Below are 193,422 nucleotides of genomic sequence, written 5' to 3' on the forward strand. Positions count from 1 at the left end.
CCCACTCCTTGTCCGTCAGCTGTCTCCGCGTCATACACACCGGACTACAGGACCCGCCCCCGAAGCGAGGGCGAATCCCGCAGATTGATCACGACTCGATACAGGCCCTAGGAGCGCCTTCGCCTCCGGGTGGAACGGCACGGGTGGGATCTTCTGGTCGTAGCGGCGTACGAAGCACTCTTCGAGCCCGGCCCGCGCGGCAAGCAGGTCGAAGTTGTGCTGGAGCACGGGGCCGACGAAGTGTCCGGCGTCGTGGAGGGCCTTGAGCGCGTGGTGGGCGGCCGTCGGTTCGGCGAGGAAGCTGACGCGGAACATCGTGACCAATTCGTCCGCCTTCACCGTGGCGTCGAGCAGCATCTCCCGTACGAGCGTGTCCTTCTGCGGGCTCAGGACGAAGGGGTGCGTCTGCTTCATGACGTTGTCGGTCCGCTCGGTGACCCGGTACGCCTGGTGCAGGAAGTGCAGCGGCGGCACACCGGCCTCCACGCTCGTGCCGCAGCCGATCTCGACCTGGAACGGCAGGTAGTTCTTCAGCTCGCTCAGGTCGTCGGCGTAGGTCGGATTGCCGCGCTCGTCCTTGATACGGATGCCGCCCGCCAGGACGTTCCACGGCATCTGCCGCACGTTGCGCGTCACCTCGAAGTCCTCGGAGAGGAAGACGACGTCGAGCGAGCAGAACCCGGCCGGCGTCTCCCGCGAGGCTCGCTCGTCCTGCGGGTGCGTGTCGTACGGGGTGACGGTGACCCGCAGGTCGCCCTTCGACCACAGGGCGTCGTCCACCTGCCGCCAGCCGCCCTGGAGGAGCCAGAAGCGCACGTTGCTGCGGTACTCGTCGATCTCGGCCTTCGGGCCAAGGACCGACGTGTACAGGTAGAGCTCCGCGAGAACGAGCCGCGGCACCGGGAACGTGTAGTCCAGGTCGTACCGGTAGCGGTAGTGCACGATGCGGCGGCGGCCCTGCTCGTTCTCGGACCAGCCGGACTGGACGGCATTCGCCGGGTCCTGAGTCCGACGCCAGATCCCCTCCTCGATCGCCCGGGGCCGTTCGTGTCCGGCGCCGGCGAAGTGCTTCTCCCAGGTGGCTACCTGGGCGTTGTCGAGCTGTTCGATCACGGGATAGGGAAGGAACATCTCGTCCTCCTAGTCAGCGGCGTTGGCGTAGCGCGTGTGCGTGCTTCCCGGCCGGGCGCGGCTGCCATACCGCCGCAACGCGGGCAGGCTGCTGCATGTTCGATTCGGTGGCCGCACCTGGCAGGGAAGTTGGAGCCCACCCCGTCCTGTGCATATGGGACAGGTCGTGTCTGGCAGCGGGCCGGGGCGGGAATCTGGAAAGCGGAACTATCTGCCCTGGCTTGATCAGGCATACGGCCAGGGCATTCCGGAGTACTAGCGGCCCCGGACCATAAACGCAGTGATCAAGACAGCGAGGAACCAAGAAACGCTGAGATAGGTGTAGAGGCCGTGCACCAGTACGGGGTGTTCCCGGCGCAGAGCCCTGAGCGCGGCGAAGCCGGTCCGGCCGTGTGACTGCGCCCGGAACCTAAAGAGCTTGATCTGCACAGACGACGGCTGGGCAGGGCGTTCCGAGTCGTCGTCCAAGAGCATGTCGAGAAGGGTGAGCGGCTCGTAGTCCTTGCGCCTAGCGCGATTCGCGCGAAGGCGGCAAAGGCTTTTCAGGACGTGCATGATCAGTCGGCTCCTTCTCGATTGTTCGGATCGCACGAACCAGGGCAGAGGGTCGGCGAAGGGACGTGCGGGCCACAGCGGCCGAACTGCCTTCTCCGTCGCAGCGGTCATGAGGGCGCCTCCGCGAGGACGGGCCGATGTGGGGCGACAACCTGCCCGTCCGGAAGCAGCTCGCCGGTGTCCTCGAAGAACAGCACGCCGTTGCACAGCAGGCTCCAGCCATGTTCCGGGTGATGCGCCGAACGACGCGCGGCCTCCCGGTCAGGAGCCTCAGCCGTCGGGCACGGCGGGGTGTGCGCACATGGTGCTCTTCCTCTCGGGTGCGGGCGGGAAGTTAGTCCCCTCTTCAGCGGGCTTCAGGGCCGTGGGGGAACGGTTCGGAGGTAGCTGAAGAGAGGGTCTCTGGGCGGTGCTCCACGAACGCGGCGGTCGAGTGGGGCCAGACCGCTCCCGCGTGGTGGGAGGACGGCGTGGTTTTCGGCCGCTTCTACGGCTACAGCAAGGCCGCCCCCACTCGGAGCATCTGCCAGTGGCTGGCTCCTCGGGGCTCCTGGCCGCCCGGCACGAGCTGACGTGTCCCGCAGAGGCAATCCGCGGGCGCCGCCGCCGTACGCCGGGAAGTCGTGTGCCGAAAGTCCGATCAGGCGGACGCCGGTCGTCGTTCCATGAAGTAGGCGAGGGCTTGAGCCCTGAGACGGTTGAGGCACGGCTCGCACGCGACGAACGGGGCGTGCTGCCCGTCCCACTGCACAGGGGCGAGCCAGATCACTCGCACGTCCGAGCGCCCGCACCCAAGCCAGCAGTCACCAGTGATCCATTGCCGCCCCACGGAAGACTCCCCCCGTTCTCGATAGCAGGGACGGTCGCTCGGCCGCCCGACAGTTGAGCGCTGCGCAGCCCCGGGACCGGAATGACAGACCCCGGTGGCGCGCTCCCCAAGCGTCAGGCCCTCGGGCGGACGACGTCCAGAAGTGGCGGGTGCGCTGCGGAGCGGTGGTATTCACTCGTCGCCCTTGAAGCGGAGTTCGGCCCAGACCTCTTTGGCCCATGGATGCCCGGCCGAGCCGTGCAAGTCGTAACCCCAACCGTCGGCGACGGCATCGATGAGGAACAGTCCGCGACCCGACTCGTCTTCGTCATCCGCCTGGCCGAGAGTGGGCAGGCACCACGGCGCCCGGTCCACGACCCCGATACGCACCCGGGTCCCGGTCGGCCGTCCGACTATCAGGCGGACCTCATGACACGGCGTGTGCCTGACGGTGTTCGCAATCAGCTCGGTGACAACCAACGCAGCACGGTCAGCGAGGTTGTCGAGGTGCCATACGCCGAGGACTTCCCGAACAAACCGGCGGCCGATCTCGGCCGTCGACGGCTCGCACGGAAAACTCTGGCTATAAGCGGGACGGCCGACGGAAGCGGCCAGAACAGACCTACTGAGACTCGTCATTGGGGTAGAGCCTTCGCGTTGTCTCGGCGCTCGGTCCTCCGCAGGAAAACGCCAGGGCCGACCGAGCCGTCAACAGCCGCCCGCACTCACGTGACGGCCGACCAACAACCAGATAACTCCGCCTCGCCACAGACCGGTTAGGGCAATCACGGGCCCCTCCCGCGGGATGACCTAGGGCGATTTGACCTTCTCTTTACCTGGCGAATGAGTGACGTGAGAGCTACCGTGCGTCAATGGACATCACGCGCAACACCACTCTTGCGGTGTGGATGGCCGAACACGGCTACAGCTCCAACAGCCTTGCTGATGCGGTGAACAGGGCCCTGGAGCACCTGACCGGAAGGGCCGGCGGGCTCGACGGCTCGTCGGTCCGAGCCTGGAAGGCAGGCCGGGTGACGTGGCCGAAGTCGGCAACCCGCAGAGCACTTGAAGACGTCACCGGCCTGCCCGCCACGGCTTTAGGGTTCGTGCCACGGAGACGCCCTCCGTCCACCCCAGCCGCACCGCAGCAGGAGGACCCCGACATGAAGCGCCGCACCCTCGTCGGTGGCCTTGCCGCGGCTGCCGCAGCGGCAGCAGCCGCCCCTGGCACCGCAACCCGCCGCATCGGCATGGGCGATGTCGACCGTCTTCAGCAGCGCTTCGCCGAGATCGTCGCCAGCGACCACCGCCACGGCGGACAACTCGGCATCGAGCAGCAGGCCACCGCGCTCGCCGAGGAAGCACTGAACCTCCAGCACGCGGGCAGCGCCTCCCAGCGCGTACGCAGCAGCCTGTATGCCTCCGCAGCCGCGTTCCGCTCCTCGGCCATGTGGGCCGCCATCGACGGCCGCCGCTACGACGTCGCGAAGGCCCACATGCGCGAGGCCCAGGCCCTAGCCGAGATGTCAGGCGACCAGGCGATCAAGTTCCGCATCTGGAGTCACGCGGGCACCATGTACCGGCACATGGGCCGACCCGCCGACGCGATCGCCGCCAACGATGTCGCCCGCAACCTGCACCTCACCCGCCGCGACCCCCTGTTCGCCTCCCTCGGCCTTGCCCGACAGGGGGCCATCCACGGCACCGCGCAGAACCGCGCCGGCACCCACCGTGCGTTCGACCAAGCGCAGGAAGCCATGCTGCGTGCAGACCCCGCCGACTACCGGCCGGTGTGGATGCGCGCCTTCTACGACCAGGCCGAACTGGACTCCCTGGCCCTCTCCGCGCACTTGGCGCTCGGTGACCACCCGACCGCCGAGTTCCACGCCCACCGCTGCCTGTCCGCGTTGCGACCCCACATGGTCCGTTCCCGGGCCATCGCCACGACCCGCCTCGCCCACGCCCAGCTCGCACAGGGCGCGCCCGACGCCGCCACGGCCACCGCGATGAAGGTCCCCACCGACGCCGCCACCCGTCACGCCCGCGTGGCACGCATGCTGCAAGAGTTCGGAGCCGCGCTGCGCGCCACCGCCCCGGGCAGCTCCACCGTGCAGACCTGGAACGAGCACGCCGCCCTCTGGAGGACTCCCGCATGACCACTGCGCCCGCCATCGAACTCCGCACGTTCACCACCCTCGACACGGTTCGCGGCGATCTCCTCGACGTATACGCCGACGTACGCGCCCCACTCCTCCACCTGCCAAACTACGCGATCACGGCCTTCGGCGAACGACTGGACCGCCATGGCACCGAGCCCGGCTTCGCAGCCGTACTCGCGTACGCAGACGGACACCCGGTCGGCTACGCCTACGGCACCACCATCGAGCACGGCGACCGCTACTGGCAGCGCACCAGCCCAGAGCCGACGGCAAAGTACACCGAGCGTCCGACCGTATCCCTGAAGGAAATCGGCGTCCGGCCAGCCTGGCGAAAGACCGGCACAGCCCGGCGCATCCACGACACCTTCCTCACCACCCGCGAGGAGCCGTACGTCACCCTCATGGTCAACCCGGCCGCCGGCGACGGAAAGGTCCACGCCCTCTACCAGTCATGGGGCTACGAAGACATCGGCCAAAGCCAACCGTCGCCAGCCTCGCCGGCCCTCACCGTGATGATTCGCGCCACCCGCTGACCGCCGACAATCAGCTAGGGCAAGCTGGGTGGCGGTGATGTGGTCGACGGCGGTGTTGGATCCCGCAGAAGGTGCCCTCCGCCTGGACGACAGAACCCCTCAGCAAGGTTCATCGTCCCAGGACAGCAAGGCCGCTTTCGCGCTTCCGTCCCAAACCCGGCCGTACACGAGCGAAACAGCGAGGCTAAGCGCAATACCGGTAACTTATGGCTTTGATGTGTGTTTGACCCGTTTGGGTTTGGTGGCACCGACGATGGTGAAGGCCGGAACGCGTGGGCGGTCTGTAACTCGGTGGGCAGCGCGTTTGAGGGGCCAGCCGGCGACTTTGCGTTTGATGACGCGGGGGTTGGCCCGGCGGCGTCGCCGTGGCAGGAGACGTTCGAGGAGTTCAGTGTGGGTGGCTTTGATCGCGCGGGTGAGCCTGCCGGGGGGAAAATGCCGCCTGGTCGGTGACCTGGCGGCGCACGACGCGCAGTGAGCGGGTGAAGGAGATCCGGTCAGGGTCGTGGTCGGCTTGCTGTGCGGCCTGGTGCATCAGGTGCCGGATGGCGTGGTGGACGAGGAGGAAGCCGTAGAGTTCCTGTTCGGCTCCGTCGGGGTGCTGCGAACGCAGTACCAGGTGGGAACCGCCGAGGTGGGTTTTGATCTCATCGAGGGTGGATTCGAACTCCCATCGCTGGGCGTAGAGTTCGGCCAGTTCTGCGGCCGGGGCCTTGACCGGGTCAAGGATTGTGGTGATGAGCCGGTAGATACCCTCGTGGTCGGCAATGGTGTACTCCACCGCGCGTACCGGCACCCCGCGGCGGGTGTGGTGGATGTCGCTGCGATCGAAGATCTCCGTGAGATATGAGCCGTCCGACAGCTGCTCGACCACCGGCAATACCAGATCTTTGCGGACTCGCCACAGCAGGTCCGCGCCCGTGGCCGCGGCTGTGCACCACAGGTCTACGCCGTAGAAGCCACGGTCGGCCAGCAGCAACATCCCAGGTCGCAGGGACACCAGGACCGCCCAGGCCAAAGCCTGCTCTCCCGTGCGCAGAGCACCGATCGCAGCACCGAAAACGGCGTGGGTGCCGCACTCCACCAGACCGACCATGCGGATCTGCGGGTAACCGACGTTCTGTTCCCCACGCCCGGATCGCGGCGGACGGCCGAACGCCTCCACGTTCGCTTCCGTGTCCGGCAGGTCAGACGTGGTGCCGTCGACCGCGGTCAGACGCCAGTCACGGTAGAAGGCGCCCTGCGTGTCCGGGGTGGCAACCGGACGGCACACCCGTGCAAACAGCTGCTCCAACGGGGCTACCCCCAACCGGGACCTGGCTTTCCAGATCGCCGCCGTACTCGGCACCACCCACGAGGAACGCCAACTCCGCGCACCCTGCAAACCCATAGTCAGGAGCCGCGCGACCTCCTCGTAGCTCTGCCCCGAGAACAAGCACATCGCCAACACGAAGTAGACCATCAGCCGCGCCGGCAACAGCCGGTTCCGCTGCTGCACCCGTCCCGTCTCCGCCAGCACCTCGTCCACCAGCGACCGAGGAAACGCCTGCGTCAGCACCCCGACCGCGACCCGGTCCGACAACCGCTCACCAGATGACTTCAGTTGACCCACTCTTGCCACGCCAACAACAACGACCGGATTGCCCATAAGTTACCGGTATTGAGGCTAAGTGGGTACCAGATCGCCCAGCGCCCCACGAAGGGCCCTCACCACCACGGGGCCAGCTTCGGCTACCTGACGCAGGTCATCGCCCTTCATGTATCGGTAGCTCTGCGGAGGATGGAAAGTTCCCTTGGTCCGCAACGCTCTGAGCGTTACCGGCTCGTTGAAGGACACGGGATCTGCCAGCGTGAGGCCACTCGCCTGAGCGGCGCCGCTCATGTAGGCGTCGTACTCACGTCGAGTGATTCCCGTCTGAGTGCGGTGAGCCGACCAGACCTCCTTAGGAGAGGCCACGTGAACTGAGGCAATGCGCGCCATGCCCACCAGGGCCATGGTGGGCGCTGTCGCATAGAGCAGGACTGTCGTTCCGGGAGCCGCGGCGACGCGTTGGCGGCGGACCTCCACCGTCTTACTCCCGGCCAGGATCGCGGTGGCGAAGCGCGGGTGGACGGACAGCAACATCGCGCGTTCCGGATCGTTCACGTCTTTCGGTGCCCCTCTTTGTAGACAGCCTGGAACAGCTCGCTCTTGATCTTCGACAGCGAGATCAACGAGTTCGACGACCAAGGTAGCCCCAGTTCCCTAGCCAGCGAGGTCAACCGCCGTAGCGTTACCGGCTCGGGGAAGATCTCGGTGTCCGAGAACCTCAGCGCCATAGCGCGACCAGAGGCATCAGCGGCTCCGAGTACCTCAGCTCGACCATATACGCCTAGGTGTTCGAATTTTGAGAAGAGGCTGTCTGGCGTGTCGATGAGCACCTCGTCCAGCCGCGAACTGCCCACGATCATCTGACTTTCCACGCCGGAAGGGCCCTCGCTGACGTACCAGAGGAGACGACCGGGAACGCTCTCACCTCGGTGCCCTGAGGTTCGGTAATAGACATGCTCCCTGCTGATTCCCAGCACCTGGCTGCGCGGTAGAAGCATGGCCGGGAAGTTGAACAGTTCGGTGGACCAACGCGGTTTGATCGGCACCAGAAAGGACGGTAGCCCGGAGTCGATGATCTTCGCCGGCCACCAGGCGCGTTCCACCACAGCGGCCACCTCGGCAGGCATCCCCTTCTGCAGCGTGGTTGCCTCCAAGGTCAGCTCGCGAGCGAGCGCGCCGGTCACTGCCTCGACCTGAGCTGTCGTGCCGCACACATTCACCAGCAGAGCCACGAGCCCACCGTCGTGCTCGAAGAAGCCGTCGTCCCCAGCGGCTGCCTTGGCGACCATGGAGGGATGCGGATCGGTGATCCGTATCATCTCCGCGCCGAATTCGCGCCCAAGGCGCTTGAGTAGAAAGAGTAGTTGCCTGGCCAGGGTCTCTTCGAGTGCGTGCTCCGCAGTGCGGAGCACGGGGACAATCAGCGTCCGCCCGTCCAGTGCCAACGCATAGAGAGCGACCGGGCGACCCTCCCCATCCCGAAGCAGCTCGCGCCGCCATGCGACGGAGTCTGCAGTCAGGGAGCGCAAGCGTTCAGCGAAGGCTGATCCGTCGTCACCGCCGGACTGATCGAAGAAGGCGACTAGTTCATCCTCCGTGCGTGAGGACACCTCCGCGGACCGGAAGTCCGTACCCATCAGGTCTGCCGGGCGGTACACCTGGGCCTGCCGAAGCTCCTCCACGTGCAGCGTCACAGTGGACGGCGTCACTACACGGACCCTGGCAACCTCCCAAGCGACGTCCGTCAGGCGGGACAGGAGGGGGTTTCGCGTGACTAACACCCGGAGCCGGCGCACGACGTCTCAGCGACGTACTGCGCGCAACGACGCAGTGCTCCGTCGTTAGGGAGGTCGGGGAGCGACTCCCACGCCGCGCGTAGCAGCTCAGTCGTCCGTTCAGCCACGGCTGCGGGGGCGGGAGTGAGCTGACGCAGTCCGGGCAGCGCCGCTCTCTGATGCTGGCGCTCGGCCGTGTCGGCGATATCGCGGATCTGATGGACGAGTTGGGGTGTGTAGGCGAGCTCAACAAGGTCTGTTAGCCACCCCGCTTCCAGCGCGCGGGATTCCTCTACGTCGGTTGTGTAGGTGAGTCCGCGGAGATCAGCGAACACCGCGTGGTCGATCGCCACCACCAGCAGGGCTTCGCTCTCTACCTCCGTGAATAGGTTGGGGTGCCCGAGATCCAGCCACCATCCGTCGAGGATCTCTCCATCTCGACCGCGGCCTCGTACCTCGCCATGTGGGACGAATCCCAAACTTGTCCACATGGCACTGAGGTTGTAGTCACGACGGCACTTGGCCTTGACGCCGAGCCGTTGTGGATACCGCTCCTTGATCTCCTCCACCAACCGCCGGGCAACGCTCCTGCCACGCTGCTCTTCCGCCACGCACAGGTGGGCCAAGCGGATGTGGGCGCTCCTTTTCGGGAGCCCGAACAGTGCATAGCCGATCACCTCTTCCGCTTCAATCGCTACCAGCAGCCCACCATCTTCCGCCGCCTTGTAGTACGCCGGAGGTTTCAGGAGCCCCAATGTCTTGGTGTAGCGATTGCCCAGCGTGATGACCTTGTCGATCAGATCGTTCTGTGCAGGCGCAACCGACAGCAACTTGATCGCCACTACTCCCCCTCCAGAAGGGCCGACCGAAACTGGCCTCAAACTCCCCAGTACGTATGGGACAAGCTGATCGCAGTGGAAGCCGTCCCTCAAGGGGGCACCGAGGGCGCATGGTGCTGTAGCGGTAGCCCCAACGCGGCTGTTGGCGTAGCGAATCCGATCGGTTTGACTTCGGCACCGTGTCGTCGGGTAGAGCGTGTTGTCAGCGTGGCGCCTCTTGATCAATGATTTTCATTGCGCTCTCTTCCCACCCGAGGCGACGGAGGCCCGGGTGACTGCACCCACCCGGGTCTTGCATAGGTCGTAGACCAGTTCATCTGGATGCGCCGTGACCCTTGCTAACCGCCAGGCATCGCTGACGGTAAGCGGAGGCACGTGCCTCAATCGGATGGCCACGGCCCGCACGCTCGTAATGGGGGCAAGTACCGCTCGAATCAGAACCAATCGTGCCCATCGCTGCTGCCTCACCTCATGCCGGGGTCATACCATTGCCGAAGCCATCCGGATCGACGTACAACCGCAACGTCTCCTTGAGCGCTGCCACTGCGGCACCCTGGCGAATAACGACTGCTTCCAGGGATGCACTTCGTGCCTCCGCATTTGCTGCTCGCGCCTCAGCGTCCGCTTTGGCCCTCTCCAACTTCTCAAGCCGAGCAGCCATGCGCTCTGGGGTCGACGGTCCAGACCCAGGCCGCGGCGCCGGGATTCCACGCTTCTCCCTACGGCTCTTCACCCAGTTCTGGACAGTCTGCCGCGGTACTTCGCATTCGTCGGCGACCTCTCGGATGGTGCGAGCACCGTCGATCACCTGATCGGCGAGCGTCTCACGCTCGGCAGCGGTGAATCTGGAGTTAGTGGTCACTTAGTTCCCCTCGTATCAGTCAGGACACTAGAGGAACGTGATCCACCCGAGGGGAGACACTAACCAAACCGCCCGTTCATGCGATTGTGTGAACCTTCACCCGCATAGCTGACTTCTGGTAACGTCCGCCTCCGCGCCCACCGCAGTAAGCGCGACCAGGACCTGCCGGTCCACGGCCTCCGGCAACTGCCGACTCCCGGCATCCACTGCGAGCTACACGAGTACGTGGTCCTGCGATCCTGCGGTCCCACGCTCCGGATGCTGTTCTGCTTGTCCACTCACGAAGTTGATGTCCTGGCGTGCTGGCATGCGCGAGCGAACGGGACTCCAAATCCTTCGCGCACGCACACTCCACTGTGGCCATGGGTGCGAAGTCCCTCGCCAAATAGGCCAAGGCCACCCGAGTCGTCTTCGTAACCGCCCCTGCCGCGGTCCAGCCCCACCCCAGCCCTTCAGTGCGGTACGCCAGGGGCAGAAGCGGTCAGTCCAACCGGATCCAGCACGGCTCGCATGCCCAAGTAACACCTGGTCGGAGCCCTACGGAGTTCCTGGGCGCCGTTGATTCCCAAGCTCAGAGCGCGAGTTCGATTCTCGTCACCCGCTCCACGACAAAGGCCCAGGGCATTGACCGGGGCCTTTCTTGTCGTCTAGACCGTTACGGGGCCGCGTGCCATTCGCGTGCCCCATCTACCGGCGAGGTCACTACGTCGGTGCACCATGTGACCGCTCGGGCTGCTGCGGGAGAACAGGCTCCCGGCAGCCACCCGTGCGTCTACGAGGGAGTCCTACGGCTTCGCGTGGATCAAGGACAGGACCCGTTCCGTGTCGGTCAGGTCCTCAATGACGTGGTCAGCTCCCGCTGCTGACAGAGCCTGGACTGAGGTCGTGCCCGAGGCAACGCCGATGACCCGCGCTCCGCCCTCCTGCCCGGTACGGACGTCTTGAAGGGAGTCGCCGATGATGACGGTGTTCTCGTGGGTGAAGGGATGCCCGTAAGCCTTCTCGGCTCTGTCCTGGGCGATGCGGACCAACGCCGGGCGGTGGGAGTCATCGGAGGCATATCCTCCGACGGCCATGTCGACGTGATCGACAAGGCCGAAGGTGGACAGTTTGACCTCGGCGTTCTCTTTCAGGTTCCCGGTCACGATCGTCGCAACGAGCTGCTGATCCAGGTGCACCGCCCTGAGCGCCTCGACAGCTCCGGGCATCAGACGCCCGTCACGGCGCAACTCCGCCCGGTGACACCGCAGTTCGCCAGGAAGGCGGTCAACCATCAGCCGTGAGAGGTGATCGATTTCCGACGCGGGAACGTCGTTGGCCGAGAGGAGTTCCCGTACGGCCAGGGGCATGGTGACCCCGGTTCCTCTGGCTGGAAGAGCCGTCGCGGTTCGGCCGACCAAGGCGTGGAAGACCTCGCGATAGACCAGGCGATCGGTTTCGCCGACATAGAGCAGGGTCCGGTCAATGTCCCAGAGGACGAGGATCATGCGCACGCTCGCTCCCTCAGCAGTTCTCCGCCATGTTCGATGAAGGACCGGGCAGCCCCCGCGTCGCCAAACCGACGGGCCTCGTGAAGCATTGAGTGCAGGTGCTCGTTCAGCCGGGCGGACTGGACCCCGTTCACCATCGTCAGGACTTCTTCCCCGATCGCACAACCGGCATCGGCATCGGCATCGAGTAATTGTCAAGACCTGTGGATGGGAGCCGCGCCGACCCAGCGGTGGTAGGCGTCTACGTCGACGTTGCTGCCGCACACGATGGTGACGACGTGTCGGCCGGCGAAGCGGTCACGGTCTTCGAGGATCGCCGCGATGCCGAGCGCGGCCGAAGGTTCGACGACGAGGCCGGCGCGGTCAAGGAGCATCCGCATACCGGCGATGATCGACGCCTCCTTGACCAGGACGGCGTCGTCAGCGACCAGGAGGAGGTCGTCCAGGACGGCCGGGATGGGATGTCGGCCGGCGACGCCGTCGGCGATGGTGTCGGTCGAGTCGGTGGTGACGACACGTCGCTGGCGCCACGAGTGTGTCAGCGCCGGTGCGCCCAGCGGCTGGACGCAGATCACCTCGACGTCGGGCGCCAAGGCCTTCACAACATGACCCACGCCGGTAGCCAGCGCCCCGCCGCCGAGAGCGATCAGGACGGTGTCGAACGACGGCGCGGTGTCCACCAGTTCCAGGCCGATGGTCGCCGCGCCCTCGCAGGTCTCGATGTCCAGGCTGTCTTCGACCAGCCGGATGCCGTCGTTCCCTGCGATGGCCGCCGCCCGCTCGCGAGCCAGCTCGTGGTCGCCGTCCACCAGCTCCAACCCGGCGTCCAATGCGCGGATGCGATCAAGCTTGGCCCGAGTCGCAAAGCGGGATGCCACAACTGTGACATCGAGCCCCCGGCCGCGACCGGACCACGCGAGGGCTTGGCCAAGGTTGCCCGCGCTCGCGCACACCACGGCTCGCGAGGCGTTGTCGGCCAGCAGGCTCGCGACTACCTCGGTGCCGCGGGCCTTGAAGCTGCGGACCGGGTTCGCCGTTTCGAGCTTGATGCTCACCGTGCACCCGAGGTCGGGCTCCAGCGCCTCGCAGCGGTACAGCGGAGTGTCGAGAAAGACCGGGTCGATCACCCGGCGAGCCGCCCGGATCCGAGCAGTGTCGAGACGCGTCTCCTGCACGAACAGCAGCGTAGCGCCATCGGTGCGCTGGTCCCATGAGCAACTGTCAGGATTTGCATGTCGGTTGAGGTGTGTCACGCTGCGGCGGGTTCCTCGGGGCGTTCGACCAGGTGACCGTTCTCGAAGCGGGCGCCGTTGCGGACGAGGGCGACGAGGTGAGGTGCGGTGATCGCGCGCCAGCGGGCCTGGGCGGACTCGACGAGCTTGAACACCATCGCCAGGGCCGCGGCCGGGCTGCCGGCCCCGCGGGTGACCTTGGTCCTCAGCTTCTCGGTGCTGAAAGTGGACTCGATGGGATTTGTCGTGCGCAGGTGCACCCCGTGCTCGGCGGGGAAGTCTTAGAACGCGAGGAGTTTGTCGGCCTCGTCGGTGACCTTCTTGGTCGCTTTCGGCCACTTCGCTGCGTAGGCGCGCTCGAAGTCCTTGATCGCCTTCTCGGCGTGGTCATGGTCCTCGGCGTTGTAGATCTCCTGCAGGGCCTTCTTCGCACCGGGCTGAGCCGACTTCGGTAGCGCGTTCATGACATTGCGGACCTTGTGAACCCAGCACCTCTGGTGTCTGGCCTGCGGAAACACCTCCGCGAGGGCCCTCCACAGGCCCATCGCGCCGTCACCGACGACGAGTTCGGGGTCGCGCATGCCGCGTCGGCGGCAGTCACGCAGCAGATCCGCCCACGACTCGGTCAATTCACGCAGCCCCTCGGCCAGCGCGATGAGTTCCTCGCGGCCGTCGGGGCGCACGCCCATGAGGACCAGGACGCAGGAGTGGGCCTGGCCGAGGCGGACCTTGGGGTGGACGCCGTTGGCCCACACATAGACGTAGTCGGAATCCGACAGGTCGCGGGCCTGGAAGGCGGTGTGGTCGTCGGTCCACTGCTTCGTCGGCCGGGTTACCATCGCCGGCGAGATGCCGGCCGAGGACCCAGGAACTGCTCCATCGCGGGCACGAAATCTCCGGAGGACAGTCCGTGGAGGTAGAGCAGGGGCAGGACCTCGCTGATCTTCGGGGACCTGCGGCACCACGGCGCGAGGATCTTCGAGGAGAACCGCTTGCGCTCCCCGGTCTCCACGTCGACGCGTTTGTCGTTCACGCGGGGCGCCTTCACCGCGACCGGCCCGGCGGCGGTGGTCACCGTCCGTTCGCGATGACGGCCATTGCGGACCACCAGACGGCGGCCGACCTCGTCCCGCTCACCAGCCAACTCGGCTATGTACTGGTTGGCTTCGGCCTCCAGGGCCGCGGCGGGCATCCTCGCGGACGATGTCGTCCATCAGAGATCCGGTGTCGGTGGTTCCGTCGTTGTTGACTACGCTGAGCACCGGCGTGCCTTCCCAACCCGCGGTGCTACTCGGTGACCATCAATCGATCACTCGGGAAGGTACGCCCTCCGCGTTTCGCGAGGCACCCCTCCCGAGGCCGATCCACAGGTCTTGAGCATTGCTCCTTCCTGCGCGGCCGCGACGGGCCGGCGCCGTGGTCACGGCCATGTTGTCCGTCCGGTGCGCGTGGCGTGGGAGGGCGATGGTCATGTGTGCGCCTCGCACGGGTGGGGTGTTACGCGTCGAACTCGCCGCGCCAGGCGAAGTCGAGGAGGGCCTCGGGGAGGTAACCGGACTCGATCTCGACCGGGATACCGTTGGCCTTTGCCAGGCAGGCGACCGCCAGCGGAGCGAGAGCCACGATCCCCAGGATGTTCTGGGTGCGGTCCTCGTCCGCGGTCCAGTACTCCTTGTGCCAGCGGACGGCGTCGGCCAGGGCCTCGTTGAAGCCGGCGGCATCGTTGCGCAGGTAGCGGTAGAGCATCATGATCGGCGGGTAACGGAGCTTGGCCATGGTCTCCGCGTCGAGGACGCGGGCCTGCTCCGGAGCGCTCAGGTCCACGGCGCGCACCAGATGCGTGCGCAGGTCGTCACGGCGGAGCCAGAAGCTCTGAAGGGTCTCCACCCACGCGTAGGCGTACTCGTCCAGCGTGCCGCCGAAGTCGCGCAGCAGCGACACCGGGACCCGCGCCAGCATGTCGAGGCGGTCTGCTTCACGGCAGATGACCGCGAGGTAGAAGGCGTCGAGCCAGGTACTCGCGTTGAGGTAGGTCTGTGGCCCGGTGGCGGCGAGGTGGCGATCCTCCTGGCGGATCTTGCAGGTGACCACTTCCCGGTCGGGAACGGCGGCGGCGAAGACAGCCGAATGCACCTGCATGGCCAGCAGCCAGGACTCCCAGGTCTCCAGCATGCCGGCACTGGGGTCCCCGGCGCAGCGGACCAGGGCGACGTTCAGCGAATCCATGACCGCCTCTGACCTGGAGGTGTGCGAGGTATCGATCTTCTTCAGCGAATCGGACAGTTGCTCCTCCATGACGGGAACTACCGCCGCCATCGGGTCTTTCGGGTAGTCCTGGCGCAGCACGATCACGAAAATTGTCCCCTTTTTCAGATCTTGAAGAATTCGAGGGCCCCGGCGTACTTGGCGCCGCCGTGCTGACCTCCACCATGGCGTACTCCAGGTTGCCGCCCGCCCAGGGCCGTCCTGAGCTCCTTGGCAAGGTCCGCGTTCGCCCATACCTTGCCCGAGGCATCGGTCACCTGCAGCATCCGCCGACGCTGTATCTCGGCGATGATGGTCCACGGGTACGGCTCGGTGCCCTGCTTCGCCATGAAGCCTTCGGCCGGACCGACGCCCTTGCGCCACAAGAGGCCGGAGGAGGGCGCCTTCGCCTTGATGATCATCAGCTTGCCGTCCGGACGTCGATACATCTGGTCGAACAAGCTGGAGCCGTTGGGAGCCTCCGACAGCAGCGGCTCCACTGAGCCGGCGAACCTCTCCGGCACGACGTGCAGGCCCGCCGCGGCCTTGTGCGCCCGCTCGGCGTTGGCGAGTTCCACCCAGGCCCTGCGGTCCTTGGCGACCTACTCAAGGTGAGCGATCGCGGGAAGGGTTTCGTTGCGGCCCAGTTCCTCACGGCCGAACCTCGTCTCAACACCCGCTACCGGGCCGCATACGCCTGGGCGAGGATGGTGCTCGGCGGCGGCGGAGTGACCGACCTGTTGGAACCGTACGGCTTCGGCGCGAAGAGCCTGATGCTCAATCTGACTCCTGTGGGAGAAAGTCGTCCGCCGGATGGCCGTCTACACAGCGGCCAGTCTCGGCGGCAGTGCGGCGCGCCTGGAGGAAGGGGCCATCCACACGCACGGAGGGTTCCAGGACAGGACCCTGCCGTTCAAGCCTCCCAGTGAACGGCTCGCCCCGGTACAGCACGCGATGCCCCGGCTCCCCGTCGATATCCGGGGCATCCACGTCGTCGCGAGGCGCCGCGCTCGTCACGCAGTCCGGCTTATGTGGGGAATTCGCCGCACCAGTTGCCGGCGAGGAGGGCGGCCGGCAGGTATTCGGACTCGACCTCGATCGGAATGCCCTCGTTCTGGGCGAAGCAGGCCATGGCGAGCGGAGCGAGGGCGACGAGACCCGAGACCCGGGCCGCCCGACCCTCGTCGGTCCAGTACTCCTTGTGCCACTCCAGAGCTGCCGCGAGGGCGCGATTGAAGCCGGCATGGTCCCCGCGGACGACACGGTGGAACATCTCCATCGGCGGATACATCAACTTGCCCGCGGCGTCCGGATGGGTGGCGACCGCCGGGTCCGTGCCGTCGATCGCGGCCACCAGCTTCGCGCTGAGGCCTTCACCACCGAGCCAGTAGGTCTGCAACGTGTCGATCCAGGCGTACTCAAACGCGTCGAACTGAGCGCTGTTGTCACGGAGCAGCGACAGCGGCACCCGGCACAGGGCCGTGATCCTGTCCCGCTCCCGGCACACCACAGCCAGGCAGAAGGCGGTCAGCCAGGTACCAGGCGTCACGTACTGCTGCGGGCCGGTGGCCCGGAGCGTACGGTCCTCGTGTGCGATCCGGCACCGCACCTGACCCTCGGCCGCGGCCGCGGCCGCGAACACGGCCGAACCGACCTGCATGGCGTTCACCCAGGCATCCCACGTGGGAAAGATCGCCCCCCGCGGATCCGTCAGGCAATGCACCTTGGCCACCATGAGCGTGGTGTCCAAGGCTTCGCCCAGACCAGTCGAATCCGCCTCCAGACCACCGACCCACCCCTCCGCACTCTCCTTGAGCACGGCGAGCGCCGCTTCCGCGTTCTCTGTGGGGAAGGGATGACGGGGGATGACCGAAACCAAGGCGTTTCTCCTAAAAGAGCTTGAAGTCTTTGAGTACGGCTCCAGCATACGTACCGGTGTTTTCGGAGGCCTGGACGAGGACGTAACGCAGTGTCTTGTCCTTGATGGCGTCCTCGATCTCCTTGATGTACTTGGCCTCGCCCGGTGATTCGATGACGCGATCCCTCATGTCAGCCACGATGGTGCGGACGTAATCGAGGCTTCCCTGCTTCACCATGAACGTGCCGCCGCTGGGATGGCCATTGCTTTGGCGCCAAAGCAATGTCCCGTTGGGGCTCTTGGCCTCGACGATGATGAGGTTGCCGTCCTTGCCACGCCAGAGCTGGTCGAAACTCCTCGAGCCGTTCGCCGTCTCCGGTAGGTCGATTAGTTCGTGAGCTCCTTCGAACTCCACCTGCCGGAGCATGTGCCGGCGGGCGGCTTCCTCGCCGAGGGCCTCACCGAGCTTGCTGTTGTTCGCGGCGCCCTCGCCGATCGCGTTGAAGTTCTCCTGCGCGTGCGCCAACTCGTAGGCGTTGTCGAAGCTGGGGTTCTGCTCGAAGGCCTTCTCCCACTGGGTCAGCTCCATGCCAGCCATGCGCTTGGCCGCGACCTTGTCCAGGTGCTTGAGGTCATCGGGCGCGGCTGTGGACCGACCTCTTTCCAAGGTGTCGAGGTGGAATCCTCCCGGGTGCGCGTACGGAATCGAGGACGCGGCCATCCAGCCGCCGCCCGGCTTCTCGACCAGTTTCGGCAGGAGCTGGCCATCGACCAGTTCCTCCGTACTGTTCCGGTAGCCGGGCCCCCACTTGTCGTAGTGCTCGGCCCGCCAGATGGGGTCCTCGTTGGCCAGCCGGACGTGTTCGCGGGTGATCGCTGCGCTTTCGGCGGGCGTCCGATCCTTGGCCGGAACCTCACGGGCGGCCTCGTACTCCGCGTGGTGGGCCGCGCGGGTCGCCTCGTCAAGGGGTGCCGACGGCGAAGGACCGTGGGGGTCCGTTCCGCCGGGACCACCAGGGTGGGAACCGCCCGAGCCGAGGCCGTCGGGGTGGCCGACCGGTGAGAGGTCGCCGGGGTGGGTGCCCGAGCTCGGCCCGTCGGGGTGGGAACCCCCCGAGCCTGGGCCGTCCGGGTGAGAGCCGCCCGTGGAGGGGCTGTCGGGCCGGCCGGCCGGGGACGGATCGCCGTGGCCGCCGCGTGGGGGCTGGTTCAGGTCGTTGCGCGGCATGTTGTCCGGGGCGTGGCCACCAGAGGTGTGGTCGCCCGCGCGGCCCGCAGGGCTGTTGTCGAAGCCGTGGGCGCCTCCGTGGGCGCCGTTGTCCGCCGCGTGGACCGGGTCGGAGATGTCAGAACCGACGCGGATGACGTCGTCGCCGCCTCGGGCGCCGACTCCCGCCAGGACCGGGGCCTCCTGGCGGACCGGGGCCTCCGTCCTGGGGGTGTTCGCGCCCGTGTCGGGCTTCGGGGACGGCTCCGGCCTGGCCTCGTCGGCCTTCTGGTAGAGGCTGCCGTCCTCCTTGTAGAGGTTGCCCGCCTCGTCGGCGTACTTCGCGGGGCCGTCGAAAGGCCACTTGACCGTGCCCGGGGGGAGGGAGGTGGTGCCCTCGGGGAGCTTGATGGTGTCGTCGGAGACCTTGATGGCCCCCTCGGGTATTGGGACATCCTTGGGCAGCCGAATCGTTCCGTCAGGCAGTTCCATCGCGCCCTCGGGCAGGCTGAACACACCCTCGTCGATCCTGGGAATCTCGATCTTCCCCATGCCCTTCAGACCGGCCATCACATCACCGATCTTCGAGACACCGACCCCGGCACCCTTGAACACATACGTCATCGGATCGATCGCACGACCCACCTTGCCCGCGACGGAAATCGCCTTCGCCACAAGCCCCGCCTTGCCCGCACCCGCCGCCGCACCACCGGCGCCACCGGTGAATACCGTCGTCAACACGTTGAACGTGACCGCACCCGCCGCGCGGGAAGGGTTCGAACCCCACTGATCCCACGCAAGAAGCGCCTTGCCGGTCTCCTTCATCGCCGTCCGCGAATCACGGATCCAGGCCGGCAAATCCTTGTCGTCCGTCATCCAGAACACCCCCGCCAACGGTGTCCCGGTGATCACCAGACCCGTCGCGAGCTTCCCCAGCCCCGTCCACGCCTGCCCCGCCGCGTCCCAGCCGTCGAAGCCGACCAGCGTCCCCAGACCCTTGATCGTGCCCCACACGCCGTCAACGATCAGACCCTTGCCGAAGTCATAGACGTGCTCCCACACCTGCCACGCGGGAACCGACTCCTCCACCGCGTCACCCCACGGCAAGGACTTCGCCTGCTTGAGAGCCTCGGCGTCATAGCCGTACATGCCCTTGCCGTTGGAGCCGTCGTTCACCTTCAGCGGCGTACCGCCCACCAACGCCACGATCTTGTCGTGTGCGTGCCGCTCCGCCGCCTGGAACTGCGTCCACACCTCGGCGATCTTGTTCCGCCGATCAAGGTTCTCATCAATGAGATCCCCGTCCTCGATCCAGTCCTCATCGTGCGAGACCTTCGACTGGAACGACGCCGCCTCCGCCTTCAGCTCCTCCAGCTTCTTCACCAGAGGCCGGATCTCCTGCGAGTAGGTGCCCAAGGCCCCCGCGATGGTGCACATGTCGCCGCTGAACGACAGCGTGATGTCCGCGACCGGCTTGGTCACCGCGAACAACTGCTCCGCCTCGGGCGCCTGGTAATACGCCGACATCCCACCGAACGTCGTGTGGACCGACGAGCCGGCGTTCGCCAACGCGCCGCCGTCCGCCGACAACGCCGTCACCTTCTCGTCCAGCACCGACAACTGGCCGGTGAAAACAGGCACTTCGGCGGGATCGACCGGTGCATTGCTCACTTGGCGCCTCCCGAGGCGTCCTTCAAAAGATCCAGGCGCACGTTCTTCGCCGCGTCCTGGGCCTCCTTGGCTGATTCCAGGTCACCTTGGAGGTACTCGTTCGTCGCCTTGGCCGCGCCCAGGAGCGAGGCCTGGACGCGGTCCACCACGGACTTGAGGTCCGTCTGCCGCTTCTCCAGGTACTGGCTGAGCGCCGCGCCCACCGGGCCCGTGCTGCCCCGGTGCGACAAGGGCACCTGCCCTGTCGCCACCGGCCCCTGCATGGCGGGTGAGGGCACCGTGGCCGCCGAACCCGGAATCGCCGTACCGGCCGCGTACGCCGCCTCCGACATGTCCGACATCAGCTTGTTCAGTGCCGTCTCCAGATCGCCCGCCCGCTCACCCGTGAGCTTGAGCTGGCTCTGCACACCCTGCGGCTTGATGTCCCACGACGTCATGGCTCCCCCCGAAGCTCCTACAACCCACTCAGCCGATGTTGTCGACTGCTGCCTTGGCGCGCGCCAGCGTCTGCTGCGCCGTCGCGTCGTTCTTCTCCAGCGTCGTCTTGAGCAGCCGGATGATGTTCTTCACCTCTTGCGAGGCGTTCTTCCAACGCAGTTCCTTGGCGTGGTAATCGTCCGCCACACCGTCCGCCGCGAAGTCCGACATCGCCGCGCTCACCTGCGCCTCGCGCGCCGCGATCACCTGCTCCAACTGGCCGATGACCACTTGGATGTTGCCCTGCGCCTCGGTCGACGCACCCATGTCGTAGGACCGACGGTCCGTGTCACCGGCCATCACACATCACACTCCCCGTGTGGTTGAAAGGTTCTGAAGAGGATCAGCGGCCGGAGAACCGGGCCGCGTCGAAGTTGCCCGCGCCCATCTGCGTGCGCGCGTTGTCGCCCTGCTCCTGGTCGCCGGTCCCGAAGGCCTGCTCCATGCCGGACTGGCCGCCCAGGATGGCCGACAGCGAGGCGTTCAGTTCCTTCGTGATCCCGTCCGACCGCAACTTGAACGAGTCGAACGCGACCTTGCCCTGGCCATTGAACTTGCCCTCCAGGGGCTGCGCCGCGTTGATCAACTGCTGGATCAGCGTTCCCAGGTCAGTACTTGAGTTCCGCGACCCCGACATCAGGCTCGTCAGAACCTGCGTCCCCATGTCGAACTTCATCCCACTCCCCCGCACACTCGGTTGATCACAAGTATGTTCATTTCTATCAACTCACATCGCTGGTGCAACCAGCAACCACGTTGCTGTGACAAAGGCCTGACAAACCCGCGGTCCTGCCGTCACTCGCCCTTCAGGTGCCGCACCAACCGCTCGAAGTCGCTCCATCCCGCAAGGTCCGAAGGATCCCCCGGGAACGGGTAGTACAGCGCCGGGCGGGTCTTCGGTCCCAGTGTGACCGGCCGCACTGACAGCGGTGTGCGCCGTGCGCGGTCGCCCGGCATCGCCCGGACCTCCTCGGAGCCCAGGACAAACGCCAACGGCACACCGGGGCCCTCGAAGCGGGCCGGTACCGCCAGGTCACGGCGTGCTTTGCGGAGCTGTACGAGCATGGAGCGCAGGGGGTGGCGGGTGGCGAGCGCCTCCGCGAGCCGCGGCAGCGCGTCCAACGGCGGTTCCTCGTGGGCCCCGTAGCCGAAGGCGAGCGTGACGTCCTCCTCCACGCCCGCCTTCGTACGGGTCACCCGGACGCCGGCGACGCCCGGCCGCGCCGGGCTCCCGACGACCACGAACCAACTTGGCTCGGGCGACCGCGCATGGGCGACATCGGTCAACCGCGCCGGGGACCAGGGCAGGTTGGCGGGTTCGGCGGTCGCCCAGCCGACCGGTGCCTCGCCGGAGAGCTCTCGCCAGACCGTCTCCAGGGCGCCGCCGAGTACCAGCCGCTCGTCGGCCGGGTGGACCGTCCGGAAGGAGACGGCCAGTTGGCGTTCGCCGGTGTCCGCGAACTCCCGGAACGAGGCCGCGACCGGGGTGCGCGGATCGTCCTCGGTCGCGTCCGGCTGGACGACCGTCGCGAACATGCCCTCCTGCCAGCGCAGCACGGCGCCCGATCGGCCGTCGTAGTAGCCGTCCCGTTCGTCCTGCACGACCCAGCGCGAGGGCCAGCCGGGCAGAGCGTCGCGTACTGCGGGCGTGAGGGTGCTGCTCGCCGGGCTGACGATCTGAAGTCCGCGCTCCGAGGCGGCGGCGGCCCGGAAGGCATCCGAGAGCCAGGCCGTCATCGCGACCACCGGCCGGTCCATGATGACTACGGCGACCTTGTCCGTCAGGACGTCCACCGCGGGTTGCGCGGCGGCCGGTGCGGGGGCGACACCCACGTCCTCGGACGGGACCACGGCCACGGAGAGCGCGGCCTCCGGTGGCCAGGCCGTGCCGCCGGTCAGCGCTGCGACCCGGGCCGCGAAGGTGCCCGCCAGCCGCTCGGCCTCCGCGACGCCGGTGGTGGCGCGGGCCTCGGTCCACCAGAACGGCACCGGTGGCTCCACGGCCCCGAACAGCCGCGCGGCCTCGCCGGGGACCTGTACGAGCATGGGCGCCTCGACGGCCACCAGAGGCCGGCCCTGCGCGTCACAGAGCTGTACGACGGCGCCCTCGCCAGTGGTGTCCACCAGCTTGTCCGGACCGCCGGAGAGCAGCCCCGCGAGCACGCTCCAGGCGTCGGGCATCCGCGGAGTGAGGGCTATGACGTCCTTGGTCATGGGGTCGTACGGTCCTTAGTGGTCTGGCGGTTTCGTCACTCGGGCGTGCACACGGTCTGGATCAGGCGGTTGGTCTGCCCACGCCGGACGAACACACCGCGTCCGGCGGGCTGCTGCGAGGCGTACACGCCGGGGAAGAGCTGGCCCTCGCCGCGGTCGCCCGCCATCACCACGGCCGAGGCCCCCGATTCGCGCAGCCCCTGCACCAGCGGCTCGTACATGCCGCGCGAGGCCCCGGCGACTCGGCGGGTCAGCACGAAGTGCAGACCGATGTCGACCGCCGACGGGATGTACGGCAGGAAAGGAGCGAGCGGCGACTGCCCGGCGGTGGTGAGTACGTCGTAGTCGTCCACGAGGACCACGATCCGGGGACCGCCGCCCCAGCTGCCGGGTTCCAGGTCGTCCAGGGGGACGCTGCCGTCGGGCATCCGCCGTTCCAGCTCAGTGGCGATGCCCGCGGCCAGTCCCGCGCACATCTTGGCGTTGTACGCGTAGCCCCCGTTGAACTCCTCGGGGATCGCTCCGCGCAGGGCGCGGCGCGGGTCCATGATGGCGAAAACCAGCTCCTCCTCGCCGTACCGCTCGATGAGTCCGGCCGCGATGGTCTTCAGCAGGTTCGTCTTGCCGCATTCGCTGTCGCCCATGACCAGCAGGTGCTGGTCATGGGCGAAGAGGTCCAGCAGTACGGGTGCCAGTGCCGTCTGGTCGAGGCCGATCGGTACCCGGCGGGGTTCGGCGGCGAGTCCGGGCAGCAGGTGCGGCTCCACGACGTGCGGCAGTACCCGTACCGGCTGAGCGGCCTCTCCGCTCCAGGTGGCGCGTACCTGGCGGGCCGTGCGTTCCAGTACGCCGCCCAGCTCGGCCTGGTCGGCGAGGCCGTCCGTGCGAGGCAGCGCGACCTGTGCGAACAGCTTCCCGTCGGTGAGGACCCGGCCGGGCTCGTCGGGCGAGAGCGTCTCGGCCAGCTTGCGCTCGATGCTGGACTCGCCGGGGTCGTTGAGGCGCAACTCGACCCGGGTGCCGAAGTTCGACTGGGCGGCGATGCGGACATCGTTCCAGCGGAGCATGCCCGCGACGACGTGGATGCCGTAGCCGCCGCCGCGCTTGAGGATGTCCACGACGGCGTCGTCGAGTACCTCGAAGTCATCGCGCAGCGCGCCGAAGCCGTCGATGACGAGGACGATCTCGGCCGAGGCCAGTTGCGGCAGCCGGCCCGCGGCGTGCAGGGTGCGCAACTGCTCGACGGAGTCGATGCCGTGGTCGCGGAAGAGCTCCTCGCGGGTGGCGAGCATGTTCCGTACCTCTTCGACGGTACGGGCCGCGCGCTCGCGGTCGGCACGGCCGGCGATGCCGCCGACCTGCGGCAGACCGGACAGAGCCTGGAGGCCTCCTCCGACCAGGTCGAGGCCGTAGACGCCGACCTCGCGCGGGGTGTGGGTCAGTGCGAGAGAGAGGACGAGGGTGCGCAGCAGCGTGGTCTTGCCGGACTGCGGTCCGCCGATGACGGCAGCGTGGCCGCCCGCGACGGTCAGGTCGAGGTACCACTCGCCCTGCCACTGCTTCGTCGGGTCGTCGAGCAGGCCGAGTGGCACGGTGAGCCGACCGCGCCGCTTGGCGAGTTGCATCCCGCGCGGGCCGACGTCCAGCGGGCCGGCGACCGTGTCCAGCGCGATCGCGGTGGGCAGCGGCGGCAGCCAAATCCTGCGCACGGGCGCGGCGGCGTGCTCCAACTGTCCGACGATGACGCCCATCTCGGTGGGGCCGGTCTCGCGGCGCCGGGCGGAGGGCTCCTGCGGCCCCTGGTTCTCCAGGTCGGCGAGGGTGTTGAACGCCCTGTACTCCAGGGCGAGGGGACCGGTGTCCTCCTCCTCGGTCCGTCGGGCGGGCCCGCGGTAGCCGCCGGACACGTAGCTCGCTTTGAAACGCTCGTAGTGGCTGGTGTCGACCTTGAGGTAGCCGAAGCCGGGCAGCGGAGGGAGGTGGAAGGCATCGGTGGTGTCCAGGACTGTGCGGGACTCGTCGGCGGAGAAGGTGCGCAGGCCCAACCGATAGGAGAGATAGGTGTCCAGGCCCCTGAGCTTGCCTCCCTCGATACGCTGGCTGGACAGCAGCAGGTGCACGCCGATGGAACGGCCGATCCGGCCGATGGACAGGAAGAGGTCGATGAAATCGGGCTTGGCGGTGAGCAGTTCGCCGAACTCGTCGATGACGACGAACAGGTGCGGCAGCGGCTCCAGGTCGGGCCGCCGGTCGGCGCGCAGCGCGGCGTAGTCGCCGATGTCGGCGACGTTGCCCGCTTCCTTGAGGACCTGTTGGCGGCGCTTGACCTCGCCCGCGAGGGAGGCGTGGACGCGCTCGACGAGACCGGCCTGGTTCTCCAAGTTGGTGATGACACCGGCGACATGCGGCAGATCCGCGAACGGGGCGAAGGTCGCGCCGCCCTTGTAGTCGATGAGGACGAGCGCGAGGTCCTCCGGCGGATGCGTGGCGACCAGGGCGAGCACGAGGGTGCGCAGCAGTTCGGACTTGCCGGAGCCGGTGGCGCCGACGCACAGCCCGTGCGGGCCCATGCCCAGCTCGGAGGACTCCTTCAGGTCGAGCAGGACCGGCTCGCGGGAGTCGCTGACTCCGATGGGCACGCGCAGGAAGGCGCGCTCGCCGCGCGGCGCCCACAGTCGGTCGAGGTCGAGGCGGGCCACGTCGTCGATGCCGAGCAGGTCGGCGAAGTCGACGGGTCCGGACAGCGGGGCGTCGATCAGGGACTCGGCGGACAGCCGCAGCGGCGCGAGCATCCGAGCCAGGCCCTCGGCGAAGGGGATGCCGACCTCGTCCACTGTGCCGTGGGCGCTGATCGGCTCTTCCTGGCGCAGGTCCTCGATGAGGACCCGGTCTCCCTCGACGGTGATCCGTACGCCGACGTGGCCGGGCTCTTGGATCCGCTGGTCGAGCAGGTGCAGGACGGTGACGCCCATCTCGCGCAGGCCGACGGCCTCGTCCGGGCGCGGCAGCTCGACGGCGTCCTCACCGTGTCCGTCGGCGACGACGAGCAGCCGGGAGGTCATTGACAGGGCGTCCTTGCCGGACAGGCCACGACGGACTTCGGCGGCGTAGGAAGCACGACGGCGCAGTTCGGGGCCGAGTCGGCGGGCGAGCTGCGCCGCCGAGGGGGCGATCCGGCGGGCGGCGACGGGGCCGTCGAGCTGCTCGGTGTCGAGCAGATGGGGCATCCACTTGGCCCATTCCCAGTCGTCGAGCCGGTCGCCGGGCACGGCCAGGGCGATGGCGACGTCGTCGGGTGCGTGGGCGGCGGCGGTCTGCACCATCAGGGCGCGGGCGACGCGCAGGCAGTCCTCGCGGGGACCGATGACGGAGACGTTGCCGACGCGGTCGAGGGGGACGGTGAGAGGGAGTTCGGTGCCGTCGCGGAACCGGGTGGTCAGGGCCGAGGCCTCGTTGAGCATGAAGAGGTCGGGCGGGGTGAGGACGGTGGAGCCCTGGTCCGCGATCCGCAGGTCGCGTACGGGCATCTCGCCGGTTCCGACTCGCACGCGCAGGAAGTCGGCGTCGACACGGCGGCGCTCCCACAGCCGGGCCGGGTCGCGCACGATGTCGTAGAGCGCGTGGGGCGGCGGGTTGAGCACGCCGGCGCGCTCCCCTCGTTCGCGTTCCTCGGTGGCGAGTTCCTCGCGGAGGTCCTCCAGGTAGGCGAGATACGCCTCGCGCTGGGTCCGGCGGGTGCGCTGGGCCTTGCCGCGCTGGGAGAAGACGAGTCCGACGGAACCGATGACGGTGACGACGAGGATGAGTGCGCCGAGGCCGGCGAACTGGCTGTTGCGGACGACCGTCATCATCACGACGGACGACATGACACCGGCCACGGGCAGCAGCGACATCGCGATGTTGCCCGCCTTGCCCTCGGGCAGATTCGGCGGTGCCTCTATGACGCGCGCCTCGGTGGCGGCGGGCGGCCTGACCGTCCGGGCCGGGCGGTGGATCAGTCGGGTGCTCATCTTCGTCGTCCGTCGTCGTCCGTCAGTGGCGCTTCTGGGAAAGCTGGAACGCGTCCGCCGCGATGCGGGTGGCGGCCGTCCTGGTTGCCTGGGCGAGCAGGTCGGTGCGGATCGCGCCGCCGTCCGCGAGGTGGCGGTCGTACGGCAGGACATGGACGCTCGTCCCGATGGACCGGAGCGTGCGCACCGCCTCGTCGGTGTCGATGCCCGAGTGTGGGGCCTGCTCGGTGAGGACCACGACGGTGCCGCCGATCACGTGTGGGGGCAGGCCCTGCATCCACTGGAGCACCGCGTGTGTGCTGGCGACGCCGTCGAGGGTCGCGGGGGTGGTCAGGACGCAGGCCTGAGAGGCGGTCAGTGCGACGCGGGCCACTTCCGCGGGGAGTGTCTCGCAGTCGACGACCGTGACGCCGAAATAGCGACGCAGGGCGACCATGACGCGTTCGTAGGAGCGGAAGTCCAGCATGGCGCCGATCTGGCCTTGGCTGCCGGGCAGCAGCCAGGCCATGTCGCGGAGCTGGACAAGGTAGCCGGTGATGTCGAGCAGCGACATCTGCGGTTGGACGATGTCGGCGACGTCCCCGGTGGTCCAGCGCAGTGACTCGGCACCGAGACGGATGGGCAGTGAGCCGAGGGCGGGGTCGGCCTCGACGAAGAGGACGGGGTCCTGGCGGTAGTGGGCGTACGTGGTGCCCAGCAGGGCCGCGACGGTGGACTTGCCCGCGCCGCCGCGGATGGAGGTGACGGCGATCTGACGGCCGGTGGTCACCGGCTGTTGGAGCGATTCGGCGATGCGGGAGACCTCGGCAACCTCGCGGGCGACGGATGAGGATACGGTTCGCCAGATCGCGCGGGCGGCCCGGGCCGTGAAAGGTTCGCCGTTGCGGGGCTTGCGACTCGCTCCGGCGAGGCTCGGATCGACCGCGGGGCGGGAGTCAGGGGTACGGGTCGTCCGGGCGGCGGCGCGGACGGGGCCGTTTGCCGGGGCATGGCTCTGCGGCTGTCGGGCGGCAGACGGGACCTGGGAAGCGGGGTGCGGGTCCGGGACCTGTGGGGCGACGGGCAGCGCGGGATCCTGACCCGGGCCGGCGGGCACGGGCGGGGTAGCTCCCTGCCCGGCGGACCCGGGCCCGTCCTGCGGGGCCGGCTGCCGGCCGCCGCCCCTCAGGTCCCGCAGGACGTCACCCTGCCAGTTGTCTGCGTTTGACATGTCCCCTGCCCTCTTCTTCCGGCCTGTCTGCTCTTCCGGCCTGTCCGCCCCGCGCGGAGCACCTGCGCGTGGACCTCAGAATTTGTCGAGCAACTGCCCGTAGATACCGAACACCCCGACGGCCAGCGGGAACAACCCCACCACCCCGACGGACTCGACGAAGTCGGCCATGCGCCGCAGCCGTACCTGTACGTGGTCCGGCGGCTGCATCGCGAGCCCGAGCAGCGGCAGCAGGGCGGCCACGCACAACACCACGAGGGCTCCCGCGCCGCCGCTGTGTCCGATCCACAGCATCACGAGGCGTACGAGAAGCAACCCCGCCGCGGCGATCAGCGCCACGACCTCCGCGACCAGCGGGAAGGCCCGCGCCCTCGACAGGAGCACCACGGCGACGAGCGACGGCAACACCACGGTCCACACGCTCGGCTCACCGGTCAGCGTCAGCAACCAGCCGGCCGCCACGGCGGAGACGGCCGTGGCGATCGTGGCGAGGGCAAGGCCCCGGTGCGTGGCGGCGAGCGCGTTGCCCACCTGGTGCCGGCTCACGGAGGTACCGCCGGAGCGCCGGTCGTCGAGCGCTGTCAGCCCCGAGGCCATCAGCGCGAGCCGGGGCAGCAGGCCGAGCAGGAGAACGGAGAACATGGCCATGACCGCGCCGAGTCGGGCCGGGTCGTCCTGAACGGATGCGACCACCTCCCACGCGGCGGTGATCGTGGCGATGGCGGCGGCGCCCATGAATCCGCCGCGACCGAGCGGGGAGAACCACCCGAGCATGACGAAGGTCAGGACGAGCGAGGCCGCGACGGCTGCCAGTCGTGCGATCCCCGCCCACTGGTAGGCGTCGGCGGCCGTCCACGCGGTGAGGATGCCGAGTCCTCCGGACGCGAGCAGGAGAGCCGTGGCAAGGCCCCGGTTTCCGTTCCCGACGCGGGCCCCGAGGGCGCCGGCGGCGAGCAGGAGGACGGTGACAACGAGCAGGGCGCCGGCCAGGGCGTCGAGTGCGAACTCGCGGCGGGCGAGCAGCGCGGCGGTCACCGCGAAGGCGACGGTCGCCACTCCCGCGCTGCCCCTGCGGGCTGCGGGGCGCCAGCGCCAGGCCTGGAGGTCGAGATCGTCGGCCACCAGGTCGACGACATCGTGAACGACGGGGGCGGGCGGTGCGGAGTGGGTCCTGACCAGCCGCAGGACCGCGCCGTCGGCTATGCCGGCGCCGGCCAGCGTGCTGTCCTGCGGCAGCGCCGAACCGTCCGACGTCACCAACTGGCGTGTCATGGGCCGCGATGCGGCACGGTCGTCGAGCAACTGCAGGATGTCCGGAAGCAGCTGCCCTATGGGGGTGTCCGAGGGGAGGACCATGTCGGCCCGGCGTCGCTCGCCGACCAGGGTCACCCGGGACAGTTGCGCTCGGGAAGTCGTTGCTGTGCTCACCACTTGCGGGAACCTATCATCGCGGCGTTGCGGCCCTTCAGGGTCAAGGTTTCTACGAATGGGTCGGCCTGGGCGACTTCGTCGCTGACGGCGACGTGCGGGCCTCGGACGGGCAGGGGACTTCGACGGAGTGTGCCGACCTGGCCGGTTCCCGGCCTACGAGGGTGTCGTGGACGGCGGCCCGAACGCGGGCCTGGAGGGATGCCCGGACGCCGCCTTGGACGCCGTCTTCGACGGGGCCGACACCTGCGAGGGGGTCGGAGTCACCGACGGCTGCACGAAGCCCTGTTGTTGCTGATTCTGTTGTTGCTGTTCGGCCTTCTGCTTCGCCAACGTGGCCTGGATGAAGGACCATCCGACGCATCCCGCGCACAGGACGGCCGCGATGGCCATCCCCGCGAACACTTTCCCGAGCCGTTCGTCCGCAGTGCGTCGTGCCCGCCCCGCCCCGAAAAGCAGCGCGTCGCGCATCCTGCGACGGCGTACCGCCACCGACTCCAGCAGCTGACTGTCGTAGTCCCGTGCCATGTGTCGTCCGTCGCCTCCCCCGTGTTTTTACCTGTGCAACATAGAACATCCGTCCCGTTCGGGCACCCCTCTGGGGACTCCGCGCGTCGCGGTCCGGGTCACGGCCCCCTCCAGCTGACACAGCCGTGGCCGCCAGGCCCTCACCATCGGCCGGGCCGAACCAGGAGGTGTGGACCCGCCGCACCGTGCCACATCGTGCCAGTCGGAGCGGTGAACAGCGGTCTCGAACGGCGAGGGCAAGGTAACTCGAAAGCGTTGTCAGATCGCCGTTTCTGCGATTCAGAGGGGTCTCGGCAGCCTGGAGCCAGGGGATTCCCAAGCTCAGAGCGCGAGTTCGATTCTCGTCACCCGCTCCACGACAAACCCCCAGGTCAACGACTTGGGAGTTGTTTGTTGTCTAGTCCAATTCGGGGACCACGCACCACTTGTGCACCACATCCGGCGGCCAATTGGTGCAACGACGCGAGTCTCGGATACCTGCCGAATCTTCATTCGGGCCCGGCGCAGCCCTTCCGCACCACTTGCCTCGTCGGCCACGTCATGCCGTTCTCCCCCGCGCACGCGGGCGTCGAGCCCGGCCACGACCTCCTTCTGCCGCTCCAGCGTCGAGTGTTGGTAGATCAGGGCCGCCTTTCCCGAGGACTGGCCGGCGCGGACCATGGCGTCCTTCGGCGTGCCGCCCGACTGGGTGACGACGGTGTTCCCGGTGTGGCGGAGGCCGTGGAAGCGGAAGCCCTCAGGCAGGCCGAGTTCGCGCGGGCATTCCTCCCCTTCGTCCGGCAGTTCCGCCCCGCTGAGCTCGATCTGTCGGCCGGCTTCGCTCTGGCCAGGGCTCTCCGCTACCGTTCGGCGGCCTGTCTCCTGAGGCAACACACCGCAGTCTCATGCTCCGTGCCGGAGATGCCGAGGAGACCCATGCCGAGAACAAGGTCCGTCGCCGGTTCCGGGTCCTGGATCGGGGCCCCGACCGACAACGTGACGGCCCACCTCTTGCGCGGCCGGGGCCGCTTCGTGATCACGCTGCGGTTCCGGCGTGGGGAACACCTGACCAAGCACCCCAGGGGCGCGGGCCAGGATTTCGTGGCGGAGATGCCGGCCGTGGATTTCGTTGGGCTTTTCGATGACCTCGCAGCCGTCCTCGACGGCGATCAGAACCAGGGCCGCCCATGACCAGCCAACAGAGCCGTAGAGGCCTTGATCCTCGACGCGCAGCGGCTCGGACGTCTGAAATCACCGTTTCTCCTGCGGGTACAGATACGGATGCTCCCCGCACCAAGTACCGGCGCCGAACATCAGCACCCGGAAGTCGCGGCCATTCAGGCCCGTCCGCTACTGAACGTGAACTCCTGATGTCGGTTGAATCGTGGCGAGGTCCTGATTCGAGAGAGCTGGACGCCGCCCTTCCGTGATCACGGGGGCGGCTGAGCCACCGACATATGCGGCCTGCTCACAGGTGGGCGTCCAGGAACTCCCCGAGCGCTGTCCTGGACATCGGACCGCTCCTGTCCGCCACCGGCTCGCCCCGATCGATCAGCACGAAAGAGGGCGCGCCGGTGACGCCGTAGCGCCGTACGGGGCCGGGGCACCTTGCGATGTCGGCCCGCACGACGATCAGTCGGCCCTCGTAGGCGTCGGCCACCTCCCGCACCAGGGGATCCATTTCCTTGCATGCTGCCGCGGCCTTGGGCCACACCCCGTGGAAGTACGCGAGCACCGGCACGTCCACCCTCGCCAGGATGAACTCGAACTCTGCTTCCTCATGGGGTTGTTGGACCCTGTTTGCCATCGGCACTCCTTGACGTTCCACTCGATGCGAGGCAGTGGGTGCCTCCTTGTGTCTCCGCCCACTGACGTCCGTACCGCCCGTCAGTGGGCCTTGCGCGCTCGGGCGGCTTTGCGGGCCTCCGCCATTGTGCGCGCCTCCGCGGCCTTGCGGGATTCCTTCGGCGGGCGGCCCGCGCGGGTACCCAGCCCCCGGAACGCCGCGTTGCCGGTCTTCGCCCCGTCCTGCACCGGCGGGCGCTTCGCGCCTGTGATGCTGGTCAGCCTCTCCTCGCCGGAGCGAACCTGAGCGACCGTGGGCCGGATCCCGGCGTCCGACATCATCCGGTTCACGTCCCGGCGCTGGCCGGGCATGACCAGCGTGACCACGCTGCCGGACTCCCCGGCACGCGCGGTGCGTCCGCCGCGGTGGAGGTAGTCCTTGGGGTCGGAGGGCGGATAGTCACCGAGCGTAGCCCGAGCGCCTCCGCGCAGGGAGCCAGCGCCTCGCTCACCTGCTGCGCGAGTTCCCTTGTCGGCACCAGGACCAGCGCGAGAGGGCGCTTCGGTTCGGCGCGCCGACCCGCCGTACGTGCGAGGAGCGCAAGCCCGAAGGCGAGGGTCTTTCCCGAGCCGGTCCGCGCACGGCCGAGGACGTCCCGGCCGGCCGGCGCACTCGGCAGGGTGGCCGCCTGGATCGGGAATGGCTCCTGCATCCCGAGCCCCGCCGGCACCCCCATCAGCTCGACCGGCAGTTCCAGCTCCGCGAAGGACCCGGCCGGCGGAAGGCCGGGCGCCGGTGTCCCCGGCACCGAGAACTCGCCCCGCGGGGCCCTCCCCCGGTCGGACCTGCCAGGTCCGGAGCGACCGGAGGCCGGCTGCTTCGCCTTCATTGGGGGTACCTCGTTTCGGCGCCCTGAACGGACCTGGGCCCGTACCTTGTCCGGCACGGGCCCAAGCTCTCTGCAAGCGTGGCCCGATCTTACCAGCGCGGGCCTCGCGCCAGCCGTCGCGCGGCCCGGCCGGGCACCCGCCCCGGGGGATCGTCACGCGCTGAAGGCCGGTAAGCCCCTCGGCATCCGGGATGCTCCTGCCGAGCGGTACAAGGGTTCCTGCCGTAAGGTGGCCGGGCGCCGGACGCGAGGGGCCCGCGGCTGGAGACCGTGGCTAGAACGGTCGGGGCGCGGGCGATCGGTGAGTTCGGGATCGATGTCTCGCGCTTGCACTGATACGTGACCAGCATGTCCGTGCACGGCGCATACTCGGCCGAAGGCCAGGACGCCGATTTACGAGTGAGAGCGTGATGGGCCCCTGCTGACGTCCCTCGACGTCGCCGCGCCCGTCCCCCACCGATGAATCCGCAGATCACTTCACATCATTCCGGGAGTACCCATGACCGTGAGCAAGAACATCAACAACCCTGTGGGCATGGGCGGCGGCCAGCGCAAGAGGCTGTCCCGCGCCGAACGGCAGAACAATGGCCCGCACCGCAACCTCGACCGCAAGGGCGCCGCTGACCGAAAGGCGGAGCTGGTGCGCAAGATCCGCGAGAAGGCAGGCGCGGCCGAGGGCGCCGAGCAGACGGGCGACGATACCGCACAGAGCTGACGCACCACTGTCGCAGGGCGGCACGGGGCAGGGCCAGGGCCGCGACGCACGGTCCGGGCCCCGCTGCCGCCCCCGGGGTCTGCGGCCGCACCGGGGGTCTGCGGCCGTACCGAACGCGGCCGCTCCCGCCCAGCTCTCGGCCGACCACCAGCATCTCAGCCGCCACCCGAGGTGGGCGTGCCACTACGTGCCAGTCAGGACGGTGAACAGCGGTCAGCAGGAGCCCGAACGAGGCCACTGCGGCCCGCTCCCAGGGACGCGTTTCCCCAGGTCAGAGGCGGGCAAGCTTAGGCAGTACTGGGTGATTCCCAAGCTCAGAGCGCGAGTTCGATTCTCGTCACCCGCTCCACGACTAAGGCTCAGGTCATCGACCGGGGCCTTTCTTGTTGCCTGGACCATTTCGGGGCCGCCGTGCCCTCCGCGTGCCCCATCTGCCGGCGGAGTCAGCACCTCGGTGCACTTGTGTGACGGCTCGGGCCGCTACGGGAGGACGAGCCCCGGCAGAACGTGGTGACTTGAGTCACCCGCCAGGCTGGCGCGACATCGGGCGAAGAGCATGCCCTCCGCCCGATGTTCAAGACACGGCGGGTTCATAGCGTGTCGGCCGACGCGAGGGCACTTCTGAGCCAGACACCGTCATTTCCCAGTGGAGTCAGCACGACGTGACACAGGGTGGGACCTCACAAGCAGCTTCCTCGGGGGAGGTGACGGATGCCACTGATGTCATGGAGGGCCGCGGCGCCCGCCGGGGCCAGCCCGAATGGCCCCGGGCCGCAGGAGCAGGAAGCCGCACCGGAAGTACCGGTCGACAGCGCGACTGGGAGGCCGATCGCCTACGTCGCCGGACGAGGCGTCACCCGAAGTGAGTACGCCCATCGGGACATGGTGCCAAGGACGAACTCGGTGATCCGAGGAATGGCCGGTTCCGTACATGAGCGAGTCAACCGGATTGGGCAGGCACGGGACTGGCTCGGACGATGGCAGGACAAGATCCAGGGACGGCCCCAACGCCCCATTCGTTCTCTGGATGAATACACCGGCGAGTCCCTCGCACAGTGGGCCCTGACGAACGTTCTGTACGCGCGAAAGCGTCCAGTACCGTCCTTCGGATTCGGGCTGACACCTGTGCTCACGCACAGCGTTGCCGCACGACGACAGCGCAGACTTCGGGGCGCTTTGTTGATAGCGATGCTGCTCTGGCTGGGGGCCGCTCATCTGCAAGGTTTGGCCGCGCTCGTCGTCACCGTTCTGCTGTGGCAGTTTTCCGTAGGCCGCCCTGGCCAGGTGATCGGGCGGTGGGGTTTCAGCGCACTGCTACCCGCTGCGCTGCTAGCCGCCGCGCTGTTCGGCCTCTGGACTCTCGTCAGACCACGCCTGTCGGTGCTGCGCGATGCGGCATTGGACGGGCTCCTTGTCGCGCCGCACCTATTGATCGCTATCACCGCGGTGTACCTGCTGGATCGCTGGGCGTGCCACGCCTACCTGCAGTCGCTGCGTCCCAGCCGCGTGAATATCGCCGAGCGTCCCTTCGCAGCACCGTTCGCGGCAAAGCGAATCGACGGCTGCAAGGTCACCGAGCAGTGGCAGAGCATCGCATATCGCAAGGAAGGTGGGGTGCACCGTTTCGTCGGAGCCGGGCTCGACTCGCGGGCGAGCGGCGCCACTCGTATCCAGCTCACCACGTCCCGCACCGACGAGGACGACGAGGACAACCGGCCATTGGCGCCTTTTGATATCGCCGGCCTCGAAGGGAGCCAGAAGTTCGAGGCGGACGAGCTGCTCGACAAGGTACGGGACGAGTTGGAAGAGCTTCGTGGAGCTCTCATCGAGACCCATGCCCTGCCGAACTGCGACGTCGCGGAGTTCCTTGGGGTTCCCGAGGGGCGATGGAAGAGTTTGAGCCAGAACAGTGGAGGGGGCGGTAAGTCCGAGTGGCCAGAGGCTACCGAGATGTGTACCGAAGCCCGGGACGCGCCCACCGGTCACTTCTCCCGCAGGTACCTCGCCGCGCAAGTCGTCGCCTGGGATGGCCAGATCGTCGTCACCGTGTTTGCGCACGCCGCACTTGAAGGCAACACCCTGCACTTCGTCACCCGTCCGCATGTCTTGGCGCCGCTGCTTCCCTCGGCAAACATGGCCCCCGCCAAGGGCTGGGACCTCGCCCGGAAGCTGGCCGAAACACCGCTCCACGCATGTGGCGACACCGTAGCGCTCGCTGCACGGGCCTACATCGCTGTCGGACGCAGCCTCGGCCTATTGGCAACAGTCACCATGGCCGCTGCCGCTGTGCGCCAGAAACACGACGGCCTGCCGGTGAGCCTGAGAGAGCACTGCAGTCGAGTGGCAACTGAGGACATGCACCAGACCGAGGACGTCCAGCGCTACGTGTCGATCCTGCAATCGCGCATGTTCAGCACGGTGAGCGCCTTTCTTGCGGACCACGGTCTGGCGACTGGCGAGTTCAAGCGCCAGGCCATCGCCATCACCCAGAACTTCATCAGCGGCGACAACAACCAGGTCAACACCGGCAACATGGCCGGCGGCATGCAACAAGGCCACACACCTGGCGGTCCGGCGAACTGAACCAAGAAGGCAGGTTGATCATGAGAATTGGACGAGCAAATTCCGGCGGTGGGACCCACATCACCGGCAGCGGCAACCAGGTCAACACCGGCAAAGTAGGCGGCGATATGCGCCAGGTCCAAGTCTCGGGCGCGGCAGCGAACGACCCCCGGCTATTGGCCGCGCAGAACAGCCTCGCTGAACTGGCGGCCGCGCTCGATGCGCACGCTGACGAGGTGTACAGCATCGACAGTTGCCGCAAGGCCGTCGCGAGGATCGACGAGGAGTTGCGCGAGCCCACACCGGACGGCGGGCGCCGTCTCACCGAGACCCTGGAAACGCTGGGCCTCGCCATCGGTTCTGCTGCGTCCCTGGCCTCGCTCACCGCAACACTCAGAAGCGCGATCGAGGCGCTCCTCAGCTGAGGCACCGGCTCGCCCGTTCTTGGAACGAGACAGCCGGCCGGATCCGAAGACCACGGCCGACGTGGGCAGAGCGGGGTCGACCCTGCCCACGTCCGCCTATTTCTCTCGGGCGGCTGAGCGGGTTCCCGCCGTCTTCCGACGTCCCTCCTGGACCAAGGCGTCGATGCCTGCCGCCACCTCCCGCTGCTGCTCGCCGTCGGGCTGCTGGCAGATCAACGCTGCCTTCTCCGAGGACTGGCCGGCGCGGACGATCGTGTCCTTGAGCGTGGCACCGGACTGGGGGGACAGGGTGTGGCGCAGGTCGTAGAAGCGGATCAGCTCGTCATCGGTCGCCGTCTCCATGATGGCCCTGAGGAGACAGTAGGACTAGGGGCCTGCGATACGGCTCTTCCGTACATCTGGGGCCACGATGGTGCCCGGCCCGGTCGCTGCGGGCACAACCTCGCCGGCCGGTATGCGGCCTGCTCACAGGTGGGCGTCCAGGAACTCCCCGAGCGCGGTCCTGGACATCGGACCGCTCCCGGCCGCCACCGGCTCGCCCCGATCGATCAGCACGAAGGAGGGCGCGCCGGTGACGCCGTACCGCCGTACGGGGCCGGGGCACCTTGCGATGTCGGCCCGCACGACGATCAGTCGGCCCTCGTAGGTGTCGGCCACCTCCCGCACCAGGGGATCCATTTCCTTGCATGCGGCCGCGGCCTTGGGCCACACACCGTGGAAGTACGCGAACACCGGCACGTCCGCCCTCGCCAGGATGAACTCGAACTCGGCTTCCTCATGGGGTTGTTGGACTCTGTTCACCATCGGCACTCCTTGACGCTCCACTCGATGCGAGGCAGTGGGTGCCTCCTTCTGTTTCCCGACCGCGGCGGCCGTACCGCCCGTCAGTGGGCCCTGCGCGCTCGGGCGGCTTTGCGGGCCTCCGCCATCGTGCGCGCCTCCGCGGCCTTGCGGGATTCCTTCGGCGGGCGGCCCGCGCGGGTACCCAGCCCCCGGAACGCCGCGTTGCCGGTCTACGCCCCGTCCTGCACCGGCGGGCGCTTCGCGCCTGTGATGCTGGTCAGCCTCTCCTCGCCGGAGTGAATCTGCGCGACCGTGGGCCGGATCCCGGCGTCCGACATCATCCGGTTCACGTACCGGCGCTGGCAAGGCGTGACCGTGCTGCCGGACTCACCGGCACGCGCGGGCCGGCCGCCGCGGTGGAGGTAGTCCTTGGGGTCGGAGGGCGGATAGTCACCGAGCGTAGCCCGAGCGCCTCCGCGTGGGAGCCAGCGCCTCGCTCACCTGCTGCGCGAGTTCCCTGGTCGGCACCGGGACCAGCGCGAGAGGGCGCTTCGGTTCGGCGCGCCGGCCCGCCGTACGTGCGAGGAGCGCAAGCCCGAAGGCGAGGGTCTTTCCCGAGCCGGTCCGCGCACGGCCGAGGACATCTGGGCCGGCCGGCGCGCTCGGCAGGGTGGCCGCCTGGATCGGGAAAGGCTCCCGTATCCCGAGCCTCGCCAGCACCCCCATCAGCTCGACCGGCAGTTCCAGCTCCGCGAAGGACCCGGCCGGCGGAAGGCCGGGCGCCGGTGTCCCCGACACCGAGAGCTCGCCCCGCGGGGCCCTCCCCTGGTCCGACCTGCCAGGTCCGGAGCGACCGGAGGCCGGCTGCTTCGCCTTCATTGGGGGTTCCTCGTTTCGGCGCCCTGAGCGGACCTGGGCCCGTACCTTGTCCGGCACGGGCCCAAGCTCTCTGCAAGCGTGAGCCGATTTTACCAGCGCGGGCCTCGCGCCAGCCGTCGCGTGGCCCGGCCGGGCACCCGCCCCGGGGGATGGTCACGCGCCGAAGGCCGGTAAGCCCCTCGACATCCGGGATGCCCTTGCCGAGCGGTACAAGAGTTCCTGCCGTAGGTGGCCGGGCGCCGGACGCGATTGCCCCGCGGCTGGAGACCATGGCGGGCACGGTCGGGGCGCGGGCGATCGGGGAATGCAGGATCGGTGTCTCGCGCTTGCACTGATACGTGACCAGCATGTCCGCGCACGGCGCATACTCGGCCGAAGGGCAGGACGCCGATTTACGAGTGAGAGCGTGATGGGCCCCTGCTGACGTCCCTCGACGTCGCCGCGTCCGTCCCCCCACCGATGAATCCGCAGATCACTTCACATCATTCCGGGAGTACCTATGACCGTGAGCAAGAACATCAACAACCCTGTGGGCATGGGCGGCGGCCAGCGCAAGAGGCTGTCCCGCGCCGAACGGCAGAACAATGGCCCGCACCGCAACCTCGACCGCAAGGGCGCCGCCGACCGGAAGGCGGAGCTGGTGCGCAAGATCCGCGAGAAGGCCGGCGCGGCCGAGGGCGCCGGGCAGACCGGCGACGACACCGCACAGAGCTGACGCACCACTGTCGCAGGGCGGCACGGGGCAGGGCCAGGGCCGCGACGCACGGTCCGGGCCTCGCTGCCGCACCGGGGGTCTGCGGCCGTACCGAATGCGGCCGCTCCCGGTCAGCTCTCGGCCGAACACCAACGTTTCCCCAGGTCAGATGCGGGCAAGCGGACGCAGTGCTGGGTGATTCCCAAGCTCAGAGAGCGAGTTGATTCTCGTCACCCGCTCCACGACGAAGACCCAGCCACGGCTTGGCGCGACTGGTGCAACGTCATAGAGCCTCCCTGCTCCGACGCGAGCACAGCGCTGGAGACCGGCCTCACTGTGCGCAGGTTCGCGTGAGCCGACTTGGCTGGCACTTCCCGGCAACCAGCAGCGGACAGAGGAACGACAGCGCACCCAGAGGGGGAAGGCGGCGCTCTGGCAGGCCGCGGCTACCAGGAACACGGATGCGGGGACGCCCAGTTGTTGTGGCAGCCCCCGGGCAGTACGGCCGGGTGCGATTCCCGCCGCGCCAAGCGCTGCCACGGTCGACGCCGAACCGCTTCGAAGCGTGCCGAGGGCAGCCACACCCTGCGCCGCCGCACCGCGCCCCGCTCCTCCTCACGCTCGGCCGCCAAGGCCCCGAGAGCCCGATGACCAGCCGGAGTTCGCAAAGGCATCGGCGGAGAACGGGAGAGGGACAGAGAGCGGAGCCAGGACCGGGCTCGTGAAGCACTCGTGAATACCCTGTGGAGCCGATGTCGGTGGTGCCGCCTATGCTGCACCGACGATCACGCGGTTCAGGGGAGGACGCGGCATGTTCGACAGGCTGTTTGGTAGGGGTGGGGAGAGAACGGCTGCGGATCCGCACGCCCTTCCCGTCCCACGCAGGGGGAAGAACGGGATGTACCGGCTGCGCGCCCTCGGGGACAAGCGGGTGCTCGCGCTGGTGGAGTCGGCAGACGCGGGTGACTGGCAGGCCGTCAAGGCGGGGCTGGCGCCCTTCGATCTCGGCCGCGACCATCACGTCCTGGATCAGCTCGCCGACTGGTCCGGCGTGGAGGAATGGATCGGCCGGGCCGTCGAGGAGGACAAGGAGCACCGGGCGACGGCCCTGCTGATATCCGGGGCCCGCCACGTCGCATGGGGCTGGGAGGCGCGCACCGCCAAGCGCGCCAAGTACGTCACGCAGGAGCAGTGGCGGGTCTTTCACGAGCGGCTGCACATCGCCGAGGAGCAGTTGTTCGAGGCCGCCGAGTTGCGGCCGGAGTGGGTGACGCCGTGGCGGCGCCTTCTCACCTCCGGCCGCGGCATGTCGCTGGGCCTCGCCGTCAACGAGACCCGGCTCGACGCCGCGCTGCGCCGCGACCCGCTGGACCTGGAGACCCACATCGACTGGGTGGCGCAGTTGCAGCCCCGCTGGGGCGGCGAGCCGGGCCAGGCCCTGGCGTTCGCCCGCGACGCGCTCGCCCGCGCCCCGCAGGGGCACCGGCTCGGCTGCGTGATCGCCCTGGCGCACATCGATGAATGGGTGGAGTCGGACAGCGGAGACTGCCTCGAAACCCCGGAGATTCAGGCCGAGTTGCGGGCCGCGGCCGACCACAGCATCCTGCACCCCGCTTACGTGCGGCAGCCGGGCTGGCAGCACGACTTCAACGTGTTCGCCATGGCCCTGTCGCTGGCCGACGAGCGTCACACGGTCCGGCGCGTCTTCAAGGCGCTCGACGGTGCCTACTCGCGCTGGCCCTGGAACTACTTCGCGGAGCCCGAGGAGCAGTTCGCCCGCCGCAGCCGTGTCTGAGCCGTACGCCGAACGCCGTTCCGCCGCACCTGTCGACCCTCGCACTCCGGACTGCCCATGACTCTGCCCGACACCACCGCGAACACGGCCGACGCCGACCACACCTTCCAGGTGGATCTGCGCGGCCTTGTCGATCTCCTCTCCCACCACCTCTACTCCAGCCCTCGCGTCTACCTGCGGGAACTTCTGCAGAACGCGGTGGACGCGCTGACCGCCCGGCGCGGCCTCGAACCGACCGCCCCCTCCGACGCCTTCGGCATCCGCCTGTACGCCGACGGTTCTGTGGTACGCGTCGAGGACGACGGCGTCGGTCTCACCGCGGACGACGTGCACGCCTTCCTCGCCACGATCGGCCGCAGCAGCAAGCGCGCCGAACGGATCGCGGAGCAACGCGGCGACTTCATCGGCCAGTTCGGAATCGGCCTGCTCTCCTGCTTCCTGGTCGCCGACGAGATCCACGTCATGAGCCGCTCTGCCCGTACTCCCGACGCACCCGCCGTGGAGTGGCGGGGACGCGGCGACGGCAGCTACACCATCCGTACCCTGCCCGCCGCCGCCCGCCACCGGCCCGGTACCACCGTCACACTGACGCCGCGCGCCGACGCGGACGAGTGGACCCGGCCGGCGCAAGTGCATTCGCTGGCAAGGCACTTCGGCTCCCTGCTGCGTCACCCGGTGACCTTCGACGACGGCACGGGCGGCCCGGGCGCATCCGTCAACCCTGACCCCGCTCCCTGGGCGCGTACCTACCCCACGCCGGGGACGCGTTCCCGCGCGCTGGCCGCGTACGGCGAGGAGGTCTTCGGGTTCACGCCGCTGGACACCATCGATCTGGACCTGCCGGCCGTCGGCCTGAAGGGCATCGCGTGCGTGCTGCCCGAGGCGGTGCCTGCCGGGCGACGCCTCGGCCATCGCGTGCATGTCAAGGGCATGCTGCTGTCCGAGCAGGCCGCGGAGATTCTGCCCGAGTGGGCGTTCTTCGTCCGCTGCGTGGTCGACGCCGAGAGTCTGCGCCCGACCGCGTCCCGCGAGTCCCTGTACGAGGACGACACCCTCGCTGCCGTCCGCGACACCCTCGCCGAGCGGCTTCGCGCGTGGATCGCCCGGGCCGCCGCCAGTGAACCGGACCTGCTCGCCCGCTTCCTCCAGGTCCACCACCTGGCCGTGAAGTCGCTCGCGGTGCACGACGACGAGATTCTGCGGATGCTGCTGCCCTGGCTGCCGTTCGAGACCACCGACGGGCACACCAACCTCGACGAGTTCGCGCGCACCCACCGCACGGTGCTCGTGACGTCGAGCGTGGAGGAGTTCCGGCAGGTCGCGGCGATCGCCTCGGCCGCCGGGCTCGGCGTCGTCAACGGCGGCTACACCTACGACCGTGAACTGGTCCACCGGCTGCCGGAGATCAGGCCCGGGATCAGCGTCGCCGACCTCGACCCGGCGACCCTCACCGCCCACCTCGACCCCGTCGACCGCGAGACGGAACTGACCGCGGCGGCCTATCTCGCCCTGGCCCGCGACGCCCTCGCCGTCTTCGACTGCGATGTCGCGCTGCGCACCTTCCAGCCCGCCTCCGCCCCCGCCCTCCTCGTCGACAGCCGCGACGCCCGGCACGAGCGCACCCGCTCCCAGCTCGCCCGTGAGCAGGAGGGCGGCCTGTGGGGCGACATCCTCGGCGCGCTGCGCCAAGAGGCCCCGCGGGCCCAGCTGATCCTCAACCAGCTCAACCCGCTGGTCCGCACCGCGATCGCCATCGATGCGCCCGAACTGGCCCGCACCAGCGCCGAAGCCCTCTACGGGCAGGCCGCGCTGCTGTCCCGGCGCCCGCTCAGGCCCGCCGAATCGAGCCTCATCAACCGCTCTTTCCTCGACCTTCTCGCCCACGCTCTCCGCAAGGACAGGTGACGATGCCGACCGCACCCCAGACCACCGACGAGCTGTACCAGGCTCTTCAGGAGAACGACCGGCGCCCCTACGGCCGCGCCCGCACCATCGCCGCCGAGGAACTCGTCGAGGCAGCCGAGCTGTTCACCGAGCCTGTACCGCTCGTCGACGCCCTCTTCGAACTCCAGGAGGCGTACACCTACGGCTCCGAACCCCGGAAGTCGCCCGTCGTCTTCGCCCGCCTGCTCACGCTCTTCGACGAGCAGCCCGATGTCTTCGACGAGCGCCTGCGCCACCTGCTGTTCTGGCGGTTCAAATGGGTGGCCAACGCCCTGCGCGCGCTGCCCGAGATACCGCTGACCAGCCTGCGTCAGTGGCTCACGGAGATGGGCGACCGGTACGAGAAGGCCGGTTTCGGCCTTCAGCCCTACTACGGGCAGGCGTACCAGCTCGCCGCTCACCTCGGCGATGACACCACCCTCGCCTACGAGCTGTGGGCGGGACGCACCCGCACCCCACTCAGCGACTGCGAGGCCTGCGAGATCTGCGAGCGCGCCCTGTACCACCTCGCGGCAGGCGACGACGAGCGGGCGCTGCGCACCTGGGAACCCGTCCTGGCCGGGAAGGAGTCCTGCCAGGAGGAGCCGGTCCGCTCCGTCTCGTACGCGTTGTTGCCCTTGCTGCGCACCGGTCGCACCGACCGGGCCCGCGAACTGCACCTCGCCGGTTATCGCGGCTGCCGCCGCAACCCCTCCATGTCCGGGGAGGTCGGCCGGCACCTGGAGTTCTGCGCGCTGACCGGCAACGAGGCACGCGGCCTGGAACTGCTCGCCGAGAACCGGAGCCTGTTCGACGAGGTGGACTCGACGCTGGACCTGTTCGACTTCTGCACCGGCGTGGAGGTCCTCCTCCGGCGCGTCGAACTCCTCGGCCATGGCCAGCTGCCCGCCGCCGGATACGCGGGTCGCACCTGGACGGTGTCCGGCCTGCGCGCCGAGGTGCGGGGCCGCGCCGACGACCTCGCCGCCCGCTTCGACGCCCGCAACGGAACCACGGCCCACACCGACCGGCGCAGGGCGCGCCTCGACCGTGCCCCGCTCCGGGACGCGCTGGAGCTGACCCTGCGCACCCGCAGCCTCGACAACGTGGCCGCGGTCGCGCCGGCTGCTGTGCCCGCCGCCCCCGCAGCCGCCGCCGTTCCTGAGTCGCTTCCGGAACTCATCGTCCGGGCAAGGGTGTTGGACGAACAGGGGCACCCGGACGCCCGTGCCTGCTGGGTGCGGCTGCGCACGCTCGTCGCCGCGCGCGACTACGCCCACCCCGACGACCCGGCCGTGGGCACGCTCGTACGACTGCGCGCGGACCTGCTGTACGACGAGGCGAGCCGGGCCGGTGAGAAGGACGAGTTCGCCGACGCCGCCGCCCTCCACGAGGAGGCGGCAGGCCTGTACGACGACGCCGGAGCGCCGGGTCACGCCGCGCTCGCCCGTGCCGCCGCCCTGCTCGCCGCCGCCGAAATCCCCGCCGAGGGCGCCGACGGAGCCGAGGCGAAGGCCGCCGCGCTGACCGCCGCCCACGCGTCCGTGGTCCGCCTGCACGAGGAGACCCCCGGGCTCACCCCGTACCAGGAGTCTCGCCTGCTGCGGCTGCGGGCGACCGCGCTCGGCCTGCGCCTGCAGGCCTCGAGGAGCGAGGAGCACGTCGCGTCGGCCTTCGCCGAAGTGGACCTGCTGCACGCGTTCGCCACCCGGCACGAGATCGTCGGGCAGATCTCCGGCGCCCGGCTTCTGCGGGCCAGTACGTACGCCGTCTCCGGTGACCTGCCGGCCGCGACCACCGAGATCGACGCCCTCATCGAAGCGCTGGAGGCGCACGGCCCCGCCTGGCATCTGCCCCGCACGCTCGCACTGCGTGGCCGCATCCAACTCGGCCTCCAGGACGCGCAGGCGGCCCACGCGGACCTGGCCGAGGCCCTGCGACTGGCTGCCGGCTGGTCGGCCGACGTGGTCGACGCCGCCCGCCTCCACGGTGAGCTGGCCGGGGCATGCATGCACCTGGGCCGCCCCGACGAGGCACTGCGGCACCTGACGCGCTCGGCCGAGCTGGACCTTCGTCACGGCAGCCGGACAGACGCGTTCTGCACCTACAGCAACGCGGCCCAACTCAGCCTCGACCTGGGGCGCTTCGAGGACTGCATCGCTCTGCTCGACTCCCTCCTGGCCGACCCTGCCGTCACCGCGGGAGAGCTGGACGACCGGCTCGTGGCCCAGTTGCGCCTGACCCGCGCTCGCGCGCTGCACGCGGGGGAGGACCTCAGGGCTGCCACGGCGGAATTCGTCGCCCTCGCGGCCGAGTCGGCCGGCTGGGACGACGACCCGGGGAGCCACGCCATGATCGCCGCGGAGACGGCCGCGCTCCTCGGCGAGTCCGGCGAGTTCGGCCGGGCCCGCGAGGCCGCGGACCAGGCACTCGCCGCCCACGCCCGGGCCCCGCGCTACGAGCAGCTCAGCGACTGCCTGCGTGAACTCGCCCGCCTCCAGGCCCAGCACCAGGGCCCCGACGGTCTGGCCGACGCCCTCGCCCACCTCGCCGAAGCCGGCCGGATCGCCGACGAGGCCCGCGCCGCCGGGTACAAGCCCAGAGGCCGCTCGCTGGAGACCGCTCTGGCCTACGAACACGGGCGGGTCAATGCCTACGCCGGTGAGTACGAGGCCGCCCTCGCCGCCCTGGAAAGGGCCCTCGCCCTGCTCGGCGAGCCGGCGGAGGGGGACCGCGCCGACGAGTGGGCCGAGTGCGTCCGTCTCGCCGGCGCCGTGGAGGGCATCTACCTGGAACGCCCCGCCCCCGCCCTCACCCGCCTCGACGCGGCGGTCTCCCACCTGACCGCCCTGGGCCACACCGGGGAGTCCGAGCCGCTGACCTCCTTGGCGGCCCGGCTGCGCGACGAGGAGTGACGTGACGGCTCCCGGTGCGGGGCAACCGCCTGCCCCGCACTCGGGAAAGCCGGGCCCTGCGCCCTCTTCCGCACGGCCCGCATACCCATGACACTGGCGCGGGTCGAGCTCCACCGGCCTGTGTTCCGTCCACAGCTCTGATGAACCCGCTTGTGAGAGGACGAAGATGAACTCTTCCCGCGCTTTCGACCGCCGTACCGTCATCCGGGGTGCGCTGGCCACCGGCGTCGGTGCCGTGCTCGTCCCGACGCTGTTGTCGGGCACGGCCCAGGCGTACACCTGGTCGCGCACACTCAGCCAGGGAGCCACCGGCGCAGACGTGACCGAACTGCAGATCAGAGTCGCGGGCTGGGCCGCGGACAGCCCGAGCCACAGCGCCGTCGGCATCGACGGAAGCTTCGGCCCCGCCACCGCCGCGGCGGTGCGCCGGTTTCAGGCGGCCTACGGCCTCGGCGCCGACGGCGTCGCCGGCCCCGCGACGCACGCACAGCTCAACGCCCTGGAGCAGTCGGACGGCTCGACGGCGCACTTCAACTTCAGCGAGTTCACCGACCGGGTCAGCGGTACCTTCGCCGGCGGCAAGCTGAGCACCGCCGCGACCAAGGAGAACGCGCGGCGCACGATGTACAAGCTCGAAGCCCTGCGCAAGAAGCTCGGCAACGTACCCATCACCGTCAACTCCGGCTTCCGCAGCATCGCGCACAACGCCCAGGTCGGCGGCGCCAGCGACAGCATGCACCTCTACGGCACCGCGGCGGACCTGGATGTCCCCGGCGTGCCCAACCGGACCGTCTACCAGAAGGCCGAAACCTGCGGCTTCTCCGGGTTGGAGACGTACACCGAGGACCACCAGCACGTCGACAGCAGGGCCGACCTCGGCCGGGCCTGGTGGTGGCAGGACGGCACGATCTGACGCCCCGCACCTCTTCGCGAACGGCGCCGTGCCCGCGGCTCCTTGTACCGAGCCCGAACGGCGGGGGAGCAACGAAACACCCGTGATCCCCAAGCTCAGGGCGCGGTGCCGACTTCACTGACACGCGGTTCTTCGCACACGCGGGCCCGCCCGTCAGCAAGCCCAGAGAGCGAGTTCGGTTCCCGGCACCCGCTCCACACGGAAGGCCCAGGTCGGAGACCTGGGCCTTCCGCGCATGTCACATGCTTACTTCGTCGTGACCTTCACACCGTCGATCACCCAGTACCAGTTGTTGCTGCCGGTGCAGCGGAAGCGGAAGCTGACGTTGGCCGCTCCGGGCGGGGTGGTCAGGGTCAGGGACTGCGGCTGTGAGATGACGTCCGCGGTGTACGACTTGACGGCGACCGCGTCTCCGAAGGGCACGCCGACGACGTCGCGCAAGTAGGAGTAGAAGGACGAGTCCGGCTCGAAGTCGGCTCCCAGGCGCGGGACGCGGGCGACCGACACGTATGTGCTCTCCAGCCCGACTCGTTCGTCGTCCGCGAGCAGCACGCGCTCCAGGTGCCAGACCGGTTCACCGGTCCGGACGCCCGCATCTGCCGCCAGAACGGCGGGGCAGGGAAATCGGTCGAGCCCGATGAGATTCCGCCCCGGCCCGCGGTTCTGGCGGCGTACGCCCTTCGTGTAACTGGCGAGCGAAAGAGGCTCGGGTGCACCGGGATGGAAGTCGAGCGGCGTCGGATCGTTGTTCGGATGGTCGACGCATGGGATGTTCGCAGATGGGAGCCGTCACCGGGCGCCAGGCCCGGTACGCACGCGGAGCCGGTCGGGCGGACAGCGGGATCGCGGGGAGGGCGCGGCGGGCCATGCCTCTGGGCCACTGGGCGCGGACCGGTCAGCGGGAGACTGCCCAGGGCCTCCAGGACCTCCAGGCCTTCCTGGTGCGGGCGTTTCCTCCTCAAGCTGCTGCCGGGCGCGCAGCCTCTCCGACCTGTGAACCTGTGACGGCCGTGGGCGGTCGACGTGATGGCTGCGGCCGACTGGACGCGGTCAGTTTTCAGTCCGGGGGTCATTTTCGCTGAACCCTCCCGCCTTCGATTGTGGCGGTCGAGCTGCCGGTTTTAAAAATCCGCGCAGGACGGCGATGCGGCAACGACTTCACGTCGAAAATGGCCTGAACTCCGAAAAACGCGCCATTGTCTCGCGGCAGACGCGGACACAGCCTTCCGACACCTCAGCCGAAGGGAATACTCCGGAATTTCTGGAGTCCGGACGCGCGCCTCTGAAGATTCACATTGAAGGCATTCGATGACCGTCGGTGCATGTGGAAATCTCACGAGGGAATTCCGGTCGCCGCTGGCCGAAGAATGCGAACCGGTGGTGATGAATGACATTTCCGAAGCATTCGCCGAAAATATTTCCTTGTCCGGCGGCGATTCTTCTCTCCGTTGCATCATCGATTTCTGATACGCAGCCTCATATCGGCGATCCGGTCCGATTCCCCGTGCACTTGTAGCGATATGCGAATGCGATAATCGATCCCTGTGCCGGCGCGGTCGCGCATTCGGCTATTTCGATCCTGGCCCGCGCTCCCTGAGGCCCCGAATCGCTGTGACGGCCAGGGCGTCATGATGCGGAGGCGCCGGCGGTCGGGGCGCAAGCGACCGTCCGGGCGCCGTCGCGTCGCCGTCGCCGCGGAGCGCGACGCGCGCCCACGCGAAACGCTCGGCCGGAGGACTCCGGCCGAGCGTTTCGTTGAGCTGCTGACAACAGCGGCTTGAGCGGCGGATCCGCCACGCCTTCTTGCACTCACCACCGGGGTCCCGTGCCGTCGGCGTGGCTCCTAGGCCACTGTCAGGTCAGATCGTCGGGGTTTCGTCGACGATCTCCTTGTGCGGTTCGACGATGAACTTCCAGCCGTCGCTGGGCTCCAGGAACCGTACGCGGGTCGGGTAGATGTCCAGGGCGCGGCGGTCGCGGTTCTGGCCGTTCGCGTTCTTCCGTCCGCGGGCCGGCTCCTCGTAGAGGTCGACCTTGACGTCGGGCACCTCTACGGATTCCTCGCTCCAGCGCTGAACGACGCCAGCGCCGAACGCGTCCCGTGCGGCGGAGTACAGCAACTCCAGGGATTCCTTGCTCCCGTCGGGCACGAAGAGAGCGAGGTTCAGGAGGATGCCGGCACTCTGGAGAACTTCGATTTCCTCCCCCGTCTTGTCGGCGACCCAGATCCCGCGCTCTTCGGCATTGTCCGGGAGGATGTGGACTTCCTCACCGAAGCTCGTCCTCGCAGTGAAGGACCCTCCCTCAAAATTCTTACCCGGCTTCGTAAGGAAAGCCGGGGAGTAGCAGTCGAGAGGAAGGCCATCCATCTCTGCCGAGACGAAGATGCCGTCCTGGAGACCCAGCTCCGAAGCTTCCTCGGTCGTAAGACGTCGAGCCGTGACCTTCTCGGTATTCACGCCATTCCCCTTTTTTTGCGGCGTCCGGTAAATCCATTAAGACTCTACCACGAAAATGATCAGCCAGTTTCCGTCACGGATGCCTTCATGTCTACGGCCGCACCGGTCGACCCTGCGAGTAATTGATCCTGGGGAAAATGACACCCACAGAGGAAATCCGTGGAGCCCGAGAGGTGGCCCACCCGGTTCGACGGCATTTTCGGCAATAAAGTCGATCGCCGAACTGAATGCGAGCGGACTCGACCGAATGGCAGAAAAACAGACACATGCCGCCTTGTCGCGCCCGCAGCGCGCGCTGTGACGACGCCCCCGTGCCCCCCGGAAGTCCACCCGGCCCGGACCCCGCCGACCCGGCGCGGACCCCGCCGACCCGGCCTGGGCTCCGACCCGGCCTGGGCGCGGCCCGCCGCGTCAGCTCGTACGGCTGAGCACCCCCTTTCGGGGAGTCAGGGAGGTGTGTCGCCGCGTCGCGCGGTCGTGTCGAGGAGTTCCGGCAGGTCTTCGAGCCGGTCGAGCCCCTTGACCGCGCGGGCCATGCGGTTGTTGGCGGCCAGCCGGTCGCGGTGGCGGTGCAGGAAGGCCCAGTATCCGGCGGTGTAGGGACAGGCGCGGTCGCCGGTGCGGTGCGTGGGACGGTAGGCGCAGGGGCCGCACAGATCGCTCATCCTGTGGATGTAGGCGCCGCCGGACGTATAGGGCTTGGTGGTCATCAGGCCGCCGTCCGCGTATTGGGACATGCCGACGACGTTGGGAAGCATCACCCAGTCGTAGCCGTCGACGAAGCACCGGTGGAACCAGTCGGTGACGGCGGCCGGGTCCCAGCCGTCCTGGAGGGCGCGGCTGCCGAGCACCATCAGGCGCGGGATGTGGTGGGTCCAGCCGGTGTCCCGTACCTGGGCGAGCACGGTGGACAGGCAGTTGGCGGTGACCGCGTCGGCGTCCAGGTGGAGGAACCAGTCCGGCAGCGGGGCGGTGTGACGCAATGCGTTGCGGTGACGGTAGTCCTCGCCGAAGTGCCAGTACAGGTGCCAGACGTACTCGCGCCAGCCGGCGATCTGCCGGACGAAGCCCTCGACGCTGTTGAGGGGCGCGTCGCCGTCGCGGTAGGCGCGCTCAGCGCGTTCCACGCATTCGGCCGGGTCGAGGAGGCCGAGGTTCAGGGGTACGGACAGCAGGCTGTGGCTCATCACCGGGTCGGCCGCGAGCATGGCGTCCTCGTAGCGGCCGAAGTCCGGCAGCCGGTGAGTGATGAAGTGCCGCAGCGCGGACAGTGCCTCGCGCCGGGTGGCGGGGAAGAGCCTTGGCCCGTCACGCCCGACGAAGGAGACCTCACCGTCGCGTTCCCACCGGTCGAGGTCGTGGCGGACTTCCTCGTCGATGGCGTCCTCGCGCGGCCGCCAGGGACCCCGGACGTCAAGGGTCTCCCGTCGGCGCGGTGGGGGTTCGCGGTTGTCGTGGTCGAGGTTCCACCGGCCGCCGACGGGCTCGCCGCCGTCCATAAGCAGGTCGTGCCGCCCGCGCACCCAGCGGTAGAAGCTCTCCAGTCGCAGACCCTGTCCGCTGCCACGGCCGGCCCACTCCGCGAAGTCGTCGTGACTCACCATGAAGCCTCTCGCCGGCAGGACCTCCACCTCCTTCCGCGCGACGGCGAAGTCCAGCGCCCGGCGCGAGGTGGGGTGGCAGACCGTCAGCCGGTCACCGGCCGCGCGCTTACGCGAGGGGTTCGCGCTCCCGTGCCGAGTGCTTGACCGGCGAGGTGCGGGGTGCGGGGCGGCCCGTTCCAGGCCCTCGGCGTACGTCTCGGCCCGGACGTAGGTGACCCGGTCGCCGAGTTCGGCGGCACGGTGGCGCATCGCCGAGAGCACCAGATGAGCTTTGGCGCGGTGGAAACGCCGCCGGCGCAGCACCGAGCGCGCCTCGATCATGACCGCCGGGGCCTGGGCGTCGGGGCCGCCGTGGTGGGGGTCGAGGAAATGCGGACCGAGTTGGTCCCCGAACAGCCAGTGGGTGCGTGGCGCCATGGGGTTCTGCCTCTCACGGTCGTTGTCCGCGCGCGGGTGCGGCGCCGGGGTGACGGCGGGACGGGGACGGGGACGGGAGCGAGTCGGAGACGCCGGGGCAGTTGACCGGAGAGGGGCCGACGCGCTGCGCGGCGAGGATCGAATCCGCCGCTTCACTGATGCTGTCAGCCTCCAGTGGCACCCGTACGCCGACACTCCGCCAGGCCGGTGCACGCGTGGCACCGGCGACCGGACTCGTCAACCGGCCCCCGCCGCACGGCGCGTGCTCTCACACTTGCCTGGCTTGTGACTTCCGTGGCGTATCCGGCCGGTGGGCCGGGCCGTGTATTCGTCCCGCCTCCGGGACGTCCCCGACTCCAGGGTGACCGGCCCTTGCGCGCCGTCCCGCACGGCAATGACGGCGGCATCGCCCGATCCGGTGTGGCCGGGGTGGCGCAAGCGGCCGGTGCCGCAACTGGCCGGGTGCCGGGGCCGGAACCTTCCGGTTGCGGCACCCGGCACCCGGCACCCGGCACCCGGCACCCGGCACCCGCATCGAGTCAGAGCAGATAGCCCAGCACGTTCAACACGATCAGCACGACCACCATGGCCAACAGACGCACTGTCGGACGAACCTGTCCACGCGGCGAAACCCGAAGGCGGACTCCCACCTTGATCTTGACGTCCGCACCCTGCGTCGCCTTACTGGTTTTCTTCTTGCTCATGGCATCCTTCTGCGCTCGTTCGTTGATGACGCAGGGACCTTGACGCAGCCGCGGGTTAGCCGCGCAACCTCCAGGTCCGGCGTGCCCGGCTGCCTCTCGCTAATGGCACCGGCGAGCTCCTGCTCGGCGGCGGCCTCGGTCTCGTCCTTCCCGGCGGACGCCGGCTCGACGTCGGCGAAGGGAGCAGCCTCTTCCAGCCGCTTCCGCGCCGGCCGGGGTGTTTCCCCTCCGGGGTTGTTTCCCGTCCGGGTGTTTCCCCTCCGGGCGGAGCCGACATCGCGCAGAGTGCTCCGTATGACGACACCCGCTGAGCTGCTCCGCTCCTTCGCCCGCACCCGGGCCTCGCTCGACGGCGAGGAGGTCACCTACTGGTGGTCCGGAGACGTGTACGCCTGGGCCCCCGACGAGCCCTACCAGCGCGTCTTCGGCTTCGAAGGGGTCAACGTGGCCCGCCTTGTCCAGGACGCGGAAGACGGCCCGGACACCTGCCAACTCCTCACCCGGGAGGCCGCCTTCTACCTGGACCCCGTTACCCGCGCGATCCTGGAGACCTGGCAGGACCTGCCGGTGACGCACGTCTGGAACGACCCGGCGAACCAGAAGTGGCGCCCTTTCCCGATCCCGACGACCGAGCTGGGCGAACAGGTCTGCTTCAGCCTGGAGATCCCACTGGCCTACCCCTCGCCCCTGCCGGTGGCCCAGTACCCCTCCCACTCCGCCGGCGACACGTACAGGGCCTTGGAGCTGTTCCAGTTCTTCGCCGACCGCGCCGACCTCTCCGGCCCGGCGCCCAGCGTCCCGGCCACCATGTCGTGGACCCGGATGTCCCCGTGGCTCCCGTGGATGGCCCGCGGCCAAACGCCCGGCGGACTCACCTTCCACTGCCGGGGCCGCAAACTCGGGTCGTACGCCGAGGTCCCCGAGCGCACCCGCGCTTATATCGCCGACCACCAGCCGGAGTTCGCCCGGGCCCCGGAGAAGTGGAGCGAGCCGAACGAGACCAGCTGGACGTACTTCCGCAAGCTCAACCCGCCGAAGTAACGTCCCCGTCAGGCCTGTTCTGTCAAACCCTCGAACACGTGAGGCAACTGTTCATGAAAAGCACTGACGTGTCACAGGATTCGGCGGACGTCGTGGCCGCGGAATGGGGAGACGTACTGTCCTGTGGCCCGGAGCGGATCGACCCGATCGCTCCCCGCACGGCTTACGGGCACCCGTCGCTGCGGAGTCTCTTCCCCATGTCAGCCACGGGGTTATGTACTTGAGCCGGTGCACCGAATATCCGTGGACACACGACGTCGGAACCGCTATCCCTGAGGCCGTCGGCGGTTACCGAGTGCGCCGCACGTCCGACAACACACTCATCGGAGAGGCAGACACGGCAGAGGATGCCTACGCGCTGATCGCCGCCCATCTCCCCGAGGACTGCGGGCCGGCTGTCGACGGCTCACCGGACGACCTGTGACCGCTGACGTCGTATCCGTGGGGTACTCCGGGATACGTGGCTCGGTGGCGGGTTCAGCACTGGGTTCAGGACGAGGGACGACGGTGTGAGACACCGAACCGTACAGTTGCACCCTATTCGTATGCCAGGGCGACTCGCTCTACCTTATGTGCGGCGCTCGCCCACGGCTTCTTCGTACGACAGCAGGAAATCGTTGAGCACTGAACCCGAGAACGGATCCCTCGCCGGATCCTCCGGGGTGACGAGGCTGACCGTGAAATAGGTGGACAGAAGCAGGCCGATACCCTCCGCAGCCTGCGTATCCTCCGAATCGGCGCACTCGACTTGCGTTACCCGGCGTGCGCGGAGCGGCTGTGCGCGCAGGTGGTAGAAGATCGAGAACGGCCCCTCTCCGCTGGAATTGAGGGCGTATCCGTGCTCCTCCCAGAAGCCTTCCATTTCCTGCCCGGCAGAGAAGGTGATGACGTTGGGAAAGCCGTCGTCATCGGGATCCGGGAGCCTCCAGTCGGTCAGATCCGATATGGCGAAGGGCTCCGCGTAGAGGAACAGGCCGGGCCAGCGTCGGAGCTGCCGCTGGATGAACCGCTTCATCACCGCGGGCAAGGCCGCATCCGCGATGAAGTCGCTCGAACTGCCTGTGATTTCCACAGCTGCTCCCATCGCTTCCGTCGGCTCCCGTCGGCTTCCGTCGGCTTGCGTGCGACCGGACGGGGCCCGTTGGCGCGGCTGAAGGTCGCCCCGCGCCGGGTACCGCGTCACCGTACGGCGGACCGGCCGGAGGCGGGCGTACAGATTGCCTCGTCCCATGATCCTGGCCAAGGTGTCATGTCCGTCGGCGGGCCCGGCGCTCGCTCGCCGTGACGGCCCGACGCTCCCCCGCAACGGCCGATCGAACACGACAGCGCCCCTCCGGTCGCCCGCGCGTATATCGGGAGGAAAGAAAACAAACCGCCTTATGGTGGCCTGATGCGACTTGTACCCTGGTGGGCGTTGCTCTCGGCGGGGTTGGCTCCAGTCCTGTTGGTTGCCGGCTGGACGACCGCGGAGAGGTTGCAGGGGCCCGGCTACAACCCCAGTACCAAGACGATCAGTGTTCTGGCGGCTTATGGTGCTCCCGGCTACTGGGTGATGACCGGCATGATGATCGCCCTGGGCGTCTGTTACATGGTCACCGCCCAAGGGCTCCGCGGTGCCGCGCTCGCCGGGCGGGCGGCCCTCGCCGCCGGCGGGGTGGCCGCGATGGTGCTGACATTGGCCCCCGCCCCGCCCTCCGGGGGTTCTTTCGGACATGGCGCGGTGGTCACGGTCGGGTTTGTGCTGCTGGCCGGGTGGCCGGTGCTGGCCGCCGATCGCAGTGGCATCGCCCCCTGGGCGCTCCAGCCCACCGTGGCGATCGCGGTGACCGCGCTGATGGCCGCGGGCGCGGTCTGGTTCCTGGTCGAAGTGGCGATTCAGGGGATCGCCGGAATCGCGGAACGCGCTCTGACGTTCGCTCAGGCCCTGTGGCCCCTGCTCGTTGTCGTGTCGTGCGCGCGCCATCCCGCGCGCAGCGAATCTGCGCCGTGGTTCAGCCGCGGATGACGCGCGCTTCAGGCGCGGCAGGGGTTCTCCGGGGCCCCGGCCTGGTGGACGGGGCCCCGGCCTGGTGGTCGGCGCCCCCGGCCTGGTGGACGGGGGCCTCGGAGGGTGGTTGGTCAGGCCGTGAAGTGGTGGGTGCCTGAGCCTGCCGCGTAGACGGCGCAGCCCTCCGCCGTTCTCAGCAGCTTCGCCGTGCCGTGGCGCGTGGCCTTGGCCGCCTTCTCGGTCGGGACCCATACCTCCGCGGTGGTGTTCGGGGGCACCGAGACCGTGAGGTCGAAGCCTCCCTCCGTGGTCCACCGGGTGGTGATGGGGCCGTAGACCGAGTCGAAGCGGGCCTCGGCCTGCGTCACACCGCCGCCGGGGCGCGGTCTGATGGTTATCCTGCGGAATCCCGGGGCCGCCGGAGCGATGCCCGCGATGTTCGCGTACATCCACTCGCCGACCGAGCCGTACGCGTAGTGGTTGAAGGAGTTCATGCCGGCGTCCTGGAAGGTGCCGTCCGGCCTGATGGAGTCCCAGCGCTCCCACATCGTCGTGGCGCCCTTGTCGATCTGGTAGCCCCAGCTCGGGAACGTCCGCTGGAGCAGCAGCCGGTAGGCGACGTCGGTGTGTCCGGTGGCGGTGAGTACGGGCAGCAGGCGCGGGGTGCCGAGGAAGCCCGTGGAGAGGTGCCAGTCCTTGGCCTCGATGAGCTGGACGAGACGGTCCGCGGCCGGGGCGCGGTCGGCGTCGGCCAGCAGGTCCATGGACAGGGCCAGGACGTACGCGGTCTGGGTGTCGCCCTTGATCCGGCCGCCCGCCGTGACGTACGCGGTGCGGAACGCGTCGGTGATCTGCTGGAAGAGGGTCCGGTAGGGCGCCGGGTCCTTGCCCAGCGCCTCGGCCGCGCGCGCGACGAGGTCCGCGCTGTGGGCGAAGTACGCCGTGCCGATGACGTCCTTGGGGGTCTCGTCCTCGATGTTGAGCCAGTCGCCGAAGCCGTCCGCGGGGCGCAGCAGGCCGCTGCTGTGTGCGCGCAGGTAGTCGAGCCACCGGAGCATCGCGTCCCACGCCTGTTCGAGCACGCGCAGGTCGCCGTACGCCTGATACAGCGCCCACGGCACGGTGACGCCCGCGTCTCCCCAGCCGGCCGAGCCGTTGCCGCCGGGGCCGACGGCGGGGGCCACGTCGGTGAAACTGCCCTCGGACGTCTGGCTGTCGCGCAGGTCGGTGAGCCACTTCGTGAGGAATCGCGCCGATTCCATCGTGTAGGCGGCGGTGGGCGCGAAGACGTTGATGTCGCCGGTCCAGCCGAGCCGTTCGTCGCGTGCCGGTGTGTCGGTGGGGACGGAGAGGAAGTTGCCGCGCTGGCCCCAGGTGATGTTGCTGTGGAGCTGGTTGAGCATCGGGACGTCGGTCCGGAAGCTCATCGTGAACGGTGCCGAGGTGTGGATGACCCGTCCCACGACCGCGTTCAGCGCCGGCGTTCCCGGGTAGCCGGTCACCTCGACGTAGCGGAAGCCGTGGAAGGTGAAGTGTGGTTCGTACGTCTCCTCGCCATCGCCCGACAGGGTGTACGTGTCGGTCGCCACGGCGGTGCGGAGGTTGGTCGTGTAGACCGTGCCGTCGGGGTTGAGCACTTCGGCGTGGCGCAGTCGCACCGTCGTTCCCGCGTCGCCGGAGACGCGCAGCCGGACCGCGCCGACCATGTTCTGGCCGAGGTCGAACACGTAGGCGCCTGGGGACGGTTCGGTCACCGACACGGCGGAGATCTCCCGCTCCACGCGTACGGCGCCGTCGACTTCGGCGACCAGTCGCGCGGTGACGCCGTCGGTCTTCTCGGCCTGTGCCCATCCGGACATGTCGAAGCCGGTACTGGTCCATCCGGGCGTCTCCAGGCGGGCGTCGTAGTGCTCGCCCATCAGCAGATCGGCGTCGGTCACCGGACCCGTCGCGACGCGCCAGCCGGTGTCGGACACGATCCGGTCGGTCGAGCCGTCGGTGTACGTCACCTCCAACTGGGCCATGAAGGATGGCCTTTCGCCGTACTGATGCGGGCCGAACGAGGCGATGTTCCCCGCATACCAGCCATTCGCGACGGTCACCGCGAGCGCGTTGGCGCCGGAGGTGAGCAGGCCCGTGACGTCGTACGTCTGGTACTGGACCCGCTTGTGGTAATCGGTCCAGCCGGGGGCGAGTTGGTCCTCGCCGACGCGCTCGCCGTTGAGGTGGGCCTCGTACACGCCGAGCGCCGTCGAGTACAGCCGTGCGTGGGCAACTGCCTTTTCCGGCAACGGGAATTCGTGGCGGAGTTGTACGGCGGGAGCGGCGGCGGGAGCCACTTCGCCCCAGGGGCCCGCGCCCCACGCGGCCAGCTCCCTGGCCGCCGCCCAGCCGCTGTCGTCGTAACCGGCGGACTGCCAGTCGCCCGGCGGTTCCTGGTCGGTGGTCTTCCAGGAGGCGCCGGTGGCGAAGGTCGTGGAGCCGTCCGCCGTGGTCACCTCCAGCAGGCCGAGCAGACCCGCGGGACTCTCGGACGCGTTGGTCGCGGCGACGCTGATCACGTTGGCGCCCGCGCTCAGTTGGCCGGTGACATCGAAGACGCCCGGCCGCTTCCAGTTCTCCGCCGGACCGTCCGGCTCGGTCTGCGCGATCCGCGTGCCGTTCACGTAAGCCGTATAGCCGTCGTCGGCGGTCAGGACGACGCGCGCGCGGGTGACACCGTCCGGGACATCGACGCGGCCGCGGAACCAACGGGTCCCGGCCGGGGCGCTGTTCGCCGGGTCGCCCTCCGGGAACCAGATCCACGACGCGCTGTTCAGCGCGGGCGGGGCACCGAGCGAGGCCGGTGCGCCGATCCACTGCGCGGTCCAGTCGGACGCCCCGGTGAGGCCGGTCTCCCACCAGGAGGGCTCACTCCACTCGGAGGCCGTGTCGTCGGCGTCCCATACGCGCACCGACCAGTGGTAGCGCGTACGGGCCTGGAGCGGCGGGCCTCCGTAGGCGACGAGCGCCGACTCCGGGGACGCGACCTTGCCGCTGTCCCAGACGTCGGGGTCCTCCAGACGCTCCGGGGCCGTGGCGACGCGCACTTGGTAGGCGCTCTGCGTCTGATCGGCTTCGCCGGATTCCAGCGGCCAGCTCAACCGCGGCCGCTCCACGTCGAGTCCGAGGGGCTGCTTGACGTACTCGACGGTCGCACCGCCGACGCGTACGGCGTCCACTTCGCGCCTGCCGCGCTCGGCGGCTCGGGCGGCCGGCGCCATACCGGCGACGGCGGCCGCCGCCATGGCCGCTCCGGTGGTGGTGAGCAGTCGTCTTCTGCTGATCATCTTGGCTCCGTCACGACTCGGCAATGAATCGTTTCACGAGCCGCGAAACTAGAGTGACGCACGCACACTGTCAAGAGTTCTGTGTGACTTTCAGGGACTGCCTGTTTTTGCGGCGGATCCATTGACGCGGATGCCGGCGAGGCCCTAGCTTCCGCTTGTTGAAAGGATTCACATCCGGAGCGGCAGCCGGGTCAGGGCACAGGGGTACGCGGTCGGGCGCCGCCTGCCGTCGGCACGCCCTTCGCCTCGCCTGGCGACGCGGCGTTTTCACGAGCGGGCGGACTCTGGCGCACCGCCGCATCAGGCAGCCTGCCGAGACCGCCCGACAGGCCACGCCGGCCACCACCCCGCCGGCCATCAACACCATTGCCCTGTGGGCCCATTCGATGTGCGGCCATGACGCGTGATCCCGAGCCGAGGACAGCGCGGCGCCGCGGCCGGCCCCTGGCCGTGCGCGGCCGCCCGGCACGGATGGCGTCCTGGGCGGCGCGTTCGACCTCGCCGCTGAAATCCGCCCCCTGATCCCGCCACCGCGACGGCGTCCGGAACGCGACGACGGCCCGCTGACGCACGCCCGCGTCATCCACCACCACGGCCACAACGGCGCCGCACGTCACCACCACCACGGCCCGAACTGTGGACATTGGATCTTGCGGTCAAAAGTATAGATTCGACAAGGAAGCGTCAGGTTATTGCGCGACTATGTCGGGCAGATTACGGTCCTCCTTGCGCCGTCACCCGTCCTTCAGCGTCCACACCGGCACATACCGGTCCCCGATCAGCTCTTCGTCCGCCGTCTCCCGCGTCGGCGAGGTGCCTTGCTCTGCCCTGCTCCCCTGCGTACTCGCTTCTCCGTTCCCCTGACCGCGGTGCCGACGGTGCAGGTCCGGCATTCCGTGCCGAAAGGAGCAACACGTGTTCCAGTCCACGCGAGTTCTGAGAGATCCGAGAGACCAGCGCCACCTGCCACACCTGACTGATCTGAGACGTGTGCTCGTCTGGCTGGTCAGCACCGCGATGGTGGCCGCCGCCGGGCTCCTCGCGCTGCCGGTGCAGTCGGCCTGGGCGGCCGCGGCCGTTGCCACCGGTGGCAACGGCGCGAGCCTGCCGTACGTGGAGGTCCAGGCGGAGAACTCCGCCACCAACGGGTCCTCGATCGGCCCGAGTTACGCCGCCGGTGAGCTGGCCGACGAAGCGTCGTACCGCAAGGCCGTGACGCTCCAGGGCAGCGGGAAGTACGTCACGTTCACCACGCCGGTGGCGACCAACTCGATCGACTTCCGGTACAGCATCCCGGACGGCCCAGGCGGTTCGGTCTACACCGCTCCGCTGTCGCTCTACATCAACGGCACCAAGCAGGACAACTTCAGCCTGACGAACGCCTACAGCTGGTATTACGGCAGTTACCCGTTCACCAACACGCCGGGCAGCAACCCGCATCACTTCTACGACGAGGCGCACCGCCTGTTCCCGACGTCCTATCCGGCCGGTACGACCTTCAAGCTCCAGGTCGACTCCGAGGACACCGCGGCCTCGTACACGATCGACTTCGCCGACTTCGAGCAGGTGGGCGCGGCGCTGCCGCAGCCCTCGGGTTCGGTCTCGGTGACCAGCAAGGGCGCGGACGCCAGCGGTGCGACCGACTCCACCAGCGCGTTCAACGCGGCGATCAGCGCGGCCGGTTCGGGCGGCACGGTGTGGATGCCGCCGGGTACGTACAAGATCCCGGGCCACATCAGCGTCAACAACGTCACGATCGCCGGTGCCGGTATGTGGTACTCGACGGTCACCGGTACGGCGCCCGGCTTCTACGGCAACTCCGCTCCTTCGCCCAGCACCAACGTGCACCTGCAGAACTTCGCGATCTTCGGCGACGTCCAGGAGCGCGACGACAACGCCCAGGTCAACGGCATCGGTGGCGCGATGAGCAGTTCGACCGTGTCGAGCGTGTGGATCGACCACATGAAGGTCGGCGCCTGGATGGACGGGCCGATGAACGCGCTCACCTTCAGCGGCATGCGGATACGGGACACCACCGCCGACGGCGTCAACTTCCACGGCGGGGTCACCAACTCCACGGTCACGAACAGTGAGCTGCGCAACACCGGTGATGACGGCATCGCTACCTGGGCGGACTCCGCGCTGGGCGCCGACGCCAACGACACGATCTCCAACAACACCGTGGAACTCCAGATACTCGCCAACGGCATCGCGATCTACGGCGGTCACGACAACACCGTCAGCGGCAACCTGGTGCGGGACACCGGCCTCGCCCAGGGCGGTGGCATTCACGTCGGGCAGCGCTTCACGTCGACCCCCGTCGGCACGACCACGATCTCCGACAACACCATGATCCGCGACGGCGGTCTCGACCCCAACTGGCAGTTCGGGGTGGGCGCGCTGTGGTTCGACGGCAGCCAGGGGGCGATCACCGGGCCGATCAACGTGACCAACGCGCTGATCCAGCAGAGCCCGTACGAGGCCGTCCAGTGGGTCGAGGGCACGGTCAGCGGGGTCAACCTCAACAACGTGACCATCGCCGGGACCGGCACCTTCGCCCTTCAGGAACAGACCGGCGGCGCGGCCAAGTTCACCAATGTCACGGCGACCGGCGTCGGCGCGCCCTCCCCGGTCTACAGCTGTGAGGGCGGCAACTTCGCGGTGACCGACGGCGGCGGCAACTCGGGCATCACCGGTACGCCGATCTGCGGCCCATGGCCGGCCCCGGTCTTCCCGCCGTACCCGCCCGAAGGAGTGACGGCCACCCCGAGCGCGCTGAACTTCGGCTCGGTGGCGACCGGTTCCACGAGCGCCGCGCAGACCGTGACGGTCTCCAACCCGACCGGCGCGGCCGCGGCCGTCTCGTCCGTCGCCGCCAGTGGGGACTTCACCCAGACCAACACCTGCGGCTCCTCGATCCCTTCGAAGGGCTCGTGCACGGTCAGTGTGAAATTCGCGCCGACCGCGACCGGGGCCCGCAGCGGAACTCTCACGGTCAACGCGGGCGGTACGACCAACACCGTCAGCCTCTCCGGCACCGGCACCGCGCCTGGCCCGATTCTGAACGCCACGCCCGGGGGCCTGTCCTTCGCCGCCACCGTGGTCGGCTCCTCGGCAGCCGCGCAGACGGTGACGGTGACCAACAGCGGCACCACATCGGCGACCGTCTCCAAGGTCGCCGTGACCGGTGACTACACCGAGACAGACAACTGCGCGACTCTCGCGGTCGGCGCTTCCTGCACGGCGAGCGTCACCTTCAAGCCGACGGCCGGAGGCGCCCGTACCGGCACCCTCACCGTCACCAGCAACGCCAACAACAGCCCGACCACGGTGGGCCTGAGCGGCAGCGGCATCGACAGCACGACGAACATCGCCGCCGGCCAGCCCGCTTCGGCCAGTTCGAGTTCCAGCCCCTACGTCGCCGCCAACGTCACCGACCCGGACGCCTCGACGTACTGGGAGAGCAGCGGCGCGCTCCCGCAGTGGGCCCAGGTCGACCTCGGCAAGAGCTACAGCGTCGGCAAGGTCGTCCTCAAGCTCCCGCCGTCGGCCGCGTGGGCCACCCGTACGCAGACCCTGTCGGTCCAGGGGTCCACGGACGGCTCCAGCTTCTCGACGCTCGTGGCGTCGGCCGGTCGCACCTTCGACCCGAGCGCCAACAACAACACGGTCACGCTCACCTTCAACGCCGCCACAGCCAGGTACGTACGGGTGAACATCACGGCCAACACCGGTTGGTCGGCTGCCCAGTTGTCGGACTTCGAGGTGTTCCCGGCGAGCGGCGGGGGCAGTTCGCCCTCGGCGACGCTGTCGGCGGGACCGTCCTCACTGACGTTCGACACCCAGGCGCTCAACACCACCAGCGCCGCGAAGACGGTCACGGTGACCAACTCCGGCACCGCGGCCGCGGCCGTCTCCGGCATCGCGACGACGGGTGAGTTCGCGCAGACCAACACCTGCGGTACGTCCATCGCGGCCGGTGTCTCCTGCACGGTCAGCGTCAAGTTCACCCCGACCGCGTCAGGAACGCGCTCCGGCAGCCTCACGATCACCAGCAACGCGGCCAACAACCCGACCACGGTGGCGCTGAGCGGTACGGGCGCGGGGACGGTGAGCACCAACCTGGCAGCGGGCAAGGCGACAACCGAGTCCAGCCACAGCGATGTGTACCCGTCGTCCAACGTGACGGACGGCAACCAGGACACCTACTGGGAGAGCGCCAACAACGCCTTCCCGCAGTGGGTTCAGGTGAACCTCGGCTCCGCGCAGAGCGCGAGCCGGGTCGTCCTCCAGCTCCCCGCGAACTGGGGCGCCCGCAACCAGACGCTGTCCCTGTCGGGCAGCACCGACGGCACCACCTTCACCACCATCAAGGCGTCGGCCGCGTACAGCTTCGACCCGGCGACCAGCAACCGCGTCACGATCAGCTTCCCCGCGACCACCCAGCGCTACTTCCGGGTGACTGTCACGGCGAACAACGCGTGGCCGGCGGGACAGCTCTCGGAGTTCCAGGTCTGGAACGTCTGACCTGCCCCGTCAGCAGTGGCGTCGGTGCCGTCGAGTACACACGTACTCGACGGCACCGTCGTGTGCGATGAGCGCGTTCGTCAGGTGGGCCGCTGAGCGTGCGCGCGGGCTGCGTAACGGGCGCGGGCTCGTAGGGCGGCGGTGACCAGGGCGCGGACCGGGGCCGGGGGGCGGCGGACGCGCAGCGCCGTGCGGAGCGGGTCGTCCAGCAGCGTCGCGGCAACCACCGGTGCGAGGGCCGCCAGGAAGGACGGCAGCCGGGCCGCCAGCAGGCCCTTGCTGGTGGCCTGCCAGAGCGTGTGGGCCGCCTCGCTGGGGGCGAAGTGGCGCCCCTCGAAGTCGATCATCCAGCCCTCCACGTCATCGAGTTGGCCGCCCGGAGCGTCGGGCAGGTCCAGCGCGCGCGACAGACTCTGGTGGAAGGCGTACGCCGCTTCACGTTCCTCACCCGTGGCCGGGCGGTGGCCGTGGCTGTCGATGAACCGCAGTGGGCACACCGTGAAGCAGGCCAGGACGTACCGCATCAGCTCCGGCGTGATGCCGGGGCGGTCGTGGACCCGGCGCAGGCCCTCCACGATCTTCCGGCCCCCGGCGCTGTCCGTCCCCCGCTCGATCAGGGCGAACATCGCCACCCCGGTCGCCTTGGCGCGGCCGCGGGCGTCGGTGGTCATGCGGCCGGTGCCGTGCAGCACGCGGGCGATGTCCGGGACGCCGAAGGTCCGTACGAAGCCCAGAGTGAGCCCGATCCTGGACTCCTCCGGCATCGTCTCCAGGACGAGCCGCGCGAAGGCCCGGTGGTCGCCGCGCGTACCGGCGGTCATCCGGCCGCTGAGGCGACGGCCAGCGCTTCGCCGGTCAGAGGCGCGTCCAAGTAGCGTGCGACTCGCACCAGATGAGCCCTTTCCTCGGCCGGTTCCGTGTCCAGACCCGGCAGTTGCGACTGGTCCTCGCGCGAGCGCGGGGGGACTCCGGCGTTCAGCGCCCCGACGGCGAACCGCAACGCGGCTGCCACGGTCAGCGCCGCCCGGTCCTCCTCGTCCAGGCCGGCGCGCACGGCGGCCTCTCCGGCCGCGGTGACGACGGATGGAGCGATCCATGGTCGCAACGTCAGCTGGCCGTCCCGTATTTCCAGTCCGCGACGGGCGGTACGCCACTCCAGGTCCCGGAACGCCAACCGCTCGGTCCAGACCGACGGAGGCGCCTCCAGGGCCAGGCGCCGGTCGGCCTGGTACACCAAGTCCCACAGCGGGCGCAGGGCTTGATAGTCGCGGCGGCGGTGCGTCCAGGCGGCGACAGCCGGTCCCGCGAACCCGGCGGTGATGAACATGGCGCCGAGCGCCGCGAAGGCGGGGCCGAGCGCGGTGCTCAGCCACTCCGCCCCGGTCACGCCCGCGAGGGCCGCGCCGATCGCGACGAGCTTGCACCCGACGTAACCGCAGGCGACGAACCCGCCGACGGCGACGATCCGGATGCCCCGGCGCAGCCAGCCGTACGGCAGCCGGGAGGCGTGCCCGAGGCACACCCTGCTGATGTCGATCAGCGCGAAGCCGAACAGTGCCTGGTAGATCACCAGGAAGATCGCGATCTCCGGGATTGTTCCGAAGGCGGTGTCGAAGGTGAGCGGAGTCAGCGGGCTGTCCGCTCCCCCGAGGAAGAACAGGACGATCATCACCGGCACCAGGACGGCGAACACCGTCAGACGCAGACGCACTTGGCGCCGGACATCGGTGGTGGTCGTGATGTCCGCCGAGGCCGAGCCCGCCAAGCCGGCCACACTCGTGTCCCCGGGCGGCGCCTCCTGGGCTCCCGAGTTCGCGCGCTCCTTCGACGGCGTCCACATCCGGGCCAGCACCACTGCCCCGGCGGAGAACCCCGTAATGCCGAGGTAGACCAGCAGAGTTGCCAGGTTCCCGTGCCGGGACACCCGGCCGATCATCCGGTACGTCACCGGCGCGGCCAGCACGAACGCGGTGGCCGGCGCCGCGATCGTCAGCGCGACGACGAGCAGCCCGGAGGAGGGATCCCGGTGCCACGCCCGGAACTTCAGACACGCCACGACCCACGCGACCGTCCCGATGCCGAGGTAGACCACGTTGTACGGCGCGTCGCCCAGGTCAGACATGCTGTCCCTTCCGGTGCTCCAGCGCGGGCGCAAGCTGGGACGTGCTTCCGGCGCCGGGCGCGAGCATGAGCGCGCGTGTGAGCTCGGCGCCCAGGATCTCCGCTTCCTCTTCCGCGGCGCCCTCGTAGTGCGAGCGGCCGAGGACCAGTCGGATCATGTCGGCGTCGATCGTCGGCAACTCCACGTGGTCCGCGGCCCCTTCCTCCTCCGGCGGCTCCGCCAGATGTCCGCACAGCAGGTGCGCGAGTTCGTGGCAGATGATGTGGGCCTGGTGCAGCCCCGATGTCTCCTGCTCGAAGTGGATGACATCGGCGTCCGCGCGGCGTTCCACGAATCCTGACGGCTCGCCCACCCGCATCCGCCGGGGAACGAGCCGCACGGGCCGCCCCGCCCGCTCGGCGACCGCCGCGCACAGCTCTTCCACCGTGCTCACCCGCGGGAGATCCAACTCTCGTGCCATGGCCCGCATTCGGCGGCGGGTACGTCCAAGGTCTCGCACGTCATCCCCATCAGCCGGCCGCCAGTGTCCCAACGGCGTCCGCCGGTAGTCGCTCACCCCTCGGGACTGCCGTCGGGCAGCCCGACCGCCTTTCGCAGTTGTTCCACCACGGTGAGGGCCGCGTCCTGCATCTCAGGAGGCAGCCCGGCCGCCCGCATCGCGATGCGCTCCACCCGGGCGTCCCGGAGCGCTTCGATCTTCCGCAGGTCCCGTTCGACGGCCTGCGCGGTGGCGGAGTCGCTGAAGTAATCCAGCGGGATTCCGAAGAACTTGGCGATCTTCACCGCGTTCTCCAGGCTGGGTTTCTGCGTGCCCTTGCGGAGGTTGCCGATATAGGTGCCGCTCAGCCCGGTGCCTTCGGCGATCTCCGTGTCACGCCAGGGGCGGCCCAGATCTTTCGGGTAGATCACCGAGATCACGCGGCGGAATCGTCCCGCGAAGTCCAGAGAGTCCGTCGGCTCCGGACCGTCGCCGGGTCGCGGAGCCGACGCTTCTGGTCGCGGGGAATCGGTGGCCATGTGCCGGATCATAGAACTCTTCGGTCAGCGACGGGGCTTCGGCGGCCGTGACGATTTCCACGATCGTGGCGAATGAAATGACCGAATTTCGCAATAGGCATCAAATCATCGACACCCAGCCATCAAGTAATCAACTTTAGTTGACTTATCCCCAACTCCCGTACAGGATCGACAACGCTGGCGCGTGCACCTCAAGGCCCCTCCGCCGGCGCTGGGCGCCGCTGCCCCACGGGGGTGGGCAACAGCGCCCGGCACGCGGTGCGTCCGCGGAGCCGCCCCAGCCATAGCCCTCCCACTTACAGTGCCTAACGCAATGAGGTGGATCGGTCTGGTTGCCGTGTCCGCGTCGGGTGTTGGGCGTTGTCCGGGCATGGGGACTTCGCCGTGGATCGTGTCGGATGGCCTGTGGGAGCGGATCGAGCCGCTGCTGCCCCGAAGAGAGCGCCGGTTTCGGCACCCGGGCCGCAAGCTGCTGGCAGACCGGCAGGTGTTGTGCGGCATCTTGTTCGTGCTGCATACGGGCATCCCATGGGAGTAGGTGCCGCAGGAGTTGGGCTTCGGGTCGGGCATGACGTGCTGGCGGCGTTTGCGGGACTGGAACGAGGCTGGAGTCTGGCAGCGGCTGCACGAAGTGCTGCTGGCCGAGCTGAACGCGGCGGCTCGTCTCGACTGGTCGCGGGCGGTGGTCGACTCCAGCCATGTGCGGGCGATAAAGGGGGGACCAGACGGGACCGAGTCCGGTCGATCGTGGCCGAGCCGGATCGAAACACCACCTGATCACGGACGGGCATGGCACCCCGCTCGCCGTGATCCTCACCGGCGGCAACCGCAACGACGTCACCCAGCTCATGCCGCTGATCGACGCCATTCACCAGTCAGAGGCCGGGTCGGGCACCCACGACGCACACCGGACTCACTCTGAACCGTTCCGGGTACGACCACGACGTCTACCGCGACCAAGTCCGACAACGCCGGATCGTGCCGGCCATCGCCCGCCGCGGCACTCCTCACGGCTCCGGACCGGGCGTCTACCGCTGGGTCGTCGAACGCAGCTTCGCCTGGCTCCACGCTTCAAACGCCTCCGCACCCCCTGGGAACGCCGAGCCGACATCCACGAAGCCTTCCTCAAGCTGGCCTGCTGCCTGATCACCTGCCGACAGATCAACTCATTGTGTCAGCCGTTGTTACTGCGCTCCCGTATCTTCCTGACCCGCCAAAGCCCCCCAATCCACCGCACCCTTCAGTCCGGCTCGCGACCCTGCTCAAAGCCCTCCGACCGTATCCTTATCGCCTGGGACAACCGTCCTCAAAGGGCCTGTGGCAAGGACACGCCAGAGACTTCACAGGAGGGCGCGCAGATCGTGAGCCGGGTAAGCCGCGTTGAGCATGTTCGACGGCCGATATCCATTTGCTTTCAAATACCCTTCGGCCCAATCGTCCAAACGGGCGAGCCAATGAGAGGGAGCCAAATCTCCGGGTATCGGGGTAACGGCACCGAGCCCTTCGATTGCCTCGGCCCAGTCGCTCGTCTCGGGCATGATTCCGCGCAACTCGTCGAGTTCCCGGCGCGCTGCGGCGATCCGGTGGTCCGACATTTCCTCGAGCCGATCGAGTACCACTGCCTCGCTCGGCGCAGGAGATCGCCATGTCGCGCGGGATACCAACTGCGATAGATTAGGGAACCGCTCGCGCCATTCCCACGAGGAGTCCGGGGGAATGGGCACCTCTCGGTAGCCCTCGTTCTCGAAGGCAGCCAGGTACGGAATCATTCCCAACAGGCAGTCGATCCGGACCTTGCCGCGAGGCGGGATGATGGGCGGCATCGTGGCAAGGCAGGCCCTGACGTCCCAGTGGTTGATCCCGAGGTGGATGATCTCGGCGATCTCACGGGTCGCGCGAAACGGTCTGGCTGGGTAGTAGACGGCCACTCGGAGGTAGCTGCGCATACCTCGAGACGGAGCGTCTTCGGAGTCAACGAAGCACTCATCAGCAGGCACTGGCACGGACCGGTACGCCTGGAGCAACTGCCTGAGTTCGGGAAGCCATTCTGCATCGGCGCCAAAAATGTCTTGCTGCGTCATCGCCTCACGCCCCATCGGGTGCGCTGTGGTCGGCGAGCAGGGTCTTGGCGCGGAGAAACATGTCGTCGTCATCCATCCTGACCGCCTGGGCAGTGATGTCGTCGACCAGCCGCTGGAGGACCTTCAGCCACTCGCGCAAGAAATCAGCTGTGTTGAGAATGAGCTCGCTCCGTTCATTCAGCAGGAACTCGTAGCCGCCGAGAACACTTTCCCACCTGGAGTCGATGACCAGGTTCTCACCGTCCCGGCAGATGTCCCACGTGGTGGAGAACGAGGAGGCGCCAGTCTCCAACCGCGCCCCAGTGAATCCGGGCTTCTGGAGCATCTCCAGCAGGATAATGATGTCGTCGATGAAAACATAGATATCCTCGGCGTAGTTGACTGCCACCGGCACACCGTTCCAGGACAGCACCAGGTATTCAGTGCGGGAACGGTAAATAATGCCAATCGCTTCGAAGAAATTGTCAGCGACCTTGTCGACGTCTTGAAATTCGGGATTTCCTGTCTGAATCCAGAAGCTCATCGCTGTCCTATCTGGTGGTTGGATATGCGTGGATCGTACCGTTAGGGCGAACTTTCACAAAAACAGAATTGGGCTTGCGTATCGAACCATCCGGCATATATTCGACACATTCATTCCCCTTGGGAAGTTTAAAGAATCCCGTTTTTCCGGGACCGAGTTCCGCGCCTTTTTCGGTGGCAAACTTGACATCGGCCGGGCTTCCAAACCGCCCCTGCGGTTTCCCATCAACCTTGGCGCGCTGAGGCCCCTCGTTCCAGTCAATCCCGTGCTTGGCCCCCTTCGTCAGGGCGCCCTCGGGTTTGAACTTCTGACCGTCCTTTTCTATGCCCTTGTTAACTTCTGCTATCTGTTTATTCTTGCTGAGTCCAGAGAGTTCCTGCTGACTCTGCGTGAACGCCTCTTGCTGTTCCTCAGAAATCGGCACCGGATCGGCAGCATCGCCTGACGTGCCCTGTTTGCCGCTCCGGTCCCAGGCATTTCCGGTGTCCCCCTCGGACATCCGGGTTATAAAGTCGCCGAACCCGGCCAGAGCGAGCGCTCCGCCCGTGCCGATGACTGCGACCCCCGCGATATTTATCGGAACGCCTATCAGCGCCCCGACCCCGGTGATGTCTAGCGCGCCCCCGCCCACCTCCATCGCGCCACCCGCAGCCATGAGGAAGGCTCCGAGAGCAACCGACCCGGCATCCAGCATGTTGCGCCAGCTGAAGACCGAGGACATGAAGTCGCCGACATCCTCGATGCCATGCTCAAAGGGGTCACTGATGTATTTTTCGAACCACCCCTTCTTCTTGGGCTTGGGCTCTGGCAGCGGAGCGACCCCGTTGAACGCATCCAGCGGCGTGATGCCCTGACCGAAGCCATGCTCATCGCCCGCCTCGTCCGCCATGTCGCACCGTCGCCTCACCTCTTTGGCGATGGCGGGGAGCTCCTCGCCCAGCGAACCGGGAAGCTGAGCGCCTACCCCGGGCGACGTGGAGTGCTGAATCTTCTGCAGCTCAGGGCTGTTGGTAGCTTTCTTCCCCCCATCCAGCGCCGCCTCGGCGTCCTTGAGTATTCCAGCAACGCGGCGGTGTAACCCGGGCGCGTCCCGGCCCGCTTTGTCCAAGTCTCCCGCCAGTTTTCGCACCCGATCGGATTTGAGCCCTCGAAACCCCATCAGCGGCTCCCCGACATGTGGTTGGCCTTCTCGTCCAAATGCCCTGCCTCGATCTCCCACCGGCTCGCGTCGGCAATCAGGTCCGAGGCCAAGCGGTGCAAGGTGGCTTTGCGGGCCTGCAGGGTGCGGGTGGTGTCGGTGGCGTATGGTCCGATCCAGATGAGGTCGGCCCCGGTACCGGAAGCCCGTTTGACCTCGCGATCGAGGTAGGTTCCCATCTCGTGGGCCGCGCTGCGGGCCTGACGAGCACAAGTGCGCAGCGCGTCGGCACGCTTGCGTAATTGTGTCGGCGATTCCTTATGGGTCATACGGGGCTCATCCCCTTCCCCTGGATAGCTTGCGTCCAACGCAACAGGCTAGTGGGACAGTTCACCGCTCAGCCGCCCCGCGATCCTTCTGTGGTTCAGGTAACAGACTCATAGAGGGTCAGTAACGGCACCCGACCGGGGGACGGTGGGCCACCCAGCTCGACTCAGCCCGGTCCCAGGCAAGCCGAAGAGCGGGGAAACGCGAATGGGCCTCGATCTCCTTCGGGCGTCCGGAGCGGGGGCCGAACCGCGTCCGCGCCCCGGGCCGTTGGCTCGGGGCTCGGGTGGTGCCGGGGCCCTGAGGGCCCGCAGGGCTCAGACGGTACCGAAGGCCGCGCGCAGGGTCGTCGTGGCCTGGGTGATGGCGGCACGGGCCGTGGGTTTCGCTGAGGGCGTTCAGCATGACGAAATCGTGGATGATGCCCTGGTAGCGGACCGCCGTCACAGGGACGCCCGCGGTGCGGAGCTTCGCCGCGTAGGCCTCACCCTCGTCGCGCAGCACGTCCGCCTCCGCGGTGACGACCAAGGCCGGCGGCAGCCCGCGAGTTGGGCGGTGGTGGCGCGCAGAGGGGAGTCCGTTATCTCGGCTCGCTGCTCGGGGTCGGTGGTGTACTGGTCCCAGAACCACCGCATCGCGTCACGGCTCAGGAAGTAGCCCTCGGCGAACCTGTGGTAGGAGGGGGTGTCGAACGCCGCGTCGGTGACCGGGTAGAAGAGCACCTGGCTCACGAAGTGCACGTCGCCGCGGTCCTTGGCGAGCAGGGTGAGCGCCGCGGCCATGTTTCCGCCGACCGAGTCGCCTGCCACGGCCAGCCGCGAGGCGTCCAGACCACGGGCCGCGCCTTCCGTGACGATCCAGCGGGCGGCCGCGTAGTTCTGCTCGATGGCCACCGGGTACCTGGCCTCCGGGGAGAGGGCGTACTCGGGGAAGACGACCGCCGCCCCAGCTCCGACCGCGAGTTCGCGCACCAGCCGGTCATGGGTGCGCGCGTTACCGAACACCCAGCCCGCACCGTGGATGTAGAGGATGACCGGCAGTGTGTCTGTGACGTCGGTCGGCTTCACGACGCGCACCTGGACGGTGCCGGTGGGGCCGCCCTGGACGGTCACCCACTCGTCGGTCACGGCCGGGGTGTCCACTTCGCCGGACTGCACTTCATTGACGGCCTCGCGCCCCTTGGCCGGGCCCAGATCGAAGAGGTACGGCGGGTTGGCGGTGGCCCCGGCGAACGCGGCTGCCGCGGGTTCGAGGACCGGACGGGCGATAGCCGAGTCGGAAGCGGATGCTGACTCGGACATCTCGTTCTCCGCACGGAATGGCACACCCGGCGGTTCTGGCCGCCGGGTGCGACGGGGTGGGTGACTCCCAACAGGAAGGTAGGGCTCAATTTAATTGAACACAACTGACTAGCCCGCTATACGATCGCGTAGCGGGCACATCCGCTCCCGTACCGTGCCGATACACGACAGAGGAGGAGGCGCCATGAGCGACGAGACGGAGACCAGGCCCGAGCAGGGCTTCACACTGCTGCTGGACGACCAGCTGTGTTTCGCGCTGTACGCGGCCTCACGTGCCGTGACCAGCCGGTATCGCCCGCTGCTTCAGGAACTCGGCCTGACCTACCCGCAGTATCTGGTGATGCTGGTGCTGTGGGAGCGGGGCCCCGTCCCCGTACGGGATCTCGGCACCGCGCTCGAACTGGATTCGGGAACTCTCTCCCCGCTGCTCAAGCGGCTGGAGGCCAACGGCCTGATCCACCGCGAGCGCCGCGCCGACGACGAGCGGTCCGTGCTGATCCGGCTCAGTGAGGGCGGTGTCGCGCTGCGTGAGCGGGCCAAGGCCGTGCCGCTGGCTATCGGCGAGGCCATCGGACTGACGTCCGAGGAGGCCCAGACGGTCCGCACGATTCTGCGCAAGCTGACGGCAAACGTCACCGGCGAGAGCCACCGCACGGCGTGAGCCCCGGGGCGTGCTGCGATCACCGTGCGCCGCCCGTTCGCGGACGGGCCGAGGGCGACACGTAGGCGCGGAAGCCTGGTAGTCCTGTCACCTGCGGGAACGGTGTGGAGCGCCAGGTGTGTGCGTACGCCGGCGCTCGGTGGCCGAGGGGGACCAGGACCGCTACGGGTTGCCGCTGCGCCAGTGCCAGCAGGGCCGCGCGGCTGATACTGGCGTCGTGGCCGGCGATCTGGCGGGACGCGCAGCCCGCGCTGAAGCCGATCCGTACGGCCTCGATTCCGGTGACGGTGCACGGCGGTCGGACGCCCAGGCGGTGGAGTTCGGTGGCGATGCGGCCGACCGATCCCCTCGATGCGCGGCTGCGCTCCGCGAGGCTGTGCAGGATCACGTACTGCGACCCCACGTGGAGCAGCAGGAGCAGCGCGACGGCGGGGACAACCGGCCTGCGCAGCGCCGGGCTCGCGGCGGTGACCAGGTGGTGCAGGCACACGGCGGCGGGCAGCAGGAGCAGTGCGTAGGTGGCCAGCAGGAAGCGGGGCGCCGCGTAGTCGATCATCAGCAGGTACGGCACGGCGAGGGACAGCCCGGTCAGCGCCGGGACGATCACAACGGCCCGCAGACGGGTGCGCATCGCGGTGAACACACCGCCCGCGGCGAGCAGGGGCAGGGCGAACCACCAGAGGGCCGACCACGGTCTGCGCCACGGCATGTCGCACGGCCGGCACAGCGAACGCCCCTCCAGACCGCGCAGTTGGTCTCCGAAGGCGAGGTGCCAGCCCATCCCGCCCTGGATCTCGCTGGCGCGGTGCAGCCGTGCGCCGAGCCCGCCGTACGCCGTGTACGCCTCGACGACCCACTGCGCGGCGCCGAGAGCCACACCGGCCGCGAGGACCAGCAGGACGACCGGCCGTCGCCAGGACCGTACGGCGCACGCGGCCACGGCGAGCGGCAGCGCGAGCCACAGGGCGTCGGTGGGCCGCATGAGACCGGCCACGGCGAGGGCGCATCCCATGCCGGTCAACGAACCAGTCCCGGTACGCCCGTTGGCGTCTTCACGCACCGCTCGCAGGAAGCATCCGGTCGCGATGAGCGCCGAGAGTGCCACCGCCAGGTTGGGCATGACCTGCGGACCGTAGAAGAGTGTGATCCACAGTGTGGCGAACAGCGCTCCCGCGAGAGCCACCACCGGGCCGGGCAGCAGCCGCCGCCACACCCACAGCCCTGCGTAGAGCGCGCCGCCGGTCGCCACGGCGAGGTAGCAGCGCAGGACGGTGACGGAGTCCGTCAGCCCGGTCACCGGCGCGACGAGCAGGCTGATCCCCCGGGCGCGCGGTGCGCTGAAGAACGCCGCGGGCGCGTGCGGGCTGACCTGGCTGACGTAGACCGTCTCGTCCCAGCCGAGGCCCATACCCGGTACCACGAAGGCGAGTTGGGCGAGCGTGAAGCCGATCGCGACGACCGCTGACCAGAGCCGCGGACGCGCTTCGCGGCCACCGGCCCGAAGCGCGTCCTCGCGGGACTCCTCCTCCGGCCACCCGGCCGTGAGGGACGTGTCGTACATGGGCAAGCTCCAGAGGGCCTAGGACCTGGGCCTCAGGCGTGCAGGCGGAGGCGCTGTCCCGGGAAGATGACGTCGGGGCCCTGGTCGAGCGTGTCCTTGTTCAGTTCGAACAGCGCGTCGGTGCCGCCGGGGATGTCGGCGCGCTGGGCGATGACGGAGAGGCAGTCGCCCTGCTCCACAACGTACGTGTCCTCGCCGGAGATCTTGTCGGTCGCCGGACCGGGGGCCTTCTGCACGTGCTGCTTGGGCACGAGTGGTGTGGACGGCGACTGGTGTGTGGCGCTGCCGTGCGAGGCGGTTCCGTGTGAAGTGCTGCCGGTCGCGGAGTGTCCGGAGGACGACGATCCGCGGCGCCCGCAGGTGGGCCACGCGGACAGTCCCTGGCCCTGGACGATGCGCTCGCCGACGGCGATCTGTTCGGCACGGGTGGCGAGGTCGGCGCGGGGGGCGTACCGCTGCCCGCCGTACGCGCGCCAGGTGGAAGGGGCGATCTGGAGGCCGCCGTGGTAGCCGTTGCCCGTGTTGATGTTCCAGCGGTTGCCACTTTCGCAGGCGGCGATGGCGTCCCAGTCGGTCTCCGTGGGGACGGACGTGGTGACGGCGGCCACAGCGCTCTGACCTGCTGCGATTACGATGCCGAGAACGCTCAGCAGAACCAGCAGCAGGGCCTGGATCGCTTCGGCGGACTGTCTGGCGGTCCGTTTGACAAGGGGTGAGAACGGCATGACGGTACTCCTCCGCTGACTCGGGAGCGCCGTGACGCGGTGCTCGCCACGGCCGGTAGGCACGCACCAAGTAACCAGCCGATATGGTTTTCGGTGCATCTGATGAGCCCGACTTGCGGTTTTTCACCCAGGTGGACGCTCGCCTCCGACATAGCCGCCATCCGTGGTCGGTCGTAAGATTTTCAACGGCCCATGGGGCCCGTGACCGTGTCGAATCGCGCCCGCTCCCGTGTCACACACGGCGACCGGGCAGTCGGAGCAGGAGAGAGACAGATGAGCCAACCCCCGGCCGCCGCCGAGGCGTTCGACCGCTTCCTCGTCCAGCTCGAAGCCGGATCCGTCGGGTCACTGGAACTCTTCGGCCCGGCCGGGGGCGACGCGGCGCCCGGCGCGGGTCCGGACGCGGACCACGAGCGGGACGTACCGGCCTGGCCGGCTCAGGTGGTGAGCGTCCTCTTCAACGGTCAGGATGCCGCGGGGGCGAAGGGCTGGGCCCGGCGCGTGCATACGGAACTCGTACGTCTGGACGGTCACGTGCCGTTTACGGTGGTGCACGACTGGCACGCCGGGACCGTCATGCCCCTGCTGGCGGAGGCGAACGAGCGGCACGGCGAGGGAGCCGGGGCACAGCAGGCCGTACAGCGGTTGCACGCGCGCGCGGCGACCGGCGAGCGGGTGGCGGAGGACGAGTGGCGCGCCGCGCTCGGGCCCGCGTTGCGGGAGGTCTACCGACACGCTTACGCATACGAAGACGCCTTCGCCACCGCCTCGGCCAACGCGCGGGCGTACGCGACGGCCAACGGCTACGACGAGGACAAGGCCGTAGCGTTCGGCGAGACCTACGCCACGCTCAATACGACAGCCAACGCCACCTCGTACGCCGATGCCAACGCCCTCGCGAACACGGCGGCCACGGCTTCCGCCTATGCGGCGGCGGATGCGCGGGCGTACGCCGAGGCGTATCCGTTCGCCTCCGTACACGCCTATGCCCTCGCGCACGCGCATGCCCATACAGGCCAGGACGAGGCGGCGGAACGGGACGAGCGACTGCGTGTGGCGTACGGGCGCCTTGCCGACGGACTGGCCGACAGCCTGGCGCGGGCCGCCGGGGGAATCGGAGCGGTCGGGACAGCCGGAACGGCTTCCTGAGCCCGTCCGTCACGGCCGCCCCGTGGCCGCCGGCGCCCGGGAGACCCGCGCCGGCGGCAAGCGGTCCGGTATCCGGCGGCAAGCGGTCCGGTATCCGCTCAGGCCTTGGGCCGTGTGCCCTCGATCGCGATGCGCCGGCCGTAGCGGGAGTGCGGGTAGTAGTCCCAGATCGCGTGGTGCTGGGTGCAGCGGTTGTCCCAGAACACCAGTGTGTTGGGTGTCCAGCGGACCCGGCAGCTCAGCTTCTGCTGACGTGCCACCAGGTCGAACAGCATGTCGAGGAGCGCCCGGCTCTCGACGGGCGACAGCTGAACGATGTGCGACGTGTAACCGGGGTTGACGTACAGCAGCTTGCGGCCGGTCTCGGGGTGGCGTACCACCACGGGGTGCTCTTCCTTGGGCGGGACGTATCCGTCCGGCGGGGTGTGGCCCTGCCAGGCGACCATGCCGTCGTGAATCGCGGTCAGGCCGTCGAGGAAGGTCTTCATGGCGGGCGAGAGCGCCTCGTACGCCAGGTGCATGTTGGCGAACAGGGTGTCGCCGCCGCTGCCGCCGTCCGGCGTACGGGTGACATAGAGCATCGAGCCGAGCGAGGGCGCGGCGTCGGCGCTGCCGTCGCTGTGCCAGCCGTCGCCGGCCACGACGTGTGATTCCTTGGTGGCGCTGATTTCGAGGATGTACGGGTCGGAGCCGGGCTCCGGCAGTGTGACGGGGTGCAGGTCGCCGAAGTGACGGGCGAAGCGCTTGTGGTCGTCGTCCGACAGTTCCTGGTCACGGAAGACGAGGACGTGGTGCTGGAGGAAGGCCTTCCGCACCTCCGCCACCTGCGTGTCCGACAGCTCCTTCGACAGGTCGATGCCGGACACCTCGGCGCCGATCACCGGTGTCAGTGTGTCGACGGTGATGGTCTCGTACGGTCCCTGCTGACGCGTGACGATGCTCTCGATCGCGTCGAGTTCGTACTGTTCCATTTCGCTCTCCCGCGGTGTGGTGGGTGGTGGTGTGATGGGTGGTGATGTGACGGATCAGGGTTCAGTGGCCGGGATGTGGGCGCGCCCGGTCTGTCACCGGCCTCACAGCCCGCGGCCCAGCAGGTCGGCGAGGATCAGCCGGCCGAACGCCAGGTTTCCGTGGATCACGTCGTCGGCCTCGCACAACTCGGGCCGCTGGAAGCCGGTTTCGTCGGTGACGCGGGCGCGCAGATCGACAATTTCGACGCCGAGTGCGAGCAGAGCTTCGCGCACGATGTCCTGGGCTGCCATGAAGACCGCCGGGTCGGACTGAGCAGGTACGCGTTGCGGTGGCATCACGGCGAGTACCCGCAGGCCCAGGCCGCGCGCGTGGCGGTAGAAGGCCAGCGCGTCCCGGACCGTCGCGCGGACGATGTCCTCGAACAGCCCGCTCGACAGGAAGCCCGGCGCGAAGCCGGCCACTCCCTTGTCGCTTCCCTCGCGCGCCGAACGGACGCGGTACACCTGCCAGTTCTCCGTCGTCGCGACGAAATGGGCGCTGAAGCCGAAGGTCGACACCAGGGGCACGTCGAGCCCGCCGAGACCCGCCACGCCCAGCTCGTCCAGGAACGTGCGGTAGAAGCGGTCCGCCTCCGGCTTGCGGAAGACGACATCGTCCTCGCGCGGATCGAAGAACCCGGCGTTGAACTCGCGGACCGCGCCGATCGGTCCGCCGGAGAACGGGATGCCCGCGCCCTTGGCGGCGCGTCCGATCGGCCCGGCGTGCGAATCGCCGAGCAGCAGGAACCTAGAAGGGGTTGTAGTAGTCGAGTACGGCGTCATCGCACAGGAATTCCTCTCCGCTGGTCGGCTCGGCGCGGCGCTCCTGCCGTTTCCCGGCCGGGACTTGGGCCAGCGCGCCGAAGAACTGGCGCATGACGAAATCGACGCCTTCCGGTGTGACCGTGCGCAGATTCGGCTCGAAGAACACGCCCTTGAACGGGAAGCCGGTGATGATCTCGTACGACGGGAAGTAGTCGATGTAGTCGTGTTCCAGGGCGAGTTGCCCGGCGACGGCACGCAGCACGGACTTGGAGTACGTGGTGGCCGCGAGCGCGTGGCCACCGGTCGCGGTCGCGGTGAGCGGCACCGGCGACACGGTGAGCAGGACGCGCAGGTCCGGGTTGGCCGCGCGGGCGGTCGCGATGGCGGCGGTCAGGTCGCGGTGCACCTCGTCGAAGGTGAAGTTGTGGAAGACGTACCGCTCGGCGTCGAAGGTGCCGCGTACGGTGCCCGGGCAGACGGGGTGGACGGTGCCGTCCGCCCGGTCCAGCCAGGCTTCGGTCAGGCCCAGTGTGAAGATGAGGCAGCTCGCGTCGGCTACCGCGCCGCGCATGGCCGCGAGCGTCGCCTCGCGCGCGGCCGTCACCGCCTCGGCCGAGTCGTAACCGCCGGGCTCGACGGACGGGCGGTACGGGTCGTACCAGCGGGCGTCCTCGTGCCAGACCTCGGCGGGCGGTGTGGACTCGCCGTGGGCCCAGGACAGCCACTGCGCCAGGGTGGCGGCGGTGTAGATGTTGCCGGTGCGGAACGAGAAGGCGCCGTAGCCGCGGGCCTGGCGCTCGTCCTCGGTGAGCCCGGGAGGCGCCGGCTCGGAGTCGCGCCAGTTCATGCCCTGTTCGAGCAGGGCGCGGCCGATGTGGCGGGCGAAGCAGGAGCCGGCGGTGAGGACGGGGTCGTCCTGGCCGATGGCGAACTTCGGTTTCCACAGGTCGCCGATGGCGAGCATGTCGGGGTCGGCCACGGCCGAGCGCCAGAACGAGCGCGGCGGCAGTGATGCGTACGGGTTCATGGGGTGGGCCTCGGCTCGTCGTACGAACAACTGGGTTCTGACGCGAGCGACTTGGCGGACCCGGCCGACCGGGAGATGCCCCGGCCGGTGGTCGGCCGGGTGGTGGGGGTGGCCCGGTCGCGGGTGTCCAAGTCGGTCTCTTTCTCGCGTGCTTTCTGGCGCGCTTCCTCGCGCGCTTCCCTGCGTGGTTCCTCACGCGCTTCCTCGCGTGATTCCTCACGCGCTTCCCTGCGTGGTTCCTGCCGCGCTTCCTTGTGCGGGCGGCCGTGCCTCAGTGGTTTCCCAGGACCGGCAGCGACGCCGCGTTGATGGCCTCGGCCACCGTCCGCACCTGGGGCGGCCGGACGATGTCGTAGTGCGTGGTGTCCAGGACGACGCTGCTGACAAGTCCTCGCAACTGCTGCTGCCACGAGCGCTGTTGCTCATCGGGCGAGCCCAGTTCCGGCAGTCCGGCCACCGGCAGGCTCGCCAGCCACAGTTGGCTGGGGGTGCGGTCCGGGCGTGGCAGTTCGTACCCCGCCATGCTCGCGAGGTTGGCCCGGCAGCAGTGCGCCAGCCGCTCCGCGTACGCCTTCGCCTCCTGGCCCGCGCGCTCCCGGGCGCCTCCCTGGCCCAGCTCGTGCGTGAACATCGCCTCCAGCTCGGCTTCGTCGTACGCCCGGAAGCGCGGCCCGGCGCCCGGGGGCGGCGGGTCGAGCAGATAGAGCCCGGCCACCGGGCTGCCCTCGGCCTCCGCTTCGGCCGCCATGCCCAGTGCGACCCAGGCGCCGTAGGACCAGCCGGCCAGTTGCCGGCGCCATTCGGTCTGCGGAAAGCGGGCGTTGAGCGCGCGGTGGTAGCGCTGGACCCGTTCGTCGAGTGACCAGGCCGCCCGGTCGGGCCACTGGAGCGCGGGATCGGCGATCAGGCAGACGGTGAGCCGGGGATCCAGGGCGGACACCAGCGCGCGGTACGCCTGGATGTCACCGCCCACCGGGTGGATCAGGCACAGCAGGTCGCGCCCGCTGCCCTGCTGCCAGACCTCGATCGCCACCGGATCCGGGATGGACGCGGTGCCGGAAGCCGTCGCGCCCATCCGCGCCAGGATGTCGGCGAAACTGGCCCGGTGGCTCAGCTGGGACAGCTCGATGTCGACGCCGGAGAGCCGTTTCACCTCGCCGATCAGGTCCAGCAGGGTCAGCGAATCGGCACCCAGGTCGTAGAGCGAGGCGTCCGGATCCAGTTCGTCCAGGCCCAGCCAGTGGCACAGCCACTCGGTCAGCTCGACGGTGGCGGAGACCCGGGACCCGGTGTCCGATGCCGTGACAGCAGCCGGGACCGACGCCGCCGCGACGGCCGCAGGGGCTTCGGCGGGCGCCGCGTAGAAGCCGCGGGATTCCTCCAAGGTGGCCGTGGAGACGAGCAGTTGGGGCAGTTGCAGCTGGAGTGCGCGGGCGAAGATCCGTTGTCCTTCCGCCACGTCGAGGCCGACCGCCAGGTGGGCCTGGTGACGGGCGTCCGCGCGCAGGGCCCGGCGCGCCATGCCGACCTCGCTCCAGATGTCCCAGTCGATGCCGACCCGCAGAGTGGTCTCCGACTCGTCGGCCCGGTGCCGGGCGAAGCCGTCCAGCAGGCCGTTGGCGGCGGCGTAGTCGAGTTGCCCGACGCCACCGAACAGCGCGGCCATGGACGAGCAGTACGCCGCGAAGGCCGGACGGTAGCGGGCGATCAGCCGCTCTACCAGCAGGGCGCCACGGAGCTTGGACACCGTGGTGAGGCGCATCGCGTCGGCGTCCCGGCGGGCCATCAGCCCACCGGCCGCCGTACCGGCGGCGTGCACCACACCGTCGAGCCGGTCGGTGTACCGGTCGATCCGGGCCAGTATCCCGGCAACCGTCCCGGTCAGGTCGCCGTCGATCAACTCCACCCGATCGGACCACGGTTCGAGGACCGGCGGCAGCTGGGGCCGCCGCGCCATCAGCAGCACCCGGCAGTCGGCCCGCTCCAGCAGCCAGGCCGCGAGGCTGGAGCCGATACCGCCGGTGCCGCCGAGGACCAGGTACACACCGTGCTCGGCGGGGAGCACCGACGGCGCGGAGGCGGCGGGCGCGGCGACCGGCAACAGGGTCGGCTGCCACCAGTAGCCCTGCCGCAGCGCCAGCCGCCGCGGGCTCACCGTGTCCACCTCGGTGTTCGCCTCGGTCAGCAGCGCCGGAAGCAACGGCGTCCAGTTCCCCAGGTCGCTTCCGGGCAGGTCGAGCCAGTGGCTTTCGACGGCGCTCTCCTGCGGTGTCACCTCGCAGGCGCCTGCCAGCAGCCCCAGCTCCGGCCGCCGCACCTCTCCCTCGACCGGCTGGGCCTGATACGAGAGCCACCAGACCCGCAGTCGTGGCGGCCGGTCCATACCGGCCACCGCCTGAATCAGCGCGGCCGGTGAGTCGAGGCAGGCCCAGCGGGCGCGGGCCAGCGCGTCGTCGTCCACGGCCCCTTCGACCGCGAGCGGCAGGGCGTGCAGCCAGTCGATACGGGCCTCACCCGCACCGGCCTGTTCATCGGGGAGCAAGCCGGACAGCGCGTCGAGCAGCTGCCGCAGCGAGGCGGCGTCGGCCGGGTCGACCTCGTAACCGCCGTCCTCCAGGCGGGCGAAGGCGTCACCCACGCTGACCCGTACCACCTGCTCGTAGGCCGCTTCGAAGGGCCGCAGCGCCTCGGGGGCGAGCGGTTGCGCCGTCATCGCCACCAGCACGCCGGACGCCCGCGAACCGGTGGTCGCGACGGCGCGCCGCAACCGTACCCAGTGCGGCTGGTGCAGCCATTCGGGCTCGGGAAGCCGCCGTACCGCCGGCTCGAGCGCAGGTGTCGCCTGCTCGGCCGGGGGCGCGGCGCGCTCGAAGTCGTACTCGGCCAGCTCGAAGGCCGGAGGCGGGAAGTCCCACGGGGCCTGCGCGGGACCGGACGGCCCGCTGATAGACGCGCCGGACAGCCAGGCGGCTGCGAGCTCCTCGGCCGTGACGTCCGCCGCCACGACGGGCCCGGCGGGACGGCCCTCCGCGCCCCGCGTCACCAAGTGCGCTTCAGCATCGCGTAGTTGTACGACGGCGTCGGCCACGCCCGCGCACACGACCGCCAGCCGATACCGGCGCGGCGGCCGACCCGCCTGAAGGTGGCGGAGCACCTGGCCGTACGCCTCGGGTCTGGCCTCCAGGTAGTCGGCAACGCGGGCCGCGTCGGCGATCAGTCCTGCCTCGCTGTTACTGGAGAGCGGCAGGCACGGCACCAGGGCGGACGGTACCGACTCCAGGTTCTCCGGGTCCGGGCTCGTCGGCGCGCCCGCCTCAAGCACTACGTGGGCGTTGGTACCGCCGATCCCGAAGCTGCTCACGGCGGCCACCCGCTCCCGGCCCGCGGGCCACGGTGAGGACTCCTCAGGAATGTAGAACGGCAACACATCCGTGCCGATCTGCGGGTTGAGCCGGTGAAAGTCGACGTTCGGCGGGATCACGCCGTGGTGGACCGCGAGGACGGCCCGCACGAGCCCGACCACGCCCGCGGCCGCGCCCAGGTGGCCGATCTGGCTCTTCACGGAGGCCAGCGCGCAGTGGTCGGCCTCGGCCAGGTCGAACGCCTGGCGCAGAGCGCCGATTTCGACCGGGTCGCCCAGCTGCGTGCCGGTGCCGTGGGCCTCGACGTATCCGAGGTCGGCGCCGGTGCGACCACTCCGGCGCAGCGCGGTACGGATCACCTCGCGCTGGCCCGCCAGTGAGGGCGCGCTGTAACTGAGCTTGCTCGCGCCGTCGTTGTTGATGGCGGAGCCGGTGATCACCGCGTAGACGGTGTCGCCGTCGCGGCGCGCGAGGCTCAGCGGCTTCAGCACGACCACCCCGACTCCGCTGGCACCGATGGTGCCGCTGGCGTCGTCGCTGAAGGGCCGGCAGTGTCCGTCCTTGGAGAAGATGTGCTGCGGACGGTACTGATAGCCGTCGGTGAGGAGCGTGTCGACCAACACCCCACCGGCCAGCATCACGTCAGCGTCGCCCTGGCGCAGCAGACCGGCGGCGACATGGACCGCGATCAGCGAGCTGGCGCAGGCCGCCTGGACGGAGAAGGCGGGACCCGTCAGGCCCAGGTGGTACGCCACCTTCGTGGTGAGGAAGTCCTTGTCGTGGTGCAGGGCCATCTGGAAGCCGTCGGGCAGCCGGGCGGGGTCGGCCTCGCGCGACAGGCTCTGGAAATAGGTGTTCTCGCCGCATCCCGCGATCATTCCGATGCGCTGTCCGGCCGGTTCGGCGATGCCGGCGTGTGCCAGCGCCTCCACGGAACTCATCAGGAGGTGGCGCTGTTGCGGGTCCATCAGCCGGGCTTCCTGGCGGCTGATGCCGAAGTGCTCGGGGTCGAAGGAGAGCAGGCCCGCCATCTGGCTGCGGGCACCGACCAGGCCGTCATCGGCGTCGAAGTGCTCGATGCCGCGACCGCCGGATTTCACCATGTCCCAGAAGGCGGCCAGATCGTCGGCGCCCGGCAGCCGTACCGCCATGCCGATGACGGCGACGGGGTCGTCGGCCGAGCGCTGACCGGGCGTACGGGCGTCCGCCGTAGTCGCAGGTCCCGGGGGCGCGGGCTGCTCCCCCGGCTCCAGGAAGCGCGCGAGGCTCCGTACGGTGACGTGCTCGAACAGGTCGGGGATGGTGAACCGCAGGCCCAGCTCCGTTGTGCAGTACAGGTGGAAGCGCATCAGGCCGAGGCTGGAGGCTCCGGCGTCGAAGAAGCGCTGGTCCGGCCCGATGGGCTCACCGATCACCGTCTCGTACGCCTCGGCGAGCTGTGCCTCGCGCACCGACAGGACGGGCGCGGCGGCGGCGCGTGATCGCAGCTCCTCGCCCGGTGCGGCCAGCGCGCGGCGGCGGTCCAGCTTGCCGCTGGGCGTGAGGGGCAGCGCGTCGAGCCGCCGGTAGCGGGCGATCCGTACGTACGCGGGCAGGAGCGGCGCCAGGTGGTCCGCCAGCGCTTCCGGGGTGGGCGTCTCATTCCGGCATTGCAGGCACGCCACCAGTTGCCGGCCGTCGCGCACGACCACCGCGTTGACGATGTCCGGGTGCTGGAGCAGCGCGGCCTCGACCTGGCCCAGCTCCAGACGGTGACCGCTCAGTTTGACCTGCTGGTCGTCGCGGCCCAGGTAGTGCAGCAGGCCCTGACCGTCGAACCGGGCCTGGTCACCGCTGCGGTAGAAGAGGCCGAGGCCCGGCAGCTCGACGAACCGTTCCCGGTTGAGTGTTTCGTCGCCCAGGTAGCAGGGCGCGGCCATCGTCCCGCCGATCAGCAGGTGGCCCGAGCGGCCGGGCGGTACGGCCTCGTCGGCGTCGTCGACCACGCGCAGCCAGGCGTTGTCCACCGGTCGCCCGATGGACGGGCGTTCGGGCCAGAGGGCCGGGTCGCCGTCCAGGCACAGACCGCTGACCACGTGGGTCTCGGTCGGGCCGTAGTGGTTGAACAGCCGGGCGTCCGGCAGTCCCGCGAACCACCGGCGGATGGCATCCGTGCACAGCAACTGCTCCCCCGCCGTGATCACTTCACGCAGCCGCGAGGGGTAGAGCCCGAGGTGTACGCCGTGCTCGGCGAGGAGTTGCAGCGCCACGTACGGCATGAAGACGCGTTCGATGCCCGCCTCTTCGAGGTGGGCCAGCAGCGCGGGCGCGTCCTGCCGCCAGCCGGGGCGCACCAGGTGCAGGGCGCCGCCGCCGCACAGCGTGCTGAAGATCTCCTGGAAGGAGACGTCGAAGGACAGCATGGAGAACTGCTGGGTGACGGCGGGCGCGCCGAGGCCGCCGTCCCCGCCCTGCCAGTGCAGCAGATTGCACAGGGTGCTGTCCGGGACCTGCACTCCCTTGGGCGTACCGGTGGATCCTGAGGTGAACAGGGTGTAGAGCGGTCGCTGTCCGGAGTGCGGGGGCAGGGCGGACGCGGAACCGGCGGAGGGAACGGACCGGGAGCCGGTGTCGTCGGCCGGGGCTGCCGACAGTGTGACCGGGTGGCGCGGGAGGTTGTCCGCGCCCTCGGCCATCGCGTCGAACGCGGCTTCGCCGCCCGGCGGCAGGAGCACGCACAAGGGCTGCACCTGTCCCAGGACCTGGCGCGACTGCGCCGCCGGGTACGCGGGATCGAGCGGAACGATCGTGAGGTTGAGCCTGGCCAGTGCCAGCAGCGCGACCACGTGCTCGACCGAGGGCCCGAAGTACAGCGCGACGCAGCGCGGCAGGTCGTCCCCGGGCGGCAGCGGGTGTGCCGCGTGGAGTTCAGCGGCCAAGGCTGCCGCGTGGGCGTCGAGTTCGGCATACGTGAGACTGCGGCCGTCGGACACCAGCGCGGGCGCGTCGGGCGTCAGCCGTACCTGCCGGTCGAAGCCCTCGGCGACGGTGGTGAAGGCGTCGGGTGTGGAGACGGCCGGTGCAGAGGCGGGCGGCGCGGCGGCGGGCAGCGTCGAAGCGCCACGGCCCGGGTCCGGCAGACTCCGCCGGTACGGGGCGACCAGCTCCGCCAGGGTGCCGGTCCCGCCCTCGGCGAGCCGGTCGAGTCCTTGCCCGAACAGGTCGGCCATCGCGGCCACCTCTTCGGCGTCGAAGTGGTCGTCCGCGTACTCCCACAGGCAGTCGAAGCCCGACTCGTGCTCGATCACCGACAGGGTCAGCGGGCACTTCGCCTCGGCGGGGACCGGCCATTCCGGACGGGAGGCGCAGCCCGGCAGCGCCAGCGCGGAGAAATCGGTGTTCTCCAGCACGAACATGAAGTCGAACGGCGTTCCCTCGGACCGGAATCCGCCCTCCGCCCGCACGTCGGCCAGGACGTCGGCGAGCGCCACGTCCTGCCGGTCCAGCACCGCCTGGGCGTCCGCCGCCTGCCGTATCAGCTGGGCACGCAGGCCGTCCCTGGGCGCCAAGTCCTGCGGAAGCAGCACGGTGTTGGCGAACATACCGACGCTGTCTTCGAAGTCCCGCACCGGCCGGCCCGCGACCGGTCCCGCGATGCGCGGCCGCACGCGGCCGGTCACGCCGTACAGGCTCCACGCGAACACGCTCAGCAGCAGCGGGAAGCGGGTGAGCCCCAGCTCGGCGCCCAGCCGGTCGAGCGCGGCACGGCGTACGAGGTCGAGCGGTGTGCGCAGCAACCGGCCCTCGGGGCGGGGCGCGGTGCGTACCGGCTCCAGCGGCGCCGCCTCCTCCGTACCGCCATAGTGGGCCGCCAGTGCGGCCCGCTGGGTCAGGTAGGCGGGGCGGGTGAACCAGTCGGCCTGCCAGGCCGCGTAATCGAGCGGGGTAGGGACCGCCGCTTCGTGCTCAGCCGGTGCCGTGCCGTCCAACTCGGCTGCGTAGTCGGCCGAAAGGGCACGGAACAGAACGTTGAGCGACCAGCCGTCGACCGCGATGTGGTGCAGGTGCAGCAGCAGGACGCCACCGCCGTCCTGCGGCAGCCAGCACGCCTGGAACATCTCCGGCCGCGACAGATCGAAGGGTACGGAGAACAGCCGGTCGGCCACCCCGCGCCAGCCGTCCCCGTCCAGCGGGTCCGGGGCCGTGCCGGGATCCGTCCAGGGGTCGTACGGCTCCGCCACCACCTGGCGCAGCCCCTCGGGCGCGGCCTCGAAGGCGGTCCGCAGCGCCGGGTGGCGCTCCACCAGCCGCCGCACCGCCCGCCGCAGCGCGGCCGTGTCGACCGTGCCGCGCAGCCGGAACGCCATCCCGACGTTGTAGGCGCTGGACCCGGGTGTCTGCTGTTGCAGCAGCCACAGCCGCTGCTGCTCGGACGTGGCGGGCGCCGAACGCGCGTCCGCCGGAGCCACCGTGGCGGGGTAGGGCGAGTCAGCCGCTGACCTGCCCGCGTCGATCGCCGCCGCCAGTTCCGCGAAGTCGCTGTGCAGGACAAGGGCTTGGGGCAGCTCGCAGCCCCAGCGCTCCCGGACCTCGAAGCGCAGCCGCAGCGCCTTGAGGGAGTCGCCGCCGTTGGCGGTCCAGCGGTCGCCGAGCCTCAGTTCGGTGACGCCGAGCACCTGGCCCGCCAGCTCAAGCACCTCACGCTGCCAGGCGGTCGCGGCCGGATCCGCGTGCTGTCCGTCGGACTCCGAGCGACGCCAGGGCTGGCCGTCGCGGGCGAACAGCGCGGCCTGGTCGACCTTGCCGTTGGCATTCAGCGGCAGCTCGTCCACGAGGTGGACCCGGTGCGGCCGCATGTACGGCGGCAGCGCGCCCGCCACGTGGCGCTCGAAGTCGTCGAACGTGAGGTCGTCGCGGAGCACGAGGTAGGCCAGCAGTTCGTTCACCCCGTGGACAGCCTCGCGCCGGGTGCAGACGTACGCCTGCCGCACCGCCGGGTGGGTCACGATCTGCCGTTCCAGCTCACCCGGCTCGATACGGAAGCCGCGCACCTTGACCTGGCGGTCGGCGCGGCCGACGTACTCGACGTGGCCCGCCGCGTCACGCCGTACCAGATCGCCCGTTCGGTAGTGGCGTTCGTGGCCGCCGTCGTGCCACGGGAGCCGCACGAAACGGCGCTCGGTCTCCTCGGGCAGGTTGCGGTAGCCGACCGCCAGCCCCTCCCCGGCAAGGTGGAGTTCGGCGACTTCGCCGGGTGCGGCGAGGCGTGTGCCGTCGACCACCAGGAGCGCTTCGGTGCCGGGCAGCGGCTGTCCGATGGGCACGACGTCCGCGTCGAAGTCGCGCGGGATGGGGTGGCAGAGGGCGAAGGTGGTGGACTCGGTGGGGCCGTAGACGTTGTGCAACCGGGTGCCGCTGCGCGCGTTGTCCCGGTACCAGCGCTGGATCAGCCGGGCGTTGAGCTGTTCGCCGCCGACCAGGACCTGTCTGACGTCCGCGAAGCAGTCGGGCACCTTGTCGACCACCGCGTTGAACAGTGCCACGGTGATGAAGAGTGTGTCGATGCGCTCGCGCCGCAGTGTGTCCGCCAGGAGATGCGGTGTCTGTACGGCCTCGTCGGCGAGGATCACACAGCAGCCGCCGGTCAGCAGCGGCACCCAGACCTCGAAGCTCAGCGCGTCGAACGCCGGGTTGGACAGGCAGGCGAAGCGCGCTTCCTCGCGCAGCCCGAAGTATCCGGGCCGCGCCAGCCGCAGGATGCCCGCGTCCCTGACCTCGACGCCCTTGGGACGGCCGGTGGTGCCTGACGTGTAGAAGATGAACGACGCCGGTGCGGCGGCGAAGGGCGGGAGGTCGTCGGTGTCTTCCGAGTCGTCTTCGAGCAGCTTGGCGACCTCCAGCACACCGACACCGTCGGGAAGTCCCGGATCGGAAGCGGCGGACGCACTGTGGATCAACGTCACACTGCCCGAGTCGGCCAGGATGTGCCGCCTGCGCTCCGGCGGACTCTGCGCGTCGAGCGGCACCACCACCGCGCCGAGCCGCAGGATGCCGAGCATCGCGCAGACCAGCTGCCACGAACGCGGCAGGCTGACGGCCACCGCCTGGCCGGGACGTACGCCGTGCCGGAGCAGCCCCCGGGCCACGGCCGCGCTCGCGGCGTCGAGTCCCGCGTAGTCGAGGGACACACCGCCGTCGACGAGCGCGAGGACGTCCGGCGTACGACCGGCCCGCGCGAGCACACGGTGTGCCAGACCGGCGCCATCCGGGGAATCGGCCGGGGAATCGCCCGGGAGACCGGCCTGTGCCTGTTCGTTCGTTCCGCGTGCCATCAGATCTCCCGCGCCAGGACCGAGCCGGCGGCCTGTCCCGCGGACGATGCCGGACGGGCTGCCGCGAAGCGGTCCAGCTCGGATTCGATCAGCGCGGCCACGCGCAGCACCTCGGCGGTTTCCAGGATTTCCCAGTGGTCACAATTCACCGACTCCACAAGGAAGTCGGCTTCGGCGCGGCGCTGCCAGAAGTCGCGCACCGCACGCAGGACGTCGGTGTCGAGCCCGTCCACCACAGCTTGGAGGAACACCAGCCGGGCGGACGACGACGGCGTCGCATAGTCCCGTGTGGTCAGCCTGTTGTGGTTGTAGATGTGGAAGTACTGGTCGATCTGCTGGTCGTCGATCCCGGGGTACATCCCATTGAACTTGACGAGTTTGTCGCGGAATTCGTCCTTGTCCACGGGGTCGATCCTGCTGCGGTCCGCCGGATCGTCGGTGCCCTGGGTGTCGAGCAGGACCACACTCACTTCGGTGTGTCCCGTCAGCGCCAGGCGCCGTCCCATCTCGTGCGCGACCAGGCCGCCGTACGACAGCCCGGTGATCACCAGCGGCCCGCGCGGCCCCTGTTGACCACCGTCCGGCGCCTTCGCCAGCAGCGGTTCGATGAGCCGCAGGTACTCCTCCGCCATGGCCTCGATCGTCGGCAGGAACTCCTCGCCGGGGTTCACACCGGGCGACTGGATCCCGTACACACCGCAGTCGTCGCCCAGCGCCTTGGCCAGGGACAGGTAGCAGAACGCGGTACCGCCCGCCGGGTGTACGGCGACCACCCGGCGCTCGCCCGCTCCGGCGCGGAACTCGATCAGGTTGCTCGCCGGGCGGCCCGAGACGCCTTGGCGCAGCAGTCCGCCCAGCTCCTCGATGGTCGGGTGCAGCATGATGTCGCGGATCGGCAGGCTCTCGCCGAACGCCTCGCGGATGGCGTGGGCCATCTTGATGGCGGAGATCGAGGTGCCGCCGATGTCGAAGAAACTGTCGCTGATGCCGATCTCGGGCTGCAACAGCAGCCGCTTCCATATCTCGTAGAGCGTCAGCTCGATGTGGTCGCGCGGGCTGACCTGATTGACCTGTACGGGCCCGCCGGTCCGCGCGCGCTCCAGCAGAGCCGCGCGGTCGAGCTTGCCGTTGGTGGTCTGGGGCAGCTGCGGCAGCTCGATGACGAGCGCCGGGATCATGTACGCGGGCAGCCGCCGCGAGAGCGCGGCGCGCCAGTCGGCCGGCTGCCACGGCGCGGTCCCGCCCCGGCCGACGCCCGCCACCAGGCGCGGTTCGCCCGCCGCGTCGCGGTCGGCGAGCACGGCCGCCTCGTGCACACCGGGCTGGTCGAGGAGCGCCGCCTCGATCTCGCCCAGCTCGATACGGAAGCCGCGCAGCTTGACCTGGTGGTCGCGGCGGCCGACGTACTCGAGCGCGCCCTCGGGCAGCCAGCGCGCCAGATCACCCGTCCGGTACATGCGTTGCCCGGCGGCGAACGGATCCGGCACGAACCGCTCGGCGGTCAGGTCCGGCCGCCCGAGGTAGCCGCGCGCGAGGCCCGCGCCCGCGATGTAGACCTCGCCCGCCACGCCGATCGGCACCGGTTCGAGCTGTGCGTCCAGCACGTAGACGCGGGTGTTGGCCAGCGGGCCGCCGATCGGGCACTGGCGTGCCAGCGGCTTCGGGTCGAGGTAGGCGGTGCTGTAGAGCGTGGTCTCGGTCGGCCCGTAGCCGTTGATCAGCCGCAGTCCTGGGAGCAGTTCCCGCATGCGGTGCAGGGCGCGTTCCGGCAGTGGTTCCACCCCGGTCAGCAGCCGGCGCAGCTCCAGCCCGGCCAGCCGCTCCTCGGGCGCCTCGTCGATCCATTTGATGAACGCGGGCGGCAGGAACGCCTGGACGACGCGGTGCGTACGCAGCCAGCCCATCAGTGCTTCCGGGTCGCCGCGCAGGTCGTCGGGGACGAGGTGCAGGGTGGCGCCGGTGGTGAGCGGCATCAGGATCTCGTGGACGGAGGCGTCGAATCCGAAGCTCGACCACATCGACGCGGCCTCGCCGGGCGCCGAGCCGATGCGCGTCAGCCAGTTGTCGAAGAGGTTGAGAACGTTGCCGTGGGTCACACCGACGCCCTTGGGGCGGCCGGTGGAGCCCGAGGTGTAGATGACGTACGCGAGGTTGGCCCGGCGGGGAGCGATGCCCGGCGCGTCGTCGCACTCTCCTTCGGCCTCGACCCCGGCCTGCGGGAGCCACCCGGTCTGCGGCGCGTCCGCGTCGCTCAGCACCAGGGCGGGCGCGGCGTCCTCCACCATCCCGGCCAGCCGCTCCTGCGGCAGGGTGGGGTCGAGTGGCAGGTAGGCGGCGCCGGCCTTCAGGATGCCGAGGACGCCGACCACCAGGCCCGCCGAGCGCCGCGCGTGCAGGCCGACGACCTGGTCGGGGCGCACGCCCCGGGACATCAGCGCGTGGGCCAGGCGGTTGGCGCGGCGGTCCAGCGAGGCGTAGTCGAGGCGTTCCCCGTCGCAGACCAGGGCCGGTTCGTCCGGCCGCTCCCGCACCTGCTCCTCGAAGCGCTCGATCAGGCCGCCGCGCGGGGCGGTGTCGGTGTGTGTCCCCGTGTCGGTTTCGCTGTCGGTGTTTTCTCCGGTGTCGGTGTGACGGTGACTACGGTCCTCGAAGTCGGTGTCGGTGTCATTCCACTCCGCCAGCAACCGGTGGCGTTCCCGCTCGTCGAGCAGAGTGAGCGCGGCCGTCGCCCGCTCGCTCTCCTCCACCATCTGCTCCAGTACCCGCCGCAGGTAGCGGCCGTAGCGTTCGGCTGTCCCCGCGTCGAACAGCGCGCTCGCGTAGTCCAGGGTGCCGACGACGCGGCCGTCCTCCTCGCCCAGCGACAGGGCCAGGTCGAACTTGGCCACGGTGTAGGGCGATTCCATCGGCGACACGTCGATGCCGGGCAGGTCGAGGTCGCCGCTCTCGTTGTTCTGCCAGGCGAACATCGCCTGGAACAACGGCGTGTGGTCGAGTCCCCTGGCCGGGTTGACCACTTCCACCACCTGCTCGAACGGCAGGTCCTGGTGGGACAGGGCGCCCAGCGCCACCTTGCGTACCCGCTTCAGCAGCTCGCCGACCGTCGGTGTGCCGGAGAGGTCGATGCGCAGGGCGAGTGTGTTGACGAAGAAGCCGATCAGCCCTTCGAGTTCGGCGCGGCGGCGGTTGGCGGCGGGCGTGCCGATCACCACGTCGGCCTGACCCGACAGCCGGGAGAGGACGAGCGCCCAGCCGGCCAGGACGGTCATGAACAGCGTGCTGCCGTTGCGCCTGCTGAACGCCTTGAGCGCGTCGGTCAGTTTCGCGTCCAGCACGATGGGCAGCTGTCCGCCCCGGTAGTCCTGCTCGGCAGGACGCGGACGGTCGGCAGGCAGTTCGAGCAGTGCCGGGGTGCCCGCCAGGGCTTCCTTCCAGTACGCGCTCTGCTCGGCCGGGACCCCGTCGGCGAGCCACTGGCGCTGCCAGGCCGCGTAGTCGGCGTACTGCACGGACAGCGGGGGCAGCGGGTCCGGCTCACCGCGCTCGAACGCGGCGTACAGCGAGCCGAGTTCCCGCGTCAGGATGCCCATGGACCAGCCGTCCGAGACGATGTGGTGCAGCGTGAGCAGCAGTACGTGCCGGTCCGCCGCCAGTACCACCAGCCGACCGCGCGCCAGCGGGCCCTCGGACAGGTCGAACGGCGCTGTCGCCTCGGCCTGTTGCAGAGAGGCGAGCCGGTCTTCGGGGTCGGGCAGGCCGGTCAGGTCGTCCACGCGAAGGGTGAAACCGGTGTCGGCCGCCTCGATCCGCTGGAAGGCCTCACCGGCCACGGTGATCAGGCGCGTACGCAGCACCTCGTGGCGGGCGACGAGTGCGTCCAGCGCGCGCCTCAGGGCCTCGCGGTTCAACGGGCCGTTCAGCCGCAGCGCTTGAGGCATGTGGTACGCCTCGCTCGCGCCCCGCATCTGCGCCAGGAACCACAACCGCTGCTGGGAGAAGGAGAGCGCGAGCGGCTTGGCGCGGTCCGTCAGCGGCTCGATGGGGGTCTGTTTGCGCACCGCGCGCGCGGGCCTGGAGGCTGAATCGCGGTGCGTCTGGCTGGTCGGCAAAGCTGGCCCTTTTCCTCGGCAGGAGGCTGGTTCAGGAGGCTTGTTCACGGGGACCGCAGGCGGTCGGGCCGGTCTTGGCCGCGCCTGCGAGCTGCCTTCCGGAGATACACCGGAAGACGCTTCAGGTCCTACGGACATCTGGCGGGCTGCGGCACGCCGGGGGCGCTCGACGCGGGAACGTGCCCACGCTCGGAAAGGGGTAAGTGGCCACTTCCGCTGTCGCGTCGCACGTCCCGGGACGTCAGAGAGCGTCCGCCGCGCCGTTGTCCGCGGCCGGTACGCCGGCCACGCCGGCCACTCGAAACGGCCACGAGGCGCACCACCTTCCGCTTTCCGAGCTGACGGGCCGACCGACGTAAGAGGTTCCGTTTGGGTGCCCGTACCGGCCACCTGGTCAACAGGGCGATGATCGATCAATCGTTCAGAGCCTGTCAATGGCGACAAGTTCTGGTCACCAAGGTCACACTCCGCGGCCGGACTCCGATCCCGATGCTCGCGACCGGACGGCGCACCATTGCCCGCATACGTGCTCCCACCTGGGCATTCGTTACGTTCACATGAACAGGTGCGTCCCCGGGCCGTGCCAAGCGGACCGTACGAGGCGGAACGCGCACGATCCTCAGGGCAGACGAAGGTTGGGCAGACCCGGTGAAGAGCTGAGAAGTTCAATCAAGGTGTTGCATATTCCGCTTACGATCAGGCAGATTGAATCACCCGACCGGTCTGGGGTCTCCCTCAGCCGCAGTAACCGGGACAGCTTCCCCCTCGGAACGTCCCACGACGGTGACAGGACGCGTTCGATGTCCGATGGTCCTGCCGGCGCGCAGCATCTCCCGGCCCAGATCCGGCCCGAGGCGCGTGCCGCCTCCGCCGCGCAGAGCGGGATCTGGTTCAACGAACAGCTCGGGGACTGCGGGGCGGTGCACCACGTCCCGTTCAGTGTGCGCTTCGACGGCGAACTCGACATCGACGCGCTGCGCCGCGCCTGCGACACCGTGTTGCTCAGGCACCCCGTGCTCAGCAGCCTCGTGGAGGACCGTGCGGGCGCGCCTTTCCTCGTCCCGGCGGCGGTCCGGCCAGCGCTGCTGATCGAGGACGCGAGCGGGAAGAGCGCAGGCGGCCAGGGCAGTCGGCCCGTCGCCGACCTCATGCGCGAGCACATCGTCGCGCCCTTCGACCTCGCCGGTGGCCCGTTGTGCCGCCTGGTGCTCCACGTTCTCGGCCCGCGCGAGTACCGGCTGTTGGTCGTCGCGCACCACCTGGTCTTCGACGGCCTGTCGACGGAGGTGTTCGTCGCCGACCTCGCGGCCTTCTACCGGGCGCAGACCGCGCGGAACACCCCCGCTCCCGACCAGTCCGCACTGCCCGACCAGCCCGTTCCGCCCGTGCTGCCCGCGCTGTCCCCGGCGGAACCGGCCGGTGCCGAAGAGGCGCGGATCGCCGCCCGGCTGCCCGCCGCGCGTGAGTACTGGGCCACGCATCCGCTCGGCGACGACGAGGTGGTGCTCCCCGGCCTCGACCGCCCGGCCGAGGGCGTACAGGACGGCGAATCACTGGAGTTCAGGCTCCCCGACGACCTGCGCACGCGCGTCGGTGCGATGGCGGAACGCCTCGGTGTGACGCGGTTCGAGCTGATCGTCGCGTCGCTTCACGCCCTCCTGTTCCGTTACGGAAACGGCGCGCCGGTCACCGCGCTCGACCTCGGCACCCGTACGCCGGACCAGCGGGACCGGATCGGCATGCACGTCAACGAACTGCCCTTCGCCTCAGCGCCGGAGAGCGGCACACCGTTCGCGGACTTCGCCAGGACGGTCAGGGCCGGGCTGCGTGAGCTGTACCGCGTACGTGACGTCCCGCTCGCCCGTACCGGCACGCGTGTGAAGCCGGGCGTCGCGCTCGCGCCCGTCTCACTGGCGTACCGCCGTACGAGTACACCGCCGGCGTTCCCCGGCCTCGGCGTGTCGGTGGACTGGGTGCCGTCCAACCACACCGCCCGCAACGCCCTGCGCGTCGAACTCGTCGACGCGCCGGAGGGGTTGAGTGTGCTGGTCCAGTACCCGCCGCTGTCGATCGCGCGCGAGGCCGCCGAGAGCATCAGCAGGCACTGGCTGGCGGTGCTCGGCCATGTCACGGTCACACCGGAAACCCCGCTGGCCGGGATACCGCTGCTCGACCGGGCCGAGCGTGCCGCCGTGCTCGCGGGGCCGAACGACACCGCCGTGGAGTATCCGCCGCTGACCGTCCCCGAGTTGGTGGCGCACCAGGCGGCGCGTACGCCCGACGCCATCGCCGTCATCCATGCCGACCGCCGCCTGACCTACGCGGAGCTGGACGCCGCCGCCGAACGGCTCGCGGACCGGCTGCGGAGCAAAGGCATCGGACCGGGCACGCTCGTCGCGATGCGGGCGTCCCGGTCGGAACGCCTGGTGGTGGGGCTGCTCGGCGTCCTCAAGTCGGGAGCTGCCTACATCCCGCTGGACGCGGAATACCCGCCTGAGCGACTGGAGTTCATCGCTGCTGACTCCGAGGCGGCCATCGAGTTGGGAGACGCGGACCTCGCGTCCGACGCGGACCTCGCGCCGGACGGTCTCGCACCGGGCGGCCTGGCGCCGAACAGCCTCACGGCGGCCGATCGCGCGGCGGCGGGAGCCCCGGCGCCGGACGACCTCGCCTACGTCATCTACACCTCCGGCTCCACCGGGCGCCCGAAGGGCGTGCAGATCGAGCACCGGTCGCTGACCAACCTGCTTCTCGCGATCCGGGATCTGCTCGACGTCCGTCCCGGCCACTGCTGGTTGGCGCTGACCTCGATCTCGTTCGACATCTCGGGCCTTGAGCTGTTCCTCCCGCTGGTCACCGGCTCCACCGTGGTCGTCGCGAGCGAGAGCCAGACGCGCGACGGCGGCGCGCTGCGCGAACTGGCCGCCCGCCACGGCGTCACCCACGTACAGGCCACCCCGACCGGCTGGGCGATGCTCCTGGACGCCGGCTTCGACGCACCCGACGTCACCGCGCTCACCGGCGGCGAGGCGCTCCCGCTGACGCTCGCGCGGCGGCTGCGCCCGAAGGTCGGCAGGCTCGTCAACGTCTACGGTCCGACCGAGACGACGATCTGGTCCACGTCCGACGAGATCGGCCCGGATCCGGACCGCGTGACGATCGGCCGCCCGCTCGCCAACACCCAGGTGTACGTGCTCGACGAGCGGCTGACCCCGGTCCCGGCCGGAATCCCGGGCGACCTCCACATCGCCGGAGCCGGTCTTGCCCGCGGCTACCTCGGCAGGCCGGATCTGAACGCCGAACGGTTCCTGTCCGATCCGTTCGGCCCGGCGGACGGCCGGATGTACCGCACCGGCGACCGGGTACGGCTGCGGGCCGACGGGCGGCTGGAGTTCCTCGGCAGGGCCGACGACCAGATCAAGCTGAGGGGCTACCGGATCGAGCTGGGCGAGATCGAGTCCCGGCTCCTCGCGGTCGCCGGTGTGAAGCGGGCCGCGGTGGCGGTACGGGACGGCCGGCTGGCCGGCTATCACGTCGGCGACGCGGACGCGGGTGAACTGCGCCGTGAGCTGGCGGCCGCGCTGCCCGCGTACATGGTCCCCGAGGTCTTCGTCGGCCTCGACGCGCTGCCGTCCACGCCGAACGGCAAACTCGACAGGGCCGCGCTGCCGTCGCCGCCCGAGACGGCGCCCACCTCATCGGCGGACTCCGACAGCGTGCTCGAAACGGTGCGCGAGATCTGGTGCGAGGTGCTGCGGCTTCCCAGTCTTGACGACGACGAGGACCTGTTCGACCTCGGCGGCCACTCGATCACGATGTCCCAGATCTCCACGCGGATCCTCGACCGGCTGGACGTCGACGTCCCGTTGGACGCGTATTTCGAGGCGCCGACGGTCCTGGGCATCGCGGACATCGTCGCCGGGCTACAGGCGGAGCTGTAGCGGACGAGCCCGGAGCCGGCGCGGACGAGCGCGCGGCCGGACCCGGCCACCCGGCCACCCGGCCACCCGGCCACCCGGCCACCCACGATACGGCCCGCATCGGACATCGCCGGGTCCGCCGCAGCGCGGGCGCCCGACCGCAGCCCGGACACCGCCACCCGTTTCGGAGCGGACCGCGCGGGCACTCGGCGGGTCTGCCCGTCGTACGGCCATGCGGAAGAAGCGCGGAAGAAGCGCGGATGAAGCCCGGCCGGGCGGCGGCAGACGAGAGGCAGGCGGGCCGGAAGTGAGCCAGCATGAAGTGTCGACAGGCATGGAGTGCCGAGCGGCAACGAGTGTCGCCGTCATCGAGTGCCGGGTGAAGCCGTCATTCGCTGCCGGGCCTTCCGCCGGTGCCGTCACGAGGCGATAGACCGAGGAGAGTGGCATGGCGAGTGAGCGATCCGAGTCCGGCGACCTGACGCCCCGGGACCCCGGACTGGCCCTGCCGGTGGCCGACCGCGCCGGGTGGGGCCCGGTGGACGTACGGGCCGTGGACACCGTTCGGGTGCTTGCCGCAGACGCGGTCCAGAAGACCGGCAACGGACATCCGGGGACGGCGATGAGCCTCGCGCCGCTGGCGTATCTGCTGTTCCAGCAGGTGATGCGGCACGATCCGAACGACGACCAGTGGCTGGGACGCGACCGGTTCGTCCTGTCGTGCGGGCATTCGAGCCTGACGCTCTACATTCAGCTGTTCCTCTCCGGATACGGCCTTGAGATGCAGGATCTGCGCGAGCTGCGGACCTGGGGCTCGGCCACGCCGGGACACCCGGAGTACCGGCACACCCGTGGCGTGGAGATCACCACCGGGCCGCTCGGCCAGGGCCTGGCCAGCGCGGTGGGCATGGCGCTGGCGGCCCGCCGCGAGCGCGGCCTGCTGGACCCGGAGGCAGCGCCCGGCAGCAGCCCGTTCGACCACCACGTGTACGTCGTGGCCTCGGACGGCGACCTGATGGAAGGCGTCACGTCCGAGGCCAGCTCGTTGGCCGGCCATCAGGAGCTGGGCAACCTCGTCGTGTTCTACGACTCGAACCACATCTCCATCGAGGACGACACCGACGTCTCCTTCAGCGAGGACGTCCCGGCCAGGTACGCCGCGTACGGCTGGCACGTGCAGACCGTGGACTGGACGCGCACCGGCGACTACGTCGAGGACGTCGACGCGCTGCTGGACGCCGTCCGGGCCGCGAAGGAGGAGACCACCCGGCCGTCGCTGATCATGCTGCGCACGATCATCGGCTGGCCCGCGCCCACCAAGCGGAACACCGGGAAGGCCCACGGCTCCGCGCTCGGCGACGAGGAGGTCGCGGGTACCAAGGCGCTCCTCGGCTTCGACCCGGAGCGCACCTTCGTCATCGAGGACGAGGTGCTGGCCCACGCCCGCCGGGTCGGCGAACGCGGCCGTGAACTGCGCGCCGACTGGCAGCCGCGCTTCGAGGCGTGGCGTACGGAGAACCCGGAACGGGCCGCGCTGCTCGACCGGCTCCAGGCGCAGCGGCTGCCGGACGGCTGGGCCGACGCGCTGCCCACGTTCCCGGCCGACGCGAAGGGGATGGCCACCCGCAAGGCGTCCGGCGAAGTGCTGACCGCGCTGGCTCCGGTGCTGCCGGAGCTGTGGGGCGGCTCCGCCGACCTGGCGGGGAGCAACAACACGACGATGTCGGGTGAGCCGTCGTTCGTGCCCACCAAATGGCAGACCGAGGAGTGGAAGGGCGGCCCGTACGGCCGCACCCTGCACTTCGGCATCCGCGAGCACGCGATGGGCGCCATCCTCAACGGGATCGCGCTCCAGAGCCTGACTCGCCCGTACGGCGGTACGTTCCTGACCTTCAGCGACTACATGCGGCCCGCCGTGCGGCTGGCGGCCCTGATGAAGCTGCCCGCCACGTACGTATGGACGCACGACTCGATCGGCCTCGGCGAGGACGGTCCGACCCACCAGCCCGTCGAACACCTCGCCGCGCTCCGCGCGATCCCGGGGCTCGACGTGGTGCGTCCCGGCGACGCCAACGAGACGGCGGTGTGCTGGCGCGCCATCCTGGAACACACCGACAGGCCCACGGGTCTCGTCCTGACCCGGCAGAACCTGCCGGTCCTGGAACGCGGTCCGGACGGCACGAGCGGCGACGGGTACGCACCTGCCGAGGGCGCGGCACGCGGCGCGTACACCCTGGCGGGCGGCTCGGCGGCGACGCCGGACGTCATCCTGATCGCGACGGGCTCCGAGGTGCAGATCGCACTGGACGCGCGCGACCGGCTGGCCGGCGAGGGGATCACGGCGCGCGTGGTGTCGATGCCCTGCCGCGAGTGGTTCGCCGCGCAGTCCCTCAGCTACCAGGACGAGGTCCTGCCGCCCGCCGTACGGGCCAGGGTCAGCGTCGAAGCGGCGGTCGGCCAGGGCTGGCGCGAGGTCGTCGGGGACGCGGGCCGCATCGTGAGCCTGGAGCACTACGGCGCCTCGGCGGACTACGAGCGCCTGTACCGCGAGTTCGGCATCACCCCGGAGGCGGTGGCGCAGGCAGCCCACGACAGCATCCGCGACGCGGCGTCCCCGACCCGGCCGGGCGGCCGCCAGCACACGTCGGCCCCGACGAGCGGAAGCACGGGGGACGGGCCGCGCTGACGGCGACGGCGTGAGCGGCGTCAACCTGTGCTCCTGGAGGGCTGGTTGACGCCGCTTCCGTCACGCGGACCCCACGCCGCCCCGCGCCCGTCAGCTCAACAGCGCCTGGCCGAGCGCGTATCCGGCGTACACCGCGCCCATGCCGACGCCGATCGACGCGAGGACGTTGGCCGCGGCGAAGGCTCTGGCGCCGGTTTCCGCCAGGCGCAGGGTCTCGTAGGAGAAGGTGGAGTACGTCGTCAGCGCCCCGCACAGGCCGGTGCCCAGCAGCAGTTGGAGATGGTGGCCCGACGAGCCGGACAGGGCCGCGCCCGTGACGAGTCCGAGGATCAGGGAGCCGATCACGTTGACCGTGAACGTGCCCCAGGGGAAGACGGTGTCGTGGCGGGCCTGTACGGCCCGGTCCGTCAGGTAGCGCAGCGGCGCGCCCACCGCGCCGCCTGCCGCCACGAGCAGGAAGTCGATCACTGCCGCCGCCCCTCCGCCGCGCGCGTGCTCCGGCTCATCCCTTGCTCCGTTCCGAGAGAAGCCGGCGCGTGCTCCACGCGCCTGTCGTCACCGCCGCGAGCGCGGCCACCGCCGTGGCCGCCAGATAGGTCACCGCGATGCCCGGCCGACCGGTGTCGAACAGGCGGTGGATGTCCACGCAGTACGTGGAGAACGTGGTGAAGCCGCCCAGCACGCCCATACCGAAGAACGGCCGCAGCAGCCGGTGGGCCGACCAGAATTCGGTGACCACGACCAGGAACCAGCCGATCACCAGGCAGCCGACCGCGTTGACCAGCAGCGTCGTCCAGGGAAAAGCGTCGTCCCCGGTCGGCCAGAGCCGCGCGGCCCCGTACCGTGCCACGGCCCCCAGCGCACCGCCGAGCGCGATCACCGCGAGGACGCCGTAGTGCGAACGCCGCAGCTCGCGCCGCTGGCTTTCGTCCGCGAGGTCGACATCGGGGTCGATCGGCTCCGCCGCGGCCTGCGGCCTGTTCTCTTCCGAACGCATGCGTCTCCCTACGCGCGTGGGCGCCCGTCCACGGGCACGGACGCGCCTGTCACGAGTAGGGACCGTTGGCGGCGACCACCACCGCGGTTCGGGTACGGCGGGCCCCACCGCCGCGGACGTCCGCTCGTGGAACGGCCGCCCTCAGGGACGAGCGTAGCGGGCGTGGGCGGCGTTTCCCGGCGGGAAGAGTCCGCGCACCGGGCCGGTTTCAGCCCGCCGCCCTCGTGTAGAAGAAATAGTCGCCCTCCTCGTGGGAGTACGCGTATCCCTCACGCTCGTAGAGCCGACGGGCCGGATTCCTTCTGTGGACGCCGAGTTCGAGGGTGGTCGCGCCCGAGGCGGCGGCCGCCTCGGCGAACGCGCCCAGGAGACGGGCGCCCAGGCCCCGCCCGCGCAGTCGCGGGGTGACGGCGATCGTGACGAGGGTGGAGCGTCCGGTCTCGGTGGCGGTCCACATGGCGTATCCGGCAGATTCGCCGTCACCGTCACCGTCGCTGCCACCGTCACCGCCGGTTCCGGCTTCGAGTACGACCGTACGGTCGAGGTTGTCGACCCACAGTGCGAGGTTCCGGTCCAGCGCAGCCGTCCAGCCGCTCTCGTTCTCCGGCTCGATGTCCCGCATGTAGCGCAGTTCGCCGCGATAGATCATCGGCAGATCGGCGGCCCGCGCCTTCCGCAGCCGGGTGTGGTGGTCGGGACGCACGGGTGGTCGCCTTTCGTGGTGGCGGATGACACCGGGGGCCGGGCGTCACCCGCATCCTGCCCGACATCTCCCGCGGGTTCTTGCCGGTCGCGCACGGCGGCCCGCGACGCGACCAATCCACTGACGCGTTCACGCCGAATAGGGGGCAACGATGACCGATCGCAGCCCGCCCGCGACTCGTCGGCGGACTGTCCGGAAGGGGATGCACCGACGTGACAACACAGCGCACAGCCCGCCTCACGGCGCTCCTGGCCCTGCCCGCCGTCCTGACACTCGGCGCCGCCGCACCGGCACTCGCACACAGCGGACATGACGGCATGTCCATGAAGGCGGAGGCCGGTCAGACGTACCAGATCGACCTGGAGCAGCTGAACGACTCCGGTGCCAGCGGTACGGCGATGCTCAGCGTCGACGGAACGAAGCTGACCGTGAAGATCGACGCCACCGGTCTCGTGCCCGGCCAGCCGCACGCCCAGCACATCCACGGATCCACCGACGGACACGACTTCAGGTGCCCGGACGCGAGCGCCGACAAGAACGGCGACGGCATCGTGACCACCGCCGAGGGCCTGCCCATGTACGGCGACATCAACATATCCCTGACCACCAAGGGCGATACGTCCAAGGACAGCGGTCTCGCGGTCGACCGGATGCCCACCGCCGACAAGGACGGCAAGCTCAGCTACTCGCGCACCATCACCGTCTCGCAGACCGTCGCCGACCACATCAAGGACCTGCACGTCGTGCAGCACGGCATCGACCCGAACGGCAACAAGGCGTACGACTTCGGCAAGGGCAAGAGCGAACTCGACCCGAAGCTCCCGCAGGAGGCCACCGCACCCGCCGACTGCGGCATGGTCAAGGGCGCGGCGGTCGGCTCCATGCCGGTGGGCGGGGTCGAGACCGGCTCCGGCAGCACCCAGGGCGTCGAGTCGCCCGGGATGCTCGCGGCCGGTGGCGTGGCGCTGCTGGGCGCCGGCGCCCTGTTCGCGGCCGGACGCAGGATGCGCCCCGCGAGCGCGCGCCGGAACAGCTGACCTCGGCACTGTGACCCAGTGGCCCTGTGACCCTGCGACCAGAAGGGCGGTAGCCGGATGAGCGACGGACGTACGGGCGACGGGGGTACGCGCCACGGGGGTACGGGCCACGGGCCGACGGGGGACGGTTCGCCGAGGGCCGGAGCGCCGGCGGCCGAGGAGTCGGACGACGTCACGTCCGGCCCGGCGGGGACGACCCGCGACGGGACGCGCCGGCGCACCGCCCTGCTGGTCGCGGCCGCCGCCCTGGTCGTGGCCGGCGGGCTGCTCCTGGCCCTCGGGCTCGCACGGCAGCAGCCCGCCCCGCCCGAGGCCGTCGACAAGGGCGGTCCGGCCGCCACGGTCCCGGCGAAGCCGCCGTCCGGGACGCCGACCGCGACGCCGACCGCGACACCGCCGACCGCGTCCGGGGACAGCGGCCGGGCTCCGGCCGCCCTGCCCGCGTCGGAGCCCGTCGAGGTGACCATCCCGTCCCTCAAGGTCTCGTCCTCGCTGGAGAGCCTGGGCCTCGACGGGCACGGCGCCATGGAGACGCCCCGTGACCCGGCCAAGGCCGGCTGGTACCGCCCCGGCCCCACTCCGGGCGCCGAGGGACCCTCGGTGATCGCGGGCCATGTCACCTGGAACGGCACTCCCGCGGTCTTCTTCCGGCTCGCCGAACTCGACCCCGGCGACCGCGTCGAGGTCGAGCGGCGGGACGGGCGTACCGCCGTGTTCACCGTGGACCGGGTGGCCACCTACGCGAAGGACGCCTTCCCCAGCGTCGAGGTGTACCGCAACCTCGACCACGCCGGACTGCGCCTGATCACGTGTGGTGGGACGTACTCGAAGGCCGACCACCACTACGCCGACAACGTCGTGGTGTACGCCTCGCTGACGTCGACCAGGTAGCCCCGTAAGCCGGTTGATGCCGGCTCGCCCCGCACACAGTGGCGCCGACACCTCCGGGTGACGGCGCCATGTCGTATGCCCGCGCCACTTCACATGCCGGAACCCGCCGACGCCACTTCACATGCCGGAACCCGCCGACGCCACTTCACATGCCGGAACCCGCCGACGCCACTTCACATCCTTGAGCACCATTCCACATACAGCGCGGCCCCTTTTGAGTGTCGTTGCCCCATCTGGTCGTTCTTCATGGTTTTCTACTCATTGCGCGTTGCCATCCGACGCGCGGTGATCACCTGACCGGCGAAGGCGCGACCTCCAGGCGCCTTCGTGGAAGCCGCCCGGACACGTACTGCTGTCCCGCCCGCTGGGTCGAACGGATCACGTCTCCCCCCACCGGAACTCCCCCTCCTTGCCGTGCGGCGAAAGCCGCACGCGTGGACCGGGCGGATTCTCAGACGAGAGGAACCCCATGAAGTCCCCCTCATCACGGCCGCGTTCACGACGTACGCTCGATCACTCCCTGCTCGTCCTGGGCGCCAGCGCGCTGGCCACGGGACTGGCCGTGCTCACGCTCGCCCCCGGCATCAGCGCCGCCTCCAGCCACCGCGAGGCGCCGGTGATCGCCGGTGACCCGCGGGCGGACAACACCGACGTGTACGCGTTCACCAGCCCGGACCGCACCGACTCGGTGACGATGATCGCCAACTGGATCCCGTTCGAGGAGCCCAACGGCGGCCCGAACTTCTACGCGTTCGCCGACGACGCCCGCTACCACATCAAGATCGACAACACCGGTGACGGCCGCGCCGACGTCACGTACACCTGGTGCTTCCGCAACAAGATCCGTGACGCGGCGAACCAGTTCCTGTACAACACCGGCCCGGTCAAGACGCTGGACGACCCGAACCTGAACTTCCGTCAGGTGTACGACCTGACCGTCACCCACGACGGCCGTACGGAGACGCTGCTGCACGACGCGCCGGTCGCGCCGTCCCGGGTCGGGCCCGCTTCCATGCCCGACTACGCGTCCCTGCGCGGCCAGGCCGTACGCCAGGTCCCCGGCGGCGCAAAGGCGTTCGCGGGGCAGGCGGAGGACCCGTTCTTCGCCGATCTGCGCGTCTTCGACCTGCTGTACGGCGGCAATCTGAGCGAGCGCGGCAAGGACACCCTGGCCGGTTACAACGTGAACTCGGTCGCCATCCAGGTGCCGAAGAAGCTGCTGGCCCTGCGCGGCAGCGCGACCCGCAACCCGGTCGTCGGCATCTGGTCCACCACGGAACGCCGCGGTGCGACCGTCACCGACAGCCGCACCAAGGCGGGCGGCGACTGGCGCCAGGTCTCGCGTCTCGGCAACCCGCTGGTCAACGAGGTCGTCGTACCGCTCGCGTACAAGGACGCCTTCAACTCGATCTCGCCCGACCAGGATCACACCGTGCAGCCGGTCGTCGACAAGGTCTACGACCCGATCCTGCCCAAGCTCATCCAGCAGGTCTACGGGGTGCCCGCGCCGAAGACGCCGCGCAACGACCTCGCCGAGATCTACCTGACCGGCATCTGCAAGGCCTGCGGCCCGATCAAGGCCGATCTGAACGCCCAGAGCCTCAACAAGGACGCCGATCCCCGGCAGATCATCCCGGCCGAGGAACTGCGGCTGAACATGGGCGTCGCTCCCGCGAAGAATCCCCAGCGGCTCGGTGTGCTCGCCGGTGACCTGGCCGGTTTCCCGAACGGCCGCCGGCTGACCGACGACGTCATCGACATCTCCCTGCAGGCCGTGGAGGGCGCCGCCCAGACCGGCAAGCTCGTCCCCGCGCTGGCCGCCGGTGACAAGGTCGACAAGAACGATGTCGCCTTCGGCACGCGCTTCCCGTACCTGGCCCTGCCAGAGACGAAGAACGTCAACTCCGGTGGCTCCGGGCGCTCGGGCACGCGGCAGGCATCCCTGGTGAACCCCACCAGCGCCGTCGCGGTCGGCGGAGTGGGCGCGCTGCTGCTGGGCGCGGGCGGGTTCCGGCTGCGTCGCCGCCGTACGACCGGCTGACGACCCACGTCTCCGGGACCGCGGCTCCGGGCCGTTGGGCGGGTGGGGCTCGCAGCGGGCCCCACCCGCCCGGGAGCGTCTGCCGGTCACGCCCGTACGACCGGGCCATTGACCTGGATGGCTCCGTCGTCCCGGCCTCCCTGCCGTTTCGACCACGCCGTCGTCCCGACCGCCCCCGTCCGTACGCGTTCCGCGAGGAGGACCGTGACCCAGCCGACCGCTGACCCGAAACCCCCGTCCACCGGCCGCAGACGGCTGCGCGGCACGGTCGTCACCCTGGCCCTCGGCGTGACGCTGTTCGCGGTGGGAGCCGTGGGGCTCTCCCCGTGGAACACCGAGCAGGACCGGGCCACGGCCGCCGCCGGGGCCCCGGCCACGGCGGGCGGCGCGCGGGCGGACTCGGTCACCGCACTGCGCGAGCAACTGCGGCGACTGCCGCAGAACGCCTCCGCCTGGGCCCAGTTGGGCATGGCGTACGTCCAACAGGGCCGCGTCACGGCCGATCCCGCCACCTACGCCAAGGCGGAGGCCGCTCTCCGGCGCTCGCTGAAAGAGCTGCCGGACGACAACTACCAGGCGCAGGTGGGCATGGGCGCGCTGGCCGCCGCCCGCCACGAGTTCACCGCGGCGCTGGCCTGGGGCCGCGAGGCCGCCGCCGCCAACCCCTCGAACGCCCCTGCGCAGGCGGTGCTGGCGGACGCCCACACCCAACTCGGGCAGTACGCCGCGTCGTACCGCGCCGTACAGCGCATGGTCGATCTCCGGCCCGACACCTCCTCGCTCGCCCGCGCCTCCTACACGTGGGAGCTGCGCGGCGACATCCCGCAGGCCCGCGCACTCATGAAGCGCGCCCTGGACGACGCCTCCGGCCCCGCGGACCAGGCGTTCGCCCGCGTCCACCTCGCCACGCTGGCGCAGGAGTCGGGCGACGCGCGCACCGCGCTGCGCGAGGCGGAGCAGGGCCTGCGCGCCGTGCCGCGCGACGCGGCGCTGCTGGAGGCACGGGCCCGCGCGCATGCCGCGCTCGGCCACGACCGCCAGGCGGTGGCGGACTACACGGCGGCCGTCGCGATCGCCCCGCTCCCGCAGTACGTCATCGGCCTCGGCGAACTGGAGCAGTCGCTCGGGCACACCCGGGAGGCCGAGGCGCAGTACGCGTTCCTGCGTACGCAGGAACAGCTGCGCCGGGCCGGCGGCTTCGCGCCCGATGTGGACGACGTCCTGTTCGAGGCCGATCACGGCGAGGCCGGACGCGCGGTCGCGCTGGGCCGCGCGGCGCTGAAGAACCGGCCCTTCATCGCCGTACAGGACGCGTACGCCTGGGCGTTGCACCGTGCGGGACGGGACGCGGAGGCGCTGACGTACGCGGACCGCGCGCTGTCCCTCGGCACGCGCAGCGCGCTCTTCCACTACCACCGGTCGGTGATCCACCGCATTCTCGGCAACACCGCGTCCGCCGCGAAGGACCTCGACCGCGCGCTGGCCATCGACCCGTGTTTCCATCCCCTGCACGCACGAGACGCACGGGCCGAGCGGGACGCACGTGACGGACGTGGCGCCCGTACCGCCGACATCACTCGTGCCGCCGACACCGCCCGCACCCCCGGCGCCGCCCGTGCCGCTCAGCAGCGAATCGACTCCGCCTCATGAAGCTCATGCCCCTCACGCGTGTCACACCGCGCCGCGTCTTCGCCGCCTGCGCGCTGGTGGTCGCCACGGCCGCCGTGCCCGTCGTGGTCGCGCCCGCCGCCTCCGCCCACCCGCTGGGCAATTTCACGGTCAACCACCACACCGGGCTCACCCTCAGTCCGGACCGCGTCGACGCCCGTGTGGTCGTCGACCGGGCCGAGATCTCGACCGCGCAGGAGGCCCCGCGGATCGACCTGGACGCGAACGGCAGCGCCGACGCGGCCGAGAAACGGGCCTACGCCCGCGCGCAGTGCGCCACCGCGTCCGGTGAACTCCGGGTCGAGGCGGGCGGCCACCGGCTCCACTGGGCGGTCGGAACGGCAACGTTCAGCTACCTTCCGGGCGAAGGCGGCCTGCGGACGAGCCGGCTTCAGTGCACGCTGACCGCCCCCGCCGATCTGCGGCGACCCACTGACGTCTCCGTGCACACCGGATACGACAGCCGCCGCATCGGCTGGCGGGAGATCACCGCGCGGGGTCGCGGAGTCGTCGTCAGCGAGTCCGACGTACCCGCGGTGTCGTCCACCGACGAGCTGCGCCACTACCCCGCGGACCCGCTGGCGAGTCCGCTCGACCAGCGGTCCGCCACCCTGCGCACCACGCCCGGCGGGAGCGGGAACACGCCGCTGACGCCGCGTGTGACGACGTCCGGGTCCGGACCGGTCGCCACGGCCCTGAACGCCCTCTCCGGGGTATTCGACTCACTCGTCGGCGCCCGCGAACTGACCATCCCCGTGGGCGCGCTGGCGTTACTGCTCGCCATTGTCCTCGGCGCCTCGCACGCGGCCATGCCCGGTCACGGGAAGACCCTCATGGCCGCCTACCTCGCGGGCCGCCGGGGCACGCCGAAGGACGCCGTCACGGTCGGTGCCACCGTCACACTCACGCACACCGCGGGCGTCCTCGTGCTGGGTCTGCTGCTGCCGCTCGCCACCACACTCGCCGGTGAGACCGTACTGACCTGGCTCGGCGTGGCCAGCGGGCTGCTCGTCACCGCGATCGGCCTGTGGCTGCTGCGGGCCGCCGTGCGCAACAAACCCACGCACCCGCACGGTCACACACACCGTCACCCCCACGGTCACGGTCATGAACACACGCACCACCACCCGCACCAGCACGACCGTCCGGCGTCCCCATCGACCGTCGATGCCACCGCTCACGCCACCGCGAACCGCGGTCCGGCCGTCGCCGTCCTCACCGAAGAACGCGTCCCCGCGCCGCACCCCCACACCCACCACCCGGCCGCGACACGCGGCGGCCTCATCGGCATGGGCATCGCGGGCGGGCTCGTGCCCAGTCCTTCCGCGCTCGTCGTCCTGCTGGGCGCCGTGGCGCTCGGACGTACCGCCTTCGGCGTGCTCCTCGTCGTCGGATACGGCGTCGGCATGGCCGCCACGCTCACGCTGGCCGGCCTCCTGCTCGTCCGGCTGCGCGACCGTATCGACCGCCGCGCGCGCACCACGGACGCGGCGCGCTGGGCCGGGCTCAGGCGCCTGGCCAGGTACGGACCGGTCGCGACCTCCGGGCTCGTCCTGCTCGTCGGAGTCGGGCTGACGCTGCGGGCCGCCGCCGGGCCCTGGTGAGCGGCGCGCCCTCGTGGCCGGCAGGCCCTGCTGACCGGCGGTGCGGTCGGCCGGACCGGAACCGACTCCGCACGCGCTACTTGCTCAGTACGTTCACCGCCACGATGAACAGCCCCAGCATCAGATCCACACCGCCCACCCGGCACGACGCGGGCCAGGTCCGTCCCGCGACCCGGGCCGCCCACAGACCCCAGCCGAACAGGGTGGCCACGTTGAGGGCCAGGGCCGCTTCGACGGCGTGGTCCTCACCCCACAGCCCGGCGTACGCGCCGAGCAGCGCCGCCAGTGCCGGCACCGAGGCGATCACCAGGGGCCACTCGGTCAGCATCGACCGCAGGGCGCTGACGGTGACGGCGGATTCGTCGGCCGTGCGGTGGGCGATGGCGTGCGCGTAGCCGTGTGCCGCCGCCGACGCCAGGACCGCCACGAACACCCACAGCGCGTCGTAGCCGGGGTCGGGCGGCCCGCTGTCGTTCGCCAGGGCCGCCGCCAGCGCGCTGGTGAGCACCGATCCGTACACACCGCCGAACAGCAGCCGCTGCAACGGTTCCGCCCGGCGGCCCGGCCGCGCGGGGCCGCCCGCGAGGCGGCTCCCTCCGCCCCCGCTTCCGTCCCCGCCACGGCTCACCGGGTCGCTCGGTCTGTCGCGCAAGGCGCCACCTCTCAAAGCGGGAGGATGTGGAAGAAAACATCAGCTTTGAGAGATCTAACAGCACATCGGGCGGATCTTTCCGGAGCTATGCCGACAGGCTCGCGTCGTCGAGCGAGGCGTAGTAACGGCCCACGGCCGCGAGGTACGCGGGATCGCTCGTCTCGCTGTCCGTCGTGAACCGGGGCGCCTCCTTGATCTCGTCGCGCGTGCGGGTGACCTTGACGGTCCGCGCCTCCATGTCGATGGCGGACACGGCACCGGCCGGTACGAGCATGCTCTTCCCGAAGACCCAGACGCCGGTGTCCACGATCAGATGCCGCATCCCCGTCCGGTCGACCTGCCGGTCCACATGGCCGATCGTGCCCGAGGGGGTCTCGACGGTGAATCCCACCAGCGACTGTTCCGGCAGGTAGCTGACCTGCGGCGGGTAGGTCCAGAGGTTCTCCATGAAGGTGTCTCTCTCTCCGCGCTTGACTTTTCGGCTGATTAACTTGAAGGTCCTTACCCCATACCCCCGTAGCGACAGAGAAGGCCCGAAGTCCGGTGCGCACTCTCACTCGTACGGTAGGGGCGTGCGTGCGGGCCGACGTGGTGGGCAACCGCACGATCAAGTGGCAAGAGCTGTACGAGATGTTCGGGGCGGATAGGCGTGAGCACGAACCGGTACGACGACCCGACGCCGAGCGCGCCCCAAGCCACGTCCGCGCCACCGCGGATACCGCCGCAGCGACCACCGCTGATACCACCCCAACTGCCGCCACTGATACCGCCGCAGCCGCCGCGCAGGCCCCCGCAGAACTCTCGGCGAACGCCGGCGCCGGCTCCGGCACCCCCGCGGACGCGGACGCCGGAGCCGGCCCCGAGGCCGGTCGCACCGAGGCCGCCCGTGCCCGCCCCGAGGCGGGTCGCGCCGAGGCCGCTCCCGCGAACTCCCGCGGAGGCCAGGGCCCTTGTCCAGGCCGTTCTGCACGAGCGCTGGTACGAACTGGACGAGCTGGTGATCGCCGACGCGCTGCTCGTCACCTCCGAGCTGACGACGAACGCGGTACGCCACGGCGGTGGCATCACCCGCTTCGAGGCCCGGATCGCCGATGACTGCCTCGTCCTGCTGATCGCGGACCGCAGCAGCGCGCCCCCCGCCGCCCTCCCGAGGCAGGGCGAAGATCCGTCTCAGGGAGGCTACGGCTGGCCCCTGATCCGCCGGCTGACCCGGGAGATCACCGTCATCCCCGCCCTCTCCCCCGGCGGCCCCGGGGGCGCTGTGGGCGGAAAACAGATCCTGGCCGTCGTGGATCTGCGCCAGGCGCCTCCGACCCGGGGCGAGTTCGGTTCCGGCTTCGGTGACGGCCCCGGCGGCGGTTACGAGGACGACTTCGAAGAGGAACCCGAAGAAGACCTGTGACCGGAGGAAGAGCTGTAGGCGGGTGAGGGCAACGGGCTGGGCACCGGAGGGTCCTCCGAGGTCACTACGTGGCATGGACATGGCCCTTGGCGCGTGGCACTCTGACCGCGACCCGACAACGTTGTCCGGCCGGTGATCCGTCCGGCCGGCGATACGTCGTCGCGTCGTCGCAAGGCCGTACGCACTCACCCCCACCCGGGCGAAGGCCCCGACCTGCCCGGAGACTTGGAGCTGCCTCCATGAGACGCGCCGCCACCTTGTTCAGCACACTGGCACTCGCCGCTACGGGCTGCATGCTCGGCACGGCCCACGCGGCACCGGCCGGCACCTCGGCCGCCGCTGCCACGGGATCGCACAGCACATCCGTCTCCGCCGCCGATCAGCAGGCGGCCCTGCGCTTCTGGACCCCTGAACGGCTGCGCGGAGCCCGGGAGATGACGGCTCCCGCAAGCCGAACCACCACCGCGACACCGGCAACGGCCGCCCCCGGCGCCCCCGTTGTGGTGCCGCCGCTGGCCGCGCCCGCCTCCGCCGCCGCCGCGTCCACCCCGGGCGTCGGCACCTTCGCCTCCTCGCCCACCGCCTGGACCGGCGGCGGCCTGATCAGCACCACCGTCGGCAAGGTGTTCTTCCAGCGCGCGGACGGCGGCACGTTCGCCTGCTCGGCCACCGTCGCGAACAGTGACAACAAGTCCGTCGTCCTGACCGCCGGCCACTGCGTCGTGGACGCGGGAACCGGCGAGGTCTACCGGAACTGGGTCTTCATTCCCGGGTACGCGAACGGCAACCGCCCCTTCGGCACGTTCACCGCCACCCGCCTCTTCAACGTCGCGCAGTACGTGTCGACCGGCGGCAACGCCAACTGGGACTTCGCCTTCGCTGCCCTCGGCCAGGTCAACGGCCGCTCAGTGGCCAACACCGTGGGCGCGGAAGGCATCGCGTTCAACTCGGCCACCGGCCGGCACACCCACTCCTTCGGCTACGGCGGGTCCGACGCGGAAGGCAACGGCGAGCGCCTGAACCACTGCGAGGGCGACGAATTCCCCGACGCGGGCCGGGCCGGCTCCACGATGTGGGGCATCGACTGCGTCCAGAGCGGCGGTTCGAGCGGCGGCGGCTTCCTGGCCGACTTCGACACGTCGACCGGCGGCGGAAGCCTCGTCGGCAACATCAGCGTCAGCGCGGGCAGCAACGAATACCACCCGACGCTCGGCAACGAGGCTCTGGACCTCTACCGCCAGGCCGGCGCCGCCTGACCGGTACGGATCTCCGTAACGCGCTCCCCGCTCCCCGTACGGCACGCGCCGTGCGGGGAGCGCACTCGTTGACGCGGCAGCTTCTATTGGATTCATCAATAACAGCTATACGCAGAATTCGTTGGCGTTAATAACAGTCTCCTCGCAGAATTCCAGCGAGGGCCCAGAATGGAAAAGGGCCCCGCAAAGCGAGTGAGGTGCGGAGATGTCGTCATCGAAGGGGTCGAGGCCGACAGCCACAGCGGAATCCGCCGCGTCACAGGAAATCCTGGCCGCGGTGGTACGGGAGCCCGGCGGACCCTTCCGGTTGGAGAAGCTGGAGGTGGCGCGGCCGGGTGCCTCGGAAGTCCTGGTCCGGATCGTGGCCACGGGTGTCTGCCAGACCGACGCGCACAGCAGGGACCAGTCGTATCCGGTTCCCCTCCCCGTGGTCCTCGGCCACGAGGGCGCGGGCATCGTCGAGCAGGTGGGAGACGCGGTCACGTCGGTGTCACCCGGCGACCACGTGGTGCTGTCCTTCCCCTCGTGCGGGCAGTGTGTGTCCTGCCTCGGCGGGGATCCGGCCAACTGCGAGCGCGGCTTCGAACTCTCCTTCGGGGCAGCACGGGCCGACGGCGGAAGCCCGTTCACCGATGACGAGGTGCACGGATACTTCTTCGGCCAGTCCTCCTTCGCCACCTACGCGCTGACCTCGGAGCGCGGTGTGGTGCGGGTTCCCGAGGACGTTCCTCTGGAGATCCTCGGCCCGCTCGGCTGCGGCATCCAGACCGGCGCCGGGGCAGTGCTCAACTCGCTTGAGGTTGAACCCAGTTCCAGCGTCGCGGTATTCGGCGTCGGCGGTGTCGGCCTCGCGGCGATCATGGCCGCGCGGGTGGCGGGCGCCAGGAGCATCATCGCCGTGGACGTCAACGACGAGCGGCTGGCCCTGGCCCGGGAACTCGGCGCCACGCACAGCCTCAACAGCCGCGCCACGGACGATCTGGCCGCCGCCGTGAGGGAGATCGAGCCCAGAGGCGTCGACTACGTCCTGGAGACCACGGCGCTGCCGCAGTTGCTCGCCCTCGCCGTGGACGTACTCGCCCCCATGGGGACCGCCGGTCTCATCGGTGGCGCCCCCGCGGGCACGACCGCGCCCATCGACATGAACCAGCTGCTCAACGGAGGCCGGAGGCTGCGGGGCATCGCCCAGGGCGACTCCGTCCCGCAGGTCTTCATTCCCCAGCTGATCGAGCTGTACCGGGCCGGACGGTTCCCGTTCGACCGCCTCGTCAGTTTCTACGACTTCGCCGACATCAACGAGGCGTTCGCCGACACCAGAAGCGGCAAGGCCATCAAGCCGGTCCTGCGCATCGGCGCGGCCTGAGCGTCCCGCCCGCCGGCCCACCAGCTCCTCCGTGATCGCCGATCGCTGATCGCCGGTCGCGCGAGGTCCACACCGACCACACCACATCGCAGCGCCCCGGGCAGCGAAAGAAACCGTCCGCACGGCGCGCGTACAGCAGCAACCGTACGAAGGAGAAGACACCATGTCTTCAAGCACCGACCGTCCCGACTGGCTCGTCGAGGACCTGGGCCCCAAGGGCGCCGCATTCGTGAACCTGAGTGACTTCGCGGTCCCGCCGGAGGAGTCGCACGGCTCCCTGTTCCTCCCGGACCGCCTCGCCAAGGGCTACCACGTCGAGGAGATCAGGGACGGGGTCTACTGGGTCTCCGTCGGCTGGTACGACTGCATGTTCGTCACCACCGGCAGCGGCGTGATCGTCCTCGACGCGCCCCCGGCGCTCGGCGAGAACCTGCTCGCGGCGATCGAGGAGGTGACCGATGAGCCCGTCACCCACGTGATCTACAGCCACTGGCACGCGGACCACATCGGCGCGGCCGCGATGTTCGGCGCGAATGTGCAGATCATCGCGCACGAGAAGACCAAGGAGCTGCTGGAGCGCTTCCCCGACCCGTTCCGGCCCGTGCCGACCGAGACGTTCAGCAAGGACGCCACGCTGGAGGTGGGCGGCGTACGGCTGGAACTCTCGTACAAGGGCCAGAACCACTGCGAGGGCAACATCTTCGTGCACGCCCCCGCGCAGAAGGTGCTCGCGGCGATCGACATCGCCAGCCCGGCCTGGGTCACGTTCCGTGACTGCGACTCCTCCGAGAACCTGAGCGGCTGGGAGCAGGCACACCACCAGATCCTGGAGTACGACTTCGACACCCTCATCTCGGGGCACGTCTCGAAGCTGGGCAACCGCGACGACGTCGTGGAGGGCATCGAGTACATCGACGACCTGGTCCGCTACTCGCGCGAGGCGCTGGAAACCATCCCGATGGAGTACTTCCACGAGAGCATGGACAACACCTACCGCGCCGCCTTCCGCGCGGTGGAGGAGAACTACTTCGCCGCCCTGGTCAACTACGTGACGAAGAAGACGCTGGAGCGGACGACGTCCAACGGGAAGCGCTGGGAGGAGCGGCTGAACGGCGCCGATGTGCTGACCAAGCACAACGCCTTCTCCATCCTGGAGAAGACCCGCCTGGAGCGTACGCACAACGGCTACATGCGGCGGGACGGCTCGGCACCGGAGAAGTTCTTCATCTGAGCCAGATCCGCACGCGGACCGGTCCGGCCGGGCCCACTGACACGCGGGTGGAGCCGGACCGGTCGTCGAGCGGCAGGGAACCGAGCAGAGGAGAGCAGACATGAAAGCCGCGATTCTCGAAGAGGCGGGCGGCGAACCGGTCATCGGTGCCTTCCCCGATCCGCGAGAGGCCCCCGGCACCGCCGTGGTGTCCGTACTGGCCGCCGGCATGAACCCGATGGATCTGCTGATCGCCGCAGGCCGCTTCCCGCTCCGGGTGCCCGAACCGCCCGCCGTGCTGGGATTCGAGGGCGTGGGCGAGCTGGCCGACGGCAGCCGGGTGTACTTCGTGGACGCTCCCGCCCCCTACGGCTCGTTCGCCGAGCTGGCGCCGGTGAACGAGGCCTCGCTGACGCCGGTCCCGCCCACGCTCGACCCCGCGCTGGCGACGGCCCTGGGCGTGGCGGGAACGGCCGGCTGGACGGCCCTGGAGTACCGGGCCCGGCTGGCACCAGGCGAGACGGTCCTGATTCTCGGCGCCAGTGGTGTCGTCGGACAGCTCGCGGTCCAGACGGCCCGGCTGCTGGGGGCCGGGCGGGTGGTCGCCGCCGCCCGCGGTGACGTACGGGAGAAACTGGCCGCGCTGGGCGCCGACGCGGTGGTACGGCTCGACGGGCCGGACGGTCTGGAGGACGCCCTGCGCGCGGCCGCGCCCGGGGGCTGCGACGTGGTGCTCGACCTGGTCTGGGGCGAGGCGATCCCCCATGTGATCGCCGTCGCCAACCCGGGGGCGCGGCTGGTGCAGGTGGGTAACGCAGCGTCCGCCACGGCCACGGTCACGGCCGCGTCGTTCCGCAACAAGACGATGTCCCTGATCGGGCACAGCGTCCTGCTGGCCCCGGCGGACGTACGGCGGGCGGCGTACGTCCGGATGACGGAACTCGCGGCGGAGGGGAAGATCGCACTCGACATCGAGCGCGTCCCGCTGAGCGGCTTCCGGCATGGCTGGGACCTGCTGAAGGCGGGATCGGCTCACCGCAAACTGGTGGTGGTCCCCGGGTCCTGACCGGGGGCACTGACCGACCGCCCGGCGGCCGGACTATCAGGGCGGTCGGGCACGCGGGGCGCACCGGGCACGTCGAGCACCGATAACGATGAGGCAGGCACATGGAGTTGCGGCAGCTCGAGTACTTCGTCGCCGTCGCCGAGGAACTCAACTTCACGCGCGCCGGCGCCCGCGTACACGTCTCACAGTCCTCGCTGTCGGTCGCCATCCGCACGCTCGAAAAGGAACTCGGCCCGGCCTTGTTCCACCGCACCACGCACAGCGTGCGGCTCACCCCGGCGGGCCAGGCGCTGCTGACCGAGGCCAGGACGGTACTGGCCGCCGTCACCGTCGCGCGCGACGCCGTCGCCGGGGTCGAAGGAGGGGTCAGGGGGACACTGCGGGTCGGCATCATGCAGTCACTGACCGCGATCGACCTCGGCGGTCTGCTGACCCGCTACCACCAGGAGCGCCCCGGGGTGGAACTGCTTCCCGTGTCGTCGGTCGGCGGGTCCGGGGCGCTGGCCCGCCAGGTGGCCGAGGGGATGCTCGATGTCGCGTTCGTCTCGCTGCCTGCCGGGCGGCCCAAGGGAGTCGAGGTGCTGCGGCTGGCCCGGGAGCCGCTGGTGCTCCTCTGTCCGCCGGGTCACCGTCTCGCCGGGCGCGGTACGGTCCCGATCGCCGAGTTGGCGGGCGAGGAGTTCGTCGACTCCCCGTCGGGGTGGGGCATCCGCGCCGGCGTGGACCGGACGTTCGAGCAGGCGGGTATCGGCCGGATCGTCTCCGTCGAGGTGGCGGACGTGTTCACCGTCGCGGAACTCGTCCACGCCGGATTCGGGCTCGCGTTCCTGCCGGGCAGCATGCTGCCGGGCAACCGCGCCCACCACGTCTGTTCGGTCGACCCCGCGCCACAGTTCGAACTGAGTCTCATCCGCCCCGACGACCGGCCGGTCACCGCCGCGGCCCAGGCGTTCATCGACCTGGCCCGCGCGACGGCCACCGCCGGGGGCACCCCGGGCTCGGAGGACGCCGAGGGCTCCGGGACCACTGGCGAGGAAGACACGCCCTAGGATCGGACGCCATGCCGATTGGCGGTCAAGAGGCCGCCCCTGCCGGGGAGTTCGTACCGATGGATGTACTGACACTGGTGTCGGCGGCGGTGGCGCTGGTCAGTGCCTCCATGGCCGCCCTCCTGGGCTACTGGCAGCAGCGACGGCTGCGGACCATGGAGCAGCGCAGCCTGATGGACACGTACGGCGCATCGCTGGCGTGGGCCGCCTTCGACCTCCAGAGCAGGCTGTTCAACATCCTGCACGGACACGCCCTGGACAGCAGTGGCGGTCCCGGCAAGGGATTCATCACCGCCTTCCTCACCGACGGCACGGCTGAGGAAGCCGAGTACGTGCGGCGCAGCACCGTCTTCGTGCTGGCCGAATACCTCGGCTGGGTGGAAATCCTGCGCCGGGACGTGCGGTTCCTCGATCTCGGGCGGACCGCCACCAATCGCGATGTCATGGTGAAGATCTCCGACATCGGGGCGTCTCTCAGTTTCGCCCATGAGCCCGGTCCTGGCGGAAACCCTTCCGTGGGAAACGAGTTGCGTCTCTTCCGGGTCCATCAGCGGGCGATCGGTGAGCTGATGGTCCACCCGGAGGGCGAACCGGGGCGGCGGCGCTGCCTCGGGTACGTGGAGTTCTGCGCGAAGCTCGAAGCGGACGACGGCTTCCGCCGCTGGTTCGCGCAGCCGCTGGCGGACATCGACCGGCTGGCCGCGGACACCCGTCCGGCGGTGGCCCGACTGGAGGTCATGCAGAAGCAGTTGATCGCCCTCGTGGACCTGCTGGACCCGACGGCCGAGCGTTTCCCACGGTCCCGGCAGCTCTTCCACGGCGCCCAGCACCTCGGGGCCGGCGCAGCTTCCCTACCGGACTGACGGGGACCGGGGCCGGAAGTGGCGGGGACCGAGCCGGAAGTGGCGGCCGCACCCGCCACCAACCGCCCGCCTTCGCGCGGTCTTCGCGCCGTCCTCGCAGCCCGTGCGGTCCTACGGAACGCGCGCGACGCCGACGTAGAAGGAGCAGTCCTCGTCCGCCGGGGCGGGGGCCTCCTGGTACCACTGCGGCGCCGTCACCAGGCCCGGGGCCACGAAGGCGAGCCCTTCGAAGAACCGGGCGACCTCCGCGTGGGCGCGCAGCCGCAGCGCGATGCCGCCCTTGGTGTACGTACCGGTGACCTGACCGGCGAGCTGCGGGTGGAAGTCGGCGGTGCCCTGCGTGAGCACCAGATAGCTGCCGGAGGGGAGTGCGTCGACGAGGGTACGGGTGATGCCGTACGGGTCCTGCCCGTCGGTGATGAAGTGCATGAGCGCGATCACCGACAGGGCGATGGGACGGCTGAAGTCAAGGGTGGCGCGGGCGTGTTCGAGGATGACCAGCGGCTCGCGGATGTCGGCCTCGATGTAGTCCGTCGCGCCGTCCGCCGTACTGGCCAGCAGGGATTCGGCGTGCTGGAGCACAATGGGGTCGTGGTCGGTGTAAACGACGCGCGACTTCGGATTGATGCGCTGGACGATCTGGTGCAGGTTCGGTTCGGTGGGGATGCCCGTACCGATGTCGAGGTACTGATCGACGCCCTCGGAGGCCAGCCAGGCGGCGGCGCGCTGCATGAAGGCGCGGTTGAGGCGCGCGTCGCGCCGTGACTTCTCCGGCAGCAGGGCGCCGACCTGCCGATCGGCCGCGAAGTGGTCTCGGCCTCCCAAAAGATAGTCGTACACCCGTGCCGAGTGCGGCTTGCTCGTGTCGATCTGGGGCTTGGGGGTGCCTGTGGTCATCGGGCGCTCCGTGGGGTGTCTGGTCGCGTGCGTCTGTACGCGCGTAGAAGGGGAAGTGCGTGAGCGGGCATGGGCATGGGTCAGGCGCTCTGGGCCGGGGGCGGGGGTGAGCGTGTCGAGCGCCAGGTGCGGCGACACCGGGGGCGGTGGTGTCAGGTACGTGTCATGTCGGACCGTAACGCCGGACCGCGAGGAGCGGCACCGCCCTCGGCATCCGCACCCGTATCGACATCCGCTCCGGCATCGGGTCGCGCTTCGGCTCCGGTATCGGGCGGCTCGACAGGGGACAGCGGGGCCCGGCAGCGGTCGCCACCGGACCACTGCCACGATCACGCAGGGCAGTTGACAAACCCTGACATCGCCGTCACCGCCACAGGCAGGGCGCGGGAGTGACGGGCGGCGGCCGGCGGACCGCGGCGTCGAGAGGGCAGGACTTCTCATCCCCCGTACGGTGTCCGTTCACGGCCCCACCCATGTCCCGTCCGGCGCGGCGGGGTCCGACGTAGGCTCAAATCGATCCCCGTGCACGCTCGGCGCGGAGCCCGCCCGAGGGAGAAATCCACGCGCCCCACGACGGCCGCGACGGCGACCCGCCCAGTGGCGCCCGTCACGTGTCACGCTCATATCCGGTCGCGATTGTTCCTCTTTTTAGCCATTTCGCGGCAGAACGCAACACCAAAGTGAATTCTTGTCGTCCATGATGACACCTTCCAGTGACTGGATAATGGCGGGAACCGATACCATCGACGCTCTGCTGCCAACGAGTGCTGGAGTGATCTGGACGTGACACGACCGCGTGTGGGTGTGGCTGTACTGACCATGGGGACCCGACCCGTCGAGCTGCGGGCTCTGCTGGACTCCGTGGCCAAGCAGCGGGAACCCGCGCAGCGGACCGTGGTCATCGGCAACGGCGCGCCGCTGCCCGAGCTGCCCGACTGGGTCATCGGAGTGGAGCTGGAGACCAATCTCGGCGTCTCCGGCGGCCGCAATGTCGCCATGGAGAAGCTCCGCGAGGCCGGTGACGTCGATGTCCTCATCGATCTGGACGACGACGGCCTCCTCATCGACGCCGACGTGATCAGCCGTGTCGCCGATCACTACGAGAACGATCCCAAGCTCGGCATCGTCAGCTTCCGTATCGCCGACGAGACCGGCTTCACCCAGCGCAGGCACGTGCCGCGCCTGCGGGCCGACGACCCGATGCGCGGCGGCGAGGTGACCACCTTCCTCGGCGGCGGGCACGCCCTGTCCATGCGGATGCTGGCGCAGACCGGTGGCTGGCCGGACGAGTTCTTCTTCACGCACGAGGAGACCGACCTCGCGTGGCGTGCGCTGGACGCCGGCTGGAAGATCCAGTACGACCCCGAGCTGGTCCTCCAGCACCCGCGCACCTCCCCGGCCCGGCACGCCGAGTTCTACCGGATGACCGCCCGCAACCGGGTGTGGCTGGCGCGCAGGCACCTGCCCGCGCCGCTCGTGCCGATCTACCTCGGTACGTGGATCCTGCTCACGGTGGCCCGTACGCATTCGGTCAGCGGCCTGCGCGCGTGGTTCGGCGGCTTCTTCGAGGGCGTACGGACGGCGTGCGGATCGCGGCGGCCCATGCGCTGGCGCACGGTCGGGCGGATGACCCAGCTGGGGCGCCCGCCGGTCATCTGAGGCCGCGGCCTCTTCACGCCACAGCGCCTCCTCGCCACGGCCCTTCTTCGCCGGTAAGTCACTTGTCCCTCGCCCGGAACTGAGCCTAGGTTTCGCTTAGTTAAGTCCGGGGAGGTACCGGGCTGCCGTCAGGGAGGCTTCCCGCGTGCCCAGATCCTTCGCACTCCGTGTCACCGTGGCCGCCACCGCTCTCGCCCTCACCCTCGCCGCGTGCGGCGGCGGCAGCGACGAGCCCGCGAACAAGGCGTCGGACGCCGGCACGCACACGGTCTCGACCGTGATGGGCGAGGTGAAGGTCAAGGACGCCCCGAAGCGCGTCGTCGTGCTCGACACCGACGCGCTCGACTCGGCCGTCACCCTCGGGTTCACACCGGTCGGCGCCACCACCGTGGCGGACGGCGCGCCGTTCTCCACGTACCTCCCCGAGGACAGGCTGAAGGGCGTCAAGCCCGTCGGTGTCATCGGCGAGCCGAACCTCGAAGCCATCAACGCGCTCAAGCCCGACCTGATCCTGAGCAGCAAGGTGCGCGACGAGAAGAACTACAAGTCCCTTTCCCAGATCGCCCCGACGGTTTTCTCCGACACGACGGGACCGACCTGGCGCGAGAACTTCGAGCTGCACGCCGACGCCCTCGGCAAGAGGAACGAGGCCGCGTCCGTCGTCGCCGGCTACGACGCGCACATCAAGCGGCTGACCACCACGCTCGGCGGTCCCGCCGCCGCGAAGAAGATCAAGGTCGGCTTCGTACGGTTCGTTGAAGGCGCGGACACCCGGCTCTACTTGAACGACACGTTCGTCGGGTCCGTCTTCAAGGATCTCCAGGTCGGCCGCCCCGCCAACCAGGACACCACCGGCTTCTCGCTCGACGTCAGCCCCGAGCAGATCGACAAGGCCAACGCCGACGTCATCTTCTACTCCACGTACGGCGACCCGAAGCAGGCCAAGGAGACCGACACCGTCGGCGGGCCGCTGTGGAAGAGCCTCGACGCCGTGAAGAAGGGCATGGCCTTCAAGGTCGACGACAACGTGTGGATGCTGGGCATCGGTTACACCGGTGCGGGCAAGGTGCTGGACGAGATGGAGAAGGACTACACCTCGGCGGCGAAGCGGTAGAGCCGACGCGGGCTGAGCGCTGGACGTGTTGCGGTGACGGGACCCCGTACGGACGCTCGTACGGGGTCCCGTCGGCAGACGTACGGACCAGGCGCGTCAGAGGCGTTCGAAGCCGCGCATGCGCTCCCAGTCCGTGACCGCCCCTTCGAAGGCGGCCAGTTCGGTGCGCGCGGCCTGCGCGTAGTGGCCGACGACCGCCTGCCCGAAGACCTTTTCGGCGATCTCGCTGCGCTCCCAGTGGTGCAGCGCCTCCGTCAGTGTGCCGGGCAGCCGCGGTACGGACGTGTCGGCGAGCGCGTTCGTCTCGTGCGGTGCGGGCAGTTCGAGGCGGTGCTCGACGCCGTGGAGGCCGGCCGCGACCGCCGCCGCGACGGCGAGATACGGGTTCGCGTCGCCGCCGGGCACCCGGTGCTCGATCCGCAGCGAGGCGCCCGCGCCGACCACCCGTATCGGGCACGTGCGGTTGTCGCGGCCCCAGGTGATGCCGGTCGGCGCGAACGCGCCCGGCTGGAGGCGCTTGTACGAGTTGATGTTCGGCGCCATCAGCAGCGCGAAGTCCGGCAGGCAGGCGAGCTGTCCGGCGACGAAGTGCCGCATCAGCTCCGACATTCCGGTGCCGTCGGCCGCGTTCTCGTCCGCCAGTACCGGCGTTCCGTCCGTGCCGCGCAACGACAGGTGCACATGGCAGGAGTTGCCCTCGCCGGAGTCGAACTTCGGCATGAAGGTGAGCGCCACGCCCTCCTGCGCCGCGATCTGCTTGGCGCCGTTCTTGAAGAAGACGTGGTTGTCGCAGGTCGTCATCGCCTCCGCGTACCGGAAGACGATCTCGTACTGCCCGGCGTGACACTCCCCGCGCGCGGTCTCCAACTTCAGCCCCGCGCGGCCCATTTCCCGCCGGATACGGCGTACGACGGGCTCGATCTCGGACAGACCCTGGAGCGAGTAGTCGACGTTGTACGCGGTTCCCGTGGACAGCCCCTCGTACCTCGACTCCCAGGCGCTGCGGTACGAGCCGAGGAAGAGCAGGAACTCAAGTTCCGTACCGGCGAAGGCGGTCAGCCCGCGCTCCGCCAGCCGGTCGAGCTGCGTGCGCAGGATGTGGCGCGGCGCCACCTCGACCGGAGCGGCCTCCGGACCGGGCCAGACGGGATCGGCGAGGATCATCGCCGTGCCGTCGTCCCACGGGAGCGCGGTCCGCAGAGTCCCGGCGTCCGGACGCAGGGTGAAGTCGCCGAAGCCGCTCTTCCAGGCGTCGATGGCGTAGCCGGGACCGGTGCCCATCTCGACGTCGGAGGCGAGGAGATAGACGCAGGCACCGAAGCCGTTGCGCGCGACCTCCTCCAGGAAGTACGCGGCGGACAGGCGGCTGCCCTGGAGCCGGCCCTGAAGGTCGGGGACCGCGACGACGACCTCCTCGACGGTGCCGGCCTCGACGGATGCGCGCAGCTGCTCGTAGGCCGTCATTTTGTCTCCTCGGAGGTTCCGGCGAGCCGCCCGGCACCCGTGTCGGTCGGGTCGGCAAGGGGGTTGGGCACAGTGCCGTGGACGACGTCGAAGCCCTCGTCTCGCTCCGAGCGGTCGTGGAAACCGCCACCGAGCAGCTGTTCCCGGTTGAGCGCGACGCGGTCGAAGTCCGGCGCGAAGAGGCCGAACGCGGCGAATCGGCCGGCCAGTTCGGGGAAGCGCGCGTGATAGCGCTCGATCTCGGCCCGGACCAGCCTCCAGAAATCCGCCTCCGGCACCCCGAGATGCTCGGCGGCCAGCGGTGCGAAGAACCGGAAGTGGCCGGCGAAGACCGCGCTGAGGAGTGAGTGCGCCAGCTCGTGGGCCGGCCAGCGCAGCAGTACGGCGTCCGCCCGCTCGGACAGGCCCGCGTACTCGGGGTGGTGGCCGGGGAGGAGGTTCACGTCCTCCGCGAAGTCCTTGACGGCGATGCCGATCGGGGTGTCGTCGCTGTCGAAGAGGACGACGGTGTTCTCGCCGTGCGGGCAGAACGCGACGCCGTAGCGGTAGAGGTAGTGCAGGAGGCCCGGGAGCAGCGCGCTGAAGAATCGTTCCAGCCACTGACGCCCGGACAGCCCTGAGCGAGCGGCGAGTTCGGCGGCGAGCGCCCGGCCGTCCACTCCGGTCTTGAGCAGCGCGGCCATGGTGCGGGCCTTCTCTCCCTCGCCGAGGAGCGCGGAGACGGGCTCGCGCCAGATGGCGCCGAGGAGTTCGTGGTAGCGGTACGGGGCGTCCGTGACGGACTCGTACAGCGGATGCGCGACGGCGACGGCCGCGACCTCGCCGAGCGGATGGAACCGCAGCTCGTCACGGAGGTACGGATCGGAGTCCCTTACGGAGTGCAGCCAGGCGCTCACATCGGGGGCGGCCTCGGTCGGCACGGTCGAAAGGCCGCGCCACACCAGGGTGTTGCGGATGAGCAGGGGCACTTTCACATTGCGGCGGTGCGGGTGGTCGAGGTTGGCGAGGGTGCGGATGGACTGGAGCGCACGGTAACGGTCGTCGCTCCGGCCGAGCAGCACGACGCGGCCTTCGGCGAGGTACGGCGCGAAGAGGGTGGCGACGGCCTCGTCCCAGTGGAAGGGGTGCACCGGCAGCCAGACGAACTCGTCCGGTGCGTAGGGCACTTCGCTCCGGTCGGACGCATCGGCGAGCACGGCGGCGAATCGCTCCCGTGTGCCGGGATCCAGCTCCTCCGCGAGCAACTGCTCGGCGTCCAGGCCCGGAGCGCCGGAGTAGGCGGCGAGGCTGTTGTGCACGGCGGCCCAGAGGATACGTATCGGCCGGCCCGCCTCCGGGGCGTACGCGGCGGCGTCGGCGGCGGAGAACCCGAGCCGGCCCTTGTTGAGCAGCATGCAGGGATGGCCGTCCTGGTACGCCTCCAGGTCCAGGTGGTCGAGTTCGGCGAGCGCGGCGGCGGGCAGCGCGCGGGCGAGCGCGTCGGCGTCGGCGCGGCGGGTCGCGGTCAGCTCGCGCAGCACCTCTGCGGTGGTGGGCCCGTCCCAGCCGAGGACGCCCCGGGCATCGAGCAACAGCCTTTCGGGGCCCGGCTCCTGGCCGCCGTCCGCCGCCGCGTCCGCCGGGTGCCGTCGCAGGCTGCCGGGCTCGACGCGCCAGGTGGCGAAGGTGCCCCGGTCGGCACGGAAGGTCCAGTGGACACCGGCGCCGAGGTCGAGGCGGTAAGCGCGGGCGGTGCTGACGGTGTTGGCGTCCGGGTCGGGGACGGTGTCCGGTCCGGTGTCCGGGACGGGGACGAGCAGTTCCTCGTAGGCGAACTCCTCGACCGCCTTGACGAGCAGTCGCCGGCCCGCCTGCGCCCAGGCGTCGCGGGTGGGATGGTTCATCGGGGTTCTCCTCGGTGTACGCGGGGACGGGGACGGCGGTACGCGGGTGCTCGGGTGCGTGGAGCGGTGCGGACGAGGATGCGAGCGGGGATCCGGGCGACGGTGTGCGCGGGGGCGCGCCGCGCTGCGCGCTGTGGCGGTCGGGGCGCGTGCGACGGTGGACGCGGCGAGCGGCGGCCGCCGGACACACCGGTGCCGGCCGGCCCGGCGGAGTCGGGTGCGATAACGCAGTCTCCTCAACTATCCCGCCCCTCGGCGCGCTTGGCGGGCTTTCCCGCGTATCGGAGGGCGGGCGGCCCGTGACGCGGCGCGCGCTTCGTATCGGCCAGCCCCGCAGCCGACCCCACCGCCGCCCCCGCGCGACACCCGGGCCGGCGCCGGCCAACAGGCGCTCACCGCCCCGGCCGGCACGGTCTATGGCGTACGCCCGTCCAAAGCCCTCAAGGACGCCCGAGACCGGGGAATGCCCGGCGCCTCCGGCACCGCCGGCGCCCCGAACGTCGTCCAGGCGGCCCGCTCCGGTACGCGCAGCACCGTCCGTCCCGCGACGGCGTTCAGGATCGTCGCCGCGCGCCACGCACCCAGCGTGAGGTCGGGAGCGCCCACGCCGTGGGTGTGCAGTTCGGCGTTCTGTACGTAGAGGACGCCGGACACGCGCGGGTCGAGCGCGACGCGGTAGTCGCCGTCGATCCGGTAGCGGCCCTGGTCGTCCCAGTCGACCAGCTTCGCCATGCCGTTCAGGAAGGAGGGACGGCCGGCCGCGTAACCGGTGGCGCACACGATCGCCTTCGTACGGATCTCGAAGATCGCGTCCTGTTCGATGTGCCGGCAGGTCAGCAGATAGCCGGCGCCGGGCCCCCTGGGGCCCACCGCGACTCCGACGATCTCCACGCCGGGATGGAGCGCGGCGCGCGGTTCCGTGCCGCCTATCGTCCGCTCGTACAGCTCGTCGTGGATCTCGGCCAGCGTCTCCTCGCTGACGCCCTTGTACAACTGCCACTGCTCGCCGACGAGTCGGCGGCGCCGGTCGGCCGGCAGGGCGCGGAAGTAGCGGATGTAGTCGGGCGTGAAGTGCTCCAGGCCGATCTTGGAGTACTCCATGGGCGCGAAGGCCGGGGTGCGGGCGAGCCAGCGTACGTACGGTCCGCCTTCGCCGTTGCCGTCCTGGTGGCGGAGCAGGTCGAGGGTGACCTCGGCGCCGGACTGACCGGCGCCGATGACGGTGACGTCGTCGGCGGCCGCCAGCGCGGCCCGGTGGGTGCGGTAGTCGGCGCTGTGCAGCACACGGCCCTCGTGTGCGGCGGTGACCAGCGGGCGCAGCGGTTCGGGGACGACGGGGAGTGTGCCGACGCCGAGCACGATCTGCCGGGCCAGCACCCGCGAGACCGTGCCACCGTCGACAACGGCAGCGGTATCGGCACCGGCACCGGCACCGGCGTTGACACCGGCATCGGAGTCTGCCGTTTTCGCCGTCCGGTGGGTGACCGCGAACGCCTGGGCGCCCTCGTCCCACTCCAAGGCTGTGACGCGCGCGTCGAACCGGCACGACGGCAGCCGCTCGGCCACCCACCGGCAGTAGTGGTCGTACTCCCGGCGCGGGATGTGGAAGCGCTCCGAGAAGAAGAAGGGGAACATCCGGTCGTGTTCCCGAAGGTAGTTGAGATAGGACCACGGGCTCGTCGGCGCGACCATCGTCACCAGGTCTGCCAGGAAGGGGACTTGGAGCGTGGTGCCTTCGAGCAGCAGACCGGGGTGCCAGGAGAAGGCGGGCTTCGCGTCGAGGAACAGGGTGCGCAGCTCGGGCGCGCCGTCGGCCAGCGCGGCGAGCGACAGGTTGAACGGGCCGATGCCGATGCCCACGAGGTCGTAGACGGTGGTTGCGTCGGGCGTGCCATCTTCGTGATCGGTCACCGCGTCGCCTCCGCGAGGGGGTTGGGAAGATCGATGTAGACGGACTGGGTGTGGACGTCCCCGACGAGTTCGTCGAGACCGTCCACGCACGTGAGGTAGTTCCCCTTGCAGCGCAGCACGGACGCGTCGAGCAACAGGTCGAGCAGCCCCTTCGCGCCGGGCTCGGTGGCACGGAGCAGTTCCAGCCGGCCGCGCAGTACGCGCAGCAGCTCACCTTCGTCCGCGAGCCCGAGCGCGCCGAACGCGCCCACCAGACCGAGGAGGTTGTTGATGCCCAGGTAGTACGCCACCCGCTCGTCCACGAACGCGTCGTCGAAGACCAGCTCGAGCCCGTCGGCCGCGCCGGGCAGCAGTTGTTCGACCTCGGCGGCGCGGGAGGAGGCGACGTAATAGCCCTGGCTGTCGCGGTACCACCCGGCCCGGGGCAGCCCGTCCGCGCCCAGCGCGACGAGGGTGTTCTGGTGGTGCGGCTCCAGGGCGATGCCGTACCAGGCCTGGAGCCGGATCAGCGGGACGGCGAGTACGTCGAGGTACGCGGCCAGCCAGCGGGCGGACGCCTCGGCGGTGGAGATCCCGTGGGTGAGGGCCGTACGCGACACGGCCTCCGACAGGAGGGCCCGGTGGCGCGGCGGGGCGCCGTCGCCGGGACCGGTGCGCTCGGCGAGCAGCCCGGCCACGCACTGCCCTTCCATGGCCCCGGTGCCGAAGCCGGTTGTGGCGGACGTGACGTGGCGGACTTGACGGAAGGGATTGTCGCGGAAAGCGGTCTCCAGGCCGGTTTCCGCGTCGTCCGGCCCGACCGACACCCAGGCGAAGTCGCGCAGGATGGCGAATTCGGGATGCTCGGCGCGCAGCCGCCGCGCCGGGCCCGCGGCGAGCAGGCGAGCCGCGCGTACGCCGAGTCGCATCTCGGAACGGAGGTTGTTGCGCCGGGAGTTGGTGATCCGCATACCGAGCGACAGCTTGAGCATCACCTCGGCTTCCGGCCGGTGGACGGTCCGTACGGACGAGGTCGGGGACCAGGCGGGACCCGCGGGACCGAGAGGCCGCAGCAGACCGGCGTCGAGCAGCGCCGCGATCTCCGGGCGGTCCAGTATGTCGCGGGCCTGCCAGGGGTGCGCGGGTACGGCGACCATGCCGGCGGGCGGTTCGGGTCCGTCGGCGGCGAGCGAGCGCAGCAGCTCGGTGGGCGTACGGCCGTCGATGCTCTCGCCGACGAGGACGTCCGGGTGCGCGGCGAACCAGTGGAGCGGGAAGGATCCGCGCAACTCGGGCGAGTAGGCGTCCAGTTCGCGTTCCGACGCCTCCTCGCGGCTCTTCGGCGCCGGGTGGAAGGGGTGCCCGAGGAGCAGCGCCTGCTCGGCGCCGAGGAAGGGCGCGGGGCCGTGCGCGTCCGCGTTCTCTCCCGACCCGCCGTGCTGCGAGCCCTTGGCGGCCTTCGTGGCTCCGGCCGTCTCGGCGCGGCGGCGCTCGATGTGCACGGCCGTGCGCGCGGCCGAGTTGAGTACGCGGCCGACGGCGTCACCGCCCAGGTGCGGCGCCGCGCCGCGTCCGAGCGTGCTCTCGCGGATCAGCGCGGCGGCGACGAGCGCGGTGTCGGCGGGCAGGAACGGCGGTGCGTCGGCCGGTCCGGAATCCGGCGCTTCGGTCTCTCCGGATCCCGGCGCGTCGGCCTCTCCGGATCCCGGCGCGTGGGCCGGTGCGGTGCGCGGGGGGCCGAAGCGGTGCCAGCCGGAGACCGAGCGGTAGCGGACCGGGACAGTCAACCGGAGTCCGGTCGCGGCAAGTCCGAGGACGAGGTCCGATCCGGCCGCCGGTACTTCCGTACCCGTCTCGCGCACGTACGCGCGCAGCAGCGTCTCCATCGCCGCCGCGTGTCCGGCGTACAGCGCGTCAGGATGGTCGAGCGGGTCGTCGGCCGATGCGTGAGCCGCCAGAACGGGATGGTTCACAGCGCCGCGCCCTCTTCTCGCGCTTCCCGCGCCTCGTTCGCTTCCCGCGCCTCTTCTGCCTCTTCCGCTTCCCGCGCCTCGTTCGCTTCCCGCGCCTCTTCTGCCTCTTCCGCTTCCCGCGCCTCGTTCGCATCGTTCGCCTCTTCCGCGCGGCCCGCGGCCACGACGGCGAGCAGCAGTCGTTCGACCTCGGCCGAGGTGGTGTGCGGGTTGAGCAGGGTCAGCTTGAGGCGTACGCGGCCCGGCCCGTCGCCCGGCAGTTCCGTACGGCCGACGACCGCGCGGCCCTCGCGCAGGAGACGGCGGCGCAGCGCGGCGTTGATCCCGTCGGCGCGTGCCGGGTCGGCGGGCAGGTAGCGGAACAGGAAGGCGGTCAGGACGGGTTCGCCGTGCAGTTCCAGCTCCGGACGCTCCCGTACGGTCCGCGCTCCCGCCACCGCGAGGTCGTGGCAGGCGTCGACGAGCCTGCCGAGTCCTTCTCGGCCGAGCGTCCGCAGCGTGACCGCGATCTTGAACGCGTCGGCGCGGCGGGTCGTACGCAGCGACAGACCGAGGAGGCTCGGGTAGCCGGCCTCTTCGTCGTCGGCCGGGTTGAGGTAGACCGCGCGCCGCGCGAGCGACGCGTACGTCTCCGACTCCCGGACCAGGAACACCCCGGCCGCGGCCGGCTGCCAGCCGAGCTTGTGCCAGTCGAGGGAGACGGAGTCGGCGAGGCCGAGGCCGTCCAGCAGCGGCGCGAGCCGGTCGGAGAGCAGGGCGCCACCGCCGTACGCGGCGTCCACGTGCAGCCAGGCGCCGTGCGCGGCGGCCAGTTCGGCGCAGGCGCGCAGCGGGTCGATGGCGCCGGTGTCGGTGGTGCCCGCCGTGGCGACGACGGCGACCGGCAGCTCTCCGCGCCGGGCGCAGCCGTCGAGGGCTTCGGCCAGCGCGGCCGGTTCCATGCGCAGGTGCCGGTCGACCGGCACCGGAAGTACGGCGTCCTCGCCGAGCCCCAGCAGGGCCGCCGCCCGCTGCACGGAGAAGTGCGCGGCGGCCGAGGCGAGGATGCGGGGCCGCGCGCCCCGGCCGGCGACGCCGGACAGCTCGATCTGCTGCCCGGTGGCTGCGCCGAGCACCCGGTCGCGGGCCAGCATCAGGCCCATCAGGTTGGACTCCGTACCACCGGAGGTGAGAACGCCCGCCGCGCGGCCGGGGTCGTATCCGACGAGCTGCGCCAGTTCCTGGAGGAGCAGGGTCTCCATGGCGGTGGCGGCGGGCGCCTGGTCCCAGGAGTCCTGCGAGGGGTTGAGCGCGGACACGGCGAGGTCGGCGGCGACGGCGACGGCCAGCGGCGGGCAGTGCAGATGCGCCGCGCAGGCCGGGTCGGCGGGGTCGGCGCTGCCGTGCGCGAGCAGTTCGGTGAGCCGTCCGAGCGCGGTGGCTCCGGTGGCGTTCAGCCGACTGAAACCGGCGGCCACGCCTGCCGCGATGCCGTCCGGCGCCCCGGCTGTGACGGGCCCGCCACGCCGTCGGGCGCCTTCGGTGAGAGCCGCCAGCACGGTCTCCAGCAGCGGTGCCAGGGCGGCGGGTCCGTCCACGCCACCGGACAGCGCGGCGGGCCGGAAGGCAGCCGGATCGGGCTTGTCCGTCGCGGTGGGCCGCAAGGCGGCCGCATCGGGCGTGTCCATCGCGTGGCGCGGGCGCGGCACCGTCACGGCGTCGCGCCCAGGGGCCGCCCCAGGGCCCGAAGCCGAGGCGGCCCCGGACCCCATCCCCGGAACGGCCCCGGCCCCCGGCCCCGACGCCAGAGCCGGCCCGGAACCCGAGCCCGAAGCCGCCCCGGAAGCGCGCGCCGAAGCAACCGCTGCCGCCGAAGCAGCCGCGGAAGCCCGCGCCGAGGCAGCCACGGAAGCCGAAGCGGCCGCAGCCGCCCTCTCCGGTCCCGACACCTGGCGCGGCAGCGACACCACGTCACGCGCGGGAGCCTCGGCGCCGCTCCGCTCCTGGACCGGCATCTGACGGGGCACACGCACGGTCTCGCCCACCCCCCTCGCCCCGGACTCCTGCCCGGCCCCGGAATCCGGCCGGGCCTCCCCGGACACCGGGCCGGCCGTATGCCCCAGCGGGCCGCCCTCCGCGACCGGCGACCCCGCACCCGCGGCCATCCGGGCAGCGCCCGCGCCCGTTCCCGCCCGCGTGGTCAGCCCGTCGCCGTACGGCACACCCCCCGTGCCCTCCGGCGGCATCTCGTCCATCGCCGCGCCGAACGCCGCTCCCGTGCCCGTCGTCACGCCCGTCCCCGTCGCCACAACCGCCACCGTCACACCCGCCGCCGTCACGCCCGTCCCCGTCGTCATGCCCGCCGTCCCGCCGCGACCTCGTTCAGCGCGTCCGCGAGGCGGTCCAGGACCGCCTCGGCCTGCTCGTCCGTGATCACCAGCGGAGGCAGCAGCCGCACCGTGGAGCCGAACCGGCCGCCCAGTTCCACGATCAGGCCGCGGTCCAGGCAGGCCGCGCGGACGCGTTCCGCGCGGTCCGGAGCGGCCGGGCGGGCGCCGCACGAGTCCTCGCCGGCCTCCGGGTCCACGATCTCGACGCCGATCATCAGGCCGCGGCCGCGTACGTCGCCGACCATCGGGACCTCCGCGCGCAGCCCCTCCAGCCGCGCCGTCATCCGCGCGCCCACCACGGCCGCGCGCTCGGCCAGGCCCTCGCGGGCCACGTACCGCAGCGTCGCCGCGCCCGTGGCCATCGCCAGGGTGTTGCCGCGGAACGTGCCGGTGTGCGCGCCCGGCTGCCAGCCGTCGTACGCCTCGTCGTACACGATCACCGCCAGCGGCAGGCTGCCGCCGATCGCCTTCGACATCACCATCGCGTCCGGCACGATCCCGCTGTGCCCGACCGCCCAGAACGCGCCCGTGCGCCCGACGCCGGTCTGTACCTCGTCCACGATCAGCGGGATCTCCCGCTCGCTGGTGATCCGCCGCATCTCCCGCAGCCAGCTGTCCGGCGCGGGCACCGCGCCGCCCTCGCCCTGCACCGCTTCGAGGATCATCGCGGCGGGCCGTACGACACCGCCCGAGGGATCGTCCAGAAGCCGCTGCGTGTATGTCGCGGCCAGTTCGGCCCCGCGCTCGCCGCCGACGCCGAACGGGCAGCGGTAGGAGTACGGATACGGCAGCCGCGTCACCTCCGCCGAGCCCACCGCGACCCGCTCCTTCGCCGCGACACTCCCCGTCGCGCCCAGCGCTCCCGCCGTCATGCCGTGGTAGGCGCCGGTGAAGGCCGCGACTCCGCGCCGTCCGGTGGCGGTCTGCATCAGTTTCAGCGCCGCCTCGACGGCGTCCGTGCCCGCCGGGCCGCAGAAGTGGATCCTGGCCCGGTCGGCGAAGGCGGACGGCAGCGTCGCGAAGAGCGCGTCGGTGAAGTCGTCCTTCTCCGGGGTCGCGAGGTCCAGTACGTGCAGCGGGGCGCCGCTGTCCAGGGTGCGGCGTACGGCTTCGAGGACCACGGGGTGGTTGTGGCCGAGGGCCAGCGTGCCCGCGCCGGAGAGGCAGTCCAGGTAGCGGCGGCCGTCCGCGCCCTCGACCGTCATGCCCGTGGCGCGGGCCGGGACGATCGGGAAGGAGCGCGCGTACGTACGCGCCGAGGACTCCCTCGCGCGTTGCCGGAGCAGGATGCCCTCGGCGGCATCGTCTCCGGCGGAGGACGCGGTCGTGGGCAGGGCGACGGTGGGAACGGTCATGAAACAGCTCCGGATGAGAGGTCTGAGAAGCTCAGAGCAGATGGCGCTCGGCGACCGGGTGGCCGAGGAAGGCGTGCATCGCGAACTCCCAGCCGTAGGAGCCCGCATACGGGAAAACGACGAGGTCGCCCGCGCGCACACGGTCGATCAGGACGTCACGCAAAAGGGTGTCCTCAGGAGTGCACAGCTCGCCGACGACGGTGACGCGCGTGTTCTCGGCCGCGGGGCGCGGACAGTCCTCGGCCCAGTCGTCCACCGGCAGCACCGCCACGTTGTGCACGATGTCCCAAGAGGTGGGCAGCTGGAAGTGGTTGATGCCGCCGCGCAGTACGGCGTAGGCCTCGCCGTAGGAGAATTTGACGTCGGTGACCTCGGCCGCGTACCAGCCGCAGTCGGCCACCAGGAACCGTCCGGGTTCGAGGACGACCTTCACGCCGTCCGGCGGCCGTATCTCGTCCGCCAGTTCGCCGAACCGCCTGACGTCGAACGGCTTTTCGCCTTCGAAGGCGACTCCGATCCCGCCGCCGATGTCCACATGACGCAGGTCCGTGCCGGCCTCGTGTGCCGTCCGTACGCTCCACTCCACGCACCAGCGCAGGTACGCGGCATGGGTGGACGCGTCGAGGTTCCCCGACGCCGCGTGGATGTGGAAGCCGACGAGATCCAGGCCCGGCAACCGCTGTGCGGCGAGCAGCACTTCGGGTACGTCCGGCTCGGCGACGCCGAACTGCGAAGGCGCGCCACCCATCAGCAGCGAACCGGTGAGCGGGATGTCCGCCGGGTTGACGCGGAGCGCGACGCGCGCGGTGACCCCCTCGGCGACGGCGATCCGGCTGATCCGGTGGAGTTCGAGCAGGCTTTCGGCGTTGATCGCCTCAACTCCGGCCCGTACCAGTGCCGTCAGTACGGGTACGGACTTCGCGGGACCGGCCGCGACGACCGGCGGCACGGCGGCGCCCGCGAAGTCACCGGCGTCCAGGGCCAGTCCCAGTTCCGACACGGACGCGACCTCGAAGCCGTCGACGTACGGCGCGAGCGCCCTGACGACTCCCGGATGCGAGTTGGCCTTGACCGCGTAGTAGACGGAGGCCCAGTCCGGCAGCGCGGCGCGCAGCTGGCGGGCCCGGCCGGCGGCGACCTCGCCGTCGTACACGTACGCGGACACCGGATCGGCGGACTCCGCAAGTTCCAGGAGGCGTTGACGGACCGTGGCGGGCAGGACGTCCACCGGGTAGGCGGAACGAGGCGCGGCGGAGGGCGGGAACTGGACGGACACGACTGGCTCTACCTCGCGGTGGGGGACGGGGAAGCGAAGAACCGGACAAACTTAGGTGAGGCTAACCTAAAGCCTCACTTCGGCGATGCCAAGCGCACGGCGCTTCGCGGCGGGTCGGTTTCAGACACTCCCCAACTCGCCGTCCGGCACACCAAAAACGGGCGAGACATGGACGAGACATGACGAGAACCAGACGCGCACGAACACGCTCGGACGCGCCCGAACAGGCACAGACGCGCACGGGCGCGCGCGAACACATGAACACGCGTGAACGTGCGCACCGAGCGGGGCACTGAACACGCGAGGAAAGCGCCGGACAGGGCGCCGAGGAGACGACACGGGCGCCGGAGGCCGCAGAGGAGAGGCCGACAGGAGCGTCGCACACGAACAGAGAGAACGGCAGGCCTGGCGGGGGCGAGCGCCGCCCGGTCACGAGGTGAGCACACGGCTCCAGATGTCCGACGCCGCACCTGGCGCCACACCCACTCCCGAGCCCGTACCCGCAGCCACCCCCGGAAGCCCGGCGACCGGCACGCTCAGCTCGCCCAGCCGGGTCCAGCCCCAGGAGCGGAGCACGGCGACCGCGGGCTCGTTCGCGGGATCGACCCGTACGGTCACCAGCGCCGCGTTCGCACGCGCCAACAGCCGTTCGACCAGGCGCGTGGCGACCGCGCCGCGCCGGAAAGCGGGCAGCACCATCAACTCGGCGATGACGAACACCCGTCCGGCGACGGTCAGTTCCTCCGCGTCCCACGGCACGTCCTGGCGCAGACCGCGCCACCACTCGCCGTCGCGGTCGAGGAGGAATCCGTACCCGTACGCCGCCGCGCTCCCTCCGGCGGCGCCCCCCACCACCATGTCGAAGCCGGGCCGCCGCACATCCTCCGCGAACGTCTCCAGAAACGCCGCGCGGTCGCGGAATTCCTCGCCGTAGATCCGCCGGTACGCCTCGACGTACACATCGGCGACGGCTTCCCGCTGCTGCTCGGCCTGCCACCTGCTCAGGCGCCGGATGAACACCTCGGCCATGTGCCCTCCCCCAGACATGCGCACCGGACGTACACCTGCGCACATCGTCGCAGGCCGGACATGTCCACGGGAACAGCAAACGGGAGGTTTATACGAACCGTGAACCTTCGGTGCGCCGCCGCCGGCACCTCGACAGGACCGCCCTGCGCTCTTCTGCGGCCTTCCGCGACCGGAGTACGGTGGAGGGACAGGGGACATTTCGCCCTACAAGCATGTTCCCGGCAGCGTGCACGCTCCCGGAAGGCACCCGGGAAGACACCCGGAAGAGGTGAACGCCGAATGATCGGACTCATCACCATTCTGGTGATCGTCGCGATGGTCGTGATGTTCGTCGGCGGAATCTGGGTGCTGCACCGGATCAACGGGCAGCGCGACTCCCGTATCGCCTCGTACGGCTACAGCCGCAGCCTCTGGTCGCCTCGCGGCAGGCCCCCGGCGGACGCCAGGACCGGTGCGCGCCTCTACCACGGAGACAGCTCGCGCAGGTAGAGCAGACACCTCGCGACCTGCGAAAACCTCACTTGTGAGCGTGCTCGCCCACGTAGAAGAGGATCCAGACGAAGCCCGCGAAGAGGTGGGTCGCGAAGATGTAGACGAAGACGCGGAGCGCCACTCCGCGTTCCTTCCAGCTCTCGCTCTCACTCACCGCCGGCCTCCAGCCCGAGAAGACCGCGCTCCGGAGCGCGGTCTTCTCCAGCGTACGGCGACGGCGCCCGGCGCCCACCTGGAACGCGGTGTGACGTACGCCCGCACCACCCGGCGGTCTGCCCGCGCGCCCACGCGCGCGCTGACAGGCCGCACACACGAGCGGGCCACACACGCGCGGGCAGCCCGGCCCGTGTGTGCGGTCACGTCACGGACACGCCGAGGCCCGTACCCCGTGGTGTCCGCGCAGGTCCCACTCCGCCGCGACCGTCTCCAGCGTCTGCCACGCGTCCTCCGGGCGGTCCGTCTCGCTCGGATCGCCGTTGAAGGTGTCGAGCGGTACGGTGCCGGCGCCGAGGTCGCTCAGCTCCGCCAGGTCCGCCACGACCTGCTCCATCGTGCCCACACCGGCCAGTCGGTCCGCGTCCGTGACCGGTGAGCCGGTCAGCCGCAGCGCGATCCTGGGTGCCGGCTCCGGCACCGGCCGCTGCTCCTCGTACGCGATCGTCCGCAGCCGCTCCAGCGCCTCGCGCAACCACGGCATCGTGAACCGCAGCGGGTGCCACGCGTCGCCCAGGCGCACCGCCCGGCGCAGCCCCGCGTTGCTGTGGCCGCCCACCCAGAGCGGGATCCGCCCGGCGGGGTAGTCCTCGTCCTTGTCGTGCTCCCACGCGTCCTTGATCACCCGCGGGTACGCGTCCGTCAGGGCCCCGCGGCGCTCGAACGGCACACCCAGCGCGGCGAATTCCTGCCGCGCCCAGCCAACACCCAAGCCGGGCACCCGCCGTTCACCCCTGAGCCGGCTCAGATTCGCGCCCATGCGCGCGGCGAGCAGGGGGTCGCGGTACGGCACGATCAGAACGGGCGCCCCGGGCCGGACCCGTTCGGTCACACCGGCCGGCCAGGAGAGCGTGGTGAAGGGCTCGCAGAACGGCGCCGGGTACCGCGCGGCCACGTCCGGTGTCACCACGACGTGGTCGGAGACCATCAGCAGGCCGGAGCTGAGCCCTTCCACCGTCCGTGCCCAGTCACGCATCACTCCGGATCGGTCCGGGGGCCGAAGTTCGGTGATTTCACACCCATTCTCATGCCGTGCGGCCAAAGGCCGTCCTGTGGGAGTACCAGGCCCTTCTGGTGTCAACTCACCTCAACCGGCCCCAACTGGCCTTAAGGTCTTTCATCACGCCTTCCGCTCTCATTCGCCCGCAGTTACCGCCTTCGCCCCGGGCCGCGACTGTACTTACGCCCGCTCAAGTGGACGGCGGGATTCCCCCGGCCGGCCATTTCGTACGACGACGCGCTGGGGACAACCATGCAGAACGAAGACGGCAGACTTTCGCACGGAGCTGCCACGGGCCGCCGCGGCATCCGGATCCGAGTCGCGGTGGGCACCGCCATCGCGCTCGCGGCCGTCAACCCCTGGACGGTGGCGGGAGTGGCGCAGGCCGCCGCGCCCGCAGCCGCTGCCACGCAGGCAGCCACGGTCACCACCGTCCTGACGCCCAACTCCAACTCTGCTTCCGACCAGGTGCGTTGGACCACCGACAGTGTCGCCCCCGGCGTACAGGTACGCACCGGTGTCATCCAGAACACCAAGGCCAGGCCGGTCTGGACGATCACCCTCCAGGCGCCCGCCGTCAACCGGCTCACCGGTGCGGCCACCTGGGCCCCCGTCGGCGACCGCACCTGGGCCGACACCACCGCGCGGCAGTTGCGCGCCGCCGGATTCCAGCCGCGTGTGGAGGAGGTCCGCTGGGAGGACTACTCCGACACACCGCACGGCACCATGGGCTGGCGCGTCCGGGTCGGCTCGTACGCCGCCGAGGCCGAGGCCCAGAGCGCGAACCAGGGCGTCACCGCCACCGGCCTGCGTACCGGCGTCGAGTGGACCGGTTACGACGGCCAGCAGACCGCCGACCGGCAGAGCATCCACGTGGCGGTCATCGACCCGGCCACGTTCCGGGGCACCGTCGAGTCCACCCACGGCGACAGCGTCGCGGACCGCGAGACGACCTCGTCGGCCGCCGCGAAGGCCAAGTCGCTCGTCGCGATCAACGGCGGCTTCTTCATCACGTCCGACGGCGACGGCGTGCAGGGCACGGTGGCCGGTATCTCCGCCTACGAAGGCAAGTTGGAGTCGATGGCTGTCGGCTCGCGGGCCGCGCTGATCCTGGCCGACGGCGGACGGCACTCCCGTATCGCCGACCTGTCCACCACCGTCACCGCGCGGTCCGGACTGTCCACGTACGCCGTGCAGGGCATCAACCGCGCACCGGGCAAGATCCGCAACTGCGGCCGCCCCAACGCCACTCCGACCGCACTGCCGCACCACGACCTCACCTGCACCGCGCCGAACGACCTGGTGAAGTTCACGCCGAAGTTCCGCGCCAACCTCCCCGAGGGAGCGGGCACTCAGGTCGTCCTCGACTCCAAGGACCGTGTCGTCTCCGTCGGTTCGCTCGGCGGTAAGGTCCCGGCCGGCGGCTCGGTGCTCCAGGGCATCGGCTCCGGCGCCAACTGGCTCACCTCGCACAGCCGTAAGGGCCAGCGCATCGCCGTCACGGAGGTCATCCGCGACGCCAAGGGACGCCAGGTCAGGCTCGGCGCGCACGACACCATCGTCAGCGCCTCGCCGACCCTGGTGGAGAACGGCCAGGTCCACATCGACGCCAAGGCCGAGGGCACCCTCGACCCGAAGGACCTCTCCTTCGGCTACGCCTGGTCGAACGTGCGCCAGCCGCGCACCATGGCCGGCATCGACCAGCGCGGCCGGCTGATCCTGGCCACGGTCGACGGCCGTCAGCCGGGCGTCAGCGAGGGCTTCACGCTCGCCGAAGCCGCCCGCTTCATGCGTTCCCTGGGCGCCAAGCAGGCCCTCAACCTCGACGGCGGCGGCTCCAGCGCGATGGTGGTCGGCGGCAAGCTCGTCAACATCACCTCGGACGCGACGGGCGAACGCGCGGTGGGCGACACCGTCCAGGTCCTCCCGGCCCGCCGCGGCTGAGTACGCGCTCCGGCTGAGTAGGCTCACCGCATGGCGACGGTGACGGTGACAGAGACCGACCTCGAACTGAGCGACGGCCACACCCTCCATGTGTACGAGGCCGCCCCCGCGGGCGGGGACCCGGCCCTGGCGGTCGTCTGGCACCACGGCACACCGAGCACCGGCGCCCCGCCCGAGCCACTGTTCCAGGCCGCCGCGCAGCACGGCATCCGCTGGGTGTCGTACGACCGCCCCGGCTACGGCGCCTCCACCCGCCACCCGGGCCGGGACGTCGCGTCGGCCGCCGAGGACGTCTCGGCGATCGTCGACACCCTGGACATCGAGCAGTTCGCCGTCCTGGGCGCCTCCGGCGGAGGGCCGCACGCGCTGGCGTGTGCGGCGCTCCTGCCGGACCGCGTCCTGGGCGCGGTCTGCGTGGCGGGGCTCGCCCCGTTCGGCGCGGAGGGCCTGGACTGGTTCGCGGGCATGACGGCCTCCGGCGAAGCGGAACTGCGCGCCGCCGCCGAGGGCCGCGCACCACTGGAACAGCTGCTGTCCGCCGCCGAGTTCGACCCGGAGATGTTCACCCCGGCGGATCACGCGGCGCTCGCGGGCCCGTGGTCCTGGCTGGCCGCCGTCGCCGCGAAGGGCCTGGAGGGCGGTATCGGCGGGGCAGTTGACGACGACCTCGCCCTCGTCGGCCCCTGGGGCTTCGCTCCCGAACAGATCAGCGCGCCGACGCTGATCGTGCACGGCGGCCAGGACCGGATCGTCCCCAGCACCCACGGCGCCTGGCTCGCCCGCCACTGCCCGGACGCCGAATTGGCGCCGCGCCCCGCAGACGGCCACCTCTCGGTACTCAACTCCGGCGCGCGGGCGCTGAAGTGGCTGCGCGACCACGCCGAATGAGCCGGATGCCTCACGCCTAGGCTGAGCTCCGGTCTCCGATCCCCGATCGAGACTGCGCACAGCACCAGGCACAAGGCACCAGGAAAGAAGAACCACCATGCCCACCAAGACGCTCCAGATACCCACCGCGGACGGCCAGGCCGACGCCTTCGCCGCCTTCCCCGACGGTGACGGGCGGCACCCGGGGGTGCTGCTGTACATGGACGCCTTCGGCCTGCGGCCCGTGCTGGAGGAGATGGCCCGCGAACTGGCCTCACACGGGTACTACGTACTCGTCCCCAACCTCTACTACCGGCACGCCCCCGCGCCGGTGCTCGACCTTCCCGAGCACATCGGACAGGACGTCCGGCCGACGATCTTCGCCCAGCTGAAGCCCCTGATGCAGGCCCACACCACCGAACGCGCCCTGCGCGACGCCGACGCCTACGTCACGTTCCTCACCACCCAGCCCGAGGTCAGCGCCGGACCGATCGGCGCGATCGGCTACTGCATGGGCGCCGCCCTGGCGCTGCGCACCGCGACGGCCCACCCCGGCCAGGTGGCCGCCGTCGCCGGATTCCACCCCGGCAAATTCGTCACCGACGCGCCCGACAGCCCGCACCGCCTCGTCTCCGACCTCGACGCCGAAATCCACCTCGGCCTCGCCGAGACCGACTGGACGCCCGAGGACATCAACGAGTTCAACAAGGCCTTGGACGAAGCGGGCGTCGACCACACCACCGAGATCTACCCCGACACCGTCCACGGCTACACGATGGCCGACACCGAAGCCTTCAACCCCGCGGCACTCCAGCACCACTGGGACCGCCTGCTCCCCCTCCTCAGCCGCGCGCTGCCCCGCACCTGAGACCTGGCGCCGGGGGAACGGCCTTGAGGCACGGCCTCTCAGGCCCAACCCCGGAGCACCGCTTCCGGCGATCCGTCGGACAGCGGACGGGCTGGCCGGCGGGCGCGGTGCTGCGCCCGTCGGTCAGCCCCGCCCCGGAGGGACGGGTCACCGCCGCACAGACGTCCCCGGGACGCGAAGAAAACGCCCGGGACAGCCGGCCCGGCGGCCACGAGGGACCGGTCACTTCCGCCAGAACAGGTGATGCGTCACCCCGCTCGCGCTGGGCACGGCCTCCAGGTGGAACCGGTCGAGCAGTTCGTCGGGGGACTCCCAGAGCCGCACTCCTGACCCGTACGTCACCGGCGAGACCACCACATGCAGGGTGTCGACGAGGTCGGCGTCGAGGAACTGCCGGATGGTGGTGGCCCCGCCACCGAGCCGGACATCCTTGCCCTGCGCCGCCTCCCTGGCCTGTTCGAGGACCGTGGCAGGGTCGCCGTCCACGAAGTGGAACGTGGTGTCGGAGAGCGTGAGCGAAGGACGCTTGTGGTGGGTCAGGACGAACACCGGGGTGTGGAACGGGGGCTCGTCCCCCCACCAGCCCTGCCACTCATGGTTGAGCCAGGGTCCGCGCTGGGGACCGAACTTGTTGCGGCCCATGATCTCGGCGCCGATGTTGCGCGCGTAGTCCCGCGTGAGGTAGTCGTCCAGCCCCCGACTGCCCCCGGAGTCTGTGCGCATGGGCCAGCTCGCCGTAGCACCGGCCCAGGCGAACAGCCTCTCGGGCTCGACGTGCCCGAACGGTCTCTCAAGGGTCTGCTCCTCGCCGGCGGCGATACCGTCACTGGAGACGGTGAAATTCTGGACTCGCAGCAGCTGCGCCACGGGTTCCTCCTGAGCTGTCGACAACGGTGGTGAGACGCGAACGGTGGTAAGACGTACCGGGCCGGCAAAACTCATCGCCGCGTCCGTGACCGGTCAGGAATCGGGCCACCCAGCGTCCCGACACGTCAGGTACGCCGGGCATCGCGCACTCGTTGAGCCGGCCGTCGCGACCCCGGGCACGACGAAACCGCCGCACCTCCGGTGTCCCGGTGGTGCGGCGGTCCGCCCGAACAAGTCCTGCCTGGGCAAGTCCTGCCTGATCAACTCCTACGCGTGGAGCGCCGGTTCCTTGGTCAGGATGACGGGTTCCGGCTCGTCCTCCTCGAAGGCCGCTCCCTCGACGTCGACCGACGGCAGGACGCGGTCCAGCCAGCGCGGCAGGTACCAGGCCTTGTCGCCCAGCAACTTGAGGACCGCGGGCACCAGGGTCATGCGGACCGCGAAGGCGTCGATCATGACGCCGAAGCCCAATGCGAGCGCGATGGGCATGCTGTTGGGGTCCCTGGTGAACAGGAAGCTCACGAACACCGCGATCATGATGAGCGCCGCAGCCGTGACCACCCGGGCCGAGTGGCGTGTGCCCTCGATGATGGCGTCCTCGCTGCGACGGGTCTTCGCGTAGCGCTCGCGCATGGCCGAGACGAGGAAGACCTCGTAGTCCATGGCCAGCCCGAACAGCACCGCCATCACCAGGATCGGCACGAAGCTCGCCACCGGCCCGACGCTCGGCACGCCCAGCGTGTCGGCCAGCCAGCCCCACTGGAAGACCGCCACCGTCGCGCCGAACGACGCACCGACCGACAGCAGGAACCCGAGCGTCGCCTTGATCGGGATGGCGATCGAACGGAACGCCACCATCAGCAGCAGGAGCGAGAGCCCCACGACGACGATCGTGAAGGGCAGCAGCGCGCCGCTCAGTTTCGCGGCGATGTCGACGCTGACCGCCGTGATGCCCGTGACGGCCACGTACGTGCCGGTCTTGGTTTCGACGTGGGCCGTGACGTCGCGCAGTTGCCCGACGAGGTGGCTGGTCTCCGTCGTACGCGGGCCTGTGGTCGGGATGACCTGGATGCGGGCCGCGAGTCCGTCGGCCGACGGCTGGGCGGGGCTCGCGAAGGCGATGCCCTTGGTGCCGGCGAGTTCCTTGACCATCTCGTCGGAGGCCGCGGTCACCTTGTCCTGGCTGCCCGGCGTGCCCTCGACGAGGATGATGAGCGGTCCGTTGGCGCCGGGGCCGAACGCGTCGGCGACCTTGTCGTAGGCCTGCCGGGTGGAGGAGGTCTTCGGTTCCGAGCCGTTGTCGGTGAGAGCGAGCTTCAGGTGCATGGCCGGTACGGCGAGCACGAGGAGGCCGAGGACGACCGCGACCACGGTCCGCTTGGGACGGCGCAGGACGCCGGTGACCCACCGGGTGCCCATGGTCGAGCCGTGCGTACGGGTCTCACGGCGCGCGGCGCGTGAACCCGGCTTCGGGATGAGCCGGTCGCCGGCGATGCCGAGCAGCGCGGGCAGCAGCGTGAGCGCGAGGGTGACGGCCACCGGCTACCGCCGCGGCCGCGGTGAGCCCCATCGAGGTCAGCATCGGCACGCGGGCGACGGTGAGTCCCACGAGCGCGACCACCACGGTCAGCCCCGCGAAGACGACGGCGCTTCCCGCCGTCGCGGTCGCCTTGGCGATCGACTTCTGCACGGGCATGCCCTGCGCGAGCTGGGTGCGGTGGCGCGACACGATGAACAGCGCGTAGTCGATACCGACCGCCAGCCCCAGCATCATCGCCATGACCGGCGCGGTGTCGGAGATACCGATCACGGACGAGAGCCCGATCATGCCCATCATCGTCCCGGCGACACCGAGGATCGCGGTCAGCAGCGGAAGTCCGGCCGCGAGCATCGAACCGAAGGTGAGGACCAGGACCAGCAGCGTCACCAGTACGCCGACGACCTCCGTCGGGCTGACGGCCGGGCCGGACTCCTTGTAGGCGTCACCGCCGAAGAGCACGGAGGCTCCGGCGTGTTCCGCCTGCGCGCCCGTCGCCTTGAGCCCGTCGAGGGTCTGCGCCGGGACCGTCGCGTCCTTCGGGGTCGAGAAGGTCACCTGGACGACGGAGGTACGTCCGTCCTGCGAGAGCTGGGCAGCCGGTTCGCTGACCGACGTCACGCCCGGCACCTTCGCGGCGGACTCAAGGCCGGACTCGATCGGGGCTTGCAGACCTGGCTCTTTCAGGACATGTCCTGGTGGCGCCTGGATGACGATCTCGGCGGTCTGGGTCTCCGAGCTGGGGAAGTGGTGGTCCATCTTGTCCAGCGCGACCTGGGCGGGCGAGCCCGGTATCGAACCGCTGGACACCATCGTGCCCGCGAAGGAGACGCCGAGCGCGGCGATCGCGGCGATGGCGAGCAGCCAGCCGACGAGTACCCGGTACTTGTTGCGGCTGCTGAGGGCTCCAAGACGGTAGAGCAGCGTGGCCATGGAGGGCTCCTTTCTGAATGGCGGTGAAGCCGGTGTGTGGTGAGGCCGGTGTGCGGTGAAGCCGGTGCTTCGGCCGGGGCCGACAGCGAGCCGGTGGGACAAGGCAACGGTTGTAAAGTCACACCCGTGAGTAGATCTGCGAACCGAACGAGAAACCTGCGCGGCGAAGGTCTGCGCCTGCGCGGCGAGATCCTTGGCGCCGCCCGTGAGCTGCTGGAACAGACGGGCAGCGAGGAAGCGATCACGCTGCGTTCCGTCGCGCGCCAGGTCGGGATCTCGGCGCCGTCGATCTACGCGCACTTCGCCGACCGGGACGCGATCGTCGACGCGATCGTCGCGGACACCTTCCACGACCTGGCCGAGGTGGCACAGAAGGCCGCCGCCTCCGAGCAGGATCCGGTGGACCGGCTGCTGGCCCTCGGCCACGCGTATCTGCGCTTCGCGGAGGAACAGCCGGAGCGGTACCGCGTGCTGTTCAACCGCTACCGCCCCCTCGACGCCGGCGGCCCCGCGCCCGCGACGGCCGCCGATCCCGTCGTGGAGGGACTGGTCGGCGGGCGGGCGTTCGCCCCACTGATCGACGTCATCACCGCGTGCGTGGAATCCGGCGAGTCCGACAGCCGGTCGCCCTTCGAGGACGCGGTCGCACTGTGGGTGACGCTGCACGGCTACAGCTCGCTGCGCCAGCGCATGCGCACGTTCCCCTGGCCGGACGAGGAACCGTTCGTCCGCACCTTCATCCTCCGAGCGGCCCGCGTCACCCCACGTACGCGGGACGCACAGGACAGCCGCGCGTCCGCGCATCCCGAGGAGACCGAGGAGACCGAGGAGACCGAACAGCTTTCCTGACGATTCAGGCGCTCCCCCGGAAAACGCAGGGCCCACGCCCCGGCCTCCGCGCCTACAATGGCGATAAACGCCAGAAATCCCCCATTGCGCCTGTCGGGCCGTGCGCCCGCCACGCGCCCGGAGGGTTCGCATGAGCACCTACCTGATCAATCACCTGCGCATACCGGGTGACATTCCCAACGAGGAAGCCGTCTCCTACCTGGAACAGGTGGAAGACACGGCCAAGAACCACGGCGGTAAGTGGCTGGCGCAAGGCGAGGCGCGGGCCGTGGAGGGGACGTGGCCGGGGGCGGTCGTCCTGATGGAATTCCCTGACATGGCGCACGCGGAGACCTGGTACAACCCGCCCGAATACCAGAAGATCCTGCCCCTGCGCGTGAACAACGCGATCAGCGACCTGGTTCTGGTGGACGGCGTCACACCGGACTTCACCGCGGCCGGCTACGCCGGACAGATCAGGAACGCGATCGCGGCCGCCTCCGCGTCCGACGGCCGGGGGCGCTCATGACCACCCCGCGCGATCTGCTGATCGTCACCATGGACATGGCGCCCTACCGCTCCGTGGAGCGCAGCAAGCTGTCGCTCGCACTCGCCGGTGCCGAGCTGATCGACCTCCTGGCCGACGGGATCGTACGCCTCGGAGCCGAGCGCCGCATCGCACCCGTGGACGGCGAACACCCCTCCGCGGAACCGGTGTTGGCCGAGGCCGCAGAGGGACTGGTCCGGGAGCCGCCGTACGAGCCGGTCGACGACTGGCTCTGGCGCAGGGGGCGCGGCCTGTCCTCGCGCTATCTGGCCGCCCTGGAGAAGGACGGGCAGCTCGTCCGCCAACAGCGCCACCACCGGATGCCGTTCTTCCGTACCGGCCGGACGTCCCTGGTCGATTCACCCGATCGCAGCCGGGCGGCGGCGCGTTGGACCGCCGACGAGCCCGTTCTCGCCGCGCTCGCCACGACCGCCGGCATCCACGACAAGCGCACGGACGAGTCACCGCGCGTCACGGACGACGCGGTGGCGACCGTACTGGCGGCCCTGGACGACGCGTGCGACGAGCTGTCCACCGAGGCGTGGCGACGGGCCCACCGACGGGACGACGCGGCTGTCACCAACGTCCAGCGCGGCTACTGACGTTCGCCGCCACCGCACGGCCAGCCGGATGAACGGTGCTGCTCAACTCACCGAGTAGGCGCCCGCGTCGAGGTCTTCGATGAGCGTCGGACCGGTGGGCGTCCAGTCGAGGAGCTTCCGCGTCCGGTCGCTGCTCGCCGAGAGGTCCATGCCGAAGAACCGGCCGATCCAACCGAAGTGGTCCGCGACCTCGTCAGGAGCGATGGACTCGACCGGCAGGTCGAAGGCGCGGCCGATCGCCTCCGCGATCTCGCGCGTGGGGACGCCTTCTTCGGCGACGGCGTGCAGCCGGGATCCCGCGGGCGCCTTCTCCAGGCCGAGCGCGATCAGGCGGGCCGCGTCCGAACGGTGCACGGCGGGCCAGCGGTTGGTCCCGTCACCGGGGTACCCGGCGACGCCCTTCTCGCGCGCGTTGGCGGCGATGAGCGCGATGAACCCGTGGTCACCGGCGCCGTGCACGGTCGGCGAGAAGCGCAGGCTGACGGTCCGGACACCACGCTCGACGAATTCGAGCGCGAGGTTCTCGCTGCCACCTCGCGGTGCGTCCGGGCCGTGGAACGGCGACGCGTCGTCCTCGGTGCTGGTCCTGCCCTGGACGAGCCCGGCGACGCCCGCCGCGAGCAGGAACGGACGGTCCGTACCGACGAGCGCGTCGCCGATGGTCTGGACGGCGGCCCGCTCGGCCGCGTCCGAGGCGGCCGGGTTGGACCAGTCGTGCTTGTTCGCCAGGTGGATGACGGCCTCGGCCGCCTCGGCGCCGGCGCGGATGCCGTCGAGGTCGTCCAGGTCACCGCGGCGCACGCGGGCGCCCTTCGCCTCAAGGGCCGCGGTGGACGCGTCGGACCTGGCCAGCCCGGTGACCTCGTGGCCCGCGGCGAGCAGTTCGTCGACGGCGGCCGAGCCGATCCAGCCGGATGCTCCAGTAACGAAAACACGCATGACGTGATCTCCTTCGACGCCCGCCACCGGGCGAGCGGATTGATCCGAGCGATGTCGTGACTGATGTCTGTGACTGACGCCTGAGGCGGATACCTACGACTGACACGTACGGCTGATGTCAGTCACAGACATAGCCTACACCCGCCATGTCAGTCCCTGCCATCGCTACACTCGATCACATGGTGCGTTGGAAACCGGGGGCCCCGGAGCGGCTGCAGAAGGCCGCGCTCGAATTGTTCGCCACCCGCGGGTTCGAGCAGACGACCGCCACGGAGATCGCCGAGTCCGTTGGTCTGACCGAGCGCACGTTCTACCGCCACTTCAGCGACAAGCGCGAAGTTCTCTTCCACGGGCAGAACCTGCTCCTCGGCGCGTTCGTCGCCGGAGTGGACGCGGCGCCGCCGGGCGCGTCGCCGATCGAGATCGTCGCCTCCGCCCTGGAGTCGGCGGCGACCTTCTTCCCGGACGACCGCAGGCCCTACTCCCGCACGCGCCAGTCCGTGATCGACCAGAACCCCGCACTCCACGAACGCGAGCTGCACAAGCTCGCCGGCATCGCCACGACGGTCGCCGATGCCCTGCGCGCACGCGGCACCGCCGAACTCCCGGCCGTCCTGGCGGCCGAATCGGGTGCCACGGTGTTCAGGATCGCGTTCACGCAGTGGATCCGCGACGGCGAGGAGCGTTCCCTCACCACCATCACGGCGGACGTACTCCGCGAACTGCTGACCCTGGCAGGGGAAGCAACGGCTGCACACAAGTCGCCGTGATCCCGACCCCGTCCGATCTCGCGGTGCCGTGTGTTCTGACACTTGCTCTGGTCTGACGCTTGGTCCGAACAGCCCACTTGACCTGGGGTTAGTGCGATCCGACGCCGTTTTCCGGAACCGAAGTCGCTGAGACAGAACCCGGACATCGGCAGGATCATTTCAGGATCGACTCGGCCCTAGTGTCCTCGGTGTCAGCAGAAAACACCGCAACGACAGCCGTTGGAGATCATGATGCGCTCGCGTCTCGCCGCCCGTTCCACCCGTCTCGTCCTGGCCGCCGCGGCCGTGACGGCCCTCGCCGCGACCACCACCGCCTGCGACCCCGACGACATCGCGGACGCGAGCAACTCGGCGGCCCCCGCCACCACGGCCTCCGCCGGCAGCGACACCCCCGCCGCAGGCGGCTCCAACACCAGCGCCGGCAAGGGCGGTTCCGACACCAGTGGCTCCGGCTCCGCCGACACCCCCGACTCAGCCGACGGCGGAAAGAGTGGCTACGGCCAGTCCTGCGGCACCAACGACCTGGAGTTCACGGTCACCCCGGAGACGCAGGCCGGCGGCTACTACCTCGTCACCGCCAAGGCCAAGCCGGGCATCACCTGCTACCTGGACATCAACACCCCCAGCGCGTCCTTCGGTTCAGCCGCGGACGGCGTCGCCGCCCCCGTCGGACAGGGCGGCGAGGACCCCATCAAGCTCACCGGCTCCGCCGTCGCGTACACCGGCATCAACCCCAAGACCACCAACACCAACGACGGCAAGGAATTCGACTTCGTCATCTTCGCCGTGAGCGAGGAGGACCCGAACCCCACCGAACTCAAGCTCCCCGACACCGCCACCGTCGACAAGCCCATCGTCACCAACTGGGCCGGCAACCGCGCCGAGGCCGTCCCGTACATCGTCTGACGAACCGCTCTGGACCACGACTCGCGCTCCACACCACGGCGCCCGTCGATGTCCAGCACCTGGGGAGACCGGCAAGACCGACGCTCGCCAGGGCGTGTGCGGCAGCAGTAACGACCCGCTCCACTCCTTGGGAACGACCGCCGTGCACGACGGATTCGGCGGCCCCCAAGCCAGAACACAACACCAAGACGCGTCATGCGCTGCGTTGAACCCGCAGCGCACAGCGCACCGCCTCGGTCCCCGGCCACCACGCGACCAGGCCTTCCGCCTCCCCGGCGTCGACTACGTCGAAGTCGTCCACGACGCAGCCAACCACGCCAGCGGTGCCGTCCCGGCACGACTCGGCTTCACCGAACACCTCCGCCGTCCCACCGAGACCGGCAAGGTTCAGGTATGGCGGCTGACTCGCCCCACTGCCGACGGAACAGCCGCAGACGCACGTTGACGGGCTCTGACGGAAGATCCAGAACCGACGCCGCCGACCGCGTCGGAGCTTCCACGAGTCCAGCCCTCACCAGCAGGCGGGAGCGAGTGTCCCGCCAGCCGGAGACAGGACAAGCGTGAGTACGCAGCGTGGTCGGCTGTCGTCCTCCGGTTCGGCCGAAGGGACGACAAGGCCCCGCGCCTCCGCCCGGCCACGGGCCGGCCGGGGCACGGAGTGCCTACGCTGGCGCCGCCACGGAAAGGCGGTGCGCCATGGATGCTGACTCCCGGATCAGGGCCGCGATCGAGGAACACTGGCAGGCCTCGGAGCGCGGGGACATCGAAGCCGAACACGCCATCTACGCCACGGACGCGATCCTCGACTACCCGCAGTCCGGTGAGCGGTTCCGGAGCCGCGCGACAATTTCGGCGCAACGCGGCGGGCACCCGGCCGACCGGCACTTCACCGTCCGGCGGATCACCGGCCACGGGGATCTGTGGGTGAGCGAATGCACCATCACCTATGACGGAGCGCCTTCGTACTCGGTGAGCATCATGCAGTTCACCGACCGGCACGTGGTCCACGAGACGCAGTACTTCGCCGATCCCTTCACCGCGTCGGCCTCGCGGGCGGCGCTCGCGGAGCCCATGCCGGGCCGGACCCTCGCCTGAGCCTGCCGCTGCCGGAGACTTCCAGATGGTTCAAGGTGGTCCACGGAACCGATCACCGAACGGCCGTCCCGAAGGAGCAAGCAGCATGTCGACCACCCCGGCGCAGAAGATCACCACTTTCCTCATGTTCGAGGGCAGGGCCGAGGAGGCGATGACCTTCTACGTCTCGCTGTTCGCCGACGCCGAGGTCATCGACATCACCCGCTACGGCGCCGACGAACCCGGCGCGGAGGGCACGGTGCGGCACGCCACGTTCGCGCTCGCCGGGCAGCGGTACATGTGCATCGACAGCCCGGCGAAGCACGACTTCGGGTTCACTCCCGCCGTGTCGCTCTACGTCCAGTGCGAGAACGAAGCCGAGATCGACCGCCTCTACGCGGCCCTCGCCGAGCAGGGCGCGGAGCTGATGCCGCTGGGGTCCTACGGTTTCAGCGCCAAGTTCGGCTGGGTGAATGACCGGTTCGGTGTCTCCTGGCAGCTGACCCTGCCCGTGTAGCCGTCACCGCGTCCGGTCGGCGGCGCCGACCGGTGGCCGCGATCGCCACCGTCTGCGGCACAGCGACCGTACCGGTGCGGGAACCGACGCGGACCTCTGCGCCACCGTCGCCTGCCACCCCCGGAAAATCCCGGTAGCGGACGGCGGGTCGGCGTCCCCACCACGGCCGCCGACCCGCCCCTCTGCGCCGCACACGCGTGGACGACATGATCTCCGCCGGAGCTAGTCGCCGGTGGTGCCGTCGAGCAGTTCGCGCAGGATGTCCAGGTGGCCGTTGTGTCGGGACGTCTCCTCGGTGAGGTGGAGGAGGATCCAGCGCAGGTCGACGTGGAGGCCGCCGCGGACGGCCCGCCGGGCCTGGTGGTCCAGGCCGTGCCCGGCGACCAGTTCGCGGTAGCGGGCGCTCTGTTCGGCGAATTCGTCGAGCAACCGCGGGAGCGGGAAGTCGACGGCGATGCGCATCTCGCGGTCTGGGTCCTCCTCCGTCCAGGGGCCCTGGTCTTCCTCGCCGAGGAAGACCACCTGGAACCAGTAGTACTCGACCCAGCGGAGATGGTTGATCACTCCGCTCATGGTCATCAGCGGTGAGCCGGGCAGGGGCGCCTTGCGTGCGTTCTCTGCCGAGAGCCCTTGGCACTTGGCGCGGGCGGTGTCACGGGCGTAGTCGAGAAACGTGGTGAGCTGAGTGCGCTCGTCCCACGCGGGCGGCGTGTCATCGATTCTTGTCATCGCGCGCAGCCTCCCCGACCGCCACGACCGGTGTCGAGGTATTTGTCGACGGGCCCGACCTACCGCCATCTGACCCTTCGTCCGGCGGGTCGCCGCAGCGATGCGGCGCCGGTGGGCCGCCCGGCACCGACTGCCGGACGGGCTCTACGCGGCAACTGGTTCACAGGCCGGGCAGTTGCCCGGGGTTGGGGATCGGAAGGCGTGGTCGCAGTTGTCGCAGTTCTGGAGGGGGGCCGGGAGGGCGCTACTCGTGTCGGCCACTGCGGGGAGCGGGGGCGGTAGTTGGGTGGTGAGGCGGTGGGCCAGGAGGGCTGCCGGAGAGTTGATGGGGTCTGCCGGGAGCCTGGACGTCAACGCGTGTTGTACGGCTGCCGGTTCGACGCCCCTTTCCAGCCACGTCGACACGGCGGACGTGAGGCGCGTGATGTCACGCTCGGACAGCATCAGCCGGGGGTCATGGCGACGGAGTCCGGCCAGGATTTCGGCGGCTGTGCGATGGCGGGCGAGGTACGGGTGGTCCGGCTCCGGCAGGCGCGGGACCGTAGTTGAGGGCGCGGGGGCGGGGGCGGTAACCGTGGGGGTCGCGGGTGCGGGCGGCGACGGCTGTACGGGCGCCGACTGCACGGGCCCGGACTGTACGGGCAGTACCGGGCGCGGCGGGAGCGGTGCGGCCAGGGCCGCCGCCAGAAGCGCCGCCGGTGACTGCGAATCGGCCTCCGGCGCGGCAACGGGGGCGGGGGCGGGTGACGGCAGGGGCTGCGGTGCGGGTTCGGGCGCGGGTACAGGGGCGGTTGCCGGTACAAAGGTCGGTTCGGGGGCCGGTGTGGGTTCGGATGCCAGTACTGGTGCTGGTGCGGGTTCGGATACCGGTGCCGGTGCCGGTGCCGGTGCTGCGACGGGCGGCGGCACAGGGACCGCTACGGGTACGGGCGGCGGCATCGGTGCTGCGGCGGGCGGCAAGCCGGGAGCCGGTGTGAGCTTCCGCTCCTGCGACTGACGCTGCGGCGGGGGCGCCTGCTGCTGCCGTTGCGGTGTGCGGCGCTGCTCCGGTACGCGCGGCGACGGGCGCGACTGCCTCAGATCCTCGGGGATGTCGTACGCCAGCGTCCTCGTCATCCAGCGGCCTGCCGACGTGCGTTCACGCGTCCGCGACAGGTAGCCGTGGGCCTCCAGCTCCCGTAACGAGGCGGCGATCGCGACTTCGCCCTCCACGAACTTCTTCGCGAGCGCCTTGATGCCGATCTCCGAGCCGTCCGGCAGCGACTGGATGTGCACGCCCAGGCCGATCGCCGTCAGCGACAGGCTGTCGTGCTGGGAGAGGTGGTTGCCGACCACGGTGAACCGGTCGGAGTGTCGGTACCTGATGTGTTTCACGCCAGTCTGGGGAACTGCCCCTGAAATGACGGCATCTGCGCGCATAGGCGCGCTAAAGTTGTTCTCAGCCATGAGGAAGGTGTCTGCTTCCGCGTTGGTCAGGCCCCCGATTGGGATTGCGAGTCCCGGCCGGGGGCCGACGTATGTCCGGTGTTGTTCGCTGAGCGTAACCACACCAATCCCCCTCCAACGACCAAACGGCGCAATCTTCACCCCTGCGGGTGAAGGACGGCGGTGGGGTCTGGTGGGGTTCTTTCACTTGTTACTTGAGTGTTTATGCAGGTCGGGCCCTGCCGGGACCCTGCAAACCAAGACGCGGAAATCCACGATCCGGTGCGGGCGCCGCCTCACCGGGCGTGAGCGTCACACATGCACGGCGGTTCTAGTTTGATTGCGCATCGCGTTCGAATGAGCCCGGTTGGCGCGGGAGGAGCACGCCTCGTTGCCGGCCTGCGGACGGCATACATCGCGAAGCATTCTTGTTGCGGGGAGCATGCCCAACATCACCGGCGTCGTTGCCCGAGTCTTCGTGGACGATCTGGAAGCCGCGATCCCCCTGTACCAGCAACTGGCCCAGACCGCAGCGGTCAACCGCTTCGCGTTCCACGAAGTCCAGCTGGCTCAGGTCGGACCGTTCCTCCTGCTCAGTGGCGACACAGCGGCCTTCCGCGACAGAGTGGCGACCGTCCTGGTGCGGCAGATCCCTCCTGTGATCGCTGCCATCGAGCGCGCCGGCGGGCAGATCCTCGACGGCCCCTCCCCAGCGCCCAACGGGGACCGACTCATCGCCCGGCACCCGGACGGATCGGTCTTCGAGTACATCGAGACAGGCGACACCGAACCACCCGCGTGACCGGGACAGCGGGCCAACGCTGAACGCCACGAATGCCACCGCCATGGTCACCGGCCGCCGGAGAACCGTTACGGCAAGAGCCGTAGCCGGAACGAACAGGGCGATGTTGAGCAGAGCGCTGGAGGAGGTGAGCACGTGCCGTGGCATGCCCGCGTCGCACTGCCCGCTCGATATGCCGGCGCTGCTGGTATTGAGAAGAAACAGCCTACTTAGGGGCCTGGGCGGTACGTCCGCGGTTTCACTATCAGCCCTTTGTGCCGCAGCTTGTGCAGCTCGGCAATCGCGCGCAGCTGGCGCCGCTCGTATTCCGTGCCCGCCCGTACGGAGGCCCAACGACTTGTCCACGTAAGGCCGGTGGGCCGGGAGAGATTCACCAGCGGCCCTGCAAAGTCGTCCACCACGCCGACCATGTCGTAGGAGCGGTCATAGACAACCATGCCGATACACAGGCCCGGTGGCGTCGGTTGCGTATTCATGGCCGGCTCTTTCTGCTCAGCTTGTTCCGTTCGGCCACGAGTTCGCTGAGCACATCGTGGGCGGACTCGTCCTCGGGCTCCTTGTAGTCGGGGCACAAAGAGTGCCCGCACTCGCACGGCGGCCACCGCAGAGCCGAACCGGGCACCAAGTCCGCGCCGTCCGCCGCCAATTCGGACTTCTGAACGATGAGTACACCGTCCGAGCCGAACTCCTCTGTCAGCCGGGACAGAAACCGTCGTGCCTTGCTGTCCTTCATTCCACCCATCGCCTCAGTCCGTTGAGCACGCGCTCCAGCAGTTCTGCTGTCACCGGGTCATACGTGGCGAGTTCTTCGGTGCTGTCGGCCGCCGCCTCGTTTGGATCTCGCTCGCACATGGAGGGGGTCGCAGCCTTCCGTCATCACGTAATTACCGTCTGTGCGACAATCATCGGCTTTCGGGCGTACGATCAGAAGCCACTTGTCTCCCAACAGGCCGACTGGGATAAGGGGTTACTCTGATGGCACCACACCCGCGAGAACTGAATCCCGATCGCTCGGTTCGAGACCTCTTCGGGTCCGAAATGCGCCGCTATCGCGAGCAGGCAGGAATGAGCCTCGAAAACCTGGCGAGCATGCTGAGATATGCGAAGAGCTCGCTCGCACGCTATGAGACGGCGGAATCCATGATTCCGCCGGATCTTCCGAAACGGCTGGACGCTGTGTTCGGCGCAGACGGCTTGTTCGGGAAACTATATGAGGTTGCCCGCAAGGAGAACCCAGACGGTTTCCGGCGCGTACTGGAGTTGGAGGCTCAGGCTAAGAGCATCCAGGACTATTCGGGGCAGCTCGTGCCAGGCCTGGCGCAGACCGAGTCTTACGCTCGCGCCCTCTTCGAAACCTTCAACCCCAAGGCGTCGCGAGACGAGATCGAGAGGCTGGTGACGGAACGTATGAGTCGACAAGCCCGCCTCACCGGCGAGTCGGCGGTCGATTTGTGGACGATCGTCGACGAGGCGACACTGAGACGTTCCTATGGCGGTCCAGTAGCCATGCGGGAACAGTTGAACCGCCTTGCGGGACTGACACAGACGCCGAACACCGTATTGCAAGTCCTCCCGTTCGAGAGTGGGGGGCATCCCCTGGCCGGGGGTTCGCTCAAGCTCATGACTATGAGAAACGGCACGCGCATTGCCTACGAGGAGAGCATTTCCACTGGAAACCTGATCGAGGAAAGAGAAGCCGTCGAATCCCGGCAAAGGGCCTACGATCTCCTGAGAGCGTGCGCATTGTCGCCCAGAGACTCAGCCGCGCTCATCCGATCCGTAAGGGAGACGCTTCCTTCATAGCCGCACCCCGGACCTCTCCCGCACGAGTGGGTCAAGTCTTCATACAGCGGCACCGGAGCCAACAGCTGCATCGAGTGGGCCCCCGCGCACGTCACCGCCGCTGGTGTCGTCCCCGTACGTGACAGCAAGGACCCTGCCGGTCCGGGGCTTACGCTCACGCCTGCCGCGTGGGCCGGGTTCGTTGCTTTCGCCGCGACCCACGCGGACGTGCGCTGAGGCAGGGCCAGTTGACGTACTGCTTCAGCGGATGCCGAGTGCGACGATCTGGGTGACCTCGTCGTCGGCGAAGTTGTCGTCGCTGACCAGGAGCAGGGTCCGTTCGCCGTTCCGCAGCGTCGGGCCCCAGGTCATGCCTTCGATGTTGTCGACCGTGGACAGGCCCAAGTCAGTGAAGTCCGCCACGAGTTCCTTACGCATCGGGATGACCTTCTGCCCGGCCAGGGAGTCCAGGTTCTCCATGACGGTCGCGCCGCGCGTCGTCGTGTCGTAGAGGCGGATCCGGAAACCTGAGCCTGCCACCCAGCTGCGCTCCAGTACGAGGTAGCGGCTGGGGTCGTCCCGGAAGGCGACGATCGAGGGCACGCCCGCGTCGGGCGGCCACGGGCTGGACGGGTCGGGCTTGGTGAGGATCTTGTCCAGCGGATAGGCGAACTGCCCGAGCACCTCGCCCGTCCGGCTCTGCCGGGTCAGGCGGACCAGCGCGCCGAGTTCCAGGGTGGGCTCCGGGCCGTCCTGGAGCAGCGGGCCCTCGGCCACGCTGGTGAGCACGCGGTCCCTGTCGCCGAACGTGATCGCCTCGATCGCCTTGTTCCGGCGCAGGCCGCGATCGTCCATGGTGTTCACGTACTGCGCGGGCAGGGGCAGTTGGCCGAGGTAGCCGCCGGACGGGGTCGCGAACTGGATCGACGGCTGGATCACCGGGTCACTCGCCGACTTGGGCCGGTCGCCCTCCTGCGCCCACCAGTACCGGCAGGTCCGCGGGTCCACGCGCAGCTCTTCCGGGTCCACGGCCTTGCCGTCACCCGCGCTCGCCGGCGGGTAGACCTGGCCGTCCGGCTGGAGGAACGGGTGGGTGCCGGTGAAGTCGACGGAGTGCACCCCGGCGCCGTCCACCGCGATCCTGGCGGTGTAGAAGCGGGCGGGCTGGAGGACCGAGCGGTCGTCGCTGATCATGACGTACTCGCCGGTGCACGGATCGCGGTCGATGCCGGAGAGACCGCCAACTGTCGTGTTCCTGAACGGCAGTTTGTGCGGAACGATCTTCTCGCCCAGCAACCGGGCTCGCACTCCGGTATCGGACGGTGCGGCTGTGCCGTGCGACTGGGCCGCCATCGCCGGGGCCATCGTCGTGGCCATCACCAGGGCCGCGCCGCATGCGCGACGGATCAAGGAAAGTTTCATGTCTTGCGTTCCGTCTTACGTTCTCGTCGTGAGTCCGACCGGTCGCTCGTGAGATCGGTGGACCCGCGGGGCGGGTGATCGAGGAAGAGGAAGCAACGCCGGAGTCGATCCCGCTCGGCTGTCGCGGCTGGCCGCCCCAGCCAACTCCCTTACGGGCGCGGGACTCCCGCATTCATCCGAACGTGGGCGAGGCCCGGCAGGGGTGACGAGGGCGCGGGCCAACAGAGCTGATGCGGATGGGAGTTGGCGCCCTGGAACCAGCGCCGGCCGACACAGCCCCGTTCCTCGCACGGCCCCGGTTCCACCCGGGGTCATCGCGGTCCGGTGCGCGCGGCGGACGGCCGGTGTGTCGACGCGGGTGTCCCTGGGGACGCGCTGCGATGATCCCCGGTGTCGCCATGTCGGAGTGTTTCCGGATATGGCAGCCCGTCCAGCCCTTCTCCCTTCTTCCGAGGTGGCACGTGTCGAGATTCCCAGCCTCCCGTTCGTCCGGTACACCCCGTACCCCGCTCGCGGGCCCGCTGCGCGCGCTGTTGGGGGCGTTGGTCGCCCTGGCCCTGCTCCTCACCGGGTCTGCCGGGTCCGCGGTGGCCCTGACGCCCGCCGGAGGAACGCCGGGACACGGCGTCGCGGCGGTCGTCGCGGAACCCAAGGCACCGTTGACCGACGCCCAGTGGCGCGCGCACGTCGCCGAGGTCCAGCGGCGCCTGGACCAGGCCGTGGCGCAGGGGCAGGAGACCGACGTCCGGTACACCGTGGGCGGTGACCGCGAGCACTGGTTGCCGTCGCGCGTGCGTCGTCAGCGCCAGGTCGCCGACGAGCTGTACGCCCGCGGCGCGTCGGTGCCGAACGAGGGCCGGGCGGTGTTCACGGGCGGTCCGATGGGCGCGGGGAAGACCACGGTGCTCACCAAGTACTCCGGCATCGACCTGTCGCGCTACCTGGTGGTGAGCGCCGACGACGTCAAGGACGTGATGTGCGAGCACGGAATGATCCCCCGCATCGCGGGACTGACACCGCTGGAGGCGAGCCTGCTGATCCAGCCGGAGTCCTCGCTGATCGCCAACATGATCGCCGCCCGGGCCTACCAGGAGCGCAAGAACATCATCTGGGACTTCTCGATGTCCTCGCGCGGTGCGGTCGAGTCGCGCATGACGGCCATGCGCGCGGCGGGCTACGGCGAGATCAACGCCGTCTTCGTCGGCATTCCCGTGGAGATGAGCGTGCAGCGGGCCGATCACCGGCACCGGGTGGGCCACGAGGCGTTCCGCAACGGGCAGGGCTGCGGCGGACGTTACGTCGTTCCCACGCTCATCCTCGCCGGTGCGGACCCCGTCTGGGGCAGCGTCAACCGCCGCGCCTTCGAGGAGACCAAGGACCAGTTCGACCACTGGTCCCTCTACGACTCGTCCGGCTCGGCGCCCGTACTCGTGGCCAAGGGGACCGGCGGTGACGCGGGCCGGTCGTGAGCGAGGTCACCGACATCCTCTCCGCGCTGCGCACCGGCCGCCTGAGCCTGGAGCAGGCTGCCGAGCGGATGCGCCGCGTCGACTGGCGTCATCCCCGGCCGGCGCCGGGCCTCGGGCCGCGTGATCCGGAACCGACCGTCCCGAACTCGTTCGAGGAGGTCGTCCTGGCGTACTCCCGCCACGAACTGACCGACGCGCAGTACGCCGTCCTTCTGGACGCGGCCACCGGCGGGGACCGGGACGGCGCCGGCGGGGCGGGAGGCTGACGGGCCGGGCCCGTCCGTACGACAGGGGTGCCGCGCCCCCGACGGGGTGCGGCACCGCCCGGCGATGTGGCGGACGGTGCGGAATTGCCACTCCATGCCGGATGTGAAATGTTGCGATTGAGCCCGCAATGCGGCTTCCGGACGAGGGGTGCCGTACCCGGTGTGCGACAAGACGGCCCACGGAGGTTGTCATGTCGTGGTTGATTCTTGCCCTCTCGGGCGCCCTGGAAGCCGTGTGGGCCACCGCTCTGGGCAAATCCGACGGGTTCAGCCGGCTGACCCCGTCCCTGGTCTTCGCGGTCGCCCTGGCCGGGAGCATGGGCGGGCTGGCCTATGCGACGCGGGACCTGCCCCTCGGTACGTCGTACGCGGTGTGGGTGGGGATCGGCGCGGTGCTCACCGTCCTGTACGCGATGCTCACCGGTGAGGAATCGGTGAGCGCGCTGAAGCTGGTGTTCCTGGCGCTGATCGTCGGGAGCGTGATCGGGCTCAAGTCCGCTCACTGAGAAGGCGATTGACCGCCGCTACGGGCTGCCGACGCCCACCGGTCCCGTTACCTGCCGCCTTTGCCGACCTTCGCTGTCACGGCGGTGACGATGAGGTCGAGCGCGTACTCGAACTCCTCGTCGTGGCTGAACCGGGCCAGATAGGGCGCCGCTTCGACGAGCGCGGGCATGCCGGACGCTTCGAGGTCACGTTGCCGCCGTGCCGTGGCCTCCGGAGCGACCGTTCCGAACGTCGGCCCGTCGGAAACCTCGCGCAGGAGCGTTCCGACGACCGAGGCCAGCAGCGTCCTCAGCAGATGGACCGACTCCTCGGGCCCGCAGCCGGCCGCGCGGAGCACCGACAGGACGCGGGCGACGGGCTGAAGGCCTGCCCGGGAGGCGAGTTGGCGGGTCAGTACGAGGGTTCCGGCGCGCGGGTGCGCGAGGGTGTTGGCGCGGAACGTCCGGCCGATGGCGCGCAGGTCCGTGTCGAGTGATCCCGTCGGTTCGGGCAGCGCGACTCCGGCCAGGATCTGTTCGGCGACGGCGTCGAGGAGGTCGTCCTTGCCGTCGACGTAGTTGTAGAGGCTCTTCGCGTCGACTCCGAGGCTCCGCGCGACCGTGCGCATGCTGACGGCCTCGATGCCCTCGCCGTCGATGACGGAGAGCGCGGCTCTGACGATGACATCCCTGGTCAGCGTCCCGACACCCTTGCGGGGCCGACCGCGTCGGGGTGCCGGTCCCGGCTCGTCGCCCGTGGGTGCCGTGTGCGTTGTCACCGCTTCATCATGCCTCATTCTTGCGAAAACCCACGGCGTGGGCTATACCTGTGACGCGCAATACCCACAGCGTGGAATTAGTGCGGAGAGAGCGTCGAAGGAGCCGAGTGGAGGCCTGGATGCGGCATTTTCCGTGGAGCACGGCGAACGTGGTCGACCTGCCGACGATCGGCACGCCCGTCGACACCCTCAGCGATCCGAGCCGGTCACCCGGAGGGCCCGGCGCGCGGCTGGCAGCGGTCCGGCTCGAAGGGGCCGCGTTCAAGCGGGAGTTCGCGACGACCGGCACTCCCGACACCATCACGACCCACGACCTGGTCACGCTGCCCTACCCGACGCGCTTCGGCCTCTTCCGCGCGTCGCGGGCCATCGCGCCGTTCCTCTCGATCACCAACCGCATGCTCGTCATCCGGTGGCACGAGACCGACGGGCGGGAACGCGTCCTCCTCTTCGAGCCCAGCGACGTCGAACTCGGCCGCTACACGCCGTACTTCGACCGGCTCGCGCAGCGGACGCCCGATGTCGTCGCGCGCCGGATGCTGACCGAGCACGGGACGGTACGGGACCACCTCGCCGGCCTCGGCATCGCGCCGGAGGACGTCGACTACCTGCTGTTCGACCATCTCCACACACAGGATCTGCGGCGCTGGATCGGCACCACGGCGTATCAGGCGGACCTGGGCGATCAGCCGGCAGCGGCCTTCCCGAACGCCAAAGTCATCGTGCAGCGCGACGAGTTGGCCGGCATGGCCGAGCTGCATCCGCTCCAGCGGCCCTGGTACCAGCCGGGCGCCTACCGTGATGTGCCGCCCGAGGCGTTCCTCCCGATCGACGGGTCGGTGATCCTCGGGCCGGGCGTCGGCGTGGTGAAGACGCCCGGGCACGTGTTCGGCAACCAGAGCCTGATCGTCAACACCTCGACCGGCATCTGGGTCAGCAGCGAGAACGTCATCGCGGCGGAGTGCCTGACACCGGAGCACTCGAAGCTTCCCGGGCTCGCGAAGTGGAGCCGGGAGTGGGAGCAGGAGGTCGTGCTCAACGCCAACTCCATCGAGACCACGGCCGATCAGTACAACTCGATCGTCCTGGAGAAGACGCTCGCCGACCCGAGCCAACGCGACCCGCGATTCCGCCAGTTCTTCCCGTCCAGCGAGCTGACGGGCGCCTGGACGAACCCCGGCACGACACCGACGTTCAGCCACCGCGCCCTCACCCACGCCCACACCCACACGAGCTAGCGAGCCATGACCATGAAAGCCGTGCCCACGAAAGCCGTGCCCATGAACCGCTTTGTGCTGCCCGACGAGTCCATACTCCGCGCCCGCGAGAAGCTTGTCCTCGACCACTTCCAGGACGAGGTCGACCAGGACTGGGGCGCCACCCTGTCCACCTTCCCGCACCCGCACTACGAGTTGATCGCGCAGATGAAGGTGCACGACGGGGAGGCGGCCGTGCGCGAGTACTACGACGAGACGCGCGTCGCCTTCCCGGACCAGCACCACGAGATCATCGCGTTCCGGCACAGCGTCGACGCCGTCATCGTGGAATTCTGGCTGCTCGGCACACACCGCGGCCCGCTCGGCGAGATCCCGGCGACGGGCGGCACCCACCGCACGCGCATGAACGCGTACTTCGTCTTCGACGAGAACGAGAACCTCGTCACCGAGCGGATCTACTTCGACCAGCTGACCATCCTCAAGCAGCTGGTCGAGGGGGTCGACAGGCGCAAGCCGAGCGGGATACTCAAGCTGCTCCGGATCCTCAAGGGAGTGCTCGCGATGTCGGGCGGCGCACCGGACGCGCGCCTGCTGGACACCACCCCGCCGGACTTCGTCCGCCGGGACTGACCGCCGAACCCCGCGGGAAACTCCTCCGGGGCGCCCGCGGAACTCCTGCGAGGCGCCCGCGGACCTGCCGCCCCGCGCGGACCCGGCCGGTTAGAGTGGGCCGCCGGACAAGCGATGTTTCGACCCTTTCGCCCACGACGACCGGCGACGCGACTCCCGTGCCGGTCGCCACGGTCGCGCGTCGCCGACGAGGAGACGGTGACCATGTCCATCGCCGGAGAACTCGTCACCGGGACACTCGGCTACGACGGCGGTCGGCGCGTCACGGCGTACGTCCCGCCGCGTGCGCCCGAGGCGGTCGTGTTCGCCGGTGACGGCCAGTCGGTCCCGCGGTGGGGCGGGGTTCTGGAGACGGCCGTCGGGCTGCCGCCCACGATGATCGTCGGTGCGCACCGGTCGACCGACGAGACATCGCGGCTCCATGAGTACTCACCGGGCTTCGATCCTGAACGGTTCGCGGCGCACGAGGAGTTCTTCGTCAACGGCGTCCGCCGATGGGCGCGCTCGCGCTTCGGACTCGCGCTGCCCGCCGCGCGCACCGCGGTGTTCGGCGTCTCCGCCGGCGGGGAACTGGCGCTCGCTGCCGGGCTCCGGCACCCGCGGCTCTACGGTGCGGTCTTCTGCGCATCGCCGGGCGGCGGCTACCGGCCCTGTGGCCCGCTGCCGGGTCCGCTGCCGCGCGCGTACTTCGTCGCCGGCACGTCGGAGCCGTTCTTCCGCGAGAACGCGACGCGATGGGCGGTCGCGCTGCGCGACGCGGGCGGGGACGTCGTGATGACCGAGCGGACCGGATCGCACGGTGGCGCGTTCTGGCGTGAGGAGCTTCCGCTGATGGTGGCCTGGGCGTTCGGGCCATGAGCGTTCGGGCCATGAGCGTCGACCCCGCCCTCTCGCGCCCCACTCGCCTGCTGAAGCGTTCCGCCGCGCAGACCACCCACCGTCGCGCCCTGGCGGCGGAGCTGGAACCGCGCGCTGCCCGCGAAGGCGGATGGCCGGTGTTCGCGCCGGGCAGGGAGGGGCGGCTGCACGCGTTTCTCTGACGGCTCCGATCGTCCCGGCGGGTGGCGCGGGACATCGGGACTTCGGACATCGGCGAGCAGGGGCCTCCGAAGAGGCGCCCCAGGGGCGGCGTTCAGGCACAGGCGGCGGCCCCGGCGCGGGCGGCGTTCAGCGCAGGCGGCGGTTCAGGACGACGACGTGATATCCAGGATCGCGCTGTCCGGCTTCAGGGCGGCGATCCGCACCGTCACCGTCCCCGTGCCGTTCCCGATCGTTCCTCTGCCGCCCTGGCCGCCGAACGTCATCGAGCCGGAGCCGCCCGAGGGCTGCGCGTGGTGCAGCCGGACCGAGCCGTTCTCCACGGACGCCGTCACCTTGAGCGTGCCGACCGTGAAATCCACCGGCTTCGACGTGATCAGGATCTGGCAGGCGCCGTCCTCGCACGCGCTCGTGTCCGTACCGTCCGCAGCCGCCGGCAGACCGCCCGCCGTCGGAGCGGGGGTCCGGGCCGGGGCCGGAGCGCCGGGGCGGTGGGCGCAGCGCGGGGCGAGGTCGTACGCGGCGGCCAGCTTCGCGTTCTTCGCCACCAGGTCCGGCAGGTCGGGGTGCGGGGCCTTGAGGGACGCCACCAGCTTGGCCACGCGCTGGGCACGGCTGACCTTCTCGGCCGCTGGGAGATTGCCGACGGTCATGAAATCGGCGAGCTTCGTGACCTCGGGCCGGATGCCGTCCACGCCCTTCGCCTGGACCGCGCGCAGGTGGTCCGCCTCGGCGATGCCCGACGGGTCCAGGCCCGCGAAGCCGCGCGCGACGGTGTTCAGCGAGGTGGACATCTGCGAGAGGTAGCTCTGCGCGCCGTAGCCGGATTCCTGGCGGAAGACCGGGTCGTCCATCGGGTGCGTGATCTCCTCGATGGTCTGCGCGCTGCTCTTCTGCGTGGCCGCGAGGGCCGACGTCGTCTCGCACATCGTGTCGACCCAGACCACCAGCGCGCGGCTCGGACTGCCCGACCCGCCGGGCTTGCTGTCCGTTCTGGCGGAGTCACCGCCCGTGTTCGACGCCGTACAGCCGCCGACCGCCAGCGCGAGCCCCGCCGCCAGGCCGGTCGCCAGGAGCGCGGTGCGCCGGCGCGTCGCCCGTACTCGCGGCGCCCTCATCGCGTTCCTCGCCTTCATCGCCCTCGTCGGCATACGAAGTCCTCTCCTGACCTCGGCTCTGACCACGGCTCCACCAGCTCTGACCACGGCCCTGACCACGGCTCCGACAGCTCTGACCACGGCTCCTGATCGCGGGAGGAGCGTAGCCAGGCGTGGGCCAGATCACACCTGATGCACACTATTCGGACATCAAGTTCACTCGCGAGAGGGCAATGGCCGGAATAGGTCATCCGCGCCTTCCGTTATATGGTCAGTTGAATTTTCAACCAAACACCTGGAAAGGGTGAGCGCGATGCAGTTCGGGATCTTCACAGTCGGTGATGTCACCACCGACCCGACCACCGGACGTACGCCGACCGAACACGAGCGGATCAAGGCGATGGTGACCATCGCGCGGAAGGCCGAGGAGGTGGGGCTCGACGTCTTCGCGACGGGCGAGCACCACAACCCGCCCTTCGTTCCCTCGTCGCCCACCACGATGCTGGGCTACATCGCGGCCACCACAGAGCGGCTGATCCTCTCCACCTCCACCACCCTGATCACCACGAACGACCCGGTGAAGATCGCGGAGGACTTCGCGATGCTCCAGCACCTGGCGGACGGCCGCGTCGACCTGATGATGGGACGCGGCAACACCGGTCCCGTCTATCCGTGGTTCGGCGAGGACATCCGGCAGGGCATTCCGCTGGCCATCGAGAAGTACGCGCTGCTGCACAAGCTGTGGCGCGAGGACGTGGTGGACTGGGAGGGCAAGTTCCGTACGCCGCTCCAGGGCTTCACCGCGACGCCGAGGCCGCTCGACGGCACACCGCCGTTCGTCTGGCACGGCTCGATCCGGTCCGCCGAGATCGCCGAACAGGCCGCGTACTACGGGGACGGCTTCTTCGCCAACAACATCTTCTGGCCCAAGCAGCACTTCCAGAAGCTGATCGGTCTCTACCGCAGGCGCTACGAGCACTACGGCCACGGCACCGCGGACCAGGCGATGGTCGGGCTCGGCGGGCAGGCGTTCATGCGGAAGAACTCGCAGGACGCGGTACGGGAGTTCCGGCCGTACTTCGACAACGCTCCGGTCTACGGGCACGGGCCCTCGCTGGAGGACTTCAGCGAGCAGACACCGCTGAGCGTGGGCAGCCCGCAGCAGGTCATCGAGAAGACCCTGGAGTTCCGGGAGTCCTTCGGCGACTACCAGCGCCAGCTGTTCCTGATGGACCACGCGGGGCTGCCGCTGAAGACCGTGCTGGAACAGCTGGACCTGCTGGGCGAGGAGGTCGTTCCCGTGCTGCGCGAGGAGTTCGCACGCAACCGGCCGGCGCGGGTCCCGGACGGGCCTGTGCACCCGGCTGCCGTCGCCGGTTCTGCTGCCGGTTCTGCGAGGGAGGTCTGACCATGGAGAGAGACACCTTGAAGCTCGTGGCCGTGTCGGCCGGGCTGAGCAAGCCGTCGTCCACGCGGATGCTCGCCGACCGGCTGACGGAGGCGACGCACAGCGCGGTCCCGGAGGGGCGCTCCGTGGACGTACGGGTGGTCGAACTGCGCGATCTGGCCGTCGACATCGCGAACAACCTGGTCACCGGCTTTCCGGCCGCTCCCCTACGGGAGGCGCTGGACGCGGTGACCGGCGCGGACGCCCTGATCGTCGTGACGCCGGTCTTCGCGGGCTCGTACAGCGGACTGTTCAAGTCGTTCTTCGACCTGGTCGAGCCGGACGCGCTCGGCGGCACGCCCGTACTGCTCGCCGCGACCGGCGGCACCGCACGCCACTCGCTGGTCCTGGACCACGCGCTGCGCCCGCTCTTCGCGTACCTGCACGCGCTGACCCTGCCGACCGGTGTGTTCGCGGCCACGGACGACTGGGGCTCGGGCGCGGACACGCACGCGGGCGGGCTTCCGGCCCGAATCGAGCGGGCGGGCCGGGAGCTGGCGGGGCTGCTGGCCGGGTCGCTCGCCGGACGGTCGGCCGGACCGTCGGCCGGACCGATCACCGAGCAGCCCGCCGGACAGGCCGCCGGGTCGCCCGGGAATACCCCAGGGCCTTTTACGCCTGAAGCAGATGCAGACGAAGTGGTGCCTTTCGAACAACTTCTCGCGCGACTTGCGTGAGTCTGTTCCGCGGGTTTGTTCCGGGCAATGAAGGTGACCGATCACGCTGACCGGTCCGGAGAAGGAGAGCGTCATGGGCAAGATCGTGGTCGGTGTGGACGGCTCGGAGTCGTCCCTGAAGGCGCTGGCCTGGGCCGTGCGGCAGGCCAAGCTCACCGGTGACAAGGTGGAGGCCCTGATCAGCTGGGAAACCCCCACCAGCACCTGGGCCGTGATGTCCCCGGCCGTACCGGCCGACTTCGACCCCGAGCAGCTGGCGGGCAAGATACTGGCCGAATCCGTCGAGAAGACGGTCGGCGTGGACGCCGTCTCCACGATCGATCAGCAGGTGGTCGGCGGACACGCCGCGCAGGTCCTGGTCGACCGGTCGGCGACGGCCTCGCTCGTCGTGGTCGGCGACCGCGGGCACAGCGAGTTCGCGGCGGCGCTGCTCGGCTCGGTGAGCCAGCACGTCACGCATCACGCGAAGAGCCCGGTGGTCGTGGTGCGCGGTGAGCGAGCCGAGATCTGACCGGCTGTCGAGAACGAGCGGAGGAGGGCGACGGTCCCTGGCATCAATGGGACCGTCGCCCTCCGGCTGTTTTCGGGGCTGGGGCTGGGGGCTGGAGCCGGGGCCGGGGCCGGGGCCGCTTGAGGCTCACACGGCCTCAGATGGTCGGAATCGTCCCGCCGTCGATGACGTGCTCGGTGCCCACGACGGACGAGGCGCGGTCGGAGACGAGGAAGGCGACCAGTTCGGCCACCTCCTCGGGCTGGGCGGGCCGCCCCAGCGGGATGCCGCCGAGTGAGTCCATGACCTGCCGCAGCGCCGCCTCGCGGTCGATGCCCGCGCCTTCCGCCATCCGGTCCACCAGTCCGTCCGCGCCCGCGGTCTGGATGAAGCCGGGCGACACCGTGTTGACGCGTACGCCGTGCGGCGCGACCTCGTTGGCGAGGCCCTTGCTGTACGTGTTCAGCGCCGCCTTGGCCGCCGCGTAACCGAGGGTCGCCTCGTACAGCGGCATGCGGTGCTGAATCGATGTGACGTGCACGATCGCCCCCTTCCCTCGCTCGATCATGCCGGGCAGCAGCCCGCGGTCCAGGCGTACGGCGGCGAGGAGGTTGGTGTTCAGCTCCGCGTCCCAGTCCTCGTCGCTCAGCGCGGCGAACCCGCCGGACGAGCTGTGCGATCCGCCGAAATTGTTGACGAGGATGTCGATCCCGCCGACGCGCTCCCGCGCCTGCGCGACGACATTCCGCGCGCCCTGGGGAGTGGTGAGGTCGGCGCCGATGAACAGTTCGGGAGCGACGTCGTCGGGGCGGCTGCGCGCGGTCGCCAGGACCGTCGCCCCGGCCTGCGCGAGGCGCAGGACGATCGCGGCGCCGGCGCCCTTCGTGCCGCCGGTGACCAGGGCGCGTCTGGCATCCAGGGAACCGCTGACGGGCTGTGGCATGGCGTGCGTCCTTTCCCGTCGTACTAGCCGTCGTACTAGCCGTCGTACTAGCCGTCGTACTAGCCGCTCCGGTCCGAGGCGGACCGGAGCGGCGAACGGTCGCGTACGGTCCGGCCGCGTTCACCGGCCGTACGCGACCGGCTCCCGTCAACTCGCGACGGCCAGCGGCTCCTTCAGCTCCACCATGTCCGCCACCACGCACGCGATGTTGTCCGGGCCCCCGGCCCGCCTGGCCAGCTTGACCAGTTGCTGTACGGCGTCGTCCGGCTCGGCGGCCGTGGTGATCACCTCTCGTACCTCCTCCGGCGCGACCACCGCGAACAGGCCGTCGGAGCACAGCAGATAGCGGTCCCCGGGCTGCGTGTCGTGCAGCCGCAGGTCGGGGCGCCTGCGGCCCTCGTCGCCCTCGGGGCTGTCGATCCCGTTCGGGCCACCGGGTCCGTCGAGCCCGTCGAGCGCCCTGAGCAGCATCATCCGCTGCGGATGCGAAAGCGCCTCCTCGGCGGTGAGCGCGCCCTCGTCGATCATCGACTGGACCACGGTGTGGTCCTGGGTGATCTGGAAGAACGCGCCGTCCCGCAGCAGATAGGCGCGGGTGTCGCCGATGTGGACGAGCGCGAGCTGCGAACCGGTCCACACCATCGCGGTCAGGGTGGTGCCGGAGCCGGAGTAGCCGTCGACGGCGCGGTTCGCCGCCTTCACGGACTCGGCGAGCGCGTTGAGCAGGTCCCCGCCGTGGACCGCCTCGGCCGGCGGCCTGATCGCCTCGATCGCGGCCGTACTGGCCGGAGCGCCTTCGCCCCCGTACCCGTCGGCCACGGCGAGCAGCCGCGAACTCGCGTACACCGCGTCCTGGTTGGTCTCACGAACCAGACCCCGGTCCGACCGGGCCGCGTAACGCAGCCCAAGAGCGTTTGACATAGCAGCAACGCCTTTCCCTGCCGGATGGTCCGACAGATGGTTGATGAGGAAGGTCGCCAGTTCCCGGCGATGGGCGGTCTCGGCCTCGACCCGCGCCCAGTACGCCCGGATGTCCTCGGCCGCCCTGGCGGCTCCGGCCGCGTCCGTCTCGCAGAGATCGCACACGTCGCGGATCCGGGCCAGTGGCATCCCGATGCGCCGTAACCACGCCACCAGCCGGGCCCGCTCCAACTGCGCCTCGTCGTAGTACCGGTAGCCGTTGTCGGCGTCGACGCGCGCCGGACGCAGCAGGCCCAGGTCGTCGTAGCGACGCAGCGCCTTCGCGGACAGCCGGGACATACGGGCGAACGCACCGATCGTCAGCGGGCCCATGCTTCCCTCCCTCCGCCGGGCTCTCCGCCCGGCACCACTGATGCTTGGGCTTCCCTGTGGAGGAAGGTCAAGAGGAGGCGGTGAGGGGACGGGCGGCCAGGATGCGAGGCCAGGGAGCGAGGGGCCCGCGCGCACGCGCGGAACTCGCGGCAGTACTTACTGCTCACGACCCACCGCCGCGCGGCACGCCCGTGCTCCTGCTCCGCGCTCGCAGTACTTACTGCCGCCGCACGCCCGTCCTCGCGGTATTTACGCGGCACGCCCGCGCTCCGCGCGCGCAGTACTTACTGCTCGCGCATGTAGAACCAGTAGAAGCTGATCAGCACCGCGCCGATGCCGACACCCAGCCCGATACCGCACGACCTGTAGATGCTCGCCCCGGTCAGGGCGTGCAGGAAGCCGACCGCCCCGCCGATCAGTACGCCGTACGCGGCGGCCCGCAGCTCGCGTGGCAGGACACGCTGGAAACGGGTGAGGACGAAGACCAGCACAGCCAGCCCCAGCCCGGATATCAGCGCGAGAGCGAGCTGCCCGTAGGTGGCGGCTCCACCACCGCGCGCGAGGAACGACGTATAAGCGCCGTAACAGATACCCAGAAAGATCGACAGAGCGGGAGCGAACGGTGAGACATGGTGTCCGGGTCGACGGGCGCGATGCCGCGCGGGTGCTGCCGCTGGAGTGGCCATGACTGATGACTCCTTCCCTCACACCCCCCGCGACCCCCACCCATCCAGGGCACACCCGCATGCCATGAGCGGCAAGTCAGAGGGGCCGCGGCCGCCCCGCGCGAGCCGGTCACCGTACGGCGGCGCACTGCTCGCGCCGCCCGTCGGGCCCGCGTTACCTGAGGATGTGCGGACCTCCCTCTCCACGGCCCTGACCAACGTTCTCTCCGCGGTTCTGATCGTCCTGCTGACGGTCCTGACTCCGCTGAGCGCGGTCGCGGCGTTCATGAAGCTGGAGATCGGCGACAGCGACCGCTTCGTCGCGACGACCGCTCCGCTCGCCTCCGACCCGCACGTACGCGCGGCCATCACCGAGCGCGTCACCGACGAGGTCATGAAGCAGATCGACGCGGGACCGCTCCAGGACCAGGTACGGGCGCTGCTCCACGACGCCGTACGGTCCTTCACCGCGACCCCCGCCTTCAAGACGGCGTGGACGGCGGTCAGCCGTGCCACCCAGAACGCCACGGAACAGGCGCTGAGCAGTAATCACGACAACGGACGGGCGGTCACCATCAATCTGGCGACCGTCACGGAACAGGTGAAGCGGCAGTTGGTCCACGAAGGGGTGCCGCTGGCCGACCGGATCCCCGTCCAGCACACCGACATCACCCTCCTGGAACCCGACGGCCTCGGCGGCTGGCTCGATCTCGTACGTGACCTCCAGGCGGCCGGGATCTGGCCCGCCGTGGGAACGCTGGTGCTCGCGCTGGCCGCGATGCTGCTGCCCCCGCGCGGACACCGGCGGCGCGCGGTGGTCGCCACCGGCCTGGCGTTCGCGGTCGGCGCGGTGGTGCTGTTCGTGGCGATCTCGATGGGGCGGGGGCTGACGCTCGACAATCTGCCGTCTCCTTCGGACCGTTCGGCGGGCCGCGCGGTGTACGACGCGCTGACCGCATCCCTCCGTACGACGGCCTGGTCGGTCCTCTCGGCCGGAATCGTCCTCGCGCTGGCGGCCGTACTGACGGGGCCTTGGGTGCGTCACCGGCGGCTTTACTGAATCTTTATCGCCAGAGACCTTTCCCAAATGTCGCCTTTGCTCCGTTTGGAGCACCATGAAGCTATGAGCCAGAACACAGCACAGCGCCCCCCCAACACCACGGGCTACGGCGCTGGCCAGAACATGGGCACAGGAGCAGGAACAGGCATGGGCGCCGGAACTGGCACGGGCTCGGGCACCGGCGCCCACTCACATGTGGGAAGGAGCTCTACCTCGCCGAGGGGCGGAAGCCTGTTCGCCTCGGTCGTCCTGATGGTCATCGGCGCGACGAACATCCTCCAGGGTGTCGCGGCCGTCCGGAGGGACAGGGTCTTCACCAGCGTTTCCGGCTACGCGTATGCCTTCAACCTCCACGCATGGGGCTGGATCCACGTCGGCCTGGGCGTCCTGCTGGGCGTCGCGGCCCTCGGGATCCTCATGCGGTCGCGCATAGCCAGGTACATCGGGATCGCTTTCGCGTCGCTGAACCTCGTAGCGCAGTTCATGTGGCTGCCGTACCAGCCGATCTGGGCCGTGGTGGGCATGGCGCTCTCCGCGTTCGTGATCTGGGCGCTGGCGATCGACTGGCACGCCAGGAGGACGGCGTAAAGATTCACACCTGAGGCTCGGAGCGGCCACCCCCTTCGCGGTGCGGTGGCCGCTCCTGGCCGTTCCGGAGCGTGTCGCGAACGCACCTGATGGACGTGAACGAGCGTGGATGAGCGAGAACGAACGCGGAGGGACCAGTCGCCATGAGCACCAGCACGCCGGGCAGCACCTCGGGCAGCACTCCTGGCAAGGACGGCCAGATCCTGGACAACATCAACGAACTCGTCGCGGAGGAGCGCTCCCTGCGCGCACGCTCCACGGAAAGCCGCGGGCTCGGCGACGAGGAACGCGCGCGGCTCAACTCCGTAGAGGTCCAACTCGACCAGTGCTGGGACCTGCTGCGTCAGCGCCGCGCCAAGTCGGAGTTCGGCGAGAACCCGGACGAGGCGGCGGTACGCCCGGCGAACGAGGTCGAGGGCTACCAGGGCTGAGGCCGGCGGGGAACCCGGGCCCATGAGCGGCAACGAAGCCAACGGCAAGGGCACTACCGGTGCCCGGCGCGCCGCGCCCCGCCTCTACCCGCCCGAGTGGCTGCTCGCGAGCCTGCGTCCGCAGCCCGTCCCGATCCCCTGGGCCGCCGCCGCGCGCGCGGTCGTGGCACTCGGAGTGCCCCTCGCGGTCGGCCTGGCCACCGGCAGGACCGTGTACGGCGCGCTGGTGGCCATCGGCGCGCTGTTCGCCGTGGTCAGCGACACCGCCGACGCCTACCGCATGCGGCTGCTCACCATCACGGTCCCGCAGCTCAGCGGCGCGATCGGGGTCACACTCGGTTTCCTGGTGTTCGGCAGGGGCTGGGTCGCGGTCTCCGTGCTGACGCTGCTCGCCCTGATCTCCGGCATGATCTCGTCGATCGGCGCCGTGGCCTCCACTTCCGGACTGCTGCTCCTGCTCGACGCGGAACTGGGCGCGGGGATCCAACTGCCGGGCCCGTGGTGGAAACCACCACTGCTGTTCAGTATCGGCGGCCTCTTCGTCCTCGCACTGACGCTGGCGGCCTGGCCACTGCGCGGCCGTGTGCCGGAACGGGCCGCGGTGGCCGGGACGTACCGCGCGACGGCCGACCTGCTGGAGGCGGCCGGCACCGAGCGGTACTCCGGCAGCCGACAGACCGTCAGCCAGGCCCTCAACCAGGCGTACGACCTCGTCGTCGCCCGCCGCGCCCGCGACTACGGCCGCCGCAGCCCGCTCGTACGGCTGCTCGCGCAGCTCAACGCGGTCATCCCGCTGGTCGAGGCCGCACCGGCGGTCCACCAGGCCGGCGGCGTACGGCACGCGGCGATCCCGGCGGCCGTGCGGGAGCTGGCGGACGCGGTCGCGGCCGGGCGTACGGGCGGCCGTGCGCCGCGGCTCCCCGAGCCCGGCGGCCCGTCCGAGCACGCCGTCGACACCGCGCTGCGGTACGCGGCCGACGTCGTACGGCAGACCGACCCGACCCGGCTCAGCACCGACGACCGGCTCGGCCTCCCGGCCACCCTCGGCATCCGGCTGCGCCGGGGGACGCGCAACGTCCTGCTCTCCGAGGCGTCGTGGCGCTACGGGCTGCGCCTGGCGCTGTGCGTGGGACTCGCGCAGACCTTCGTGTCGCTGGTCCCGCTGACGCACTCGTACTGGATCGCGCTCACCGTCACCTTCATCCTGAAACCCGACTTCGGCTCGGTCTTCTCGCGCGCGGTCCTGCGCGCGCTGGGCACGGCGGTGGGGCTCGTGACCACGGCGGCGGTACTGGCGGCGGGACCGACGGGGTGGTGGGACGTCGGCCTGGTGGCGGTGCTCGCGGCGCTGGTACCGGCGGTGTTCGCGAAGGGGTACGTCTTCCAGACGGCGGCCATGACGCCGGTGATCCTGCTGCTCACCAACCTGCTCAACCACGAGGGCTTCAACCTGCTGGTGCCACGGCTGTACGACAACCTCATCGGCTGCGCGATCGCGCTGATCGCGGGTTACCTGCTCTGGCCGGAGAGCTGGCACGCCCGGATCGGACACCGGCTGGCGCAGGCGGTGGAGGACGCGGCGGAGTACGTGGCGTGCGCGTTCGGCGGGACGAGGGCGTCGGAGACGGCCGGGCCCCCTGCTGCTCGGGACGCGGGCGCGACTGCGTCCCCGGGCGCGGGCTCGGCTCCGGGCTCGGCTCCGGGCTCGGCTCCGGCTGCGGACGCGACTCCGGCTCTTGAGTCGGCTCCAGCCCCTGCCTCGGGCTCGGCTCCACTCTCGGACCAGGGCGAACGGGTGCGCAGACGCCGTCGCCTCTACCGCGACCTGTCGGCGCTGCGCGCCGAGTTCCAGCGCGCTCTGACCGAACCTCCGCCGGTCAGCGCGCGAGCGGTCGCCTGGTGGCCGCTGCTCGTCGCCGTGGAACGCGTCGTCGACGCCACCACGGCGGCCCACGTCCGCGTCAACCACGGCGCCCCTCCACCACCGCCGGCCGAAATCGCCGATATCGAGCGGCAGTTGCGAGGCCTGGCGGAGGGGGTGCGGTCGAGCGAGGAACTGGTGGAAGTACGCGCGGAACTGACCGGCGACGAGAACGGCGTACTGGCTCCGCTGCGGCAGGAAGTGAGAGCGGCGCGGGCGATCACCTCACCACAGGGGAGGGCCGGGCTCACCGCTCGGTGACCTTGAGGGTCACCCAAACCCGCTTGCCGGGCCCCCTCCTGGGCGCCACGCCCCAGTCATCGGCAAGCGCGGCGACCAGCGCGAGCCCTCGCCCGCTCTCGTCCTCAAGGCCGGGCGTACGAGGCCGGGGAACCGTGTCCCCGGCGTCCTCGACCTCCAGCCTGAGCAGCCCGGCGGCGCGGCAGAGAGTGACGGCGATCTCCCTTCCGGGCGGACTGCCGTGCCGCAGGGCGTTGGTGACCAGCTCGGAGAGCAACAGAGCGGCGGTCTCACCCGGCTCCCCGGAAAGCGCGATGTCCACCTGCAGAACCTCGCGCGCCCGCCCAACGCTGCGCGGGTGGCTGGGCAGCCGGAACGTCACGTGCCGACCGTACTGATCCTGCTGATCATGCCGGTCGTACTGATCGCACTGTTCATGCTCTTCGTACTGGTTGCACTGCTCACCATCGTGGTTCATGGCAGTGACCTTCCCTGCGGCGAGGCCTTTTACTGTCCGTGAGACCAACGTGACGATCCGAAGTGACCCGAGGTGGGAGGGCATCTGTCAGAGGCATGTGCCGGGTGAAGGCCGGGACGTGCCTCTGACAAGAAGCTGCAGCGGGCCCCGCCCAGTGCGGCGGGTGACGGGCGGAAAGGGAAGACCGGTCGTAGTGTCCGCGTGGATCTGGGAGAGCGGCAAGGGTCTGGCACTTATGGACGACCCGGCCAAGGTGGATGCCGCGAACGAGCGCGGTGAGGATTGCATTGGTACGGCGATGATCGGCCCGGCGCTCCATTGTTCACCGAAAGAAGCGTCGCCTCGGATCGTCAGAGCGACGCAGTTGCCCACGCGCATGGACAGGTCCAGACGCGGAGCCGAAGGCCACCAACAGCTTGTCGGACAGTGCAATCCCGAAGCACGCCGTCAGCGCAGCGCCCCAGCCACGCCATCTACCTCCTGGAGGGTGTTCACCGTGACTGAGGCCATGCCGCATCCGGGGCAGTGACTCCCCATGCTGCCGGACCGCGACCTCCCGCTCCTCGAGCGATCCCAACACTGACGGCATCCAAGGACATTCGGCGCCTCCACGGATGAGGGCACCATGCGTCATCTCTACTGCGGGAAAAGTGACTTCTCTTCTGACCAGCAGAGACCAGTGGGTCGAGTCCGATCATTCCTGCGGCCTGTGTTGAAAAGGGGTAACAACCGACGTCATCCGGGTGCCTGCCTCCGACGCGGACCGCCGCTCCGATCCGCGCGAAATCGTCGACTGGGCCCCACCCTCGCGCAACTCAGAGTCCCACCTGCAGTGCTTCTCCGCCATGACGCTCAACTCTCCCGCAGTGAGGGCTCCGCGCTACGAGAAAATGGACACCTCGACGTGCAATCGTCCCACTGTCGGACTGCGTTGCTAGGGTGCTGGAACGCCGTAGGAGGGGGAGTCATGGGGGACAACAGTGATCTCGAAGTCTCGGACGAAGACCTGGTACTCGATAAGCATGTGGGGCAGACCGATACCCAGTTGCTGAGTAGGCTGCGCGATCAACCCGCCATCGCCGCTGCGTCCACCTTCCCCGACCTTGCGATCGCACAGAAGGTGACTCAGGATTCGATGGACGAGATAGGGCCGGATCCCAGCAAGGCAGAAAATGCGGACAAGCCGAATACGGGAGTCAACAACCCCCAGAAAATCGAGAACTGGCTATCAAAGCCGCGCAGGGACAACTCAATACTGGCGCTGGACACGGTGGAATTCGATTATGCCACCGGAAGGACCATGCCTGCCGGATCACCATCAGCGAGTGACACACACAGCGTTAAGGTAGTACTCAAATACAAGAACGGCATCGACCCTCCGTATGTCGTCTACACTTCTATGCCAACCCACCCCTAGTTCCTTAAGCGAGTGAGATCGTGAGCGTCGCCAGACTGCCCGAATGTGCGACCCAACTCTTCGACGAGCGAAGCGCCTTTCTGTTTTTGGCACAGCGGGCGAACGAGGATTGGGTCCATGATGCGTTGTCGGTGATCCAAGGCTCGAAGAGCGGAGACCGTATCGGGGTCGCCCCTGTCGCGATGTTCGATGCCGTCACATCGGACGATCTGCGCCAGAGCCTACTGTCCGTGAACCGCCGTGGCGCCGAAGATCTGCTGAAGCTCCTCGCGGTCGGTTCCTTTCATCTGGGCCCCGACGCGTCACTGCGAGAGGCGAATGAAGTCAGAGACGGCTGCGTCAGGGGGATTGTCCGCGCCGTGGGCGAAGAGGTTGAATTCTTCACCAACCACGGCCATGCCGAAGATGGAGCCGATGCGGATTTTTTCGCATCCAGCTTCCACTTTAATTCACTGTCGACAGTGCTCTATGACGTTTGTCTGATTGCCGTCTCATCGCAGTATCTCCTCGTCGCCTGGAGATTTGAAGATGCGTAGTGACAGCTATCCGGACGCGCCGGTTTTCGATTCTCAACTTTTCAAGGTTTCAGCAATGCCAATCCGGAATAGATCCGCCGGCTACCTCGACCGAGAGACCGCTCAGTGGTGTACCCAACAGGTGGTGACGCGCAACGAGCAGGTCATCCACCGCTGGCTTTCCCAGTCGACACGGCAGCGCCTCACTATCGAGGGCACCTGGCCGTCCCGTCCGCATCCGATCGGGCGTGTCCTGTTGCAGGCGATGATGCTCGCTGGGCGTGACGCTGTCGATGTCCGCGCTGCCCGTGTGATCCTGAAGCGAGATGCCGCAACCCCGCACGGTTTCACTGTGCACGCCACCTTCCCGATCTACCTCTAGAGGCGCCCGTGTCACTGAAGCCGCTCGAACACGACCGTAGATACGGCGAGTTGGATCAGGTCATGCGTGCCTATCTGGGCCGTACCGCCGAGGACGAAGAGGCACTCACCGCGTATCTGCGGCACCACTGGCGTACGCGCCCCTGGGCGATCGCTGCTGCCGAGCACCAGTTGCGGGAGTACGCCAAGAATCCTCCGGGTCGGCTTCGGCTACGCCTTGGTGAGTTTTATCCCGTTCCCGATGTCGGACTTGCAGACGCCGATATTCAGGCGTGGCTGCTCGGGCTTGCCAACCGTCTCAGGGAGAGCGTCGAGAATGGCGAGGCACCGCCGCCTGCTCCTCCACAGACTCACTGGGAGTGGCACGCCCGCTTTCCCGAGCTCGCCCAGTTGCTGGGGGGCTGGTTTTCTCAGGACATGCCGAACGAGTTCGAGGACCACGAGGATGCGCTCCAGGACTATCTCGAAACCACCGATCCGGGGATCATTGCCCAGTTGACGGGTGAGCTGCACGATCTGCTGGTGCTGCCCTTGGAGGAGTCCGACTACGCTGTCGCGGTCGCCGAGTTGGGCATGGAGATTGATCCCCCAGCCCCGTACAGCCCCAGCGGTTGGCTCGCCGAACTCGCCGGGCGGTTCGCGGTGGCTGGTACCTCTGGGTGACCAACACGACCACGAAGCTGTGCGAAGGCAATAGGCCTGAGCATCCCAACCCTGCCCGCCCTCGGCCCGAACCCGTAGATAACAACCCACCCCGCGTCAACAATCTCGACATGAGCGGACGCGAGTTGGCTCACTTTGGTCCGGCGGAAGCTCAGCGCCGACGGCCCGGTGAAGTTCCCCCCGGGTCCTGGACGGCAGGTGTTTACGCTGCGGGGGTGAGGTCCTGCCTGAGCAAGGTTCTCGTTTCAAGCGGGGTGACGTACCCGTACTCGGGGTGCCTGCGGAGTCGGCTGCGGTTGTATTCGATCTCGATGTAGCGGAAGACGTCGGCCCAGGCGGCCTCTCGGGTCTCCCAGACGGCGGTTCCGATCTCCGCTTTGAGGACGGCGAACCAGCTTTCCGCAGCAGCGTTATCGAAACAAGAGGCGTCGGAACCCAGAGTGTGGGTGTCCTACCTTGCGGTACCCGACGCCGAGGCGTGCTGGGTCTGTGGCGTTCCCGCGGTGCTGTTCTTCTGCGACGACAGGACGCAGTGGTTCACCTGCGTCACGCACCACGGGGCGATAACGCTGCGGCTGCTGCGCGGCGACCTTGTGGGTACGCCGACGTAGCACAACGCGTCACCGGCAATCACAGGGACGGTCGGCGGTCAGCCGGCGCTCAGGCACATCACCACGTACGCGAAGACCGCCAGGGCCGCCAGGGCCAGCGCCGCCACCGCGCAGCCGGCCAGGCCGGTGACGCTCGCTATGACGGACCATCCCAGCCGCGTCGCGCGGGCGGCGCGGTCGACGGCGGCTTCGTAGGCTCTGTCGTCGTTCCAGTCGCGTTCGCTCATGGCCTCATCCTCACCTGGCGGCCCGCACGGTCCGCAGGCGGAGCCCCATGCCCTCAAAGCCCCTGGAGCCGGTCCAGCTCCCTCCGGTCGCGCTTCGTCGGGCGGCCGGCGCCCCGGTCCCGGGTCGCTACCGGGGCCACGAACTCGCGGGGCGGGGGCGGCGGGCTGTTGTCGACGTAGCACTGCACCGCCGCCGGAGGGCCCACGCGCTTGCGCACGATGCGGGACACGACCACCACCCGTTCGTGGCCGGAGTGCCGTACGCGGACCTCGTCGCCCGCCTTGACCGCGTACGCGGGTTTGACGCGCTCGCCGTTGACGCGGACGTGGCCCGCGCGGCAGGCCGCGGCCGCCTGGGAGCGCGTCTTGGTGAGCCGTACCGACCAGATCCAGGTGTCGACCCTGGCCGTGCCCGTCACCTCGCCCGGCGCCGGGGTCCCGCTGGTACCACCTGTACCGCCCCGCGCGTCCGGTTCGCTCGCTGCTGCTGCCTCGGAAGCCATACGTCGAGGGTACGAGAGCCGGCTACGGGAACGAGCGCGGAACGTTCCGCGACAAGTCCGCTACCGATATTCCGCGACCGATACCCGGCGCCTCACCGCACACTCACGACTACGATGCGTTCGATCTTCCGTTTCTGACACACCGACACATGAGCACGACACACACGACACATGGGCACGACGCGACGTACTTCCCGGAAGCAGTGAACGCCATGCGCAGCAACCCAGGCAGGGGGCTCCAGCCCAATGTCCTCGGTACCTTCGACACCGTCGTGATGGCCGTCGCGGGCAGCGCGCCGGCCTATTCGCTCGCCACCACCACCGCCGTGCTCGTCGGCGCCGTCGGGCTCGCCAGTCCCGCCGCGCTGCTCTACTGCGCGATACCGATGCTGGGGATCGTGTTCGCGTACGGCAGGCTCGGGCGGCTCGACGCCAACGCGGGCGCCGCGTACTCGTGGGTGGCCCGTACGCTCCACCCGTTCCTCGGCTTCCTCTCCGGCTGGGCGCTGGTCATCTCCACGACGATCTTCATGGTCGCCGGATCGCTGCCCGCCGGCGCGATGACGCTCGCGCTCCTCGACGGCCCCGACGGCCCTCTCACCGGCGACACCCGCCTCGCCACCCTGGTCGGCGCGGGCTGGCTGCTGATCATGGTGCTCGTGGTGCTCGGCGGCGCCAGAATCACCGTACGGGCGCAGCTCCTGCTCTCCGGCGCGGAGATGGGACTGCTGCTCATCTTCATCGTCGTGGCGATCGCCCATGAAGGCTCCGCGCGCCCCTTCGACTGGTCCTGGCTGGGGTTCGCCCACTTCCACGGCGCGTCGGGCTTCGCCTCCGGCGCGCTGGTGGCCGCCTTCTACTACTGGGGCTGGGACATCACCAGCAACCTCAGCGAGGAGACCCGCAACAGCCGCAGGACGGCCGGACTCGCCGCGCTCATCGGTATCGGTGTGGTCTTTCTGCTCTTCGAGGCGTTCACCATCGCGGTCAACATCATCCTCAGCGACGAGCAGCTGGCGGCCGGCAGCGCCAATGTGCTCGGGGCACTGGGCGAGGTGCTGTGGCCGGGCATCGGCGGCAAGCTGCTGATCGTCGCGGTGATGCTGTCGACGGTCGCGACCCTCGAAACCACCCTCATCCAGGTGACGCGCTCGCTGTTCGCGATGGGCAGGGACCGTACGCTGCCCGCCGCGTTCGGCAAGGTGCACCGGCGGTTGAACACGCCCTGGGTCGCGATCACCGTGACCGGGGTCGTGGGGCTCGGCATGCTCGCGGCGGCCACCGCGATCGGTTCCGTGACGGAGATCGTCGCCGACTCCGTCACCGCCATCTCCCTCCAGATCTCCGTCTACTTCGGCCTCGCGGGCCTCGCGGCGGTCGTCGCGTACCGGAAGGTGCTGCTGCGTTCGCTCAGGGACTTCGTCTTCGCCGGGCTCTGGCCGCTGGGCGGCGCGCTCTTCATGTTCTGGATCTTCTTCGAGTCGCTGAGCGAGCTGAGCCGGACGGCGATCGTGATCGGGATCGGCGGCCTGGCCGTGGGACTGATTCCGATGTTCTGGTATTGGCGCAAGGGCAGTTCGTACTACTGTCCGGCCAAACTGGACGCGACGCGGATCGTGGCGGACGACGGGGCGTACGCCGACACCGCGCTGGGCAGATCCGAGCGGACGGACGAGGCGCTGTCGACCGACTTCTGAGGGGGCGGCGTCCTGAGGGTCCGGGTGTTCTGAGGTTCTGAGGGGAGTGCCGCGTTGGCCCAGCACCGTCACCGCGCGCCTGACGTTCCGTCACAGGTTCGCCAGTCCAAGGTCAGGGAGCCGAAGGTCAGGCAGCCCGCCAAGCACGGTCCGCCGGTGTTCGACACGGACCTCGGGGACCTGGCGCTGACCGAGGCGCGGCAGGACATCGTCATCGGCCGCTGGCAGGGCGTACGTGACCTCCTGCGTACGACGGGCGACGACTGGACGCGCCGTACGCACCGGCTACGGATCCTCTCCCATGCGGCGGCGGGCAGTTCGGCGGTGGAGATCTGGCGGGCCGCCGAACCGGACAGCCCGGACGCGGCGGTGCTGTGGGCGGCGACCGAAGTCGTACGGGTCTTCAACCAGGCGATCGCGGCGGACCGAGGAGCGAGCGGACCAGGCGGACACGGCGGTACGGGCGTCTCCCAGGCGCGGTTGGACGACGTGGTGCTCTCCTGCCTGAACGCGGCGGGCGGCAGGCCCGCCGACCCGATGCCGTGGATCTCGCTGCTCACCGTCGCCCGGCTGTACGAGCACGGCGTGAGCGGTGACGAACTGCGGAGCTGGTTCGACGAGATGCGCAGGCGCGACCCGTACAACATGGAGGGGCACATCCAGCTGCTCCGCTACTTCTCCGCGCGGTGGCACGGCTCGCACGGCAGGATGTACGACTTCGCGCGCGACGCGGCGGGCGCCGCGCCGCACGGCTCGCCGCTTCCCGTGCTGGTGCAGATCGCACGGGTGGAGGAGTTCCGCCATCTGACGGAAACGGCGAGAAACCGGCCGCCTGCGCGCGGCATCGGGCAACAGCAGCACTGGCGCCACGAGCTGGCGGTGACAGAGATACGGCGCACCTTCGACCGGTGGCTCGGCTGGCGGGCCCGGGGGCCGGTCGCGCCGGAGGAGATCACCGAGCTGAACTACCTCACGCACGCGGCCTGTTACGCGGGACAGAAGGGCGAGGCGCGGGAGTTGTTCCTGTTGTTGGGGTGGCGGGCCACGCGGGTGCCATGGTCGTACACGGGGGACGCGGCCGGGCAGTTCACGTCCTTCAGACGGGCGACACTGGACAGCTGAAAGGCTGAACTGCCGAACGGACAGCGCCGGTCCGCGCCGGCGAAGCGGGCGGTGTCGCGGGCGGTGTCGCGGGGGTGTCGCGCGCTGCGCCGCAGGCCGGAGGGCGTCGTGGGACCGCGCGCCGTTCGTGACCGGGCAGGCAACTTCCGCGCATCTTCCCCGCATCTTCCTTGTCACGCGCGGGCCTCCCCTGCCGGAGATCACTCGGAGCGGCCGCTAACCTTACGTATCCGCCCTGGCCAGGGATGCGGGGTTCCGCCCCGGTGAAGTCCGCCGGGACCCCGGCCCCCAGGAGCGGACAGATACACGGCACCCAACTCATCTGGAAGGCCTCGCCCATGGGCATTCGGAGCTTGCTGCGCAAGGTGTTTGGACGCGACCGTGGGGAGCGCAACGAGTCGGCGGCAGCCTCCGTACCGCCGCAGGCCGACCACATCGACCGCGCCACCGAGCACACCACTGACCACACCGATCACGCGGAGCGCCCGGAATCGGGCGTGACCAGCGCGAGCGTTCCCGCACAGGCACAGGAGAGGAACACCGCCGAGGGCTCGGCGAGTACGGCGGCCAAGCCGGGAGCGGCGTCGGACCTGGTGGCGGCGGCGTTCGACAGCGCCCGCGCCCAGAGGACGGAACGGAACAACTCGGCGACGATCCCGGCGCAGAAGTCCTCGCCCGGGGAGCCGGCCGTGACGGAGCCGGCTCCGGCGGAGACCGCTGTGGCCGAGACCGCTGTGGCCGACGCGCCCGTGGCCGAGACCGCCGTGGCCGAGGCGCCCGTGGCTGAGGCGCCCGTGGCTGAGACCGAGCCGACGGAGCCCGCCCTGACGGAGGCCGCCGCCGAGGAGCCCACCGCGGAGGAGTCCCCGGTGACGGAGCCGGCCGAGACGAAGCCCGCCGTCACGGAACCCGCTGCCGAGGAGCCCGTCATTACGGAGCCTCCGGTGACGGAGTCCCCGCGGAACGACCCCCTCGCGGTGGCGGACCCCGTCGTCGGGTCGGCAGAGGAGGCGGAGGCGGCCGCGGCAGCACACGAGGCGGCGGCTGCCTCGCCCACGTCCGCGTCCACGCCCGACGCGGACGACGCGGACGACGCGGTGCCCCCGGCCGAGGAGCCCGAGGAGGCTCCCGTAGCGGTGACCGCCGCTGCCGACGCGGACATCGTCGCCACGAAGGCCACGACGGACGAAGCCGAGACCGAGCCCGAGGCCGACCCCGAGCCCGTGACGGCCCCCGAGCCCGCAGCGGAGTCCGTACCCGAGCCGGTCGCCGCCCCCGAGCCCGCACCCGCGCCGATCGCCGCCCCCGAGCCCGTAGCCGCGTCCACGGCCACCCCCGCGGCCGAGGCCGAGCCGGAAGCCGCGCCCGCGCCGGAAGCGGAGGCCGAAGCCGAACCCCAGCCGCAGGCCGACCCCGAGCCCGTGGCCGCAGCCACGCACGCCGCGCCCACCACCACCGCGCGCCCCGCGCACCCCCTCGTCGCCCACCGCGACGCCGCCTACGGCGCGCTCCAGGAGCGTGGGCTCGTCGACGCGCGTGCCGTCGTGTACCTCGTACTCGACCGCTCCGGTTCCATGCGGCCGTACTTCAAGGACGGCAGCGCCCAGCACCTCGCCGAGCAGACCCTCGCGCTCGCCTCGCACCTCGGCGAGGACGTCGTCGTGCGCACGGTGTTCTTCTCGACCGACATCGACGGGACCGGCGACCTCAGCCTGTCCTCCTACGAGGGCCGGATCGAGGAGTTGCACGGCTCCTTCGGGCGCATGGGGCGTACCAGCTACCACCGCGCCGTCGAGGAGGTCGTCGAGCACTACGAGAAGTCCGGGGCCGAGGTGCCCGCGCTCGTCGTGTTCCAGACCGACGGGGCACCCGACGCCAAGCTGCCCGCGCGGCAGGCGCTCGTCGCGGTGGCCGGGAAGCCGATCCACTGGGCGTTCGTGGCGTTCGGCGAGCGTGAGTCCAAGGCGTTCGACTTCCTGCGCAAGCAGCGCGCGGAACTGACGAACGTCGGGTTCTTCCACGCCGGGCCCACGCCCAGCGAGGTTCCCGACGCAGATCTCTACCGCGCGGTACTCGACGGCTGGAAGCCCGGCACCGAGAGCTGATCCGTCAGCCGCCGGCCGCCGCACACCAGCGCGGCCGGCGGCCGCTCCGCCGCCATTAGGATTTCCACCATGGCGGCCATCGGATCCGAAGAGCAAGCAGCGCGACCCCAGCAAGAAGTGCGGGAAAAGCAGGCAGAACAGGCAGCACCGGGTGGTAAGGCGTTCTACGTCACCACGCCGATTTACTACGTCAACGACGCTCCTCATCTGGGCCACGCCTACACGACCGTCGCGGGCGACGTGCTGACCCGCTGGCACCGCCAGCGCGGCGAGAAGGTGTGGTTCCTCACCGGCACGGACGAGCACGGCCAGAAGATCATGCGCACCGCCGAGGCCAACGGTGTCACGCCGCAGGAGTGGTGCGACAAGCTGGTCGAGGAGGCCTGGCGGCCCCTCTGGCAGCACCTGAACATCGCGAACGACGACTTCATCCGCACGACGGAGACCCGGCACACGGACCGCGTGCAGGAGTTCGTGCAGGACCTGTACGACAAGGGCGAGATCTACAAGGGCGGCTACGAGGGCCCGTACTGCGTGGGCTGCGAGGAGTACAAGCTCCCCGGCGATCTCATGGAGGGCGAGAACGGCGAGCAGCTGTGCGCCATCCACAAGAAGCCGGTGGAGATCCTCAAGGAGGAGAACTACTTCTTCAAGCTCAGTGAGTACGGCCCGAAGCTCCTCGCGCACTACGAGGCCAACCCGGGCTTCATCCAGCCCGAGTCCGCGCGCAACGAGGTCCTGAACTTCGTCAAGCAGGGGCTCCAGGACCTCTCCATCTCCCGGTCCACCTTCGACTGGGGCGTCCCGGTGCCGTGGGACGAGAAGCACGTCATCTACGTCTGGGTCGACGCGCTGCTCAACTACGCGACCGCCGCCGGCTACGGATCCGACCAGGCGAAGTTCGAGGGGACGTTCCCGGCGGACGTCCATCTCGTCGGCAAGGACATCCTGCGCTTCCACGCGATCATCTGGCCCGCGATGCTGATGGCGCAGGGGCTGCCCGTGCCCGGCAAGGTCGCCGCCAACGGCTGGCTGATGGTCGGCGGCGAGAAGATGTCGAAGTCGAACCTGACCGGCATCAAGCCGCAGGACCTGACCTCGCACTTCGGTGTCGACGCGTACCGCTGGTACTTCCTGCGCGCCATCGCCTTCGGGCAGGACGGCTCGTTCTCGTGGGAGGACTTCAGCGCCCGTTACACCTCCGAGCTGGCCAACGACTACGGCAACCTCGCCTCGCGCGTCGCCGCGATGGTCGGTAAGTACTACGGCGGCACGCTGCCGGAGGCGACGGCCGCCGGGGACGCGGAGGCCGCCGTACGGGACGGTCTCACCGGCGCGGTCGCGGTCGCGGACCGGAAGATCGGCGAGGAGCTGGACTTCGCGGGCGGTATCGCCGCGGTCTTCGACTTCGTCAAGCAGGTCAACGGCTACCTGACCGAGCAGGAGCCGTGGAAGGTCGCCAAGGACCAGTCGGACGAGGGTCAGGCGCGGCTCGCGACGATCCTCTACACGGCGGCCGAGTCGCTGCGCGCGTGCGCGGTGCTGCTCAACTCCGTGATGCCCGAGACCTCGCAGAAGCTGTGGGACTCGCTCGGAGCCGCCGCATCGCTCGGCGCGCTCGCGGACCAGCGGGTGCAGGACGCTGCCGCGTGGGGACAGTTGCCCGCCGGGGCGACGGTCACGAAGGGCGCGGTGCTCTTCCCGCGCCTGGAGGAGAAGCCCGCGTAGGCGGTAGGTACGGCAAGGCGGCGGGCCCGGAGCCGTGCGGACGCGATCGAGGCGGCGTCCGCAAGGCTCCGGGCCCCGGCCGCATCCCAAGCGCCTTCTCCGGGCGTCGTGTTGTCCGGCGCATGTGCCCAACAGAACTTCGGTGCAGGCTCGTTCGACCTGACGGGCATCATCGCGGGAAGACGTACGCCGAAGAACCGGCCACCGGCCGCCGGTAACGCGACGACCAGCGCGTTCGCCGGCCACCCGGCCGTACCGCGTCTGCTTGTAGCACTCATCGAACGGGCAGGAGCCCTGTACTCTCCTAGGCATGCCAGTGCCAGCCGCCCCCTCCTCGCAGTCGGGCCGTGTCGCACCCCCCGCACAGCGCGGACTCCTGACCGAGCGCATCGCGCGTCAGCTGGAGCACGACATCCGGTCCGGAGACATCGCCGTGGGCAGCAAGCTGCCTTCGGAACGTGAGCTGGCCGTTCAGTTCCACGCCAGCAGGAATGTGGTGCGTGAAGTGCTGCGGCGGCTGGAGGCCCAGCATCTGATCCAGGTCGCGCCGGGCCGCGGCTCCTTCGTCTGCGAGCAGACGTCCCGGCACGCACGCAGCTACGACGCGCTGTACCGCGCGGGGCGGCCCACCGTCCGGCAGCTCATCGAGGCGCGCGTGCCCCTTGAGGTGGAGACCGTACGGCTGGCGACGGCGCGGGCGACGGAGGACGACCTCGACGCGATGCGGGCGGCCAGGGACGCGCTGGAGACGGCGACCGATGTCGTCCTCAAGGCCCAGGCGGACGTGGATTTCCACGACGCGATCGCGGCGGCGAGCGGCAACCCCGTGCTGCGGATCATGCTGTCGTCGATCAGCGGCATGATGTTCGAGATGATGCTCCGCTCCAACTCGGACCCGTCGATCAGCGAGCCGGGCGTCCCGCAGCACCCGCAGATCTTCGAGGCGATCGTGGCGCGAGACGTCGAGTTGGCCTGTGAGCGGATGCGCGCGCATCTCACCCTCGGCCTGCGTACGTACGGTACGGACGTCGACCTCAACGTGAATGTGATGGCACGCCAGCACATCGAGACGCTGCTCGGCGAATCCGACGGAAACGGCCAGAACCGGGCGTAACCCGCCCAATCACCTTGAGTTGAGGCCTCCGCTCGCCCAACCACCCCTGCCACAACCGCCACGCACGTCTCCGTCCTGCCTCTCGGTGGCGCGACCAACCGCACCGCGTGATTTCGGGCGTTCGAGGCTGGTCAGGGTGGGATGTCTGCTGTTACGGTCCTCTGGTCCATCTGGTCCTACCAGTTGGACCAGATGAATCAGAGAACATCACATCAAGAGACGAGGACAAGGATGTCCACGAGCAGCCAGTTCCTCAGCCGGCGCTCTTTCGGCAAGCTGGCCGCCGGCGTCGCAGCCGCAGCGGGCGTCGCGTCGCTCGGCGCTTGCTCGAACCGCGGTGGTACCGCGTCCAAGGACGCCCCGCTCAGGATCATGGCGGTCAACCACGTCTGGTCCCAGGCCCTCAAGAAGCGCCTCGGCGAGTTCGAGGACCTGATCGGGCGCAAGGTCTCCATGGCCCTGCTCACCGCGGACCAGCTCGCCAGCGCGTACAACGTGAAGCTCAACGCCTCCGCCACCGACGTGGACGTCATGATGGTCCGCGCGCTCCAGGAGCAGTCGGTCTTCGCGCACAACGGCTGGCTCACCGACCTCACCGACCGGGTGGAGGGCGACAAGGACTTCAACTGGTCCGACATCCAGGACGCCCCGCGCGGGGTCTCCATCACGGCGGGCAAGGCGCTGAGCGTCCCGGTCGTCACCGAACGCCCGGTGCTCTACTACCGCAAGGACCTGGTCGCGAGCATGGGCGGCCCGCCCGGCACGCTGGACGAGCTGCTGGACACGGCGCTGGAACTGACGAAGCGCAACAGGGGCTTCTACGGCTACGTCGGGCGAGGACAGCGCAGCGGCGCCGTCAGCCAGTGGTCGAGCTTCCTGTACTCCCACGGCGGGGACTTCACGGTCGACGGCAAGTCCGGCATCGGTTCGCCGGAGGCGCTGGCCGCGTACAAGTTCTACGGCAAGCTGCTCAAACAGGCGGGCCCTCCCGGTGCCACCAACATGAGCCTCGAACAGTCGCTGCCGGTCTTCGCGCAGGGCAAGGCGGCGTTCTTCATCGACGCCGACGCGGTCTACAGCAACTTCCTCGACCCGAAGATCTCGACGCTGGGCAAGAACGTGGGCTTCGCCCCGTTCCCGGCGGGACCGGCCGGGGCCAAGCCGCACAACATCCCGTCGTGGAGCCTGGGCATCAACCAGTTCTCCCTGCTGCGCGACGACGCCTGGCAGTTCATCCGGTGGGCGGCCAGCCCCAAGATGGTCTCCGAGATCCAGTCGGCGGGCATTCCGGGCGCGCGTGAGTCGGCGTGGTCCGACCCGAGGACGCTCGCGTCCTTCCCGCCCGAGCTGGCGAAGTCCATGCAGATCAACGCGGAACGCGGCGTCGGCTACGACCGGCCCAAGGTGCTCCAGGTCGGCCGGGCGCGCGACATCATCGGCCGTCCGCTGGTCGCCGGGATCCTCGGCCAGGCCGTCGAGCCCGTCGCGCGCGACGCCCACGCCGAGTTCGCCGATTTCCTCGTCCGCGACAACCGCCACCGGGAGTCCTGATGTCCACCACCGAGGTCTCGACCGCGACCCCCGGCAGCCCGGCCGGCGCGCCCGCGCGCACGACGGACTCCCGCACGCGGGCCCCGCGCACGTTCGAACAGGCCAACCGGCGCCTCAAGTGGGCGATGCTCGCCCCGGCGCTCGTCTTCGTCGGCGCAATGATCATCTTTCCCCTGATCTTCACGCTCAACCTCAGTTTCACCGACGCGTTCGGCGCGGTGAACGCGAAGAAGGGGTACGTCGGCCTCCAGAACTTCGCCGACGCCCTGAGCGACACCCGCCGCTTCTGGCCCGCCGCGCAGCGCACGGTCGTCTTCACCATCGGCGCCGTGATCCTGGAGACCGTGTTCGGTCTCGGCCTCGCGATGCTGATGCGCAAGCCGTTCCGCGGCATGCGCTGGGTGCGCACGATCCTCATCATTCCGCTGCTGACCACGCCGGTCGCGATCGGCATCCTGTGGCTGCTGATCCTCGACCCGACCAACGGCATAGCGAACCACCTGCTCGCCGCCGTCGGACTGCCCCAGCAGGAATTCCTCGGCTCGGTGGGCCAGTCGCTGCCGACCCTGATGCTCATCGACGTCTGGCAGTGGACGCCGATGATGACCCTGCTGCTGCTCGCCGGCCTGACGACCCTTCCGGAAGAGCCCGAAGAGGCCTCCCGCATGGACGGGGCCAACAGCTGGCAGCGCTTCCGCTACGTCATCCTGCCGATGCTCGGCCCGACGCTGGCCACCGCTCTGGTGCTGCGTTCCGTCGACGCCCTCAAGACGTTCGACATCCTCTACACCACGAAGGGCGCCGGCGGCGGTTCCGACTTCGAGGCGGAAACCCTCAACGTCTACTCCTACGGCCTCACCTTCGACTACCAGGAGTACGGGCTCGCCTCCGCGGTCCTCGTCCTGTTCTCGCTCTTCATCATCGGCGTCGTGGTCCTCCTCCGTCGTCGTGGAAGGAAGTCCGCATGAGCGCCATCGTCTCTTCCCGCACGCAGGAGACCACGCCGGGCACGCGCGCACCCCAGGCCCTGAACCAGCCGAAGCGCAGCGCCGGTTCATGGGTGCGCGGCATCGCCATCACCCTGGTCTCGCTCGTCTTCGTGCTGCCGCTGATCTGGATGTTCGCCGCCGCGTTCAAGACGAACGTCCAGGTGACCGACCCGAGCGTCGGGCTGTGGTTCACCCCCACGATGGAGAACTTCCGCAGCGTCCTCAAGGCCGGGCTCATCCTCAAGTCGATGACCAACTCCCTGATCATCGGCGTGCTTTCCACCCTGCTCTCCGCGATCATCGCCGTACCGGCCGCCTGGGCGGTGGGACGGTTCCGGATGCACCGGGCCGGCTCGCTCATCCTCGTCGCGCGCATCATCCCCGGTATCTCGCTGCTGGTCCCCTGGTACTACCTGTTCTCGCAGGCGGGCATGGTCGGCTCGTACACCGTGCTGGTGCTCAGCCACATGTTCGTCTCGGTCCCGCTGATCCTGTGGATCATGATCAGCTTCTTCGAGGGCCTGCCCGTCGAGCTGGAGGAGGCCGCGCGCACGGACGGACTGTCCGCGTTCGGCGCCTTCTGGCGGATCTCGCTGCCGCTGGCGGCGCCCGGCACCGCCACCGCGTCGCTGCTCGCGTTCGTGTTCAGCTGGAACAACTTCATGTTCGCGCTGATCTTCGCGGACGAGCACACGCAGACCGTGCCCGTGACGCTGTTCAACTTCATCTCGTACGCCAGCACGGACTGGGGCGGTCTGATGGCCGCCGCCACCCTCATCACCCTGCCGGTCCTTCTCGCCGCGGTCCTCGGGCAGAAGTACCTCGTGGCCGGGCTGACCTCAGGCGCCTCAAAGGGCTGACGCCGCCGACGGCAGCCCTTGTTCTCTCAACTCCCCACACCCAAGCTCAGGAAGAGCGTATTCATGAAGATCGTCGACGCGAAGGTCGTCGTCACCAGTCCCGGCCGTAACTTCGTGACCCTCAAGATCACGACCGACGAGGGCCTCACGGGCCTCGGAGACGCCACGCTCAACGGGCGCGAACTCTCCGTCGCCAGCTACCTCCAGGACCACGTGATCCCGCTGCTCATCGGCACGGATCCGCACCGCATCGAGGACACCTGGCAGGGCCTGTACCGAGGCGCGTACTGGCGCCGCGGCCCGGTGACGATGGCCGCCATCGCCGCCGTCGACGTCGCCCTGTGGGACATCAAGGCGAAGGCCGCCGGCCTGCCGCTCTACCAGCTGCTCGGCGGCGCGAGCCGCGAGCGCGTCGGTACGTACGGACACGCCAGCGGTACGGACATCCCCGAGCTGCTCGACTCGGTCCGCGCCCGGATCGCCGAGGGCTACCCGTCGATCCGCATCCAGACCGGCGTCCCGGGCCTCAAGGCCGTGTACGGCGTGCACAGCACCGGCCACGACGGCGACGCCGTGGCGCACCAGCAGGCCCGTCCGATGGTCGAGGACTGGGACACCGCCGCGTACATGCGGCACATCCCCGAGGTCTTCGAGGCGGTCCGCAACGAGTTCGGCCCCGAACTCCCGTTGCTGCACGACGCGCACCACCGCCTGACGCCGATCCAGGCCGCGCGGGTCGCCAAGGACCTCGAACCGTACCGCCTGTTCTGGCTGGAGGACTGCACGCCGGCCGAGGACCAGGAGGGTCTGCGCCTGGTCCGTCAGCACACGACCACGCCGCTCGCCATCGGCGAGGTCTTCAACACCGTGTACGACTACCAGACGCTGATCAGCGAGAAGCTGATCGACTACGTGCGCTCGGCGGTCACCCACTTCGGTGGCGTCTCCCCGCTGAAGAAGCTCTTCGACTTCGCCGCGCAGCACCAGATCAAGAGCGGCATCCACGGCCCCGAGGACATCTCGCCGGTCGGCATGGCCGCCGCGATCCACCTGGACCTGGCGATCCACAACTTCGGCATCCAGGAGTACTCGGGATACACGCAGCTGACGGAAGAGGTGTTCCCGCACGCGTACACCTTCACCAACGGCTACCTGCACCCGGGCGAGGCGCCGGGCATCGGCGTCGAGCTGAACGAGGACCTGGCGGCGGCCCACGAGTACAAGGCGGCGTACCTCCCGGTCAACCGCCTCCAGGACGGCACCGTCCACGACTGGTAGCCCCCGCGCCCACCGGCTTCCCTCCGGCGGCCCGCACCACGCCTGACCCGCGCCGGCGCGTCCCCGTACGTTCCCCACGTACGGAGGGCGCGCCGGCGCGGGTGTTTCTGGGTACGGCGCCTCTTTTTCAGGCGAACGCTGGGTGGATACGCCGGCAGCGTTGAACAAGCTGGGAGAGCCGACTTGGACATGGGGCGCAGGCGTGCCCTTGCCGCCGCCATCCACCTGGCCGAGACCGCCTGAGACCCGAGACCCCGAGGGCCTGAGGGGAAACCCCATGTCAGAAGAGTTCACGGTCGTGCCCGTGGCCCACGTCGTCGGCGGACGCGTCGAGCCCGGCGACGACTACTGGGGCGGCAGCCGTGCGATCATTCGCGTCGACCCTGAGCAGTTCACCGAAGGCGCCGTCGTCGGCCTCGACGCCTTCAGTCACATCGAGGTCGTCTTCCGCTTCCACCTGACTGACCCGACCGACCTGCACGCCGAGCCCCGCCGCTCCCGGGACAACCCCGACTGGCCCGCGGGCGGCACGTTCGCGCACCGGAACATGCGCCGGGTGAACTGGCTCGGCGTCTCGCGCTGCCGCCTGCTCAAGGTGGACGGTCTGGACCTCCACGTGGCGGAACTGGACGCCGTGGACGGCACGCCCGTACTGGACATCAAGCCCTGGTTCGGCGTCATGGGCCCGCGCGGCGAGGTGCGCGAACCGGCGTGGCCCGCCGAGATGCTGGCCGCGTACTACGCCGCTCCGCGCGAGTGATCCCCGTACGGCCGCCGCACCGCGATTCGCGGAGCCGCGCGGGCGGCCCGGTTGCGTAACCTGCCCGGACAGGAACGGGCAGCGGAACAGGAACGGGAGACATCGCATGCGCGCGAACCACATCATGGCCAACCTCCGCGTGGCCGACGTCGACGCGGCGAAGGGTTTCTATACCGGCTATCTCGGGCTCAGCACCGAGGAGTTCAACATGGGGTGGGTGGCCCGCTGCACCTCCCCCGACACCGGCGCGAACGTCCAGCTCGTCACGCGTGACGCCACCGCGCCCGAGGACTCGGTGATCTCCGTGCTCACGAGCGACATCGACTCCGCCTACGCGGAGGCGCGGGAACTGGGCCTCGAAATCGTGCGCCCACTGACGACGGAAGCCTGGGGCGTGCGCCGTTTCCTCGTCCGGGCCCCGGACGGCAACGTCGTGAACATCGTGCGCGACCGGCACTGAGTCCTGGCCCCCACCACGGCCCACCGTACGACGGAACCCCCGGCCCTTAACGTCAGGGCCGGGGGTTCGCCATAAGCGGGTGAGGGCTACTTCGCGGTCTTGTCCTTGTCCGCCACCGGCTTGCGCAGCGCGATGTTCAGTTCGCGCAGGCGCGTCTCGTCCAGCTCCGTCGGCGCGCCCATCATCAGGTCCTGGGCGTTGCCGTTGAGCGGGAAGGCGATCGTCTCGCGGATGTTCGGCTCGTCGGCCAGCAGCATCACGATGCGGTCGACGCCCGGGGCGATGCCGCCGTGCGGCGGGGCGCCGAGACGGAACGCGCGGAGCATGCCCGCGAATTCGTGCTCGACGGTCTCGCGGTCGTAACCGGCGATCTCGAACGCCTTGATCATCAGCTCGGGTTCGTGGTTACGGATCGCGCCCGACGACAGCTCGATGCCGTTGCAGACGATGTCGTACTGCCACGCCAGGATGTCCAGCGGGTCCTTCGTCTCCAGGTCGTCGAGGCCGCCCTGGGGCATGGAGAACGGGTTGTGCGAGAAGTCGATCCGGCCGGTCTCCTCGTCCTTCTCGTACATCGGGAAGTCGACGACCCAGCAGAACCGGAAGACGTTCTCCTCGAAGAGGCCCGCGCGCTTGGCGGTCTCGACGCGGACCGCGCTCATGATCTTCGAGACCTCGTGGAACTCACCCGCGCCGAAGAAGATCGCGTGGCCCGGGGCCAGCGCAAGGCGCTCGGTGAGGACCTTGACGTTGTCTTCGGTGAGGAACTTGGCGATCGGACCGCTCAGCGTGCCGTCCTCGCCGACCCGCACCCAGGCCAGGCCCTTCGCGCCCTGCTCGACCGCGAAGTCGCCCAGGCCGTCGAAGAACTTGCGCGACTGGCCCGCGGTGTCCGGCACCGGCAGCGCGCGGACGTGCTTGCCGGCGAACGCCTTGAACTCGGATCCCTCGAAGACGTCCGAGATGTCGACCAGTTCGAGCTTGGCGCGCAGGTCGGGCTTGTCGTTGCCGTACTTCAGCATCGACTCGCGGAACGGGATGCGCGGGAACGGCGACGTGACCTCGCGGCCACCGCCGAACTCCGTGAACAGCTCCGTCATCAGCTTCTCGATCGGCTGGAAGACGTCTTCCTGCTCGACGAAGCTCATCTCGACGTCGAGCTGGTAGAACTCGCCGGGCGAGCGGTCGGCGCGCGCGTCCTCGTCGCGGAAGCACGGCGCGATCTGGAAGTAGCGGTCGAAGCCGGAGATCATCAGCAGCTGCTTGAACTGCTGCGGCGCCTGCGGGAGCGCGTAGAACTTGCCGGGGTTCAGCCGGGACGGCACCACGAAGTCACGGGCGCCCTCGGGGGAGGTCGCGGTGAGGATCGGGGTGGCCATCTCGTTGAAGCCGAGCGCCGTCATCTTGTGCCGGATGGCGGAGACGACCGCCGTACGCAGCATGAGGTTGCGGTGCATGCGCTCGCGGCGCAGGTCGAGGAAGCGGTATTCGAGGCGCCGCTCCTCGTTGACGCCGTCCTCGGCGTTGATCGTGAACGGCAGCGGGGCGGCCGCGCCGAGGATCTCCACCGCGGAGACCTCGATCTCGATCTCGCCGGTCGGCAGCTCAGGGTTGACGTTCTCCGCACCGCGCGCGGAGACGACGCCGTCGATGCGGACGACGGTCTCCTTCGTGAGCTTGGCCAGCTCCTCGTTGGCGGCGGTGCCGGGGCGCGCCACGAGCTGAACCAGACCGTAGTGGTCACGCAGATCGATGAAGAGGATGCCGCCCAGGTCTCGGCGATTGTGCAGCCAGCCGCTCAGGCGGACGTCGGTGCCGACGTCAGAGGCGCGGAGCTCGCCGCAGGTGTGGGACCTGTACCGATGCATCGTCGTTCATCCAGTCTTAGCAATTCGAGGTGAGACGGTCGTTACCAGGCTACCGTCCGGGCGCGCCGCTCTCGGTGGCGATGTGTCCGCACATATTCATAAAGTGGGACAATGCGCACAGAGGATGTCCTGGCCGCGATCGGGGTCGGCCTGTGGGAGTGGGACAGCGCGTCGGACACCGTCACGCTGGACGCGGAGGCCGCACGCCTGCTGGCCCTGCCGGAAGGGTCGACGAACCTCCCGGCCGCGACGGTGTTCGGGCGTATCCATCCCGTAGACCGTAACGAGATCGACAGCACCATCCAACTGGCTTTCGGCGAAGGAATCCTCGCCGAGTCCAAGCTGCGGGTGCTGGACGAGAACGACCAGTTGCTCCGTACGGTGCGCACCCGGGGCAGGCCGTACAGCGCGGAGCTGCCGGGATCCGGCGAGCAGACGGCCGGGACCATGGTCGGCTGCATCTTCGAGGTCACCCCGGCCCCCGACGGCTCAAGCAGCGGCGAAGACCCGGTCACCATGGACCGGCGCAGGTCCCGGGAGGCGTTCCTGTTCGACGCGGGACGGGCGCTGGCCGAGGCCCATTCCACCGCCGAGGTACTGCGCGTGGCGGTATCGCTGTCCATGCCCGACTTCCCGCCGAACACACTGGCCGTCTACCAGCCGGTGGGCGACCGGCTGAAGGTGACCAGCTACAGCGATGACATGCCGGACGACCTGGTCCCCTTCACGGACCTGCCGCTCGACGCCGACTATCCGGCGGTGGACGTCATCCACGGCGGCGAGGCCGTCTACCTCAGCGGCCCTGACGCCTACGCGGAGCGGTACCCGGGCGCCTGGCAGTTCGCGAGCCGCTTCGGCCGGGGCGCCTGGGCCTTCGTACCGCTGACGATCGCGAACCGGGCCCTCGGGGTCTGGCGTATCGCCTTCGACCGGGAGATGACCTTCGCCTTCGACGAGCGCGCGGTCCTGACGACGGTGGCCCGGATGCTGGCCCAGTCGCTGGCCCGCGCCGGGGTCACCGAGTCGGAACGGGAGCTGGCGCTGGGGCTCCAGCGCTCGATGATGCCGACCACGGGGCCCGAGATCCCGGGAATGACGGCCATCGGACGCTACGTACCCACCGGAGGCAGCCTCCAGGTGGGCGGCGACTGGTACGACATGATCCCGCTGCCCGGCGGATCCACCCCCGGGGCGGACAGCACCGGCCAGCGGTTCGCACTGGTCATCGGGGATGTCGAGGGTCACGACGTACGGGCGGCCGGCCTGATGGGAGCGCTGCGGATCGCGCTGCGCGCGTACGCCTCGGAGGGGCACCACCCGGACGCGGTACTGGCCCGCGCCTCCCGCTTCCTGGCCGGACTCCAGCAGGGCCCTCAGGACGCGGGGCGGGACGCCAGGGGCCCCGGAGTGACGGACGGCGAGAGCTGGCCGCAGTCCAATGCCAGGGACGCCGCCTTCGGCCCGGCCGACCCGGACCACGACACACCGCGCTTCGCGACCTGCCTCTATCTGGAGGTGAACCCCCAGGACGGGACGCTCGACGTGGCGCGCGCGGGCCACCCCGACCTGTACGTCCTGTCGACCGACGGAACGGCGTCCGTCAGAGCCACGGCCGGCGGCCTCCCCCTCGGGGTGGAGGCCGACTCCGACTACCCGACGACCCGGCTCACGCTGCAGCCGGGCGAGACGCTGATGCTGTGCACGGACGGGCTGATCGAAGCGGTCGGCAGGGACTACCTCCAGGGCTCCGCACGCCTCGAACGGATCCTGGAGGAGCAGGGCAACCGATCGGCCGACCAGCTCGCCGACGCGCTCATCGGCAACGCGCGCGCCAGCGGTCCGTACTCGGGTCCGGCCGGCCTGGTGTCCGGACGCGAGGACGACATCGCGCTGCTCCTGCTGGCGCGGGACAGGGCACCCGTCGGCACGCCGGGCCGGGCACCGCGCCGCACGGTGGTCACCATCGCCCAGGCCGAACCGCGGCGGGTCGCGGGCGCCAGGCAGCAGGTGCGGGACCTGCTCCAGGACTGGTCGGACGACGAACAGGTCGACTCCGCGGAGCTGATGGTCTCCGAGATGGTGACCAATGTGCTGGTCCACACGGACGGGGACGCGCTGCTGGTCGCGGAGGCGGGCGGAGAACGCGGACGGCGGCGACTGCGGGTGGAGGTCGCGGACAGCAGCGACGAACTGCCCCACCGCCGCAGCCCGGGCGAAATGGCGTCCAGCGGGCGGGGCCTGGTGCTGATGGAGGTCCTGGCCGACGCGTGGGGGGCGGACCCGCGCGGGGAGGGCAAGTCGATCTGGTTCGAGCTGTACGAGGACACCGGGGAGGAGGGAGGCGGCGGGGGCGAGGGGGCGGAGGGGGGCGAGGGACCGGAGGGGGATACGGGGCCGGAGGGACCGGAGGGGTCAGGAGGGTCGGAGGGCGACGCGGGTCCGCAGGCGGAGGGCGGGGACGCGAGGGACCAGGCGGGCGAGGGAAACCGGGCGGGCGAGGGCGCGGGAGACGCGAGGGACCAGGCGGACGAAGGGCCGGAGCCGAAGCCCGAGCCGGCCCCGGCCCCGGCCCTGGCCGTGGATCCCGCCCCGGATCCTGCCCCGGATCCCGCCCTGGAGCCGCAGGTGGTGGCCGAGCCGG

The 193,422-nt window shown here is 69.9% G+C and carries 162 protein-coding genes, 8 pseudogenes and 1 riboswitch; of the genes and pseudogenes, 83 read left to right on the top strand and 87 right to left on the bottom strand.

Annotated features, from left to right (window positions below; translation table 11 throughout):
- Positions 1 to 30 precede the first annotated feature (30 nt).
- From ACIP6N_RS10210 to ACIP6N_RS10220, 3 genes are all read right to left on the bottom strand, one after another.
- The gene (locus tag ACIP6N_RS10210) at positions 31 to 1,131 is read right to left on the bottom strand and encodes a hypothetical protein (protein WP_401814440.1); all 1,101 of its coding nucleotides are present in this window, start codon (positions 1,129 to 1,131) and stop codon (positions 31 to 33) included.
- Positions 1,132 to 1,386: 255 nt separating this feature from the next.
- Positions 1,387 to 1,686: a hypothetical protein gene (locus tag ACIP6N_RS10215; protein ID WP_401814441.1), complete on the bottom strand. Its 300-nt coding sequence runs from the start codon at positions 1,684 to 1,686 to the stop codon at positions 1,387 to 1,389.
- 107 nt (positions 1,687 to 1,793) lie between these two features.
- Positions 1,794 to 2,036, bottom strand: coding sequence for a DUF5999 family protein (locus tag ACIP6N_RS10220; RefSeq protein ID WP_401815205.1), 243 nt, complete (start codon positions 2,034 to 2,036; stop codon positions 1,794 to 1,796).
- Between the two features lie 57 nt (positions 2,037 to 2,093).
- Between ACIP6N_RS10220 and ACIP6N_RS10225 the strand changes: the two are divergent.
- Positions 2,094 to 2,258, top strand: a pseudogene (locus ACIP6N_RS10225) (hypothetical protein); the annotation flags it as partial.
- Between the two features lie 428 nt (positions 2,259 to 2,686).
- On the opposite strand, the gene ACIP6N_RS10230 reads toward ACIP6N_RS10225, so the two are convergent.
- The gene (locus tag ACIP6N_RS10230) at positions 2,687 to 3,133 is read right to left on the bottom strand and encodes an ATP-binding protein (protein ID WP_401814443.1); all 447 of its coding nucleotides are present in this window, start codon (positions 3,131 to 3,133) and stop codon (positions 2,687 to 2,689) included.
- 233 nt (positions 3,134 to 3,366) lie between these two features.
- On the opposite strand from ACIP6N_RS10230, the gene ACIP6N_RS10235 reads away from it, so the two are divergent.
- Together ACIP6N_RS10235 and ACIP6N_RS10240 are read left to right on the top strand one after the other, a co-directional pair.
- Entirely contained in the window at positions 3,367 to 4,650 is a 1,284-nt protein-coding gene (locus tag ACIP6N_RS10235; protein WP_401814445.1) for an XRE family transcriptional regulator, read from the top strand.
- The gene (locus ACIP6N_RS10240) at positions 4,647 to 5,186 is read left to right on the top strand and encodes a GNAT family N-acetyltransferase (protein WP_401814447.1); all 540 of its coding nucleotides are present in this window, start codon (positions 4,647 to 4,649) and stop codon (positions 5,184 to 5,186) included. The genes ACIP6N_RS10235 and ACIP6N_RS10240 overlap by 4 nt, the downstream gene beginning before the upstream one ends.
- Positions 5,187 to 5,574: 388 nt before the next feature.
- Here the strand turns inward: ACIP6N_RS10240 and ACIP6N_RS10245 are convergent, their stop codons facing one another.
- The 21 genes and pseudogenes from ACIP6N_RS10245 to ACIP6N_RS10345 form a co-directional block, all read right to left on the bottom strand.
- On the bottom strand, positions 5,575 to 6,834 hold the full coding sequence (locus tag ACIP6N_RS10245; RefSeq protein ID WP_401814449.1) for an IS4 family transposase: 1,260 nt from the start codon (positions 6,832 to 6,834) through the stop codon (positions 5,575 to 5,577).
- Positions 6,835 to 6,852: 18 nt separating this feature from the next.
- Positions 6,853 to 7,332 carry an ASCH domain-containing protein gene (locus ACIP6N_RS10250; RefSeq protein ID WP_401814450.1) on the bottom strand — a complete coding sequence of 160 codons (480 nt, stop codon included), beginning with the start codon at positions 7,330 to 7,332 and terminating at the stop codon, positions 6,853 to 6,855.
- Positions 7,329 to 8,486: a hypothetical protein gene (locus tag ACIP6N_RS10255; protein ID WP_401814452.1), complete on the bottom strand. Its 1,158-nt coding sequence runs from the start codon at positions 8,484 to 8,486 to the stop codon at positions 7,329 to 7,331. The genes ACIP6N_RS10250 and ACIP6N_RS10255 overlap by 4 nt, the downstream gene beginning before the upstream one ends.
- A 65-nt stretch (positions 8,487 to 8,551) precedes the next feature.
- Positions 8,552 to 9,394 (bottom strand): GNAT family N-acetyltransferase, encoded by an 843-nt coding sequence (locus ACIP6N_RS10260; RefSeq protein ID WP_401814453.1) that lies wholly within the window; start codon positions 9,392 to 9,394, stop codon positions 8,552 to 8,554.
- Positions 9,395 to 9,860: 466 nt separating this feature from the next.
- Complete coding sequence (locus tag ACIP6N_RS10265) at positions 9,861 to 10,253, bottom strand: transposase (protein ID WP_401814454.1); 393 nt, start codon at positions 10,251 to 10,253, stop codon at positions 9,861 to 9,863.
- 785 nt (positions 10,254 to 11,038) lie between these two features.
- Positions 11,039 to 11,740, bottom strand: a complete 702-nt coding sequence (locus ACIP6N_RS10270) for an HAD family hydrolase (RefSeq protein ID WP_401815207.1) — start codon at positions 11,738 to 11,740, stop codon at positions 11,039 to 11,041.
- A gap of 197 nt (positions 11,741 to 11,937) precedes the next feature.
- Positions 11,938 to 12,918, bottom strand: coding sequence for a threonine/serine dehydratase (locus ACIP6N_RS10275; protein ID WP_401814456.1), 981 nt, complete (start codon positions 12,916 to 12,918; stop codon positions 11,938 to 11,940).
- A 74-nt stretch (positions 12,919 to 12,992) separates the two neighbouring features.
- Positions 12,993 to 14,237: pseudogene (locus ACIP6N_RS10280) on the bottom strand (IS256 family transposase).
- A gap of 235 nt (positions 14,238 to 14,472) precedes the next feature.
- Positions 14,473 to 15,327, bottom strand: a complete 855-nt coding sequence (locus ACIP6N_RS10285) for an immunity 49 family protein (RefSeq protein ID WP_401814458.1) — start codon at positions 15,325 to 15,327, stop codon at positions 14,473 to 14,475.
- A gap of 17 nt (positions 15,328 to 15,344) precedes the next feature.
- Positions 15,345 to 15,797 carry a hypothetical protein gene (locus ACIP6N_RS10290; protein WP_401814459.1) on the bottom strand — a complete coding sequence of 151 codons (453 nt, stop codon included), beginning with the start codon at positions 15,795 to 15,797 and terminating at the stop codon, positions 15,345 to 15,347.
- Between the two features lie 449 nt (positions 15,798 to 16,246).
- On the bottom strand, positions 16,247 to 17,098 hold the full coding sequence (locus tag ACIP6N_RS10295; protein ID WP_401814461.1) for an immunity 49 family protein: 852 nt from the start codon (positions 17,096 to 17,098) through the stop codon (positions 16,247 to 16,249).
- Positions 17,099 to 17,108: 10 nt separating this feature from the next.
- A complete protein-coding gene (locus ACIP6N_RS10300; protein ID WP_401814463.1) occupies positions 17,109 to 19,955 on the bottom strand; it encodes a hypothetical protein in 2,847 nt (948 codons plus the stop codon).
- Positions 19,952 to 20,392 carry a DUF6507 family protein gene (locus tag ACIP6N_RS10305; RefSeq protein ID WP_401814465.1) on the bottom strand — a complete coding sequence of 147 codons (441 nt, stop codon included), beginning with the start codon at positions 20,390 to 20,392 and terminating at the stop codon, positions 19,952 to 19,954. The genes ACIP6N_RS10300 and ACIP6N_RS10305 overlap by 4 nt, the downstream gene beginning before the upstream one ends.
- Positions 20,393 to 20,420: 28 nt before the next feature.
- Positions 20,421 to 20,732, bottom strand: coding sequence for a pore-forming ESAT-6 family protein (locus tag ACIP6N_RS10310; RefSeq protein ID WP_401814466.1), 312 nt, complete (start codon positions 20,730 to 20,732; stop codon positions 20,421 to 20,423).
- Between the two features lie 43 nt (positions 20,733 to 20,775).
- Complete coding sequence (locus ACIP6N_RS10315) at positions 20,776 to 21,108, bottom strand: hypothetical protein (protein ID WP_401814468.1); 333 nt, start codon at positions 21,106 to 21,108, stop codon at positions 20,776 to 20,778.
- Between the two features lie 119 nt (positions 21,109 to 21,227).
- Positions 21,228 to 22,646 carry a DUF6177 family protein gene (locus ACIP6N_RS10320; RefSeq protein ID WP_401814470.1) on the bottom strand — a complete coding sequence of 473 codons (1,419 nt, stop codon included), beginning with the start codon at positions 22,644 to 22,646 and terminating at the stop codon, positions 21,228 to 21,230.
- Positions 22,647 to 22,681: 35 nt separating this feature from the next.
- Positions 22,682 to 26,656, bottom strand: coding sequence for a type VII secretion protein EccCa (eccCa, locus tag ACIP6N_RS10325; protein ID WP_401814471.1), 3,975 nt, complete (start codon positions 26,654 to 26,656; stop codon positions 22,682 to 22,684).
- A 22-nt stretch (positions 26,657 to 26,678) separates the two neighbouring features.
- Positions 26,679 to 27,866 (bottom strand): MinD/ParA family protein, encoded by a 1,188-nt coding sequence (locus ACIP6N_RS10330; protein WP_401814472.1) that lies wholly within the window; start codon positions 27,864 to 27,866, stop codon positions 26,679 to 26,681.
- 75 nt (positions 27,867 to 27,941) lie between these two features.
- A complete protein-coding gene (gene eccD / locus ACIP6N_RS10335) occupies positions 27,942 to 29,297 on the bottom strand; it encodes a type VII secretion integral membrane protein EccD (RefSeq protein WP_401814473.1) in 1,356 nt (451 codons plus the stop codon).
- A 153-nt stretch (positions 29,298 to 29,450) separates the two neighbouring features.
- Positions 29,451 to 29,822 (bottom strand): hypothetical protein, encoded by a 372-nt coding sequence (locus ACIP6N_RS10340; RefSeq protein WP_401814474.1) that lies wholly within the window; start codon positions 29,820 to 29,822, stop codon positions 29,451 to 29,453.
- A gap of 321 nt (positions 29,823 to 30,143) precedes the next feature.
- Positions 30,144 to 30,695: a hypothetical protein gene (locus ACIP6N_RS10345; RefSeq protein ID WP_401814475.1), complete on the bottom strand. Its 552-nt coding sequence runs from the start codon at positions 30,693 to 30,695 to the stop codon at positions 30,144 to 30,146.
- A 42-nt stretch (positions 30,696 to 30,737) separates the two neighbouring features.
- Between ACIP6N_RS10345 and ACIP6N_RS10350 the strand changes: the two genes are divergently transcribed.
- Positions 30,738 to 30,992 carry a hypothetical protein gene (locus tag ACIP6N_RS10350; RefSeq protein ID WP_401814476.1) on the top strand — a complete coding sequence of 85 codons (255 nt, stop codon included), beginning with the start codon at positions 30,738 to 30,740 and terminating at the stop codon, positions 30,990 to 30,992.
- Between the two features lie 277 nt (positions 30,993 to 31,269).
- Here the strand turns inward: ACIP6N_RS10350 and ACIP6N_RS10355 are convergent, their stop codons facing one another.
- Together ACIP6N_RS10355 and ACIP6N_RS10360 are read right to left on the bottom strand one after the other, a co-directional pair.
- Positions 31,270 to 31,608 carry a thioredoxin family protein gene (locus tag ACIP6N_RS10355; RefSeq protein ID WP_401814478.1) on the bottom strand — a complete coding sequence of 113 codons (339 nt, stop codon included), beginning with the start codon at positions 31,606 to 31,608 and terminating at the stop codon, positions 31,270 to 31,272.
- An 80-nt stretch (positions 31,609 to 31,688) separates the two neighbouring features.
- Positions 31,689 to 32,476: pseudogene (locus ACIP6N_RS10360) on the bottom strand (DEAD/DEAH box helicase).
- A 499-nt stretch (positions 32,477 to 32,975) separates the two neighbouring features.
- Between ACIP6N_RS10360 and ACIP6N_RS10365 the strand changes: the two are divergent.
- The 3 genes from ACIP6N_RS10365 (at position 32,976) to ACIP6N_RS10375 (ending at position 36,178) form a co-directional block, all read left to right on the top strand.
- Positions 32,976 to 33,191, top strand: a complete 216-nt coding sequence (locus ACIP6N_RS10365; RefSeq protein WP_401814479.1) for a DUF6243 family protein — start codon at positions 32,976 to 32,978, stop codon at positions 33,189 to 33,191.
- A 1,188-nt stretch (positions 33,192 to 34,379) separates the two neighbouring features.
- Positions 34,380 to 35,774 carry a hypothetical protein gene (locus tag ACIP6N_RS10370; protein ID WP_401814480.1) on the top strand — a complete coding sequence of 465 codons (1,395 nt, stop codon included), beginning with the start codon at positions 34,380 to 34,382 and terminating at the stop codon, positions 35,772 to 35,774.
- A 20-nt stretch (positions 35,775 to 35,794) separates the two neighbouring features.
- Positions 35,795 to 36,178 (top strand): hypothetical protein, encoded by a 384-nt coding sequence (locus ACIP6N_RS10375; RefSeq protein ID WP_401814482.1) that lies wholly within the window; start codon positions 35,795 to 35,797, stop codon positions 36,176 to 36,178.
- Positions 36,179 to 36,274: 96 nt separating this feature from the next.
- On the opposite strand, the pseudogene ACIP6N_RS10380 reads toward ACIP6N_RS10375, so the two are convergent.
- The 3 genes and pseudogenes from ACIP6N_RS10380 to ACIP6N_RS10390 form a co-directional block, all read right to left on the bottom strand.
- Positions 36,275 to 36,499 (bottom strand): annotated as a pseudogene (locus ACIP6N_RS10380) (site-specific integrase); the annotation flags it as partial.
- A 144-nt stretch (positions 36,500 to 36,643) separates the two neighbouring features.
- Positions 36,644 to 36,982 (bottom strand): thioredoxin family protein, encoded by a 339-nt coding sequence (locus ACIP6N_RS10385; protein WP_401814483.1) that lies wholly within the window; start codon positions 36,980 to 36,982, stop codon positions 36,644 to 36,646.
- Between the two features lie 80 nt (positions 36,983 to 37,062).
- Positions 37,063 to 37,687: pseudogene (locus ACIP6N_RS10390) on the bottom strand (DEAD/DEAH box helicase).
- Between the two features lie 652 nt (positions 37,688 to 38,339).
- Here ACIP6N_RS10390 and ACIP6N_RS10395 point away from each other — a divergent pair.
- The 5 genes from ACIP6N_RS10395 (at position 38,340) to ACIP6N_RS10415 (ending at position 46,080) form a co-directional block, all read left to right on the top strand.
- Positions 38,340 to 38,555, top strand: coding sequence for a DUF6243 family protein (locus tag ACIP6N_RS10395; protein ID WP_066943173.1), 216 nt, complete (start codon positions 38,340 to 38,342; stop codon positions 38,553 to 38,555).
- A 790-nt stretch (positions 38,556 to 39,345) separates the two neighbouring features.
- Positions 39,346 to 40,329, top strand: a complete 984-nt coding sequence (locus ACIP6N_RS10400) for a hypothetical protein (protein ID WP_401814485.1) — start codon at positions 39,346 to 39,348, stop codon at positions 40,327 to 40,329.
- Between the two features lie 57 nt (positions 40,330 to 40,386).
- Complete coding sequence (locus ACIP6N_RS10405; RefSeq protein ID WP_401814486.1) at positions 40,387 to 42,234, top strand: HSP90 family protein; 1,848 nt, start codon at positions 40,387 to 40,389, stop codon at positions 42,232 to 42,234.
- A 2-nt stretch (positions 42,235 to 42,236) separates the two neighbouring features.
- Positions 42,237 to 45,167 carry a hypothetical protein gene (locus ACIP6N_RS10410; protein ID WP_401814488.1) on the top strand — a complete coding sequence of 977 codons (2,931 nt, stop codon included), beginning with the start codon at positions 42,237 to 42,239 and terminating at the stop codon, positions 45,165 to 45,167.
- Between the two features lie 166 nt (positions 45,168 to 45,333).
- On the top strand, positions 45,334 to 46,080 hold the full coding sequence (locus ACIP6N_RS10415) for a D-Ala-D-Ala carboxypeptidase family metallohydrolase (RefSeq protein ID WP_401814489.1): 747 nt from the start codon (positions 45,334 to 45,336) through the stop codon (positions 46,078 to 46,080).
- 246 nt (positions 46,081 to 46,326) lie between these two features.
- Here ACIP6N_RS10415 and ACIP6N_RS10420 read toward each other — a convergent pair whose 3' ends face one another.
- Complete coding sequence (locus tag ACIP6N_RS10420; RefSeq protein ID WP_401815208.1) at positions 46,327 to 46,851, bottom strand: UTRA domain-containing protein; 525 nt, start codon at positions 46,849 to 46,851, stop codon at positions 46,327 to 46,329.
- A 537-nt stretch (positions 46,852 to 47,388) separates the two neighbouring features.
- On the opposite strand from ACIP6N_RS10420, the gene ACIP6N_RS10425 reads away from it, so the two are divergent.
- Positions 47,389 to 47,547 (top strand): hypothetical protein, encoded by a 159-nt coding sequence (locus ACIP6N_RS10425; protein ID WP_401814491.1) that lies wholly within the window; start codon positions 47,389 to 47,391, stop codon positions 47,545 to 47,547.
- A gap of 392 nt (positions 47,548 to 47,939) precedes the next feature.
- Here ACIP6N_RS10425 and ACIP6N_RS10430 read toward each other — a convergent pair whose 3' ends face one another.
- From ACIP6N_RS10430 to ACIP6N_RS10440, 3 genes are all read right to left on the bottom strand, one after another.
- The gene (locus ACIP6N_RS10430; protein WP_401814493.1) at positions 47,940 to 48,539 is read right to left on the bottom strand and encodes a hypothetical protein; all 600 of its coding nucleotides are present in this window, start codon (positions 48,537 to 48,539) and stop codon (positions 47,940 to 47,942) included.
- A gap of 446 nt (positions 48,540 to 48,985) precedes the next feature.
- The gene (locus tag ACIP6N_RS10435) at positions 48,986 to 50,560 is read right to left on the bottom strand and encodes a cryptochrome/photolyase family protein (RefSeq protein WP_401814495.1); all 1,575 of its coding nucleotides are present in this window, start codon (positions 50,558 to 50,560) and stop codon (positions 48,986 to 48,988) included.
- 539 nt (positions 50,561 to 51,099) lie between these two features.
- Positions 51,100 to 51,264 (bottom strand): hypothetical protein, encoded by a 165-nt coding sequence (locus ACIP6N_RS10440; RefSeq protein WP_401814496.1) that lies wholly within the window; start codon positions 51,262 to 51,264, stop codon positions 51,100 to 51,102.
- 294 nt (positions 51,265 to 51,558) lie between these two features.
- Between ACIP6N_RS10440 and ACIP6N_RS10445 the strand changes: the two genes are divergently transcribed.
- Both ACIP6N_RS10445 and ACIP6N_RS10450 read left to right on the top strand, forming a co-directional pair.
- Positions 51,559 to 52,305 carry a DUF1838 family protein gene (locus ACIP6N_RS10445; protein ID WP_401814498.1) on the top strand — a complete coding sequence of 249 codons (747 nt, stop codon included), beginning with the start codon at positions 51,559 to 51,561 and terminating at the stop codon, positions 52,303 to 52,305.
- A 214-nt stretch (positions 52,306 to 52,519) separates the two neighbouring features.
- On the top strand, positions 52,520 to 52,729 hold the full coding sequence (locus ACIP6N_RS10450) for a DUF6193 family natural product biosynthesis protein (RefSeq protein ID WP_401814500.1): 210 nt from the start codon (positions 52,520 to 52,522) through the stop codon (positions 52,727 to 52,729).
- A 144-nt stretch (positions 52,730 to 52,873) separates the two neighbouring features.
- Here ACIP6N_RS10450 and ACIP6N_RS10455 read toward each other — a convergent pair whose 3' ends face one another.
- Entirely contained in the window at positions 52,874 to 53,377 is a 504-nt protein-coding gene (locus tag ACIP6N_RS10455; RefSeq protein WP_401814501.1) for a hypothetical protein, read from the bottom strand.
- A 318-nt stretch (positions 53,378 to 53,695) separates the two neighbouring features.
- On the opposite strand from ACIP6N_RS10455, the gene ACIP6N_RS10460 reads away from it, so the two are divergent.
- Complete coding sequence (locus tag ACIP6N_RS10460; RefSeq protein ID WP_401814502.1) at positions 53,696 to 54,310, top strand: DUF998 domain-containing protein; 615 nt, start codon at positions 53,696 to 53,698, stop codon at positions 54,308 to 54,310.
- Between the two features lie 113 nt (positions 54,311 to 54,423).
- Here the strand turns inward: ACIP6N_RS10460 and ACIP6N_RS10465 are convergent, their stop codons facing one another.
- Positions 54,424 to 57,621, bottom strand: a complete 3,198-nt coding sequence (locus tag ACIP6N_RS10465; protein WP_401814504.1) for an alpha-L-rhamnosidase — start codon at positions 57,619 to 57,621, stop codon at positions 54,424 to 54,426.
- 990 nt (positions 57,622 to 58,611) lie between these two features.
- On the opposite strand from ACIP6N_RS10465, the gene ACIP6N_RS10470 reads away from it, so the two are divergent.
- Positions 58,612 to 62,148, top strand: a complete 3,537-nt coding sequence (locus ACIP6N_RS10470; protein WP_401814505.1) for a choice-of-anchor D domain-containing protein — start codon at positions 58,612 to 58,614, stop codon at positions 62,146 to 62,148.
- 80 nt (positions 62,149 to 62,228) lie between these two features.
- On the opposite strand, the gene ACIP6N_RS10475 is transcribed toward ACIP6N_RS10470, so the two are convergent.
- The 4 genes from ACIP6N_RS10475 to ACIP6N_RS10490 form a co-directional block, all read right to left on the bottom strand.
- A complete protein-coding gene (locus tag ACIP6N_RS10475; protein ID WP_401814507.1) occupies positions 62,229 to 62,969 on the bottom strand; it encodes an oxygenase MpaB family protein in 741 nt (246 codons plus the stop codon).
- Positions 62,966 to 64,270: an MAB_1171c family putative transporter gene (locus ACIP6N_RS10480; RefSeq protein ID WP_401814508.1), complete on the bottom strand. Its 1,305-nt coding sequence runs from the start codon at positions 64,268 to 64,270 to the stop codon at positions 62,966 to 62,968. The genes ACIP6N_RS10475 and ACIP6N_RS10480 overlap by 4 nt, the downstream gene beginning before the upstream one ends.
- On the bottom strand, positions 64,263 to 64,730 hold the full coding sequence (locus ACIP6N_RS10485; RefSeq protein ID WP_401814510.1) for a hypothetical protein: 468 nt from the start codon (positions 64,728 to 64,730) through the stop codon (positions 64,263 to 64,265). The genes ACIP6N_RS10480 and ACIP6N_RS10485 overlap by 8 nt, the downstream gene beginning before the upstream one ends.
- 92 nt (positions 64,731 to 64,822) lie before the next feature.
- Positions 64,823 to 65,287, bottom strand: a complete 465-nt coding sequence (locus ACIP6N_RS10490; RefSeq protein ID WP_401814511.1) for a helix-turn-helix domain-containing protein — start codon at positions 65,285 to 65,287, stop codon at positions 64,823 to 64,825.
- 332 nt (positions 65,288 to 65,619) lie between these two features.
- Between ACIP6N_RS10490 and ACIP6N_RS10495 the strand changes: the two are divergent.
- Positions 65,620 to 66,456: pseudogene (locus tag ACIP6N_RS10495) on the top strand (IS5 family transposase); the annotation flags it as partial.
- A gap of 171 nt (positions 66,457 to 66,627) precedes the next feature.
- On the opposite strand, the gene ACIP6N_RS10500 reads toward ACIP6N_RS10495, so the two are convergent.
- From ACIP6N_RS10500 to ACIP6N_RS10520, 5 genes and pseudogenes are all read right to left on the bottom strand, one after another.
- Positions 66,628 to 67,368, bottom strand: a complete 741-nt coding sequence (locus ACIP6N_RS10500; protein WP_401815263.1) for a hypothetical protein — start codon at positions 67,366 to 67,368, stop codon at positions 66,628 to 66,630.
- Between the two features lie 4 nt (positions 67,369 to 67,372).
- Complete coding sequence (locus tag ACIP6N_RS10505) at positions 67,373 to 67,891, bottom strand: hypothetical protein (protein ID WP_401814513.1); 519 nt, start codon at positions 67,889 to 67,891, stop codon at positions 67,373 to 67,375.
- 7 nt (positions 67,892 to 67,898) lie between these two features.
- A complete protein-coding gene (locus ACIP6N_RS10510; RefSeq protein WP_401814515.1) occupies positions 67,899 to 69,050 on the bottom strand; it encodes a hypothetical protein in 1,152 nt (383 codons plus the stop codon).
- Entirely contained in the window at positions 69,050 to 69,358 is a 309-nt protein-coding gene (locus ACIP6N_RS10515) for a hypothetical protein (protein WP_401814516.1), read from the bottom strand. Before ACIP6N_RS10515 ends, ACIP6N_RS10510 begins: the two co-directional genes overlap by 1 nt.
- Positions 69,359 to 69,673: 315 nt before the next feature.
- A pseudogene (locus ACIP6N_RS10520) lies at positions 69,674 to 70,657 on the bottom strand (alpha/beta hydrolase).
- Positions 70,658 to 70,841: 184 nt separating this feature from the next.
- Between ACIP6N_RS10520 and ACIP6N_RS10525 the strand changes: the two are divergent.
- A complete protein-coding gene (locus tag ACIP6N_RS10525) occupies positions 70,842 to 71,318 on the top strand; it encodes a MarR family winged helix-turn-helix transcriptional regulator (RefSeq protein WP_401814517.1) in 477 nt (158 codons plus the stop codon).
- Positions 71,319 to 71,337: 19 nt separating this feature from the next.
- Here ACIP6N_RS10525 and ACIP6N_RS10530 read toward each other — a convergent pair whose 3' ends face one another.
- Together ACIP6N_RS10530 and ACIP6N_RS10535 are read right to left on the bottom strand one after the other, a co-directional pair.
- A complete protein-coding gene (locus tag ACIP6N_RS10530) occupies positions 71,338 to 72,879 on the bottom strand; it encodes a hypothetical protein (protein ID WP_401814518.1) in 1,542 nt (513 codons plus the stop codon).
- 32 nt (positions 72,880 to 72,911) lie between these two features.
- Positions 72,912 to 73,604, bottom strand: a complete 693-nt coding sequence (locus ACIP6N_RS10535; protein WP_401814519.1) for a transglycosylase family protein — start codon at positions 73,602 to 73,604, stop codon at positions 72,912 to 72,914.
- Positions 73,605 to 73,877: 273 nt separating this feature from the next.
- Between ACIP6N_RS10535 and ACIP6N_RS10540 the strand changes: the two genes are divergently transcribed.
- A complete protein-coding gene (locus ACIP6N_RS10540; protein ID WP_401814520.1) occupies positions 73,878 to 74,753 on the top strand; it encodes a SpcZ in 876 nt (291 codons plus the stop codon).
- 98 nt (positions 74,754 to 74,851) lie between these two features.
- On the opposite strand, the gene ACIP6N_RS10545 is transcribed toward ACIP6N_RS10540, so the two are convergent.
- From ACIP6N_RS10545 to ACIP6N_RS10565, 5 genes are all read right to left on the bottom strand, one after another.
- Positions 74,852 to 75,724, bottom strand: a complete 873-nt coding sequence (locus ACIP6N_RS10545) for a TauD/TfdA dioxygenase family protein (protein ID WP_401814521.1) — start codon at positions 75,722 to 75,724, stop codon at positions 74,852 to 74,854.
- Between the two features lie 102 nt (positions 75,725 to 75,826).
- Positions 75,827 to 76,546 (bottom strand): hypothetical protein, encoded by a 720-nt coding sequence (locus ACIP6N_RS10550; protein WP_401814522.1) that lies wholly within the window; start codon positions 76,544 to 76,546, stop codon positions 75,827 to 75,829.
- Positions 76,512 to 77,555 carry a GSCFA domain-containing protein gene (locus ACIP6N_RS10555; protein ID WP_401814523.1) on the bottom strand — a complete coding sequence of 348 codons (1,044 nt, stop codon included), beginning with the start codon at positions 77,553 to 77,555 and terminating at the stop codon, positions 76,512 to 76,514. The genes ACIP6N_RS10550 and ACIP6N_RS10555 overlap by 35 nt, the downstream gene beginning before the upstream one ends.
- Before the next feature lie 271 nt (positions 77,556 to 77,826).
- Complete coding sequence (locus tag ACIP6N_RS10560; protein WP_401814524.1) at positions 77,827 to 87,228, bottom strand: amino acid adenylation domain-containing protein; 9,402 nt, start codon at positions 87,226 to 87,228, stop codon at positions 77,827 to 77,829.
- Positions 87,228 to 91,337: an amino acid adenylation domain-containing protein gene (locus tag ACIP6N_RS10565; RefSeq protein WP_401814526.1), complete on the bottom strand. Its 4,110-nt coding sequence runs from the start codon at positions 91,335 to 91,337 to the stop codon at positions 87,228 to 87,230. The genes ACIP6N_RS10560 and ACIP6N_RS10565 overlap by 1 nt, the downstream gene beginning before the upstream one ends.
- Before the next feature lie 800 nt (positions 91,338 to 92,137).
- Between ACIP6N_RS10565 and ACIP6N_RS10570 the strand changes: the two genes are divergently transcribed.
- The gene (locus tag ACIP6N_RS10570) at positions 92,138 to 95,278 is read left to right on the top strand and encodes an amino acid adenylation domain-containing protein (RefSeq protein ID WP_401814528.1); all 3,141 of its coding nucleotides are present in this window, start codon (positions 92,138 to 92,140) and stop codon (positions 95,276 to 95,278) included.
- A gap of 427 nt (positions 95,279 to 95,705) precedes the next feature.
- The gene (gene tkt, locus ACIP6N_RS10575; protein ID WP_401814529.1) at positions 95,706 to 97,943 is read left to right on the top strand and encodes a transketolase; all 2,238 of its coding nucleotides are present in this window, start codon (positions 95,706 to 95,708) and stop codon (positions 97,941 to 97,943) included.
- Positions 97,944 to 98,033: 90 nt separating this feature from the next.
- On the opposite strand, the gene crcB is transcribed toward tkt, so the two are convergent.
- From crcB to ACIP6N_RS10590, 3 genes are all read right to left on the bottom strand, one after another.
- On the bottom strand, positions 98,034 to 98,408 hold the full coding sequence (crcB, locus tag ACIP6N_RS10580; protein ID WP_401815210.1) for a fluoride efflux transporter CrcB: 375 nt from the start codon (positions 98,406 to 98,408) through the stop codon (positions 98,034 to 98,036).
- A gap of 37 nt (positions 98,409 to 98,445) precedes the next feature.
- Complete coding sequence (locus ACIP6N_RS10585; protein WP_401814531.1) at positions 98,446 to 98,940, bottom strand: fluoride efflux transporter FluC; 495 nt, start codon at positions 98,938 to 98,940, stop codon at positions 98,446 to 98,448.
- A 208-nt stretch (positions 98,941 to 99,148) separates the two neighbouring features.
- Entirely contained in the window at positions 99,149 to 99,643 is a 495-nt protein-coding gene (locus ACIP6N_RS10590) for a GNAT family N-acetyltransferase (protein WP_401814533.1), read from the bottom strand.
- 212 nt (positions 99,644 to 99,855) lie between these two features.
- Here ACIP6N_RS10590 and ACIP6N_RS10595 point away from each other — a divergent pair, with 212 nt between their 5' ends.
- The 5 genes from ACIP6N_RS10595 (at position 99,856) to ACIP6N_RS10615 (ending at position 106,884) form a co-directional block, all read left to right on the top strand.
- Entirely contained in the window at positions 99,856 to 100,680 is an 825-nt protein-coding gene (locus ACIP6N_RS10595; RefSeq protein WP_401814534.1) for a hypothetical protein, read from the top strand.
- Positions 100,681 to 100,737: 57 nt separating this feature from the next.
- The gene (locus ACIP6N_RS10600) at positions 100,738 to 101,571 is read left to right on the top strand and encodes a class F sortase (protein WP_401814536.1); all 834 of its coding nucleotides are present in this window, start codon (positions 100,738 to 100,740) and stop codon (positions 101,569 to 101,571) included.
- 469 nt (positions 101,572 to 102,040) lie between these two features.
- Complete coding sequence (locus ACIP6N_RS10605) at positions 102,041 to 103,612, top strand: DUF4331 domain-containing protein (RefSeq protein WP_401814537.1); 1,572 nt, start codon at positions 102,041 to 102,043, stop codon at positions 103,610 to 103,612.
- Between the two features lie 204 nt (positions 103,613 to 103,816).
- Positions 103,817 to 105,262, top strand: coding sequence for a tetratricopeptide repeat protein (locus tag ACIP6N_RS10610; protein WP_401814538.1), 1,446 nt, complete (start codon positions 103,817 to 103,819; stop codon positions 105,260 to 105,262).
- Entirely contained in the window at positions 105,259 to 106,884 is a 1,626-nt protein-coding gene (locus tag ACIP6N_RS10615) for a nickel transporter (RefSeq protein WP_401814539.1), read from the top strand. The genes ACIP6N_RS10610 and ACIP6N_RS10615 overlap by 4 nt, the downstream gene beginning before the upstream one ends.
- A gap of 76 nt (positions 106,885 to 106,960) precedes the next feature.
- Here ACIP6N_RS10615 and ACIP6N_RS10620 read toward each other — a convergent pair whose 3' ends face one another.
- Both ACIP6N_RS10620 and ACIP6N_RS10625 read right to left on the bottom strand, forming a co-directional pair.
- On the bottom strand, positions 106,961 to 107,536 hold the full coding sequence (locus tag ACIP6N_RS10620) for a hypothetical protein (protein WP_401814540.1): 576 nt from the start codon (positions 107,534 to 107,536) through the stop codon (positions 106,961 to 106,963).
- An 85-nt stretch (positions 107,537 to 107,621) separates the two neighbouring features.
- A complete protein-coding gene (locus ACIP6N_RS10625; protein ID WP_401814541.1) occupies positions 107,622 to 107,984 on the bottom strand; it encodes a PRC-barrel domain containing protein in 363 nt (120 codons plus the stop codon).
- A gap of 438 nt (positions 107,985 to 108,422) precedes the next feature.
- On the opposite strand from ACIP6N_RS10625, the gene ACIP6N_RS10630 reads away from it, so the two are divergent.
- From ACIP6N_RS10630 to ACIP6N_RS10660, 7 genes are all read left to right on the top strand, one after another.
- The gene (locus tag ACIP6N_RS10630) at positions 108,423 to 108,938 is read left to right on the top strand and encodes an ATP-binding protein (protein ID WP_401814542.1); all 516 of its coding nucleotides are present in this window, start codon (positions 108,423 to 108,425) and stop codon (positions 108,936 to 108,938) included.
- A gap of 239 nt (positions 108,939 to 109,177) precedes the next feature.
- Complete coding sequence (locus ACIP6N_RS10635) at positions 109,178 to 110,194, top strand: trypsin-like serine peptidase (RefSeq protein ID WP_401814544.1); 1,017 nt, start codon at positions 109,178 to 109,180, stop codon at positions 110,192 to 110,194.
- 205 nt (positions 110,195 to 110,399) lie between these two features.
- Positions 110,400 to 111,557, top strand: coding sequence for an NAD(P)-dependent alcohol dehydrogenase (locus ACIP6N_RS10640; RefSeq protein ID WP_401814546.1), 1,158 nt, complete (start codon positions 110,400 to 110,402; stop codon positions 111,555 to 111,557).
- Between the two features lie 163 nt (positions 111,558 to 111,720).
- Positions 111,721 to 112,788, top strand: a complete 1,068-nt coding sequence (locus ACIP6N_RS10645) for an MBL fold metallo-hydrolase (protein WP_401814547.1) — start codon at positions 111,721 to 111,723, stop codon at positions 112,786 to 112,788.
- Positions 112,789 to 112,888: 100 nt separating this feature from the next.
- Positions 112,889 to 113,833 (top strand): zinc-binding alcohol dehydrogenase family protein, encoded by a 945-nt coding sequence (locus ACIP6N_RS10650; protein ID WP_401814549.1) that lies wholly within the window; start codon positions 112,889 to 112,891, stop codon positions 113,831 to 113,833.
- 101 nt (positions 113,834 to 113,934) lie between these two features.
- Positions 113,935 to 114,882 (top strand): LysR family transcriptional regulator, encoded by a 948-nt coding sequence (locus tag ACIP6N_RS10655; protein ID WP_401814550.1) that lies wholly within the window; start codon positions 113,935 to 113,937, stop codon positions 114,880 to 114,882.
- A 59-nt stretch (positions 114,883 to 114,941) separates the two neighbouring features.
- On the top strand, positions 114,942 to 115,745 hold the full coding sequence (locus ACIP6N_RS10660) for a hypothetical protein (RefSeq protein ID WP_401814551.1): 804 nt from the start codon (positions 114,942 to 114,944) through the stop codon (positions 115,743 to 115,745).
- A gap of 111 nt (positions 115,746 to 115,856) precedes the next feature.
- On the opposite strand, the gene ACIP6N_RS10665 is transcribed toward ACIP6N_RS10660, so the two are convergent.
- Positions 115,857 to 116,642, bottom strand: coding sequence for an SAM-dependent methyltransferase (locus ACIP6N_RS10665; RefSeq protein WP_401814552.1), 786 nt, complete (start codon positions 116,640 to 116,642; stop codon positions 115,857 to 115,859).
- A gap of 819 nt (positions 116,643 to 117,461) precedes the next feature.
- On the opposite strand from ACIP6N_RS10665, the gene ACIP6N_RS10670 reads away from it, so the two are divergent.
- Together ACIP6N_RS10670 and ACIP6N_RS10675 are read left to right on the top strand one after the other, a co-directional pair.
- The gene (locus ACIP6N_RS10670; protein ID WP_401814553.1) at positions 117,462 to 118,301 is read left to right on the top strand and encodes a glycosyltransferase family 2 protein; all 840 of its coding nucleotides are present in this window, start codon (positions 117,462 to 117,464) and stop codon (positions 118,299 to 118,301) included.
- A 145-nt stretch (positions 118,302 to 118,446) separates the two neighbouring features.
- Positions 118,447 to 119,415 (top strand): ABC transporter substrate-binding protein, encoded by a 969-nt coding sequence (locus tag ACIP6N_RS10675; RefSeq protein ID WP_401814555.1) that lies wholly within the window; start codon positions 118,447 to 118,449, stop codon positions 119,413 to 119,415.
- A 96-nt stretch (positions 119,416 to 119,511) separates the two neighbouring features.
- Here ACIP6N_RS10675 and ACIP6N_RS10680 read toward each other — a convergent pair whose 3' ends face one another.
- The 5 genes from ACIP6N_RS10680 to ACIP6N_RS10700 all read right to left on the bottom strand — a co-directional run bounded on the left by ACIP6N_RS10680 (position 119,512) and on the right by ACIP6N_RS10700 (position 128,292).
- Positions 119,512 to 120,879: a glutamine synthetase family protein gene (locus tag ACIP6N_RS10680; RefSeq protein ID WP_401814556.1), complete on the bottom strand. Its 1,368-nt coding sequence runs from the start codon at positions 120,877 to 120,879 to the stop codon at positions 119,512 to 119,514.
- On the bottom strand, positions 120,876 to 122,762 hold the full coding sequence (locus ACIP6N_RS10685; RefSeq protein WP_401814558.1) for an IucA/IucC family protein: 1,887 nt from the start codon (positions 122,760 to 122,762) through the stop codon (positions 120,876 to 120,878). The genes ACIP6N_RS10680 and ACIP6N_RS10685 overlap by 4 nt, the downstream gene beginning before the upstream one ends.
- Before the next feature lie 414 nt (positions 122,763 to 123,176).
- Positions 123,177 to 124,673 (bottom strand): lysine N(6)-hydroxylase/L-ornithine N(5)-oxygenase family protein, encoded by a 1,497-nt coding sequence (locus tag ACIP6N_RS10690; RefSeq protein WP_401814560.1) that lies wholly within the window; start codon positions 124,671 to 124,673, stop codon positions 123,177 to 123,179.
- Positions 124,670 to 126,625: an IucA/IucC family protein gene (locus ACIP6N_RS10695; protein ID WP_401814561.1), complete on the bottom strand. Its 1,956-nt coding sequence runs from the start codon at positions 126,623 to 126,625 to the stop codon at positions 124,670 to 124,672. Before ACIP6N_RS10695 ends, ACIP6N_RS10690 begins: the two co-directional genes overlap by 4 nt.
- Positions 126,622 to 128,292 carry a pyridoxal phosphate-dependent decarboxylase family protein gene (locus tag ACIP6N_RS10700; protein WP_401814562.1) on the bottom strand — a complete coding sequence of 557 codons (1,671 nt, stop codon included), beginning with the start codon at positions 128,290 to 128,292 and terminating at the stop codon, positions 126,622 to 126,624. The genes ACIP6N_RS10695 and ACIP6N_RS10700 overlap by 4 nt, the downstream gene beginning before the upstream one ends.
- On the opposite strand from ACIP6N_RS10700, the gene ACIP6N_RS10705 reads away from it, so the two are divergent.
- Complete coding sequence (locus ACIP6N_RS10705; RefSeq protein WP_401814563.1) at positions 128,285 to 128,623, top strand: hypothetical protein; 339 nt, start codon at positions 128,285 to 128,287, stop codon at positions 128,621 to 128,623. The genes ACIP6N_RS10700 and ACIP6N_RS10705 overlap by 8 nt on opposite strands.
- Before the next feature lie 334 nt (positions 128,624 to 128,957).
- On the opposite strand, the gene ACIP6N_RS10710 is transcribed toward ACIP6N_RS10705, so the two are convergent.
- From ACIP6N_RS10710 to ACIP6N_RS10720, 3 genes are all read right to left on the bottom strand, one after another.
- Complete coding sequence (locus ACIP6N_RS10710; protein ID WP_401814565.1) at positions 128,958 to 130,349, bottom strand: diaminobutyrate--2-oxoglutarate transaminase; 1,392 nt, start codon at positions 130,347 to 130,349, stop codon at positions 128,958 to 128,960.
- Between the two features lie 31 nt (positions 130,350 to 130,380).
- Positions 130,381 to 131,625: a type III PLP-dependent enzyme gene (locus ACIP6N_RS10715; protein WP_401814566.1), complete on the bottom strand. Its 1,245-nt coding sequence runs from the start codon at positions 131,623 to 131,625 to the stop codon at positions 130,381 to 130,383.
- A gap of 429 nt (positions 131,626 to 132,054) precedes the next feature.
- Positions 132,055 to 132,654: a GNAT family N-acetyltransferase gene (locus ACIP6N_RS10720; protein ID WP_401814567.1), complete on the bottom strand. Its 600-nt coding sequence runs from the start codon at positions 132,652 to 132,654 to the stop codon at positions 132,055 to 132,057.
- 279 nt (positions 132,655 to 132,933) lie between these two features.
- On the opposite strand from ACIP6N_RS10720, the gene ACIP6N_RS10725 reads away from it, so the two are divergent.
- Positions 132,934 to 133,143 carry a hypothetical protein gene (locus ACIP6N_RS10725; protein WP_401814568.1) on the top strand — a complete coding sequence of 70 codons (210 nt, stop codon included), beginning with the start codon at positions 132,934 to 132,936 and terminating at the stop codon, positions 133,141 to 133,143.
- A 28-nt stretch (positions 133,144 to 133,171) separates the two neighbouring features.
- Here the strand turns inward: ACIP6N_RS10725 and ACIP6N_RS10730 are convergent, their stop codons facing one another.
- Together ACIP6N_RS10730 and ACIP6N_RS10735 are read right to left on the bottom strand one after the other, a co-directional pair.
- Positions 133,172 to 133,300, bottom strand: a complete 129-nt coding sequence (locus ACIP6N_RS10730; RefSeq protein ID WP_401814569.1) for a DUF6126 family protein — start codon at positions 133,298 to 133,300, stop codon at positions 133,172 to 133,174.
- A 207-nt stretch (positions 133,301 to 133,507) separates the two neighbouring features.
- Complete coding sequence (locus tag ACIP6N_RS10735) at positions 133,508 to 134,335, bottom strand: LLM class flavin-dependent oxidoreductase (RefSeq protein ID WP_401814570.1); 828 nt, start codon at positions 134,333 to 134,335, stop codon at positions 133,508 to 133,510.
- Positions 134,336 to 134,611: 276 nt separating this feature from the next.
- Between ACIP6N_RS10735 and ACIP6N_RS10740 the strand changes: the two genes are divergently transcribed.
- The 3 genes from ACIP6N_RS10740 to ACIP6N_RS10750 all read left to right on the top strand — a co-directional run bounded on the left by ACIP6N_RS10740 (position 134,612) and on the right by ACIP6N_RS10750 (position 138,038).
- Positions 134,612 to 136,303: a phosphodiester glycosidase family protein gene (locus ACIP6N_RS10740; protein WP_401814571.1), complete on the top strand. Its 1,692-nt coding sequence runs from the start codon at positions 134,612 to 134,614 to the stop codon at positions 136,301 to 136,303.
- Positions 136,304 to 136,333: 30 nt separating this feature from the next.
- Positions 136,334 to 137,191 carry an alpha/beta fold hydrolase gene (locus ACIP6N_RS10745; protein ID WP_401814572.1) on the top strand — a complete coding sequence of 286 codons (858 nt, stop codon included), beginning with the start codon at positions 136,334 to 136,336 and terminating at the stop codon, positions 137,189 to 137,191.
- Between the two features lie 97 nt (positions 137,192 to 137,288).
- Positions 137,289 to 138,038 carry a dienelactone hydrolase family protein gene (locus tag ACIP6N_RS10750; RefSeq protein ID WP_401814573.1) on the top strand — a complete coding sequence of 250 codons (750 nt, stop codon included), beginning with the start codon at positions 137,289 to 137,291 and terminating at the stop codon, positions 138,036 to 138,038.
- A gap of 222 nt (positions 138,039 to 138,260) precedes the next feature.
- Here the strand turns inward: ACIP6N_RS10750 and ACIP6N_RS10755 are convergent, their stop codons facing one another.
- The 3 genes from ACIP6N_RS10755 to ACIP6N_RS10765 form a co-directional block, all read right to left on the bottom strand.
- Positions 138,261 to 138,905, bottom strand: coding sequence for a dihydrofolate reductase family protein (locus ACIP6N_RS10755; RefSeq protein ID WP_401814574.1), 645 nt, complete (start codon positions 138,903 to 138,905; stop codon positions 138,261 to 138,263).
- A gap of 267 nt (positions 138,906 to 139,172) precedes the next feature.
- The gene (locus tag ACIP6N_RS10760) at positions 139,173 to 140,444 is read right to left on the bottom strand and encodes an MMPL family transporter (RefSeq protein WP_401814576.1); all 1,272 of its coding nucleotides are present in this window, start codon (positions 140,442 to 140,444) and stop codon (positions 139,173 to 139,175) included.
- Positions 140,347 to 141,375 carry an MMPL family transporter gene (locus ACIP6N_RS10765; RefSeq protein ID WP_401814578.1) on the bottom strand — a complete coding sequence of 343 codons (1,029 nt, stop codon included), beginning with the start codon at positions 141,373 to 141,375 and terminating at the stop codon, positions 140,347 to 140,349. The genes ACIP6N_RS10760 and ACIP6N_RS10765 overlap by 98 nt, the downstream gene beginning before the upstream one ends.
- A gap of 126 nt (positions 141,376 to 141,501) precedes the next feature.
- On the opposite strand from ACIP6N_RS10765, the gene ACIP6N_RS10770 reads away from it, so the two are divergent.
- From ACIP6N_RS10770 to ACIP6N_RS10780, 3 genes are all read left to right on the top strand, one after another.
- Positions 141,502 to 142,224, top strand: a complete 723-nt coding sequence (locus ACIP6N_RS10770; RefSeq protein ID WP_401814579.1) for a TetR/AcrR family transcriptional regulator — start codon at positions 141,502 to 141,504, stop codon at positions 142,222 to 142,224.
- Positions 142,225 to 142,354: 130 nt separating this feature from the next.
- Positions 142,355 to 142,732 (top strand): DUF1330 domain-containing protein, encoded by a 378-nt coding sequence (locus tag ACIP6N_RS10775; RefSeq protein WP_401814581.1) that lies wholly within the window; start codon positions 142,355 to 142,357, stop codon positions 142,730 to 142,732.
- Positions 142,729 to 143,352: a GPP34 family phosphoprotein gene (locus tag ACIP6N_RS10780; RefSeq protein WP_401814582.1), complete on the top strand. Its 624-nt coding sequence runs from the start codon at positions 142,729 to 142,731 to the stop codon at positions 143,350 to 143,352. The genes ACIP6N_RS10775 and ACIP6N_RS10780 overlap by 4 nt, the downstream gene beginning before the upstream one ends.
- 42 nt (positions 143,353 to 143,394) lie before the next feature.
- Here the strand turns inward: ACIP6N_RS10780 and ACIP6N_RS10785 are convergent, their stop codons facing one another.
- Complete coding sequence (locus ACIP6N_RS10785) at positions 143,395 to 144,291, bottom strand: SDR family oxidoreductase (protein ID WP_401814584.1); 897 nt, start codon at positions 144,289 to 144,291, stop codon at positions 143,395 to 143,397.
- Between the two features lie 179 nt (positions 144,292 to 144,470).
- On the opposite strand from ACIP6N_RS10785, the gene ACIP6N_RS10790 reads away from it, so the two are divergent.
- From ACIP6N_RS10790 to ACIP6N_RS10805, 4 genes are all read left to right on the top strand, one after another.
- Positions 144,471 to 145,061, top strand: coding sequence for a TetR family transcriptional regulator (locus ACIP6N_RS10790; RefSeq protein ID WP_401814585.1), 591 nt, complete (start codon positions 144,471 to 144,473; stop codon positions 145,059 to 145,061).
- A 231-nt stretch (positions 145,062 to 145,292) separates the two neighbouring features.
- A complete protein-coding gene (locus ACIP6N_RS10795) occupies positions 145,293 to 145,967 on the top strand; it encodes a hypothetical protein (RefSeq protein ID WP_401815212.1) in 675 nt (224 codons plus the stop codon).
- Positions 145,968 to 146,663: 696 nt separating this feature from the next.
- The gene (locus ACIP6N_RS10800) at positions 146,664 to 147,062 is read left to right on the top strand and encodes a nuclear transport factor 2 family protein (protein ID WP_401814587.1); all 399 of its coding nucleotides are present in this window, start codon (positions 146,664 to 146,666) and stop codon (positions 147,060 to 147,062) included.
- A gap of 85 nt (positions 147,063 to 147,147) precedes the next feature.
- Positions 147,148 to 147,558: a VOC family protein gene (locus tag ACIP6N_RS10805; protein WP_401814588.1), complete on the top strand. Its 411-nt coding sequence runs from the start codon at positions 147,148 to 147,150 to the stop codon at positions 147,556 to 147,558.
- Between the two features lie 222 nt (positions 147,559 to 147,780).
- On the opposite strand, the gene ACIP6N_RS10810 is transcribed toward ACIP6N_RS10805, so the two are convergent.
- Both ACIP6N_RS10810 and ACIP6N_RS10815 read right to left on the bottom strand, forming a co-directional pair.
- The gene (locus tag ACIP6N_RS10810) at positions 147,781 to 148,287 is read right to left on the bottom strand and encodes a DinB family protein (RefSeq protein ID WP_401814589.1); all 507 of its coding nucleotides are present in this window, start codon (positions 148,285 to 148,287) and stop codon (positions 147,781 to 147,783) included.
- A gap of 144 nt (positions 148,288 to 148,431) precedes the next feature.
- Positions 148,432 to 149,661, bottom strand: coding sequence for a hypothetical protein (locus ACIP6N_RS10815; protein ID WP_401814590.1), 1,230 nt, complete (start codon positions 149,659 to 149,661; stop codon positions 148,432 to 148,434).
- 493 nt (positions 149,662 to 150,154) lie between these two features.
- Here ACIP6N_RS10815 and ACIP6N_RS10820 point away from each other — a divergent pair, with 493 nt between their 5' ends.
- The gene (locus tag ACIP6N_RS10820; protein WP_401814591.1) at positions 150,155 to 150,514 is read left to right on the top strand and encodes a VOC family protein; all 360 of its coding nucleotides are present in this window, start codon (positions 150,155 to 150,157) and stop codon (positions 150,512 to 150,514) included.
- Between the two features lie 209 nt (positions 150,515 to 150,723).
- Here the strand turns inward: ACIP6N_RS10820 and ACIP6N_RS10825 are convergent, their stop codons facing one another.
- Positions 150,724 to 150,990, bottom strand: a complete 267-nt coding sequence (locus tag ACIP6N_RS10825) for a hypothetical protein (protein WP_401814592.1) — start codon at positions 150,988 to 150,990, stop codon at positions 150,724 to 150,726.
- On the bottom strand, positions 150,987 to 151,247 hold the full coding sequence (locus tag ACIP6N_RS10830; protein ID WP_401814594.1) for a hypothetical protein: 261 nt from the start codon (positions 151,245 to 151,247) through the stop codon (positions 150,987 to 150,989). The genes ACIP6N_RS10825 and ACIP6N_RS10830 overlap by 4 nt, the downstream gene beginning before the upstream one ends.
- Before the next feature lie 332 nt (positions 151,248 to 151,579).
- Here ACIP6N_RS10830 and ACIP6N_RS10835 point away from each other — a divergent pair, with 332 nt between their 5' ends.
- Both ACIP6N_RS10835 and ACIP6N_RS10840 read left to right on the top strand, forming a co-directional pair.
- Entirely contained in the window at positions 151,580 to 152,317 is a 738-nt protein-coding gene (locus tag ACIP6N_RS10835) for a DUF5753 domain-containing protein (protein WP_401814595.1), read from the top strand.
- Between the two features lie 69 nt (positions 152,318 to 152,386).
- A complete protein-coding gene (locus tag ACIP6N_RS10840) occupies positions 152,387 to 152,533 on the top strand; it encodes a DUF397 domain-containing protein (RefSeq protein WP_401815213.1) in 147 nt (48 codons plus the stop codon).
- Positions 152,534 to 152,557: 24 nt separating this feature from the next.
- Here the strand turns inward: ACIP6N_RS10840 and ACIP6N_RS10845 are convergent, their stop codons facing one another.
- Positions 152,558 to 153,718: an esterase-like activity of phytase family protein gene (locus ACIP6N_RS10845; protein ID WP_401814597.1), complete on the bottom strand. Its 1,161-nt coding sequence runs from the start codon at positions 153,716 to 153,718 to the stop codon at positions 152,558 to 152,560.
- A 461-nt stretch (positions 153,719 to 154,179) separates the two neighbouring features.
- Between ACIP6N_RS10845 and ACIP6N_RS10850 the strand changes: the two genes are divergently transcribed.
- The 3 genes from ACIP6N_RS10850 (at position 154,180) to ACIP6N_RS10860 (ending at position 155,959) form a co-directional block, all read left to right on the top strand.
- Positions 154,180 to 155,187, top strand: coding sequence for a zeta toxin family protein (locus tag ACIP6N_RS10850; protein ID WP_401814598.1), 1,008 nt, complete (start codon positions 154,180 to 154,182; stop codon positions 155,185 to 155,187).
- Complete coding sequence (locus ACIP6N_RS10855) at positions 155,184 to 155,453, top strand: hypothetical protein (protein WP_401814600.1); 270 nt, start codon at positions 155,184 to 155,186, stop codon at positions 155,451 to 155,453. The genes ACIP6N_RS10850 and ACIP6N_RS10855 overlap by 4 nt, the downstream gene beginning before the upstream one ends.
- Positions 155,454 to 155,571: 118 nt before the next feature.
- A riboswitch (guanidine-III (ykkC-III) riboswitch) is annotated at positions 155,572 to 155,635 on the top strand.
- Positions 155,636 to 155,644: 9 nt separating this feature from the next.
- The gene (locus ACIP6N_RS10860; RefSeq protein ID WP_401814601.1) at positions 155,645 to 155,959 is read left to right on the top strand and encodes a DMT family transporter; all 315 of its coding nucleotides are present in this window, start codon (positions 155,645 to 155,647) and stop codon (positions 155,957 to 155,959) included.
- A 47-nt stretch (positions 155,960 to 156,006) separates the two neighbouring features.
- Here ACIP6N_RS10860 and ACIP6N_RS10865 read toward each other — a convergent pair whose 3' ends face one another.
- Positions 156,007 to 156,717, bottom strand: coding sequence for a TetR/AcrR family transcriptional regulator (locus ACIP6N_RS10865; protein WP_401814602.1), 711 nt, complete (start codon positions 156,715 to 156,717; stop codon positions 156,007 to 156,009).
- 119 nt (positions 156,718 to 156,836) lie between these two features.
- On the opposite strand from ACIP6N_RS10865, the gene ACIP6N_RS10870 reads away from it, so the two are divergent.
- The 4 genes from ACIP6N_RS10870 (at position 156,837) to ACIP6N_RS10885 (ending at position 159,604) form a co-directional block, all read left to right on the top strand.
- The gene (locus tag ACIP6N_RS10870; RefSeq protein WP_401814604.1) at positions 156,837 to 157,955 is read left to right on the top strand and encodes a hypothetical protein; all 1,119 of its coding nucleotides are present in this window, start codon (positions 156,837 to 156,839) and stop codon (positions 157,953 to 157,955) included.
- 12 nt (positions 157,956 to 157,967) lie between these two features.
- Entirely contained in the window at positions 157,968 to 158,564 is a 597-nt protein-coding gene (locus tag ACIP6N_RS10875; RefSeq protein ID WP_401815214.1) for an ester cyclase, read from the top strand.
- Positions 158,565 to 158,768: 204 nt separating this feature from the next.
- A complete protein-coding gene (locus ACIP6N_RS10880) occupies positions 158,769 to 159,422 on the top strand; it encodes an alpha/beta hydrolase-fold protein (protein WP_401814605.1) in 654 nt (217 codons plus the stop codon).
- A gap of 11 nt (positions 159,423 to 159,433) precedes the next feature.
- Positions 159,434 to 159,604, top strand: a complete 171-nt coding sequence (locus tag ACIP6N_RS10885; RefSeq protein ID WP_401814606.1) for a hypothetical protein — start codon at positions 159,434 to 159,436, stop codon at positions 159,602 to 159,604.
- A gap of 144 nt (positions 159,605 to 159,748) precedes the next feature.
- Here the strand turns inward: ACIP6N_RS10885 and ACIP6N_RS10890 are convergent, their stop codons facing one another.
- Positions 159,749 to 160,753: a hypothetical protein gene (locus ACIP6N_RS10890; RefSeq protein WP_401814607.1), complete on the bottom strand. Its 1,005-nt coding sequence runs from the start codon at positions 160,751 to 160,753 to the stop codon at positions 159,749 to 159,751.
- Between the two features lie 259 nt (positions 160,754 to 161,012).
- Here ACIP6N_RS10890 and ACIP6N_RS10895 point away from each other — a divergent pair, with 259 nt between their 5' ends.
- The 3 genes from ACIP6N_RS10895 (at position 161,013) to ACIP6N_RS10905 (ending at position 163,334) form a co-directional block, all read left to right on the top strand.
- Entirely contained in the window at positions 161,013 to 162,107 is a 1,095-nt protein-coding gene (locus tag ACIP6N_RS10895; RefSeq protein WP_401814608.1) for an LLM class flavin-dependent oxidoreductase, read from the top strand.
- Between the two features lie 2 nt (positions 162,108 to 162,109).
- Entirely contained in the window at positions 162,110 to 162,823 is a 714-nt protein-coding gene (locus ACIP6N_RS10900; protein WP_401814610.1) for an FMN reductase, read from the top strand.
- 73 nt (positions 162,824 to 162,896) lie between these two features.
- A complete protein-coding gene (locus tag ACIP6N_RS10905; RefSeq protein WP_401814611.1) occupies positions 162,897 to 163,334 on the top strand; it encodes a universal stress protein in 438 nt (145 codons plus the stop codon).
- A gap of 136 nt (positions 163,335 to 163,470) precedes the next feature.
- Here the strand turns inward: ACIP6N_RS10905 and ACIP6N_RS10910 are convergent, their stop codons facing one another.
- The 3 genes from ACIP6N_RS10910 to ACIP6N_RS10920 all read right to left on the bottom strand — a co-directional run bounded on the left by ACIP6N_RS10910 (position 163,471) and on the right by ACIP6N_RS10920 (position 166,235).
- Positions 163,471 to 164,256 carry an SDR family oxidoreductase gene (locus ACIP6N_RS10910; RefSeq protein WP_401814612.1) on the bottom strand — a complete coding sequence of 262 codons (786 nt, stop codon included), beginning with the start codon at positions 164,254 to 164,256 and terminating at the stop codon, positions 163,471 to 163,473.
- Between the two features lie 147 nt (positions 164,257 to 164,403).
- A complete protein-coding gene (locus ACIP6N_RS10915) occupies positions 164,404 to 165,549 on the bottom strand; it encodes a MerR family transcriptional regulator (protein WP_401814613.1) in 1,146 nt (381 codons plus the stop codon).
- Between the two features lie 284 nt (positions 165,550 to 165,833).
- Entirely contained in the window at positions 165,834 to 166,235 is a 402-nt protein-coding gene (locus ACIP6N_RS10920; RefSeq protein ID WP_401814615.1) for a hypothetical protein, read from the bottom strand.
- 64 nt (positions 166,236 to 166,299) lie between these two features.
- On the opposite strand from ACIP6N_RS10920, the gene ACIP6N_RS10925 reads away from it, so the two are divergent.
- The 4 genes from ACIP6N_RS10925 (at position 166,300) to ACIP6N_RS10940 (ending at position 170,475) form a co-directional block, all read left to right on the top strand.
- The gene (locus ACIP6N_RS10925; RefSeq protein ID WP_401814617.1) at positions 166,300 to 167,274 is read left to right on the top strand and encodes a hypothetical protein; all 975 of its coding nucleotides are present in this window, start codon (positions 166,300 to 166,302) and stop codon (positions 167,272 to 167,274) included.
- A 147-nt stretch (positions 167,275 to 167,421) separates the two neighbouring features.
- Entirely contained in the window at positions 167,422 to 167,862 is a 441-nt protein-coding gene (locus ACIP6N_RS10930) for a hypothetical protein (RefSeq protein WP_401814618.1), read from the top strand.
- Between the two features lie 143 nt (positions 167,863 to 168,005).
- Positions 168,006 to 168,293 carry a DUF2630 family protein gene (locus ACIP6N_RS10935; RefSeq protein ID WP_401814619.1) on the top strand — a complete coding sequence of 96 codons (288 nt, stop codon included), beginning with the start codon at positions 168,006 to 168,008 and terminating at the stop codon, positions 168,291 to 168,293.
- Between the two features lie 22 nt (positions 168,294 to 168,315).
- A complete protein-coding gene (locus ACIP6N_RS10940) occupies positions 168,316 to 170,475 on the top strand; it encodes an FUSC family protein (protein WP_401814621.1) in 2,160 nt (719 codons plus the stop codon).
- On the opposite strand, the gene ACIP6N_RS10945 is transcribed toward ACIP6N_RS10940, so the two are convergent.
- Complete coding sequence (locus tag ACIP6N_RS10945; RefSeq protein ID WP_401814622.1) at positions 170,462 to 170,836, bottom strand: ATP-binding protein; 375 nt, start codon at positions 170,834 to 170,836, stop codon at positions 170,462 to 170,464. The genes ACIP6N_RS10940 and ACIP6N_RS10945 overlap by 14 nt on opposite strands.
- Here ACIP6N_RS10945 and ACIP6N_RS10950 point away from each other — a divergent pair, their 5' ends adjacent.
- From ACIP6N_RS10950 to ACIP6N_RS10970, 5 genes are all read left to right on the top strand, one after another.
- The gene (locus tag ACIP6N_RS10950; RefSeq protein WP_401814624.1) at positions 170,837 to 170,974 is read left to right on the top strand and encodes a hypothetical protein; all 138 of its coding nucleotides are present in this window, start codon (positions 170,837 to 170,839) and stop codon (positions 170,972 to 170,974) included.
- Positions 170,975 to 171,899: 925 nt separating this feature from the next.
- Entirely contained in the window at positions 171,900 to 172,349 is a 450-nt protein-coding gene (locus ACIP6N_RS10955) for an RNase A-like domain-containing protein (protein WP_401814626.1), read from the top strand.
- 20 nt (positions 172,350 to 172,369) lie between these two features.
- On the top strand, positions 172,370 to 172,885 hold the full coding sequence (locus ACIP6N_RS10960) for a hypothetical protein (protein WP_401814627.1): 516 nt from the start codon (positions 172,370 to 172,372) through the stop codon (positions 172,883 to 172,885).
- 55 nt (positions 172,886 to 172,940) lie between these two features.
- Positions 172,941 to 173,246, top strand: coding sequence for an RNase A-like domain-containing protein (locus ACIP6N_RS10965; RefSeq protein ID WP_401815216.1), 306 nt, complete (start codon positions 172,941 to 172,943; stop codon positions 173,244 to 173,246).
- Between the two features lie 8 nt (positions 173,247 to 173,254).
- Positions 173,255 to 173,908, top strand: a complete 654-nt coding sequence (locus tag ACIP6N_RS10970; RefSeq protein ID WP_401814629.1) for a contact-dependent growth inhibition system immunity protein — start codon at positions 173,255 to 173,257, stop codon at positions 173,906 to 173,908.
- Between the two features lie 202 nt (positions 173,909 to 174,110).
- On the opposite strand, the gene ACIP6N_RS10975 is transcribed toward ACIP6N_RS10970, so the two are convergent.
- On the bottom strand, positions 174,111 to 174,347 hold the full coding sequence (locus tag ACIP6N_RS10975; RefSeq protein WP_401815218.1) for an IS3 family transposase: 237 nt from the start codon (positions 174,345 to 174,347) through the stop codon (positions 174,111 to 174,113).
- A 7-nt stretch (positions 174,348 to 174,354) separates the two neighbouring features.
- Between ACIP6N_RS10975 and ACIP6N_RS10980 the strand changes: the two genes are divergently transcribed.
- The gene (locus tag ACIP6N_RS10980; RefSeq protein WP_401814631.1) at positions 174,355 to 174,519 is read left to right on the top strand and encodes a hypothetical protein; all 165 of its coding nucleotides are present in this window, start codon (positions 174,355 to 174,357) and stop codon (positions 174,517 to 174,519) included.
- Between the two features lie 38 nt (positions 174,520 to 174,557).
- On the opposite strand, the gene ACIP6N_RS10985 is transcribed toward ACIP6N_RS10980, so the two are convergent.
- Both ACIP6N_RS10985 and ACIP6N_RS10990 read right to left on the bottom strand, forming a co-directional pair.
- Positions 174,558 to 174,746, bottom strand: a complete 189-nt coding sequence (locus ACIP6N_RS10985) for a hypothetical protein (protein ID WP_401814632.1) — start codon at positions 174,744 to 174,746, stop codon at positions 174,558 to 174,560.
- 53 nt (positions 174,747 to 174,799) lie between these two features.
- Entirely contained in the window at positions 174,800 to 175,249 is a 450-nt protein-coding gene (locus tag ACIP6N_RS10990; RefSeq protein WP_401814633.1) for an RNA-binding S4 domain-containing protein, read from the bottom strand.
- 212 nt (positions 175,250 to 175,461) lie between these two features.
- On the opposite strand from ACIP6N_RS10990, the gene ACIP6N_RS10995 reads away from it, so the two are divergent.
- From ACIP6N_RS10995 to ACIP6N_RS11045, 11 genes are all read left to right on the top strand, one after another.
- Positions 175,462 to 176,946, top strand: a complete 1,485-nt coding sequence (locus tag ACIP6N_RS10995; RefSeq protein ID WP_401815219.1) for an APC family permease — start codon at positions 175,462 to 175,464, stop codon at positions 176,944 to 176,946.
- A 156-nt stretch (positions 176,947 to 177,102) separates the two neighbouring features.
- Positions 177,103 to 178,068, top strand: coding sequence for a hypothetical protein (locus ACIP6N_RS11000; protein WP_401815221.1), 966 nt, complete (start codon positions 177,103 to 177,105; stop codon positions 178,066 to 178,068).
- A 338-nt stretch (positions 178,069 to 178,406) separates the two neighbouring features.
- Positions 178,407 to 180,173, top strand: a complete 1,767-nt coding sequence (locus ACIP6N_RS11005) for a VWA domain-containing protein (protein WP_401814635.1) — start codon at positions 178,407 to 178,409, stop codon at positions 180,171 to 180,173.
- A gap of 69 nt (positions 180,174 to 180,242) precedes the next feature.
- Positions 180,243 to 181,901: a methionine--tRNA ligase gene (gene metG / locus ACIP6N_RS11010; protein WP_401814637.1), complete on the top strand. Its 1,659-nt coding sequence runs from the start codon at positions 180,243 to 180,245 to the stop codon at positions 181,899 to 181,901.
- A gap of 310 nt (positions 181,902 to 182,211) precedes the next feature.
- On the top strand, positions 182,212 to 183,015 hold the full coding sequence (locus tag ACIP6N_RS11015; RefSeq protein WP_401814638.1) for a FadR/GntR family transcriptional regulator: 804 nt from the start codon (positions 182,212 to 182,214) through the stop codon (positions 183,013 to 183,015).
- Positions 183,016 to 183,246: 231 nt separating this feature from the next.
- Positions 183,247 to 184,566 (top strand): ABC transporter substrate-binding protein, encoded by a 1,320-nt coding sequence (locus ACIP6N_RS11020; RefSeq protein WP_401814640.1) that lies wholly within the window; start codon positions 183,247 to 183,249, stop codon positions 184,564 to 184,566.
- Entirely contained in the window at positions 184,566 to 185,534 is a 969-nt protein-coding gene (locus tag ACIP6N_RS11025) for a carbohydrate ABC transporter permease (RefSeq protein WP_401814641.1), read from the top strand. The genes ACIP6N_RS11020 and ACIP6N_RS11025 overlap by 1 nt, the downstream gene beginning before the upstream one ends.
- Positions 185,531 to 186,415, top strand: a complete 885-nt coding sequence (locus ACIP6N_RS11030) for a carbohydrate ABC transporter permease (protein WP_401814642.1) — start codon at positions 185,531 to 185,533, stop codon at positions 186,413 to 186,415. The genes ACIP6N_RS11025 and ACIP6N_RS11030 overlap by 4 nt, the downstream gene beginning before the upstream one ends.
- A 63-nt stretch (positions 186,416 to 186,478) precedes the next feature.
- Positions 186,479 to 187,693 (top strand): D-mannonate dehydratase ManD, encoded by a 1,215-nt coding sequence (gene manD, locus ACIP6N_RS11035; protein WP_401814644.1) that lies wholly within the window; start codon positions 186,479 to 186,481, stop codon positions 187,691 to 187,693.
- Positions 187,694 to 187,970: 277 nt separating this feature from the next.
- Positions 187,971 to 188,453, top strand: a complete 483-nt coding sequence (locus tag ACIP6N_RS11040) for an SAM-dependent methyltransferase (RefSeq protein WP_401814645.1) — start codon at positions 187,971 to 187,973, stop codon at positions 188,451 to 188,453.
- A gap of 106 nt (positions 188,454 to 188,559) precedes the next feature.
- Entirely contained in the window at positions 188,560 to 188,913 is a 354-nt protein-coding gene (locus ACIP6N_RS11045) for a VOC family protein (protein ID WP_401814647.1), read from the top strand.
- A gap of 86 nt (positions 188,914 to 188,999) precedes the next feature.
- Here ACIP6N_RS11045 and aspS read toward each other — a convergent pair whose 3' ends face one another.
- The gene (aspS, locus tag ACIP6N_RS11050) at positions 189,000 to 190,781 is read right to left on the bottom strand and encodes an aspartate--tRNA ligase (protein ID WP_401814648.1); all 1,782 of its coding nucleotides are present in this window, start codon (positions 190,779 to 190,781) and stop codon (positions 189,000 to 189,002) included.
- A gap of 111 nt (positions 190,782 to 190,892) precedes the next feature.
- Here aspS and ACIP6N_RS11055 point away from each other — a divergent pair.
- Positions 190,893 to 193,121 (top strand): annotated as a pseudogene (locus tag ACIP6N_RS11055) (SpoIIE family protein phosphatase); the annotation flags it as partial.
- Positions 193,122 to 193,422 lie beyond the last annotated feature (301 nt).

The sequence above is a fragment of the Streptomyces sp. NPDC088725 genome (genome assembly GCF_044751305.1).
In the GTDB taxonomy this organism is placed as follows: domain Bacteria; phylum Actinomycetota; class Actinomycetes; order Streptomycetales; family Streptomycetaceae; genus Streptomyces.

Coding starts and splice junctions, on each gene's coding strand:
- ACIP6N_RS10665 (WP_401814552.1), bottom strand. CDS start 116,642: ATGACCACAGGCACCCCCAAGCCCCAGATCGACACGAGCAAGCCGCAC.
- ACIP6N_RS10740 (WP_401814571.1), top strand. CDS start 134,612: ATGCAGAACGAAGACGGCAGACTTTCGCACGGAGCTGCCACGGGCCGC.
- ACIP6N_RS10350 (WP_401814476.1), top strand. CDS start 30,738: ATGCCGAGAACAAGGTCCGTCGCCGGTTCCGGGTCCTGGATCGGGGCC.
- ACIP6N_RS10700 (WP_401814562.1), bottom strand. CDS start 128,292: ATGGACACGCCCGATGCGGCCGCCTTGCGGCCCACCGCGACGGACAAG.
- ACIP6N_RS10930 (WP_401814618.1), top strand. CDS start 167,422: ATGGGCGCCGGAACTGGCACGGGCTCGGGCACCGGCGCCCACTCACAT.
- ACIP6N_RS10655 (WP_401814550.1), top strand. CDS start 113,935: ATGGAGTTGCGGCAGCTCGAGTACTTCGTCGCCGTCGCCGAGGAACTC.
- ACIP6N_RS10385 (WP_401814483.1), bottom strand. CDS start 36,982: ATGGTGAACAGAGTCCAACAACCCCATGAGGAAGCCGAGTTCGAGTTC.
- ACIP6N_RS10635 (WP_401814544.1), top strand. CDS start 109,178: ATGAGACGCGCCGCCACCTTGTTCAGCACACTGGCACTCGCCGCTACG.
- aspS (WP_401814648.1), bottom strand. CDS start 190,781: ATGCATCGGTACAGGTCCCACACCTGCGGCGAGCTCCGCGCCTCTGAC.
- ACIP6N_RS10435 (WP_401814495.1), bottom strand. CDS start 50,560: ATGGCGCCACGCACCCACTGGCTGTTCGGGGACCAACTCGGTCCGCAT.
- ACIP6N_RS11020 (WP_401814640.1), top strand. CDS start 183,247: ATGTCCACGAGCAGCCAGTTCCTCAGCCGGCGCTCTTTCGGCAAGCTG.
- ACIP6N_RS10425 (WP_401814491.1), top strand. CDS start 47,389: ATGACCGTCGGTGCATGTGGAAATCTCACGAGGGAATTCCGGTCGCCG.
- ACIP6N_RS10805 (WP_401814588.1), top strand. CDS start 147,148: ATGTCGACCACCCCGGCGCAGAAGATCACCACTTTCCTCATGTTCGAG.
- ACIP6N_RS10315 (WP_401814468.1), bottom strand. CDS start 21,108: ATGAAGTTCGACATGGGGACGCAGGTTCTGACGAGCCTGATGTCGGGG.
- ACIP6N_RS10800 (WP_401814587.1), top strand. CDS start 146,664: ATGGATGCTGACTCCCGGATCAGGGCCGCGATCGAGGAACACTGGCAG.
- ACIP6N_RS10785 (WP_401814584.1), bottom strand. CDS start 144,291: ATGCGTGTTTTCGTTACTGGAGCATCCGGCTGGATCGGCTCGGCCGCC.
- ACIP6N_RS10395 (WP_066943173.1), top strand. CDS start 38,340: ATGACCGTGAGCAAGAACATCAACAACCCTGTGGGCATGGGCGGCGGC.
- ACIP6N_RS10490 (WP_401814511.1), bottom strand. CDS start 65,287: ATGGCCACCGATTCCCCGCGACCAGAAGCGTCGGCTCCGCGACCCGGC.
- ACIP6N_RS10230 (WP_401814443.1), bottom strand. CDS start 3,133: ATGACGAGTCTCAGTAGGTCTGTTCTGGCCGCTTCCGTCGGCCGTCCC.
- ACIP6N_RS10480 (WP_401814508.1), bottom strand. CDS start 64,270: ATGTCTGACCTGGGCGACGCGCCGTACAACGTGGTCTACCTCGGCATC.
- ACIP6N_RS10720 (WP_401814567.1), bottom strand. CDS start 132,654: ATGGCCGAGGTGTTCATCCGGCGCCTGAGCAGGTGGCAGGCCGAGCAG.
- ACIP6N_RS10735 (WP_401814570.1), bottom strand. CDS start 134,335: ATGCGTGACTGGGCACGGACGGTGGAAGGGCTCAGCTCCGGCCTGCTG.
- ACIP6N_RS10915 (WP_401814613.1), bottom strand. CDS start 165,549: ATGGGCCCGCTGACGATCGGTGCGTTCGCCCGTATGTCCCGGCTGTCC.
- ACIP6N_RS10515 (WP_401814516.1), bottom strand. CDS start 69,358: ATGACCCATAAGGAATCGCCGACACAATTACGCAAGCGTGCCGACGCG.
- ACIP6N_RS10830 (WP_401814594.1), bottom strand. CDS start 151,247: ATGAAGGACAGCAAGGCACGACGGTTTCTGTCCCGGCTGACAGAGGAG.
- ACIP6N_RS10890 (WP_401814607.1), bottom strand. CDS start 160,753: ATGCCGACGAGGGCGATGAAGGCGAGGAACGCGATGAGGGCGCCGCGA.
- ACIP6N_RS10795 (WP_401815212.1), top strand. CDS start 145,293: ATGCGCTCGCGTCTCGCCGCCCGTTCCACCCGTCTCGTCCTGGCCGCC.
- ACIP6N_RS10465 (WP_401814504.1), bottom strand. CDS start 57,621: ATGATCAGCAGAAGACGACTGCTCACCACCACCGGAGCGGCCATGGCG.
- ACIP6N_RS10710 (WP_401814565.1), bottom strand. CDS start 130,349: ATGACCGTTCCCACCGTCGCCCTGCCCACGACCGCGTCCTCCGCCGGA.
- ACIP6N_RS10780 (WP_401814582.1), top strand. CDS start 142,729: ATGACCACCCCGCGCGATCTGCTGATCGTCACCATGGACATGGCGCCC.
- ACIP6N_RS10305 (WP_401814465.1), bottom strand. CDS start 20,392: ATGACGTCGTGGGACATCAAGCCGCAGGGTGTGCAGAGCCAGCTCAAG.
- ACIP6N_RS10245 (WP_401814449.1), bottom strand. CDS start 6,834: ATGGGCAATCCGGTCGTTGTTGTTGGCGTGGCAAGAGTGGGTCAACTG.
- ACIP6N_RS11040 (WP_401814645.1), top strand. CDS start 187,971: ATGTCAGAAGAGTTCACGGTCGTGCCCGTGGCCCACGTCGTCGGCGGA.
- ACIP6N_RS10585 (WP_401814531.1), bottom strand. CDS start 98,940: ATGCGTTCGGAAGAGAACAGGCCGCAGGCCGCGGCGGAGCCGATCGAC.
- ACIP6N_RS10875 (WP_401815214.1), top strand. CDS start 157,968: ATGAAAGCCGTGCCCACGAAAGCCGTGCCCATGAACCGCTTTGTGCTG.
- ACIP6N_RS10860 (WP_401814601.1), top strand. CDS start 155,645: ATGTCGTGGTTGATTCTTGCCCTCTCGGGCGCCCTGGAAGCCGTGTGG.
- ACIP6N_RS10600 (WP_401814536.1), top strand. CDS start 100,738: ATGAGCGACGGACGTACGGGCGACGGGGGTACGCGCCACGGGGGTACG.
- ACIP6N_RS10965 (WP_401815216.1), top strand. CDS start 172,941: ATGCCAATCCGGAATAGATCCGCCGGCTACCTCGACCGAGAGACCGCT.
- ACIP6N_RS10485 (WP_401814510.1), bottom strand. CDS start 64,730: ATGGCACGAGAGTTGGATCTCCCGCGGGTGAGCACGGTGGAAGAGCTG.
- ACIP6N_RS10955 (WP_401814626.1), top strand. CDS start 171,900: ATGGGGGACAACAGTGATCTCGAAGTCTCGGACGAAGACCTGGTACTC.
- ACIP6N_RS10530 (WP_401814518.1), bottom strand. CDS start 72,879: ATGTACGACACGTCCCTCACGGCCGGGTGGCCGGAGGAGGAGTCCCGC.
- ACIP6N_RS10440 (WP_401814496.1), bottom strand. CDS start 51,264: ATGAGCAAGAAGAAAACCAGTAAGGCGACGCAGGGTGCGGACGTCAAG.
- ACIP6N_RS10510 (WP_401814515.1), bottom strand. CDS start 69,050: ATGGGGTTTCGAGGGCTCAAATCCGATCGGGTGCGAAAACTGGCGGGA.
- ACIP6N_RS10835 (WP_401814595.1), top strand. CDS start 151,580: ATGAGCCTCGAAAACCTGGCGAGCATGCTGAGATATGCGAAGAGCTCG.
- ACIP6N_RS10215 (WP_401814441.1), bottom strand. CDS start 1,686: ATGCACGTCCTGAAAAGCCTTTGCCGCCTTCGCGCGAATCGCGCTAGG.
- ACIP6N_RS10410 (WP_401814488.1), top strand. CDS start 42,237: ATGCCGACCGCACCCCAGACCACCGACGAGCTGTACCAGGCTCTTCAG.
- ACIP6N_RS10355 (WP_401814478.1), bottom strand. CDS start 31,608: ATGGCAAACAGGGTCCAACAACCCCATGAGGAAGCAGAGTTCGAGTTC.
- ACIP6N_RS10870 (WP_401814604.1), top strand. CDS start 156,837: ATGCGGCATTTTCCGTGGAGCACGGCGAACGTGGTCGACCTGCCGACG.
- ACIP6N_RS10920 (WP_401814615.1), bottom strand. CDS start 166,235: ATGGCCACTCCAGCGGCAGCACCCGCGCGGCATCGCGCCCGTCGACCC.
- ACIP6N_RS11015 (WP_401814638.1), top strand. CDS start 182,212: ATGCCAGTGCCAGCCGCCCCCTCCTCGCAGTCGGGCCGTGTCGCACCC.
- ACIP6N_RS10460 (WP_401814502.1), top strand. CDS start 53,696: ATGCGACTTGTACCCTGGTGGGCGTTGCTCTCGGCGGGGTTGGCTCCA.
- ACIP6N_RS10895 (WP_401814608.1), top strand. CDS start 161,013: ATGCAGTTCGGGATCTTCACAGTCGGTGATGTCACCACCGACCCGACC.
- ACIP6N_RS10475 (WP_401814507.1), bottom strand. CDS start 62,969: ATGACCGCCGGTACGCGCGGCGACCACCGGGCCTTCGCGCGGCTCGTC.
- ACIP6N_RS11030 (WP_401814642.1), top strand. CDS start 185,531: ATGAGCGCCATCGTCTCTTCCCGCACGCAGGAGACCACGCCGGGCACG.
- ACIP6N_RS10240 (WP_401814447.1), top strand. CDS start 4,647: ATGACCACTGCGCCCGCCATCGAACTCCGCACGTTCACCACCCTCGAC.
- ACIP6N_RS10900 (WP_401814610.1), top strand. CDS start 162,110: ATGGAGAGAGACACCTTGAAGCTCGTGGCCGTGTCGGCCGGGCTGAGC.
- ACIP6N_RS10310 (WP_401814466.1), bottom strand. CDS start 20,732: ATGGCCGGTGACACGGACCGTCGGTCCTACGACATGGGTGCGTCGACC.
- ACIP6N_RS10535 (WP_401814519.1), bottom strand. CDS start 73,604: ATGCCGTTCTCACCCCTTGTCAAACGGACCGCCAGACAGTCCGCCGAA.
- ACIP6N_RS10615 (WP_401814539.1), top strand. CDS start 105,259: ATGAAGCTCATGCCCCTCACGCGTGTCACACCGCGCCGCGTCTTCGCC.
- ACIP6N_RS10235 (WP_401814445.1), top strand. CDS start 3,367: ATGGACATCACGCGCAACACCACTCTTGCGGTGTGGATGGCCGAACAC.
- ACIP6N_RS10525 (WP_401814517.1), top strand. CDS start 70,842: ATGAGCGACGAGACGGAGACCAGGCCCGAGCAGGGCTTCACACTGCTG.
- ACIP6N_RS10650 (WP_401814549.1), top strand. CDS start 112,889: ATGAAAGCCGCGATTCTCGAAGAGGCGGGCGGCGAACCGGTCATCGGT.
- metG (WP_401814637.1), top strand. CDS start 180,243: ATGGCGGCCATCGGATCCGAAGAGCAAGCAGCGCGACCCCAGCAAGAA.
- ACIP6N_RS10825 (WP_401814592.1), bottom strand. CDS start 150,990: ATGAATACGCAACCGACGCCACCGGGCCTGTGTATCGGCATGGTTGTC.
- ACIP6N_RS10505 (WP_401814513.1), bottom strand. CDS start 67,891: ATGAGCTTCTGGATTCAGACAGGAAATCCCGAATTTCAAGACGTCGAC.
- ACIP6N_RS10270 (WP_401815207.1), bottom strand. CDS start 11,740: ATGATCCTCGTCCTCTGGGACATTGACCGGACCCTGCTCTATGTCGGC.
- ACIP6N_RS10725 (WP_401814568.1), top strand. CDS start 132,934: ATGATCGGACTCATCACCATTCTGGTGATCGTCGCGATGGTCGTGATG.
- ACIP6N_RS10365 (WP_401814479.1), top strand. CDS start 32,976: ATGACCGTGAGCAAGAACATCAACAACCCTGTGGGCATGGGCGGCGGC.
- ACIP6N_RS10330 (WP_401814472.1), bottom strand. CDS start 27,866: ATGTCAAACGCAGACAACTGGCAGGGTGACGTCCTGCGGGACCTGAGG.
- ACIP6N_RS10415 (WP_401814489.1), top strand. CDS start 45,334: ATGAACTCTTCCCGCGCTTTCGACCGCCGTACCGTCATCCGGGGTGCG.
- ACIP6N_RS11005 (WP_401814635.1), top strand. CDS start 178,407: ATGGGCATTCGGAGCTTGCTGCGCAAGGTGTTTGGACGCGACCGTGGG.
- ACIP6N_RS10995 (WP_401815219.1), top strand. CDS start 175,462: ATGCGCAGCAACCCAGGCAGGGGGCTCCAGCCCAATGTCCTCGGTACC.
- ACIP6N_RS10370 (WP_401814480.1), top strand. CDS start 34,380: ATGCTGCTCTGGCTGGGGGCCGCTCATCTGCAAGGTTTGGCCGCGCTC.
- ACIP6N_RS10625 (WP_401814541.1), bottom strand. CDS start 107,984: ATGGAGAACCTCTGGACCTACCCGCCGCAGGTCAGCTACCTGCCGGAA.
- ACIP6N_RS10400 (WP_401814485.1), top strand. CDS start 39,346: ATGTTCGACAGGCTGTTTGGTAGGGGTGGGGAGAGAACGGCTGCGGAT.
- ACIP6N_RS10790 (WP_401814585.1), top strand. CDS start 144,471: ATGGTGCGTTGGAAACCGGGGGCCCCGGAGCGGCTGCAGAAGGCCGCG.
- ACIP6N_RS10985 (WP_401814632.1), bottom strand. CDS start 174,746: ATGAGCGAACGCGACTGGAACGACGACAGAGCCTACGAAGCCGCCGTC.
- ACIP6N_RS10935 (WP_401814619.1), top strand. CDS start 168,006: ATGAGCACCAGCACGCCGGGCAGCACCTCGGGCAGCACTCCTGGCAAG.
- ACIP6N_RS10885 (WP_401814606.1), top strand. CDS start 159,434: ATGAGCGTCGACCCCGCCCTCTCGCGCCCCACTCGCCTGCTGAAGCGT.
- ACIP6N_RS10685 (WP_401814558.1), bottom strand. CDS start 122,762: ATGAACCATCCCACCCGCGACGCCTGGGCGCAGGCGGGCCGGCGACTG.
- ACIP6N_RS10210 (WP_401814440.1), bottom strand. CDS start 1,131: ATGTTCCTTCCCTATCCCGTGATCGAACAGCTCGACAACGCCCAGGTA.
- ACIP6N_RS10450 (WP_401814500.1), top strand. CDS start 52,520: ATGTACTTGAGCCGGTGCACCGAATATCCGTGGACACACGACGTCGGA.
- ACIP6N_RS10925 (WP_401814617.1), top strand. CDS start 166,300: ATGAGCGGCAAGTCAGAGGGGCCGCGGCCGCCCCGCGCGAGCCGGTCA.
- ACIP6N_RS10545 (WP_401814521.1), bottom strand. CDS start 75,724: ATGGAACAGTACGAACTCGACGCGATCGAGAGCATCGTCACGCGTCAG.
- ACIP6N_RS10445 (WP_401814498.1), top strand. CDS start 51,559: ATGACGACACCCGCTGAGCTGCTCCGCTCCTTCGCCCGCACCCGGGCC.
- ACIP6N_RS10905 (WP_401814611.1), top strand. CDS start 162,897: ATGGGCAAGATCGTGGTCGGTGTGGACGGCTCGGAGTCGTCCCTGAAG.
- ACIP6N_RS10810 (WP_401814589.1), bottom strand. CDS start 148,287: ATGACAAGAATCGATGACACGCCGCCCGCGTGGGACGAGCGCACTCAG.
- ACIP6N_RS10940 (WP_401814621.1), top strand. CDS start 168,316: ATGAGCGGCAACGAAGCCAACGGCAAGGGCACTACCGGTGCCCGGCGC.
- eccCa (WP_401814471.1), bottom strand. CDS start 26,656: ATGAGCACCCGACTGATCCACCGCCCGGCCCGGACGGTCAGGCCGCCC.
- ACIP6N_RS10570 (WP_401814528.1), top strand. CDS start 92,138: ATGTCCGATGGTCCTGCCGGCGCGCAGCATCTCCCGGCCCAGATCCGG.
- ACIP6N_RS10340 (WP_401814474.1), bottom strand. CDS start 29,822: ATGGCACGGGACTACGACAGTCAGCTGCTGGAGTCGGTGGCGGTACGC.
- ACIP6N_RS10990 (WP_401814633.1), bottom strand. CDS start 175,249: ATGGCTTCCGAGGCAGCAGCAGCGAGCGAACCGGACGCGCGGGGCGGT.
- ACIP6N_RS10640 (WP_401814546.1), top strand. CDS start 110,400: ATGTCGTCATCGAAGGGGTCGAGGCCGACAGCCACAGCGGAATCCGCC.
- ACIP6N_RS10765 (WP_401814578.1), bottom strand. CDS start 141,375: ATGGCCACGCTGCTCTACCGTCTTGGAGCCCTCAGCAGCCGCAACAAG.
- ACIP6N_RS10555 (WP_401814523.1), bottom strand. CDS start 77,555: ATGAACCCGTACGCATCACTGCCGCCGCGCTCGTTCTGGCGCTCGGCC.
- tkt (WP_401814529.1), top strand. CDS start 95,706: ATGGCGAGTGAGCGATCCGAGTCCGGCGACCTGACGCCCCGGGACCCC.
- ACIP6N_RS10910 (WP_401814612.1), bottom strand. CDS start 164,256: ATGCCACAGCCCGTCAGCGGTTCCCTGGATGCCAGACGCGCCCTGGTC.
- ACIP6N_RS10750 (WP_401814573.1), top strand. CDS start 137,289: ATGCCCACCAAGACGCTCCAGATACCCACCGCGGACGGCCAGGCCGAC.
- ACIP6N_RS10560 (WP_401814524.1), bottom strand. CDS start 87,228: ATGGCACGCGGAACGAACGAACAGGCACAGGCCGGTCTCCCGGGCGAT.
- ACIP6N_RS10500 (WP_401815263.1), bottom strand. CDS start 67,368: ATGACGCAGCAAGACATTTTTGGCGCCGATGCAGAATGGCTTCCCGAA.
- ACIP6N_RS10605 (WP_401814537.1), top strand. CDS start 102,041: ATGAAGTCCCCCTCATCACGGCCGCGTTCACGACGTACGCTCGATCAC.
- ACIP6N_RS10845 (WP_401814597.1), bottom strand. CDS start 153,718: ATGAAACTTTCCTTGATCCGTCGCGCATGCGGCGCGGCCCTGGTGATG.
- ACIP6N_RS10540 (WP_401814520.1), top strand. CDS start 73,878: ATGAGCCAACCCCCGGCCGCCGCCGAGGCGTTCGACCGCTTCCTCGTC.
- ACIP6N_RS10405 (WP_401814486.1), top strand. CDS start 40,387: ATGACTCTGCCCGACACCACCGCGAACACGGCCGACGCCGACCACACC.
- ACIP6N_RS10550 (WP_401814522.1), bottom strand. CDS start 76,546: ATGACGCCGTACTCGACTACTACAACCCCTTCTAGGTTCCTGCTGCTC.
- ACIP6N_RS10775 (WP_401814581.1), top strand. CDS start 142,355: ATGAGCACCTACCTGATCAATCACCTGCGCATACCGGGTGACATTCCC.
- ACIP6N_RS11045 (WP_401814647.1), top strand. CDS start 188,560: ATGCGCGCGAACCACATCATGGCCAACCTCCGCGTGGCCGACGTCGAC.
- ACIP6N_RS10660 (WP_401814551.1), top strand. CDS start 114,942: ATGGATGTACTGACACTGGTGTCGGCGGCGGTGGCGCTGGTCAGTGCC.
- ACIP6N_RS11025 (WP_401814641.1), top strand. CDS start 184,566: ATGTCCACCACCGAGGTCTCGACCGCGACCCCCGGCAGCCCGGCCGGC.
- ACIP6N_RS10745 (WP_401814572.1), top strand. CDS start 136,334: ATGGCGACGGTGACGGTGACAGAGACCGACCTCGAACTGAGCGACGGC.
- ACIP6N_RS10670 (WP_401814553.1), top strand. CDS start 117,462: ATGGGGACCCGACCCGTCGAGCTGCGGGCTCTGCTGGACTCCGTGGCC.
- ACIP6N_RS10820 (WP_401814591.1), top strand. CDS start 150,155: ATGCCCAACATCACCGGCGTCGTTGCCCGAGTCTTCGTGGACGATCTG.
- ACIP6N_RS10645 (WP_401814547.1), top strand. CDS start 111,721: ATGTCTTCAAGCACCGACCGTCCCGACTGGCTCGTCGAGGACCTGGGC.
- ACIP6N_RS10320 (WP_401814470.1), bottom strand. CDS start 22,646: ATGACCAAGGACGTCATAGCCCTCACTCCGCGGATGCCCGACGCCTGG.
- ACIP6N_RS10375 (WP_401814482.1), top strand. CDS start 35,795: ATGAGAATTGGACGAGCAAATTCCGGCGGTGGGACCCACATCACCGGC.
- ACIP6N_RS10880 (WP_401814605.1), top strand. CDS start 158,769: ATGTCCATCGCCGGAGAACTCGTCACCGGGACACTCGGCTACGACGGC.
- ACIP6N_RS10680 (WP_401814556.1), bottom strand. CDS start 120,879: ATGACGGCCTACGAGCAGCTGCGCGCATCCGTCGAGGCCGGCACCGTC.
- manD (WP_401814644.1), top strand. CDS start 186,479: ATGAAGATCGTCGACGCGAAGGTCGTCGTCACCAGTCCCGGCCGTAAC.